This is a genomic window from Kitasatospora sp. CB02891, from assembly GCF_002803145.1.
GTDB lineage: Bacteria > Actinomycetota > Actinomycetes > Streptomycetales > Streptomycetaceae > Kitasatospora > Kitasatospora griseola.
This window is the reverse complement of sequence record NZ_NNBO01000002.1, coordinates 60866-291551: the sequence shown is the minus strand read 5'-3', so window position 1 is coordinate 291551 and position 230686 is coordinate 60866. Positions and strand designations below refer to the sequence as shown.

Sequence of the window (230686 nt, the reverse complement as noted above, 5' to 3'; positions counted from 1 at the left end):
CGAGCCGCGCTTCCTCGCCCAGCCGGCGCTGCTGTCCACCGCCGACCTGGTGCTGGAGCGCGCGGACGGGGCGTACTCGCCGGTGGAACGCGCCGTCCGGCTCGGCCTGGGTCGCGCGTGACGCCGCCCCTTCCTGCGATGATCAAGGCAGGTTCGCGGAAGGGGAAGCCATGATCGGCGTGTTGCTGGTGGTCGTACTGCTGCTGGTGGTGGGCGGCTGCGGCTGCGTGGTGTGGGCCGAGCGCGGCGGGCCCGCGTGGGTCCGTGCCGTGTCGCGGGCGACGCTCGGCGCGGGCGAGGTGACCCGGCGGGCCGCGCGTCGCCGGGCGATCGAGCAGCGCCGCCACCAGAACAACTCGGGCGACACGGACTGAGGCCGACGGCGCGTCAGTCCGCGATCCCCAGTGGGTCGGGGGCCTCGGCGAGCAGCTGCGGGCCGTTCTCGGCGACCCGGTTGACGGCCGTGGGCACCGCCCGGACCAGGATGTCGCCGTCGGCGGGGCGGTGCAGCAGGTGGTGCAGGTCGGCCCGGTCGCTGTGCGCCGGGTCGAGCCAACTGTCCACGTCCTGGCGGGTGATGGTGAGCGGCATCCGGTCGTGCACCCGCCCCGCGCTGTCGGTGGCGTCGGTGGTCAGGATGGTCGCCGTCGCCAGCCAGGCCGCCGGGTCGTCCTCCGGCAGGCTCGCGTCCCGCCAGAATTCGTACAGCCCGGCCATCAGCATCAGCTCGCCGGTGCTCAGGAAGTACGGCTGCTTGTACGCCTTGCGGCCGTCGCCCGCCGGGACGGGCCGCCACTCGTAGTAGCCGTCGGCGGGGATCACGCAGCGCCGGGCGGCGAACGCCTTGCGGAACGAGGGCTTCTGGTCGACGGTCTCCGAGCGGGCGTTGATCAGCCGGGCCGCGCCGGAACGGTCCTTCGCCCAGGACGGCACCAGGCCCCAGCGCAGCGTCCGCAGCTGGCGCACCACCTCGCCGGTGTCGTGGTCGACCCGTTCCAGCACCGCCGGGATCGGGTCGGTCGGCGCGACGTTCCAGCTCGGCGCGAGCGCCTCGGTGGGGTTCCAACGCGCGACGTCGAGCAGGGCGACCAGGTCACCGGGCTCGGTGGTGGAGACGAAGCGACCGCACATGCGCCCCACCCTGCCACCGAACCCCGACAACCGCACGCACCCCACGCGATCCCGGACGGCTCAGGAGTAGAAGTTCCGGTCCCAGCGGTGTCCGGCCAGCACCTTCAACTCGGCCTCGCCGAGCGGCACTCCGTCACCGACCGCGGCGTTGCGCTCGACGTTGCGCACCGAGCGCATGCCGGGGATCACGGTGGACACCGCGGGCTCGCTCAGCACGAACCGCAGCGCCGCCTCCGCCAGCCCGTCCGCCCCGATGCCCAGGTCCGCGGCGATCGCGGCGGCCCGGCGCTCGACCTCCGCCAGCCGGTCGCCGCGGAAGTAGCGCTGCCGGAAGTCGCCGTCCGGGAACACCGTGTCGGGCGTCAGCCGACCGGTCAGCCCGCCCTCGTCCAACGCGACCCGGACGATCACCCCGACGCCGTGCTCCTGGCAGGCCGGGAACAGCTCGTCCAGCGGCGACTGGTCGAAGACGTTGAAGATCACCTGCACCGCGTCCACCGCGCCGCTGCGCACCAACTCCACGGCGCTGTGCGGCTCGTGGTCGTTGATGGAGACGCCGAACAGGCCGATCAGCCCCTCCTCCTTGAGCTCGGTGACGGTCTCCAGCCAGTCGCCGCGGCCCATCCACTCGTCGTGCCAGACGTGGAACTGCACCAGGTCGAACCGCTCCAGCCCGCTGGCCCGCAGCGAGGTCTGCACGCTCTCCCGGATGTGCGCCCCCGGGAAGGTCTCCGCCGGGTCCACCCCCGGACGGGCCGGCCACTGCCGGTTCAGCGGCGGCACCTTGGTGGCCACCCGCACCTGCTGCCCGGCCGCGGCGCGCTCCCGCACCACCTTGCCCACCAGCCGCTCGCTCTCGCCGTACCCGCGGGCGGTGTCGATGAAGTTCACCCCCAGGTCGATCGCCCGGTGCAACGCCGCCAGCGACTCGTCCTCCCGCGCCCCGATCCAGCCCGACGCGCCGATCCCCCACGCCCCGAAGCCGACCTCCGACACCTCGACCCCGCTGCGCCCCAACTGCCGGTACCGCATTCGTCGTTCCTCCTCCGCGCCGAAAGTCCCTCAGCTCGCGACGATAGGCGGCGGGGCCGCCGGAAGCCAGCGGAATCCGGTCCTCCCGAACGGCCCGACTACACTCCGCGCCATGACCGTCCCCCCGCCGCTGTCCGCCCTGGGCCCGTACTTCGCGACCCTCGCCGGCGACCCGCCCGCCGGGTTCCGGCCGCTGCGCGAACTGTCCGCCCCGGACGGCCCGTTGGCGGCCCGGATCGCCGAGGTGGCCCGGCTGCTGGGCACGGACGAGACCCGCGTCGCCGCCTCCACCGCCCACCTGGGCCTGGCCGCCCGCCTCTGGTCGGTCGCCCTCGGCGCCGCCGTCACCACCGGACGCCTCCCCGACCTGGACGCCGCCCGGTTCGCCCTCCCGCCCGAGGGCCCGTTCGACCTCTGGCTGCCCGGCCCGCTCGGGCCCGAAGCCGCCCCGGCCGCGCTCCACGCCCTGGTGATGGACCGCCACCTGCACCCCCTCGCCGATGCCGTCCGCGCCCTCACCCCACTCGCGCCCGGCCTCCTCGCGGGCAACGCCGCCTCCGCGCTGGTCGGCGCCGCCCGCCGACTAGCCACCGTCCCATCCCTCCGCACTCCCGCCACTGCCCTGGCCCGCGCCCTCCTCGCCTCCCCCGCCCTCGCCCCCACCGGCACCCCCACCCCGCCCCCCGCTCCCCTCGCCTTCCGCCGCACCTCCTGTTGCCTCTACTACCGCACCCCGTCGGGCGGACTCTGCGGCGACTGCGTCTTCACCCGGGCCCCGAAGTCCCGCCGCTGACGGGAGACTTTCGGGAGACTTCGACGAGCGAAGGCCCGGACCGTCGGACGGCCGTGTCTGCCGCCGGGCGCCGCAGCCGTTCCCCGCACGGCTTCCCTGGCCGTCCCGGTCGTGAGCGACCGGCTGCGTCGGCTCGCGCGGCACGGATGGGCGTGGCGGACTCGTGGCCGGTCCGGCTGCCACGGCCGACTCGGTGCGACTCGTCCCGGAGCCCATCGGCGGCGGGCCGCGGCAGCGAAGCCTGCCGGCGGCAACCGGCCGCTGGGGCGAAGGAGATACGGCCGGCGCGGGCCCCTTCCACCGACGGGCCGGCACGTGCTCGGATCCGCCCGCGTGCGGGTCATCGCCTGCGTCGCGATCCTGCGGTGCGGTGCGTCAACCCTTCGCGGAGTTCCCCGCCCCCGGCTGCGCTCCCCCGCGCCCGGGCGTCATTCCCTTGCGGCTTCGGCGACCAGGGCGCCGATGCGGTCGACCGCCGTTGCGGGGCCGGGGGAGAAGCGGTTCCTGGTGAGGGCGAAGGAGAGCCCGGTGGCCAGGTCGGCCCAGGCCGCGCTGCCGCCCATGCCGGGCATGCCGAAGACGGTCGGGGTCCGCCCGGGGTCGGCGCCGGGGCGGCCCAGGTTGTAGCCGAGGGCGCGGGGAGTGGGGAAGCCGACCATCTGGTCGGTCTCGGCGGTGGCGAGTGCGGTGATCTCGCGCAGGCGCGCTTCGGGGAGCAGGCGGACGCCGTCCACCTCGGTGAGCAGCGCGGCGTACATCCGGGCCGCCGCGCGGGCGGACATGGTGCCGCCGGAGGGGATGTCGGCGGTGAGCACCACAGAGTCGTTGCCGTAGGCCGCGCTGGGGGTGAGGGCGGGCGGGGTGGCCTTGAACAGGGGGAGGTCGGCGGGCATGGCCGCCGTCGTCCCGGCGCTGCCGGGGGCGTCCTCAAGTCGGGCGAGCCGGCCGAGCGCGGAGGCGGGGACGCCGAAGTACAGCTCGTCGGCGATGCCCAGCGGCGCCGCCACCTCTTCCCGGAGCACCTGCGAGATCGGTCGGCCGGTGGCCCGGCGGACCACTTCGCCCAGCACGTATTCTCAGGTCACCGCGTGGTAGCCGGTGCGGGTTCCGGGCTCCCACCAGGGCTCGGAGTCGGCGATCAGGGCGCACATGCCGTCCCAGTCGGCCAGGTCCGGCGCCGTGAGGCGGGCGGGGACGGCGGGCACGCCGATCGAGTGGGTCAGCGCGTGCCGGAGGGTCGCCTTCTCCTTGCCGTGGGCGCCGAACTCCGGCCAGAGTTCCACGATCGGCGTGTCGTAGTCGAGGGCGCCGCGCTCCGCGAGGACGTGCACCACGGTCGCCGTGACGCCCTTGCCGGTGGAGGCGCTGAAGAACGGGGTGTCCGAGGCGACCGGACGGCCGGTGGCCGGGTCGGCGACGCCCGCCACCGCGTCCACCGCCTTCTCGCCGCGCCGGTAAACCGCGACCTGGATGCCCAACTCCTCGCCGGACTCCACCAGTTGGTCAATGGACTGCTGGACGAGCTGCTGCATGGCGTGCCGCCTTCCCGGTTCTCGACTGCGGCGCTCACGGGCGCCGTTCGCCCGACGGTCGAGGCCGTCGGCCGGATCTCTACATCACCGGCATCGCCACCTCACCGGCCCGAGGTTTCCGCGGCGGCGAGCTGGGCGGCGAGGACGGCGGGCGCCTCGGCCAGCGAGGGCCCGTACCAGGTGAGATGGCGGCCGCTCAGCAGCGCGTACGGGAGGCCGGGGAACGCCTCCGGGCCGTCGGCGGCGGTGAAGCGGTACGGCTCGTCCGGGAGCGCCAGCAACTCGGCTCCGGCGTCGAGGAGTTCGGGGAGCGGGATGCGGGGGTACCGGCCCGGGTGGCCGGCGGTCACGACGGTGACGCCGAGGCGCCGGAGCAGGTCGGCGGCGAAGGTGTCCGCACCGAGCACCATCCACGGCCGCCGCCAGATCGGCACCACCGCCCGCACTCCCGCCGCCGGGTCCGGCACCCTCCCCCAGGCTTGCTGCGCCGCCGACAGCCAGGCGGGCTCCGGCAGTTGGCAGACTTCGGTTAGCAGGCGGCGCAGCGAGTAGAGCGCCTGGTCGAGGTCGCGGATCCGGGTCGTCCACACGGCCAGGCCGGCCGCCCGCAGCGCGGCGAGGTCGGGGGCGCGGTTCTCCTCCTCGTTGGCGATCACCAGATCGGGACGGAGCGTGACGATCCGCGGCACGTCCGGGTTCTTGGTGCCGCCGATCCGGGGCACGTCCAGCTCGGCGGGGTGGGTGCACCAGTCGGTGGCGCCGACCAGCAGGCCGGGCGCGGTGGCGGCCACTGCCTCGGTGAGCGAGGGGACCAGCGAGACGATCCGACGCACCTCCCCGAGCCGTACCGCGCATCCCTCGTCGTCCGTCAACTCCCTTGTCGCACACATGAAGGCCACGGTACCGCCGCCGTCCGAGGGTCACCCGGCCGGGGCGCGGCGGCCCCGCCGCACGCCCCCGCCAGAGCCAATCGGACGTGCACGGATTTATTTCGCCGATCTCACCGCGCGTCCCCTCGACAGCTGACCTAGCGTGGGTCTCGCCCCGGTCGGACGGGGATCTGCAGGTGGGCGCCCCCTGTCAAACCAATCACTCTCAGTCACATCCCAGTGAAAGTGGAAAGACATGGCATTCGGAAAGATGCTCGGCACCATCGGCGTTGCGTCGGCCCTCGCGTTCACGGCCCTCGGCGCGGTCGGCTCCGCCGCCTACGCGGACACCGCACCGGCCGCCCAGCCCGCGGCCCAGACCGCGGTCGTGCCGGCGGCCGACGCCGCCGCGGACGTCCAGACCCCGGCGATCACGCTGGCGAAGCCGACCAACAAGCCGGCCATCCACGCCGACGGGACGGTCACGAGCATCGCGCCGCTGAATCTCGCCTGCGGCAACTTCGTGTTCAGCGGAGCTTCCTTCCTGGAGACCTGCAACGGCCCGCTCTGGCAGCCGTTCGTCGACTGCTCGGACGGCAACCGCTACGTCTCCACCGTCGCGTTCTCCGGCCTCTTCCGCGTCCGCCTGGTCTGCCCGGTCGGCGTGGCCGTCGGCGGCGGCGCCTTCGACCTGTCGTAAGCACTTGACGACACCGGCGACGTGAGCCCAGGCCGCCGGCCCTGCCTCCGGGCACGGCCGGCGGCCTGACCCCTGCTCGCCCCGCCACCGCCAACCCGCTTGCGCCGCACCCCACTTCCCCGGACGGACGGAGCCACCCCGAATGGAACGCCGAACCAGCATCGCACTCACCGCCCTGGCGGCCACTGCCGCCGCCTTCCTCCCGACCGCCGCGACCGCGGACCCCGCCGGCCCGACGGCGACCCGCCCCGTCGCCGCGCCGAACCCGGACTTCGCCGTCCAGTGCGCCACCACCGGCGGCGGCGTCCAGCAGATCGAGAGCTGGGTGTTCGTCCCGGCCCCCTCCACCGACGGACGCACCGTCACGGCCACCCACCGGACCAGCTACAGCGGCTGCTCGGGCAGCGCCAAGAGCACCCTGAACCAGAACACGCCCGTCCAGTGGACGGCGAGCTGCACCGACCCGTTCCCGGCGTCCGGCACCGAGACCGTCACCTACGTCTGGGACTCCGGCGACAGCACCACCGTCACCTACGACAAGGTGACGACGACCAAGGACGCCGGCGGCAACGTGATCCGCTTCCGCACCGTCAGCACGGGCACCGTCACCGACGGCAGCGGCATCGGCAAGGCGGTCAGCCGCTCCACCCTGTTCGACCCGGTCGGCTCCGGCTGCGACCAGGACAGGACCGAAGTCTTCGGCACCACCGACCGGTTCAGCATCGGCTGAGCCCCGCCCGACCTGCGGCGACACCGTGGCAACCCGCCGGAAGGCGGGGTGGGCGGATACACCGGGCGGTGGACGGTTCTTCGGCCTACCGTTTCGGTTGTACACCGTGTTTCAACCCGCTGGGCGACTCCTGGCACCCACCCGGATTCCTATGGTTCTGGCCATGACCTCCAACGGACAGATCACCAGGACCGGGTCCCTGCGCAAGTGGGCCGGCGCCGCCGCCGCGACCATCGGCCTGTCGCTCTCCCTGCTGGGCGCGGCCGGGCCGGCCTCCGCCGCGGAAGCGGACCCGGGCGACGTCGTCACCGAGACCAGCACCGGCGGCTGGTGCCACTACGCCAGCCCGTGGGGCGGGACGTTCTACTGCAACAGCAACGTCAAGATCAAGCTCCCCAACGGGTACTGGCAGGTCTTCGTCATCGGCACCGACCACGGCGTCTACACCCAGTGGAGCTCCAGCTCCGGCCTCAGCGGCTGGAAGCTCCTCAACAACGGCCACTGCAAGGATCCCGGCAACCACTCCGTGGACGTCTGGGACGTCAACGGCTGGCAGTTCAACGTCACCTGCATCGGCATGAACGGCACCCGCCTGTACGACCACCGCAACAGCAACGGCTCCTGGTCCGGCTGGACCACCACCCGCCAGCGCTGACCCGAACCCCGGCCGACGCTTCCCCGGTCGGCCGGGGCCACCACATCGATCCGCTGTGCGCCGCCTTTCGCGAGGGCGGCGCACAGCCCTTTCCCGTGTCCGCAGGTCAGCGGGCCAGGCGGCCGAGGAGGGCGGAGGCGGCGGCGATGCCGGCGGTGGTGGCGAGGGCCAGGACGCCGAAGTCCAGGGCGAGGTGGGAGGGGGTGCCGATGAGCAGGCCGCGCAGGGCGTCGACCTGGTAGCTGAGGGGGTTGGCGCGGCTGACGGCCTGGAGCCAGCCGGGCATCAGGTCGACGGGGTAGAGGGCGTTGGAGCCGAAGAAGAGCGGCATGGTGATGGCCTGGCCGATGCCCATCAGCCGGTCCCGGGTGAGGACGATCCCGGCGATGGTCATCGACAGGCAGGAGAAGAATGCCGAGCCGAGGATGACCACGACGGCAACTCCCAGCAGCCGCAGCGGGTTTGCGGTCATGCCGACGCCGAGCACGGCGGCCAGCACCACCACCACGGCGGCCTGGACGACCGCCTTGACCCCGGCGGCGAACGCCTTGCCGGTGACCAGTGCGGCCCGCGGGGTGGGGGTGACCAGCAGTTTGGTGAGCACCCCGGAGTCGCGCTCCCAGATGATCATGATGCCGTAGAAGATCGCGATGAACATCGCGGACTGGGCGATGATCCCGGGCGCCAGGAAGTCGAGGTACGGGATGCCTCCGGTCGGGATCGCCTTCAGCCGGGTGAAGGTCTCGCCGAAGATCAGCAGCCAGAGCGCGGGCTGGACCGCCCGGGTGTACAGCTCGGTGCGGTCGTGCCGGAGCTTCTGGAGCTCGACGGTGCACATCGCGACCACCCGGGCGGGCACCACCCGCCAGCCGGTCCGGGCCTTCGGCGGCACCAGCAGGAGCCCGAAGTCCGGTTCAGCCGACGCGACTTGCGGTTCGGCGGGTGCGGCGGACATCTCCGAAGTCTCCTTCCTTGGCGTCGGCCAGCGTGCGGCCCGAGAAGTGCCGGAACACGTCGTCCAGGGTGGGTTCGGCCTGCGCCGGATCCTCGGCGCGGACCCGGGCCTTCAGCTCCTCGGGGGTGCCGAGGGCGCGGATCCGACCGCGGTCCATCAGGGCGACCCGGTCGCAGTGGCGGTCCGCCTCGTCCATGTAGTGGGTGGTGACGAGGACCGTCATGCCGGTGGCCCGGCGCACCGCGTCCACCCGTTCCCAGACGCCGGCCCGGGCGATCGGGTCGAGGCCGATGGTCGGCTCGTCCAGCACCAGCAGCCGGGGGGCGCTGACCAGCGCCTGGGCGAGTTCGAGCCGGCGCACCATGCCGCCGGAGTAGGTGGCGGCCATCCGGTCGGCGGCCTCGGTGAGGTCGACGGCGGCCAGCGCCTGGACGACCCGTTCGGCCCGCTCGGCGCGCGGGACGTCGAAGACCCGGGCGAACAGTTCGACGTTCTCCCGGCCCGTCAACCCGGCGTCGGCGGACAGCTGCTGGGGCACGTAGCCGAGCAGGCGGCGCACCGCGACGGGCTCGGCGCTGCAGTCGTGGCCGAACACGGCGACCATGCCGCGCGCGGTGGGCAGCAGGGTGGTGATGGCCCGGATGGTGGTGGTCTTGCCCGCGCCGTTCGGCCCGAGCAGCCCGAAGACCTCTCCGGCCCGGACCGTCAGGTCGATGCCGTCCACCGCCCTGGCGCCGCCGCCCTTCTTCCGGCCGCGTTCGAAGGTGTACACCAACTCCCGGCATTCGACCGCCACTTGGTCGCTCATGGAGCCACCTTCCGGTCGTTCGCCCTGGTGCGCAGCCCGGCCGCGACGGTGCGCAGCGCCGGCATCGCCTGCGTGAGTGCGGTCCGCTGGTCGGCGGGGAGTTCGGCCAGTACCTCGCCGACCAGTGCGGTGCGCCGGGCCCGCCAGTCGGCCAGCCGTCGGGCGGCCTCCTCGGTGGGGTACAGCAGTGCGGCGCGCCGGTCGGCGGGGTCGGTCTCGCGGCGCAGCAGGCCCTGTCCGACCAGCTGGTTGACCAGAGTGGAGACCGAGTTGCCGGCCAGGAACAGTTCCTCTGCGGCGTCCGAGACGCGCAGGCCGGGGGTGTCCTGGACCAGTCGCAGCAGTTCGACCTGGGCGCCGCGCAGCGGCGGGTGCTCCAGGCCGGAGCGCAGTCGGCGGCGGATCAGCCGCTGGATGCCGACCAGCAGGGCGGAGAACTCCTCGGTGTCGTCCACACTTTCGAGGTTAGCTCTGGGTGAGAGGTATCGGAGGGGTGCGCGGGCAAAATCCTGACCGGGAACAGGCCAAGGGCCGGCCTCCCCGGAGGGGGTGGCCGGCTCTCGGCGCGGGGCGCCGGTGCTTGTCAGCAGTCCTGGTAGGCGGTGCAGACCGGCTTGGCGAGCGCGCTCAGCACGGCACTGTCGGCGGGCGCGGACCAGGCGGTCTTCGGGTGGCCGCCCTTGGCGACCTCCGCCTGCAGGGTGAGCTCGACGACTGCGCCGCCGGAGGTGGTCAGGTACTCGTGCACCTGCACCGTGCCGCCGCCGGACTGCGGCAGCGTCACGGTCGCCACCAGGAACTCGCTGTCGTCGCCGGTGATCTCGGCCTTGGCCCCGGGAACGGTGGTGGCGCAATTGCGCACCTCGTCCTTGAGCGCCCCGAGCAGGCCGAACGCGGACTGCGCGGCGGCGCTGCTCTTCGCGGCGTCGCCGAAGGTCGCGATGCTCTGGTCGGCCTTCCAGTCGCCCTCGGCGCCGCCCAGCGAGGCGGTGTCCACGCCGGGCACGGTGTTCGCCCAGTCGTCGGAGCGCTTTCCGTGGCAGAGCTGCTCGATCCGGAACCGGCCCTCGGCGCCCAGGCTCTTCGCCGAGGAGGCGGGCGCCGTCCAGTGCAGCGCCGCGTTCAGCGGCACCTGCTGGGCGCCGATCCAGGCCGCCGCCGGCACCGTCGAGGCCTTCCCGCCGCCGGCGGGCGCGCTCCGGCCGGGCTTCGGGCTGCCGGACTCCGGGGCGGCGTTCGACGGCGTCGCACTCCCGGCGGGCGCCGCGGCGCTCGTCTTCGCGGTGTCGCTCCCGCCCGTCCCGTCGGGGTCGCAGGCGGTCAGGACGAGGACGGCGGACAGGCAGGCCGCGGCGGTGGCGGCGAGGCGGAGCGGGCGCACGTGGATCCCCGGGTTCGAAGTCGCTGGACGGTGGTGCCGGCCGCTCCCGCCTGCCGCCGCCGACCGGTGGACGGGCGGCGGCGGCAGGCGGATCGCGGGCGGATCAGTAGCCGCGGGCCGGACGGTTCGGGTCGGCCTGCTGCACCTTGGACGCCAGGTCGTGGCCGTCCGCCGAGACGTGGTACCGGCTCTGGATGTAGTTCATCGACGCCGCCACGTTCGCCACCGGGTCGTAGATGTCGGTGGAGGTGCCCTTGACGTGGTACGCCGCGAAGGTGGGCGGGATGGTCTGCCAGCCGCCGCGTGAGCTGTTCAGCGGCGCGCCGTCGGCCTGCTTCGCGCCGTGCGCGTTGGTGTCCCACAGGTTCACCTGCGAACCGGCCGCGTTGTACGTCGACTCGCGCTTGGCGATGGTCAGCATGCCCTTGGTCCACGCCTCGCGGGCCGCCGGGTCGGTGATGCCCATCGCGTCCAGCGCCTGCGCGATGTAGTCGCGGCAGGCGGCCTCGCCGCTCTTGAACTTGCCCTTGCCGCCGTACGTGACCTCGCTGGTCTTGATCGCTCCGGCGTGCGAGATCTCGATCTTCGGGTCGCTGCCGCCACCGTGGTCGCCGCCGCCCCCGCCGTGGTCGCCTCCGCCGCCGCCGTGGCCGCCGGGCTTGTTCGGGCTCTTCGGCTGCGGCGTGCTGGGCTTCTTCTCGGCGGGCTTGCCGGTCGGCGTGTGCTCGCCGCCCTTGCCGGGGCTCTTCGGCTGCGGCTTGGAGGGGGTGGGCTTGGTGACGATGTCGTGGGCGTGCTTCTCCGCCTCCTGGTACCGCTTGATCACGGTGCCGATCTTCTGGGTGTCCTGGGCGAGTTCCTTGGTGAGCTTCGCCTTGGTCGCCTCCAGCGCCGCGACCTGCTCGTTGATCGCGTTCACCTGCTCGCGGACCTGGGCCACCACGGCGCCGAAGCCGATGATGTTGCCGAGCGCTCCGGCGGCCAGGTCGGTGGCGACCGCCTTGCCGATCACGCCCTTGATCCGGCCGGTCTGCTGGGTCATCTCGTTCATTCGCTGCTGAATCGCCTGGAAGTCCTTCTGGATCTTCGCGAGCTCGCTCAGCGTGACGCCGAAACCTGTCATGTCGTGTCTGCTCCCCCGTCGAACCTGACGCCCGTTCAGTCGTTTATCCCACCACAGGCCGTCCCGGGGCAATCACCGGCCCCCGACCGCGTGCGCGGCTACCCGCACGACGGCCTCTGCAAACCACCTGGCCGGGGCTTTCGCCGAGATGCCGGGCCGCGCCCGGCGCGCGACCATGGCGCGTGTGGACCGCCCTCCGACGGTCCGCGTCCGACCGCACTGCCGGGGCTCGCTCCGAGGCCCGCCGCCGATCGGCCGGCGCCCTACCGGAAAGGCTGGGATTCGATGTTCCAACTCCTCTGGATTCTGCTGATCGGCTTCGTGCTGGGTGTGCTGGCCAAGCTGATCCTGCGCGGACCGCAGGCCATCCCGTGGTGGCTGACCATGCTGCTCGGCGCGGCCGGCGCCTGGCTGGGCAACGCGGTTGCCGGCTGGATCGGCGTCCGGCACACCTCCGGCATCGACTGGATCCGCCATCTGCTCCAGCTCGGCTTCGCGGTCGCGCTGGTCGCCTTCGTCTCCCCCGCATGGGCGAAGTCGCACCCCAGCAGATGACCGTCCGCACCGCTGCCCCCGCCGCCCGTCGAGCCCTCCGCTCGGCGGGCGGCGGCACGACGGGCCGGGCCACCGTCCGGTCGGGCGGTGGGCGGGGCGGGCCGGGCCGGGCTGGGCCGGGCTGGGCCGGGTCACCGTCCGGTCGGGCGGCGGGCGGAGCGGGGCAGGCCGGGTCACCGTCCGGTCGGGCGGTGAGCGGAGCGGGGATCGTCCCGGTCATCGCGGTGGCGGCGTAGTCGGTCCGCCCGAAGGCGCCTCCCGGGCGCGCTTATGTCAACGCCATTGACGTTGGCCGAGGGGGACCGGTCTGATGACGGCATCCGGGTCCCGCAACCCCGCTCCGGGGCCCGGAATCCCCCGTGCACCGCCGAAGGAGCCCCGCCATGGCCGACCCCGTCCACGCCCTCCGGGACGCCCAGCCCGTACCGTTCTGGCTGGACTCCCCCGACCGGCCCGAGGCCGAGCCCGCCCTGGTCGGCCAGACCCGCTGCGACCTGCTGGTGGTCGGCGGCGGCTACAGCGGACTGTGGACCGCGCTGATCGCCAAGGAGCGCGACCCGTCACTGGACGTGCTGCTGATCGAGGCCCGCGAGGCCGGCTGGGCCGCCTCCGGACGCAACGGCGGCTTCTGCGAGGCCAGCCTCACCCACGGCCTGGCCAACGGCCACCAGCGCTGGCCCGGCGAACTCGCCGCCCTGGAACGCCTCGGACAGGCCAACCTCGACGCCATGCAGGAGACCGTCCGCCGCCACGGCATCGACTGCGACTGGCGGCGCAGCGGCTCCCTCAGCATCGCCACCGAGCCCCACCAGGTGGACGAACTACGGGAGTTCGCCAAGCTCGCGGCCCGCTACGGCAGCCACCTCGACGTCCTCGACCAGGACGCCGTGCGCGCCGAGGTCGACTCCCCCACGTTCCTCGGCGGCCTCTGGGACCGCGACGGCGTCGCCATGCTCGACCCGGCCCGCCTCGCCTGGGGCCTCAAGCGCGCCTGCCTCGACCTCGGCGTCCGCATCCACGAGCACACGCCCGCCACCGCCCTCGCCGAGACCCCCGGCGGCCTGGCCGTCCGCACCCCCTACGGCCGGATCGCCGCCCGCCGCACCGCGCTCGCCACCAACGCCTTCCCGTCGCTGCTGCGCCGCCACCGGCCGTACACCGTCCCGGTCTACGACTACGCGTTGATGACCGAGCCGCTGACGGACGCCCAACTCGCCTCCGTCGGCTGGCAGAACCGGCAGGGCTGGGCCGACAGCGCCAACCACTTCCACTACGTGCGACTGTCCGCCGACAACCGGATCCTGTTCGGCGGCTACGACGTCGTCCACCAGTACCGCGGCCGGGTCAGCGCCGAACGCGACCAGCGGCCGGAGACCTTCGCCACCCTCGCCCGGCACTTCTTCCGGACCTTCCCGCAGCTGGCGGGCCTGCGCTTCACCCACGCCTGGGGCGGCGCGATCGACACCTGCACCCGGTTCTCGGCCTTCTTCGACCTGTCCCACCGCGGGAAGGTCGCCTACGCCGCCGGCTTCACCGGGCTCGGCGTCGGCGCCACCCGGTTCGGCGCCGAGGTGATGCTCGACCTGCTCGCCGGGGAGCGCACCGAACGCACCGAGCTGGAGATGGTCCGCCGCAAGCCGCTGCCGTTCCCGCCGGAGCCGGTCCGCTCGGTCGGCATCGGCATCACCCAGTGGGCCCTCACCCGGGCCGACGCCAACGCCGGGCACCGCAACCTGTGGCTGCGCACCCTCGACCGCTTCGGCCTGGGCTTCGACAGCTGACCGAACGCCCCGGGGCGGCCGGCCCGCACGCAGGTGCGCACCCGGCAGCGCGGGGAACGGCGCGAAGGGGGACGAACACCTCCGCGGCATCCGTTCTCCGACGACCGGTCGCACGTGGCCGGCCCCGCTCGGGGCGTCCGCCCTCCGGATGGGCCCGAGCCAGGGTCCGGCTACTGCGGGGCTCCGGAGCTTCCCGAAGTCCCGTTCCCCTTCGCGCCGTTCCCCGCGCCCCCGGGTTCGCGCCCACCCGCGGCTCGGCGCGACGCCGAGGCGGCGGCTGCAACGGCCAGGGGGTCCGTCAGTGGGCGGCCGAGGAGGTTCGGGAGGTCGGGGCCGGCGGCCGACAGGAAGTCGTGGCGGACGGCGGTGGCGTTCGAACCGTGCCCCCCGGCCTGCCCGGGGTTCGCACATCGCCCGAATCATCGCTGCCGCGGGGCTGCCCGGTGAAACCATTTTCGCGAGCGGGTGCGAGCCCTTCCGGATGGGCCCGAGCCAGGGTCCGGCTACTGCGGGGCTCCGGAGCTTCCCGAAGTCCCGTTCCCCTTCGCGCCGTTCCCCGCGCCCCCGGGTTCGCGCCCGCCCGCGGCTCGGCGCGACGCCGAGGCGGCGGCTGCAACGGCCAGGGGGTCCGTCAGTGGGCGGCCGAGGAGGTTCGGGAGGTCGGGGCCGGCGGCCGACAGGAAGTCGTGGCGGACGGCGGCGGCGATGGAGCTGAGCATCGGGGGCTGGAAGGGGAGCAGGCCCGGGGTGGCGTTCAGGAGGCGGTCGCGGTAGGTGGTGAGGTCGAGCGTGCGGTGGGGGACAGCGAGGGCGGTGGCGACCTGGGTCGCCGTGATCGGGGTGCCGACGAGGTCGTGGACGAGCCCGGTATGGGGGGTGGGGTCGGCGACGACGGTGGCGGCGGCCTCGGCGAGGTCGGCGCGGGCGACGGCGGCGAGGGCGCCGTCGCCGAAGGGGGATTCCAGGCCGTCGGAGGTCCAGGTGAGCAGGCCGCCGAAGAGTTCGGCGTAGAGGCCGTTGCGCAGGATCGTCCAGGGCAGGCCGCTGTCGCGGATCAGCCGTTCGGTGGCGCGGTGCGCGGCCGCGAAGGCGAGGTGGTCGCCGGCAGTGGTGAGGCTGGTGTAGACGACGTGGCCGACGCCGTCGCGGGCGGCCGCGTCGAGGACGGCGGCGTGCCGGGCGAGGACGACGTCGTCCTCCGCGTAGCCGGCGGAGATCAGCAGCAGGGTGGCGACGCCGCGCAGGTCCAGCGTGGCGGGGTCGTCGAAGTCGAGGTGTCGCACGCCCCCGGCGGGGGTGCGGCTGCCGCCCTGCGCCGGTATGCCGGCCAGGCGCAGCGCGGCGAGGGTGGCCCCGCCGAGGTTTCCGTTCGCTCCGGTCACCAGAATCATGATCGGTCACAGCCTTTCGCGCCGTCGGGCGCTGGTTCTCTTCGGTAACCAGTCACTACGGTTGATCCTCGGCCCGCGCGACGAGCGCCCACAAGGAGGCAGTTCGATGTCACTGACGCACACGGAGGTAACCACCCCCGCCACCCCCGCCGAGCTCGAACCGTGCGGGCGGCAGGACCATCCGGACTGCGGGATCCGGGACGTGCTGGACCGGATCGGCGACAAGTGGTCCGTCCTGGTGGTCGTCGAACTCGCGGGCGGGCCAAGGAGGTTCAGGGAGCTTCAACGCGCCGTCGAGGGCATCTCGCAGCGCATGCTGACCCTCACCGTCCGCCGTCTGGAGCGCGACGGCCTGGTGCTGCGCACGGTCTACCCGACCGTCCCGGCGCAGGTGGACTACCGGCTGACGGGAACCGGCGCGGGTCTGACCCATCTGGTGAAGGCGCTCGCCGACTGGTCGCTGGCCCATCGCGCGGCGATCGCGGAGGCCCGGCACGCCTACGACCTGGAGCACCCGGAGAACGAGATCCGCTGACCCGGGAGGGCGTCGACCGCCCGCCCTCCCGGGTCGGTTGCTCAGGCGGGGATCCGCCCGTTGGGGCTGACCGCCGCCGGAACCTGGAGCGGGTCGGAGACGGACTTTGCGGTCATGCTGGGGAACTGCCCGCCGTAGCCGGCGGTGTTGAGCGCGACCACCCGGTAGGTGTACGGGGTCGTCGTCGAGGAGGTCATGTCGACGAAGGTGCGGTCCTGGTGGATGTTGGGCTGGTCCAGCGGCGCGGCGATCGTCCCGACGTCGGTCCAGGTCGTGCCGTCCGTGGAGCGTTGGACGGTGAACGAGGTCTCGTTGATCGAGTTGTCCCGCCAGCGCAGTTGCACCCTGGCGTTGCCGCCCTGGCCGATCACCGAGGCGGTCAGCCCGTCGGCCTTGGCCGGGGGCAGGACCAGTGATTCGGGCCGCATCATGTCCATCTCCTCGTGGCTGAGGATGTGGCAGTGGATGACGTACTCCCAGCCGAAGTTGACCAGCTGGTTGGTGATCGGCGCGGTCCCGTTGCCCTGCGGGTCGACGTTGTTGAACATCGAGGTGTCGCCGGCCGGCATCGCCGGGTCCAACAGCCTCACCGAGTTGGGCACTTCGAAGGGCGTGGTGGGCACCACCGGGCGCAGCGCGACGATGGTGTCCTCCAGTGGGCTCATCCGCACGGTGTCCTTCCAGCCGAGTTCGTTGGCGTCCGGCCGCAGGATGATGTTGTCCCAGGTGACCCGGTTGAGCACTTGGACGTCGTAGAGGTGGAAGTGCATCGGGTGGGTGTCCACCCCGTTGTGGGTGAACCGCCAGATCTGGGTGCCGTCGGCGGTCGAGCCGATCGGGGTGACTTTCGCGTCCGCTCTCGGCAGCGCGGTGCCGTCGATCAGTTCGGTCTGCGGGTTGATGTAGGGGTAGAGGGTGACGTTCTGGGCGCCCGGGGTGGGCGGTTGGGCCTCGACGCCGAGGGTGGCCTGCATCCGGCCGTAGGCGTCGAAGCTGGTGGCGTTCATCTCGTCGTGGATGGCCTTGGGTTGCAGCGTCAGGGTGCTCTTCGCGTTCGGCGCCTTGAGGGTGTTGAAGTTGAACGCCGTGGTGTCGTTGACCCGGACCAGTCCGTCGCAGGTCTTGACCGCGGTGTTGGCGGTGTTGCAGTTGCTGCCGGCCGCGAAGCTGGTGCCGTAGGCCGAGTTGTACGCGGCCTGTCCGACGATCACCGGATTCTGGCCGGATTCGAAGGCGCCGGAGCCGTCCGCGTGGTGGCGGAACGCGGCCTGGAGCTTCGACAGGTTGAACGCGGGGGCGGGGGTCGTGTCGGCGACGGTCACCTGCATGACGGTGCGGGTGTTGGGGCCGTAGCCGGGCATGATCTTCGGCGCCCCGGCGGGGGCGAGGTCGGGGGCTCCGGTGTAGTAGTCGTAGGAGGCGATCCGGGCGGGGTAGGCGGCGGGCGCGTCGTTGTAGAGGATCAGCGTCTTGCCCGCGAACTTCGAGAAGTCGACCAGCACGTCGGCCCGTTCGGCGGGGGCGAGGGTCAGTGAGTGCTTGTCGACGTTGCCGACGTCGAAGCGGGTCGGGTCGGTGATCCAGGTGGTCGGCTGCTGTCCGTCGATGACGGCGGGGGCGGGCAGGAAGCCGCCCTCGTTGGCGATCTGGATCCAACTCGGCCCGGCGGCGCCGTTGTTGGCGTCGACGGGGGTGGGCGACACGTTGGGGTCGGTCTGCGCGGCCTTCAACTCATCTGGCTTCAGGGCGACTTCGGTGGTTCCGTCGCCCTGCTTCGGGTCGGCGGTGTACCACTGGAAGTTGAAGAACCGGTCGTTGGCGGCGTTGAGCATCTTCAGCCGGTAGGTCTTCGGCTGGACGGTGGTCTTCGGGTAGGCGACGCCGTTGACCAGGGGCGTGTCGTTGAACTGCTCCATGCCCATGGAGATGTTGGGGGTGCCGGGGATCTGCTCGGGCTCGCAGTAGGGAGCCGCCTGGTACTGCCAGGTCGTCGGGTCGTCGAGCTTGCAGTGCGGGTCGTGGTAGGGGTTGGGGATCGGCCCGTACGTGGTGTCGCCGGCCGGCGGCCAGAACCACGGCCCGTACATCCAGCGGCCGTAGGAGCTCATGCCGCTGGGGTCGCCGGGGTTCTGCGCCGGCATGTAGACGTGGTGGTACCAGAAGCTGCCCTTCCCGCCCCAGCGCTTGGCGTCCCAGGTCGGGTCCTGGCCGTAGGAGACCCGGTCGCCGCCCGCGTCCAGCTGGTCCTTGAGCTGGGAGTCGTCGGGGACGAAGGTGCGGTCCTGGACGAGCAGGGGCAGCGTCGACGCGGCGTCGGGAATGGTGCCGCTGCTGATCAGGGCCTTCTCGGTGTCGTCGGTGATGGTGTAGCCGGCGGCCTCGCCCGCGTACACGTTCAGCCGGGTGATGCCGTAGGAGTGGTCGTGGTAGAACATCAGCCGCGCGCTCTGCTGGTTCGAGTAGTAGAACGTCGAGCAGCCGTCGTCGACGGCGGCGCACAGCGTCGCTCCGCCGGGGTCCACCATGTCGGGCACGTTCTGGACGCCGACGCCCTGCGGCCAGTCGGTGTGCTCGCCCGCGGGGGTGATCCACTGGTGCGGGGTGCCGTCGCTGATCCACGGGGTGATGCCGCCGTGCAGGTGCAGGGTGGCGCGGTTGTCGGTGTAGCAGCCCGGCTTGGCGTCGGTGCAGGCCGGGTTGCGGACCTCGTCGGTGACGGTGGAGCTGTTGCCGGGCGCGGGCATCGTCATCGGGCCCATGCCGGCGCCCATCCCGGTGCTGTCGACGGGCAGGAACAGGTCGCCGGCCGCGCCGGTGGGCAGCAGGTTGCGGAACACGATCCGCACCGGCCGGTCCTTGGTGGCGGCGATCAGCGGCCCCATCCACTGCGGCGCGGCGACGCCGGTGTACGGCAGTTGCTGCCGGGTGCCGTCCATCAGCTCGTTGTACAGCGGGACCTTGCGGCCGGGCACCGCGTCCGTGGAGAGCTGGACGTAGCCGCGCACCAGGGTGGGCGGCAGGTCGGAGGAGAACCGGGTGCGGTACTGCACCAGGCCGATGACGTACTGGTCGGCCTGCTTGCCGCTGGTGGTGACGGTCTCGGGCACCGCCTCGGGGATGAACTTCGCCGCCGGGTCGGTGCTCGGGTCCGCGAGTTGCTGCACGTCCGGGCAGCCGGCGCCGTTCGCGCCGGGGTTGCAGGTGGTCGGCAGCCGGTCCTGGAACTTCTTGATGCCGGGCGTCAGGTAGCCGGCGCCCGGGCTGGTGACGGTGACCGAACTGATCGCGCCCAGGTTGGTCACGGCGCTCGCCGCGGCCCCCGAACCGCCGTTGCCGGTGGGGTCGGTGACGGTGACGTCGGGCGTCGAGGCGTAGCCGGTGCCGGGCGTGTCGACGGTGAGCGCGAGCAGCTTCAGGCCGCTGACGGCGGCCGCCGGGGTCGCGCCGGGGATCGGGTCGGCCAGCGTGCCGTTGCGGACGGTGACGCCGGGCGCGGCGGTGTAGCCGCTGCCGGGGTCGTCCACGGTCACCTTGGCGACGCCGCCGGACGGGGTGAGGTCGGCCGGGTCGACGTGGCCCTTGGCCACCGTGCCGTCCGGCTGGGCGGGCAGGTCGAAGTCGACGGTCGGCATGGTGTAGCCCGCGCCGCTGTCGGTGACGTTCACGGCCGCCACGCCGCCGGAGGCGGTGGCCGCGGCACCGCTCCCGCCGCCGCCGGTGACGGCGACCGCGAAGCCGCCGTAGCCGCTGCCGCCCGCGCCGACCCGGTAGTCGACGACGCTGCGGGTCTGCTGGACGGCGGCGGTGGCGGTGGCCGCCGTGGTGCCGCCCTCGACGGTGACGGTGGTCGCGCCCTCGACGTAGCCGTGGCCGGGCGTGGTCACCTCGATGCTCGCGATGCCGCCGGTGCGCGGGTCCACGGTGGCGGTGGCCTCCGCGCCGCTGCCGCCGGCGGCCAGGGCGACCTGCGCGCCGAAGGAGTACGTCCGGTCCTGGACGGCGTAGCGCTCCCAGCCGGGCGCGCCGACGGTGACGGTGGCGTCCTTGACGGGGGCGACTCCGGTCGGCGGGCTGGTGCTGCTGTCCGCCCCGGCCGGGTACACCAGGGTGTCGGCCGGGTGCGCCACGCCGGTGTCGACGGGGACGCCCTCGCCGTAGAAGGCGATCAGGTCACCGGCCTGGACGGGCGTGTCCGGCATGTCGTACGCGGCGACCTCGCCGCCGGGGGCCGCCGACGCGGGCACCGTGCGCGGTCCGCTGTCGGCGACCACCGTGTACTGGTCGGCAGTGCCGGTCGGGCGCAGCACGTAGCCGTGGAACAGGCCGCCCTCGGAGCCGGTGGGGCTGCCGCCGGGGTCGGTCTGGTTCCAGCTGCGGAAGCCCTTCAGGGTGCCGGTGGGCAGCGGAGTGCTGGTCAGAACGACGAACACCGGCCCGAGTCGGCCCTTGGGGGTCGCGTAGTCGGTGGCGTAGGCGCGGGCGGTCAGCGGGTTGCCGACCTGGGCGGTGGTGGCGCTGCCGGTGATCGAGACCTTGGCGCGGGAGACCGTCAGCGGGCTGTTCGCCCAGTTCGGCCAGGGGCCGAAGTAGTGCGGGACCTTGGTCGCGTCGGTCGGGCCGGCCGGGGCCGCGGCCGCCGGTTGGGGCTGCGCCGGCGGCAGTCCGAGCAGGGCTGCCGCCACCACTGCCCAGACGCCGGCCATCGCGGTGAGGGCCCGCCGCGTGCGGCGCGGCGGCCTCGTTGTCTGGCGCGTGAACACGCCGTTTCTCCTCCCTGTCGGCACCCGGCCGCCGTCGCGCGGGTCCGTCCCTTCCGGCGCGGCGGATGACGGCGGGTGCCACGGGGGTGTGGACGGCCGTGCCGCCGGCCGGCCACGAGCTGCGGCGGATGCGGCCCCCAGTGTGCGGACGGCCCGCGGACGGGCCGGGGAAGATGACAGTCTTGTCATGAGGACGTCATGACGGCACATCAGCTCCGCAGACCGCACACAAAGTGCGATAATCGTCCGCAACTTGGGCGTGATCGGCGTCCGGAGGGCGGGAGGGGCAGCACCGAGCATGGCGCGACTGCTGGTCGTCGAGGACGAGACCCGGCTGCGGGCCTACCTGACCCGCACGCTGAGCGCGGACGGCCACCTCGTCCAGGGCGCGGGCTCCGGCCCGGAGGCCGTCCACCGCCTGCGCGAGGACCCGTACGACCTGGTCGTGCTCGACCTGATGCTGCCCGGCTTCGACGGCTTCGAGGTGATGCGCCAGACCTTCGAACTCCGCCCCGAGCAGCGGGTGCTGGTGCTGTCCGCCGTGGTGGACGTCGCCACCCGGGTGCGCTGCCTGCGACTCGGCGCCGTGGACTTCCTCGGCAAGCCGTTCGCCACCGCCGAACTGGTCGAACGCGTCCGCTCCCGGCTGCGCACCGCCCCCGTCGGCGCGCCCCAGCGGTGGCTGCGCGTCGGGGACGTCGCACTCGACCTGGAACGGCAGGCGCTCGGCATCGACGGGCGGCAGATCCCGCTCTCCCACCGGGAGTTCATGCTGCTCGGCCACCTGATGCGGCAGGCCGGACAGGTGTGCAGCCGGCACGAACTGCTGGCCGGCGTCTGGGGCTGCAGCGACGACCTGGCCAGCAACGTGGTCGACGTGACGGTCCGTCGGATCCGCGGCAAGGCTCCGCGGCCGATCATCGAGACGGTGCGCAACGTCGGATACGCGTTCAGTGCCTGCTGACCGCGGCGTACGCGACCGCGCGCTCTTCGCGGGCTGGGTGCTGCTCGTGGCCGGCACCCAGCTGGTGCTGTTCGTCGCGCCCCACCTGGAGACGGTGGCGTTCCACCTGGTGTGGATCAGCATGTCCATCGTCTACGGCTTCCAGGCCTGGTCGACCCGCCGGACGGCCGTGGTGCTCACCGCCGTCACCCTGGTCACCGGCGGCACCATGGCCGCGTACGCCGCGCACGGCCTGCTCGGCTGGGACGAACTCGCCGAAGTACCGCTGATGGCCCTGGTGTTCCTCGCCATGGCCTGGCACGTGCGCCGCCGGGCCGCGGCCCTCGCCGAGGTCCGGGCCGCCGCCGAACGGGAGCGCCGTGCCCAGCAGGACAAGGAGCTGTTCGTCCGCACCTGCTCCCACGAGATGCGCACCCCGATCACCGTGGCCCGCTGCTACGCGGAGCTGGTGCAGGGCGAACTGCCCGCCGGGGCCGGGCGGGAGGACCTCGACGTGGTGCTCGACGAACTCGACCGGCTCGCCCGGCTGTCCGGCCGGCTGCTGGTCCTGGCGGACGCCTACCACCCCGCCGCGCCCGAACTCGGCCCGGTCGACCTCGACGTGCTGGTGCACCGCACCGTCCAGCGCTGGCGGCCCGCCACCGACCGCCGCTGGCACCTGGACGCGCCCGCCGTGCGCGTCGAGGGCGACGAGTCCCGACTGGAGGCCGCCCTCGACGCGCTGGTGGAGAACGCGGTCAAGTACACCGCCCCCGGCGACGCCATCACGCTGCGCTGCCGCACCGCCGGCCACGGCGCCGAACTCGACGTCGAGGACACCGGCGTCGGCTTCGCCCACTCCCCCGCCACCGGCCTGTCGGGCACCGGCCTGGGCCTGGCCATCGTCCGCGCCGTCCTCGACGCCCACGCCGGCGACCTCAGCATCTCCCCCGCCCCGCACGGGGGTTCGCTGCTCCGGATGCGCCTCCCGACGGCGCTCCCGCACTGAGACCGACGGATCAGTTCAGCGGGCGGCACAGCAGCGCGTCGGGCACGCCGCCGTGGTTCCACTTCCAGGTGTAGGCGACGCCCGCCAGGTACTCGTTGTCGGCGCACTGGCCCTTGTAGTAGCCGGGCGCCCAGTCGCTGGCGGCCGAGCCCCCGGTGGCGGGCCGGTTGTCGCCGCCGTCGAACCACACGTTGCGCCCGGTCAGCGGCAGCGCGGCGGCGGAGGGCGCGCACAGCAGCGCGGACATCGCGTTGCGGTTGACGCTGTAGCCGACGGCGAAGGCGTTGTCCGGGCACTGGAGCTTGTTGTAGCCGCTCGCCCAGTCGCCGTGGGTGACGTAGCGCTCGTCGGTGACGGTCGTCCAGGCGCCGGCCCCCTTGGCGGGCCGGCCGGCGTCGGTGCACAGGCCGCGGCTGTCGCTGCGGCCGAGGCCGACCAGTCGCTGGGTGTCGGGGCAGTTGCCCTTGCGGTTGCCGGGTGACCAGTCGGGCCCGGCCAGCATGGTGGCGGAGGTGTTGGCGTCGTAGTGGTCGAGGTTGAGCATGTTCCAGCGCGGGCCGTCGGCGACCGGCCCGCTGCGGGCGGGGGCGTCGATCAGTTTGCTCCAGTCGGCGGCGCGCCAGTCGCCGGGGTCCATGACGCCGAGCCGGGCGCCGTTCGCCGTGTAGTTGACCATCGCCCAGTTGTCCTGCGGCGTGCCGGCGGAGTCGCTCCAGCCGACCAGCGGCCAGATCGCGAAGTCGGTGTCGTTCCGCACCAGGAGGTCGGTGAAAGTGTCGAACCAGGCGCGTTCGCGGGCGTCGACGGGGCCGCGGCCGGCGGCGCCGAACTCGCTGATCCACACCGGTGCGGTGAAGTGCTGGCCGGTGCGGGTCACGAACAGCGCCTCGTCGTCGACCGCCTGGGCGAGCTGGTCGGGGGTGAGCTCCTCGTAGCGCGGGTCGTGGGTCTCGCCGGTGCCGGTGGCGCCGGTGTGCCGGGGGCCGGTGTAGCCGTAGAAGTGCGCGGAGTAGACGAGTTTGTCGGAGCGGATCAGGGTGTTGGACAGGGTGGCGACGGGGGTGAGCGTCGGACGCCAGTGCGGGGTCACGTCGGTGGGGATGCCCTGCCAGTTGATGCCTTCCATGACGATCAGCAGGTCGGGATCGGTCTGCAGGATCCGGTTGCCGGCGTCCTCCAGCGCCTGGTTGAGGTCGTGGTCGTCGCCCCAGCCCCAGTTGGCGTCGTTCCAGGTGTCGCGGCGGACCTCGTTGCGCAGGTCGGCGCCGACCACCCGCTTGTCGTCCCGGTACCGCTGGGCCAGGAACACCCAGTCGTCGATCCACTGCTGGGTGGACTGTCCGCTGTTCCAGCGTTCGTTGCCGTCCAGGCCGCAGCAGAACCGGTAGCTGGTGGTGTGGTTGTTGAGGATCACCGCGAAGCCGTCCGCGGTCAGGGCCGCGACCACGGCGTCCATCACCTGCAACGGCGTCCTGCCCCTGAGCTGCGGGTTGGCGGCGACGGCGGAGTCCGGGACGGCCGCGGTGTCGTGGACGAGCGCGTTGGCGAACGGCAGCCGGATGCTGTTCAGGCCCATGGTGTGGAAGTCGGCCAGGATCCGGGCGATCGGCGTCCGGTCCAGACCCAGCGGGATGTTGTTCGACAGCTGCCTGGCCTGGTGGTTCGCCGGGTCGCGGACGTCGCCGCTGCCCTGCCAAGTACCCTGCGCACCGGCCCAGTTGCCGGACTTGAGCTTGAACCGCTCGCCGTTCGCGTCGACGACGTACCGGCCCCGGGTGGACAGCGGACCGGTCCAGGAGGCGGCGAGCTGCGGGCCGGTGAGGACGGGCGCCGCGGTCGGGCCGGCCGCAGTGGGGACGGTCGCGGCGGACGCGGCGGGGGCGAGGGCGCCGAGCAGGAGGGCGGACGCCGCGACGAATGCGGCGGATGCGCGCCCGAGCGCGGTGGTGCGAGGTTTCACGGAACGCTCCTGACGAGGGGGGAGAGGTGCGTCGGACCTTGCCGTGGTGCGGTGGTGACGCCGGGTCGGCCGTCGAGGCCGCCGGAGGCGGCGTCCCCGACGGTGTACCGCCGGGCGGGCAGGAACATGCCGACCGGCGGCGTGACGGTCACCACGGCGCCGACAGGCTCGCGGACTCGTGGCCGCGCGGCCGGGACCGGCACCGCGCGCCGAACTCCGCCGCCGGGTCCGCCCGGCAGCGGTGCGATCGGGCGCGCGCGCAGGCCGACCCGCGGTCGGCTTCGGCCGCGCAGCGGTGTGGCGCGCCCCCACCGGCCCCTCCGGCGCGGGAGGATGCGGGCGGTCGTGCACGCAGCGGTGCGCGGGCGGGCGGGAGGAGCACGGGGTGCGGAGCGACCGCGAGGCGGACGGCGCGGGGTACGGGGTCGGCCGGGTGGGGCGGGCGGTGTCGCTGGGGACGGCCGCCCTGATGTACTGCGTGATGGTGGGCCTGCAGTTCGCGCCCGACGGCTGGCAGACCCCGTCGGTGGTGGTCGCGGTGCCCGCCCTGGTCTCGATGGCCTTCCCGCCGGCGATGATCGTGGCGTCGGCGGTGCTGGCGATCGGCACCCGCTGGGCCTTCGTGCCGGACGAACCCGGCCGGGTCGGCGCCGCGACCGGCACCACCGGAGTGATCGCCATCATCGCCGCGCTGGGCATCTACCTGGTGCACCGCCGCGAGCAGGCGGCCGCGCACCTGGTGGAGATCAGCTCGGTCGCCGAGGCCGCCCAGCGCGCGATCCTGCGCCCGCCCCCGCCCGTCGTCGGGCCGTTCCGCACCGCCGCGGCCTACCGCGCCGCCGCCCAGTACGCCCGCGTCGGCGGCGACCTGTACGCGGTGGCCGACACCGCCTACGGCGTCCGCGCCCTGATCGGCGACGTCCGCGGCAAGGGCCTGGACGCCGTCGCCACGGCCGCCGTCATCCTCGGCTCGTTCCACGAGGCCGCCCAGGACCACGCCCGGCTGGCCGACCTCGCCGACCGGATGGACACCAGCCTGCGCCGCCACCTGAACGACTCCGAGGCGTTCGGCACCGCCTTCCTGGTCGAGATCGCCGCCGACGGAACGGCCCACGGACTGTCCTGCGGGCACCCGCCGCCGCTGGTCCTGCGCGGCACGACGGTCACCGAACTCCCGGTCTCCCCGCGGCCGCCGCTCGGCCTGAGCAGCCTGCTCCCGCTCCCCGCCGACGACCCCGCGCCCCCCGTCCGGCTGCGCCCCGGGGACACCCTGCTGCTGTACACCGACGGCCTCACCGAGGCCCGCGCCGCCGACGGCTCCTTCTATCCGCTGCTCCCCCGGCTGGCCGCCCGCCTGGCGGCGCACCCCGACGGCCCCGACCCCGCGCCCCTGCTGGCGTGGCTGCACCGGGACGCCCGGGCCTTCGCCACCGGCGGCGCCGACGACGACGCCGCCCTGCTCGCGCTGGCCTGGCCACCCGACCCGCCGCATCCCAGAAAGCTGGGATATCCCGGGCCCGCACCCCTCTGACAGGCTGATCTGTCATGGACGCACGCAGCAACGGTGCACCGTGCGCACGAGGAGGTTTCGTGGTCGCCGCCCTGAATGGCCGCTCCGTCACCGTCCCCACCACCGCGGTCGCCGCCCGCCCGGCGCTGCGGTTCCGCCTGCTGGGGCAACTCACCGCCGAGACCGACCGCGGCCCGCTCCACCTCGGCTCGTTCAAGCAGCAGGCCGTGCTGGCCGCCCTGCTCGGCCACCCCAACACCCTGCTCTCCACCGACCTGCTGACGGAGGCGGTCTGGGAGGACGAGCCGCCCCGCTCCGCCCGCAAGAACCTCCAGGTGTACGTCTCCGGCCTGCGCGGGACACTCGGCGCGGACCGCCTGGTGCACCGCCCCGGCGGCTACGAACTCCAGGTCTCGGACGAGGAGTTGGACACCCAGCAGTTCGACGCCCTGGTGCGGGCCGGCCGGGAGGCGGCGGCCCGGCAGGCGGACGAACAGGCCGCCGGGCTGCTCGGCGAGGCGCTGCGACTCTGGGACGGCCCGCCGCTGCCCGGCTTACGCCACTCCTCCGTCCTGCGGGCCGTCGCCGAACGGCTGACGTCCCGTTACCTGGGCGCGGTCGAGGACTGGGCGGAGGTGGAACTGCGGCTCGGCCACGCCGGCCCCGTCGCCCACACGCTCGCCGATCTGGCGGACCGTCACCCGCTGCGCGAACGCCTGCAGGCCGTCCACCTGCTGGCCCTGCACCGGGCCGGGCGGCGCGCCGAGGCCCTGGCCGCGTTCGCCCAGCTCCGCCAGCAGCTCTCCCGCGAACTGGGCCTGTCACCGGGCCCCGAGCTGGAGGCCTGTCACCGCGAACTGCTCGCCGACCGCCCCGCACCGCGACCCGCCCGCCGCACCGGGCGGACCGTACTGCCGCCGGACACCACCGCGTTCACCGGCCGCGAGGCCGAGACGGCCGAACTGGTCCACGCGGTGCGGCGCGCCGAACGGCCCGTGGTGCTGACCGGGCCGGTCGGCGTCGGAAAGACCGCCCTGGCGATCCGCGCCGCCCACGCGCTGCGCGAGGACTTCCCCGACGGCCGCCTCCTCGTCCGCCTGGGCGACGCCTCCGGCCACCCCCGCGAGCCGCACTCCGTCGCCGCCGACCTGGCCCGCCTGCTGACCCCCGACGACCGGCCGCAGCCGGCCGACCCCGCCGACCCGGCCCGGACGCACGCCCGCTGGCGCGAGTGGCTGGCCGAGCACCGGGCGCTGGTCGTCCTCGACGGCGTCGCCGACGAACGCACCGCCCGCGCCCTGCTCCCGCCCGACGGCCCCGCCACCGCCCTGGTCACCGGCCGCACCGCGCTCCCCGGCCTCGGCGCCGCCCACCGCATCGACCTCGCTCCGTTCACCGCCCCCGAGGCCCTCGCCCTGCTGTCGCTCCTGGTCGGCGCCCACCGGGTGCACGCCGCCCCCGCCGCCGCCGAACGCCTCGTCACCGCCTGCGGGCTGCTCCCCGCCGCGGTCCGCCTGGCCGGCTACAAACTCGCCGCCCTGCGCCACCTGCCGCTCGCCGAGTTCGCCGACCGCCTCGCCGACCCGCACCGCGCCCTGGACGAACTCGCCGTCGGCGAGACCCGCCTCCGCGACCGCCTCGACACCCAGTGGCACACCCTCGACCCCGAGCAGCGCCACACCCTCACCCGGCTCTCCCACCACCCCTGGACCCCCGCCTTCGACCTCGGCCACGCCTGCCGGGCCCTCACCCTGCCCCCCGCCCCCGCCCTCGCCGCCCTCGAACGCCTCATCCTGGCCGGCGTCCTGCTCTGCCCCACCGAAGAGGTCTCCGCCCACACCGCCCACTACGTCCTCCCCCGCCTCACCCACCTGCACGCCCACCTGCAGCCCTGACGCCCCGTCCGCGCCGTGACCGCGCCGGCCGGGCGGAACGGCGCGGGTCGAGGCGGACGCGGCGACGGGACTGCCGGGCAGCGGCTGGTTCGGGTCCTGCCGATTCCTGCTCGGCGGTCATCGGTCTTCGATAGTGTGCAGAAATGCTTTCTGGTGATGCGTTACGGACCGGTTGGGTCTACGAACGGGCAGTCGACGGTTTTGGGACGGTCCGTCTGCGTCCGGTGGATCCGGTGGCGGACGTGGACCTGATCCACGCGTGGGTCACGGAGCCCCGGGCGAGTTTCTGGGGCATGGGCGAACTGAGCCGCGATCAGGTCCTGGGCATCTACCGCCACTTGGACGCCCTGCCCACCCATCAGGCGCACCTGGCCTACCGTGACGACACCCCGGTGGCGCTGTTCCACACCTACGAGCCGGCCGACGACCGCATCAGCGCGTGCTACCCCGTCGAACCCGGGGACGTCGGCATCCACCTGCTCCTCGGCCCCACCCCCGGCGCCGCGGAAGCGGGCTTCACCAGCGTGCTGTTCCCCGAACTCCTCGGACACGCGCTCACGGGCCACACCCGCATCGTGGGTGAACCGGACGCCCGCAACGCCAAGGTCCTCGCCCGCCTGGAACGGACGGGCTTCACCCTCCACCACGAGATCCTGCTGCCCGCGACCACCGATCCCGAGTTCACCCAGGTCGAGAAGCTGGCCCGGCTGGTCTTCTTCACCCCCGACAAACTGCCCGCCCGCTCCTGACGTCGCACCCGCGGAGCCCGGACGGGCGGGACCGGCGCCAGGGCGTTCACCGGGCGTAGTCGACCTCGGGGAAGTCGGGGGAGGGACCGTCGAGCAGCCGCCCCCGGTCACGGAGGTGGAGGTCGAAGAAGGCTCGCGGGTAGGCGCGTTGGAACGCCTGTGCCCGGTGCCCGGGAATCGTCCCGATGTCCTCCTCCAGATCGGCCGGCGACCTGCCCAGGAGCGGGGCGAGCAGCGGCAGGATCAGCACGTCGTCGCCGAACGACTGGTGCGCGGCTCCCCGTACGGTCAGGTGCAGGCGCCAGCCGCGCAGGTGCGACCAGAACGCGCGCAGGGCGGGGTTGCTCCCCATGCCGCCCTTGCCCAGGGTGTCCACGACCAGGAACGGACGGTCGAGCCCGGCGTCCACCACCGGGCCCGCCGCACCCCCGTCCAGGCTCGCCCCCGCCGTGATCCGCCCGTCGACGAGCATCGTCGCGGCGGTGGTGGCGCCGCCCAGGGAGTGGCCGAGCATCCCGACGCGCCGCAGGTCGAGCGCCCCGCGCAGGCCGGTGGGCAGCGGGGTGCGGCCGACGCCGGGCCGGCCGCCCGAGCGGAGGACGGCGAGCCGGTCCAGGACGAAGCGGATGTCGGCGGTACGGACCTCGAGGGCCTTGGCGTAGTCGCTGACCCCGCCCAGCGGATTCGTCTCGACGCGTCCACCGGGGAAGCCGACCACCGCCGCGTCGTAGGTGTGGTCGACGGTGACCACCAGGAAGCCGTGACTGGCGAGGTCCTCCACGACGCCGGTGCCGAACGACCGCGACGCGTCGGCGCCGGGAGAGTAGAGCACGACGGGCAGGGGGCCCGGTGGGCCGCCGACCGGAGCGCCCTCGTGGCCGTGGGTGCCGCCCAGTCGCACCCGGCCGGGAGGCAGGCCGAGGAGGCTCAGGTACCGGTCGGCCGCCGCCGGAGGCAGCCAGGGCGCCGTGGGGCGGGCCGCGCAGTCGCGGGCGGGGTACCAGATGCTGATCATCAGCTCACGGCAGGGGCGGGAGGGCACCCAGGGGTCCGGCCGCGCGGTGTCGACCAGGTGCAGCGCGACCGTACCCAGCGGGTACGGTCCGTTCGGGGCGGGCAGTTGGAACCGCACGGGTTCCTCCTGCCCCGGTCGCGCGACGGCCGCCGGCGCGAGCGGACCCGGGATCATGGCGGCGGCCAGTGCGGTGCCCGAGGACAGCAGTGTTCTCCGATTCATGCGCTCCACTGTTCCGGCCGACGAGCCCGGCGGCTTCGCCCCCGGGGACGAACCCGGTGTCAGCCCAGGAGGGTACGGCGGGCATCGGCCGCGCGGATGACTCGGCCCGCGGGATGACGTCCTCCGGGCTGACGGGCCGCGGGCCCCCGCGTGGATAGCGTGGCCGGCATGGGCGACGGGGAGTCACGGCCGCTGGTGGCCGGACGTCTGCGGGACGGGCAGTGGCACGGCGTGGACACGGTCGCGGCCGTGCTCCTCGCCCTGGCGTTCGGCGCGAGCGGGACGCGGAGCGGTGGCTGGGGCGCGGGAGCCGTGGCGGCGGTGGTCTGGCTGCCGGTCGCGGTACGGCGCAGACGGCCCGTCGGGGTTCTGTACACGGTCCTGGCCGGGGCGGTCCTCGCCCTGGCGTTCACCGGCTGGGAGGAGTCCTGGATCCCCGTCGGGGTCGCCCTGTACACGGTGGCGGCGCGGGAACCGCGGCGCCGGTCCGCGACGGCGCTCGGCTGCTCGCTGGGCGCCGTCGCGGCGGCGATGGCCCTCGTGCCGCGACCGGTCCCGGCCTCCGGGGTCGCGGGGGACGTCGTCTTCGCGTCCGTGATGATGACCCTGCCCTGGCTGGTGGGCACCGCGCTGAGGGAGCAGCGGTCGTACGCGGAACTCGCCGCCCGGCAGGCCGTGACGGACGAGCGCCTGCGGATCGCCCGCGAGCTCCACGACGTGGTGGCCCATCATCTGACGGTCATCGCGGTACGGGCCGAGGTGGCCCGTGCGGTGGCCGCCGCCGACCCGCAGGAGGCCGAGCGGACCCTCGCCCTGGTCGGGACGGCGGGCCGGACGGCGCTCACCGAGATGCGCCGCATGCTCGGCGTGCTGCGATCGCCCGGTGACGGGGCCGAGTTGGGGTCCGCCCCCGGGCTGGCGGACCTGCCCGCGCTCGCGAACGGCGCGGGCCCGCGCGTGGAGCTGTCCGTCGACCCGGGCCCGCCGCTCCCCCCGGGTGTGGAGCTGGCGGTCTACCGGATCGTTCAGGAGGCCCTCACCAATGTCGTCAGGCACGCGGGATCGGCGGACTGCCGGGTGCACCTGTCCCGGACGGATCCCGGGGCGGTCGAGATCGAGGTCGTCAACGACGCGCCGGCCCGGACCCCGTCCCGGACCCCGTCCCGGCGGCCCGGCGGCGGGCACGGACTCGTCGGGATGCGGGAGCGGGCGGCCACGTGCGGCGGGACCCTCTCCGCCGGCCCCCTGGCGACGGGCGGGTTCCGGGTGCATGCGCGGCTGCCCTGCGGATCGGAGGCAGCACGGTGAACCGGCCGGTCCGAATCCTCGTCGCCGACGACCAGGCGCTGTTGCGGGCGGGCTTCCGCCTGCTCATCGACAGCGTGCCGGACCTCACCGTCGTGGGCGAGGCCGTCAGCGGCGAGCAGGCCGTCGAACTCGCCCTGCGGCTGCGGCCCGACATCGTGCTGATGGACATCCGGATGCCGGGCACCGACGGTCTGGAGGCCACCCGGCGCATCTGCGCGGACCCGGACGCCGTCGGCACCCGTGTGCTGGTCCTCACCACGTTCGACCTGGACGAGTACGTGTACGCGGCACTCCGCGGCGGGGCCAGCGGATTCCTCCTGAAGGACATCCTCCCCGCCGACCTGCTGACCGCCCTGCGGGTGGTCGCCGCCGGCGACGCCCTGCTCGCGCCCGCGGTCACCCGCCGTCTGATCGGCGAGTTCGCCGGACGCCACGAGCCGCGCCCGCGACTCGCCCGGGAGCTGGCGGGCGTGACCCCGCGGGAACGGGAGGTCCTCCGCCTGGTGGCCCGGGGACTGCCCAACCCCGCGATCGCCGAGCAGCTGGGGCTGAGCATCGCGACCGTCAAGACGCATGTCCGGCGGCTGCTGGCCAAGCTCCACGCCCACGACCGGGCCCAGATGGTCGTCATCGCCTACGAGACGGGCCTGGTCACCCCCGGTGGGCGCCGCCCGCCCACCGGCTGACGCCCCGCCGGCCGGGGCGGTGGACCTGAACGGGACTCCCCCGGCGGTGCGGACCGTGATCCACCATCCGGGACCGGCCCGGCGCCCGCCCGTTGTACCGCGACTTAGGCGTTCCTGTACCGGCCCGCAACCGCCGCCCCCCACAGTCCAGTTGACACTCGCTCGGACGGAGGGGACGGACGTGGAGCTGTCGGAGATCCTCGACCTGCGGCCCGAGCCCGCCGGCGGCCTGCTGGTCGCACTGACCCGGCGGTGCCCACTGGCGTGTGCGCACTGCTCGACCGACTCGTCGATGGACTCCCCCGACCACCCGGACCGCGAACGCCGCACCCAACTGCTGCGCTTCGTCCGCTCGTTCACACCCGGGTCGCGGCCGGACGTGGTCCTGCTGACCGGCGGCGAGCCACTGCTGCTGCCGGGCCTGGCGTACGACCTGACGCGCGCCGCGCAGGACGCCGGGGCGCGGGTCTCGCTGCTGAGCGGGCTGTTCTTCGCCCGCGGCGGCGGGCGGATCCCCGCGCCGATCCTGCGGACGATCACCGCGCTCGACCACTTCTCCGCCAGCCTGGACGCCCCGCACGAACGCGAGGTGCCGCGCGCCGACGTGTTCCGGGTGCTGGCGCAGGCGCTGGACGCGGGCGTCCCCGTCAGCCTGCACCTGACCGGCGCCGGCCCCGACGACCCGTACCTCGCGGACGCGACGGCCGCGGTGCTCCGGGAGTTCGGCGACCGGGTGCCGATGCTGGTCAACGAGGTGCGCGCGGTCGGCCGCGCCACCACCGGCCGGACGGCGACCGGCCCGGGCGGGCCGTGCGCGATGGCCGCGTGGCCCACCGTCGCCCCGGACGGCACGGTGCTCGCCTGCTGCAACCAGCGCACCGTGGACGTCCGGCCCGCCCCACCGCACCTGACGCTCGGCCACATCGCCGAGGACGACTGGCCGACCGTCCGCCGCCGCACCCTGGACTCGCCCCGGCTGCGCCTCATCCGCACCCTCGGCCCGGACCGGCTGCGCGTCCGCAGCGGCGCCGGCCCGGCCCCGGGCGGCTACTGCGCCGGCTGCCGCGCCCTCCCGCAGCAGCCGGGCCCGGACGACGCCGCCGCCGCGGGCGCGGCCGGCCGCCTGCTGGACCAGCTCTCGGCCGCCCGCCTGCGCGCCCAGGGCCCCGCCGCCCTGCTGCGCCGCCACGGCTGCGCCCCGTACGCCCACCTGGTCCGACCCGGGGGGACGGCATGAGCGTTCCGCCCCCGCACGGGCCGCGGACCCGCCCCGGGGGCACCCCGTGAGCATCCCGTTCTCCCGTGCGTTGAACGCGCGTCTCGCCCTGGCCACGCCCGCCCTGCACCGGGCGAGCGCCCACCTGTGGCGTCCGGACGGCGATCTGACGAGGCGCTACCTCCGCTACCTCTGGGCGATGCACGCGCTGACCACCGCGTCCGTCCCGCTGCTGGAGTGCGCCGCGGCGGCCTGCGCGCGGCTGGACGACCCGTGGGCGCCGTCACTGGCCGCGTACTTCACGGAGCACGCGAAGGAGGAACGGGGCCACGACGCCTGGCTGTTGGCGGATCTGGTCGCGGCCGGGGAGCCGGTGGGGCCGGAGCGCCCGTTGGCGCCGCCGCTGGTGGTGGAGTTGGCGGGCGCGCAGTACTACCGGATCGCGCACCGGCATCCGGCCGCGCTGCTGGGCTACCTGGCCGTGCTTGAGGGCCAGGCGCCGTCGCCCGTGCTGGCGGGGGCGCTGGCCGCCCGGACGGGGTTGCCCGCGGCCGCGTTCCGCACCGTGCGCGATCACGCCCACCTGGACACCGAGCACCTGGCCGAGATCGAACGCCAGCTCGACCGGCTGCCGTTGACGTCCGACCAGCAGACCGAGGTCGCCGTCAGCGCCCTGCACACCGCGGGCATCCTCGCCCGGCTCTTCCATCAGCTCGCCGCGGACACCGGAGGACAGCGATGACCGACCACCGCACCGACCGCACCGACCGCACCGACCGCACCGACCGCACCAACGGCGCCGACCCCGGCCCGGCCCTGGCCGCGCTGACCGCCGCCGGGTTCGACCTGAGCGGCCTCACCGAGGAGCAGCACGCCGTGCTCCGTTCGCTCACCGATCAGGAACTGGCCCTGCTGGCCGACCTCAAGGGACGGCTGGAGGAGGCCGGGCCGGAGGTCCAGGGGCATGCGGAGGTGGCGGGCGGTGCTCTCTTCTGACGCGTTCGGCGCCGATCCGGGCCCGGCCGGCGACCGCTGCCCGGGCTGCCGCCGTCCGCTCCCCGCCGAGGCCAGGTTCTGCGCGGCGTGCGGGACCGCGCGAGCCGAGCTGCGCGGCCCCACCACCGCCGGCCGCAAGATCGTCACCGTGCTGTTCTGCGACCTGGTCGGCTCCACCGAGCTGTCCGGGACCCTCGACCCGGAGGCACTGCGCGGGGTGACGCTGCGGTACTTCGACGCGATGCGGGCGGCGATCGAGGAGCACGGCGGGACGGTGGAGAAGTTCATCGGGGACGCGGTGATGGCGGTGTTCGGCGTGCCGGCCGTCCGCGAGGACGACGCCCGGCGGGCGGTGGCGGCGGCGCTCGGCATGCTGGCGGCGCTGCGGGCCCTCAACGAGGAGCTGGACGCCGAGCTGGGCATCCGACTGGCCATCAGGATCGGGGTCAACACCGGCCGGGTGGTGACCGGTTCGGACGCGTCGGCGCGGCAGGCGCTGGTCTCCGGCGAGGTGGTGAACGTCGCCGCCCGGTTGGAGCAGAACGCCGCCCCGGGCGAGGCGCTGATCGGCCCCGACACCCTGCGGGCGGCCGGCCCGGGCGTGCGGACCGCCGAGGTCGGGCCGCTGCAGCTCAAGGGCAAGGCGCAGGCGGTGACCGCACACCGGCTGCTCGGCCTGGACCGCGGCATGCCCGACAGCCTCCGGGTCGACCCGCCGTTCGTCGGGCGGAAGCCCGAACTCTCCTTGCTGGAGCGGGAGTTCACCACGGCTGCGGAGCGCCGCTCGGCCCGGATGCTGGTGCTCGGCGGCGAACCCGGCCAGGGCAAGACCCGGCTGCTGCGCCACTGGCTGGGGAGCGCCGGCGCGAGGCGGTTCGGCGCGGGCCGCTGCCGCCCGCCCGGCGAGCGGGCCGGCCTCCAGCCGCTGGCGGACGCCGTCACCTCGCTGCTCGCCAGGTCGCCCGACCGTCCGCACCCGCCCGGCCTGGACGTCCTCGCCCAGGGCCTGCTGGCCGACGGCACGCCCACCCCGTCGCTGGAGGACACCGGCGCGGCGCTGGTCGAGGTGCTCGCCGCGCTGGCCGACCCGGCGCCCGTGGTGCTGGTGGTCGACGACGCGCACTGGGCGGCCCCGCTGCTGCTCGACCTGCTGGACCGGGTGGTCGCCGCCCTCGCCGACGCGCCCGTGCTGGTCGCCGTGCTGGGCCGCCCCGAACTGCTGGACGTCCGCCCGGCCGGCGCGCACCGGGTGCTGACCCTCGGCGGACTGCCCGACGCGCAGGCGCTGCGCCTCGCCCGGGCGCTCTCCGACGCCCCGCCCGCGCACCTGCTGGAGCGGGCCGGCGGCAATCCGCTGCACCTGGAGCAGCTGCTTGCGGCCCCGGCGGGCGCGGGCGGCGACGGGGTGCCGCTGACCCTGCAGACCCTGATCGGGGCCCGGCTGGACGCGCTGGACCCGGCCGAGCGGCGGGCCGTCGACCTGGCGTGCGTGCTGGGCCGGGAGTTCGCCGCCGCCGAGCTGGCCGCGCTCGACACCGGCGGGCCGGACCTGTCGGCGGCGCTGCGGCGCCTCGTCCGGCACCGGCTGGTGGTGCCGGACGGCGCCTCGTTCCGGTTCGCCAGCGGCGTGGTGCAGGAGGTCGCGTACGAGTGCCTGTCCAAGCAGGGGCGGGCCGAGCGGCACGAACGGGCGGCGGCGCTGCGTTCGGTGCGCGCCGCCGGACCGGCGGCCCTCGGCGGCCACCTGGAGCGCGCCCACGGCTACCGGGCCGAGCTGGGCCTGACCGGGGCGCGCACCGAGGGCCTGCGGCGGGCGGCCGCCTCGTCGCTGGCCGAGGCGGGCGCGCGGGCGGCGGCCCGCACCGACCCCGGCTGGGCGGTCGACCTGCTGACCCGGGCCACCGGCCTGCTGCGCCCGGGCGAGGACGGCCGGCTCCCGGCCGCCCGGCGGCTCGGCGAGGCGCTGCTCGCGCTGGGCCGGATCGAGCCCGGCCGGGCACTGCTCGCCGAGGTCGGCGCGAGCGCCGAGGACCCGGTGGAGGCGGCGCACGCCCGGCTCAGCCTGGCCGCCGTCGGCCAGCAGCAGGCGCCCGCGCCGGTGGCCCGGCAGACCCTGCCGGTGTTCGAACGGGCCGGCGACCAGTCGGGCCAGGCCCGGGCCTGCCTGCGGCTCGCCCAGCAGGAGCAGACCGACGGGCGGCACGCGGCGGCGACCCGGCTGCTGGCCCGGGCGCTGCGGCACGCGGAGCGCTCCGACGGCGAGCAGGAGCGGGCGTCGGCCCTGGGCGCGATCGGCGTGTCGCTGTGGCGCGGCCCCGTCCCGGCGCCGGCCGCGGTGGCCCGCTGCCGGGAGCTGCTGGCGGCGCAGGGCCGCGGCCGCCGGGCGGTGCGGGTGACGCTGAACTGCCCGCTGGCGGTGCTGCTGGCGCTCGGCGACGACGAGGCCGGCGCGGCGGCCTGCCTGGCGGAGGCCGGGCACCACGCCGAGCGCCTGGGCTACGCGGAGGCGGCGGCGTTCCTGCCGCTGTTCGGCGCGACGGTGGCCGCGCTCGGCGGACGGCCCCGGGAGGCGCTGGCGCTGCTGACCGCGGCGGCCGCGGCCGCCCGGGAGCTGGGCGGGGGCGCCCTGCTGAGCGGTGCGCTGCTCGACACGGCGCGCCTGCGCCTGGACCTGGGCGAGCGGGCGCCGGCCCGGGCCGCGCTGGCCGCGCTGGAGGAGGAGCGGGCCCGCACCGGCGAGCGGCTGTCGTTCGCGGCGGTGGCGGAACGCGACGGCCTGCTGGCCCGGCTGGCGGCCACCGGCCGCGACCGGGACGCGGCGCTGAAACTGGCCCGCGGCGCGGTCGCCGAGGCCGGCCGGACGGACTCGCCGATCCTCCAGGGCCTGGCCGCCGCCGACCTGGCCCGCACCGCCGCACTGCTCGGCCTGGAACGGGAGCGCGCCCTGGCCGCCGCCGCGGCCGCCGGCCGCTTCAGGGCCAAGGGGCACGGCCCGGGCGTGCGGCTCGCCGAGGCCCTGGCCGACCACCACCCCCGCAGAGAGGCAGTCTCCTGATGACGACCCTGCCCGACGCCGCGCCCCCGCGCGGCCTGACCTGGCGCCTCACCGGCAGGACGCCCGAGGACGTCCGGACGGAGGCGGACGCCCTCCCCGACCGCCCCACCCCGGGCGCCCTCGTCGGCGGCTCGGGGCGGGGCGTGCGGGTCTGCGTGGTCGACTCGGGGGTGGACGGCAGCCATCCGCTGGTCGGCGGGGTGGCGAGTGCGCACGTGGTGCGCAGGGACGAGAACGGGGCGATCCGGGTCGATCCGCTGAAGGCCGATGATCCGGGCGACCTGTGCGGCCACGGCACGGCCTGCGCGGGCATCGTCCGGCGGGTCGCGCCGGACTGCGAGCTGCACAGCGTCCGGGTCCTCGGCGAGCGGTTCACCGGCCGCGGCGACGTGCTGCTGGCGGGGCTGCGCTGGGCGATCCGGCAGGGCTTCGAGGTGATCAACCTGAGTCTGTCCACCACCCGCACCCGGTACTTCGAGGACCTGCACGCACTGGCCGACGAGGCGTACTTCGGGAGCAGCGTGGTCGTCGCCTCCGCCCACAACACCCAGGTGGAGAGCTTCCCTTGGCGGTTCTCCTCGGTGGTCTCGGTGGGCAGCCATCCGGTGTCCGATCCCGACATGCACCTGTACAACCCGGAACCGCCGGTGGAGTTCTTCGGCCCCGGCGTCGACGTCGAGGTGGCGTGGCTCGGCGGCGCCACCCTGCGCAGCAGTGGCAACAGCTACGCGACGCCGTTCGTCGCGGGCCTGTGCGCGCGGATCCTCTCCGAGCGGCCGCGGCTGACGCCGTTCCAGCTGAAGCACGCCCTGTACCTGTCCGCAGCGAACGTCCATGTCGGCGGTTCCCGGTGAGCGCCGGCCCGCACGTCGTGAGAAAGGGACCGTGGTCGAGATGACCCAGCCAACCGCCCCCGCCGCGCCGTCGACCGATCCGGTGGTGGCGGAGCTCCTGCAGTCGGTGGTCGATGTGGCCCGCGCCATCTTCGGCGCCCAGGCCGGCTCGATCATGCTGCTCGACCACCAGTCCTTCGAGCTGGTCTTCCAGGCGGTGTCCGGCCAGGGGCAGGAGTTCCTGATCGGCCGCCGCTTCCCGGCCGGCCAGGGCATCGCCGGCTGGGTGGCCGGCTCGGGCGAGCCGATGATCGTCGACGACCTGCGCCGCAGCGCGACCTTCGACCACGAGACCGCCGAGTCCACCGGTTACGTGCCGGACGCGCTGATGGCCGCCCCGCTCGTCCACGACGACCGGGTGCTCGGCGTTCTGGAAGTCCTGGACCCGGCCCCGGGCCCCACCAGGGCCGGCCTGCCGGAACTGGAGCTGCTGGCCCTGTTCGCCCGCCAGGCTGCCGTGGCCCTGCGGGTGGCCGTGGACAGCTCCGCGACCGTGCCGGCCGCCGAGGAACGCGACCGGGCGGTACGGCTGCTGGCCGAGGTGCAGCGGTTGATCGGCGACCGCGCCGACTGGTGAAGCACCGGCTGTACCGGCCCTGAACCGCACTCGTACCGACTCTGAAGCTCCCCCAACTAGCTTTGTTTTAGCGGCAGTTGCCGTCGCAAAGTCTACCGATGGGAGATCACCGTGAGCATCAACCCCACCCCCGAGGACAACGCGGCCGAGGTCGAGGCCGTGCTCTCCCTCCAGGAGGCGCCCACCGCCGAGGCCCAGGACGACGTGGAGGCGCACATCAGCTCCGTCAGCGTCGACCACTGCGCCAACGAGGGCACCAAGGGCCGGATCTGACACCCCGCCGGTCGGGCCCGCCGATTTCGGCGCGGTCCGACCGGCCTTTGTCCGAACGACAGTTCGCGCTTCAGAAACGCAGGACGGGAGACCACGATGAGCAGCAGCCCCGAGGACCGAACCGCCGAGACCGAGGCGGTCCTCTCCCTCCAGGAAGTGCCCACCACCGAGGACCAGGACGACGTCCAGGCGCACCTCAGTGCCACCAGCATCTTCTGCGACCCCCGGACCGCAACCGAGACCGAGGCGTTCTAGCAGCTCGCTGTGCGTGCCCGTGCTGCCCCGGCGGCACGGGCACGCACCACCGTTGTCCCGCACCGCCGCCGGGGCGGGCGGGCCGTCACCACCCGACAGGAGACGTTCATGGCCGACGCGCTGGCGGATTTCACCGTCGCAGACCCGGAGTACTACGCGCCGCTGGCGAGCGCCGCAGCGGAGGGCGATGTCCTCGCGCCGAGCAGGCCCGCCGACGGTTGGCGGGGATCCGTCGGCGGGATCTGGACCATGTGGCGCCGGGAGGGCATGCCCGTCATTCCCGACGACGGCTGGAAGGTGCACGTCTCGGCGCGCCGCACCCGCCTCGCCGCGGTCCTCGACACGGTCGCCGAGATCTGCTTCGCCCAGGACGTGGCGTTCAAGCACGCCGCCACCGACCGGATGTACTGGTGGCTGCACCGCAAGCACGCCTCCCGGCCGCAGAGCGGCAAGTTCATCGCCGCGTACCCGGTCGACGTCGAAGCCGCCCGCCGGCTGATGGAGGCACTGCGGGAAGCGCTCGACGGCGAGCAGGGACCGCTGATCCTCTCCGACCGCCGCTACCGGGGCAGCGCCACCGTCCACTACCGGTACGGGGCGTTCCGGGGCCGCGACCGGGTGGAGGCCGAAGGCACGTACACGCAGTTGACCCGGGACGGCAACGGCGAGCCGATACCCGACAAGCGCGGTGTGTCCTTCCACCTCCCGGAGGGCATCACCGACCCGTTCACCGAAGCGAAGCCCGGCCCGACCGCGCGTGCCGAGGGCCCGGTCGTGCTGCACGGCTTCGCCATCGAGACGGCGATCATCCATTCCAGCGGCGGCAGCACCTACCAGGGGCTGGAGATCTCCACCGGCCGCCGCGTCTTCATCAAGGAGGCCCGCCCGCACCACGGGCTGAGCGGTGGCGAGGCGGACGCGGTCGCCCGCCTGCACAACGAGTGGAAGACGCTCACCACGCTGCACGCGCTCGCCCCGGGGCTGGCCCCCGAGCCGATCGCCCAGTTCGGCGCGGGCGGACACGAGTTCATGGTCACCGAGTTCATCGAGGGCAAGGCGCTGAGCCATCTCGCCCCGACCAGCCACCCCCTGTTGATGGCGGGCACCGGCCCGAAGGAGTACGCGGCCTACTACGCCCGCTGCGAGCGCGTGGTCACCGCCCTCGAGGACGCCCTGGACCGACTGCACGAGCTCGGCTGGACGTTCATGGACCTCAGCCCGTCGAACGTGATGGTCACGGCCGAGGACGGCATCCGGCTGATCGACTTCGAAACCGCGTTCGGCCCGGGCGAGATCCGGTTCAAGATGGGCACACCGGGCTTCTTCCCGCCCCGGGAGATCGTCGAGCGCGACGGCCGCACGGCGTACGACGACTACGCCCTCAGCGCGGTGGTCCAGAGCCTGCTGGGCTCCGTCGTCCACGCCGCCGGCCGGACCCCGGACGTGATCCCGCACTTCCACCGCGACCTGACCGAGCGGGCCCCCGTCCCCGACGCCCTCTGGAAGCGCAGCACCCGCTACCACCGGCCCGCCGACATCCCGGTACTGCCCTCGCCCGAGGAGGTCGCCACCGATCCGCGGCGACACCTCGCCGACCTGCGCGAGGCCGTCGCCACCGGAATTCTGGCCGCGGCCGACCCCGAGCACCCGTTGCGGACCTTCCCGACCGTCCCGCCGGGCTACTCCACCAACACCCTGTGCGTGGTCCACGGCGCGGCCGGTGTGCTGCACGCGCTGCACCGCTGCGGCATCCCCGCACCTGAGGGCGCGCTGGAGCGGCTGCGCCGCGACGCCCTCGGCGCCGCCTCCGACGGGAAGCTCGCCCCGGGTCTGCACGTCGGCCTGGCCGGCATCGCCTGGGTCCTGGCGGAGCACGGCCTGCCGGAGGAGGCCCGCACCCTGCTGGACGCCGCTGACGCACACCCGCTGGTCGAACAGAGCGCCACCCTGTTCGGCGGCGCGGCCGGTCTGGCGATGGGCCACCTCGCACTGCACCGCCGCACCGGCGACGCCCACCACGCCGAACGCGCCCACGCCCTGCTGACCGCGCAGCCCGACGGCGAGGAGCTGGTGCCCCGGCTCGGCCGCGACGACGCCACCGGACTGCTGCACGGGCGGGCCGGACTCGCCCTGGCCTACCAGCAGTTCGCCCAGGTCACCGGCGACACCTCGCTGCTCGCCCGAGGCGTGCGACTGCTGCACGCCGAACTCGACCGGGCCACCGACCCCGACGCCGCCGGCCTGCTGTTCCCCGTCTCCACCGAGGACAAGCGCGCCATGCCCTACCTGTACTGCGGATCCGCCGGCCTGGTCCACGTCGCCACCCGCTACCTGCGCACCGCCGACGACGAGCGCCTGCACGAGACGATGCCGCGCCTGCTCGCTCCGCTGCACGGCACCTACACGGTGCTGCCCGCCCTGTTCGTCGGCACCGCCGGATACGCGTTCACGCTCGCCGAGCACGGTCTCCTCGCCGACGACGAGACCTCCCGGACCGCGGCCGTCCGGGCCGCCCGCGCCCTGTACAAGCACGCGGTGCCGCACGGCGACACGGTGCGCTTCCTCGGGATGGGCCTGCAGCGGTTCAGCACCGAACTGTGGTCCGGTTCGGCCGGCGTCCTGCTCGCCCTCGACCAGGTCCTGAACCCCCGCGCCGACCTGCTGTTCACCCTCGACGCCCCGGCGGAGTGAGCCCGTGGCCCGCGATCTGACGCTGTACTGGTGGGGGCAGACCGCCTCCACCGTCGGCTCCCTCTTCACCGCCGTCGCGCTGCCGGTGGTGGCCGTCGTCCACCTCGACTCGTCCCCCGGTCAGATCTCGTTGATCGGCGCAGCGGCCACCCTGCCGGCCCTGCTGTTCGGCCTGCCGGCCGGCGTGCTGGCCGACCGGATCGTCCGGCCCCGCCGCGCCCTGATCCTGCTCGACACCATTTCCGCGCTGGCGATCGCCGTGGTGGCCGCCGGGCTGGCGGGCGACGTGGTGTCGATCCCGTGGTTGATCGCCCTCGCACTGGTGTCCGGCTCGGTGTCGGTCGTCACCGAGGTGGTCTACTTCCTGCACCTCAACCAGGTCGTCGAGGCCGGCGGACTCACCAAGGCCCGGGCCCGCCTGCAGAGCGGTCAGTTCGGCGCGGGGCTGATCGGGCGGCTGGCGGCCGGCCCGGCGATCGTCGCGTTCGGCACCGCGACCGCGCTGGCGATCGACGCCGTCAGCTACCTGCTCAGCGCCGCCGCGCTGCTCGCCATGCGCCCCGCCGCTCCACTGGAACGCACCCCGCGCTCCGGGCGGACGACCTTCCTGCGGGACGCGCTGGCCGGCGGCCGGATCCTGTTCGGCAACCGTTTCTACCGGGCGCTGATGCTGCTGCTGACGGTGCCGATCTTCACCGGCGCGGGCACCGGCGCGCTCGGCGGCATCTACCTGCTGCACACACTGCGCGTCCCGACCGGCGTGTACGGCCTGGTCGGCATGGTGGCCGGGCTGCTAGGCCTGCTCGGCTCCACGCTGGCCGGCCGGATCCTCTCCCCGCACCGCGATGCCCGTCGCGTCATCGTCCTGTGCTACGCCGCGAGTTCGCTCTGCGCACTGCTGTACCCCGCCGCAGGCGGTCCGCTCCCGCTCGCCCTGGTGGTGGCCGGGCTGGGCATCGGCGTGCCGGCGCTGTTCGGCGCCGTGTCCAACGTCGCGCTCAGCCCGGTGCTGGTCGCCGAGACCAGCGAGGAGGCCCTCGGCCGCGTCATGGCGACGCTGCACGTCTACGCCGGCGCACTGGGTCTGCTCGGCGCGCTCACCGGCGGTCTGCTGGGCGACCGGCTCGGCGTCCGCCCCGCCATCTGGACCCTCGCGGGCGCCTCCGCGCTGGTCATGCTGCTCACCGTCCCGACGGCCCTGCGCGCGATCCGCGCCGCACCGTTCCGCCCCGAACCGCCGGAGCGGACCACGGCCCCCGCCGAGGAGTCCGCTGCCCGGTGACCAACGGCGCGCACACCGCCGCCGCCACCGTGCCGGGCCGGCACTCCCGGCCGACCCGAATCCAGGAGACCACCGTGAGCATCAGTCCCACCATCACCGACGCCGCCGAGACCGCGGCCGTCCTCTCCCTCCAGGAGACCACCGCCGTCGAGATCGGACGTGAGGGCCAGGAGCAGATCTTCAGCACCCTCAGCTGGTTCCTCTGCCGAAGCCTCTTCACCTTCACCGAGCTCGACTGAACCAGGACCGAGCGCCGGCTCGAATCCCGCCCCATCACCCACCCGAAGATCGGAGACCACTGTGAACACCAACCTCACCACCGACGCCGCCGAGATCGCCGCCGTCCTCTCCCTCCAGGAGACCCCCGTCGCCAACGCCGTCGCCGAGGGCCAGGAGTACGTCATCAGCACCCCCAGCGTCCTGTTCTGCGGCCCGGTGTCCACCAAGACCAAGACGCAGCTGGGCTGAACCGAACCGGCCTGTCCACCGGGGCGGTCGAGCCTCGGCCCGTCACACCCACCGGAGATCGGAGACCACCGTGAACACCAGCCTCACCGCCGATGCCGCCGAGATCGCCGCCGTCCTCTCCCTCCAGGAGACCCCCGTCGCCAACACCGGCACCGAGAGCCAGGAGTACGCCATCAGCAGCACCAGCCTCTGGCTCTGCCCGCGCTACGGGACCAAGACCCAGGCGTAGCACCGCCCCCCATGGCGGCCGATCCCGGACGAACCACGGACCGGTGACCGCCTGACCGCCGGCCCCGCCCTCGCGGCGGGGCCGGCATCGGCCTGTGCCCCGTCCGGGAGCCGGCGCTGCGGTCCGGGACCGCCTCGTCCTCGTGCACCACCACCCTGCGGCGGGTCCGCCGCCACCATCCGACAGGAGACGTTCATGGCCGAGACACTGGCGGAATTCATTGCCGCGGACCCCGACTACTACGCACCGATGGAGAGCGCCGCGCCGGAGGGCCCGGTCCTCGCCCCGAGCCGGCCTGCCGACGGCTGGCAGGGGACGACGGGCGGGATCTGGACCATGTGGCACCGTGAGGGAATGCCCGCACTGCCCGAGGACGGGTGGAAGGTGCACGTCTCGGCCCGCCGCTCCCGGACCGGCGCCGTCCTGGACACGGTCGCGGGGATCTGCTTCGCGCAGGACGTGGCGTTCAAGCACCTCTCCACCGACCACTGGTACTGGTGGCTGCACCGCAAGCACGGGTCCCGGCCGCAGAGCGGGAAGTTCATCGCCGCGTACCCGGTCGACGTCGAGGCCGCCCGCCGGCTGATGGAGGCGCTGCGGGAGGCGCTCGACGGCGAACAGGGGCCGCTGATCCTCTCCGACCGTCGCTACCCCGGCAGCGAGACGGTCCAGTACCGGTACGGGGCGTACAGCTCGCGCGACCGGCTGGAGGCGGAGGGCACCCGCACCTCGCTGACCGTGGACGCCAACGGCCGGGCGGTGCCGGACCTGCGGGGCGTCTCGTTCCAGCTGCCGGAGGGCTTCACCGACCCGTTCGCCCTCGACCTGCCCGCGCCCGCCGCAGGCCCCGCCGGGCCGGTCGTGCTGAACGGCTTCGCCATCGAAGCGACGATCGCCCACTCCAGTGGCGGCAGCGCCTACGAGGCCGTGCAGGTCGCCACCGGTCGCCGGGCGTTCATCAAGGAGGCCCGCCCGTTCCATGGGCTGAGCGAGGGCGAACAGGACGCGGTCGCCCGCCTGCACGACGAGTGGCGGACCCTGACCACCCTGCACGACCTCGCGCCGGGCCTCGCCCCGGAGCCGATCGCCCTGTTCAAGGCCGGCGGGCACGAGTTCATGGCCACTGAGTTCGTCGAGGGCTCGCCGATCACCCGGGTCGTCACCACCGGCAACCCGCTGCTGATGGCCGGCACCGGGCCCGCGGAGCACGCCGCCTACTACGCCCGCTGCGAGCAGATCCTCGGCCGGATCGAGGACGCCATGGACCGTCTGCACGCTCTCGGCTGGACGTTCATGGACGTCAGCCCGACGAACGTGATCGTCACACCCGAAGACGGCATCCGGCTGATCGACTTCGAGACCGCCATCGGCCCGGACGGCACACCTGGCCGGATGGGCACCCCCGGCTTCTCCCCTCCGAAGGACGTGGTGGACCGCTATGGCCGGACCGCGTACGACGACTACGGTGTCAGCGGCCTGACCCAGGTCCTGCTCGGCTGCATTCCGCACACCACCGAACAGAACCCCGACACGCTGGCCCACTTCCACTGCGATCTGGCCGAACGGACACCGGCCGGCGACGTGCTGTGGAAGCGCGCCACCCGCTACCACCCGCCGAGCGAGGCCCCGGCGCTGCCCTCGCCCGAGGAGGTCGCCGCCGATCCGCTGCGGCACCTCGCCGACCTGCGCGACGCCGTCGCCGCCGGGATCCTCGCCGCGGCCGATCCCGAGCATCCGCTGCGGACCTTCCCCACCGTCCCCGAGGGGCACGCGACCAACACCCTCTGCGTGGCGTACGGCGCGGCCGGCGTGCTGCACGCACTGCACCGCTGCGGCGTCCCCGCGCCCGACGGCGCGCTGGAACGACTGCGCCGCGAGGCCCTCGCCGACGCCGACCGACTCGCCCCCGGCCTGCACGTCGGCCTGGCCGGCATCGCCTGGGTCCTGGCCGAACACGGCCTGCTGGACGAGGCCCGCAGCCTGCTCGACACCGCCGACGCACACCCGCTGGTCGAACAGAGCGCCACCCTGTTCGGCGGCGCCGCCGGCCTTGCCATGGGCCACCTCGCACTGCACCGCCGCACCGGCGACGCCCACCACGCCGAACGCGCCCACGCCCTGCTCACCGCGCAGCCCGACGGCGAGGAGCTGGTGCCCCGGCTCGGCCGCGACGACGCCACCGGACTGCTGCACGGGCGGGCCGGACTCGCCCTCGCCTACCAGCAGTTCGCCCAGGTCACCGGCGACACCTCGTTCCTCGCCCAGGGCGTGCGGCTGCTGCACGCCGAACTCGACCGGGCCACCGACCCCGACGCCGCCGGCCTGCTGTTCCCCGTCTCCACCGAGGACAAGCGCGCCATGCCCTACCTGTACTGCGGCTCGGCGGGCCTGGTCCACGTCGCCACCCGCTACCTGCGCACCGCCGAGGACGGACGCCTGGCCGACGCCATGCCGCGCCTGCTCGCACCGCTCCACGGCACCTTCACCGCCCTGCCCGCCCTGTTCGCCGGCACCGCCGGATACGCGTTCACGCTCGCCGAACACGGCCTGCTGGCCGGCGACGAGACCTCCCGGACGGGAGCCGTCCGGGCCGCCCGAGCCCTCTACAAGCACGCGGTGCCGAAGGCGGATTCGGTGCGCTTCCTGGGCACGGGCCTGCAACGGTTCAGCACCGAACTGTGGTCCGGCTCGGCCGGCGTCCTGCTCGCCCTCGACCAGGTCCTCGCACCCCGCCCCGACCTGCTGTTCACCCTCGACACACCGGCAAAGTGAGCCCCGCGACCGTGACATCGCGCGGTGGGCCGGGCTGCTCGACCGGCCGGACCCGACGTCGGCCGGCCGAATGCCCACCCCGCACTGCGACGTCGCGCACACACACCGTCGCCACACCCCGAACACAAGTGCTACCGTCCGCCCATGGGATTACGCGGACCGCAGCGCGCCGCCGCGCGCTCGGCGATCGAAGGCCTGCGGGAGCTCACCGCGCCCGGCCTGGCGAGCAGTCAGATCTTCCGTCGCGCCGATGAACTCCTGCGCCCCGTCCTGGAGTTCGACGCGGTCTGCTGGCACACCAGCGACCCGGCCACGGGGCTGGTCAACTCGGTGCAGAGCGACGACCTCAACCTCGGCCAGTTCCACGACGCGGTATATCTGGAGGTGTGGGCGGACGACCTGGCCACCTTCCCGAAGATCCGGAACAGCGGGGTGCACGCGGAGACGTTGAGCCGGGCCAGCCGGGGTGCGCCGCAGCAGAGCATTCGGTTTCGGGAGCAGATCTCCCGGTACGGCTTCGGGGACGAGCTGCGGGCGGTGTTCGACGCGGCGGGCGGCATGTGGGGGTGCGCGGCGTTCATGCGGGCCGCCGACCGGGGGCCCTTCCCGGCGAAGCAGCGTGAACTCGCCGACGCCGCGGCCAAGTTGCTCGGCCAGGCGCTGCGCGCCAGTCACATCCCGTCGACCGCGCCGGGCCGGGCCGATCCGGCGCCGGCGGTGTTCCTGCTCGACCGGCACAACTGTCCACGGGCGCTGTCCGGCCCGGCGGAGGAGTTGCTGGCCCGGCTCGCCGATCCGTCGCCGACCTCGCTGCGCGTGCCGACCGCGATCGCGATGGCCGCCGAGCACGCCCGGCGGGCCGCGCACGGCCTGCCCACGCCGCACGTCCCGGTCCGGATCCGGACCCACGACGGCCACTGGTACCTGCTGCACGCCGCGGCGTTGCGCGACACCCTGCCCGCGGATCCGGCCGCCGACGAGGTCACCGTGGTAGCCTCCCCGGCCTCCCCGGCGCAGGTCATTCCGCTGCACCTGGCGGCGTACGGTCTCACCGGCCGCGAGCAGGAGGTCGCGCTGCTGCTGATCCGCGGCGCGGACACCCGCGAGGTCGCGCAGCGCCTCGCGATGACGCCCTACACCGTGCAGGACCACCTGAAGTCGGTGTTCACCAAGACCGGCGTCAGCCGACGGCAGGAGCTCACCGCCCTGATCATGCTGGCGCTCAACTCTCCGGGCTGACGTCCGTCAGGCGGCGCAGCCACTCGCGCAGCAGGGCGGTCTCGGCGGCGGTGAAGCGGTGCGGCCGCTCGGGCAGCGTGGCGTCCAGGGCGATGGCGAGGGCGGCGGGGGTGGACACCTCCGCGGCGGGGGCGCCGGTGATCGCGGCGAGGACGGTCTCGCGCATCCGGGTGGAGAGCGCGACGTCGCGGGTGGCGGGCGGCTCGGCGATCAGGGTGAGGGTGACGCCGAGGGCGGTGGCGCGGATCATCCGGGCGGCCGTCGGGACGGGCACCAGCAGGCGGCCGGCCCGGGCGACGCGCTCCAGCATCGTCGCGAGCACCCGTCCGGACCGCTCGGCGGCCTCGGCGGCCTCGCCGGAGCGGTCGGAGCTGTACATCAGCGGGTAGAAGGACGGGTGGGTCAGGCCGAATTCGACGTGCAGGTCCCAGCCGCGGCGCAGGTCGTCGACCGGGTCGGGGCCGGGCGTGCGGGAGGTCTTCTCGGCGAGATAGCGCTCGAATCCGTAGTTCACCACGGCGTCGATCAGGCCCTGCTTGTCGCCGAACAGCCGGTAGAGGGTCGGGGCCTGGACGCCGGCGGCGGCTCCGACGGCACGGGTCGACATGGCCTCGCTGCCGCCCTGCGCGAGGAGTTCGGCGGCGGCGGCGAGGATGCGCTCGCGGGGGTCGGGGGCGGCGTCTGCGTTCATGTGGAGCAACGTTACCGGATTCTTGTTAGCGTCGAATTATCGGTGCTACGGTCTTCTCGACAACGCCGCTAACGAGCGAACGGGGAACCTCCCATGGACACGCGCACCCTCGGCACCGACGGACCGGTCGTCTCCGCCCTGGGCCTCGGCCTGATGGGCATGTCGGACGCCTACGGCGCGGCCGACGAAACCGAGTCGATCGCCACCGTGCACGCCGCGCTCGACGCCGGCATCACCCTGCTCGACACCGGCGACTTCTACGGCGCGGGCCACAACGAACTGCTGCTGCGCGACGCCCTGCGCGGCCGCAGCCGCGACAACGCCGTGATCAGCGTCAAGTTCGGCGTCCAGCGCGACGCGCTCGGCGCGATGCTCGGCATCGACACCCGCCCGGCCGCCGTCAAGACCTCGCTCGCCTACTCGCTGCGCCGCCTCGGCACCGACCACATCGACATCTACCGTCCGGCCCGGCTCGACCCGGCCGTCCCGATCGAGGAGACCGTCGGCGCGATCGCCGAGCTGGTGCAGGCCGGCCTGGTCCGCCACATCGGCCTGTCCGAGGTCGGCGCCGAGACGCTGCGCCGCGCCCACGCCGTCCACCCGATCGCCGACCTGCAGATCGAGTACTCGCTGCTCTCCCGCGGCATCGAGTCCGAAATCCTGCCCACCGCCCGCGAGTTGGGCATCGGCATCACCGCGTACGGGGTGCTCTCCCGCGGCCTGCTGTCCGGCCACTGGAGCCGGCAGCGGGAGATCGGCGCGCGCGACTTCCGCAGCCACAGCCCGCGCTTCCAGGGCGAGAACCTCGACCACAACCTGGCACTGGTCGAGGCCCTGCGCGCCGTCGCCGACGCCAGGGGCGCCACCGTCGCCCAGGTCGCCATCGCCTGGGTCGCCGCCCAGGGCAAGGACGTCGTCCCGCTGGTCGGCGCCCGCCGCCGCGACCGCCTCGCCGAGGCGCTCACCGCCGCGACCCTCGACCTCGGCGCCGCCGACCTCGCCGCCGTCGAGCAGGCCGTCCCCGCCGACTCGGCCGCCGGCACCCGCTACGCGGCCGCGCAGATGGCCCACCTGGACAGCGAGAACTGACCGAGCCCCGGGCCCCGGATCCGATGCCGGCCATAACAGCAGGACAATTCATTTGATCAACTACCACTCCTCCTATAGCAATTGACCATGCTTCATGGCGAAAGGATCGGGCTGCGGGCCCGACACGACGACGACATCCCGGTTCTGCACTCCGAGCTCTACGACGACGTGGCCACCCGGTCGCGCGCCGACTCCCGCCCCTGGCAGCCCATTGCCGCGGCCTCGGGCCACTCGCCCTTCGTGGTGGCCGGGCCGTCGGACGAGGCGGCGTGCTTCTCCGTCGTGGAACTGGAGTCGGCGGAACTGGCCGGCGAGGCCCTGCTCTGGGGCATCGACACGCACAGCCGCACCGCCCACCTCGGGCTCGCCCTGCGCCCCGCGTTCCGCGGCCGCGGCCTCGCCGTCGACGTGGTGCACACCCTGTGCGAGTACGGCTTCGCCGTCCGCGGCTTCCAGCGCCTGCAACTGGAGACCCTGACCGACAACGCCCCGATGCTCGCGGCCGCGACCGCCGCGGGCTTCACCCTGGAGGGCACCCTGCGACGCTCCGCCTGGGTCTACGGCGAGTACGTGGACCAGGCCGTCCTCGGTCTGCTCTCGGACGAGTGGAAGCCCCGGAAGGCGCGCCCCGCTCAGTAGCAGAACGGCCTCACCCGCGCCTCGGGGCGCTCCCCTGCGGAGCGCCCCGATCGCGTGGGGTGACTCGGCCGGCCGGGTGATCCCCCGAGGTCGGGGCGGTGGGAGCGACAGGAGATCACGTCGTGACCGGTTGCACGGTCGCCCACCGGGGTTTCGCACGGCAGAGCACAGAGGCGGGGCAAGGACACCAGGCAGACCGAGAGGTCGCGCGCTGCGCCCGGCAAGGCTCGAACACACGAAGTCGATCTGCAGGTCCAGCCCCTGGAGGACTTCACCGTCCGCGCGGACCCGGTACACGGCCTGGCCGGCCGGCAGGTCGTAGACCTCGTGTCCGGCCTTGAGGTCTTCGAGAAGCCACTCCGCGCCGGTGAGACCGCAGGCGACCTGTGACGGCTTGCCGGGCGCCCACGGGTAGATGCGCGGGCGGGTCGCCGCCCCGATCGACCCCAGCTCGTACGTGACCCTCCGCGGCCGGGCCTTGCGGCCGGTGCGCGGGTCCTCCGGCAGCTCCCACGCGAGGTGGACCCTGGCGGGGAGCTCGGCGGCATCTACTTCGTCGTCCCACTCCGGGAAGAAGAACCCGGGGTCGAGGGTGCGCAGCAGCGGCCGTCCGGCCCGCGGGTCCCACACGAGCGTGTACACGCCGTCACCGGAGCGCACCGCGGACTGCTCGCACTGCTCCATGCGCAGCGGCAGCAGCTCCCGCCGTCCCGGTCCCTCGGCCGCTTCTGAACCTCCGCCGCCTTCGCCCCCGGTGCACCGGATTCGTCCTGGTTGCCTCGGCACCCGGGACGATCATTCGATCGAATGACGACAGGCACGGCGGACATCCGATCCGCCTGAACGATCCGGACTCCGGGGCGGCCCGATTGGTGCACCCCGCCGACAGCGCCCCGCGGCTCCGGCGCGTCACTGCACCGTGTGCCCCTCGGCCTTCGCTGATGCACAGTCAGCTTGGCCCGAGGCCTACCCCGCCCAACCGGACGGGGCGGGCCGCACGAGAGAAGAGCGATTCCATGCGCCGCACTGCCACAGTGCTCCTCGGGGCTGTCGCCTTCGTCGCGGTCACCACCACTGCGCAGGCCGACAGCTTCTGTGGGAGTGGGTGGCGAGACGGTGTCAGAGCGCCCGGCAGCTCCGCCGCCGGCAAGCCCGACGACTCGATCGGCTGGGATCCTCTCGGTGGTGGCGGGGGCCGCGACCGGCGGTGGCGGCCTCGGAGGGGCCGGTCCTTCCGCCGGGCGGCGGGACTGGGCGGGGTCCATGGCTACGCCGACCGGGTGTGAGCGTTCGCCCCTCGTAATGAGTGCCGGGATCACGCCGGCTGCGCTCGGGCCTCCATGGGTAGTGCCCCTGGCGTGTCGGGCCGCACAGGGCGACCCGCACCCAGGACGTCAGGAGACTCCTATGCGTATCCGCACCGAGCTCGCCGCTGCCGTTCTCGCCTCGGCCGCGATGTTCACCATGGCAGGCGGCGCCTCCGCCGACTCGGACGTCAGCATCCTCAGCGGGACCAATGACAACCCGTGCATCTCCATCGACACCATCAGCAACCCCGACGAACCGTTGTCCTCCACCGTGATCAACACCGACAACTGCGGCTGACGCGACGCGACGCGCAAGAGTCGCGCCTACGGGACGGTGCTGGTCGACGCCGAGACCCGCCGGCCGGTGGACCTGCTGCCCCACCGGGAGGCGGCGAGCCTGGCGGCCCGGCCGACGGCGGAGGCCGCGAGCCGGACGGCGGGGAAGTGGTTCACCCGGCGTTCGACGCGGGTTCGCCCGGGGTGGTAGCCGCATTGGCCCAGCCGGGCGGATTTGCGTCACCCAGGATGAACTTTCAGACGGGCTGGCACTTCGAAGGCAGGAATGGCCCGGAGCCTTGGAATCGCATGGCAAGGTTTAGGTCATGGCACACGTGAAATGTCACATGGCTAAAAGTGCCTGCCCCCGAACGGTTCCTCACATCGTCTGAAGGAGAAGACCATGAACCGCATCACCCGCATCGCAGTGGGCGCCACTGGTGCCGCCGCCCTGCTCACGACGCCCGTGCCGGCCTTCGCCGCCGCGACCGGCGCCGACACCGCCGCCGCCACGGTCACGACCTGCAAGTACGCTCTCCAGGCCGGGCTGGCGACCTACGCCTGCGCAGACGTAACCGGCAGCAGCATCGTGATCTACGGGAAGATCGGCCTTGCCGGCCCGCCGGACGGTCCGGTGTCGTGGCAGACCCTGTACACCAACCTGTCGGCCGAGGTGGTCGGCGGCAACTCGCTCGGCTCCGTGAGCGGGAGCACGGCGTTCCACTCCACCACGGTGCAGGTGAACGGCTTCACCGCCACCGCCCCGTGCGGTTCGACGGTGCGTGCGACCTTCTCGGTGCAGGGAAGCGGCCCGTTCGGCACTCGGCCGGTGGTGGAGGTTCCGGTGACGTGCTGACGCCTCGTCAATGTGCGCGCCGAGCCCGGGAGTTGTCTGCATCCCGGGCTCGGCCGCCGCGGCGGCCTGCGTGGACCTCGCCCGCCGCGGAGGCCCACACGGATGCCCGGGTCTCACGCATCCCCGGGGATGCGTGAGACCCGGGCATCCGGGCTCACGCGTCGGTCAGTATTGGGTGGTGACGGTGACGCCGCTGAAGGCGGTCTTGCCGTACAGGGTGATGTAGCGGTAGCCGGCCGTGGTGTTGGTGACGGTCACGGTCTGGGTGGTGCCGCTGTTCGTGGAGGAGACGGCGTAGTCCGTGTTGGAGGCCCAGCGGTCCGGGCTGTAGTAGAGGTAGGTGGTCCCGGTGCCGCCGGTGGTGGAGACGGTCAGCGTGGTGGTGCCGGCCGGCAGGTAGATGTACATCTGGTCCGAGCTTCCGGCGTCGGCCGAGCGGCCGGTCCGGAAGCAGTTGTAGTCCAGCTTCCGGGCGTCGGGGTCGGTGCAGGCCGCCGGTGCGGCCGGGGCGGTGACGGTGACGGTCCGGGTCGTGGTGGCCGTCCTGCCGTTGCTGTCGGTGACGGTGAGGGTGACGGTGTAGGTGCCGGCAGCGCGGTAGGACTTCGACGGGGAGGCCGCGGTGCCGGTGGTGCCGTCGCCGAAGTTCCAGGCCCAGCCGGTGATGCTGCCCTTGCCGGCGGTCTCGGTGGAGCGGTCGGTCAGCTGGACGTTCAGGTCCCGTACCGCGGCGTCGAAGGCCGCCTGCGGGGTGCCCGCGGTGAGGCAGGTGTCGGTGGCGCAGGTGTCGACCCACCTGGTGAAGTCGGCGTCGTAGGCGGTGCCGATGCCGTTGTAGTAGGCGTAGGCGCGGGCGTAGTCGCCGGTGCGGAAGAGGCCGAGCATGGTCTGGACGACGCCCGGGGAGCGCTCGATCATGTAGCGGGCGGCCAGGTAGCCCCAGTGGTAGGTGCGGACGACGTCGCTGTTCTGGTACGTGCTCTGGAGCAGGGTGCTGAGCCCGTAGGTGTGCTTGGGGGCCTGGTTCACCGCGTTGAAGTCGGTGACGCCGCGGTAGGTGTAGGAGACGTACTCGGCGACGCCCTCGATCCACCACAGGTCGGGCACGCTGGTCTGCTGGAAGAAGTCGCCCTTCATGTCGTAGCGGGCGTCCAGGACGTGGGCGTACTCGTGGTTGAGGTTCCAGATCCGAGCGGTGAAGCCGTTCTCGTTCGGGTGCCGGTACATGAGGGAGACCGGCTGGTTGGCCGGGTCGCTCGGGGTCCCGGTCAGGGTGACCCCGCCGTTGTTGGTGTTCGCCTCGTACATCGCGCCGGCGTAGGTCTGGTAGTCGCCCTGGCTCGCGAAGACCACGAGCTGCACGGACGACTCGTACTGGCCGGGGATGGGGCCGTTGTCGCGGACGAGCCTGTGGAAGAAGGCGTCCTCGCCCTTGAGGTCGGCGCAGACGGCGGCGAGTTCGGCCGCGGTGAGGTCCTGGGCCAGGACGGTGAGGGTGGCGTTGCAGGTCTGCCTCATCGGCAGCACGGCCTTGGTCAGCCGCTGCTTCAGGTCGCAGACGCCGTAGTAGGAGCACTGGTCCTTGTCGAACAAGGTGGCCGTGTTGGCCGTGCCGACCCACAGCGGGGCGGTGGGGCCGGTCATCGACGAGCTGTCGAGCAGGGCCTTGGCCAGCGGGCGGATCCTGGCCTGGAACGCCGGGTACGTGACGAACCGGGTCAACTCGATGCCGGCGTTGGAGACCAGGAAGCCGGGGTAGGTGCCGAGCAGGTCGTGGTGGGTCCGGGTGAACGCGTCGAGGGTGTCGATGATGCCCGGGTCCGCGGTCACGGCGTCGACGAAGGCCTTGTTCTGATGGCCGCGGTCCAGCGCGGAGAGGGCGCTGTTGACGTACGTGAGCAGGTTCTTCGAGCTGTCGTACGCGCTGGTGTAGCCGTTCAGCACCTGCCGGTAGGTGTTCAGGTAGCGGCCCTGCTGCCCGGCGCTGTCGGTGAGGATGATGACGTCATTGGCGACCTGGCCGTTCGCGTCGGTGACGTCCGCGGCGTGCGGGCCGGCCAGGAAGGCGTCGATGCCGCGCGTCACGGCGGCGGTCAGCGTCGCGTCGTAGGGGCCGACGTGCGCGAGGTCGTTGTCCTGCACGTAGTAGCCGGCGCGCAGGTACAGGACGACCTGCCAGGCAGCGGCGGAGTTGTCGCCGGGGTAGGAAGCGGCGGCGCTCTGGAAGGCGTCGGCCATCGTCGCCATCTGGCTCTGGCGGAACAGGGCCGAGGCGTACGGGCTTCCCGCGGTGGAGAACAGCGAGCCGATGCACTCGGGGGTCGAGGCCTTGACGTAGGCCACCAGAGCGGCCCCGGTCCGGCCGGCGAAGTCGGCCGGGGTGCACGACTGGGCGGTGGCCGGCGCCGCCGCGAGCGCGCGCGGTGCGGCCTTGGCCGGGCCCTTGTCCTGGCCGGTCTCCGCCGGGGCCGTGACGGACAGCGGGCGGACCAGCGGCAGCTGCGCAGCCGTGAGCCGGCCGGACTGCGGCGCGCCCGGGCTCTCGGGATCGGCGAACGGACTGCCGGGCACCGCCGACGAGCTGCCGGAAGGCTGATTCAGGCCGGCAGCGACCGGTGCGGGGGTGACCGGCGTGGAGGCGGCCTGGCTCGGTCCGGCGGATATGCCGAGCAGGACGGTGCCTGCCGCGGCAGCCGCGGCCAGCAGCCTGGGCATGCGTGAGAGCTGACGCATCGTCTATTCCTTTGTGGGGGAAGCGCGAACGGAGCGCCGCGGACGTCGGGACGTGGGAGGCATCCGAAGCGCGTGACGCACCGTCTCACAAGACCGGCGGGGCGATCAATAGGGTGTGACATGTCACCTGCCACGGGTTTACCTCTGCCGAAGACGGCGGCCCCGGCACACCGGGGCCTGGCAGGCGAAGCGGTGCGCACCCGCAGGGCAACCGCCACGGGCCGCCCGCAGCCGGGCAGATCCGACGGACAGCGCAGGTAGGAGCCGTGGACCCGCTCCGACCACGTCCCGCAGTCCGGGCATGACACACCCGGAGCAGCCACGCGGGCGGCGATCCGCACCACCGCACCGGACGCTTCGACGCTGAAGACCTCCACCTGGGGCAGCGACGCGAACAGCAACTCGCCGAGCCACGGCCACGATTGCGACACCGCCGCCGAATGCCGGCCGGCCGAATGACTCGGCCGACCAGTTCCGGACGATCTCCAGGCCCCGCCACCGCCCAGGATCCGTCACCCAGTGCCACCGGCCGCCCAAGCCGGGCCAGCCCCTGCGTCACCCCGCTGAAACCTCTCTCGCTGCACCCTGGCTGACCATGGGCCACGACGTGCACATCACTCGGCACGAGAACTGGTGGATTGAAGAGGCGCAGGACATCAACGCGGCGGACTGGGAGGCCGTGGTCGCTGACGATCCCAGCGTTGTAATGGCCCCGATGTGGTGGACCGGCGACCGGATCGCGTCCAGGAACCCGAGCGACGCAGTGATCGCGACGATGTGCCAGGTGGCGAAGGTGCTTTACGCGCAGGTTCAGGGCGACGACGGCGAGTACTACGACGCCTGACGCGAGCCGTAGCGTAGACCCTGCTCGATGGCGGGCCTTGTTCGACCAGGCCGGTGCTCGGATCGCGGGCGTGTTCAGGCGGGTGGAACCTCGCGCCACCGCCCGCGCCTATCTGATCGGGTTGCTGTCCGGCACCGAGCGCAAGAACTGCCGGCAGCTCGCGGAGCACGCAGGCCACGCCCGTCCCGCATCGATGCAGCGGCTGCTGCGGACTGCCCGCTGGGATGTGGCCGAGGTGCGCGACGAGGTCCGCCGCTACGTCCTGGACCACCTCGGTACCGGTGACGGAGGTTCTGGTCGTGGACGAGACCGGCTTCCTGAAGAAGGGCCACGGTTCGGCGGGCGTCCAGCAGCAGTACACCGGAACCGCCGGACGCATCGAGAACAGCAAGCGTCGTCTTCCTCGCCCACGTCTCCGGCAGGGGACGTGCGTTGATCGACCGTCAGCTCTACCTGCCCAGGCACACCTGATGCCAGGACGCCGAACGACGCCGCAAGGCCGGCCGTGCTCGCCCTCGCGTTCAGGGCCATCGCCGTTCAGGACGCGCGGCCGACCAGACCTGCGGATCCGAACCGCCCGGCCCGAAGCCGAGAGATGGTCGACCTGACCGTCCCGGAAATCCGCCGCTCGATTGGCGCGCTGCTCAGTCCCGTCATGTCCCTGCGTGCACTCCTACACTGGTCGAACTGGCGCAGAAGTCACCAGGCTTCGGCACGTCGCAGCCACTGTCGGCGGCGGCTCCCCCTCCCCGCAGGCACGTAGATCGCGAAGTCGCACCGGAGTATTAGGAGCTGTTCAAGGTTCGGATCATGCGGCTGGGGTCAGGAACTTCAGCCACATGATTGATCCGCGTAGGTGCAGGCCTGCCGTGTAGCTTTCCGGGCCCTTGTCGTATCGGGTGGCCAGGCCGCGCCAGGTCTTGATCCTCTGGAAGCACCGCTCGACGTGGTTGCGCCGCTTGTAGCGGTCGGGGTCGAACGCGACCGGCCGGCCGCCGGCGGAGCCCTTCCGCTTCCGGTTCGCCGCCCGGTCCGCCCGCTCCGGGACCACCGCGGTGATCCCGCGTCTGCGCAGGTAGGCATGATTGGCCCTCGACGAGTAGGCCTTGTCCGCGGCCACCGCCTCCGGCCGGGTGCGCGGTCGGCCTACCGGGCCGCGCACCCGGACCTTCTCCCACACGGCCTGGAACTGGCGGCAGTCCGCCGCCCGGCCCGGCGTCAGCACGAACGCCAACGGCAGGCCCGCCGGCCGGTGCCGGTGCGGAACCGCCACAACAACCCCGTTGAACTGGTCCCGAACCCGCCGCAGCAACGGCCCGGTGGCAGCCACCGGCACATGCGGTTCGATCAAGGCCCACTCGGCATCCAGCACCACCGCGGAACCGGGCCGCCGCAAGATCTGAACCTCGAACCGCTCCCAGGTGGAGCCCGGCCATACGGGCTGGGCTTCACCGGCAGATGCTCCGCTGTGGATCCGCCGGCGAGTCCCCTTCTCTGGGAGGACCGAAGTGAACCTGGTCGGTTCCCACCTACCCGCCGACGAGTAGGACGTTGGCCCTGCCGGGCTTCGATTCGGAGCACCGACCGATGCGGCTTCATCACTGGCCGGCAACCCGTACCGCGCGGTTCGGTCGACACGGTCGTATACGTCGTCGATACCGACCCCCACCCTTCACTACCGCCTTCAGCGACGGTCGGTAACCGAGGACGGCGGGTTCTGCGATACCGCCGGTCGGGTGATCCCCCGAGGTCGGGGTGGTGGGAGCGATAGGAGATCATGTCGCGACCGGTTGCATGGTCGCCCACCAGGGTTTCGCACGGTAGAGCACAGAGACGAGGCAGGGACATGAAGGTCGCGTTCGGGTGGAAGCTGCACGGGGACGGCCGCGCCCCGCAGCCCGGGGCGGTGGTCAAGCCGGACGAGCGGCTGTCGTGGGGGCGCACGATCGGGCTGGGGGCGCAGCACGTCGTGGCGATGTTCGGCGCCACCTTCGTCGCTCCGGTGCTGATGGGCCTGGACCCGAACCTGGCGGTGATGGTCTCGGGTGTCGCGACGATCTTCTTCCTGTTGGTGACCAGCGGCCGGATCCCGTCCTACCTGGGGTCCAGCCTGTCGTTCGTCGGTGTGGCGGCCGTGATCAAGGCGCAGGGCGGGGACGCGGCGACGCTGACCGGTTCGCTGCTGGTGGTCGGTGCGGTGCTGGCGGCGTGCGGTGCGGTGGTGCAGGGCTTCGGCGCGAAGGTGATCCACGCGGTGCTGCCGCCGATCGTCACCGGCGCGGTGGTCATGCTGATCGGTTTCAACCTGGCGCCGGTCGCGGCCGGCACGTACTGGCCGCAGGACCAGTGGGTGGCGCTGCTGACGATGTTCTTCACGGGGCTGGCGCTGGTGGTGCTGCGCGGGTTCTGGTCGCGGATCGCGATCTTCCTGGGCCTGGTCTTCGGCTACCTGGTGTCGTTCCTGTTCGACCGGGTCTTCGGGAAGATCAACTCCCCGGTGGGCGGCGGCGCGGCCGTCGACCACTGGCGTCTGGACCTGTCAGGCGTCGGCAAGGCCGACTGGATCGGCCTGCCCTCGCTGCACGCCCCGAGCTTCTCGCTGTCCGCGATCCTGGTGGCGCTGCCCGTGGTGGTCGCGCTGATCGCCGAGAACGCCGGCCACGTGAAGGCGGTCTCCGAGATGACCGGTGACCCGCTGGACGACAAGATGGGCGCAGCGATCATGGCGGACGGCGCGGCGACCATGGTGTCCACGGCGGTCGGCGGCCCGGCGACCACCACGTACGCGGAGAACATCGGCGTGATGGCGGCGACCCGCGTCTACTCGACGGCGGCGTACTGGTGCGCGGCCGGCTTCGCGATCCTGTTCGGCCTGTGCCCGAAGTTCGGCGCGGTGATCGCGGCCATCCCGGGCGGTGTGCTCGGCGGTATCACGGTGGTGCTGTACGGCATGATCGGCCTGCTCGGCGCGCAGATCTGGATCCACAACAAGGTGGACCTGACCAACCCGCTGAACCTGGTCCCGGTCGCGGCGGGCGTGATCGTCGGCATCGGCAACGTCAACCTGAAGATCACCGACAACTTCGAGCTCGGCGGCATCGCCCTGGGCACCCTGATCGTCCTGACCGGCTACCACGCCCTGCGCGCCATGGCCCCGGCGCACCTCAAGCACCCGAGCCCGGCCAACGGCCCGCTGCTGGACGAGGGCACCAGCACCTACGACGACAGCAACCGTCCCGAGAGCTGACCGGGATGGCCCTCCGCCCGTTGAACTCCGCCGAACGCGCGCTGCTGGAGCACCTGCTCTCGGCGGAGTTCGACGGCGCGGCCGAGCTGCGCGCCCAGCTGGACCGCACCGAGGTGGTGGGCCCCTGGGCGCCGGGCTCGGTCAGCGTCGACCTGCGGGTGGACGAGCCGGGCCGGCACACGGGGCCGTCCCGGCTCGCGCCGGTCGGCGCGGCGGTCCTCGACGAGGACGGTGAGTACATCGGCGAGCTGCTGCTGTGGACGGACGACGCCGGCCGGACGCTGTCGGCGCTCGAGTACGCCTGGGTCACGGACGACATGCCGACCGTCCTGCCACCGGTCGAGCACATCTGGCTGGTGTGACGGCGCATCAGCCGACCGGCCCCGCATCCCGGGCCAGCAACGCCGCCCGGACACGGTTGCCGACGCCGAGCACGCCGTCCTGCCACCGATCGAACACATCCGGCTGGCGTGACGACGCGTCAGCCGGCCAGACCCGCATCCCGGGCCAGCAGCGCCGCCTGGACGCGGTTGCTGACGCCGAGCGCGGTGAGGATCCGGCTGACGTGCGCCTTGACGGTGCTCTCCCGCATCGCGAGCCGCTCGCCGATGTCGGCGTTGGCGCGACCCTCGGCCAGCAGCGCCAGCACCTCGCGCTCGCGCGGGGTGAGCCGGTCGAGCCGGGCCCGGGCGGCGCTCGCGGCGGTGCGGCCGGTGGCGTGGTACCGGTCGATGACGCGGCGCGCGGCGGCCGGGTGGAGCATCGCGGAGCCGGCCGCGACCAGGTGGACGGCGCGCAGGATCTCCGCCGGGTCGGTGTCCTTGAGCAGGAACCCGTCGGCCCCGGCGGCCAGCGCGTCGTAGACGTACCGGTCGAGGTCGAAGGTGGTCAGCGTGATCACCCGCGGCGGCTGCGGCAGGGCGCGCAGCCGGGCGGTGGCGGTGATGCCGTCCATCCGGGGCATCCGGACGTCGACCAGCGCGACGTCGATGCGAAAAGCGCTTGCCCGTTCGATCGCCTGAAGGCCGTCGGCGGCCTGTGCGACCACCTCGATGCCGGGGTCGCCGTCGAGCAGGTCGGTCAGGCCGAGACGGACGAGTGCGTCGTCGTCGACCACCAGGGTGCGAATCATCGGGTGCCGCCCTTCGGTGAGCCGTGCGGAAAGCGCTTGCCCACCAGGGGCTCGTCCGGCGCGCGCGTCATGCCGGACCGTCCTTCGGGGCGGGGTGCGGGAGGCGGGCGGACAGCCGCCAGGAGCCGGTGCCGGCGGGGCCGGCGTCCAGGTGGCCGCCGAGCGCGGTGACGCGTTCGCGCAGGCCGACCAGACCGTAGCCGGAGTCCACGGCGGCGGCCCCGGCGGCGCCCGCGCCGTTGGTGACCTCGACCCGGGTGGCGGGCGGCCGGTAGTCGACCCGGACCTCCACCGCCGCCCCGTCCGCGTGCTTGCGGGCGTTGGTCAGCGCCTCCTGGACGATCCGGTACGCGGCCAGCCGGTGCGTGGTCGGCGCGTCCGCCGCCCGGCCGGTGACGGTCAGCGCGACCTGCTGCCCGGCCGCGCGGGCGTCCGCCACCAGCGCGGCGACCTCGCGGACGGCGGGCGCGTCGGCCGGCCCGGCGTGCGGGTCGTGGAGCGCGCCGAGCACCTCACGCAGGTCGGTGAGCGCCTCGACGGAGGTGGTGCGGAGCATCGCCAGCCGGTCGGCGACCGGGCCGGGCAGCGCGGCGCCGCGGGTGGCGAGGACGCCGGTGTGCAGGGCGATCAGGCTGAGCCGGTGGGCGAGGACGTCGTGCATCTCGGCGGCGATCCGGGACCGTTCGGCGGCGCGCGCCGCGTCCTCCCGCAACCGGGCCTCCACCCGCAGCTGCTCGACCTGCCCGGCCAGGGTGTGCACCAGGCGGCGCCGGTTGCCCTGCCACAGGCCGAGCACCAGCCCGAACAGCAGCACCGTCAGCGTGGACAGCCAGCGCTGCCCGACCCACACCGAGGCGGCCCGCACCCCCGCCAGGTTTCCGGCCAGCGCGAGCGCCGCGCACAGCAGCGCGAGCCGGGTCCGCCGCGCCACCGCCAGGTCGAACATCACCACGGCGAGCAGCAGGTCGGTCAGCCAGCCCCACCACGCGGTAACTGCGACGGCCGCCAACGGGGCGACGGTGAGCCGCAGTCGGGGGACCGCCAGGATCAGCGCGCACACCGTCGCCGCCACGGTCACCGTCAAGTGCCGGTGTCCGTCGCCGAGTTTGGCGCCGTTGTTGTCGATCGTCACCACCAGGAACGCCAGCGCCGCCGCCCGTCCCAAGGTCGCCCACAGCGGGCTCCGCCACCACCTCACGACGTCCATGCTAGGCAGCCTGCCCGCCTCGCGGAATCGACGAACGGCCGTTCCCACCACCGACTTTCGTCGGTCCGGACGGCCGCCGCAGGGCGGATCTGCCGCGTCCTCGCGGTTCCTAGCGTCGAAGCCATGACCGAGCAGACCTCTCCCCCGCCGCGGCCCCGGGCCGACGGCTGGGCGTTCCTCCGCGAAGCCGTCCGCGACCTGCGCACCACCGGTGCGGTCGCCCCCAGCAGCCGGGCCCTGGCCCACGCCCTGGCCGCCCCCGTCCGGGCCCGCGCCCCGCACCCGATCGACGTCCTGGAGGCCGGCGCGGGCACCGGCGCCGTCACCCGCGTCCTGCTGCCCCAACTGCCGCGCGGCGCCCGCCTGGACGTGGTGGAGGCCAATCCGCGCTTCGCCGGCCGGCTGCGGGACCTGGTGGCCGCGCAGAGCGCGACCCGGGTGACGGTGCACCAGGCGTACGTGGAGGAGCTGGCCACCGACCGGCGCTACGACGTGATCGTCTCCGGCCTGCCGCTGACCAACTTCACGCCCGCCCAGGTCGACCGCATCATGGCCCGCTACCTCGAACTGCTGCACCCGGGCGGCACGTTGACCTGGTTCGCCTACCTCGGCACCCGCCGCGCCCGAGCGATGTTCGCCACCCGCGCCGAGCTGCACCGGCACGCGGCGGTCGACCGCGCGATGGCCGCGCACCTGCGCGGCGGCCGGACCGAGTGCCGCACCGTGCTGGCGAACCTTCCCCCGGCCCGGGTCTGGCAGCTGCACCCGAACAATTGAATGAGCGTCAGTTTCCTTGACCCACAAGGGCCCTGACCCGGGGCACCACTTCCTCGCCGACCCGGTACGCCTCCTCCAGGTGCGGGTAACCGGACAGCACGAACTCCTCGATGCCCAGGGCGTGGTACTCGGCGAGCCGGGCGGCGACCTCGTCGTGCGAGCCGACCAGGGCGGTGCCCGCGCCCTCCCGGACCAGGCCGATGCCGGCCCACAGGTTCGGGGCGACCACCAACTCCCTTCCGGCACCGGTGCCGTGGCCGTGCAGAGCGGCCATCCGGGCCTGACCGGTGGAGTCCATGGCGGCGAACCGGGCCTGGCTGGCCCGCACCGCCGCCGGGTCGATCCCGGCGAGGATCCGGTCTGCCTCCGCCCAGGCCTGCTCGGCGGTGTCCCGGCTGATCACGTGCAGCCGCAGCCCGTACCGCAGCGTCCGCCCCTGCCCGGCGGCCAGCGCGCGCAGCCGCCCGATCCGCTCGCCGATCGCCGACGGCGGTTCGCCCCACAGCAGTTGGACGTCGGCGCGGCGGGCGGCGACCTGCTCGGCGGCGGGCGAGGCGCCGCCGAAGTACAGCGGGACGGGGTGCTCGACCGCCGGATCGACCAACTGCGCGCCCTCCAGGTGCAGGTGGGCGCCCCGGTGGTCGACCCGCTGCCCGGCCAGCAACTCCCGTAGCACGGCCATCAGTTCGTCGGTGCGGGCGTAGCGCTCGTCGTGCGCGAGCCGGTCGCCGTACGCGCGCTGCTCGGCGGGGTCGCCGCCGGTGACCACGTTCAGCCGGAGCCGGCCGCCGGCGAACCGCCGGAAGGCGTCGGCCTGTTGGGCGATCAGGGTGGGGCTGGCCAGGCCGGCCCGGAAGGCGATCAGGAAGCCGATCCGGTCGGTGTGCCGGGTGAGCGCCGCACCCAGGATCCACGGGTCGACGCAGCCGAGTCCGACCGGGGCGAGCAGCGAGACGAACCCGGCCTGCTCGGCGGCCTGCGCGACCTGCGCGAGGTACCCGACGTCGGCGGGCCGCCGGGTGGCGGCGCCGGTCCGGCCCTGCACGGCGGTGACGCCGCCGGGGTCGCGGCCGTCCCCGCCGGTGGGCAGGAACCAGTGGAACACGGGAGCACGGTCGGACAACGGATCGATCCTCATCTGCAAAGCGGTGCGCGGCACCACCGGGGGCGGTCGGGACGCGGGGGCGGACGGTCGCACGGCGGCCGGGACGCCGGAGCGCCGCCGCGGAGAGTCGCACGGCGGGCGAGGAAGGACGGGGCGGTCGCTCAGGAGCGGCGACAGGCAGCGGAACACACCCGGAGGAGGTCGATGTGACCCCGGGTGGTCAGGAAGAGTCGCTGCGGCACGCCCGGAAGTTACCACGTTTACGCAGCGCACGGCGTCCTCGTCCGGCGCACCCCCTTGACCCCGCCCGGTACGGCGCTATCGTCTCCCTCGGCATCCGGTCTAGACCTATGGCCGTCTCCCGGCCCGCCCCATCGGCGTCGGGAGGGATCGCCCTGACCCCACATCAGGAAGGCACGGAAATGAAGGCAAACAGAAAGGTGACCGCCGCGATCGGCGCGCTGGTCGCCCCGCTGCTCGGGCTGACCCTGTCGGCCGGCACCGCCAGCGCCCACGGCTGGGTCACCGACCCGGCCAGCCGCCAGGCGCAGTGCGCCAACGGCGTCGTGGTCTGCGGGCAGATCAAGTACGAGCCGCAGAGCGTCGAGGGCCCGAAGGGCCTGTTCAGCTGCAGCGGCGGCCACTCCGAGTACGCGGAGCTGGACGACGACTCCAAGGGCTGGCAGGTCGCCAACGTGTCCTCCACCCAGACCTTCAGCTGGCACCTGTCGGCCCGTCACGCCACCGCGAACTGGCAGTACTTCATCGGCAGCCGGCTGATCGCCCAGTTCTCCGGCAACAACTCCCAGCCCCCGGCGGACGTCAGCCACCAGGTGAACTTCGGCAGCTACACCGGCCGGCAGAAGGTCCTCGCGGTGTGGAACGTCTCCGACACCGCCAACGCCTTCTACTCCTGCATCGACGTCAACATCGGCGGCACCGGCGGCGGCACCCCGGGTGGCGGCAACGGCAGTTGCACGGCCGCCGCGTGGGACCCGGCCCGGGTCTACAACAGCGGCGACGGCGCCTCCTACGGCAACCACAACTGGCGCGCCAAGTGGTGGACCCAGGGCGAGCAGCCCGGCTCCACCGGCCAGTGGGGCGTCTGGGAGGACCTCGGGGCCTGCAAGTAGCCCCGGCGAGCAGTCCCGGCTCGATGTGACCCGACGACCGCCCGGCGGCTCCCTGTGGGGGAGGGCCGCCGGGCGGTCCGGTGGTCGGGCGAGCCCGCCCAGCGCGTCCCGCAGCTGGGCGGGCTCGCCCGGATGCCGAGCTTGGCGAACACCTTCCGCAGGTGGTAGCCGACGGTGCGCGGCGACAGGTAGAGCCGGGCGGCGATGTCCCGGTTGGTCAGTCCCTGGGCGGCGAGTGCGGCGATCCGGCGCTCCTGCGGGGTGAGCGGCTCCTGCGCCGCCCCGGCGTCGGCGGCGGGCACCTCCGCGCCGACCGCCCGCAGTTCGGCGGCCGCCCGGTCGCGCCACGGCCCGGCGTCCAACCGCCGGAAGGTCTCCAGCGCCGCACCGAGCAGCGGACGGGCCGGGCGAGGAGCGCGCCGGCCGGAGTCCGTCCGGGCCGCGTCGTGCCCCCTCGCTCTGCGACATTCCTACCGGGCCGCTCCGGCGCCGGCCAACCACCCACCCGCCCGAACCCGCGACCCACCGGCCACCTGCCGGAGCGCCAAAACCTGCCCTGACCTGCACCGATGCCACCCAGAACAGGGCCGGGGCCCGGACGGCGCCACCACCGACGACTGGTCATTCGACCGATGCCCGACCGGGCGCCAAAAGCGACGCCCCCGGCGCCGGAAGACCGGCACCGGGGGCGTCGCCCGGTTCACTGAAATCTCAGCCGCGCAGCTTGGCCATCAGACCGGCCCACCAGCCGCGCCGCTGCTCCGGCACGACCGGCGCGGGTGCGGCCGGCGGGACGGCGGCGGCGGGCGGGGTGTGCGGCGCGGGCTCGGGCGTGGAGACGACCGGGGCGCTGGTGGTGGTGGTCGGGTCCTGCGGCTGGAACGCGACGCGCGGGGTGAAGCGGGCCGGGAGTTCCGTCAGGTGCCGCGACATCCAGTTGCCACGCCAGACCAACTCCTCCTCTTCCACGGCGAGTTGCAGGTCGGGAAGGCGGGTGAGCAGGATGTCGATGCCGGTCTCGGCGATGGCCCGGCCGATCTCCTGGCCGGGGCACTCGTGCGGCCCGCTGCCGAACGCCAGGTGCGAGCGGTTGCCGAACAGCGGCTGGTTCAGGTCGGGTCGCACCGCCGGGTCGGCGTTGCCGGCGGCCAGGCCGATCAGCAGCATGTCGCCGGCCTTGATGTGGCGGCCGCCGAGCTCGGTGTCGCCGGTCGCCCAGCGGCCGGGGACCAGCATGAACGGCGGGGAGTCCCACAGCACTTGGTCGAGCGCGTCGGGCAGGGTCATCTGGCCGCCGGACAGGTGGGCGCGGAAGCGGCCGTCGGTGAGGACCATCTTCAGCGTCTCGGCGATCAGGTTGATGGTGGTCTCGTTGGCGGCCAGCAGCACCGAGCGCACGTGCTGGAGCACCTCGTCCTCGGTGAGGCCGGACGGGTGCTGCATCAGCCGGGTGACCAGGTCGGCTCCGGGGTCGGAGCGCTTGCGGTCCATGGTGCGGCGCAGCGACTCGACCACGTACTCGTTGGAGGCGACGGCGGTCTCGGTGCCGCGGACCAGGTCGCGGGCGGCCTCGACCAGCCGCGGGCCGTACTCCTCGGGCATGCCGACGAGCTGGGTCATCACCAGCATCGGCAGGTGTTCGGCGAACTCGGAGACCAGGTCGACCTTGCCGATGGAGCCGAACTCGGCGATCAGCTGGTCGGCGAAGCGGGTGACGTAGCGCCGCATGCCGCGTCGGTCGAAGTTGTTGAGGCCGTCGGTGACGGCGGTGCGCAGCCGGCGGTGCTCCTCACCGTCGACGAACGAGCAGGTCGGCTGCCAGGCGATGACCGGCAGCACCGGGGAGTCGGGGGCGACCCGGCCCTCCTGGAACTCGGTCCAGCGCCGGGAGTCGCGGGAGAACCGGGACGGGGTGCGCATCGCGGTGAGGTTGGCGGAGTAGCCGAGCACCAGCCAGGCCGGCAGGTCGCCGTGCAGCAGCACGGGCGCGACCTCGCCGTGTTCGGCGCGCAGCTTCTCGTACAGGCCGGCCGGGTCGGCTTCGGCCTCCGGCCCGAACAGCCGCCGCAGGTCGTCCTGTTGGAGGGGGGTGGCGCCGTGGGCCGGGCAGCCGGGCGGGGGGACGGCGCCGTTGTACGTGCGCTCTTCGGGGATCACGGAAGTTCTCCAGGAGATCGGGACGGTGCGGGGCGTCAGCCGACGGGCTGGGCGGCGAGCTCGTACAGGTAGCGCATCAGGGCCATCAGCACGTCGCGGCTGGACTCCCGGGTGCGGGCGTCGCACTCGACGATCGGGACGTGCGGCGGCAGGTCGAGCGCCGCGCGCAGTTCGTCGAGCGGGTAGGCCGGGGACTCGGGGAAGGAGTTGACGGCGACGACGAACGGCACGCCGCGGGCCTCCAGCCGGCCCAGGACGTCGAAGCTGACCTCCAGACGGCGGGTGTCGACCAGCACGACGGCGCCGAGCGCGCCTTCGAACAGGCCGTTCCACAGGAACCAGAAGCGTTCCTGACCGGGGGTGCCGAAGACGTACAGCACGAGTTCTTCGCTGATGGTGATCCGGCCGAAGTCCATCGCGACGGTGGTGGAGCTCTTGCGTTCCACCCCGGCCAGGTCGTCGATGCCGACGCCGGCCTCGGTCATGGTCTCCTCGGTGGTCAGCGGGCGGATCTCGCTGACCGAGCCGACCAGGGTGGTCTTGCCGACCCCGAAGCCGCCGACGATGACGACCTTGACGGCGGCCGCCACCGTGGCCGGGAGCAGTTCGGCCTCGCGCGGCCCGCGCACCGGCTCAGAGCCGCTGAAGTCCATGGATCACTGCCTCCAACAGGGAAAGGTCGGGAAGGGCTGCCGCCGGGATGGGAGCGCGGGCCTCGATCTTGTGCGTGCCGAGCAGCTCGGACAGCAGAACGATGACCAGGCTGTTCGGCAGGCTCAGGTATGCGGAGATCTCGGCCACCGACAGCGGCGAGCCGCAGATCCGCAGGATCGCCGCGTGCTCGGGCTGCATGGTGGGTTCGGGCCGGGAGCGGGCGACGACCAGCGTGACCAGGTCGAAGTCCGTCACGGCGTGTTGCCGGTCGCGGCCCCGGGTGATCACGAAGAACCGCTCGGGGCCGACCTCTTCCCAGTTGCTCATCGGAGTCCCCGACTCACGCGAGTTGTTCGCCGGTGCGGACGGGTGTGGTGAGGTGCTCGCCGATCCGTGCCACCAGGTCCCGCATCCGTTGGCCGACCAGTCCGGCGTCCACGCCCTCGTCGGCGAGGACCGCGAGGAACGCCCGGGAGCCGGCCGCCATCAGGTAGAAGAAGCCGCCGCCGACCTCGATCACCACCAGTCGCATCCGGCCGTCGCCGTGCGGGAACTCACTGCCGACCGCGTGCGCCAGGCTCTGCAGTCCGGCGCAGGCCGCGGCCAGCCGGTCGGCGGTGTCCGGGTCGGTGCCGTGCTGGGCCAGCCGCAGGCCGTCGGCCGACAGGACGATGGCGTGCCGTGCGTGCGGGACGCTCTCCGCGAGGTCCCTGAGCATCCAGTCCATGTTGGTCCGTTGCTGAATCACTTCTCGCCTTTCCCTGCTGACTCTTCACTGGCGTGGCGGCCGTCCGACGGGTCGCTGGGCGTGCTGCCGTTGACCCCGTCGGTGAACGCGGCCAACCACAGGCCGGGCTGGACCGGTTCGGCGGCGGGCGCGGGCGCCTGCCGTCGGGGGGCCGACCCGCCCGGGCGCAGCGGCGCGGCGTGGCGGCGGCGCTGCGGCAGGCCGTTGGCGGTGCGTTCGGTCACCACCGGGTAGTCGTCCTCGGCCGGGGACGGCGCGGGCACCCGCGGCCGGCTTTCGGCGGGCGGGAAGGCCGCAGCGGCGGCGAATCCGCCGGACGGCGTGTGGGTCGCGGCCGGCTGCTCGGCCGGCGGGCTCCACACCGGGTTCTCGGGGTGCTTGGGGTGCTGCTGGATCACGGACGGGTGGCCGGTGGCCATCCGGCCGATGCCGTGCGCGCGGCTGGGCGCGGGCGCGGTGGTGATGTAGCGCTGCGGGACGATCAGCACGGCGCGCACGCCGCCGTACGCGGACGGGCGCAGCGAGACCTGGAAGCCGTAGGCGCGGGCCAGTCGGCCGACGACCGCGAGGCCGAGCCGCGGGGTCTCGCCGAGGTCGTTGAGGTCGATGCCGGACTGGGCCTCCTCCAGCATCCGTTCGGCGCGGGCCCGGCCCTCCTCGCCGAGGCTGAGGCCGCCGTCCTCGATCTCGATCGCGATGCCGGTCTGCACCTCGACCGCGGTGAGGTGGACGTCGGTCTGCGGCGGCGAGTAGCGGGTGGCGTTGTCGAGCAGTTCGGCCAGCGCGTGGATCAGCGGTTCGACGGCGGGGCCGACGACGGCGACCTCGGAGACCGGGTGCAGTTCGACCCGGCGGAAGTCGAGGATGCGGGAGATGCCGCCGCGCAGCACGCTGAACAGCGGGACGGGACGGCTCCACTGGCGGCCCGGACGGGCGCCGCCGAGCACCGCGATGGAGTCGGCGAGGCGGCCGATCAGCGCGTTGCCGTGGTCGAGGATCAGCAGGTCGTCGAAGACCGCGGGCAGGTCGCCGTGCCTCTCCTCCATCTGCCGCAGGTCGAGGGCCTGGCGGTGGACGATCGCCTGGACCCGGCGGGCGATGTTCACGAACGCGCGCTGGGCGGACTCGCGCATCGCCTCCTCGTTGTCGACGGCGTCGAGGACGGCGCGCAGCACGGCGTGCCGGGCCTCGTGGAAGTCCTCGCCGGCCTCGGCCAGGTGGCGCTGCTCGTAGGAGCGGAGCACGTCGGTGATGAACTCGCCGCGCTGGAGCCGGTCGACCGCCTCGGGCAGTTCGTTCTTGGCCAGGTCGAGCATGCCGGCCTGCTGGCGGGCCAGCCGGGCGCGCAGTTCCTCGCCCTGCCGGGCGCCGTCCGCGAGGGCCTGTTCCAGGGCGCCGCCCCGGTGGGCCGCCGCGAAACCGACCGCCGCCACCGTCAGGGTTCCCACCAGACCGCACAGCAGGATTCCCGAGATCGACTGTCCGGGCCCGGCGGTCTTGGCGAGGGCCACCGTCACGCCGATCACGACCGCGGGCAGCAGGCCGACGAGTACGGCTGCGGGCAGCCGGGTTCCTGGCGACGATCCGGGTCGAAGCATCGGTGTCCTCATACGGTCAAAGGGATGGGAACGCGGGTCCGGGCGGTGCGGCGGGGCCCGGGCGCGAAGCAGCATAGCCGGTGCACGACAGCTCCGACGGTTCGTCAGCATCCCGTTCCACCAGCAGAGTTGTGCCGATCGACGGAGGTGTCGAACACGCGGCGGAAAGGTTCGTGCGCCCCTCGCCGGGGCTCTTAGGCTTGTCGCACCGGGCACCCCACAGCAGCCTCCCGGCCCGGATTCACCCGGACGAGCGGCAGTCGCGGCGTTCCTCGCACGGCAGGCCCTGTGATGGTGCTAGGGCCGCGCTCGAAGACCGACAGCGACACGGCCCGCGCCTCCGGACAGGAGGAACGAGCCTTGAGCGGCATATTACTGACGGATGATCAGTTCGTCATCTTCATGCCGGTCGTTCACGCGACGCACCGAACCTCCGCGCCGGACGTCCGGACGACTTTCACCACCTCTCCGCCCGCCGGTGGGCCGCACCTCACCGCCGGTTCACCCCGCCGGGTAGGCAGCCTTGCGTCCCGCCCGCCGAAGCTCCGGAGGCCGCCGTGCCCGACTCCCAACTCCCCTCGACCGACGGCACGTTGCCCGGCCGTCGCGCCGTGCTGCGCACCGGCCTGGCCACCGGCGCCGTCGCCGCCGCCGGGCTGGCCGGATCCGCCGGGCGGGCGCACGCCGATACGCCCTCCGACGATCAGGTGCTCACGCTCACCGGCCACCTCCCCACCGGCGCACCCGACTTCGTCCACCTTCCCGTCGAAGTGCCGCGCGGTGTGCGGGAGATCGCGGTCTCCTACAGCTACGACCGGCCCGCCGTCCCGCCCGGCACCCCCGGGAACTCCTGCGACATCGGCATCTTCGACGAGCGCGGCACCGCCCTCGGCGGCGACGGCTTCCGCGGCTGGTCGGGCGGCTTCCGCACCGAGTTCAGCCTGTCCCGCGAGGCCGCGACGCCCGGCTACCTGCCCGGGCCGATCAACCCCGGCACCTGGCACGTCGTCCTCGGCCCGTACCAGGTCGCCCCCGTCGGGCTGACCTACACCGTCCAGATCACCCTCCGGTTCGGCGCACCCGGCCCGGCCTTCACCCCCGCCTACCCGCCGGAGCGGGCCCGCGGCCGCGGCCGGGCCTGGTACCGCGGCGACTGCCACCTGCACACGGTGCACTCCGACGGCCGCCGCCTGCCCGCCGAGGTCGCCGCCGGAGCCCGCGCCGCCGGCCTCGACTTCATCGTCTCCACCGACCACAACACCTCTTCCTCGCACGGCAGTTGGGGCCCATTGGCCGGACCCGACCTGCTGATCGTCCCCGGCGAGGAGGTCACCACCCGCAACGGCCACTGGCTGGCCCTCGGACTGGCCCCCGGCCAGTTCGTGGACTGGCGCTACCGGGCCCGCGACGAACAGTTCCCGCGCTTCGCCCGCCAGGTCCACCGGTCCGGCGGCCTGGTCGTCGCCGCCCACCCCTACTGCCCCTACGTCGCCTGCCAGTGGAAGTTCGGCTACCAGGACGCCGACGGCGTCGAAGTGTGGAACGGCCCCTGGACGTACGACGACGAATCCGCCGTCGACACCTGGGACGCCAACCTCGCCACCGCCCTGCGCGAGGGCCGCAACTGGCTCCCCGCCCTCGGCAACAGCGACGCCCACAGCGCCCCGCAGGTCATCGGCGCCCCGCACAACGTGGTCCTCGCCGACGACCTCCACCGCATCGCGATCCTGGCCGGCCTGCGCGCCGGCCGCTCCTGGATCGCCGAATCCGCCGCCGTCCAACTGGAGTTCACCGCCACCGGCCACGGCCGGCAGGCCGGCATCGGCGAGCGCCTCGCCGTCCCCGCCGACGCCCCCGTCGACATCCGACTCGCCGTCTCCGGCGTCCCGAACGGCACCGTCCGCCTGATCACCGACGAGGGCCAACTCCACCAGGAGTCCCTCCCCGCCACCGGCACCGGCACCATCACCTGGCGCACCACCGCCTCCCTGGCCACCTACGTCCGCGCCGAAGTCCGCCACCCCAAGCCCGACGGCACCCCGGGCAAGGGCAACTCCATGGGCCCCGACCTCCCGTGGGGGCCGATGGCGGCACTCACCAACCCGATTGTGCTGCACGTCTCCTGACGCCTCGTCACTTCGACCTACAAGCGGAGGTCGGACGAGGGCGACGTCGCGGCCGAGGCCGGCGGCAGAGCGCCGTCCGGGGCGAGGCAGGCGGAGCGGACGGTCGTCGCCAAAGACATGGTCGCCAGGCGAAGGGTGGTCATCGGGCCCCGCCCTGGGGCCCGATGACACCGCTCCCGGCGCTACGTCAGCTCCACCACCTTCCGCCCGCAGCGCAGGAACACCCGCCGCCGCGCACTCGCGCCCGCCAGCTCGTGGGCACCGAGCACCACCAGCAGGCGCTCGTCGGCGTCGGCGCGGGACAGCGGCATGGTGTGCTGCCCGCCGTCGAGGCGCTCCACCACCAGCTTCAGGCCGCCCGCGTCGGCGACCCGGCGGACCTGGTTGAGGCTCGGCAGCTCGCCGGTGACCTTCACCAGCAGCTCGGCCGGTGTCGCCGCACCGTGCCGGGCCGCGTCCACGGCGGGCAGCGGGCCGGCGTCGGAGAAGCGGCGTTGCGAGAAGCGGGCCCGGAAGGCGTCCCGGGCCGCGAGGGCGGCCGGGGCGCCGTGCACGGTGGCGGTGACGGCGGCGGCCAGCAGGGTCTTCACCGCCATCGGGTGGCGGCGGCCGTCGGCGGCCTGGGCGAGCAGCAACTCGACCTCCTCGTCGAGGAGTTCGGTGAGCAGCCGGAGGTAGTCCGGGAGCAGCCGGTCCGCGCAGGCCATCAGTCGGCCGAACATCTCCTCGGCGGGGAAGGACAGTCCGACGTAGTTGTTCTTGGACTTGCTCATCTTGGCGCCGGTGCCGTCGGTGCCCTCGATCAGGCCCGTCGCGAGCACCACCTCCGGCTGCTGGCCGTGCACCGTCTGCACCCGGCGGCACATCTGGAGGTTCAACAGCTGGTCCAGGCCGCCGAGTTCGATGTCGGCGACCAGCTCGACCGAGTCCAGCGCCATCACCACCGAGTACACCAGCTCGGCCAGCGTCAGCCCGCTGCCCTCGGCCAGCCTGGTCCGGAAGTCCTCCCGCTGCAGCGCCGCGGAGGCGGGCAGCCGGGACAGCACGCCGAGGAAGTCCGGCAGCGTCAACGGGCCCAACCACTCGCTGTTGAAGCGGAATTCGGCCCGCTCGAAGTCGAAGAACGGCCCGACCTGCTCGCGGTAGGTCGCGACATTGCGCGTCACGTCCTCGGCGGTCAGCGGCGGCCGCTCCGCGCTGCGCCCGGACGGGTCGCCGATCCGCGCCGTCACGTCCCCCACCAGGAACACCACCCGGTGGCCCATCCGTTGCAGGCGGCTGGCCAGGATCATCGGCACCGCGTGCCCGAGGTGCACCTCCGCCCCCGTCGGGTCGATCCCGTACTTCACCGTCAACGCCCGCCCCTGCCCTAGCAGTTCGGCCAACTGCCGGTCCCCCGGCAGCACGGCGGCCGCCCGCGCCCCCAGCAGCTCGGCCTGCCGCTCCGGGGCCAGCTCGGAGAGATCCGCGCGCTGCCGCTCCGCCAGCACCTCCAGCAGCCGGCCGAGCGCCGGCCCCTCCCTGAGCTCGTCGTCCTTCTCGATCAGTTCACTCATCAGCTCGATGCTGCGGTCGAATGCGGTGGCGGCCATGGCCATCCTCTCGGGGTACAGGAACAACGGACGATCGGACGCACCCGCCCCGCACAGAAAGCACCACCAAAACGACGACCGCACACCGCACCCGCGCACGGCAGGCAGGTTTCACCACAGGTCGTCCAAGAATCCGGAGGCCCGGCCGCCGCTACTTCAGGCAGGCCGGAGGGCGGTGGGGACCGCCACTAATATCGCTTCACCACGCGAAACCTCCGGGAACAGGAAGCGGCAGCAGCCCCTCGGCTCCACCGCGAGCCCCATCCTGCCTCATCCCCGCACCTGCCCGCACCTGCATTTTCTCCCGCCCACCCGCGAGCGATCAGCGACGCCAGAACGAGAATCGGCAGACGGAGCGTCAACTCCGGTCGACAGTCCGGTGATCGGCACCCGAGCTCCGGTCGGCAGTCCGGCGATCGGCACCCGGTGCCGGCTTCGGCAGCACGATGACGGCGCGGCCCGACCCCAGATCGACGATCGAGCGGGGCGGGGCGGCGTCCCCCTCCTCGTCGCGTCGCATCGCCTCGCCGGAGCGTTCCTCCAACTCGGCCGCCTTGCCGGTGTTCACCGAGCCGGTGAAGACGTCCAGGGCCACGGTGGACGTCGAGGACAGTCCGACGAACCGGCCCGGCCGCCTGCGGTACCGCGCCGGGACCAGGCCCGAGCCGGCCAGCCGTCGCACCACTCGGGAGGCGACCAGGAACATCACCAACGCCAGCGCCAACCCCGGCAGCGTGAGGGAGAACACCAGAACCACCGATCCGCACCCCCGTCCGCACGACCCCTCAAGTCGCGCACCGACCGGCCAACGGCTCGCGCCCGCCCGGGAGTTCCTCGATCACGAACGCCGCGCGGGCCCGCCGCTGCGGCGGCGGGCGGGACACCTCCGCGTGTCTCGTCTTGGCACGCCCCCGGCCCCCTGCCATCGTGGGCACATCATCTGCTTGTCGGTTTGTCACCGAGGGAGGATGCATATGACCGCACCGGTGCTGACGGTGGACCAGGTGGTCGACCGGATGGCGAAGCTGGCGGCCGAGCTGCCCGTCTCGGACGGGGTCGCCGTGTTCAACGCGATGTACCTGACCGTGACCCGCCTGGTCCGCGACCATCTCGCGGTCGCGTACTTCGACGACCCGGCCACCATGGCGGAGCTCGATGCCGTGTTCGCCGCCCGCTACCTGACCGCCGTGGACGACGACCGCGCGGGGCGGCGGCCGGCGGCCTGCTGGCGGCCGCTGTTCGAGCTGCGGGCCGCCGCGAACGTCCACCCGCTGCAGTTCGCGCTCGCCGGAATGAACGCCCACATCGAGAACGACCTCCCGCTCGCCGTCCTCGACACCTGCCGGCTGACCGGCCGCACCCCGGAGCGGCTGCACCCCGACTACCTGCGGATCAACAGCCTGCTGGCCGAGGTGGAGGCCCAGGTCCGCGCCACGCTGCTGCCGCTGCCGTCCGTCGGCGACCCGCTGCTGCACATCCTCGGCGTCTGGAGCATCGACCGGGCCCGCGACGCCGCCTGGGCGTCCGTCCTGGCGCTCTGGGAGCTGCACCGCCTGCCGCCCGCGTACCGCCTGGTCGCCGACGCGCTGTCGGGGTCGGTCGGGATGGTCGGCCGGGCGCTGCTCACCCCGCTCTCCGTCAACTGACGACGAACGGGCGGGCCCCCGCGGAGGGAGCCCGCCCGCAGCAGGGACGGTCAGGCCCAGCTGGAGTGCAGCGGCTTGCCCTCGGCGTAGCCGGCGGCGCTCTGCAGGCCGATGATCGCCTTCTGGTGGAACTCCTCCAGGTCGGCCGCACCGGCGTAGGTGCAGGAGGAGCGGACGCCGGCCACGATCGAGTCGATCAGGTCCTCGACGCCGGGGCGGGCCGGGTCGATGAACATCCGGGAGTGCGAGATGCCCTCCTCGAAGAGGGCCTTGCGGGCGCGGTCGTAGGCGGAGTCGTCGGCGGTGCGGTTGCGCACGGCGCGGGCCGAGGCCATGCCGAAGCTCTCCTTGTACTGGCGGCCGTCGGCGGTGGTCTGCAGGTCGCCGGGCGATTCCAGGGTGCCGGCGAACCAGGAGCCGACCATCACGTTGGACGCGCCGGCGGCCAGCGCCATCGCGACGTCGCGCGGGTGCCGGACGCCGCCGTCGGCCCAGACGTGCTTGCCGAGCCGGCGCGCCTCCGCGGCGCACTCCAGGACGGCGGAGAACTGCGGCCGGCCGACGCCGGTCATCATCCGGGTGGTGCACATCGCGCCGGGGCCGACGCCGACCTTGAGGATGTCCGCGCCGGCCTCGACCAGGTCGCGCACACCGTCGGCGGAGACCACGTTGCCGGCCACGATCGGGACCTGCGGGTCGAGCCCGCGGACTGCGCGCAGCGCGGAGATCATCGACTCCTGGTGGCCGTGCGCGGTGTCCACCACCAGCACGTCGGCGCCGGCCTCCAGCAGGGCCTTGGCCCGGCCGGCGACGTCGCCGTTGATGCCGACGGTGGCGGCGACCCGCAGCCGGCCGGCGTCGTCCACGGCGGGGGTGTAGAGGGTGGCGCGCAGCGCGTTCTTGCGGGTGAGGATGCCCACCAGGGTGCCGTCGGCGGCGACCACGGGGGCGAGCTTGCGGTGCGCCTCGTTGAGGCGGTCGAACGCGTCGCGCGGGTCGATGTCCTGGTCGAGCAGCAGCAGGTCGCGGGACATCACCTCGGAGAGGCTGGTGAACCGGTCCACGCCCTGGCAGTCGCTCTCGGTGACGACGCCGACGGGCTTTCCGCCCTCGACCACGACCAGCGCGCCGTGCGCGCGCTTGGGCAGCAGCGCCAGGGCGTCGGCGACGGTGTCGCCGGGGCCGAGGGCGAGCGCGGTGTCGTGCACCAGGTGACGCTGCTTGACCCAGCCGATCACCTCGGCGACGACGTCGATCGGGACGTCCTGCGGGATGGCGACCAGGCCGCCGCGGCGGGCGACGGTCTCGGCCATCCGGCGTCCGGCAATCGCGGTCATGTTGGCGACGACCAGCGGGATGGTGGTGCCGGTGCCGTCGTGGGAGGAGAGGTCGACGCCCTGCCGGGAGCCCACTGCGGAACGGCTGGGGACCATGAAGACATCGTCGTAGGTCAAGTCGTACGCGGGCTTGAGGTCATTCAGGAAGCGCATGAAGAGGCTCTCTGGCTGGGGGAGGAACGTTTCACCGGGGGTGCGGTACGGCGGTGCCGTGCGGCGCATCTCGGGCGCGCCGCACCCAGCGTTCAATCCTTATGGATTCCCCGATCCAGGGCCAGCTAACGGGCGAATCCTGAAGATCGACACAACCGGAGGTCCGTCCTTCCACAAACGGTTTGGAGGAAGCTACAAGATCGTGGCGGCGAGACGGCGCCCTTCGGCCAGGAACGCCGTGGTCGCCGACAGATCGCCCAGCTCGGCGAGGGTGCGGGCGGCGCCGAACGGGGCGTTCCAGAACGCGCCGCTGCGCGGCGTCGGCGGGCCGACGTACGCGTACGGCTCGGCCAGGAAGTCGTCGCCCGGCGAGAGGCCGTAGTTCACGCCGTCCACCGTCACCGCCAGGTCGAAGTGCTCGGGCCACAGCACCGGATCGGCCTGCGCGAACAGCGCCCGCAGCGCCGCGTCGCCGTGCGCGAAGCAGGCGGCGACGGCGTCCGCGCCCGCCGCGTCCAGCTCCAGCGGCTGGTCGAGCGCCACGCCCGAGCCGTCCCGGTACAGGCCCTCCGGTCGGCCCGCGACGATCCCGACGGCCGCGCCGAGTTCCGCGCAGCTCACCCCCGGAAGGTCCAACGCCCGCCCGGCGGCGATCAGTTGGGCACTGCGGACGCGCAACCGGGGCTCGAAGCGGGTGGCGAACCCGCCGGGATAGGCGCGCAGCCGGACGGTGCCCGCGAGCCGGTACTGCGGACCGGCCAGCAGGTGCTCGGCGACCGCGTGCAGCGCGGTACGGGCCTTGGCGAACCGCTGCGCGTCCATACCGCCATCCTCGCGCGCGACGCGGGCCGTGGCCAGGGGCGACGGTCCCGGATCGGTCACTGTCCCGGCCGGACCAGGCCGGTCTCGTAGGCGAGCACCACCGCCTGGGCCCGGTCGCGGAGGGCGAGCTTGGCGAAGATCCGGGCGACGTGGGTCTTCACGGTGGCCTCGCTCAGCGTCAGCCGCTGGGCCAGTTCGCCGTTGGACAGGCCGCCGCCGAGCATCGTCAGGACCTCCAACTCGCGGGGCGTCAGCGCCGCCAGATCGCGGTGCACGGCCGGGGCGGGATCGGCGGGGTCGGTGCCGAACGGCCGGTCGGCGGCGAAGCGTTCCACCAGCCGGCGGGTGATGGAGGGTGCGAGCAGCGCGTCGCCGGTGTCGACCAGCCGGACGGCGGCGGCCAGGTGAGCGGCCGTCACGTCCTTGAGCAGGAAGCCGCTGGCGCCCAGGGCCAGGGCGGCGTAGACGTAGCGGTCGAGGTCGAAGGTGGTCAGCATCAGCACCCGGCAGCCCGGCTGCCGGGCCAGCACCCGGCGGGCCGCCTCCAGTCCGTCCAGCACCGGCATCCGGATGTCCATCAGCACCACGTCGGGGCGCAGCCGGGCGGCCAGCGCCACCGCCTCGGCGCCGTCGGCGGCCTCGCCGACCACGTCGATGCCGCGGGCGGTGAGGATCAGCCGGAAGCCGGTGCGGATCAGCTCCTGGTCGTCGGCGATCAGCACCCGGGGCGACGGGGCGACGGGCGTGCTCATGCGCCCGCCAGCGGGATCCGGGCGCGCACCCGGTAGCCGCCGCCGAGCCGGTGCCGGGCGTCCAGGTCGCCGCCGTACACCGCGACCCGTTCGCGCAGGCCGAGCAGGCCGCGGCCGGCGCCGTCCGCCCGGCGCCGGGGAGTCGGGGCGGCGCCGTTCAGCACGCTCGGCCCGCTGTTCAGCACCTCCACCCGCAGGCAGCGGTCGGTGTAGCGCACCGTCACCTCGGCCTTTCCGCCGTCGCCGTGGCGCAGCGCGTTGGTCAGCGCCTCCTGCACGATCCGGTAGGCGGCCAGGTCGATGCCGGCGGGCAGCGGGCGCGGCTCGCCGGAGATCCGCACCTCCACCGGCAGCCCGGCGAAGGCGATCCGGTCCACCAGTGCGCCGAGCCCGCGCAGGCCGGGCTGCGGCGCGAGGTCGGTGTCGTCCGGGTCGCTGCCGTCCGCGGCCGGGGCGAGCAGGCCCAGCAGGTGGCGCAGCTGGGTCATGGCGTCCCGGCCCGCGCCCTCGACCGCGCCCAGGGCGTCGGCGGCCGCCGCCGGCATGGTCGCCAGCACTTCGCGGGCCGCACCGGCCTGCACCACCATCAGGCTCACGTTGTGGCTGACGATGTCGTGCAACTCGTGGGCGATCCGGGCCCGTTCGGCGTCGACCGCGGCGCGGGCGGCGCTCTCCCGCTCGCGCTCCAGCAGCCAGCCGCGGTCCTCCAGCGCCTTGCGGTGGCGCCGGCGTTCGCGCAGCAGCGCGACGCCGAGCCAGCCGGCGGCGGCCAGCGCGGTCAGCAGCGCGCCGACCAGCAGACTCCCCCGATACCCGTGCACGGCGTCACTCTGGCAGAGCCGCCGGTGGGCGCGCATCATCCGCCGGGTCCAGCACCGTACATCCCCGGGATGACGGCGGCGCGGGGTTGCATCCGGGGAGGGACGCCGGGGCCCGGCGGGGTCGGGCAGGCTTCGGTGCCATGACGGAACAGGGCAGGCGGGAGGGCGTGGTCGTCCGGTTGGGCGACCTACGCGGGGAACCGGGCAGGCAGGGGGAGGTGGTCGTCCGACTGGACGGCGTGCGCAAGGAGTTCGGCGAGACCGCCGCACTGGACGGGGTCTCGTTGGAGATCCGGGCCGGCGAGGCGGTGGCGGTGATGGGGCCCTCGGGCTGCGGCAAGTCCACGCTGCTCAACATGGTGGCCGGGCTGGACCGGCCGAGCGCGGGCCTGGTGGAGGTGAACGGCGAGGACCTCGGCCGGCTGACCGAGACCGGGCTGGCGCTGTACCGGCGCCGCCGGATCGGCATGGTCTTCCAGTTCTTCAACCTGATCGACGACCTGCCGGCGCTGGACAACGTGGCGCTGGCCGCCCAGTTGACCGGCAGCTCGGCCGCGCAGGCCCGGCGGCGGGCGCTGGAGCTGCTGGACGAGCTCGGCATCGCCGACCGCCGCGCGGTGTACCCGGCCGCGCTCAGCGGCGGCGAACGCCAACGGGTGGCGGTGGCACGGGCCTTGATGAACCGTCCGGCGCTGCTGCTCGCGGACGAGCCGACCGGTGCGCTGGACAGCCGGGCCGGCGAGCAGGTGATGGACCTGCTGATCGACCTCAACCAGATCGGGCAGACCCTGCTGATGGTCACCCACGACCAGCGCCTGGCCACCCGCTGCGCCAGTCGGCTGATCGAGCTGGCCGACGGCAAGGTGGCCCGCGAGAGCGCCCTGGAGCGGCCATGAGCACGCACAACTCCGGTACGACGCAGGAAGGGTGGGCCGGATGAGCGCCGTCTGGCAGGCGTCCCGCGCCGCCGTGAGACGCCGCCGCCTGCAGACCTTCGTGATCGGCCTGGTGGTCTTCCTCTCCGCCACCACCCTGGTGGTCGCGCTCGGGCTGATCGACGCGGCCGGCGCCCCGTTCGACAAGGCCTTCGGCGCCCAGCACGGCGCCCACCTGACCGCCGTCTTCGACCCGGCCAAGGTCACCGAGGACCGGCTCGTGGAGACCGCGAAGCAGCCGGGCACCACCGCCGCGGGCCCGTTCGGCCAGACCCACGTGGACCTGGAGGACCCGACCGGCGACCTGCCGGAGCAGTCCGCCACCCTGGTCGGCCGGGCCGACCCGGGCGGGCCGGTGGACCGGCTGGAGGTCTGGAAGGGCCGCTGGGCCACCGCGCCCGGCGAACTGGTGCTCGCCCTGCCCCGTGGCGCCCGACCGCCGGACACCCTGATCGGCTCCACCCGCACGGTGGCCGGCCGCGGCAGCCTCACCGTGGTCGGCGTGGCCACCAGCGTGACCGGCTCCGCCGACGGCTGGGTGACGCCCGCCCAGCTGACCGCGCTCCACCCCACCGCCGTCCAGGTGCTCTACCGCTTCTCCCGCGCCGGCTCGACGACCGAACTGGACGCCGCCCGGGAGGCGGTCACCCGGCAGCTGCCGCCCGGCTCGCTGGTCGCGGGGCTGTCCTGGCTGAAGGTGAAGGAGCAGGTCGGCCGCGGGGCCACGCTCTTCGTCCCGCTGCTGATGACCTTCGGCGTCGTCGGCCTGGTCGTGGCCGTGCTGATCGTCGGCAACGTGATCGGCGGCGCCGTGGTCTCCGGCTTCCGGCACATCGGCGTGCTGAAGGCGATCGGCTTCACCCCGAACCAGGTGGTCGCCGTCTACCTGACGATGCTCTCCGTACCGGCCGTGGTCGGCTGCGTGCTCGGCACCGTGGCCGGCAACCTGGCGGCCGTCCCGCTGGTCACCCTGTCGCTGCGCGGCGTCGGCGGCTCGGCCTACGTGATCAGCCCGTGGACGGACGCCGTCACCCTGCTCGGCCTGCCCGCCGTGGTGGTGCTGGCCGCGCTGGTCCCGGCGATGCGCGCCCACCGGCTCTCCGCGGCCCGGGCGATCAGCGCGGGCAGCGCGCCGCGCACCGGCCGGGCGCTGCGGATCCAGCGCCGCCTGGCCGGCGCCCGGCTGCCGCGCTCCGTCAGCCTCGGCCTGGGCCTGCCGTTCGCCCGGCCCGGCCGCACCGCGCTGACCCTGGCCGCCGTGATCCTCGGGTCCGCCGCCGTCACCCTGACCACCGGGCTGACGAGCACCATGACCGCGTACGGGGACGCGGTGGAGCACGCCGGGCAACGACAGGTCGAGATCGACTCCGGCCAGCGCCGGATGAACCGGACCGCGCCGAACCTGGCCAACCCCGAGATCGAGGCGAAGCTGCGCCAACTGCCCGGCGTGGAACGGGTGATGACCGACTCCTACCTGATGGCGCAGCTGGTCGGCGACCCGCAGCCGGTCATCGTGAACGCGATGCGCGGGGACTCCGGGCAGCTCGGTCCGCTGCTCCTCAAGGGCCGCTGGTTCGCCGGCCCCGGCGAACTCGTCGCCTCGGCCGGCTTCCTGCACCAGCACGGGTTCGCCGTCGGCGACCGGCTGACGCTCGCCGTGGGCGACCGGCAGGGCGAGCTGACCGTCGTCGGCTCCTGCCTGATCTCCGCGCCCGACCTGGTGTTCGCCGACTGGCAGGGACTGCAGGCGATCGCCCCGGACAGCAAGTCGCTCGACCGGTCCCCGCAGTACGTCGTCCGGCTCGCGCCCGACGCCGACCCGGCCGCCTTCAAGACCGCCGTCAAGGCCGTCGACCCCGGGCTCTACCCGAACGCCGGGACGACCGTCAACGCCGGTTCGGTGGCGGTGATCAGCACCTCCGGCATCCTCACCCTGCTGCTCGGCGCCGTCACCGCGCTCGGCGTCTTCAACACCGTGGTGCTCAACACCCGGGAACGCCGCCGCGACCTCGGGGTGTTCAAGGCGATCGGCATGACGCCCCGGCAGGTGACACTGATGATGGTCACCTCGATGGCCGCGGTGGGCCTGGTCGGCGGACTGGTCGGACTGCCGCTCGGCGTGCTCGCCCACCGCCTGCTGGTGAGGGGCACCTTCGGCCTCGCCGGGATCGAGCTCCCCGACCGGATGATGCACGTCTGGTCGCCCGCCACGTTGGCCGCGCTCGGCCTCGCGGGCATGCTCATCGCGGCGGCGGGCGCGCTGGCACCGGCCCGCTCGGCGGCCCGACTGACCGTCGCCGAGGTGCTGCGCAGCGAGTGAGCGCCTCCCGGTCCCGGCGGCGGCCGCCGGGACCGGGAGCGGGCTGCGGCCCCGGTCGGGGTGGGCACCGCCCCGCCGGTCGGATCACGGGCTCTCAGCGCGGGTCCCTGCGCATGCACCAGGTGCGCGGGCCGCCGCCGGGGAGCCGGACCTCGGCGGTGACCCGGAAGCCCAGGCGCTCGTAGAACCGCACGTTCGCCTCACTGGAGGTCTCCAGGAACGCCGGACATCCGGCGCGCCCGGCCTCCTGAATGCCGGGAAGCAGCACTGCGCTGCCGAGGCCCTTCCCCTGGACCTCGGGGGCGGTCGCCACGGTCTCCAGGAACCATCCCGGTTCCCGGGGCCGGTACGGGGCCATGGCCTCGTCCGCAGCGACCGAAGCGGCCATCCGGTCGCCGCTGAGTTCGCCGAGGATCGGCCCGAGCTCGTCGAGGACGGGCGACGGGTCCTGGCCGGGGACGGCCCAGACGGCCACGGCGCGGCCCTCCTCGGCGACCCAGACCCGGCCGTACACCATGCCGATACGCGTCAGGCACAGCTCCTGGTAGCGCCGGATCCGCTCCTCGTGACCGTCCGCCGCGATCACGTGCCGCGTGAAGGGGTAGTCGGCGAAGGCCCGGGCGAGGGTGTCGACCGCAGTGGGGACGTCGCCATCGGAGATGGGACGCACGGATAGCGCGTTCCGGGACGTTTTCACCGTTCGATCCTGACAGCGGGCCGGTTCCTCGACAAACGATTTCGGCCGGACGCCCGGCGGCGTCGGGCGCGGCCGCTCGTCACGCCCCGAGGTAGCGCAGCACGGCCAGCACCCGGCGGCTGTACCCGGCCGTGCGGGGCAGGTCGAGCTTGTCGAACAGGGCGTTCAGGTGCTTCTCGACGGCGCTCAGCGACAGGTGCAGGCGCTGGGCGATCGCGGCGTTGGTGTGGCCCTCGGCGAGCGCCTCCAGCACGGTGCGCTCGCGCGGGGTGAGCCGGGCCAGTGGGTCGGCGTGCTCGGTGCGCACCACCAGGCGGCGGACCACCTCGGGGTCGATCACCGCACCGCCGGAGCCGACCCGGGTGAGCGCGTCCAGGAACTCCTCCACCTCGGCCACCCGGTCCTTGAGCAGGTACCCGACCCGCTCCGCGCCGGACGCCAACAGCTGGGCGGCGTAGCCGCGTTCGATGTGCTGGGAGAGCACCAGCACGCCGACCTCGGGCCGGCTCTCCCGGATCCGCACCGCGGCCCGCACCCCCTCGTCGGTGTGCGTGGGCGGCATCCGGATGTCGACCACCACCACGTCCGGCGGCTCCGCGTCCACCGCGGCGAGCAGCGCCTCGGCGTCGCCGACGGCGGCCAGCACCTGGTGGCCCTCCTCGGCGAGCAGCCGGACCAGGCCCTCCCGCAGCAGCGTCGAGTCCTCGGCGACGATCACCCGCATGGCAGCTCCGCAGTGACGACGGTGGGGCCCCCGGCGGGGCTGTGGACGTTCAAGGTCCCGTCGAGCGCGGCGACCCGGCCGCGCAGCCCCGACAGGCCGCCGCCCGCCGGATCCGCGCCGCCCCGCCCGTCGTCCTCGACCCGGACGGTCAGCCGCTCGCCGTCCCGCTGCACGGCGACCTCGATCGCCCCGGCGGCGGAGTGCTTGGCGGCATTGGTGACGCACTCGCTGACCACGAAGTACGCGGCGGTGAGCACCGGCCCGGGCAGCGTCCCGCCCACCCGGTGACGCACCCGCAACGGGATCGGGCAGCGCTCGGCGAGACCGGTCAGCGCCTCGTCCAGGCCCAGGGTGTCCAGCGCGGACGGGTAGACCCGCCAGGCGACCTCGCGCAGCTCCGTGAGCACCTCGGCGGCCTCCCGGTGCGCCTGCCGCAGCAACTCGTCGGTCCGCTGCGGGTCCCCGCCGCGCCGGGCCCGGCCCAGCAGCAGCCGCAGCGCGACCAGCCGCTGCTGGACGCCGTCGTGCAGATCGCGCTCGATCCGCCGCCGCTCGGCGTCCACGGCGTGCAGCACGGCGGCCCGGCTGTCGGCGAGCTCGGCGATCCGCCGGCGCAGCAGCTCGGCCTCGGACGGGCCGAAGCACTCCCGGGCCAGCCGCGCGTCCAGCTCGGCCAGCGAGGCCAGGCCCTGCACGGCGAGGAACAGCAGGACGCCCCCCAGCAGCACCTGCCCGAGCAGATCCGCGACGCTCAGCGTGCCGCGCAGCACCCCCGCCGCGAGCAGCGCCACCAGCACCGCCCCGAACCCGATCAGGCCCAGCACCAGGCCCGCCACCAGCCCGACGCCGGTCCGCCGGGCCAGGTACCGCAGCACCTTCCGGCCGTCGGCCCGGTAGTGCTCGGGGAACCGGTCCCCGAACCACGCCACCCGCCGGGCCCGCTCCACGCCGGCCAGCCGGACGACGCCGCCCTGCCACGCGGTCCGGGCCCGCGCCCCCGTGCCCGGCCAGGGCAGCAGCGGCCCCAGCACCGCACCGGCCAGCACCAGGTACAGCGCGGCGAACGGCGCGGTCAGCATCCCCAGCAACCCGCCGACGGCCCGGCGCGGCACGGGAACGGCCTCCGTCACGATCGGTTCCTCCCCCATGGAACGAGAGCCTACTGTCCGTCATGATCGGTCGTCGGTCGACGACTTGACGCATCGCCGAGCAGGACCCGCCGCCGGCGGTGCCCGGGCTCCGCCCGCCGCCGGACGCGCGCGAAATCCGGTGGCCGCCGTCCCCGCCGCGTCCCTAGGGTCGCCGCCATGGCGTACAACACTGTCGACCCGGCGACGATGACACCGGAGATGGCGGCGCAGATCCGCACCTGGCGCTGCGACGAGGACTACAGCCGGCGCGCCGTGGCCCGGGCCGCGACCGACCTGTGGGGCTCCGACTGGGGCAGCAACCAGCTCTACGGCGAGGACCTCTGCACGGCCGCGGCGAAGCTGCTGGGCGAGAACATCGACCGGGAGCCGTGGAACTGAACGGCCGCGTCCCGGATCCGGTGAGCGGACCGGACACCGGCGGCTCCCCGTGAGCGACCGCCCGTCGTCGTCCCCCGACCTGCCGCGACGGCGTCCGCCGCAGGCCCGGCGCCCGGCCGTTCAGCGGGCCCGGCGGTGCCGGGAGTCGCGGCTGCGAAGGCGCAGGCCCAGGTAGACCGCGATGGCGATCAGGGCGAGGACCAGGACGGTCTTGGAGAAGATGCCGACGTAGCCCTCGACCACGTCCCAGCGGTCGCCGAGGACGTAGCCGGCCATCACCAGCACGGTGTTCCAGGCGAGGCTGCCGACGGCGGTGAGGGCGGTGAAGCGGGCCAGGGCCATCCGTTCGACGCCGGCGGGGACGGAGATCAGGCTGCGGAAGATCGGCACCATCCGGCCGAGCAGGACGGCCTTGGTGCCGTGCCGGGCGAACCAGGCTTCGGTGCGCTCCAGGTCGGAGACCTTGACGAGCGGGAGCCGGGCCCAGATCGCGTGCATCCGGTCGCGGCCGAAGACCGCGCCGAGCAGGTAGAGGGCGAGCGCGCCCGCCACCGAGCCGGCGGTGGTCCAGCCGAGGGCGGACAGCAGGCTGAGGGTGCCGCGGCCGGCCGCGAAACCGGTGAGCGGCAGGATCACCTCGCTGGGCAGCGGCGGGAACAGGTTCTCCAGGGCGATGGCGAGGCCGGCGCCGGGTCCGCCGAGGGTGTCGACCAGGCCGGCCGCCCAGCCGGCGACGCCGTCGGTGGGCGTCTGTGCGGTCGCCAGGGAAATGAGCTGCATGACCGGGATCTCCTCGGATGGGCACTCCCCCGGGCGGTTCTCCCGGGGGCGTCACTCATCCTGGAATCCGCAGCTCAGCGGCGGTACGCGGTTTCCCACCCAGCCGGATTACGGGTTTCCGCACCCCCCGGACACGCCGCGGCCCCCGGTGGAGGAGCTCCACAGGGGGCCGGGTGGCGGACGAGGCGACTTAGTAGCCCCGCCAGTAGGCGCCGTAGCCACGGGCGGCGGCCATGTTGTCCATGGAGCCGTAGCGGGCGTCGCAGTAGCGCGAGCTGGCGATCAGGTTGTCGACGGGGTTCCGGATGTCGGTGTGACCGGGCAGCGCGTAGGCGCGGAAGGTCGGCTGGATCATCTGGGTCAGGCCGATCGACGGGGTGCCGTTCTTGGCGTTGATGTCCCAGTTGTTGATCGCGTTCGGGTTGCCCGAGGACTCGGCGATCGCCGCGGCGCGCATCGCCTTCGCCGACGGGACGGGCTTGCCGGCGGCGGCCAGCACGTCACGGGCCTCGGCGATCCAGCCGTCCAGGTTGTTCGCGTAGGTCGGCTTGGCGGGCGCCGGCGCGGGCTCCGGGGCCGGAGCCGGGGCCGGGGCGGGGGCAGGCGCGGGCTCGGGCGCGGGGGCCGGCTCGGGCTGCGGCTGCGGCTCGGGCTGGGGCTGGGGCTGCTCGGCGGGCTGCGGCTGCTCCTGCGGCTGCTGCTCCGGCTGGGTCTGCGGCTGCTGCTGGTCCTGCGGCTGCTGCTCGGCGTTCTGGCCGTCGGTGGCGACCGCCGCGGTCTCGGCCTTGGCCGGCGCCGGGGAGGCGACCGCCTGGCTCATGGGCAGCAGGGCGCCGACGGCGATGGCGCCGGCCAGGCCCACGCCGAGGAAGGCGTCGGGCATCCGGTGGTGGCCCATCCGGATCTGCGGCAGTCGGCCGAGATTGGTCTTGATGCGTCGCATGTCGAGTACCTCCGAGAGTCGTGTTCCAGGTCACGCCGCACCCGGGTTGGACATGGCGGAACTCCGCGGTACTGCGGGGTTCCTCGGCCCGGGACGGCCGGCCCGGCGGCTCGTGCTCACCGGGGACGCGGCGCCGCACTGGTGTGTGGCGGTCTGCTGCGTCGTGAAGCCCCGTGAGCATCGGAACGGCTCGGGGCACAACCACGACATTGCCTGAGCCCCCAACCCAGCGGCAAACACCCCGAAATGGGGCACCTCGGACCTGTCGACCAGCCTGCTTCCCTTGCGCGACAAGGGATCTGGCGGCCCGCCGGGGCCGACTTTCCCAGCTGCTTATGAGGAGGCTCACAGGCTGCTCCCAGGAAGCGCCAACCCCGCCCGGCGGCACGGAATTTGGGCCCGCGCCCAAGCGCGACAAGGCCTCCGGGCCACCCCGGGCCCGCCGCCGGACCGCATCCGCCCGGCCCGCCCTGTGACCCCGGCCACCGGCCGTCCGCTGTGGCCCGGCTCTCACCCCGGCCACCCCCCGCAGCCGCCCCGCCACCCGCCGCGCCCGACCTGTGACGGGGGCCACCGCCGACCCCCGCGAACGCCCCCGCCCGCCTGTGGCCCGGGCCACCCGCACCGCCGCCGCCCGCCTGTGGCCCGGACCACCCGCACCGCCGCACCGCCCCCGCCCACCTGTGACCGGGGCCACCCGCCGACCCCGGCGAACGACCGTTCGGGCACGCCTGGTTGACTGCGGCGGGAGGTCAGGTGGAAGCGTTGGTCGCGGCGTTCGCGCCGATCTGGGTGCTGACGGCGGTCGGCTGGGCAGCCGGGCGGACCGGGCTGCTGGGCGGGGACGCCGAGACGGTGCTCGGCCGTTTCGTGTTCCACGTGGCGATGCCGGCCGCCCTGTTCACGGTGGTGGCCCGCACCGATCTGGCGGGGTTCGCCAACACCTCGATGCTGGCGTTCGCCGCCGGGACGCTGGTCGCCTCGCTGCTGGGCCTGCTGGCGGGCCGCCGCCTGTTCCCGCGCGGGTCCGCCGAGCGGACGGTGGCGGTGATGGCGGCGGGCTACGTGAACTCGGGCAACCTCGGCATCCCGGTGGCCGCGCAGGTGCTCGGCGACGCGTCCTTCGTCGCGCCGGTGCTGCTGTTCCAGGTGCTGCTGGTGACCCCGGTCATGCTGGCGCTGCTGGACGCGGCCACCGGCTGCGCCGCCCGCCCGGCCGAGCGGCTGCGCCGGCTGGCGCTGCTGCCGCTGCGCAACCCGGTGATCCTCGGCGCGGGCCTGGGCGCGCTGTTCTCGGCGGCGCACTGGCGGCTGCCCGGCCCGCTCGCGCACCCGGTGGACCTGCTGGGCGGCGCGGCCGTCCCCGCCGCGCTGGTCACCCTCGGCCTGTCCCTGCACACCCCGCCCGGCGCGGCCCCGCAGCGCCCGGACCGCGCCGAGCTGGCCGTCACGGTGCTGCTGAAGACCGCCGTCCAGCCGCTGGCCGCGCTGGCGGTGGGCGCGCTGCTGCTGCACCTGCCGGGCCCGCAGCTGCTGGCGGTGGTGCTGCTGTCGGCGCTGCCGACCGCGCAGAACGTGTACGTGTACGCGCGGCTGTACGGGGCGGCGCCGGTGCTGGCGCGCTCCTCGGTGCTGATCTCCACGGTGCTGTCGATGCTCACCCTGTCGGGCATCGCCTGGGCGCTGGGCGGACGTTGACCGTCGACCGCCTGTGCGGCAGGTCACAGGCTTCGCCCCGGCCCGGCCCGCTCACGTAGAGTTCGCCGGTATCCATGGGGAGATAGAGGAAGCATCCGCAGTGACGAACGCGCAGACCCAGCCGGCCACCGAACCGGTCGAGGACGACATCGACTACGGCAAGGGCATCGACCCCGAGCGGCTTGAGCTGTGCCTGAGCGTGATCGCCGAGCTGGACGAGATCCACGTGGACCACCCGGACGCGATCCGGATCCGGATGGCCGTCGGCGGGATCTTCCGCACTCTCAAGCAGCGCCGCCGGCAGGAGACCCGGGCCCGCAAGACCGCCAACGACCGCGCGGTGACGTCCAGGACCGCGACCGGCGCGCCGGGCCGGATCGACGACGAGACGGCGGGTGCGTTCGGACTGACCACCGAGACCACCACCGAGCTGGCGGGGATCCTGGAGCGGGCCCGCTCCTGCTACATGTGCAAGCAGCGGTACACCGAGGTGGACGCGTTCTACCACCAGCTGTGCCGCAACTGCGCCGCGCTCAGCCGGCAGCGCCGGACCGCCCGCGCCGACCTGACCGGCAAGCGCGCGCTGCTCACCGGCGGCCGCGCCAAGATCGGCATGTACATCGCGCTGTGCCTGCTGCGCGACGGCGCGCACACCACCATCACCACCCGCTTCCCGAACGACGCGATCCGCCGCTTCTCGGCGATGCCGGACAGCGCCGACTGGATCCACCGCCTGAAGGTGGTCGGCATCGACCTGCGCGACCCGGCGCAGGTGATGGCGCTGGCCGACGAGGTCGCCGCGGACGGCCCGCTGGACATCCTGATCAACAACGCCGCGCAGACCGTGCGCCGCTCCCCCGCCGCGTACCGGGAGCTGCTCGCCGCCGAGTCGGCGCCGCTGCCCGCCGGGGCGCTGCCCGCGTCCACGGTGATCGGCCGGTTCGGCTCCGGCGCGGTGGACGTGCCGGCGCTGCCCGGGCAGAGCCGCAACGAGCAGCCCGTGGTGAGCGCCGAGGAGGTCACCGCGCTGGCGCTGGTGACGGGCTCGGCCTCGCCGGAGCGGATCGCCGCGGGCACCGCGATCGACGCCGGCGGCCTGGTGCCGGACCTGGCGGACACCAACAGCTGGGTGCAGACCGTCTCCGAGGTCGGCCCGATCGAGCTGCTGGAGGTGCAGCTCTGCAACTCCACCGCCCCGTTCATCCTGATCAGCCAGCTGCGCCCGGCGCTGGCCGCGTCCCCGGCGCGCCGCAAGTACGTGGTGAACGTGTCCGCGATGGAGGGCGTGTTCGACCGCGGCTACAAGGGCGCCGGCCACCCGCACACCAACATGGCGAAGGCCGCGCTGAACATGCTGACCCGCACCAGCGCGCAGGAGATGTTCGAGACCGACGGCATCCTGATGACCGCCGTCGACACCGGCTGGATCACCGACGAGCGCCCGCACCCGGACAAGATGCGCCTGCACGAGGAGGGCTTCCACGCCCCGCTCGACCTGGTGGACGGCGCGGCCCGGGTGTACGACCCGATCGTCCGCGGTGAGCTGGGCGAGGACCTGTACGGTTGCTTCCTGAAGGACTACCAGAAGGGCAAGTGGTGACGGACGCTCAACTCCCGGTCGGTCCGCACTCCCTGCCGCCGCTGGTCGGCGCGGGCGTGATCGTGCCGACCGGGGACGGCCGGGTGCTGATCGGACGGCGCACCACGGCCGGCGAGCCGCCGACCTGGAGCCTGCCGGGCGGCAAGGTCGACCACCCCGGCGAGTCGTTCGAGCAGGCCGCGGCCCGCGAGTTGGCCGAGGAGACCGGCATCGTGCTGCCCGCCGGGCAGATGCGGGTGCTGGCGGTGCTGCTCGACCACGAGCTGGGCCGGACCAGGGTGACGGCGGCGGTGCTGGCCCCGCCGAGCCTGGCCGAGGCGCTGGTCACCGAGCCGCACGCGTGCGCCGGCTGGGAGCGCGTCCCGGTGGACGCGCTGCCCGAGCCGATGTTCTACCCGTCCGCCCAGGTGCTGGCCGCCTGGCTGCCCGAGTACCGCGCCCCGGGCGGCACCTGGCGCTACCCCGCCTGACGGCCGCCACGGCCGCCTGACGGGCCGTCACGCCGCTCTGGCGGGTGGGGTGCCACCGCCTGTCCGGCGGGCGCCCTCAGGCCCGCCTGGCGGCCCGCAGCGGGACGCCGCGGCCCGTGCCCTCCCGCCGCACCAACAGGATGAAGGTCCGGGCCCAGGCCCGGCCGCCGGTCACCCGCGGCCAGTCCAGCCCGGCGAGCGCCGCGGACGCGGCGGCGTGCGGTGCGCCGTTCACCCGGACTTCGGCGGTCTGCTCGCCGTCCCCGCCGCCGAACAGCACCTTGATGCCGACGAGTTGGTCCCGGCCGAGGTCGCCGCCCAGCGCGGGGGCGAGGGCCGGCGGCAGCGGGTTGCGCACCAGCCAGTCCTGGACGGCGTGGTAGCGGGCGCCGGTGCCCCAGCCGACCACGCCACCGTGGATGGCGTGCCAGCCGGGCATGCCGTCCGGGTCGCGCGGGTCGAGGTGGCCGGCGAACCGGCCGTTGTGGGCGACGAGTTCGATCAGCGAGACGCCGGTGGTGGCCGCCCACACCTCGATGCCGCGGCGCACCGGGTCCCGGTCGCCGTCGCCGATGCCGGTCACGCAGTCCCGGACGGCCGTCTCCGGACGGTCACGGTCCGCGAGGAACACCAAGTCCAAATGGTGCGGATGCGGATCGTCCGATTCTGCGAGTCGGACCGCCATGCCTCCCGGCCCCCGGACCTCGACCCCGCCCTCCCCCTCGACCCGCCACGGCTCGCCGTGCAGTGCCGACAGTTCGTCTGCCACTGCACCCAACACGACCTGCGCGGACGGCCGTTCGGCGCTTCTCCCGGCGGCGTCCGGACCGGTCCCGGACCGGCCGCGCCACCATGATCCCCATGCCATGCGCACACCGTAGTCAGGTCCCGGTTCGCCGACAATGCGGATAACACTCGGGTTTGGCAGGTGGTCGGCGGCGTGCGGTATGTGTATCGTCGCAATGCGCTATCAGGGACTTACCGCGGGCAGCAGCTGGGGGCGGGCAAATGGCGGTGCAACTACCATCGGGGCTCAACGGGGTCATAGGCCTGCTCGGCGTACGGTTCCCCGATGCCAATGAAGACGAACTGAACCAACTGGCCAGCCAGCTGGAGAAGTTCGCGAGTGCTCTGGACTCCGCCCAGATGGCGGCCGACAAGGCACTGACGATGCTTCACGAGGTCTACAAGGGCTCGTCGGCGGACCGACTGTCCGAGCTGTGGAGCACCATCACCAAGTACTCCAAGGTGATCGTCGAGGCGTGCCAGACGATCGCCAAGGTGCTGCGCGCCGCAGCAGTGGTGATCGAGGTGGCGAAGACCCAGTCGATCGTCCAACTCTTCTCCATCCAGGCGAGCCTGGCGGCGGCCTCGTCGACCGGCCCGTGGAGCACCGCGGCGGTGCTCCGGCTCGGCCGCGAGCTGATGAACCGGCTGCTGTCCGAGGCGGTCAGCCGGCTCGGCCACACGCTGCTCCAGCCGATCGAGGACATGATCGTCAAGGCGGCGCAGCACATCGTGCCGACCCCGGCCAACAACTCCAACGGCCAGGGCTTCAACGTCGATCTCGCCCAGGTCGCCTCCTGCGCGGCCGACCTGCGCCGCGGTGCGGACGACGTCGAGTCGCACGGCATGGACTTCAAGCGGATCGTGTCGGGCCTGAAGATGGGCGGGTCCGGCGACCCGTTCGGCCGGCTGGTGATCCAGGTCGCCCAGAAGATCCTGCAGACCATCGCCGAGGACGTGCTCAAGCGCATCCTGGGCTCGTTCCGGGACACCGCCGGCAAGATGGACAAGCTGGCCGGCAACCTCAGCGAGAACGAGGACAGCAACCGGATGTCGCTGAACGGCATCGGCTCCATGGTGGCGAACCCGCTCAGCCCGGACCTGCCGACCGGCACCGGCCTCAACTCGGCCGGCACGCCCCGGATCGGCGGGGGCGGCGGCTCCTCGGACGCCGGGCTGGCCGCGTCGTTCGCCGCACTGGCGCCCAAGCTCGGCCCGGTCGGCAGCTCGTCCTCGCGCGGCAGCAGCGGCAGCGGCGTCAACACGCTGGGCCTGAAGGAGCCGAACCTCAAGGGCATCGGCGCCGCGCTCGGCGGCCACTCCGGTGGCGGCGGCGGTGGCGGCGGCGGGGCGGACTCGCCCGGCGTCGGCGGAGTCGGAGCGGCCGGAGGCTTCGCCACCCGGCTCACCCCGCCCGGCGGCAGCGGCTCCAAGACCGGTGCCATGCGCCTGGGCACCAGCCTGGAGGGCGACCACCACGAGGGCGTGTCGGGCGTCGGCTCCGGCTCGGGCTCCGGCGGCGGTACCGGCACCAGCACCGCGGGCCTGGCCGGCCGTCCCCCGATGGCCGGCGGCATGATGGGCGGAATGCACATGGCCGGCGGCGGCAGCTACGGCCCGGTCGGCGGCAGCGGCATCCGCGGTGCGCAGCGCCGCGGCGGCGGCCAGGCCGGCAGCGGCGGTGCGAACGGCAACGGCAGTGAGAACGGCGAGAACCCCGCCGACGGCGTGATCTCCGACGCGAGCGCGTCGGCCGCGCACTCCGCCCTGCAACTCGGCCGGGTCGCCCCGGTCCGTCGCGAGCCCGGGGAGGAACGCGCCGAGCGCGACGACCGCTACGACGACGACTTCGACGCGGACCTCACCGACCTCCCCGACTTCACCGAGTTCTCCGACCCCGCCTGACCCACCACCCCAAGGGCCCCGCGCCCGGGCACCCGCCCGGCCGGGGCCCTTGGCGTTGCCCAGCGCCGTTTTTGACGGCACGCCGGCCGCCAACTCACAAACCTCAGCAGCCCCAACATTCCCCCCAGCCTCACCCCGGCACCCTTCTCCCACCCGCCCCAACAGTTCCTCCAGCCCCACCCCTCTGTTTCCTCCGTGCCACTTCCCTTGAATTGACCGTGAACGGTAAACTTTCCCCCTTGGTGGTATGGACCACGAACGAAGGCGGTGGCTAGGGTCGATTTCGGCCCGCACCCTCGAACCTGCGACGGGACATGTCCGTGACCGACACTCTGGCGGTGCCTGACGCCGACGGTGCCCGCTACGAGGCCGACCGGCTCGATGCGACGGCCGCCTGGGTCGCCCGGCACCGTCCGCCCGGTAGTGGCTCGCTGGCCGAACTCGGCGCGCGCGACGGCGCGTTGACCGGTCGGCTGCTCAAGGCCGGCTACACCGTGCACGCCGCCGAGCCCGATCCGGCCTTGCGCCAGCGCCTGCTCTCGGCGTTCGGCCGCCGCACCCGCCTGCGGCTGAGCGCGGCCGACCTGGCCGCCCCGCCGCCGGTGCGCCGGCGCTTCGGGGCGGTGCTGCTGATCGAGGCCCTGAAGGCCGGCCAGGACCTGGAGCTGCTGCACGCCCTGCGCACCGACCTGCTGTTCGTCGCGCTCGCCCCGTCCGCCCTGGACGGGCGCCTGCGGCCCTGGCTGTCCGCCCAGCAGGGCTGGCTCCTGGTCGAGGAGATCGATCTCGCGGCCCCGCGCGCCGCCGCCTCCTGCCGCCCGGCCCCGGGCAGCCGCGGCATCCTGCTCCGCCGCTCCGTCTGACTCCCCGTCACCGCCGGACAGGAATACGCTGACCCCCGTGTCGCTCTCCGGAACCGCCTCCTACACCGACCGCGCCGCTCTGCCCGAACCGGTCGTCCGCGCCGTCGAGTTGGCCGAGCGTCTCGGCTTCGCCCAGTCCTGCCGCCCGGAGCACGGCCGGCTGCTCCAGGCGCTGGCGGGCGGCGCGGCGGGCCGGATCGGCGAGACCGGCACCGGCTGCGGTGTCGGTCTGGGCTGGCTGCTGGCCGGGCGGCGGCCGGGGGTGCGGGTGGTGAGTGTCGAGCGGGAGGCCGAACGGGTCGCGGCCGTCCGGGAGTTGTTCGCCGACGTCCCCGACTTGGAGATCGTGCACGGCGACTGGACGGCGATCGCCGCGCACGGCCCGTTCGACCTGCTGGTGCTGGACGGCGGCGGCAACGGCAAGCAGTCCCCGCCCGCCGACCCGGACCTGCTGCTGACCGGGGCCGGCACCCTGGTGGTCGACGACCTGACGCCCCTCACCGCCTGGCCGCCGACCCACCAGGGCCGTCCGGACACCGGCCGCACCGCCTGGTACGACCATCCGTCGCTGCTCACCACCGAGGTCCGGCTCGCCCCGGACCTCGCCACCCTGCTGGCCACCCGCCGCCCCTGAGCGGCCGTCAGGACTCAGTACCCGACGGCCTCCCGGAGCAGCAGCACGATGCCCTGGGTGAACCGGGTCGGCGCGTTGAACACCACCAGCTGGTTGACGGCGCTGGGCACGCCGTAGGCGGCCTCGGTGCGGGCGGTCTCCAGCGGGAGGGCGTGCTCCTCCAGGCGGCGCAGCGCGGCGGGCAGGTCGGGGACGATCTTCTGCGCGCCGACGATCCAGATCGCGCGGGCGGCGCCGCCGGTGTACGCGGGCAGTTGGCTGCCGCTGCCGGAGGCGACCACCAGGGAGCCGGTCTCGGTGAGCGCGGCGACGCTGCCGATCACCACGTCGGGGGTGGCGAGCAGGTGCCGGATCCCGTCGGCCTCGCTCTCCCGGTCCATGGTCAGCACCCGGGGCTTGACCGACCGGGGGTAGCGGTCGCCGTTGAGGTCGTCGTCGATGCCGGACAGCCGCAGCGTCTCGCTGGCGGTGGTGTAGACACTGGCCTGCTCCGCGACGAGTTCCCGGACCCGGGCGCGGGCGGCTTCGGCGTCCGCCAGGATCTCCACGCCGAAGCCGCGGGCGGCGAGCGCGTCGGCCGTCCGCTCCAGTCGCTCGGCGGAGACCGGCTCGGTGTACTGGGCGGCCGGTGCCGCGGCCTGCTCGGGCGCGGACCCGGCGAGCGGGCTGGTGTCCAGGTAGCGGAGCTCGTAGACCCGCTCGGTGAACCGCCAGCCGTCCGGGGTGCGCCGGTAACGGTCGTGGTAGATCGCGTAGTTGAGGCCCTGGACGCCATTGCGCAGCCGGGCGATCTCGTGCATGTGGGCGCGGCCGGTGGCGGTGTCGCCGTCGATCACGATCGCGCCGGGATGGGTGTTCTGCACGAAGAACTCCCACTGCTCCTGGAGCTTCTCGCCGCCGAGCCGGATCTGCTCGGGCCCGGTCAGCTCGATCGGGATGTTGGGCATCCGCAGCACGCCGTCCGCGGTGAACAGCGCGGCGAGCCGGGCCCGGTCCCGCATCATCGCCGCGTCGGTGAACTCGGCCTGCAGCGCCTGGATCTCGACGCGGTCGGCGGTCGCCTGAAAGGTGGTCATCGGATTCTCCGTTCGTCTTCCTGACCAGTACGACAAGGCGGCCGCACGGAATGTGAGGCGGCGGCGCGACGTCACATTCCGACCCGCTGTTCCGTCGTACCGATCGGGAGCCCGGGACCGGGCCCCGACCGACGAGGAGGGCGAGGCAGCGTGAACGAGACCCACGAGGACGACCTGGACGACGCGATCATGGGCGAGCGCCGCCGGCTGACCAACCTGGCGTACCGGCTGCTCGGTTCGCTGGCCGACGCCGAGGACGTCGTGCAGGAGACGTACGCCCGCTGGTACGCGCAGTCCGAGCAGCAGCGGGCCGCGATCGAGTCGCCCGGCGGGTGGTTGACCACGGTGGCCGGGCGGATCTGCCTCAACCTGCTGGGCTCCGCGCGGGCGCGCCGGGAGCGCTACGTGGGCGAGTGGATCCCCGAGCCGCTGCCCGCGCACCGGGAGGGGGCCGCCGGGGCGGCGACCGACCCCGCGGACCGGATCACCCTGGACGAGTCGGTGCACATGGCGTTCCTGGTGGTGCTGGAGTCGCTGACGCCGGCGGAGCGGGTCGCGTTCGTGCTGCACGACATCTTCCAGTACCCGTTCGCCGAGGTGGCGGAGGTCCTGGGCCGGTCCGCGGCGGCCTGCCGCCAGTTGGCGGCCTCGGCCCGCCGCCGGATCCGCGCCTCGCCGGCGCCCGCCACGCCGTCGAGCGCCCAGGCGGGCATCGTGCGGGACTTCAAGCGGGCCTGGGAGGCGAAGGACGTCCGGTCGCTGATGGACCTGCTGGACCCCGACGCCACGGTGATCGCCGACGGCGGCGGCCTGGTCGGCGCCCTGCTGGAGCCGCTGACCGGCCGGGAGAGCATCGTCCGCGCCTATCTCGACGTCGCCCGCTTCGTGCCGGGGACGACCTTCCTGGAGCGCACCGTCAACGGCCAGCCGGGTCTGATCGCCCAGCAGGACGGCGTCACCGTCACGGTCTTCGCGTTCCGGATCGTCGACGACCGGATCACCCACATCTGGGGCGTGCGCAACCCGGAGAAGCTCCGCCCCTGGACGGGTGCCGACGCCTGACGCCCCGCCGGCCCCCGCACCCGCACGGGGCCGGTTACTTCCCGGTCCTCCCGTCCAGCAGCTCGCGCACGATGTCGAGGTGCCCGTTGTGCCGGGAGGTCTCCTCGATCAGGTGCAGCAGGATCCACCGCAGGTCCATGTGCAGCCCGCCGCGGGACGACCGCACGGCCTTCGCGTCCAGGTCGTGCTCGGCCACCAACTTCCGGAGGCGGACGCTCTGTTCCTCGTACTCCGCGAGCAGCTGCTCCAACGGGACGTCGACCGCCGTGCGCATCTCCGGGTCCGGGTCCTCCTCGGTGGCCGCGGCCAGCGGCCCGACCAGCTCCTCCCCGAGGAACACCGCCTCCAGCCACCAGTGCTCGTTCCATCGCAGGTGGCTGATCAGCCCGCACACCGTCATCAGCGGCGAATCGGGCAGTGGCGACCGCCGGGCGTCCTCGGCGGAGATCCCCTCGCACTTGGCGCGTGCGGTGGCCCGGGCGTAGTCGAGGAAGGTGGTCAGCTGGGTGCGCTCGTCCCAGGCGGGCGGCGCATCGGTTCGCTCAGTCATCGCGCGCAGTCTGCCGCAGGCCCGCCGATCCGTCGACGAGTTTTCGGCCCGCCCGGCGGGACCGACTCAGCCCCCCGTGCGCACATGACGGTGCCGGTCGGGCCTGCCGAGCGGACTCACCCCGCCCGACTGGCCTGTCCCGCACCGGCGTTGACTGCTCGCGGCGTCACGCCAGCTGGGCGACCCCGCCGTAGCAGCCCGCCTGCGCGTCGGTGACGGCCGTGTCGTCGCCGCCGGGGTTCCACCGGGGGCTGGCGACGACACCGGGGTCGAGCAGGCGCCAGCCCTGGAAGAGCGTGGTGACCTCGTCCTGGCTGCGGGCCTGCAGGTCGGTGCCGGAGCTGCGGTAGACGTTCTCCATCCGGGCGGTGGCCTCGGGGTCGAAGTCGGCCGTGAAATGGGTGATGACGAGGTAACTGCCCGGCGCGAGGCGCGAGGTGAACGCCTCGACCACGTCGAGGGCGCTCTGCTCGGGCCGGTCGGCGACGAAGTGCAGCACGGCGACCATGCTGAGCGCGACGGGCCGGTCCAGGTCCAGCGTCCGCGAGGCCGCGTCGAGGATGGTCCGGGCGTCCCGGATGTCGCCCTGGACGTAGTCGGTGCGGCCCTGGGCGGTGCCCTCCAGCAGGGCCTCGGCGTGGGTGAGGACGATCGGGTCGTTGTCCGCGTAGACCACCCGGGCCGCGGCGTTGACGCCCTGGGCGACCTCGTGCAGGTTCGGCGAAGTGGGGATGCCGGTGCCGATGTCGAGGAACTGGTCGATGCCGAGCTCGGCCATGGTCCTGGTGGCGCGGCGCATGAAGGCGCGGTTGGCGTGCGCGGCGAGCCGGGCGTTGGGGAAGGCGTCGAGCGCGCGACCGGCGGCCTCCCGGTCGGCGGGGAAGTTGGTCACGCCGCCCAGGTAGTAGTCGTACATCCGGGCCGAATGGGCCTGGTGGATGTTGAGGTTGATGCCGATCTGCGGCGTCTGCTGGGCGGTCTCGTCAGCCATCGCGCGTCCCCCTGGTCGCTGGGCGTTCTCCGTCTGCTCCGCCCGAGGGGGGCATGCCGAGGCACGCCCCGCGGGCGGAAGTCATACGATCATTCCCCTATGATCACGCCCGTGAACCGGCCCGGGCAACCGACCTGGTCGCGCCCCGCGGACTCCATGCCCACACCCGCCCCGGCCAACCCCCGCACGACTCGCCGACCGGGTTCTGCTGCTGACGGAACCTCAACCGGCCGTCCGACTTTCACTTCTGTGCCACGGATGTTCGCAGAGTTCCGTTTTCACCACAGGGATCCCGATACGCTGAAATGGTCGTGTGAGGGGGGCACAATCCCCTCGTCAGGGCATCGGCGTCTGGCGCGAAGGAGTCGCGGGCCGCGATCCGATCGATGCGGGAGGCGCTCCCGCTGGGAGGGGTGGCAGTGGACCCGGAGTTCGGATTGGCGGCACCGCAGCGGCGAGATCAGCTGACGTTCGACGCGTTCTGCGAGACCCACGAGCAGGCGTGGCTCGCCGCGGCGCGCGCCTGCCGACTGTCCGACGAGCAGGCCCATGCCGTGGTCGACGCGGTCCGCGACTGGCTGTGGGGCGACTGGCAGATGCTGCTGCGCGAACCCGCCCCGGCCGCCTCCGCCTGGCGGGTGCTGAAGGAGGAGATCTCCAGGGCGGGCCTCGCGGTGACGGCCGACGGCGACCAGCACGGCCCCCAGGACCAGTGGCGGGTGGCGATCCGGACGGCGATGCACCGCATGCACATGGGGTTCGCCTCGGACGTGCTCGGCACCTACGAGGCGATCCTCTCCCTGCCCGAACGCCAGCAGGACGTGATCATCCTCCGCTACGCTCTGGACCTCCGCGACGAAACGGTCGCGGAGTACCTGGACTCGACGGTCGTGACGGTTCGCTCCCACGCCCGCCACGCCGAGAGCCGCCTCAAGGAGAAGCTCGCCCGGAGGAACGCGTGAGCGGAAGATCCGCCGCCACCAGAGTCGCCCTGGAACGCGGCCGGGGCGCGGCCCCGGCCCCGCTGCGCCTGGCACACCGTCAGGCCCGCCACGAACTGGCCATGCTGTGCTCGCTGATCCTCGCCAACCCGGCGGCGGCCAGCTCCCTCGCCAAGCTCGTCGACAGCGAGGTCGAACGCCCCGACGGCGCCCTGGTCCTGGGCGTCCTGCTCAACCTCGCCGACTACGAGGAGGGCGCCCGCTTCTGGTGGGAGTTCGCCGCCGGCGGCGGCAGCCACCTCGCCGCCTCCTGCCTGTGGTTCCTGCACCAGTCCCGCGGCGAGCCCAAGGACGCCAACTTCTGGCGCCTCCAGGCCGAGTCCCTGGCCCAACTCCCCCAGCCTGCCTGGCAGTTGTCCTCCCCCGACCGCCCCCTGGTGTCGCGCAGCGTCCGCGCCGAAATACTCGCCCTCTGCAAGCAGGGCATGTCCCCGCGGCTCCCCTCGCGGCTGGCCGCCGTCCTCAAGTCCCTCCCTGTGGAGGACGACAACGGCGACTGGCCCGAAATCCCGCACTGGAGCCCCGACGTCGTCCACCACCTCCGCGCGGCCACCGAGGAAACCCCCCGCTGACCGGCCGGATCAGGCCCGGGCGACCTCGGCGGCGATGCCCGCCAGGACCGCCCCGATACCCTCGCGGAGACTGACGAGGCGGGCCTCGACGATCGCCTCCTCCCGCTCCGGGTCGGCCGCGACGAAGGCGTGCAGCGGGGTGGGCAGGTTGCCCATCCCCATGCCGTGGCGCACCCGGGTCCCGGCGCCCTCGGGGGTCAACTCGTAGAACCAGTGGGCGAAAGCGTCACCCTGCGCGGTGGCGGTGTCCGGCAGCACCGACCAGGCGAAGCGCCGACTCGGGCTGAGCTCGGTGATCCGATTGACGGTCTGCCACCGGTGCCCGTCCGCCCTCGCGTTGTGCCCGGCGAAGCACGCCCCCACCGCGGGCCCCTCCGCACCCTCCAACCACTCGGTGCGCTGGAGCTCCGGACTGAACCGCGGCGAGGTCGAGATGTCCGCCACCAGCTCCCACACCCGCTCCGGCGGCGCGGGAATCGTCGCCTCGACCACCACGCCGAATTCCTGGGAGAGTCGCACGTTGCCTCGTTCCTGTTGATCCCGATCCACCCGGCCCACGGCCGGGGCCCTGCTACCGCCAGGGTGTCATGTACCCACAGCTCAGCCGAATGTGAGGCACGATCAGGTCCGGCACCGCCCCCTCACCGACCGGGCGTCGACTTCGGCAAACCGGCCGGGTCCCGTCCGACCGTGTGCCACCATCGAATCGGGCCGGAGCGCCGGTCGTCCTCGCCGTCGGGCAGGTCACCGTGCGGCAGAACCGGACACCGCAGACAGACCGTCGGAGGCGACCGATGACCACGGCATCCGCACCGCCACCCACACCTTCACCGGACGTCCTGGAGCTGTACAAGCTCGCCGTGGAGATGGCCGACCGGGTCTCCGCCCGCCGCGGCACGGCCAACGCCTTCTTCCTCTCCGTGCAGACCACCCTGGTCGCCGTGGTGGGGTTCGGCGCCCCCTGGCTCGCACCGTCCGCGTGGTGGACGGTCGGCGCCGTCACCGCGGCCGGCCTCACCCTCTCCACCGTCTGGTGGCTCCAACTGCGCAGCTACCGCGACCTCAACGCGGCGAAGTTCGAGGTCATCAACGAACTCGAGGACCGCCTGCCGGTCAAGGTCTTCACCGCCGAGTGGAACCACCTCACCCAGGACCCGCCGCCGGTCGGACGCAGGCGCTACGCGGAACTGGGCATCTCCGAACGGTTCGTGCCCTGGGTCTTCGCCGCGATCCATCTGCTCGTCCTGCTGGGGACAGTGCTCAAGTGACCTACCTCGACCGGCTCGCCGAACTCATCCGCTCCTGCCTCCCGCCGAGCGCCCGGCCCCCGGCCGACTCCGACGACCTGTTCCGCAGCTACGCGGTCCTGCTCCGGGCCAAGGGCACCCGGGTCACCGACGAGGACGTCCACGACGCCTGGTCGGCCTGGATGCAGTCGGTGGACCCCACCCACCGCGCCCTCGTCCCCTTCCACGACCTCCCCGCCGAGACGCGGGCCTTCGACACCCCGTACGCGGAGGCGATCCGCGCGGCGGCACGCAGGACCGGGCGGTGAGGGTGGTGCCGGGCGCCCGGCCCGCCGCGCCTCGGTCAAGGACGCGGAAAGAACAGCCCCCTGATGTCCGACACCTTTCCGCGCGCCGGCGCGTGAACTACTACGGGTCGGCCAACGGGGCCGGCCCGGAAGGGGGAACGACATGCGACGGTGGACCACCGCGCTGGCTGCCGTGATGCTCGCCGCGGGGGTGGCGGCGACCACGGTCCCGACGGCCTCGGCTGTCACGGCCACCACTGACTGCTCGACCGTGTGGGGCAGCCTGGACCGGCAGGACCGGACCGTCCCGTACCAGCCGCAGGCGCTGACGAACGTCCGCACCGGCGCCCACGAGTGCTTCGACCGCCTGGTGATCGACGTCCCGGGCACCTCGCCGGAGAACCCGCTCGCCTACCGGGTGCACTACATGAACGCCAACGTCGTCTACCAGGCCGGCTCCGGCACACCGATCCCGGTGAGCGGCGGCGCCGTCCTGGAGATCGTCGTCGGCGCGAGCACCTACGACCCCGCCACCTGGCAGAAGGTCTACCCGGCCCGCTCGGGCGACCCCCTCCCGGGCGTCGACCTGACCGGCCACCGCACCTTCGTGGACGCCCGCTTCGCCGGCAGCCTGGAGGGCGAATCCCAGTTCGGCCTCGGCGTCCGCGCCCGCCTGCCGTTCCAGGTCTTCCAGCTCGACAACCGCCTCGTCATCGACGTCGCCCACAGCTGGAGCACCACCGCCTGACCCCGGGGCCCCCGGACCCGGCCGGGGCTGCAACCGGGTCGGCGGGGCCGATCGGTTGCAGCCATGGTCGCGGCGGGGGCGCGCCTACTTGGTCGGGTCGTTCACGGGGTTGGTCCTGGCCGGGTCGGACATCGCCGCGAGGATGCGGCGCGGGCCCTGGAAGGGCTCGCGGGCGTGGGCGGTGATCATGTTCTCGACGACCAGGACGTCGCCCCGCTGCCAGTCGAACCCGGTGGTCCCGGCGGCGTAGGCGGCGCGCAGTTCGGCGAGGACCTCGTCCTCGATCACCCCGCCGTCGCCGTAGTAGGTGTTGTACGGGAGGTCCTCCTCCGGGAGGGCCTCCCGCAGGCCGTGGCTGACCTCGTCGGGCAGTGAGGTCACGTGGAAGAACACCGCGTGGTTGAACCAGGTCCGGTCGCCCGTCACGGGGTGGCGGTGGATGGCGGGGCGGACCTGGCGAGTGCGCAGGTGGCCGTCCTCGGCCCACTCGACGGAGATGCCCTCGGCGGCGCAGTACGAAGCGACCTGGTCCGGGTCCTCGGTCTGGAACGCCTCCTGCCAGGACAGGCTGATCCCGGGCAGGTAGTTGCGCACGTACTGGACGCCGCGCTGCTCGAACGCGGCGACGGTCTCCGGCTTGAGCGCGGCCAGCACGCGCCGGGAGTCGGCGAGCGGGGTGCGCCCACCGCTCAGTGCGGGCCGTTCGCAGCAGAAGACGATGCGCATCGGCCAGTTGTCCGTGTAGGACTGCTCGTTGTGCAGCAGGATCTCCTGGTCCGCGGGGTACTCGGTGGACGTGTAGATCCCCTCCGACACCTCCGTGCGGGGCGAGGACCGTTCGCCGTACTCCAGAACGTCCTTCGAGAGTGCGTCCATGACGGCGCGGAACTCGTCGGGGCCGGTGACGGCGAAGCCGCGGAAGAGCACGGCCCCGGCCCGATGGGCGAGGTCGTCGGCGAGGTCGTGGTGCCGGCCGAGCCAGGCGGCCAGGTCGGCACCGGGTGCGTCCGCCTGGACGAGGGCGGGCAGGGTGCGGCCGTCCCACTCGTGTCGGACGGTTGCGACAGCGTCACTGCTGGGGTCCGACGCCGCCGGTTCGTGGGGCTCGCGGTCCGTCTGGGTCATCGGTCATCTCCTTCGGGCTTGTCGATCTCGGGGTGGTCGACCGCGGGAGGATCCGCGGTCGAGTCGATGGGGGTGCTCGGGTTCCGCCGGAGGCGTCGTGGGGAGCCGGCCGACGAGGGGTCAGGCCGAGGCCCTCGCAAGGCCGCCCGCTTCCCTTTCCGACAGTTCCGACAGCTCCGACAGTTCGGATAGGTCAGACAAGTCGGACAGCTCCGACAGCTCGCGCGCGAAGGCGTACAGCAGGTCGTGCATCCGGTACCGGCCCGGCGCGTTCTGCAGCAGGAGGTGCTCGTCCACGAGCAGTTCCAGCGCGGCGCGCGCCGTGTGGACGTCGAGTCCGGCCAGCGCGGCGACCCACTGCGCGGTGACTCGGCGGTCGCGGCCCGCGGCCAGCAGCCGGAACACCCGGGCCGGCAGGGCGGGCAGGTTGCGGTACGAGGACCGGAACGCGGCCCACAGCGAGCGGTCTCCGACGCCGGCGGCGAAGCCTCCGTCCTCCAGGTGTCCCGCCAGGTCCGCCAGGCTCCACGCCGGCCGCGTGCGGAGTCGGTAGGCGGCCAGGGCCAGTGCCCTCGGCAGGTGGCCGCAGAGGTCGGCGACGCGCATGGCCGCTTCGGGCTCGGCGCCCACCCGTTCGGCGCCGAGGACCGCGTCCAGCAGGTCCAGGGACTCCGGCGCGGAGAACGTCCCGAGCCGCAGTGGGGTCGTGCAGTCGAGGCCGGCCAACGAGCGCCGGCTGGTGACGAGGACGAGACACCCGGGCCCCGACGGGATCAGGGGGCGGATCTGCTGCTCGTCCAGGGCATCGTCGAGCAGCAGGAGTGCCTCGCGGCCGTGCAGGCGGTCGCGGAACAGCGCCGCGCGGGCGTCCATGCGGGACGGGATCCGCGACGCGTCCACGCCCAGGACGCGTAACAGCCCGTCGAGCACGTCGGTGGGCTCGGCACGGTCCTGGTGGGGGTCGAAGCTGCGCAGGTTCGCGTACAGCTGGAGATCGGCGAACCGGCCCGCGCGAACGAGCTCGTGCGCGACCCGGACCGCGAGGCTCGTCTTGCCGACCCCGGCCATGCCCTCGATGACCGTGATGCCCACGGACGGCGGGCGGCAGCCCGACCCCGTACCCCGGCCGCGCAGCGCGCCACCGCCGCTGCCGCTGCCGAGCAGGGCGCCACCGCCGAGCAGGGCGCCACTGCCGAGCAGCGCGCCACCGCCGAGCAGGGCGTCGAGCTCCGCTGTCCGTCCGACGAAGTTCGGCAGCTCGGCGGGCAGCAGGTGGAGCACCCCCACCTCGTCGCCCGCCTCCGCGTGCACGGCGGCGGGCGTCACGGACGTGACCGCGGCACCCGCGTGCGGATCGGCGTCCGGTCTGCCCGCCCGGTCCGTTCGGACCGGAGCGGTGCCGGGTTCCGCCCGCGCCCGCCCGGCGGCTCGCACCTTCAGGGCGCCTGCTGCGATGGCTCGTTGATGGGCGGCAGCGGCCTGCGCGCCGGGTTCGATGCCGAGCTCGCCCACCAGGACGGTGCGGAGTCTTCGGTAGACCGCGATCGCCTCGACTCTTCGGCCCGCCGCCACGAGGGCCTCCATCAGCAGCGCGTGCACGCTCTCCTGGTAGGGGTTCTCGGCTGCGAGCCGCTGCAGCGCGAGCACGGCCTCGGCGGTGCGGCCGAGCCTCAGGTCGGCCTGCGCGGCAAGGTCGACGGCCTCGACCCTGGCCTGGTTCCAGCCCGGGACCTCGTCCCGGTGGAGCCGGTCGCAGGCCACGTCGGCCAGTGGTGCGCCACGCCACAGTTCGAGTGCCGCGTTCGTGTTGCGCGAGACCTGCGGCCAGTCGCGGTTCCGGGCGGCGGTGCGGGCCGCCTCGTGGAGCTCGGTGAACACCATGATGTCGAGCTCGGAGCACGGGTCCAGGTGGATCTTGTACCCGGAACGCGAGGTGCCCACCCGGTCCCCGGCCTCTCCCAGCAGCCGACGGAGTCGTAGCACGTGACTGCGGACGGTGCCCGACGCGCCGCGCGGCGGTTCGCCGTTCCACAGGATCTCGGCGAGCTCGTCGACCCCGACCGTGCGGTTGGACCGGCACAGCAGGATCGCGAGCAGGCTCCTGACCCGTGGTGGTACCGGTACCGGCCGGTCCGCTACGCGGGTCTCAAGGCTCCCCATCAGGCCGAACCACACCTTCCCGGCCATCCCCAACCTCCCCTTCACGATTCATCTCCCCCTGCGACCACCGGCGACAGGAAGTCTCGATGGGTCCCTTGGCAAAGCCGACGGACGCGGATCGGTCGGGCGCACTCCGTCGGTGCCCCGGGGAGCCCGGCCGGTCGGCCGGGGGCCCGGGTCGGATCCGCCGCGAAGGCCGTGCCGGTGGGCAGGTCTTCGCGCGATCGCACGCGGCGGGCACTCGTCGCGCCGGCCGCGCCTCCGCTCAGCGGTGCACGGCTGCCGACGACCGCCAGCGGAACAGCAGGCGGCGGCACAGCTCTTCGGCGCCGAGCGGGAAATGACCTCCCTCCACGCGCTCGAACTCGCAGCCCGCGGTGGTGAACCGGCTCCAGCCGTCGAGTGCCCCGGGTGGCAGCTGCGGGTCCTTCGGATCGCCGAGGACGAGCAGCGGCACCGGCACGGGGGCGCCGTCGCAGTGGTGTCCGGCGAGCATCGCCAGATCGGCCGCAAGCGCTCGGACCACGTGGTCGAGCAACTGGGGGACCTCGTGCAGCTCGGGCGGAATCCCGCCGAGACGCCGCATCAGCTCGGCGGGCGGCAGCCGTCGCGTCCTCGTCCAGCCGGGGTGGTCCGGCGCCGGGCTCGCGACCGTGACCAGTTCCAAGGGCCGTGGCGCGCCGACGCGTTCGAGCCGCCGGGCCGTCTCGTGGGCGAGCAGCCCGCCGAGGCTGTGGCCGAGCAGGACGTACGGGCTCCGCTCGCCGATTCCGACGGCCGCGAGACGGGCGGCCAGGGCGTCGGCGACCTCGTCGAGACGGGTGGCCGCGGGCTCGGCCAGCCGGGTCTCGCGTCCCGGCAGGATCGCGACGGAGACCGAGGTCTCCGGGTCCGCGGCGTCGATCAGTGTCGCGAAGGCCCCGGCCGCACCGCCCGCCGGCGGGAAGCAGACCACCTGCAGTGCGGCCTGCCCGCTCACCGCCGGAAAGGTGCGGAGCCAGCGCGGGTCCGCCGCCATCGGATCCCCGGTCGACGACGGGCGTCTCATCTCCGCCTCCTGGGGGGCTCGGGGAGGGCGGCCCGGTCGAGCTTGCCGTGCGCGCCGGTGGGCAGCTCCGCCAGTTCGACGAGGCGCGCGGGCACCATGTAGTCCGGCAGCCGTTCGGCGAGGTGGGCGCGGAGCACGGACTCGCCGTCCGCGCCGAACTCCCCCGCGGGCACCACGTAGCCGACCAGCGACCGGTCGTCGCGCACGACCACGACGGCCGTGCGCACGGCGGGATGGCTTCGCAGCGCCACCTCGATCTCGCCGAGCTCCACCCGCTGGCCGCGGACCTTCACCTGGGTGTCGATCCGACCGAGGTAGTCCAGGTGGCCGTCCGCGGACCAGCGGGCCAGGTCGCCGGTGCGGTACACCCGCTCCTCCCGGTCGCCCGCACGGAAGCTGACGAACCGTTCGGCGGTGAGGTCCGGCCGGCCGGCGTATCCCCGCGCCAGGCAGGCTCCGCCGAGCAGCAGTTCTCCGGCGACGCCGACCGGAACCAGCTCGTCCTCCCCGTCGACGACGTAGGCGGCCACGTTGGACAGCGGTCGGCCGATCGGCACCCGGTCGCCGGGCTCGGGGCGGCGGCACGGCCACGCCGTCACGTCGATCGTCGCCTCCGCGGGACCGTACATGTTGTACAGCGCGGTCTCGGGCAGCGCCGCCGCCAGCTCGTTCAGCAGCCGCGGCGACGCGGCCTCGCCGCCGCTCAGGATCACCCGGAGCGAGGAGCACGAGCCGACGTCCGGCTCGGTCGCGAAGAACTCGAGCATGGACGGCACGAAGTGCACCATCGTGACGCCATGACCCGTGATCAGTTCGATCAGCGCCTCCGGGTCGCGGTGCGCGTCCGGCGGGGCGACCACGAGGCTGCCGCCCGCCATGAACGCGAGCAGCAGTTCCCAGATGGAGACGTCGAAGGTGTAGGGGGTCTTCTGCAGCAGGACGTCGTCGGGGTCGACGTCGAAGTCCGCGAGCATGCTCGCCAGCCGATTCGCCAGGGCGGCGTGGGTCAGTTCGACGCCCTTGGGTTCGCCCGTCGAGCCCGAGGTGAAGATGACGCAGCCGCAGCCGTCGAACACCTCCGGGCCCGCCGTGTACCGCCGCCAGTCCACGGGGGCGGCGGCCGGTTCGCCCCGGTCGGCGAGCGGCCGGACCCGCACCGGATGCTTGTCCGGCAGCGGCGCCCCCGTGCCGTCTTCGAGCATCAGGACGGCCCCGGCCGACTCGATCATCGAGCAGACCCGCTGGACCGGGTGCTTGGGGTCGACGGGCAGGTAGGCCGCGCCGGACAACAGGATCCCCAGCACCGCGACGACCATGTCCGCACCGCGTTCGGCGCACAGCGCCACGATCGAGCCGGGCCCGGCGCCGTCGGCCACCAGCCGTCCCGCCACGGACGCCGCGCTGTCGAGCAGTTCCCGGTACGTCAGGACTCGGTCACCGCTGCGCAGGGCGACTGCGTCCGGTGTCCGCAGCGCCTGCCGGCAGATCGATTCGTGCACCGGCCGGTCGGGGCGCGGACTCGGCGCGGGGTTGAAGCCGAGGACCAGGTCGCGCTCGGCCGGGCTGAGTCGGTTCTTCGTCTGTGTGGTCATCAGCGTCCTCACTCGTTCCGCAGTTGAGCGGCGATCGCCCGGGGAGTGGGCGTGTCGGCGAACTCGGCGATCTCCGGCGCGACGCCGAACCTGCGCCGCACCCGCGAGATCATCCGGATGAGCAGCAGCGAATCGCCGCCGAGCGCGAAGAAGTCCGAGTCGGGCCCGACCGCGGCGACTCCGAGCATCGAGCGCCACAGCTCGACGACCTCGTCGAGCGCGCCACCCGGACCCTCCTCGGCCCCGGTCGCCGCACCGGGCGCCGACGCGGGAGAAGCGGGCGCGGCGGCATCGATCCAGTGCCGCTCCGCCGCGAACGGATAGGTGGGCAGGGACACCCGGCCGACGTCGGCGCCGCCGCGCACCGCCGCCCAGTCCACCTCCACCCCGCCGGCCCACAGTGCGCCGAGACCGCTGAGCAGTTCGTCCCGGCGGGCCTGCAGGGGCACCATCGCCGACCCCGCGGCCTGCGGGACCTGCCGGGCGCTGCCGATCAGCCCGGTGCCCGGCCCCACCTCCACGAACACGACGCGCGGTCGGCTCGTCGCGGCCTCGACGGCGGCCCGGAAACGGACCGGACTGCGCAGCTGCCGTCCCCAGTAACCGGCCGGCCGGGTCGCTCCGGGCGGCAGCAGCCCGCCGTCGACGCTGCTGATGACGGCGAACTCGGCGGGGCGGGGCTCGATGTCGCGGGCCTCCTCGTCGAGTGCGGCCGCGGCGTCGGCCATCATCCAGGAGTGGAAGGCCCGTTGTGCGGGCAGCAGCCGGTGCAGGATGCCTGAGCCGTCCAGCCGCTTGCGGAACTCGGCGACCGACTCGGCCGGTCCGGACACGACGACCACCTCGGGGGCGTTGACCGCCGCGATCCCGAGGTCCTCGAAGGCCCCGAGCTGCTCCAGCACCGCGGCTTCCCCGGCGAGTACGACGAGCATCGCTCCCTGCGGGGCCTGCTGCATGAGGGCGCCGCGCCGGGTGACCAGCCGCAGCATCTCGGCGAGTTCGAGCTCCCCGGCGAGGCCCGCCGCCGCCAACTCGCCGACCGAGTGGCCGATCAGGGCGCCGGGCCGGACGCCCCAGGACAGCAGCAGCCGGCCGAGTGCGTACTCGTGCAGGACCAGCGCCGGCTGCGTCAGATCCGTCCGGTGGAGCAGCCGGTGCGGGTCGTCGCCGATCAGCAGCTCGCGCAGGTCGATTCCCAGCAGGCCCTCGACGACGTCGCAGCCCGCGTCGATGTCCGCGGCGAAGGACGGGTACCGCCGGTAGGCCCAGGCGGACATGCCGGGAGCCTCGGCGCCCTGGCCGGGGAGGAGGAACACCACGTCGGGCTGTCGCAGCGCGGTGCGGCCCGTCGCGGCTTCGAGCGCTGCCGCGGCGCCGGCCGTGTCCTCGGCGGCCACGCCGAGCCGGTGGGTGAAGGACCTGCGGTGCTCCTGGCTGGTGAACGCGACGTCCGCCAGCGGGAGTTCGGGGTGGTCCCGGAGGTGCGCGGCGAGCCGGTCCGCCGAGGCGCGCAGCGCCTCGGCCGTGCGCGCGGAGACCACGACGACGCCCGGCCCGTCCGTTCGCCCGGTCGTCGTGGGCCGTTCGGCCTCGCGCAGCACGACGTGCGCGTTGGTCCCGCCGAGCCCGAAGGAGCTGACCGCGGCCCGGCGCGGCCTCCCGTCCGCGGACGGCCACGCGCGGGCGACGGCGTCGACGGTGAACGGCGTCCCGGGCTCGCCGAGTTCCGGGCGCGGCTCCTTGAGTCCGGCCAGCGGCGGGATGCGCCGGGCGCGCAGCGCGGAGACCGCCTTGATGAGTCCGGCGACGCCCGCCGCGGCGGACAGGTGCCCGATGTTGGCCTTGACCGAACCGAGCGAGCAGCGGTCCGGCCTCCCGCCGAACACCTCGCGCAGCGCGGCCAACTCGATCGCGTCGCCGACCTCGGTCGCGGTGCCGTGCGCTTCGAGGTAGCCGATCGCGGACGGTTCCACCCCGGCGGCGGCGTACGCACGGGCGAGCACGTCGATCTGTCCGGCGACCCCCGGCGCCGTGTAACCGACCTTGTTCGCACCGTCGTTGTTGACCGCCGAACCCTCGATGACGGCGAGCACCAGGTCCCCGTCACGTCGGGCGTCCTCGGCCCGCTTGAGCACGACCGCACCGACCCCGCTGCCCGGCACGGTCCCGTTGGCCGTGGCGTCGAAGGGGCGGCAGTGGCCGTCCTGCGACATGATGCCCTTGGCCTCGTGGAGGTAGCCGGTGTTCTGCGGGAACGCGACGTACGCGCCACCGGCCAGGGCCAGGTCCGAGTCCCCGGTCCGCAGGCTCTGGCAGGCCAGGTGGACGGCGACCAGCGAGGTCGAGCACGCGGTCTGCACGGCGATCGCCGGGCCGCCGAGCCCCAGCCGGTGGGCGATCCTGGTCGCGAGGTGGTCCTTCTCGTTGCCCAGCACCAGGCCCAGCAGCCCATGCGTCGCCAGCAGTTCCGGCGCCGCGAGGACCTGCTGGTGCAGGTAGTAGTTGAAGCCCGCGCCGGCGAACACCCCCACTCTTCCCATCGGCGCGTTCGTGATCAGGCCGCCGGATTCGAGCGCCTCCCACGCGGTCTGCAGCAGCAGCCGCTGCTGGGGGTCCATGATCGCGGCCTCGCGCGGTGGGATCCCGAAGAACCCGGCGTCGAAGCGATCCGGATCCGCGAGCACGCCGCACACCGGAACGTAGGCCGGATCGTCCGCCTCCTCGGCCGGCACGCCGGCCTCCAGCAGTTCCCGGCGGGTGAACGACGTGACGCTCACCCGACCGGCGAGGAGGTTGGACCAGTACTCGTCGACGTTCGCCGCGCCGGGGAAGCGTCCGGCCATCCCGACGATCGCAATGTCCTGGCTCATCGTGTCCCTTCCTGCACGGTCCTGCTCAACTGCCGTGCCAGGGACTGCACGGTGGGAAAGCGGTACAGGTCGGTCAGGGAGATCGGACGGCCACCGAGGTGCTCCCGCAGTCGGCGACGCACCAGGGCGGCCGACAGCGAGTCCCCGCCGACCTCGAAGAAGCCTTCGTCGAGCCCGAAGTCGTCGCTGCCGAGCACCTCGGACCAGACGTCGGCGATCAGCTCTTCGAGATCACCGGGACCGGTCGCGGCGACGGCGGCGGAGCCCGCGGGCTCTCCGGCGCGAGCCGGGGAGGCGTCGGTCCCAGCGGCGCCGAAGCGGGCGCCGAGCGCGCGGAGGTCGACCTTTCCGTTGCGGTCCAGGGGGAACTCGTCCACCGTGATCCACTGCTGCGGCCGCTCGTACGGCGCGAGCGCGGGCTCGACCTCCGCCCGGACGCGTGCCCGGATGTCGCCGTCCGCCTTGATCGCCGCGCACAGCCGGTCACCGGCGAGGAGGACGACCGCGTCCAGCACGCCGTCCTGCTCCCGGATCCGCCGCTCCACGGCGACCAGTTCGACCCGGTGCCCGGCGATCTTCACCTGCCGGTCGGCGCGGCCGAGGAAGCGCAGCTGTCCGTCGGCGCCCCACCGGACCAGGTCGCCGGTGCGGTATTCGCGCACCCCGTCCCGCTCGGTGAAAGCGAGGCCGGTGCGCTCCGGGTCGCCGAGGTAGCCGTCGGCCAGCCCCGTGCCCGTGGCGCGCAACTCCCCCACGGCTCCCGGGGGCACGGCTCGGCCGGAGCCGTCCACGATCCGGAGGCCGGTGCCGCGCACCGGGACACCGATCGGGAGGGGGTCCGGCACCTCGTGCGCGCCGTCGGCGTGGAAGACGGTGGTGAACGTCGTGTTCTCGGTGGGCCCGTACCCGTTGGTCACCCGCAGTCCCCGGCACCGGTCCAGCACGCGGCGCACGTGCGCGGGTGAGACCACCCCGCCTCCGGTCAGCACCTGGCGCATGCCGCGGAACGCGGCCGGGTGGTGATCGGCGACCAGGTGGAACAGCCCCGCGGTCAGCCATCCGTGGGTCACCCGCCGGGTGCGCAGGAAGTCGGCCAGGCCGCTCGGTGTCGGCTCACCGGCCGGGTGCACGACGACCGTCGCGCCGTTCGCCAGCGGCACCAGCAGTTCCAACGTCGAGGCGTCGAACGCGAGCGGCGACAGGCGCATCATCCGCTGTCCGGCCGCGGCGGCGAAGAGGTTCTCGTCGTCGGCCAGTCGCAGGACCGCGCGATGCGGAACGACGACGCCTTTGGGCACGCCGGTGGTCCCCGAGGTGAAGGAGACGTAGGCCGGCGCCGCGGCGTCGGCTTCCGCACCCCGGGCTCCGGCGTCGGCAACCGGCCCGGACGCGTGCTCGGACGCGTCCGGCCCCCACCCGACCGGGGGGCAGCCGGGCACGTCAGCGAACGCGGGGTCCGCGGCGTCCCCGCCGATCCGGGCGGCGGGTGCGACCGCGGCCGCGATCCGCATCCGCCACTCCGCCGTCGCACCGGGATCGACGGCGACGTACGCCGCGCGCAGGCACAGGACGCCCAGCACGGCGATCGCCTCCGCGGCCGAGCGCGGGACCTCCAGGACGACGCGGTCCCCGGCGCGCACCCCGCACGCGCGCAGCAGGTCGCCCTGGGCGAGCGCATGTGCCCGCAGCTCCCGGTAGGACAGCGTCACGTCGGCATCCGCGTCGACGACCGCCACCGCGTCCGGGTGCTGCGCGGCGCGGCGTTCGAAGCGGGACCAGAGGTCGTCGTCCGTGTCGAAGCCGGCGCCCCGGCCGAGCTCGGCCAGGTGGTCCCGCTGGCCGCCGGAGAGGCCCGACACGGTGCCGAGCGGAGCGTCCGGACGGTTCGTCAGCTCGCCCAGCACGGCGACGAGGGACTCGGCGAGCTCACCCGCGTCCGCGGCCGTCTGCGCCGAGGTCGCGTATTCGAGGGCCAGCCGCGGTTCGGGCGACCACGCCTGGACGAAGAGCAGCGCGTCGAAGGTCGAGCCGTGGCAGTGCCCCTCGTGGACGCGCCAGGGCCCGGAGGCCGAGTCGATCGCGTCCGGGACCAGTTCGTGGTGCGCGGCGAAGCCGAGCTGCGCCACCGGGTTCCGGCTGCCGTCCACCTCGCCCGCGAGGTGTGCGACGACGTTCGCGAACGGGACGTCCGCGTCGGCGACCGCACCGGCGAGGGCGGCCGCGGTGGCCCGCACGAACTCCGCGGCCGCGATGCCGTCATCGGTGGTGCAGCGCACCGGGATGATCCGGGTGCACAGCCCGACGACCTCCTCCATCCCCGCCTCGAACCGGCCGGCGGCCGCGACGCCGAGCACGACGTCGCGGGTGCCCAGTCGCCGGTTGACGGCCAGTGCCCAGGCGGCGAGCAGCACGGCGGTCACCGTGGTCCGGCAGGTGTCGGCGAGTCGGTCCACGCGCTCGGCGAGTGCCGACGGCAGCGGGAAGACCAGGCGCTCGCCGCGCCCGTCGGCCTCGTCCCCGCGCTCCAGGTCCGTGGGCAGCGCCGCCACCGGCGGGGCCCCGTCGAGCCGTTGGGCGACGCGGGTCAGCGCCGTGTCCAGTGCACCGGACGCCTGTCGGTCGGCGAGCCGCGAGCCGATCCAGTCCGGCGACGGCGCCTCGTCGGCCGGGGCCCCTGCTCCCTCGCAGAGTGCCGCGAACTCCCGCCAGAGGACCCCGATGCTCCAGCCGTCGATCAGCGCGTGGTGGGCGAGCAGGGTGACGAAGGTCCGCTCCCCCGAGGTGGTGAGCACGAAGACGACCGGTGGTTGCTCGAACGGGCGCAGCAGTTCCGCGCCGCGCCGCCCGTAGCTCTCGTGCACCTCCCGCACCGCGTCGGCTCCGGCGGGCAGGGTCTGGTGGAGCAGGCGCGGTGCGTGCGACGCGGGCAGCACGACCCGCAGCGCGGTCTGCCGCTCCCGGACGAACACCGTCCGCAGCGACTCGTGCCGCACGGTGAGCCTCCGCAGCGCGGCGCGGACCTGCTCCCGGCCCAGCGCGACCGGCGGCTGCACCGTGAACATCAGGTGGTAGGACTGGTCCCGGCCGGCCAGGTGCGCAGCGAGCATGGCCTTCTGGCCGGGCAGCAGCTCGCGGCGCGCCGAAGCGGCATCGAGGTCGGCGGCGGTCGGGGCGGTCGGCACGTACTCCCGCGCCTCGGCGAGGGCGTCGGCCAGGGCGAGCGGCGAGATCAGCAGCGCGACCTCGACGTCCTCGGCGAGCCGGCGCTGGCCGGCCGAGGTCAACGCGATCGCCTGCAGGGAGCTGCCGCCCAGCTCGGTGAAGGACTCCGTCCGGTAGCGCGCCTCGACCTCCTCGGCCGGGAGGCCCAGCACCTCGGCGGCGAGCGGGAGCCAGTCCGCGGCCGCGGTGCGGCGTCCGAGAGCAGCGGTCATCAGTGCGTCACCACTCGGGACACGGCCTCGGGTCCGCGCGGCGCCCGGGCGGCGACGGCGAGCAGGTCGCCGTAGCGCGGGTTGGCCAGCACCTGCTGGAGGTCGACGGCGATCTCCAGTTCCCGCTGGATCAGCGAAGCCAGCCGCAGTGCGGCGAGCGAGTGGCCGCCGATCTCGAAGAAGTCGTCGTGCTCGGTGACGGAGTCGACCCCGAGGACCTCCAGCCAGAGCTGGGTGAACTGCTCGACCCAGGTGCCGTCGTCGTGCGTGCCCATCACAGGTCCTTCCCCTTGGCGGCCGGAATCTCGAAGTAGTGGCGGGTGCGGGCGAACGGGTAGCCCGGCGCCGGGACCCGGCGCAGGCCGTGGTCCAGCTCGGCGTCCCAGGGGCCGCCGATGCCCAGCTCCCAGAGCAGGCCGACCGAGGTCAGCAGCTTGTCGTAGCCGTTGGACATCTCCGGCTCGGCGCCCTCGACATGAGGGATCGTCTGGCAGCCGATCTCCAACCAGGCGGCCGGGTCGAGGCCGGCCAGCGTCGGCGGCGCGAAGCGGCCGTCGTTCGGCTCGTCGAACCTCGAAGCCCAGTACCCGAGGTCCGTGACCAGGTCGGCGGCGATCGGCCGGCCGTCCACGGGCGAGTGCAGCGGGGTCTCCGGCACGGCGAGCGTGCTGTCGGCCGAGGGCCGGCGCAGCGCGAGGTCCACGCCCTGCTCGAAGGAGAGCGCCCCGGCCGCACACGCGGCGGCGACGGCGCCGACGCCCACGCCGGTCATCGCCACCGGGTGCACGCCGTAGCGGCGGAGCGCCCGGCACCAGGCCACCCCGATGGCGAACCGGGTCACCCGCTCCTTGACCACCGGATCGGGGTGGCGGCCCAGGTGCCCGATCGCCGCGTACCCCAGGTCGAAGTACTGGCGGAAGACGCGGTCCCGGTCGTACATGATCGGGCTGCCGGGCATGCGTCCACTGCCGGTGAGGAAGTACGCGACCCCGCGCCGCGCCGCCTCCGGGGTCGCCCGGCGCACCGGGCGGAGCGAGCGCAGCGGCTCGTCCGTGGTCCGCACGAAGTAGCCGCGCCACGGGAATTCGACGCGGCCGGTGCGCAGGGTGTGGGCGAGGTCGGGCAGGTCGGCCGGGTCGATCTCGGCAACCGCGTCCCGCACCCGCGCCAGACTCTCGGCGGCGGCCTCCTCCGTCTTGCCCGACACGAGCAGCAGTTCGATGCCGACGCGGCTGCGGCGCCCGGTCCGCGGGAGCGGGGGAGCCTCTTCGAGCACCACGTGCGCGTTGGTGCCGCCGATGCCGAAGGAGCTCACGCCGGCCCGGCGCACTCCGTCGATCTCCGGCCACTCGGTGGCCGTCCTCGGCACGGTGAAGACCGACTTCTCCAGTTCCAGCGCGGGGTTGGGGGCGGTGAAGTGCGCGACCGGCGGGATCGTCCGGTGCTTGAGCGCCAGCACCGTCTTGATCAGCCCGGCCACGCCCGACGCCGAGTCGAGGTGTCCCATGGTCGACTTCAGCGCGCCCAGCGAGCACGGCGGGCGCCCGCCCCGGTCGACGCCGAACACCTCGCGCAGCGCGGAGATCTCGATCGGGTCCCCGAGCGCGGTGCCGGTGCCGTGCGCCTCCAGGTAGCCGATGGTGTCGGGATCGACATCGGCCACCGAGAGCGCCGACCTGATCGCCGCCGCCTGGCCCTCGGGCCCCGGCGCCGTGTAGCCGGCCTTCCGCGCGCCGTCGTTGGCGACCGCGCTGCCGAGGATCACGGCGTGCACGGTGTCGCCGTCGCGCACCGCGTCCTCCAGTCGCTTGAGCACGACGATCCCGGCGCCGTCGGCGCCCACGGTCCCCTGCGCGTGCTGGTCGAACGGGCGGCACCGGCCGTCGGGCGAGGAGATGCCGCCGGGCTCGTAGAGGTAGCCGCGCCGGGTCGGCGGTGCGATCGAGGCCCCGCCCGCGAGCGCGAGGTCCGCGTCGTAGGTCAGCAGGCTCTGCACCGCGAGGTGCACGGCGACGAGCGAGGTGGAGCACGCCGACTGCACGGCGAAGGCCGGCCCCTGGAGGTTCAGCTTGTACGCGATGCGGGTCGCCGCGTGGTCGCTCACGCTGGACATCCGGGTCAGCAGTCCCCCGGCGTTCCGCACCACCCGCTCGTTCGGCCAGAGCAGGTCCAGCAGGTAGACGTTCATCCCGGTGCCGACGTGGACGGCGATGCGGTTGCCGTCCGGCGCGATCGGCGGGCGGCCCGCGTGCTCCAGCGCGCTCCACGCGCATTCCAGCAGGATCCGCTGCTGGGGGTCCATCAGCAGGCTGTCCTGCGGCGAGTAGCCGAACAGCCGTCCGTCGAAACGGTCGTGGTCCGCGAGGACGGACCGCGCGGGCACGAAGTTCGGGCGGTCGACGGTCTCGTCGGAGACGCCCCAGGCGTTCAGCTCCGCCCGCTCGAAGAAAGTCATCGCCTCGACGCCGTTCTCGACGTCGTGCCAGAACCGATCGAGGTCGCGTCCCGCGCCGGGCAGTCTGATGCCCATCCCGACGACGGCGATCCGGTTCGACCCGTGCTCGTCAGACATGGTTCCCCCCTCGTTCGACCCGCCGCCGTCGGGCGAGCGAGTCCCGGCCGCTCCTGCGCTGCTCGGCCTTGTCCTCGGCGATCGGTACGGCCGCCTGTTCGAAGTGCGCGGCGCAGGCCGCCGCCGTGCCGCAGCGGAAGAGCTCGGTGATCGAGGTCTTCAGCCCCGCGGCCGCCATCCGGCGCTGCGCGACGATGAGCGCGAGGCTGTGGCCGCCCGCGTCGAAGAAGTTCTCCGTCGGCTCCAGGTCGGGCTGCTTCAGCACGTCGGCCCAGATCTGCCGGATCTGCTCGACGAGTCGACCCGAGGCGGCAGGTTCCGGCGTCGCGGCGACCGGCTCCTGTGCCGCCTCCGTCGACTCCGCCGCGCGGTCGGCCAGCAACCGCCGGGTGTCGGCCCGTCCCGCGGCGTCCCGCGGGATCTCCGGCACCACGAAGACTCGGGACGGCACCATGAACGCGGGCAGTTCGGCGCCGACGTCCGTGCCGACGCCGGGGTCGCAGCACACGAAGACGACCGCCTCGTCGCCGTCGGCGGCCGCGGCGCAGCCGTCGACGCCCGGCAGCCGCAGGAACGCGGCCTCGATCTCGGCGAGGTCGACGCGGTGGCCGCCCAGCCGGACCGTCGCGCGCCCGTCCTCGCGGGCGACGCGCATCAGCCTTCCGTCGTGGCTCCAGCGCACGGAGTCGCCGGTCCGGTAGACCGTCGCCGGGCCGTACGGATCCCGGCCGAAGCGTCCGTCGGCCGGTCCGTCCGCACCGAGGTAGCCCGACGGGACCGATGTTCCGCCGACGTGGAGCTCTCCGGCCACGTTCACGCCGACGGGTCGGCGCCGGTCGTCGAGCACGTAGCAGCGGACATGCGCCAGTGGTACGCCGAGGTCGCCCTCCCGCACCGTGTGCAGGTCCGCGGCCCGTACCCGACGGCCTGTCACGTAGATGCCGCCCTCGGTCACCGCGTAGAGGCCGACGAACACCGCGGGCAGCCGCTCGGGATCGACGAGCGAGGCCAGCTCGGACCAGCTGAGCGCTTCCGCTCCCGACACGACGACGTGGCGCACCGCCACCGGTTCGTCCCCGGGCGGCGTGTCGAGCAGGGCCGGCAGCAGCCGGCGGAGGGCGCCCGGGGTCTGGTTCAGGACCGTGATCCGCTCGTCGCGCACGAGCCGGGCCAGCCGGTCCGGGTCGGCCAGGTCGGTCTCCTCGGCGAGGACCAGACGACCTCCGGAGGCGAGGGCTCCGCAGAGCTCCCAGGTCGCCAGGTCCGTGCTGAAGTCGTGGGCTCCCAGCCAGCGGTCACTCGTATCGACCTCCGCACCGAGCAGCCCCGGACCGCACAGCGCACTCAGCGCGCGGTGTCGGACCGGCACCCCGTGCAGGCCGGTGGCGTCGGACGTGTGAACGACGCAGGCGGTCTCGTCCGGGTCCGGAGCGGCCGTCCGCACGGAGGCCGCACGATCGACCTCCCGCGCGTCGATCCAGGCGAATCCCCGTGCGTCGGCGCTCTGCCGTACTGCCGGCGCGGCGCTGTCCGCCGCCGCGACGACGGCGGTCGGCCGGGCGCTGTCGAGGATCTCGTCCAGGCGGTGCCTCGGCCACCGGGCATCGAGCGGCACGTAGGCGCACCCGGCCTTCCAGACGCCGAGAATCGAGGCCGCGACGGCCGCGGAGCGCCCCAGCAGCAGCCCGACCCGGTCTCCCCGGCCCGCCCCGGCCCCGGCCAGGGCGGCGGCGATGCCGTTCGACCAGGCGTCCAACTCCGCGTAGGAGAGCGCCTCACCGCGGTGCGCCAGGGCCACCGCGTCCGGCGCTTGCGCGGCGTGCCCGAGGAAGGAGTGCAGCACGGAGGGCAGGTCGCCGACCGCGTCGGCGCGCGGGTTCCACCGGTCGATGACGAGTGCGCGCTCCTCGGGGCCCACCATCTCCGGCTCGGGCTCCGCGCCGGACACGACGGACTCCAGCAGCGTCTGGAAGTGCGTGAGCAGGCCCGCGATCGTGGCCTCGTCGAACAGCTCGGTGCTGAAGTCCGCGCGCAGGTACGGCGATCGGGTGGAGACGTCGAGCGTCACTCCGACGTCGAACTTGGCCGCGTCGATCTGGATGTCGACCTCGTTGACCCGCATCCCGGCGAACTCGGGCACGGTGAAGGTGAAGTTCTGCACCGTGAGCATCGTCTGGTAGATCGGCGAGTGGCTGAGGTGCCGTTGCTCGCCCGACGCCTGCACGATCTGCTCGAACGGGACGTCCTGGTGGCCGAAGGCGGTCAGGGCGGTGCGCCAGGTGCGCGTGACCAGGTCCGCGAAGGTCGGGTGACCGGACAGGTCGACCCGGACCGGCAGGGTGTTGACCAGGCAGCCGAGCAGTTGCTCCTCGGCCTCCTCCACCCGGTTGGCGACCGGCACGCCGATCACCACCTCGCGCTGGCCGGCGTGCCGGCCGAGCACCTGCGCGTACGCGGCGAGCGCGACCGCGAACAGCGTGACGCCCCGCTCCTTCGCCCACTCGGTCAGCCGCCGGACCACCGCGGGATCGACCGGCCGGCGCAGCGCCGCGCCGCGGAAGGTCAGCACGTCGGGACGCCGGTGGTCGGTGGCGAGCGACAGCCTCGGCGCGCCGTCCAGCATCTCGCGCCAGTAGGCGACACCGGTCGAGTTGTGCGCCCACGCCTCGCGCTGGGCCTCGGCGTATTCCAGATAGGTGATCTCGGGGGACCGGCTCGTGCCGGTGTTGTACTCCTCGGCGATCGCGTCGAGGAGCAGGCCGACTCCCCAGCCGTCGCAGGCGACGTGGTGCACCAGCACCACGAGCGCGTGCTCGTCGGCGGTCCAGGACACGATCCGGGCCCGCAGCACCCGGCCGGTGCCGAGCGAGAACGGCCTGCGCGCCTCCGAGGCGACCAGTTCGCGCAGGTACTCGTCCTGTGCCTCCCGACCGACCGGCGCGCGTTGCGTCCACTCGATGTCCGGCAGGACGTCGTCGCGGGCCTCCTGCTGGAGATCGCCGTCGCTCATGACCAGGCAGGTGCGCAGGATGGCGTGCTTCCCGGCCACCCGGCGGATCGCGTCGGCGAGCTCCGCCCGGTCGAGGAGTCCCTCCATGCGCAGCGCGAAGGCCACGACGTACGCGGGGTTGCCGGGCTGCAACTCGTCGAGGAAGAAGAAGCGTTCCTGGGTGAATGAGGCTCTGCCGCGGTTCGTCATACCGTCTCCGCCTTCTCCGCGAACTCGTTGTGATGGGCGGCGAGTGCCGCCATGGCCACCGCGCTGCGCCGGGCGGCCGGGACGATCAGCCAGGCGGCGAGGAGCACCGCCGCGGCGATCAGGCCCCAGCCCCACAGGCCGCCGGAGATCACCAGGCCGGCGAGAACGACCGGCCCGACGACGTTCTGCGTACCGATGTGCAGGTCGAAAGTGCCCAGGTACTCGGCCTTCGCATGCTCGGGTGCGAGCCCGAACGCGAGTCCCCAGGCCGACGCGGACTGCGTGATCTCCGCCATCGACATGGCCAGCACGGCCGCCATGATCGCCACGATGCCCACCGCCGCCTGGTGCACGAAGACCGTGACTCCCACCGCCGCGCAGCCCGCCGCGATCCACACCCCGGCGATCCTGGCGGTCCTGGCCGCGCCGAGTACCGTCTCGGCCCCCTTGCTCGCCCGCACCTGGAAGAGGATCACGAACACCGTGTTGATCACCAGGAACATCGGCACGACGAAGTGCGGCACGGTCGTGCGGTGGAGTGTCCACAGCGGCAGGACCACCATGAGCAGGGTCATGTGCGAGGAGAGCACCGAGGAGAGCCCGACGACTCCGACGTAGGGCAGGTCCCGGATCGCACCGAAGCGCCGGCGCCGGACGATCGGCTTCCGCGGGCCGTCCTTGGGCAGCCGGAGCACGAGCAGGGCCGCCAGGCCGAGCAGGGCGGCCGAACCGAACGGGATGAGCATCAGCAGGTGGCGGCTTGCGGCCGCCAGCGCAGCGATCCCGATCCCCGCGCTGAATCCGATGTTGAAGACGGTGCGCATCATGGCGTTGAGGCGGACGCGCTCGCCGTCGGGTATGAGCGAGGCGATCATGGCGCCCTCGGTCGGTCCGAGGCCGGTGTCGAAGAACGAGATCACCATGGCCACGACGTAGAACTCGTAGGCGTTGTCGATCGCCGCGTAGAGCCCGAAGCCCACCGCGATGACGACGAAGTTGATGAACAGCAGCAGGCGCCGGGGCATCCGGTCGGCCACCATCCCGAACAGGACGGAGGAGACCAGCGAGGCGATTCCCGCCGCGGTCAGCCCGAAGCCGATCTGCGCCGCGGCGAGGTGCACGTGCAGGGTGAAGTAGACGACGCTCCCGCTCAGCAGCACCCCCTTGCCGGTCGCTGCGGCGAATCGGACCGCCACGAGGCTGCGGCGCAGTGAGTCCTCGCCGGCCAGTTGCGCGAGGAAGCCGAGGAAGCCGGGCTTCGGCCGCTCGGCCGCATCCGTGCTCATCGGGCCCGGCCCCCGGTGCGGGGCCCACCCGGGCCTGGCGGCGGCGTGTCGCGCCTCGGGCGCGCTCGCGACGTGAACAGCTGATCCGACAAAGGGTTCACCCTCCTTGGGTAGGCGGTTCGGCCCGGCGCCCTCGTCCTGGACGGCGCCGGGCGATCGGTCACCAACGGCGACCCTCCGACAGGTGCGTTGCAATCCGGTTCAAGGTCCGTTCAAGCCGCGCCCCGGGTCGGATGTGACGATGCGTCAGATACGCCTCTCACGACGGAAACTGACGGTACGTCGGTTCATCGCTTCACTCGCCTTTCGAGGGCGTCGGACGGGAGCGCCATGGTGTCGTGCCGGAGAACGGCCTCAGTGTGCAGGGCCGCGCCGAGACGCCGGAAGGGGGCCAACATCCCTACCGGGAAGCCCAGTTCTGCTGCCTCCACGGCCAGGTCGAGCAGCTCGCGAGCCGGCGATCGGCCTTCGGCGCCGAGAAGCAGGAGGAGCTGCTCGGACGGCTGCCGCACCCGGAGCGCGAGTAGCGGCCGCAGCGTGACCCGGTCCGGGCCGAGGACCGCGACTGCTCCACCGGGCCGAAGGCCGGGACGGCGGCCCTTCACGGGTGCCCACGAGCCGACGGCCGACACCGGTCGGGTCGGCATCGGTGTGAATGCACGACACTTCCACGCTCGCAGTCCCGCGATCCGCACCGCCCGGCCGCCGTCGGCAGCGCCTCGGCGGCGGCCGCGCGGGCGTGGCGGACGAAGCGGCCGACGCGGTGGAGGGTGACCGGGCCGGCGGTGCGGAGGCCGGTGGGGCCGCCGGGGGTGGTGTCAGTGCGGTGGGCGAGGTCGGTGGCGGAGGCGGGGGCGTGCAGTTCGACGCCGGGGCCACGTCCGGCGTGATGTCGAGCGGGGAGTGTCTCGCGAAGCTCGCCGTGCTGCGGGCCGAACCGGCCGTGTTCGGGTCAGCAGCCTCCGACCCGACGGTCTCCCGCCTTTCGCCGCCCCCGGCGGCAAGGCCCCAAAAGTCTTCCGTGCCGCGCGAGTTGAGTCCCGCCGGCACGCGTCGCGGCCGCGAAGCGCCCGGTGCCGGTGGGACTGCGGCCGTGGACCTCGACCAAGGTGCCGGCGATCGCGCCCTCGGGCGAGGAGTACGCCGCACCGCCCCCTCTGCCGCGACTCCACCCGAGCGGACCGGCCCATCACCCGGCCCGAGCACGCCGTACGAGGCCGTGCGCGGGAACGGACTCCACCGGGCGGGTGCGGGCCGCCCGGTGGAGTCCGGCCGTCACTGGGTCAGCAGCTTCTCCAGGACGTCCGCCGCCTTCGACGCGCCGCCCGCGCCGCGGACGACCCGGCTCAGGGCCGCCGCCCGGGGGCGGTAGGCCCGGACGGACCGGACGGCGTCGCGCAGGCCCTGGACGGTCGGGTCGGTGAGTGTCCTGCCGACCTGCAGTTCCTCCGCCCGCCGGGCGATCGCCTGCTGTTCCGGGATCTGCGGGACCGCCACGAACGGCACCCCGTGGTACAGGGACTCCATGGTCGAGTTCATCCCGGCGTGGCTCAGGAACACCTCGGTGTGCCGCAGCACCGCGATCTGCGGCACCTGCGCGTGCACTTCGACGTTCGCCGGGATCGGGCCCAGCGACTGCCGGTCCAGCCCGCCCACGGCCATGACGACCTGCCAGTCGCTGTCCCCGAACGCCTCGATGCAGGTCCGGTAGAACTCGGGCCGGTCGTTGAAGACGGTTCCCAGCGAGATCAGCAGCACCGGGCCCGGCGACCGGGGGCTCCACTCCCCGGCGGTCTGCCGGCTGCTCAGCGACGGCCCGACGAAGTGGAAGCGCTCGTCGAAGGTGTCCCCCGCCAGCTGGAACTCGCGGGGGACGAACACCAGGCTCGTCGGGGGCACGTGGCCGAACATCAGGTTCGGGTCGTCGAGGAAGCCGTGGCCCTGCGCGAACTTCCCCATGTCCTGGATCGCGGCCACCAGCCGGGGGTCGGCGTGGTCGAAGTCGGCCGGCAGGTACACCTGCGCCGCCGAGAAGGACTCGTTCTCCGCGAAGGTCGGCACCAGGGAGACCTCCGGCACGTCGAGCAGGTTCGCCAGCATCCTCCCGGTGAAGGTCACCGAGTCGTAGCACACCGCGTCCGGCGGGTCGGCCAGGAAGTGCTCGGCCAGGACGGGGAAGGAGGCCCGCGCGTCGTCGAGGTAGTACTCCATCGTCACGGCGAGCTGCTCCGCCGTGAACTCCCCCCGCGACGCCAGGTCCGGCGGCAGCTCCGAGGGCAGGGTCACCGGCGACGCCCCGGCGGCGACGGCGGCGTCCATGGTCGCCGGTCCGGTGGCGTAGCTGACCCGGTGACCGCGCCGGACCAGTTCCTCGACCAGCGGCAGGGTCGGGTTCACGTGCCCGGACGCGGGCGCGCTCACGAAGGCGAAATGGGCCATCAGCTCTCCTCCAGGACGACCGGCAGGGTCTTGTGGCCGTTGGTGAAGAAGGAACCCAGCGGCTCGAGTTCGGACGACGGGACGGCCAGCCGCAGCCCGGGGAACCGGGAGAACAGCGCGGACAGCGCCGTCGTCGCCTCCAGCTTCGCCAGCGGGCTGCCGAGGCAGAAGTGCACGCCGTGCCCGAAGGTGAGGTGGTCGGACCGCGACGACCGGGTGACGGAGAAGTCCTCCGCGTCGGCCCCGTGCTGCGCCGGGTCGCGGCCGACCGCGCCGAAGGACAGCAGGATCGCCTCGCCCTTGCGGATCTGCACGCCGTCCACGGAGATGTCCTCCACGGCGTACCGCAGCGGCAGGTTCGGCACCGGCGCCTGCCAGCGCAGGGTCTCGTCCACCACGTCCTCCCAGGTGCTGGCGCCGGACCGGACCAGGTCGAGCTGGGACGGGTGGGTGGCCAGCGCGTGGACGGCGTGGTCGAGCAGGTTGACGGTCGTCTCGAAGCCGGCGGAGATGGTCAGCAGCAGGGTGTCCAGCAGTTCCCGCTCGGACAGTCGGGTGCCGTCCGCCTCCTGCGCGGCGATCAGGTCGCTGGTCATGTCGTCGCCGGGGTTGCTCCGCTTGGCGGCCACGAGTTCCTTGAGCAGCAGGTACAGCTCGCCGGAGGCGGCCTGCACGCCCGTCGGGTCCGCGTCGAGGCTGAACACCGCGTCCACCAGTCGCCGCAGGTCCGCGCCCGTCTGCGGGGTCACCCCGAACAGTTCGGTGATGACCTGGATCGGCAGCGGGAACGCGAACCGTGCGCGCAGGTCGACCGGCTCCCCCGGCGGCACCGCGGCCAGCTCTTCGATCAGCCCGGCCGTGATCTCCTCGATGCGCGGCCGCATCGCCTCGATCCGGCGCGGGGTGAACGCCTTGGCCACCAGGCTGCGCAGCCGGGTGTGGTCGGCCCCGTAGGCGGTGAACATGTTCTGCAGCGCGACCCACATGATCAGCGGCCAGTCCGGCGGGACGTCGCCGTCGCGCCACATCGGCCAGTGCTTGTTCGCGTCCTTGGACACCTTCGGGTCGAGCAGCAGCTTCTTCGCCAGGTCGTGCCCGGTGACGGCCCAGGCCGACACGCCGCCGGGCAGTTCGACGCGGGTGGCCGGGCCGCGCTCGCGCAGGGCGGCGGCCTCGCCGAAGATGTCGCCGCCCGAGGCGTCCATGACGTACGCGTCGGCGGGCGGGGCCTGCACGCGCACCGGCTCGGTGAAGGTGGTGGCGGTACGGGGCCCGGGCGGCTCGGTGACCTCCAGCAGGGCCGCGGTGAACCGCGAGCCCATGCCGAGGCCGATCGACATGATGGTGTCGCCGGGCTTCAGGCTCTCGTCGTGCAGCAGGTGGTCGATGCCGAGCAGCTGGTCGCACGGCCCGACGTGGCCGAGCTCGCGCAGCATCGGCCAGGTGGTGCGGCTCAGGTCGATGCCGAGCGGCTCCAGCACGACGACCTCCAGCTGGGCCAGGCCCAGACCGGTGACGACGAACCTGGTGATGTCGGCGATGTCGACGCCGCCCTCCTTGGCCGCCTGCTGGACCGCGGAGACCAGTGCCCCGCTCATCAGCGTCAGGTACGGGGCCAGGCCGGTGACCTCGATCGGCGTACGGTCGCGGTGGCCCGCGGGGTCCGGGATCGTCGGGGCCGCGAGGACCTCCATCTGGGTCGCGGAGCTGTTGGCGGTCGCGATCAGCCGCGCCCGGCCGCCCTCGCGGTTGAGCACGGCCGCGACCGCGCCGTCGGCCAGGAAGATCCCGATGGTGGGCTGCCAGCGCTCCCACCGCGGCGGCAGGAACCGGGCGGTGGCCGTGACCAGGGTCGCGGTCGCGGCCGGGTCGGCCACCAGGTGCGCGGCGGCGGACTGCAGCGCGGCCGAGCCGCCGTTGCTGGTCGCCTCGACCTCGTAGACCAGGGCGTGGCCGAGGCCGAGGACGCGCTGCAGGTGGCAGGAGGACGCCCGGTGGTCCTGGTGGTCCATCTGGGCGTAGGCGGCCATCGAGATGTCGGCGCCGGTGAGACCGGACTCGCGCAGGGCTCCGATCGCCGCGTGCACGGCCATCCCGTGCTCGGTGACGTCCTCGGAGCGGGTGAACGACACGAAGTCCGACAGCGCGAGCAGCCGCCGCATGGTCTCGGTGTCCGGCACGGCCTCCGTGGCGGGCGTGCGGGGCGGCAGGTACCGCCCCGTTCCACCGATGTAAACGTTGTCCCAGATCATGCGTAGTCCTTTCCCCTGAGTTCGGACAGCCCGGCCCCGTATCCGGTGAAGTCGAGGAGCCACGTGCTGATGGCCAGCGCCGTGGCCGCGGAGTGCTCCTCCAGCACGGTGAAGTGGTCGCCCGGGACGGTGAGCACCTCCTGGACGGTGGTGGACAGCCGGGGCCACGAGCGGTTCCCGGTGCCCACCAGCAGCACCGGCGCGGTGACGGGCTCCGGGGCGCCGGCCAGGTCGAGGTAGCGGCCCATGGCCACCAGCCGCTCGTCGTCGACCGGCTGGACCTGGTGGCCGGCGTCGAGCATGCCGGTGAGCACGCCCGGCAGGTCGTCGGGGTAGCCGTCGATGAGCACCACGGCGCTGGGCCGGGCCCCCCGCCGTTCCAGTTCCCCGGCGGTCGCCAGCGCCAGCCACGCGCCCACCGAACGGCCGACCAGCACCGGCGCGGCGACGACCGACGCGGCGTCGGCGAGTGCCTGGACCAGGACGTCGGCGTCCGCGGGCAGCGGGTCGCCGGCGAAGCCCGGCAGGGTGACCGCCGTGACGTCGCGGGCGGCCTCCAGCGCCGCGCCGAACCGCCGGTACTCCTCGACGCCGCCGGACGCCAGCGCGGACGGCAGGCAGACCAGCGACGGCTGGAGGAAGCCGGCCGCGAGGGCGGACGTCTCGACCTTGGGCGCGTCGGTGGCCTCGCTCAGCCGGGACGCCGTGGCCAGCAGGTCGAGGCCGTCCTGCGCGCGGCCCACGTCGACGGCCTTGCGCAGCAGTCGCTCCATCGGCCCGGCCACCCGGTTCTCCGGCGAGCACAGCTGCCCGTAGAGGTGGTTGACGAGCTGTTCGGGCGTCGGGAAGTCGAAGACCAGGGTCGCCGGGAGCTGGAGCCCGGTGGCCGCGTTGAGCTGGTTGCGCAGCTCGATGGCGGTCAGCGAGTCGACGCCGTGGTCGCGGAACAGCTGGCGCGGGTCGTCGATCCCGCCGGGGGCCATCCCGAGGATGCTCGCGCTGTGCCGGACGACCAGGTCGAGCAGCAGGGCGCGCTGCTCGGGCTCGGGCAGGGCTTCGAGCCCGGCCCGCAGGTCGTCGGGGCCGGTCGCCGGGGCCGGCGCGCGCCGCGTCCGGGCGAGTCCGCGCAGCAGCGCGGGCGGGGTGTCGATCGCCGCGAGGTCGAGGCGGACCGGCACCAGCGCCGGACGTTCGCCGGCCAGGGCGGTGTCGAACAGGTCGAGGGCCTGCTCGGTGCCCAGCGGCAGCATCCCGGTCCGCGCCAGCCGCCGGTGGTCGGCCTCCTTCAGGTTCCCGGTGATGCCGCTGGACTCGGCCCACTGGCCCCAGGCCAGCGAGGTGGCCGGCAGACCGCGCGCGTGCCGGTGCTCGGCGAGCCCGTCGAGGAACGCGTTCGCGGCGGCGTAGTTGGCCTGCCCGGGGGCGCCGAACACCCCGGACGCCGAGGAGAACAGCACGAACGCCCGCAGGTCCAGGTGCTCGGTGGCCTCGTGCAGGTGCCATCCGGCATCGGCCTTCGCGTGCAGCACGGTGTCGATCTGCTCCGGTGTCATCGATCCCACCAGGGCGTCGTCGACGACCCCGGCGGCGTGCACGACGACCCGCAGGTCGGGGATCGAGGCGACGAGGTCCCGCACGGCCTCCCGGTCGCCGGCGTCGCAGGCGACCACGGTGAGGGCGTCGCCCAGCTCCTCCCGGAGCCCGGGCGGCTCGACGCCGCGGCGGCCGGCGAGCACCACGTGCCGGACGCCGTGCCGCGCGACCAGGTGCCGGGCGACCAGGACGCCGAGGGTGCCGGTGCCGCCGGTGATCAGTGCGGTGCCGTCCAGCGGCGCGCCGTCCAGCGGCCCGGCCGCGGCCGCCCTCACCAGCCTCGGAACCAGGGCGGTTCCGTCGCGCAGCTGGATCTCGGGCTCGCCGTCGCCCACGGCGGCCCGCACCGCGGCGGGGATCGCCCGTCGGGACGCGGCCGTGCCGTCGTGCCGGACGGTCAGGATCCGCCCCGGGTTCTCACTGTGCGCGCTGCGCAGGAAGCCGCGGGCCGCGGCCGAGGCCGGGTCGTCGCCGGTGAGGACCACGAGCCGGGCCGGCGTGTCGGTGGCCAGGAACTCCCGGACCGTGCCGAGCAGTTCGCGGGTCACCGCATGGGCGGCCGCGACCGGCTCGCCCTCGCCGACGACCTCGTGGAGGACCGTCTCGGTGTCCGGGCCGTCCGGTGCCGCCATCGGCGTCCAGTCGACGGCGAACAGCGTGTTCGGCCGGCGCCCGGCCCCGCGTCCCGCCGCTTCGACGGGCCGCAGGACGATCTCGTCGATGCTCACGACCGGCGTCCCGGCGGTGTCGGTGATCCGCACCGCGTAGGTGTCCGGCCCGGTCGGGTGCAGCACCACGCGGCCCGTCGCGGCCGACCCGGTGACGGACACGCCGGAGAACGAGAAGGGCATCCGCGCCGGACTGCCGCCGCCGTCCTCGGCTGCGAGGCCGGCGAGCAGGGTCAGCGGCTGGATGGCGGCGTCCAGGAGCGCGGGGTGGACGCGGTAGCCGGTGAGCTGCGCGGGGTCCGCCGGGAACCTCACCTCGGCGTGCAGGTCCTCGCCGTGCCGCCGAATGCCGGTGAGCCCCTGGAAGGTCGGCCCGTAGTCGTAGCCGGCTTCGGCGAGCCGGTCGTAGAGCGAGTCGATGTCGATCGGCACGGCCTCGCCGTCGTCCGCCCCGGGCGCCTCCGTCCGGTCGGCCCGGGTCGCCGACGGACTCAGCACGCCGGTCGCGTGGCGGGTCCACTCGTCGGGCTCCGCGGAGGTGCGGGAGTGGACGGTGACGGGCCGGCGTCCGGTGTCGTCGGGCGCGCCGACGGTGACCTGCACGTGCACGCCGTCGTGCGCGGACAGCACGAGCGGCGCCTCCAGGACCAGCTCGGACAGCACGGGGCTGGCCGTGTGCTCGCCGGCCTGGAGGGCCAGGTCCACGAACGCCATCCCGGGCAGCAGCGTCGAACCGAGCACGGTGTGCTCGGCCAGCCACGGGTGGACGGACGCGGAGAGCTTTCCGGTCAGCACCACGCCCTGCCCGTCGGGGAGCTTCACCAGGGACCGCAGCAGCGGGTGGTCCGGCGTGTCCAGGCCCTCCGACGGGGTGGTGGGCTGGAGCCAGTAGTGCTGGTGCTGGAAGGCGTACGAGGGCACCCGCGCGCCTGCCGTGGTGGCCGCGGGCGGCGTCCAGCGCATCGCACCGTCCGCCCACAACCGCCCCAGGCCCGCGAACAACCGCTCCGGGGAATCACCCCCGCGCCGCATCAACCCGTTCCCCACCAGCACCGGATGCGGACCGACCTCCACGAACCCGGTCACGCCCTGGCCCGCCAGCCACTCCACGGCATCGGCGAACCGCACCGGTTCGCGGACCTGCCGCACCCAGTACCCGGGCTCCCCCATGTCCACCGGGCACCCCGCCACGGTGGAGACCACCGGGATCACCGGCTCACCGAACGACAGACCCGCCGCCACCCGACCCAGCTCCTCCAGCACCGGATCCATCCGCGCCGAATGGAACGCGTGACTGACCTCCAGCCGCCGCACCCGACGACCACGCCCCCACCACACCTCGGAAACCGCCGCGACCGCCGCCTCGTCCCCCGACACCACCACCGCATCGGCCGCGTTGACCGCCGCCACCTCCGCACCCGGCACCAACGACCCCGCAACCTCCTCCACCGACGCCTGGAGCGACACCATCGCCCCACCACCCGGCAACCCCTGCATCAACCGGCCACGCGCACCCACCAGCGCACACGCGTCCTCCAGACTCAGCACACCCGCCACATGCGCCGCCGCCACCTCACCGACCGAATGCCCGACCACGAAATCCGGCCGCACACCCAGCGACTCCACCAGCCGGAACAGCGCCACCTCCAGCGCGAACACACTGCCCTGCGTGAACAGCGTCTCCCCGAGCACCCCCTCCCCGTCCTCGAACAACACCTCCACCGGCAGCCCCAAGAGCCCGCACACTTCGTCCAACGCCTGGGCGAACACCGGGAATTCGCGGTACAGACCACGACCCATCCCCGCCCACTGACCACCCTGACCGGAGAACACGAACGCCGACCTGCCCGCGTCACGGGCCTCGCCGGTCACCAGCCCGGGATGGGCTTCCCCGCGCACCAGGGCCGCCAGGGCCTCCGGTCCGGTCAGCACGGCCCGGTGGACGAACCGGGTCCGCGCGGCGAGCGCGGCGCCGATCCCGTCCGGGTCGGGGGCCTTGGCCGCGTACGCCTGCAACCTGCGGGCCTGGTCGCGCAGGGCCTGCTCGGACTTGGCCGACAGCAGCCACGGCACCACGACCGCAGGAGCGGGCTCGGGATCGGCAGGGGACTCGGGCAACGGCTCCTCGGCCGGCGCCTCCAGGATCACGTGCGCGTTCGTACCGCTGATGCCGAACGCCGAGATGCCCGCGCGGCGGGGACGCCCCGTCTCCGGCCACGGCCGGGCCTCGGTGAGCAGCGAGACCCGACCCGCCGACCAGTCGACGTGCGAGGTCGGCTCGTCGACATGCAGCGTCGGCGGCAACTGCCCGTGCCGCATCGCCATCACCATCTTGATCACACCGGCCACACCGGCGGCGGCCTGGGTGTGGCCGATGTTCGACTTCACCGACCCCAGCCACAACGGCTCGTCCCGATCGCGGCCGTAGGTCGCCAACAGCGCCTGCGCCTCGATGGGGTCGCCGAGCGTGGTGCCGGTGCCGTGCGCCTCCACCGCGTCCACCTCGGACGGCTCCAGCCCGGCATTGGCGAGGGCCTGGCGGATGACCCGTTCCTGGGAGGGGCCGTTCGGCGCGGTCAGGCCGTTGCTGGCCCCGTCCTGGTTCACTGCGCTTCCCGCCACGACCGCCAGCACCTGGTGGCCGTTGCGCCGGGCGTCCGACAGACGTTCCAACAGCACCAGACCGGCGCCCTCACCCCACGCCGTGCCGTCCGCCGCCTCGGCGAACGCCTTCACCCGGCCGTCGGTGGCGAGCCCCCGCTGGCGGGAGAAGTCGATGAAGGCGGCGGGTGTCGCCATGACGGTCACACCGCCGGCCAGCGCCAGCGAGCACTCGCCCGAGCGCAGGGCCTGCGCCGCCAGGTGGATCGCCACCAGCGACGACGAACACGCCGTGTCCACCGACACCGCCGGGCCTTCCAGCCCCAGCAGGTACGACACCCGCCCGGAGGTCACACTCGTCGCCGTGCCGGTGGCCACATAGCCGTCCGCGTCGCGCGAGATCTGGTCCACTCCGCCCGCGTAGCCGGATGCCCAGATGCCGGTGAAGACGCCCGTCTGGCTGCCCCGCAACGACGTCGGATCGATCGCCGCGTCCTCGAACGTCTCCCACACGGTCTCCAACAGCACCCGCTGCTGCGGATCCATCGCCAACGCCTCGCGCGGCGAAATACCGAAGAACGCGGCGTCGAAGCCACCCGCGTCCGCCAGAAAAGCGCCCGACCGCGTGTACGACTTCCCCGGGCCACCGGCCGGATCGTAGAGCCGACCCACGTCCCACCCACGATCCGACGGGAACTCGCCCACCGCATCGACCCCACCCGACACCAGGCCCCACAACTCCTGCGCCGAGCCCACCCCACCCGGATACCGGGCACCCAGCCCGACCACCACCACCGGGTCGTCCGACACCGGAACCCCGACCGGCACGGGCGAGGCCGTCCGGCGCTCCATGCCGAGGACCACCTCGCGCAGGTATTCGGCCAGCCGGGCCGGGGTCGGGTGGTCGAAGATCATCGTCGCCGACAGCCGGGTCCCGACCGCCGTGGACAGCCGGTTGCGCAGTTCCACGCCGGTCAGCGAGTCGAAGCCCAGGTCCTTGAAGGCCAGGTCGCCACCGATTGCGTCGTTGCGGCCCAGCACGGCCGAGGCGTGGGTGCTGACCAGGTCGAGCAGGATCTCGCGTTGCCGGGCCTCGGGGAGCGATCCGAGCTCGCCCGCCAGTCCGGTGGTCCGGACCGGTTTGCGGGCGCGTGCCAGCGCGCGCAGCACCGGCCGGTCGCCCAGTGCGGACACCTTGAGCCGGGCCGCGACCACCGCCGGTTCCGCGGTGTCCAGGCCGCCGTCGAACAGCCCGAGTCCGTAGTCGGTCGCCATCGGCAGCAGCCCCGCGCGGGCGAGGCGTTCACCGTCGGCCGCGGACATCTGCCCGGTCAGCCCGCTGGCCTCGGCCCAGTGGCCCCAGGCCAGCGACACGCCCGGCAGCCCCAGGGCGCGCCGGTGCGCGGCCAGGCCGTCGAGGAAGGCGTTCGCCGCCGCGTAGTTCGCCTGCCCCGCCGCGCCGAGCGTGCCGGCCGCCGAGGAGAACAGGACGAACGCCGTCAGATCCAGCCCCCGGGTGAGCTCGTGCAGGTTCCACGCCGCCCGTGCCTTCGGCTCCCAGACCGCGGCAAGACGATCGGGGGTCAGCGACTCCACCACGGCGTCGTCGAGCACACCGGCCGCATGCACGACCGCGGTCAGCGGATGCTCGGCCGGAATCGACTCCAGCACCGCCGCCAACGCGTCCCGATCCGCCACGTCACAGGCCGCGACGCTCACCTCCGCGCCCAGCCCGGCCAACTCCTCGCACAACTCGGCCCCGCCACCACTGCGGCTGACCAGCACCACATGCCGCACACCCCGCTCGACCACCAGATGCCGGGCCACATGACCGCCCAACGTCCCCGTACCACCGGTGATCAACACCGTCCCCACCGCATCGAAACCCGCCGGAACAGTGAGAACGATCTTCCCGACGTGCGCCGCCCGACTCATGAACCGGAAGGCGTCCCGCGCGCGGCGGACGTCCCAGGTGGTGAGCGGTGGCAGGCGCAGCTCGCCCGCGCCGAGCAGCCGGACTGCTTCGGCCAGGATCTCCGCCAGCCGCTCCGGTCCCGCGTCGGCCAGGTCGAAGGCCAGCACGCCGGGCCGGATGTCGGCCTTGCCCATCTCCACGAACCGCCCGCCGGGCGCGAGCAGCCGCAGCGAGGCGTCCAGGAACTCGCCGGACAGCGAGTTCAGCACCACGTCGAAGGGTCCGAACCGGTCGGCGAACTCCAGGGTCCGGGACGAGGCGATGTGGTCGTCGTCCAGCCCCAGGGCGCGCAGGGCGTCCCACTTGGCGGGGCTCGCGGTGGCGAACACCTCCGCGCCGCTGTTCAGGGCCAGCTGGACGGCGGCCATGCCGACGCCGCCGGTGCCGGCGTGGATCAGCACCCGGTCGCCGGGGCGCAGTTCGCCGAGGTCGAACAGCCCGTACCAGGCGGTCATGAACGCGATCGGCACACTGGCGGCCTGGGTGAACGTCCATTCGTCGGGGATGCGCACCAGCGCCCTGTGGTCGGCGACGGCCACTCGGCCGAACGCGCCGGGCAGCAGCCCGGCGACCCGGTCGCCCGGCCGCAGGCCGGTGACCTCGGCGCCGACCTCGGTGACGACGCCCGCGCCCTCGCTGCCGAGCAGCGCCGGGTCCGGGTAGACGCCGAGGGCGATCAGCACGTCCCGGAAGTTCAGGCCGGCCGCCCGCACGGCGACGCGCACCTCCCGGGGCCCGAGCGGGGCCTGCTCGTACGGCAGGAAGGCGAGGTCGTCCAGGCTGCCCGTGCCCGTCGGCGTCAGCCGTCCGTCGAGCGCCTCCTCCGGTGCGGAGCGCACGAGTCGGGGCACGTAAACGGCTCCCCGGCGCACCGCCACCTGGTCCTCGTCGCCGACCGACAGGCCGTCGGGCAGCTCGTCGGCGTCCACCAGCACGAATTGGCCGGGGTGCTCGGACTGCGCGGACCGGACCAGGCCCCAGACGGCCGAGGCCTCCGGGTCGCTCACCGCGTCACCGGGAACGACGGCGACCGCGCCCCGCGTGTGCACCACGAGCCGTTCGCCGGGCCCGGCCAGGAAGTCCTGGACGGCCGTCAGCGCCTCGGCGACCGAGCCGGGCGAGACGACGGCGTCGCCGAGCACGCCTTCGGCGGGGGTCAGCGGAATCCATTCGAGGGCGTACAGCGGGCCGCGTTCGGCCATCGGACGGGTGGTCAGCGCCTCGACGGTCGCCACGGGCTCGCCGGACCGGTCCGCCAGGTGGACGGCGTACGTGCCGGGGCGCACCGCCGTCAGCCGCACGCGCGCGGAGGTCACACCGGTGCGGTGGACCGCGATCCCGCCCAGCGAGAACGGCAGCCGCACGTCGCCCTCCGTACCGGCCAGCAGCGCCAGCGGCTGCAGGGCGGCGTCCAGCAGGGCCGGATGGACGGAGAACCGGGCCGCGTCCGGGACGGTGACCTCGGCGAACACCTCGTCGCCGCGACGCCACACCGCCTGCACGCCCTGGAAGGCCGGCCCGTACTCGTAGCCCGCCGCGGCGAGCGTGTCGTAGAGCCCGGTGACCGGTTCCGCGCCGGCCGGCGGCCACTGCGTCAGCTCCTGCCCGACCACAGGCTGCCCGCTCACCGTGCCGGTGGCGTTCCGTACCCAACCGTCCGTACGGGACCGGACGTCGACCGTCCGGCGGCCGGTCTCGTCCGGCTCGCCCATGACGACCTGCACGTCCACCGCGCCGTCGGCGGGCAGCACCAGCGGCGCCTCCAGGACCAGTTCCTCCACTGCCGCCCCGGCCGCGTGCACCACCAGTTCCACGAACGCCGTCGCGGGCAGCAGCACCGTCCCGAGCACGGAGTGGTCCGCGAGCCAGGGGTGGGTGGTCAGGGAGAGCCGACCCGTCAGGACCCGCTGCTCGCCCACCTCGACGGCGGCGCCGAGCAGCGGGTGGTCCACCGAGTCGAGCCCGGCCGCGGACACGTCTCCCGCGCCGCCGGCGAGCCAGAACCGCGTCCGCTGGAAGGGGTAGGTGGGCAGCGCCACCGGCTCGCCTTCGGGGAACGGCCACTGCACCGGCACACCCGCGACGAACAGCCGGGCCGCGGCGGCCAGGAACTCGGCCGGGGTGCCGTGGTCGCGGCGCAGCGTGCCGGTCACCACGCCCGCCTCGTGCTCCTCCAGTGCAGGCGTGAGCACCGGGTGCGGGCTGATCTCGACGAAGACGGGATCGCTGCCCGAGGCGAGCAGCAGCCGGGTGGTCCGGTCGAACAGCACCGGTTCGCGGAGGTTGCGGTACCAGTAGTCGGCGTCGAGCCCGGCGGTGTCGATCTCCTCGCCGGTCACCGTTGAGTAGAACGGGATGGCTGCCGACCGGGGCGAGATCTCGGCCAGGTCGGTCAGCAACTGGTCGCGGATCGCCTCGACCTGCACGGAGTGCGCGGCGTAGTTGACGGGCAGGCGGCGGGCGCGGATGCCGTCGGCCTCACAGGCCGTCAGCAGTTCGTCCAGCGCGTCCAGATCGCCCGACACTACGACCGAGCCAGGGGCGTTGACCACCGCCACCGTCAGCCGACCGTCCCAGCGGGCCACGAACTCGGCGGCCTGCTCATGCCCGAGACCGACCGACACCATCCCACCCTGGTCGGCCAGGGCGACCAGGGCCTTGCTGCGCAGGGCGACCGCCTTTGCGGCGTCCTCCAACGACAACGCACCCGCCACGTACGCCGCCGCGATCTCACCCTGCGAATGCCCGACGACCGCATCCGGCTCCACACCATGCGCACGCCACAGCTCCGCCAACGCCACCATCACCGCGAACAGCGCGGGCTGCACCACATCCACCCGCTCCAGCGAACCCCCGCCGGTCAACACCTCCACCAACGACCAATCCGTGTACGGCGCCAACGCCGCATCACACGCATCGATCGCGTCCCGGAACACCCGCTCCGAGCCGTACAACTCCCCACCCATACCGACCCACTGGGCGCCCTGCCCCGGAAACACGAACACCGACCGACCCAACGGACGGGCGATCCCGGTCACCAGCCCCGGCACCGTGCCACCCGCAGCCAGAGCGTCCAGGGCCTCCACGCCGCTCAGCACCGCACGGTGCTCGAACACGGTGCGAGCGGCCAGCGCGCCCCCGACCGCCGCCGGGCCCACCTCCGGATGTGCGGCAGTGAATGCGGCCAACCGACGCGCCTGCTCCTGCAACGCCGCCTCGGACCTGGCCGACAGCACCCACGGCACCACCCCGCCCGCGGACCCCGCCGAAACCTCGACCGGCTCCTCATCGGCCGCCTCGATCACCACGTGCGCGTTGGTGCCGCTGATGCCGAACGCGGAGATGCCCGCGCGACGCGGGCGGCCGTTGTCGGGCCACGGCCGGGCCTCGGTCAGCAGCCGGATGTTGCCGGACTCCCAGTCGACGTGCGAGGTCGGCGCGTCGACATGCAGTGTCGGCGGCAGCTGCCCGTGCCGCATCGCCATCACCATCTTGATCACACCGGCCGCACCGGCCGCCGCCTGCGTGTGCCCGAGGTTCGACTTCACCGACCCCAGCCACAACGGCTCCACCCGGTCCTGGCCGTAGGTGGCAAGGAGGGCCTGCGCCTCGATGGGGTCGCCGAGGGTGGTGCCGGTGCCGTGCGCCTCCACCGCGTCCACGTCCGCCGTCGACAGTCCCGCATTCGCCAGCGCCTGCCGGATCACCCGCTCCTGCGACGGACCGTTCGGCGCCCCGAGGCCGTTGGAGGTGCCGTCCTGGTTCACCGCCGAACCCCGCACCACCGCCAGCACCCGGTGACCGTTGCGACGCGCGTCCGACAACCGCTCCAGCAGCAGCAGACCGGCGCCCTCACCCCACGCCGTGCCGTCGGCCGCCTCGGCGAACGCCTTCACCCGGCCGTCGGGGGCCAGACCGCGCTGGCGCGAGAACTCCGTGAACCCCAGCGGGGTCGCCATCACCGTCACGCCGCCGGCCAGGGCGAGTGTGCACTCGCCCGAGCGCAGCGCCTGCGCCGCCAGGTGCAGGGCCACCAGCGAGGACGAGCAGGCCGTGTCCAGCGAGACCGCCGCGCCCTCCAGCCCCAGCAGGTAGGCGATCCGGCCGGAGGTCACGCTGGTCGCGGCGCCCGTACCGAGGTAGCCCTCGGCGTCGGCGGGTGCCTGGTCGCCGTAGCCGGAGGACCAGATGCCGGTGAACACACCCGTCCGGCTGCCCCGCAACGACGTCGGATCGATCCCCGCGTCCTCGAACGTCTCCCACGCGGTCTCCAACAACACCCGCTGCTGCGGATCCATCGCCAACGCCTCACGCGGCGAAATACCGAAGAAATCCGCATCGAACCCCGCCGCATCCGCAAGAAACCCACCCGACCGCGTGTACGACGTCCCCGGATGATCCGCATCCGGATGGAACAACCCCTCCACATCCCACCCACGATCCGACGGGAACCCCCCGATCGCATCCACCCCACCCGACACCACACCCCACAACTCCTCCGGCGACCCCACCCCACCGGGCAACCGACACCCCATACCCACGATCACCACCGGATCGTCCGACACCCCAACCACGACCGGCACCACCGAAGCCACCGCCCCACCGAGGATCTCGGTCAGCAGGTGCTCGGCGAGTTGCCGCGGGGTGGGGTGGTCGAAGGTGACGGTGGCGGGCAGGCGCAGGCCGGTGGCGGTGTTGAGGCGGTTGCGCAGTTCGACGGAGGTCAGGGAGTCGAAGCCGAGGTCCTTGAACGGCTGCCGGTCCCATCCGGCCCCCGGTTCACGGTGACCGAGCACGGCGGCGGTGTTGGCGGTGACCAGGTCGAGTGCGGCTCTCAGCCGTTCGCCCTCCGGCAGTGTCCGCAGGCGTTCGGCGATCGCGCCGCGCCGGGCCGGGCGCCGGGCCGCCTTGCGGGAGACGAGGCCCTTGAGGGCCGCCGGGGTCGCCGGGGCGCCCGCCATCACGGACAGGTCGAGGCGTACCGGCACCAGCGCGGCCCGGTCCATGGCCAGGGCCGCGTCGAACAGCGACAGGGCGTGGTCGGTGGCCAGCGGCACGACCCCGGCTCGGGTCAGCCGGTCCTGGTCGGCGTCGGTCAGGTGCCCGGTCATGCCGCTGGCCTCGGCCCAGTAGCCCCAGGCCAGCGAGGTCGCCGGCAGTCCGAGGGCGCGCCGGTGCACGGCGAGCGCGTCGAGGAAGGTGTTGGCCGCGGCGTAGTTGGCCTGTCCGGGGCTGCCGAGGGTGCCGGCCGCCGAGGAGAACAGGACGAACGCCGTCAGGTCCAGCCCCCGGGTGAGCTCGTGCAGGTTCCACGCCGCCCGCGCCTTCGGCTCCCAGACCGCGGCAAGACGATCGGGGGTCAGCGACTCCACCACGGCGTCGTCGAGCACACCGGCCGCATGCACGACCGCGGTCAGCGGATGCTCGGCCGGAATCGACTCCAGCACCGCCGCCAACGCATCCCGATCCGCCACATCACACGCCGCGACGCTCACCTCCGCGCCCAGCCCGGCCAACTCCTCGCACAACGCCGACCCACCACCACTGCGGCTGACCAGCACCACATGCCGCACACCCCGCTCGACCACCAGATGCCGGGCCACATGACCACCCAACGTCCCCGTACCACCGGTGATCAACACCGTCCCCACCGCATCGAAACCCGCCGGAACAGTGAGAACGATCTTCCCGACGTGCGCCGCCCGACTCATGAACCGGAACACGTCGACCGCGTCCCGGACCCCGCGGACGTCCAACGGCAGTGGCGCGAACCCGCCGTCCGTGAAGGCCTGTACGACGGCGTCGAGGATCTCGCCGAGCCGTTCCGGTCCCGCGTCGGCGATGTCGAACGCCCGGTAGACGATGTCGGGATGGTCGGCCGCGTCGCGGATGTCGGTCTTGCCCATCTCCACGAACCGGCCGCCGGGCACGAGCAGCCGCAGCGAGGCGTCGACGAACTCGCCGGACAGCGAGTCCAGGACGACGTCCATGCGCGGGAACTTCTGCTCGAACTCCAGGGTGCGCGACGAGGCGATGTGGTCCTCGTCCAGCCCCAGGGCGCGCAGGGTGTCCCACTTGGCGGGGCTCGCGGTGGCGAACACCTCCGCGCCGAGCCGCCGGGCCAGTTGGATCGCCGCCATGCCGACACCGCCGGTGCCGGCGTGGATCAGCACCCGGTGACCGGCCTCCAGCCCGCCCAGGTCGCGCAGGCCGTACCACGCGGTCAGGAACACCACGGGCACCGACGCGGCCCTGGCGAACGACCAGTCGTCGGGCATCCGGACCAGCAGCCGGTGGTCGGCGACGGTGACCGGGCCGAACGCGCCGGGGACCAGGCCCATGACGCGGTCGCCGGGCCGGAACCGGGTGTCCGGGCCGGTTTCGAGGACGACGCCCGCGCCTTCGCCGCCCATCAGGGCCGCGCCGGGGTAGACGCCGAGGGCGATCAGCACGTCCCGGAAGTTGAGTCCGGCCGCCCGCATGGCGATCCGGACCTGCCCGGGCCCGAGCGGCTCCATGAGCTCCGGGCGGGGCACCAGCGCCAGGTCGTCGATGCTGCCGGTGCCGGTGTCCTCCAGCCGCCAGGTCCCGTCCGGCGGGGTGAGGCTCGCGCCGACCCGGACCAGGCGGGGGACCCGCAACGCCCCTTGGCGGACCGCCAGTTCCGGCTCGTCCGTGCCGGCGATCAGCGCGGGGTCCCAGGTCGGGTCGGCGTCGACCAGGACGAACCGGTCGGGGTGCTCGGCCCGCGCGCCGCGGACCAGGCCCCAGACCATCGAGTGGTGGAGGCCGACCACGTCACCGGGCGCGGCGGCGACGGCGTTGCGGGTGACGACCACCAGCCGCGTCCGCTCGCCCGCCAGGTGATCCCGGATCACGGCGAGTACGCGCTGCGCGCTCTCGTACGCCGCCTCGACGGTGTCCAGCTCGGGCTCCGGCCCGGGCACCTCGTGGACGACCAGGTCGGCAGGGTCGCCGACCGTCGACGCCGGTTCGAGGGGAACCCAGTCGAGTGCGTACAGGCTGTCCGGGACGGTGGTGGCGTCCCGGACGGTCAGCGACGTGATGACCGCGACCGGGGTGCCGTCCGGATCGGCCACGGCCACGGTGTAGGTGTCCGGCCCGGTGGCGGACAGGCGGACGCGCAGCGGCCCGCGGGCCGCGGGCCGGATCGCCACCCCGGTGAACACGAACGGCAGGCCGGTGCGGTCGGTGAGGAACACCATGGGGTGCAGGGCGGCGTCGAGCAGCGCGGGGTGCAGCGCGAACGGCTCCTCGGCGGGAAGCTCCACCTCGGCGTAGACGGTGTCGCCGACCCGCCGGGCCGCCGTGACGCCCTGGAACGCCGGCCCGTACTCGTAGCCGAGCACCGACAGCGAGTCGTAGAGCCCGTCGACGTCGAGGGGCTCGCCGGCCGACGGCCAGTCCCAGGCGCTCAGCACCGGCTCCTCGCCCAGGGTTCCGGTGGCGTGCCGCACCCACTCGTCGCCGTCGTGCGAGTACACCGTGAGCGGGTTGCGGCCGTCGTCCTCGGGGCCCACGACGACCTGGAGGTGCACCGGGGCGTCGTCGAGGACGAGCGGCGTTTCGAGCACCAGCTCCTCGACCGCGCGGCCGAGCCGGCCGGCCGCGTAGGCCGCCATTTCCGCGAACGCGGTGCCGGGCAGCAGGACGGAGCCCCGCACGGCGTGGTCGGCCAGCCACGGGTGGGTGGCGAGCGAGATCCGTCCGCTGAGCACCGCGCCGTCGGGCAGTTCCACGAACGTGCTGAGCAGGGGGTGGTCGCCCGACACCGTCGGGACGGGCCGCAGCCAGTACGGCTCGCGCTGGAAGGCGTACGTCGGCAGGTCGACGGGCTCGGTGTCGTCCGGGAACCGCCAGTCGACCGGGACGCCGTGGACGTACAGGCGGCCGAGCGAGGTGAGGAAGTCGTCCTGGTCGCGCCGGAGCGTGCCGGTGACGAGGGGGTCGGAGCCGTGGTGGTGACCGGTCTCCTCGACGGCGGAGACCAGGACCGGATGCGGGCTGGCCTCGACGAAGACGGTGTGGCCGTGGTCGAGCAGCGCCCGGGTGGTCCGGTCGAACAGCACGGGTTCGCGGAGGTTGCGGTACCAGTAGTCGGCGTCGAGGGCGGCGGTGTCGATCTCCTCGCCGGTCACCGTGGAGTAGAAGGGGATGGCTGCCGACCGGGGCGAGATCTCGGCGAGGTCAGTCAGCAACTGCTCGCGGATCGCTTCGACCTGTGCCGAGTGCGCCGCGTAGTTGACGGGCAGTCGGCGGGCGCGGATGCCGTCGGCCTCACAGGCCGTCAGCAGTTCGTCCAGCGCGTCCAGATCGCCCGACACCACCACACTGTCCGCCGAGTTGACCACCGCCACGGTCAGCCGACCGTCCCACCGGGCCATGAACTCGGCAGCCTGCCCATGCCCGAGACCGACCGACACCATCCCGCCCCGGTCGGCCAACACCGCCAGCGCCCGGCTCCGCAGCGCCACCACCTTCGCGGCGTCGTCCAGGGACAACGCGCCGGCCACGTACGCCGCCGCGATCTCGCCCTGCGAATGCCCGACAACCGCATCAGGCTCCACACCGTGCGCACGCCACAGTGCGGCCAGCGCCACCATCACGGCGAACAGCGCAGGCTGCACTACGTCGACCCGCTCCAGCGAGCCCCCGCCGGTCAGCACCTCCACCAACGACCAGTCCGTGTACGGCGCCAACGCCGCATCACACGCATCGATCGCGTCCCGGAACACCCGCTCCGATCCGTACAACTCCGCACCCATGCCGACCCATTGGGCGCCCTGCCCCGGGAACACGAACACCGACCGACCCAACGGACGGACGGTCCCGGTCACCAGACCCGGCACCGTGCCACCCGCAGCCAGAGCGTCCAGGGCCTCCACACCGCTCAGCACCGCACGGTGCTCGAAACGCGACCGCCCGGCCAACGCCCGACCCACCGCAACCGCGCCGACCCCCGGATGCTCGGCCAGGAACGCCCCCAGCCGACGCGCCTGCTCCCGCAACGCCACGTCCGACTTCGCCGACAGCATCCACGGCGCCGCCCCGCCCGCGGACCCCGTCGAAACCTCGACCGGCTCCTCATCGGCCGCCTCGATCACCACGTGCGCGTTGGTGCCGCTGATGCCGAACGCCGACACACCGGCCCGGCGGGGACGCCCGGTCTCCGGCCACGGCCGGGCCTCGGTGAGCAGCGAGACCCGGCCCGCCGACCAGTCGACGTGCGAGGTCGGCGCGTCCACGTGCAGGGTCCGCGGCAACTGCCCGTGCCGCATCGCCATCACCATCTTGATCACACCCGCGACGCCGGCCGCCGCCTGCGTGTGCCCGATGTTCGACTTCACCGAACCCAGCCACAACGGCTCCACCCGCCCCTGACCGTAGGTCGCCAGGAGTGCCTGGGCCTCGATGGGGTCGCCGAGGGTGGTCCCGGTGCCGTGGGCCTCCGCCGCGTCCACGTCCGCCGTCGACAGTCCCGCATTCGCCAGCGCCTGCCGGATGACGCGTTCCTGCGACGGACCGTTCGGCGCCGCAAGCCCGTTGGACGCACCGTCCTGGTTCACCGCCGAACCCCGCACCACCGCCAGCACCCGGTGACCGTTGCGGCGCGCGTCCGACAACCGCTCCAGCAGCAGCAGACCGGCGCCCTCGCCCCAGCTGGTGCCATCCGCCGCCTCGGCGAACGCCTTCACCCGGCCGTCGACGGAAAGGCCCCGCTGCCGCGAGAACTCGACGAACCCCGCCGGCGTCGCCATCACGGTCACACCGCCGGCCAGCGCCAGCGAACACTCCCCCGCCCGCAGCGCCTGCGCCGCCAAGTGGATCGCCACCAGCGACGACGAACACGCCGTGTCCACCGACACCGCCGGACCCTCCAGCCCCAGCAGGTACGACACCCGCCCGGACGTGGCGCTGGTGGCGGTTCCGGTGGCGAGAAAACCCTCAAGGTCCGGCGGCGGCTGGTTGCCGTAGCCGGAGGACCACAGGCCGGTGAACACGGCTGTTCGGCTGCCGCCGAGCGTGGTGGGGTCGATGCCGGCGTACTCGAAGGTCTCCCAGGCGGTCTCCAGCAGCACCCGCTGCTGCGGGTCCATGGCGAGCGCCTCGCGCGGCGAGATGCCGAAGAACCCGGCGTCGAAGCCCGCGCCGTCGGCGAGGAAGCCGCCCGACCGGCTGTAGGTCGTGCCCGGACGGTCCGGGTCGGGGTCGTAGACGACGTCCCAGCCACGGTCCGGCGGGAATTCGGTGATCGCGTCGGCGCCGTCCGAGACGAGCCGCCACAGGCCGTCGGGGGACTCCACCCCGCCCGGGTAGCGGCAGCCCATGCCGATGATCGCGATCGGCTCGCGCGCGGCCTCCTCCATGTCGGCGAGGCGCTTGCTGAGCACTCCCAGGTCGGCCGTGGCGCGCTTGAGGTAGGTACGGAGCTTCTGTTCGTCGGACATGACTACTCCTCAGCGTTTCGGGACTCGCCCGAGCGGATGACCTCGGTCCTGCGGTGTGCATCGTCCAGAAGGCTGAACAGCTCGTCGTCGCTGGCCTCGTCGACACCGGCCGCGGCGCCGGTGCGGTTGGCGGTCCAGGCCGCGAGAAGGCCTTCGAGGCGGGCCGCGACGGTCTCGTAGTCTGCGTCGGCGGCCGCCGCGTCGAGGGTGGACCTGAGCCGGTCGAGTTCGGCGAGCAGCGGGTCGGGGGCGACGCCGTGCAGCCGGGTGTGCACGAAAGCGGCGAGGCGGGTCGGTGTCGGGTGGTCGAAGACGAGCGTGGCGGGCAGGCGCAGGCCGGTGTCCGCGTCGAGCTGGTTGCGCAGCTCCACGGCGGTGAGCGAGTCGAACCCGATGTCGGTGAACGCCTGGTCGGGGTTGACCGCCTCCGGTGACGAGTGCCCCAGGACGAGGGCGACCTGGCCCACGACGAGTTGCAGCACGTCGGCCTGCGTCCACCCGCGGTCGGCGGCCTGCCTGCGCCGGGGCCGCACCAGCTCCCGCAGCAGGGCGGGCGGGTCGCCGGCCCGGCGCAGTGTCGGCAGGTCGAACCTGACGGGGGCGAGGACCGGGGCGCCCGCGGTCAGCGCGGCGTCGAACAGGGCCAGCGCGTCCGCCGTCGGCAGCGGCCGCACGCCGGCCCTGGCCAGGCGGTGCCGGTCGGTGGCGGTCAGACCTCCGGTCATGCCGCTGGCCTCCGCCCAGTAGCCCCAGGCGAGCGACACGGCCGGCTGTCCCTCGGCGTGCCGGTGTGCGGCGAGGCCGTCGAGGTACGCGTTCGCCGCCGCGTAGTTCGCCTGGCCCGCGCCGCCCAGCACGCCGGCCGCCGACGAGAACAGCACGAACGCCTCCAGGTCCGAGGTCAGTTCGTGGAGGTGCCGCGCCGCGAGGGCCTTCGGCTCCCACACCCGCGCGAACTGCTGCGGGGTGAGGGATTCCACGACGGTGTCGGCCAGCGTGCCCGCGGCGTGGACCACCGAGGTGACCGGGTGTGCGGCGAGCAGCCGCGCCACCGCCTCGCGGTCGGCCACGTCGCACGCCACGATGTCGGCGGTCGCGCCCAGCGCGGCCAGGTCGGCGGCCAGCGCGGCCGCGCCGGGGGCGTCCGGGCCGCTCCGGCTGACCAGCAACAGGTGCCGCACGCCGTGCCGCACGGCGAGGTGGCGGGCGATCGTGCCGCCCAGGGTGCCGGTGCCGCCGGTGACGAGCACCGTGCCCTCGGGGCTGAGCGGCGACGGCAACGGCTCGGTCCGCACCCGTTCGAGGCGGGGGACGTGCACGGCGCCGGCCCGAATCGCCAGCTGGGGTTCGTCGCCGGCCAGCCGGACCTCGTCGCCGTCGTCGCCGTCGACCAGCACGAACCGGCCGGGGTGCTCGGTGGCGGCCGACCGGACCAGGCCCCAGACGGCGGCGGCCTGCGGGTCGACGTCCTCGCCCGGCCGGACCGGCACGGCGTTGCGCGTGGCGACGGCCATGCGCGGGGTGTCCGTGGCGAGGAAGTCCTGGATCACCCGCAGGGTCTCGACGGGCGAGGTGGCGTGGTGGACCGGAATGTCCGGTTCGGTGGTCGCCGTTTCCAGCACCGGCCACGCCACCCGGTACGGCACGTCCTGCGTGGTGGCCCCGGTCGGCCGGCGCAGGGTCAGCGAGGCGATCTCGGCGACCGGCGCGCCCGACTGGTCGGCGAGGCCGATCGCGCAGGTGTCCTCGCCGGTCATGGTCAGCCGGACCCTGGCGTGCTCGGCGCCGCGCCACCAGGAGATCCCGGCGAAGGAGAACGGCATCTTCGCCCGGTCGTCGGCGACGGTCACGCTCTGGATCGCGGCGTCGAGCAGGGCGGGGTGCAGGGCGAACCGGCTGTCGCCGGGGGGCGCGGCCACCTCCGCGTAGAGGGTGTCGCCGTCGTGCCAGGCCGCTCGCAGGCCTTGGAAGGCCGTGCCGTAGACGAACCCGGCGTCGGCCAGGTTGTCGTAGAAGGCGTCGAGGTCGACCGCTTCGGCCTGCGGCGGCCACTGCCGCGCCCAGGGCTCCCACGGTGCGACGGGCACGGCGCCCAGGGTCCCGGTGGCGTGCCGCACCCACTCGCCGTCTGCGCGCGAGTGGATCGCGACGCTGCGCCGACCCGCCCGGTCGGGGCCGACGGTCACGGACACCTGCACGCCGTCCGCGACCACCAGCGGCGTCTCCAGCGTCAGGTCCTCGACCGCCGGGCAGTCGACGTGTTCGCCGGCCCGGAGCGCGAGGTCCACGAACGCCGCGCCGGGCAGCAGGGGCGCGCCCGAGATGACGTGTTCGGTGAGCCACGGCTGCGCGGCGGTGGCGAGTTGACCCGTCAGCACCACGCCGTTGTCGTCGGGGAGTTCCATGGCGTCCCGCAGCAGCGGGTGGTCGAGCCGATCGTCACCGATCGGTGCCGGGGTGGTGGGCTGGAGCCAGTAGTGCTGGTGCTGGAAGGCGTACGAGGGCACCCGCGCGCCTGCCGCGGTGGCCGCGGGCGGCGTCCAGCGCATCGCACCGTCCGCCCACAACCGCCCCAGGCCCGCGAACAACCGCTCCGGGGAATCACCCCCGCGCCGCATCAACCCGTTCCCCACCAGCACCGGATGCGGACCGACCTCCACGAACCCGGTCACGCCCTGGCCCGCCAGCCACTCCACGGCATCGGCGAACCGCACCGGTTCGCGGACCTGCCGCACCCAGTACCCGGGCTCCCCCATGTCCACCGGGCACCCCGCCACGGTGGAGACCACCGGGATCACCGGCTCACCGAACGACAGACCCGCCGCCACCCGACCCAGCTCCTCCAGCACCGGATCCATCCGCGCCGAATGGAACGCGTGACTGACCTCCAGCCGCCGCACCCGACGACCACGCCCCCACCACACCTCGGAAACCGCCGCGACCGCCGCCTCGTCCCCCGACACCACCACCGCATCGGCCGCGTTGACCGCCGCCACCTCCGCACCCGGCACCAACGACCCCGCAACCTCCTCCACCGACGCCTGGAGCGACACCATCGCCCCACCACCCGGCAACCCCTGCATCAACCGGCCACGCGCACCCACCAGCGCACACGCGTCCTCCAGACTCAGCACACCCGCCACATGCGCCGCCGCCACCTCGCCGACCGAATGCCCGACCACGAAGTCCGGCCGCACACCCAGCGACTCGACCAGCCGGAACAGCGCCACCTCCAGCGCGAACACACTGCCCTGCGTGAACAGCGTCTCCCCGAGCACCCCCTCCCCGTCCTCGAACAACACCTCCACCGGCAGCCCCAAGAGCCCGCAGACCTCGTCCAACACCCGCGCGAACACCGGGAATTCGCGGTACAGACCACGACCCATCCCCGCCCACTGACCACCCTGACCGGAGAACACGAACGCCGACCTGCCCGGGGAGGCAGTGCCCGTGACGATTCCGGGTTCTCCGCCGATCAGCGCGTCCAGGCCGGCCGGGTCCGTCAGCACAGCGCGGTGCGGGAACCGGGCCCGCGCGGCCAGGTCCGCGGCCACCTCCGCCGGTGTGACCTCGGGGTGCTCGGCGAGGAACCCGCGCAGCCTGTGGGCCTGGTCGCGCAGGGCCTCGTCCGACTTCGCCGACAGCAGCCACGGCACCGGCACGACGGCTGCGGGCGCGGGATCGGCAGGGGACTCGGGCAACGGTTCCGTGGCCGGCGCCTCCAGGATCACGTGCGCGTTGGTGCCGCTGATGCCGAACGCCGAGATGCCCGCGCGACGCGCGTGGCCGTTGTCGGGCCACGGCCGGGCCTCGGTGAGCAGCCGGATGTTGCCGGACTCCCAGTCGACGTGCGAAGTGGGCGCGTCCACGTGCAGGGTGCGCGGCAGTTCACCGTGCCGCATCGCCATCACCATCTTGATCACACCCGCGACGCCGGCCGCCGCCTGCGTGTGGCCGAGGTTCGACTTCACCGAACCCAGCCACAACGGCTCCACCCGCCCCTGACCGTAGGTCGCCAACAACGCCTGCGCCTCGATCGGATCGCCGAGCGTGGTCCCGGTGCCATGGGCCTCCACCGCATCCACCTCGGACGGCTCCAACCCGGCATTGGCCAGCGCCTGCCGGATCACCCGCTCCTGCGACGGACCGTTCGGCGCGGTCAGACCGTTGGACGCACCGTCCTGATTGACCGCCGAACCCCGCACCACCGCCAGCACCCGGTGACCGTTGCGCCGGGCGTCCGACAACCGCTCCAGCAGCACGACACCCGCGCCCTCACCCCACGCCGTGCCGTCCGCCGCCTCGGCGAACGCCTTCACCCGGCCGTCGGCCGCGAGCCCCCGCTGCCGCGAGAACTCGACGAACCCCGCCGGTGTCGCCATCACCGTCACACCGCCGGCCAGCGCCAGCGAGCATTCCCCCGAGCGCAGTGCCTGCGCCGCCAGGTGCAGGGCCACCAGCGACGACGAGCACGCCGTGTCCACCGACACCGCCGGGCCTTCCAGCCCCAGCAGGTACGACACCCGCCCGGAGGTCACACTCGTCGCCGTGCCCGTCGAGAGGTAGCCCTCCAGGTCGGGCGGCTGTGCCCCGGCGCCGTAGCCCGAGGACCAGATGCCGGTGAAGACGCCCGTCCGGCTGCCCCGCAGGGACGTCGGATCGATCCCCGCGTCCTCGAAGGTCTCCCACACGGTCTCCAGCAGCACCCGCTGCTGCGGATCCATCGCCAACGCCTCACGCGGCGAAATACCGAAGAACGCCGCGTCGAACCCCGTCGCGTCCGCGAGGAAACCACCCGACCGCGTGTACGACTTCCCCGGACCACCGGCCGGATCGTAGAGGCGACCCACATCCCAGCCACGATCCGACGGGAACTCGCCCACCGCATCGACCCCACCCGACACCAGGCCCCACAACTCCTGCGCCGAGCCCACCCCACCCGGATACCGGGCACCCAGCCCGACCACCACCACCGGGTCGTCCGACACCGGAACCCCGACCGGCACGGGCGAGGCAGGGGCCTGGCGCCGGGCGCCGACGAGGAGATTCCGCAGGTGGCCGGCCAGCGCGTCGGGGGTCGGGTAGTCGAAGGTCAGCGTCGCGGGCAGCCGCACCCCGACGACCGCGGACAGCCGGTTGCGCAGTTCCACTGCCGTGAGCGAGTCGAAGCCCAGCTCCTTGAAGGCCCGGTCGGCGCCGACGGCCGCGGTGTCGGTGTGGCCGAGGACCGCGGCCGTCTGGCCGGTGACCAGGTCCAGGACGCGGCTGTGCTGCTCGGTCTCGGGCAGGGCCGCCAGTTCCCTGCCCAGGGCCGGCCGGTTCGTCCGCCGGGCGGGCCCGGTACGGGTGAGGCGGCCGAGCAGGGGGCGGGTGGACGCCGCCGACAGGTCGAGGTGTGCGGGGACCAGCGCGGGTTCGTCGGCGCCCAGGGCCAGGTCGAACAGGGCCAGCGCCCGGTCCGTGGGCATCGGCAGCACGCCGGCGCGGGCGAGGCGCTTGAGGTCGGTGTCGGTGAGGTTCTCGGTCAGCCCGCTGGCCTCGGCCCAGTGGCCCCAGGCCAGCGAAACGCCCGGCAGCCCCAGGGCGCGCCGGTGAACGGCGAGGGCGTCCAGGAAGGCGTTCGCGGCGGCGTAGTTCGCCTGGCCCGGGCCGCCCAGCACACCGGCGGCGGACGAGAAGAGCACGAACGCGCCCAGGTCGAGGTCCTTCGTCAGCTCGTGCAGGTGCCAGGCGGCGTCGGCCTTGGGCCGCAGCACCTGGTCGATCCGGTCGGGCGTGAGGGATTCGACGACGCCGTCGTCGAGCACGCCGGCGGCGTGCACGACCGCGGTCAGCGGGTGCGCGGCCGGGATCGAGTCCAGGACGGCCGCCAGCGCGTCCCGGTCGGCCACGTCGCAGGCCACCACCTCGGCGTCGAAGTCCACCTCCGCGCCCGTCCTGCTGAGCAGGAGCAGGTGCCGGATGCCGTGCCGCTCGCGCAGGTGCCGGGCGACGAGGCGGCCCAGTGTTCCGGTGCCTCCGGTGATCAGCACGGTGCCGTCCGGGTCGAGCGGGCCGGGCACCGGGGCCGATTCGGCCCGTACCAGCCGGGCGGCGCGGGCGGCGCCGTCGCGGACGACGAGCTGCGGTTCGTCCCCCGCGACGAGGACGCGGTCGTCGGTGTCGACCAGCACGAACCGGTCGGGGTGTTCCGCCTGGGCCGCGCGGACCAGGCCCCAGACGACGCTGGACGGCAGGTCGACCGGGTCCGGCCCGACCGCCCCGCGGGTCACGACGGCCAGCCGGCCGTCCCCGTCGCGCAGGAAGTCCTGGAGCACGCCCAGCGTCTCGGCGGCGACGGTGTGCGCGGCCGCCACGGGGTCTCCCGCCGGGGCCGTGACGTGGTGGACGGCCGGAGCTTCGCCGGTGCTCTCGACGGGCACCCAGTCGAGGCGGAAGAGCTGGTCGGTCCCGGCGGCCGCCAGGCCCGGCGGCCGGTGGCGCACGGTCAGCGCGTCGATCACCGCCAGCGGCCCGGCTTCGTCGGCGAGCGCGACCCGGAAGGTGTCCGGGCCGGTGGGCGTGAGGCGGACCCGGGCCGTGGAGCCGGCCTTCCGCATCGACACCCCGGCGAAGGAGAACGGCAGGCGGCCGGCCGCCAGCAGGGTCAGCGGCTGGAGTGCGGCGTCGAGCAGCGCCGGGTGGAGGTCGAAGCGGTCGCGGGTGTCGACGGGCAGCGCCACCTCGGCGTAGAGCTCGTCGCCCTGCCGCCTGATCTCCCGCACGCCCGCGAACACCGGCCCGTACTCGTAGCCCTGGTCGGCGAGGGTCTCGTAGAAGTCGGTCAGGTCGACGGGCTCCCCGGCCGGCTGCCAGGGCTCGCCGGTGTCGTACGGGTGGGGGCGATCGGCGGTCGCCAGCATGCCGGTGGCGTGCCGCAGCCAGCTGCCGCCCGTCCGGGAGTGCACGGTGACGGGGCGTCGGCCCGTCCCGTCCGGTGCGCCGACGACGACCTGGACCGGCACGGAGCCGTCGTCCGGCAGGATCATGGGGGCTTCCAGCACCAGTTCGTCCAGGACGTCGCAGCCTGCCTGCCGTCCGGCGTGCAGGGCGAGTTCGACGAACACGGTGCCGGGCAGCAGCACGGAGCCCAGGACGACGTGGTCGGCCAGCCACGGCCGGGTGGCCGTCGAGAGGCGGCCCGTGAGCAGGACGCTCTGGTCCCCGGCCAGTTCGACGACGGCCCCGAGCAGCGGGTGCCCGGCCGAGTCCAGGCCGGCCGCCGACACGTCGCCCTTCGCAGCGACGGGGTTCAGCCAGTACGGCCGGTGCTGGAAGGCGTACGTCGGCAGCGGGACATGGTGGGGCTCGCCGGGGAAGACCGGCGTCCAGTCGACCGCCACGCCCTGCGTGTGCAGGCGCGCCAGGGCGAGGTGGAACTCCTGCCGGCCGCTGTCGCGGCGCAGCGTGCCGGTCACCACGCCGTCCATCACCGGCACCAGGACGGGGTGCGGGCTGACCTCCACGAACACGCCGTGCCGGTGCTGCGTGAGGGTCTCGACGGCGAGGTCGAAGCGTACGGGTTCGCGGAGGTTGCGGTACCAGTAGTCGGCGTCGAGCCCGGCGGTGTCGATCTCCTCGCCGGTCACCGTGGAGTAGAAGGGAACGGCCGCCGACCGGGGCGAGATCTCGGCCAGGTCGGTCAGCAACTGCTCGCGGATCGCCTCGACCTGCCCGGAGTGCGCGGCGTAGTTGACGGGCAGTCGGCGGGCGCGGATGCCGTCGGCCTCACAGACCGTCAACAGTTCGCTCAGCGCGTCCAGATCGCCCGACACGACGACCGAATCGGGGGCGTTGACCACGGCCACGGTCAGCCGACCGTCCCACCGGGCCACGAACTCGGCGGCCTGCCCATGCCCGAGGCCTATGGAGACCATGCCGCCCCAGTCGGCCAACACCGCCAGCGCCCGGCTCCGCAACGCCACCGCCTTCGCGGCGTCCTCCAACGACAACGCACCCGCCACGTACGCCGCCGCGATCTCGCCCTGCGAATGCCCGACGACCGCATCCGGCTCCACACCGTGCGCACGCCACAGTGCGGCCAGCGCCACCATCACCGCGAACAGCGCGGGCTGCACCACATCCACCCGCTCCAGCGAACCCCCGCCGGTCAGCACCTCCACCAACGACCAGTCCGTGTACGGCGCCAACGCCGCATCACACGCATCGACCGCGTCCCGGAACACCCGCTCCGAGCCGTACAACTCCCCACCCATACCGACCCACTGCGCACCCTGCCCCGGAAACACGAACACCGACCGAGCCGGCGAACCGGCCACGCCCGTGATGACGCGGGGGTCTCCGTCGGCGAGGGCGGCCAGTTCCGCCATGAGGTCGGTCCGGGTGCTGCCCGCCAGGGCCGCCCGGTGGGCGAGCATGGTGCGGGTGGTGGCGAGGGCCCGACCGATCGCGGTCGGCCGGAGTTCGGGGTGGGCGGTGAGGTGGTCCGCGAGCCGTCGGGCCTGGGCGCGGAGGGCGTCGTCCGTCTTGCCGGACAGCAGCCACACGGTGGGCTCCGCGGAGTCGTCCGCGGCGGGTGGTTCGGGGGTTTCGTCCGCGAACTGTTCGATGACCACGTGGGCGTTGGTGCCGCTGGCCCCGAAGGCCGAGATGCCCGCACGGCGGGGGCGCCCCGTCTCCGGCCACGGCCGGGCCTCGGTCAGCAGCCGGATGTCACCAGTGTCCCACTGGACGTGCGGCGTGGGCTCCTGGACGTGCAGCGTCGGCGGCAGCTGCCCGTGGCGCATCGCCATCACCATCTTGATCACACCCGCGACGCCGGCCGCCGCCTGAGTGTGCCCGATGTTCGACTTCACCGACCCCAGCCACAACGGCTCCGCCCGGTCCCGGCCGTAGGTCGCCAACAGCGCCTGCGCCTCGATGGGGTCGCCGAGGGTGGTCCCCGTGCCGTGCGCCTCCACCGCGTCCACGTCCGCCGTCGACAGTCCCGCATTCGCCAGCGCCTGCCGGATCACCCGCTCCTGGGAGGGGCCGCTGGGCGCGGTCAGACCGTTGGACGCACCGTCCTGATTGACCGCCGAACCCCGCACCACCGCCAGCACCCGGTGACCGTTGCGACGCGCGTCCGACAACCGCTCCAGCAGCACCAGCCCCGAGCCCTCACCCCACGCCGTGCCGTCGGCCGTCGACGAGAAGGGCTTGCACCGGCCGTCGGCGGCCAGGGCACGCTGGCGGGAGAACTCCGTGAACTGCAACGGGGTCACGCTCACGGTCACGCCGCCGGCCAGGGCGAGTGTGCACTCCCCCGAGCGCAGCGCCTGCGCCGCCAAGTGGATCGCCATCAGTGACGAGGAGCAGGCGGAGTCGACGGACACGGCCTGGCCCTGGAGGCCCAGCAGGTAGGAGACCCGGCCGGAGGTGATGCTCGGCGAGATGCCCGTGGCGAGGTAGCCCTCGGTGTCGGGCGGCGCCTGATCGGGGCTGCCGACGTAGCCGGAGGACCAGATGCCGGTGAACACGCCCGTCTGACTGCCCCGCAACGACGTCGGATCGATCCCAGCATCCTCGAAGGTCTCCCACGCGGTCTCCAACAGCACCCGCTGCTGCGGATCCATCGCCAACGCCTCACGCGGCGAAATACCGAAGAAATCCGCATCGAACCCCGCCGCATCCGCAAGGAAACCACCCGACCGCGTGTACGACGTCCCCGGATGATCCGCATCCGGATGGAACAACCCCTCCACATCCCACCCACGATCCGACGGGAACCCCCCGATCGCATCCACCCCACCCGACACCACACCCCACAACTCCTCCGGCGACCCCACCCCACCGGGCAACCGACACCCCATACCCACGATCACCACCGGATCGTCCGACACCCCAACCACGACCGGCACCACCGAAGCCACCGCCCCGACTGCGCCGGAGAGTTCGGCCGTGAGGTGGTCGGCGAGGTCGGCGGGGGTGGGGTGGTCGAAGACGAGGGTCGCGGGCAGCCGCAGGCCGGTGGCGCCGGCGAGGCGGTTGCGCAGTTCGACGGCGGTCAGGGAGTCGAAGCCGAGGTCGCTGAAGGCGAGTCCGGGAGTGATGGCGGCGGCGTCGGAGTGGCCGAGGACGGTGGCGGTGTGGGCGACGACCACGGACAGCAGGTCCGACGCGGGGGCCTTCGGCGTCGGCAGGGTCTGCGGCATCGAGAGGTCGGCCGTGGTCAGCGCGGGACGTCCGGAAGCCAGCGCGGTGTCGAACATGGCCAGGGCGCGTTCGACGCCGATCGGGCGGATGCCCTTGCGGGCGAGGCGTTGCCGGTCGGCCGCGGTGAGGTGGGCGGTCATGCCGCTCTCCTGCTCCCAGTAGCCCCAGGCCATCGACACGGCGGGCAGTCCGAGGGCCTGCCGGTGCGCGGCGAACGCGTCGAGGTAGGAGTTCGCGGCCGCGTAGCCGGCCTGGCCGGCGTTGCCGAGCACACCCGCGGCCGCGGAGAACAGCACGAAGGCGGCGAGGTCGTGCTCGCGGGTCAGCTCGTGCAGGTGCCAGGCGCCGTCGACCTTGGGGCGCAGCACCCGGTCGAGCTGCTCCGCGGTCAGCCGTTCCACGACGGTGTCGTCGAGCACGCCGGCGGCGTGGACGACGGCGGTGAGCGGGTGCGCGGCCGGGATCGAGTCCAGCACGGCCGCCAGCGCGTCCCGGTCCGCGACGTCGCAGGCCACGACCCGCACGTCGACGTCCTCCTGCACGTTCAAATGCGGCACGGCGCCGCCGCTGCGGCTGAGGAGCAGCAGGTGCCGCACCCCGTGGCGGGACGCCAGGTGCCGGGCGACGGCCTGGCCGAGGGTGCCGGTGCCGCCGGTGATCAGCACGGTGCCGTCGGGGTCGAGCGGCTGCGGGACGGTGAGGACGATCTTGCCGGTGTGGCGGGCCTGGCTCATCAGCCGGAAGGAGGCGACGGCCTGGCGGAGGTCCGCGGCGGTGACCGGCAGCGGCTCCAGCGTCCCGTCGGCGACCATCGCCACGGCGTTGGAGAGGATGTCGCCCTGCCGCGCGGGGTCGACGTCGTTGAGGTCGAAGGCCCGGTAGATCAGGCCCTCGGGCGAGCGGACGTCCGTCTTGCCCAGCTCGACGAACCGTCCGCCGTCGGCGAGCAGCCGCAGGGAGGCGTCGGTGAGTTCGCCCGCGAGCGAGTTGAGGACGACGTCCATGGCCGGGAACCGCTCGGCGAACCGGGTATCGCGGGACGAGGCGATGTGGTCGTCGTCCAGTCCCAGGGCGCGCAGGGCGTCCCACTTGGCGGGGCTCGCGGTGGCGAACACCTCCGCGCCGCTGTTCAGGGCCAGCTGAACGGCGGCCATGCCCACGCCGCCCGCGCCGGAGTGGATCAGCACCCGGTCGCCGGGGCGCAGTTCGCCGAGGTCGAACAGCCCGTACCAGGCGGTGGTGAACGCGACGGGCGTCGACGCCGCCTCGGTGAAGCTCCAGCCGTCGGGGATCGCCGTCAGCAGCCGGTGGTCGGCGACCGCGCGCGGCCCGAAGGCGCCGGGCATCATGCCCATGACGCGGTCGCCGGGCCGCCAGGCCGTGACGCCGGGGCCGACCTCGACGACGGTGCCGGCCCCTTCGCCGCCCAGCGGCGGCCGGTCCGGGTACATGCCGAGGGTGATGAGCACGTCGCGGAAGTTCAGGCCGGCCGCGCGTACGGCGACCCGTACCTGGCCGGGTTCCAGCGCGGGCTCCGGCCAGGGCAGCAGGGCCAGGTCGTCCAGTTGCCCGGTGCCGGACTCGCTCAGCCGGTACGCGCCGTCGGGGGCGGCCAGCTCCGGCGCGTACCTGGCCTGCCGCGGGACGAGGACGCCGTCCCGGCGCAGGGCCAGTTCGGGTTCGTCGCCGGCCGTCGTGGCGGCCCGGATCGCCTCCTCCTCGGACGCGTCGCCCATGTCGACCAGCACGAACCGGCCGGGGTGCTCGGCGGCGGCGGTGCGGACCAGGCCGCGGACGGCCGCGCCGGCCACGCCGCGGGTCAGGACGGCCAGGCGCGCGGCGGCCCGCTCCGGCTGCTCGGCCAGGAAGTCCTGGACGAGCGTGCGGGCCCGCTGGACGAGGGCGTGCACGGACTCCGCGTCGGCTTCCGCGGCGAGCACCGGGCTCGGCGCCACCTCGGTCGGCGTGCTCGCGGCGAGCGGCACCCACTGGGTGTGCAGCACCGCGGCCCGGACCTCGGCGGCCGGACGGACGGTCAGCGCGGCGATGTCCGCGACCGGGTTGCCGGACAGGTCGGTCAGCGTCGCGCGGTAGGTGTCGGCGCCCGTGCGGGCCAGGTGGACCCGGGCGGACGACACACCGGTGGCGTGCACGGCGACGCCGGAGAAGGAGAACGGCAGCCGGACCCGGGTGTCGGGGCTGAGCAGGATCAGCGGCTGGAGCGCGGCGTCCAGGAGCGCGGGGTGGATGCCGAAGCGGGCGCCGTCGGGGACGGACACCTCGGCGTACAGTTCGTCCTCGCCCTGCCACAGCTCCCGCACGCCCCGGAACGCGGGTCCGTACTGGTAGCCGAGTCCGTCGAGGAAGGCGTAGAACCCTTCGGGGTCCACGGGTTCGGCGTTCTTCGGGGGCCAGTCGAGGCGTCCGGCCGGCACCCGGCCGCCGAGGGTTCCGGACGCGTGGCGGACCCAGCCGTCGCCGCCCCTGGAGTGCACGGTGACCGGGCTGCGGCCGGCGTCGTCCGGGGCGCCGACCGAGACCTGGAGGTCCGTGGGTGCGTCGGAGAGCGCGAGCGGCAGGTGCAGGACGAGGTCGTCCAGGGTCCCGCCGGCCAGGGTGGCGAGTTCGAGGAAGGCGGTGCCCGGCAGCAGGACCGTGCCGTCGACGGCGTGGTCGGCCAGCCAGGGGTGGGTGCGGGTGGAGACCCGGCCGCTGTGCACGGTGGTGCCGTCGGGCAGTTCGACCGTGGTGCCCGCCAGCGGGTGCCCGGTGCCGTGGTCGCCGGCCGCGGGGGTCAGCCAGTAGGTGCTGCGCTGGAAGGCGTAGCGCGGCAGCCTGACGCCGTGCGGGCGGTCGTGCGGCCAGGTCACGGCGACGCCCTGGACGTGCAGGCGGGCCAGGGCGGTGTGGAATTCCCCGATGGCGCCGTGGTCGCGGCGCAGGGTGCCGGTCGCGACGCCGTCCAGGTCCTGCACCAGCACCGGGTGCGGGCTGACCTCCACGAACACCTCGTGGCCGTCGGCGGTGAGCCGGGCGGTGGCCAGGTCGAACCGGACGGGTTCGCGGAGGTTGCGGTACCAGTAGTCGGCGTCGAGGCCGGCGGTGTCGACGGGTTCCGCGGTGACGGTGGAGTAGAACGGGATCGCCGCAGGCCGGGGCCGGATGTCCGCGAGGTCGGTCAGCAGCTGCTCGCGGATCGCCTCGACCTGCGCCGAGTGCGCCGCGTAGTCGACGGGGATGGCGCGGGCGCGGATGCCGTCCTTGACGCAGGCTGCCAGCAGCTCGTCCAGGGCCTCGCGTTCGCCGGAGACGACGACGGTCGAGGCGGAGTTGACCACCGCGACGGTGATCCGGTCGCCCCAGGGGCTCAGGTAGTCGGCGGCGTCGTCCGCGGACAGCACGACCGAGACCATGCCGCCGTGTCCGGCCAGGGCGACCAGGGCCTTGCTGCGCAGAGCGACCGCCTTGGCGGCGTCCCCCAACGACAAAGCACCGGCCACGTACGCCGCCGCGATCTCACCCTGCGAATGCCCGACAACCGCATCCGGCTCCACACCGTGCGCACGCCACAGTGCAGCCAACGCCACCATCACCGCGAACAGCGCGGGCTGCACCACATCCACCCGCTCCAGCGAACCCCCGCCGGTCAACACCTCCACCAACGACCAGTCCGTGTACGGCGCCAACGCCGCACCACACGCATCGACCGCATCCCGGAACACCCGCTCCGAGCCGTACAACTCCCCACCCATACCGACCCACTGCGCACCCTGCCCAGGGAACACGAACACCGACCTGCCCAACGGACGGGCGATCCCGGTCACCAGCCCCGGCACCGTGCCACCCGCAGCCAGAGCGTCCAGAGCTGCGACGTCGCCCACCACCACGGCCCGGTGCTCGAACACGGTGCGAGCGGCCAGCGCGCCCCCGACCGCCGCCGCGCCCACCTCCGGATGTGCAGCGGTGAACGCGGCCAACCGACGCGCCTGCTCCCGCAACGCCGCCTCGGACCTGGCCGACAGCGGCCAGAGAACCCGGTCGTCCGCACGGCCCCGGGGAGCAGGTGCGGCGGAGTCGGCCTCGACGGGCTGTTCATCGGCCGCCTCGATCACCACATGCGCGTTGGTGCCGCTGATGCCGAACGCCGACACGCCGGCCCGGCGGGGACGCCCGGTCCCGGGCCAGGCGACCGGTTCGGTGAGCAGACGGACCGCGCCGGACTCCCAGTCGACGTGCGAAGTGGGCGCGTCCACGTGCAGGGTCCGCGGCAGTTCACCGTGCCGCATCGCCATCACCATCTTGATCACACCCGCCACGCCGGCCGCCGCCTGCGTGTGGCCGAGGTTCGACTTCACCGACCCCAGCCACAACGGCTCCACCCGGTCCCGGCCGTACGTCGCCAACAACGCCTGCGCCTCGATCGGGTCGCCGAGCGTGGTCCCGGTGCCGTGCGCCTCCACCGCGTCCACCTCGGACGGCTCCAACCCGGCATTGGCCAGCGCCTGCCGGATCACCCGCTCCTGGGACGGACCGTTCGGCGCGGTCAGGCCGTTGCTGGCCCCGTCCTGGTTGGTGGCGGAGCCTCGGACGACCGCCAGCACCTCGTGGCCGTTGCGGCGGGCGTCCGACAGCCGCTCCAGCAGCAGCAGGCCGGCGCCCTCGGCCCAGCCCGCCCCGTCGGCCGCGGCGGCGAAGGACTTGCAGCGGCCGTCGGGCGCGCTCGCCCCCTGCCGGGACATCTCGGTGAACAGCGTGGGCGCCGAGTTGACGGTGACGCCGCCGGCCAGGGCGAACGAGCACTCGCCCGAGCGCAGCGCCTGAGCGGCCAGGTGCAGGGCCACCAGGGACGACGAGCAGCCGGTGTCCAGGGACAGCGCCGGGCCGAGCAGGCCCAGCTGGTACGCCAGCCGGCCCGATCCCACGCTCGACGCGGTGCCGGTGACCTGGTAGCCCTCCAGGTCGTCGGGCACCGGCCCGGCCGCGTAGCCGGTGGACCAGATGCCGGTGAACACGCCGGTGGACGTGCCCTCCAGCGCGGTCGGGTCGATGCCGGCGTACTCGACGGTCTCCCACGCGGTCTCCAGCAGGATGCGCTGCTGGGGGTCCATGGCGAGCGCCTCGCGGGGGGATATCCCGAAGAACGCCGCGTCGAAGTCGCCGACGGCGTCGAGGAAGCCGCCCTTGGACGTGCTCGACGTGCGGGGACGGCTCCCCGTCGGGTCGTACAGGCGGTCGATGTCCCAGCCCCGGTCGGCCGGGAAGTCGCCGACCGCGTCCACGCCGTCCGCGACCAGCCGCCACAGGTCCTCGGGGGTGTCGACGCCTCCGGGGTAGCGGCAGCCCATGCCGATGATCGCGATCGGTTCGTCCGTCGCGACCGCGGCCGGGCCCTGCGGCGCGTCCTGCTCGCCGGACAGGTGGGCGGCCAGCCGGGCCGGGGTGGGGTGGTCGAAGACCAGGGTGGCGGGCAGTTTCACCCCGAGCGCGGCGGTCAGGCGGTTGCGCAGTTCCACCGCGGTCAGCGAGTCGAAGCCCAGGTCCTTGAACGCCTGCCGGGGGTCGATCCGCTCGGGGGTGGCGTGTCCCAGCACCCCGGCGGCGTGGGTGGTGATCAGCTCCAGCAGGTCGGCGCCGCCGGCGGCGGGCGCGGGCCGGGGGGCCTGCGGTCGGCCGTGGGCCTCGGGCAGGTCCCGCAGCAGCCGGCTCGGCCGCGCGTGGGTGTAGGCGCGGGCGAACTGCGCCCAGTCGGCCTCGGTGACGACCGCGAGGGCCTCGTCGTGGTCGAGGACGTCCTGCAGGGCGTCGAGTGCCCGGCCCGGGTCCAGTTCGCCGAGGCCGAGCAGGGTGCGCTGGCGCTGCACGGACTCCAGGGCCGCCATGCCGCCGTCGGCCCAGATGCCCCACGCGACGGAGGTCGTGGCGCGGCCCCGGGCGCGGTGCTGTGCGGCCAGGGCGTCGAGGAAGGCGTTGCCGGCGGCGTAGGCCGCGCCGTGGCCGTCGCCCCACACGCCCGCGGTGGAGGAGAACAGGACGAAGGCGTCGAGGTCCGGCAGGAGTTCCGCCAGGTTCTGCGCCCCGGCGACCTTGGCCGTGACGACCTCGGCGAACTCCGCCGCTGTCGTGTCGGCCAGCCTGGTCGCCCTGATGACGCCGGCGGTGTGGAAGACGGCGCGGATGTCGCCGACGCGCTCGACGAGGTCCCGCAGGGCGTCCCGGTCGGCCACGTCGCACGCCGCCACGGTCACCCGTGCCCCGGCTGCCTCCAGTTCGTCGCGCAGGCCGGCCGCGCCGGGTGCGTCGGGGCCGCGGCGGGCGGCCAGCACGATGTGCTCGGCGCCCTGCCGGGCGAGGCGGCGGGCCACGTGTCCGCCGAGCGCGCCGGTGCCGCCGGTGACCAGCACGGTGCCCCGCGGCCGCCAGGGCTGCGCGGCCGGGCCCGATGCGGCCTTGCGGCGCAGCCGCTTGGCGAAGCGCCGGGCGCCGCGGATCGCCACCTGGTCCTCGCCCGGGCCGGCCAGCACGACGAGCAGCGCGTCCACGCCGTCCTCGTCGGGCACGGCGGGAAGGTCGACCAGGCCGCCCCAGCCGTGCGGGAACTCCAGCGCCGCGGACGCGCCGGCGCCCCACGCCAGGGCCTGGGCCGGGCTGGTGACCGGGTCGGTGCCCGAGGTGCTCACGGCGCCGCTGGTCGCGCACCACAGCGGGACGGCCACCGTCCTCGCCGGGTCCAGGGTGCGGACCAGGTCCAGGGTGCGGACCAGGCCCGCCGGGAGCACCGGGTGGTCGGGGTGCGGCGCCTCGTCCAGCGCCAGCAGCGACAGCACGCCGTCCGGCCGGGCGTCCCCGGTGCCGGCCGCGTCCCAGCTGTCGGCCACCGCGAAGCCCCGGGCGCGCAGGGCCTCGGCCCACGGGTGCCCGGTCGTGGCGAGGACGAGCCAGCGCGCCGGGTCCACCGGGGTCGCGGTGCCGCTCGTCGGCGCCCAGGCCACCTGGTACCGCCAGTCGGCACGGGGCGCCGGCGGGGTCGCGGTCACCCAGTAGGGCTCGCGCTGGAAGGCGTACGTGGGCAGGTCCACCGGGGGTGCGGTGCGGGGCAGGACCGGGGTCCAGTCGACGTCGACCCCGGCGGCGTGCAGGCGCCCCGCCGCGGCGAGGAACTCGGTGAGGCCGCCGTGGTCGCGGCGCAGTGTTCCGGTGGCGGCGACGTCCTCCAGCGCGGGCACCAGCACCGGGTGCGGGCCGACCTCAAGGAACAGGTCGTGGCCGTCGGCGGTGAGCCGGGCGGTGGCCAGGTCGAACCGGACGGGTTCGCGCAGGTTGCGGTACCAGTAGCCGGCGTCGAGGCCGGCGGTGTCGACCGGCTCGCCGGTGACCGTGGAGTAGAACGGGACCGCCGCCGACCGGGGCGTGATGTCGGCCAGTTCGGCGAGCAGCTGCTCGCGGATCGCCTCGACCTGCGCCGAGTGCGCCGCATAGTTGACGGGCAGGCGGCGGAAGCGGACGCCGTCGGCCTTGCAGGCGGCCACCAGTTCGTCCAGCACGTCGAGGTCGCCGGACACCACGACCGCCGCGGGGCCGTTCACCACGGCGGTGGTCAGCCGCCCGCCCCAGCGGGCCAGGTAGTCGGCGGCCTGTTCGACGGACAGCGCGAGGGACACCATGCCGCCCCGGTCGGCGATGGCGGCCAGTGCCCTGGACCGCAGCGCCACGACCTTGGCGGCGTCCCGCAGCGACAGCGCGCCGGCGACGTGCGCGGCGGCGATCTCCGCCTGGGAGTGGCCGACCACGGCGTCCGGCTGCACGCCGTGGGACCGCCACAGGTCGGCCAGCGCCACCATGACGGCGAACAGGGCCGGCTGCACCACGTCGACGCGGTCCAGCGAGCCGTGGCGCAGTTCGTCGACCAGCGACCAGTCGGTGTACGGGTCCAGGGCGGCGGCGCAGGCGTCGATGCCGGCGCGGAAGACCTCGGACTGCTCGTACAGGTCACGGCCCATGCCCGCCCACTGCGCCCCCTGTCCGGGGAAGACGAACACCGTCCCGCCGGTACGGGTCGGCAGTCCCGGCGGGAGCGCGGCCAGGCCGGACAGCAGGTCGTCCCGGTCGGCGCCGACCACCGCGGCCCGGTGCTCGAAGCGGGTGCGGGCGGCCAGTGCGCGGCTGATCGCGGCGGCCGGGACGTCGGGGTGGGCGGTCGCGTACGCGTGCAGCCGCGCGGCCTGGGCGCGCAGCGCGGCGTCGGTCTTCGCGGACAGCAGCCAGGCGGTGGGGGCGTCCTGGCCGGTGGGTTCGGAGCGGCGGCCGGAGTCCGGCTCGGCGGGCTGCTCGATGATCAGGTGGGCGTTGGTGCCGCTGACGCCGAAGGCCGAGACGCCGGCGCGACGCAGGTGGCCGTGGTCCGGCCACGGCCGGGCCTCGGTGAGCAGCCGGACGCCGCCGGAGGCCCAGTCGACGTGCGGGGAGGGCGCGTCCACGTGCAGGGTCCGCGGCAACTGCCCGTGCCGCATCGCCATCACCATCTTGATCAGGCCCGCGACGCCGGCGGCGGCCTGGGTGTGGCCGATGTTGGACTTCACCGAACCCAGCCACAACGGCTCGTCCCGGTCCTGACCGTAGGCGGCCAGCAGGGCGTGGGCCTCGATGGGGTCGCCGAGCGTGGTCCCGGTGCCGTGCGCCTCCACCGCGTCCACCTCGGACGGCTCCAACCCGGCGTTCGCCAACGCCTGCCGGATGACGCGTTCCTGCGACGGACCGTTCGGCGCGGTCAGACCGTTGGACGCACCGTCCTGGTTCACCGCGCTTCCCGCGACGACCGCCAGCACCCGGTGACCGTTGCGCCGGGCGTCCGACAGACGTTCCAGCAGCACCAGGCCGGTGCCCTCGGCCCAGCTGGTGCCGTCGGCCGCGGCGGCGAAGGGCTTGCTGCGGCCGTCCACCGCGAGGCCGTGCTGGCGGGAGAACTCGGTGAAGCCGAACGGTGTCGCCATGATCGTGACGCCGCCGGCCAGCGCCAGCGAGCACTCGCCCGCGCGCAGGGCCTGGGCGGCCAGGTGGACTGCGACCAGGGACGACGAGCAGGCGGTGTCCACGGACAGCGCCGGGCCGCGCAGCCCGAGGTGGTAGGCGACCCGGCCGGACGTGACGCTGGTCGCGACGCCGGTGAACAGGTAGCCCTCCAGGTCCTCCGGCAGGCCCGGCCCGGTCGCGTAGCCGGACGACCAGACGCCGGTGAACACGCCGGTGTGGCTGCCGCGCAGCGAGGCCGGGTCGATCCCGGCGTGCTCGAAGGTCTCCCAGGCCGTCTCCAGCACCAGCCGCTGCTGCGGGTCCATGGCGAGCGCCTCGCGGGGCGAGATGCCGAAGAACGGGGCGTCGAAGCCGGCCACCGTTTCCAGGAACCCGCCCCGGTCGATGTACGTGGTGCCCGCGCCGCGCAGTTCCGGGTCGTACAGGCGGCCCAGGTCCCAGCCGCGGTCGTCCGGGAAGTCGCCGATCGCGTCCACGCCGTCCGCGACCAGCCGCCACAGGTCGTCCGGCGAGGCCACCCCGCCGGGGAAGCGGCAGCCCATCCCCACGATGACGACCGGGTCGTCGTCGTGGGCGGCCGGGGTGACGGGGGCCGACCGGTCGCCGGGGCCGGTGCGCAGCCAGTCGATCAGCTCCGCGGGCGTCGGGTGGTCGAAGATCAGACCGGAGGGGAGTCTCCGGTCCAGGGCGCCGGCCAGGCGGTTGCGCAGTTCGAGCCCGGTGACCGAGTCGAGGCCGAGCTCCTTGAAGGTGAGCGCGGGATCGATGTCCGCGGGGTCCTCGTGGCCCAGCACGAGCGCGATCTGCGCGGTGACCACGGCGGCCACGTCGACCGGGTCGGCCGACTCGGTGTCGCCCGCCCCGGTGTCATGGGTCTCCGGGCCGCCGTCCGCCCGGCCTGGCGCGGCGGTCCCCGCTGCGTGCGTCCCCGGGTCGGCCGGGGTCCGTCCGCCCTGCCCGGCCGTCGCTCCGGGCAGCCAGTACGAGCGACGTTGGAAGGCGTACGTGGGCAGGTCGACGGGCGCGGCCCCGGCGACCGCCGGGGACCAGTCGACCGGCACGCCGGCCACGAACAGCCGGGACAGCGCGGTCAGGAAGACGTCCGCCCCGCCCCGGTCGCGGCCCAGCGTGCCGGTGGCGACGCCGGGCACGCCGGTCCGCTCGCGGGCCTCTTCCAGGCTCTGTTCGAGGGCGGGCAGCAGCACCGGGTGCGGGCTGACCTCGACCACGACGTCGTGCCCGTCCGCCAGCAGGGCGGCGGTGGCCAGGTCGAAGCGGACCGGCTCGCGCAGGTTGCGGTACCAGTAGTCGGCGTCGAGCACCGTGGTGTCGTCGAGGAGGCCGCCGGTGACCGCGGAGTAGTAGGGGACGGTGCCCTGCTGCGGCCGCACGCCGTCCAGTTCGGTGCGCAGCCGCTCGCGGATCGCCTCGACGTGCGCGGAGTGGGAGGCGTAGTCCACCGGGACGACGCGTGCGCGGACACCGTCCGCCTCGCAGGAGGCGACCAGTTCGGACAGGGCCCGGGTGTCGCCGGACACCACGACCGAGCCGGTGGCGTTGACCACGGCGACCGTCAGCGCGCCGTCCCAGCGCGACACGTAGTCCTCGGCCCGCTCGGCGGACAGGGCCACGGACACCATGCCGCCCCGGCCGGTCAGCGCCACCAGCGCGCGGCTGCGCAGCGCCACGATCCGGGCCGCGTCGGACAGCGACAGCGCGCCCGCGACGTACGCCGCGGCGATCTCGCCCTGCGAGTGCCCGACCACCGCGTCGGGCTCGACGCCGAAGGAGCGCCACAGTTCCGCCAGGGACACCATCACCGCGAACAGGGCGGGCTGCACGACGTCCACCCGGTCGAGCGGGGCGCCGTCCAGCACCTCGGCCAGCGACCAGTCGGTGTACGGGGCCAGCGCCCGGGCGCACTCGTCCATGGCGGTCCGGAAGACGGGGTACTCGGCGTACAGCTCCCGGCCCATGCCGACCCACTGTGCGCCCTGGCCGGGGAACACGAAGACGGTGCGGCCCGGGGTGCCGGCCCGGTCGGCGGCGACCTGGACGGAGTCGAGCAGGACCGCGCGGTGCGCGAAGCGGGTCCTGGTGGTGGCCAGTGCGTGCGCGACCTCGGCGCCGGTCAGTTCCGGGTGGCTGCGCACGTGCTCGTGCAGGCGCGCGATCTGCGCCCGCAGCGCCTGCTTGGTCCGCGCCGTGACGATCCACGGCGCCGGCCGGGCATCGGGGGCGGGCCGCCGGACCGGCGCGGCCGCGTCGGGCGCCTGCTCGACGATCACGTGCGCGTTGGTGCCGCCCATGCCGAACGACGACACGCCGGCGAGCAGGGGCGCGTCCGGCCGCGGCCACGGGGTCAGCGCGGTCTGGACCCGCAGGGTCGCCGCGTCGAGCGGGATGCCGGGGTTCGGGGTCTCGTAGTTCAGGCTCGGCGGCAGTGCGCGGTGGTGCACGCTGAGGACGGTCTTGAGCAGACCGACGATGCCCGCGGCGCCTTCCAGGTGACCGACGTTGGTCTTGGCGGAGCCGACCCGCAGGGCGCTGTCGGCGTCGCCGGACGCGGCTGGGTCGCGGTAGGCCGCCGCGAGGGCGGCGGCCTCGACGGGGTCGCCGACGGCGGTGCCGGTGCCGTGCAGCTCCACGTACTGCACGTCGGCGGGACGCACGCCGGCCCGGGCCAGGGCTTCGCGGATGACCTGTTCCTGGGCCTGCGCGCTGGGCACGGTCAGGCTCTGCGTGGCGCCGTCGTTGTTGACCGCGCTGCCCCGGATGACGCCGTAGACGCGGTCCCCGTCGGCCAGGGCCCGGTCCAACGGCTTCAGGACCAGGAAGGCGCCGCCCTCGCCGCGGACGAAGCCGTTGGCCCGGGCGTCGAACGTGAAGCAGCGGTCGTCCGGGGACAGGCCGCCGAACTCCTCCGCCCCTTCCTCGCGGGCGGCGGTCAGGTTGAGGTTCACCCCGCCGGCCAGGGCGAGCGCCGACTCGCCGCGGCGCAGGCTCTCGACCGCCAGATGCACCGCGACCAGCGCCGACGACTGGGCCGTGTCGACCGTCATGCTCGGTCCGCGCACCCCGAGGAAGTGCGAGACGCGGTTGGCGATGACGCCCCGGCTGGTGCCGGTCAGCGTGTGCGGCGTGATGTGGCCGGGGTAGGTCAGGGACGTGTAGTCCTCCCACATCGAGCCGACGAACACCCCCGTCGGGCCGCCCGTCAGCGTGCCCGGCACGATCCGGGCGTCCTCCAGGGCCTCCCAGGCGAGTTCGAGCATGAGCCGCTGCTGCGGGTCCATGGCGGCGGCCTCGCGGGGGGACACGCCGAAGAACGCCGCGTCGAAGCCGTCCACCCGGTCCAGGTAGCCGCCGTGCCGTGCGCCCTGCCTGCCCTCGGGCGGCGCGGTGATCGCGTCGGTCCCGTCGCACAGCAGTCGCCAGAACGCCGCCGGATCCGGGGCTTTCGGCAGCCTGCCCGCGATGCCGACGACAGCGACACGACCGGCGTCCGAGTCCAAGGGGAAGCGCATCACATCGACACCTCGTGAGCCGGAGGGATGGAGAAAGGCGGGGCGTTCCCGTAGCAGTCCCGATGCCGCGGCTCCGGCCGCGCACGAGGCCGGATCATCGAGCGCACGGGCAGCCGGCGACCCGGTGGTGTTCGAACCCGGACCCGACCGCGCTTCGAGCGTCTGGATCAGTGGAGCGGACCTCGAAAGTGACAGCGCCTGCGACGCTCTTCGAGGAAAGGACACTGGTGAGCTGAGCGCTGGGCGTAGCGGCCGGGGCGATGATCGTCCGGCTGCGCAGATGAGCATGGCAGTAACGTCACACCATCGCCATAGGTCGATCACAGGCTGTCTCAAACGGAGCACATCACACCGTCATATGCCTGCGAAGCAGCGGGCACTGTGGCGAAATCGGTCCCGTACGCCCCATGAAACGCGTCGTTCCTCACAGGCCACCCGTCGCAAACCCGCCAATGGACCTTCCGGCCCGGTCGCGCAAGTGCGTCCGCGCCCGGCGCCGCCACGACCGGGCCGGGTTCACGGGAACCGTCGACGCCGCCGGCGACGACGCCCTAGACTCCCGTCCGCACTCGCGCAGAAGAACGTCCTCGACCATCGTCCGGCCGCCCGGGAACACCTCCGCACGACGCTCACCACCCGGTTCGGGCGAACCGACCGCCGGCGCCGCCGACAGCTCCGGCAGAACCGTTCGACCACCACCGACTTCGAGACGATCGCGAACCACCACCGCCCGGCGGCACACCAACCAGCTGTCACCGATCCGCGCATCGGTCCCGGCCGTTCGCGCCCGGCACCCGGTGGCCGGGCCCGGTGACGCCCAGTCAGGAGGCAGCGATGCAAGCCACGTTCCCCTTCACCACACCGCACCACCTCGACAACGAGCCCGAGGCCGAGGCCCTGCTCGCGCAGGCTCCGGTCGTCCGCGCCGCGATCGGTCCGGCGAACGTCTGGCTCGCCCTCTCCTACAGGGCGGTGCGCCAGGTACTGAGCGACAGCCGGTTCAGCCGGGAGGCGGCCACGCTTCCGGGCAGCCCGCTGAAGCTGTCCGTCGCCACCGACCCGCTCCTGGTCACCAGCCTGGACGGCGAGCGCCACGCCCGCCTGCGCAAGCTGATGTCACAGGCGTTCAGCCCGCGCATGGTCGATCAGCTCGAACCCCGCGTGCAGTCCGTCGTGGACTCCCTGCTCGACTCCCTCGATCCCACCGCGGACCTGGTGGCAGGCCTCTGCGCCCCGCTCCCGCTGATGGTCATCTGCGAGCTGCTCGGCGTGCCCTACTCCGAGGCGGAGGCCATCCGCAGGTGGACCAGGCGCCTGTTCGTCACGAACATCACTCCGGACGAACTGCAGGCCGCACAGGGCGAGATGCAGGCCTGGCTCGCCGACCTGGTCCGCCAGAAGCGGGCGCAGCCGGACGACGGGTTGATCTCGGCGATGGTCGCCGCCAACGACGAGGGCGACCACCTCACCGAACCCGAGCTGCTGGCCAACCTCGAAGGCCTGCTGATCGCCGGCCACGAGACGACCGTCAACCAGCTGGGCAACTCCTTCCTGACCCTGCTGCGCCACCCGGACCAACTCGCGCTGCTGCGCTCGTCACCGGACCTGATCGCACCGGCGGTCGACGAACTGCTGCGCTACAGCAGGCTCTTCACCTCGGCCGAGGTCCGGGTCACCACCGAGCCCGTCGAACTGGAGGGCGTCGAACTCGGCGCGGGCGAACCGGTCCTGCCGGTCATCGTCGCGGCCAACCACGACCCCGCCGTGTACCCCGACCCCGGCCGCTTCGACATCACCCGCGAAGGACCGGCCGCGCACCTCGCCTTCGGCCACGGGCCGCACTTCTGCCTCGGCGCGATACTGGCCCGCCGCGAGATGCGCGTGGCGATCAGCTCCGTGGTGAAGCGCTGCCCGAACCTGCGCCTCGCCGTCGACGAGTCCGAACTCACCTACGTACCGGAACTCGTCTTCCGCGGCCTCCAGTCACTGCCCGTCACCTGGTGACACCCCCCTCCCCAGCCCGCCGGGACCCCCGATCCCCCCGCACCCGACCACCAACGGATCAGGGGTCCGGGCACGACATCCCCCGCCGGAGCGCTCAGCCGGGCCCGTCGTAGCCGCGCACTTCCCCGAACCGGGTGCCGTCCTCCCGGCCGCTCCGCGCCTGCGCGACCTCCTCGCCGGTGCGGCCGATGAAGTCCCACCGCGTACCACGACTCTGCGTGCAAGCACCCCGAGAGCCGGTTCTTGAGGTACATGCCCCGTCCCCCAGCCCGCTTCCTCCGTCACACGTCCCGGTTCTGGCACGCGGCGTCGACTCCATCCGTGCCCGGCACCGGGGGAGGATTTCCCGGTGGGGTAGTGGCCGGCTCCGCGCCGCCTTCCTGGTGACGCCGACCGCTGCGCTCGATCCTTGACCGCACCGGGTGGTCGGCCCAGGTCGGGCGTGCGGGTGGAGGCGGTGACCGGGCATCAGCCACCGCCGCAAATGCGGTTGTACGCCTACGGCTTGACCGAGATGAAGACCATCGCCCCGCCGGTCTCCTTCTCGTGGACGGCGAACACGACCGCCTTGCGGGCCGCGGAGTAGCCGATCGTGATCCGGTCTGCCTTGCCCAGCTTGCCCAGCAGCTCGGTGACCGACTCGTCGGCCACGCCGAGCAACTTCGCCAGGTCCGCCAGCGACACCCCGGCCGTGTCGGTGCAGGTCGCGGTGAAGTCGGAGGTCTGGGTGTTGGCGATCCTGAACTCCAGCAGCCGGGGGTTCGCGGGATCGCCGGACGGGAGTTCCAGGTACAGGGCGGCCTCGACCGTCGGGGTGTAGCCGGATCCGGAGCTCTTCTTCGCGAGGCCGATCCTCATCTCGAATCCGGCATCGATGCTGCCCAACGGAAACCCGGCCACGACGGCGAAGCCCAGACCGGTCCTGGACCCGTACGTCACCGACAGCAGGTCGATGCTGACGTCCTTGAGCAGCGCCGGCGCGCTCACCCCGAACAGCCCGAAGGCGTCCGCGAGTTGGAGGTGGGAGGCGTTCGCGGCGAGCTGCCAGCCCTGGTCCTTCGTCCAGTCGGCGTGGACGTCCAGGACCGCTGCCCCGAGGTCCCACTCGGCGTCCAGGGACGCACTCAGCGAAGTGCCCTGTTTGCCCATCGACAGCTGTAGACCCGACAGGGCGATCTCGTCGGTGATCGACCACAGGTCGTCGAAGGCGATGTCGAACCCGTACCCGGCGCCCTCGCCGACCAGTACGCCCCACACGTCCAGGCGGCTGATCACGGTGTCCGGCATCGCGGGCAGCTCGGGGGCGTAGGTGGCGAGCAGCTTCTTCAGGCCGACCGGCCGCTTCGTCCGTCCGCTGATCCGCCAACTCGGGTACTCGACCTGGAGGACGACGGAGATCTCGTCGTCCACGGCGACCTCACCGGCGAAGATGAGGCTCAACCGGGGTTTGGCGCCTCTCGGCCCGATGACGTTCACCAGGACGCACGGCCGGCGGACGACGAGCTTCCCGTCGAAGATCCGCCACTCCGGGCCCAGCTCCACTTCCGCCTGCAGAGTGAACAGCCGGGCGGCTCCCGCGTTCGTCCCCGGGTCGAAGACCACCGCCAAGGCGCTCACCCGCACGTCCTCGACGGCCGACGTGATCTCGTTCGGCAGCACGTAGCCCGAGCCGTCCGGGCGGCCGGTCAGTTTCTCCAGGGCCTTCAGGCTGTCCGGCTTGCTGCCCAGGGTGACCGGAGCGAAGCGTCCGTCCAGCCGCCAGGCGTCGTGCGCGGCCGGCTGATAGCCCCACAGATAGGGCCGGTTCCCCTGGCCGGAGTCCGGGAAGGCCAGCGCCACCCCGAAGCCGGTGCCCGCCCGCACCCGGTCGTCACGCCCCGCTTCCACCCCGAACACGAACCAGGTCTCCGACACTCCGAGGCCGTCAACAGCCTTGCGCGCCGACCGCAGCGAATCCGGCAGTTCGGCGCCCGGCGGCAGCCGCGCCTCGACCCGGACGCCGGCGACGTTCTCCCGCAACAGGTCCGGCAGGAACGTCACCCGGCTGCGGACGGTGCCGTAGGTCTTCCAGTCCAGGTCGCCGACGATCCACAACTCGTCCGCATTCGGCTGCGCGTCGGTGAGCGCGAGCTTTCCCTGTTTCAGGTACTGGGTGCACTCGTTCGCCAGCCCCTCGATTCCGGTGGTTCCGGGGTCGAGCTCGAATGTCTTGCCGAACTTCGCACGCAGCTCGGCAACGGACAACACCATGGGACCTCCTTGAACAGCGCCGTCGGGGGTGCCTCGACCCTCGTCAGGGGAGGGGGTGCTCCCCCAGCAGCCTGAGTCTGTAGTCACCGGGTTTCGGATGGTCGAGGGTGAGGTGCCAGTCCCGCCCGAACTCGTCGACGGCGGGGATGTCGCCGGTCCGGGTGGCCTTGGTCGCCTTGCGTTCCTTGAGGAAGAGGCTGGTGAAGACCGACTCGTCGTCCGGCTTGGCACCCGCCCCTTTCATGGCGAAGCCCGAACGGCCCTTTCCCTTGACGCGTTCCTGGTAGTACGCGTAGCAGTGCGGTTCGGTGTCCGACCGGCCGATGGCCGGCTTCGGCGAAATTCCGCGCCACGCGGCCAGGATCGCGTCCACATGGCTGGACGAGGGGATGTAGGAACCGTTGAACAACTTGGTCCCGGAGCTGATGAACATTCCGCCCGGCGCGAGCCACTTGATCCACGGCCCACTGGTGGAGGTCTTGCTCCCGTGGTGTCCCACCTTCAGCCAGACATTCCGGGCTTCACCACCGAGCTCCGGCAGGTCGGCCTTCTTGTACTGCTCGGCGATCGTGGTCTCGTTCTCCTCGATGGCATCTGCCATCAGCCAGACCTTCTGCCTCTTCCCGTCCGAGGCCTTGGCTCCCAGCAGAAGCAGCACGATGCTGATCGAGTTCGACCACCGCCCCTTGTCGTCGACCAAGACCTGATCCGCGAGTTTCCGCAGCCGTTCCACCTCGGACGGCGCGCCCTCGATCTGCGCCCGAACCTTGACCGTGATTCCCTTCGCCCAGCTGCGGTCCGGCTTGGCCCCCGGATGGTCCGGATCGCTCGGATCGAGTCTGATGGCCGCGACCCGCTCCCGGACCGCCGCCTCCCGCTGCTTGACGTACTCCCTCTCCCTCTCGTTGACGCCGTAGTGCCTGGTGAACCACAGGTCCGGGGTCGGGGACAGCAGCTGCGCGCTGACCAGAAGAAGTCGCGCGCCGTCTCCCGCCCTTCCGAAGCCGATGTCGAACGGGCGCGGCGAGACGGGGTAGTAGCAGCGCTCCGAAGCATTCGTGAGGTTCGTGCTCTTCTCGATCAGGTTCCGGACGAAGTCCCTTCCGCCTTCCCGGTAGTGACCCGGCTCGGCCGTGTAGAGGAAACGGTCGATCTGATAGCGGGATTTTCCATCCTTCCACAGCACCTCTTCAATCAAATTGAAATGATCCTCGTCCGGGTGACTGACCATCAGACAGTCGAGGCGGGGGCGGCTCTTGAGGAGCTTGTCCAGCTCAACCCGAAGGTGCGCGACCATTTCCTCCTTGCCGTCACCGGACCCCCCTCCGGACGGACTCAGCGGCCTGGACGCCTTGGTGGACCCACAGTCCAGAAGCACGCTCCCCAGCACCTTCCGCGCGCCGCTCTCGACCGTCCAGGACTGAATGAAGGTGCAGTCCCCCTGCCCCACATTGAAGAAGACCACATCAACCGGCATCGACCCTCCACGGGCTGCACAGGGGAAGCGCTTCCGACAGGCTTTCGAATCCACGGAATCCGGGACCGACCATCGCAGCCTTTGCCGCCCACGCCGCACGCGAGGCAATGGTCGGGCCACATCTATCCGAGCGGGGCATGAAAATCAAGCCGCAGCCTCCGATCGGGCGATATCACTCGTTCGAGCAGTAGTGGCGCACGCGGGAAACGGCTCGCATCGCATACAAATCACCTAGATCCAACAAAAGACGGCAGTTCGTATCAAATCAGTCCATCGGCTTTCTCGCTGGAGGGTGACCGCGTGACCGATGTACCCGTGACGAAGGGCGCCGCCGCCCTGCGGCTCCTGCTTCTGCGGCTCAACCTGTCGGCCGGCCTGTCCAGCCTTCCGGTGGTGGGCTCGCAGGTGCCGGAGGAGGTCGATGTCCGGCTGACGGGCCTGCGGGTCGACGTCGCCAACCGGCCGCTGGTCAGTGCCGACGTCACATTGGTCAATGCGCTGCTGACGGAGATGGTCAGTGACGGCAAGCTCCTGCTGCTGCCCGACGCCGCCTGGCCCGGCAGGACCCGCCTGGGCCTCAACGTCGAGCTCGGCGGCAAGGTCCTGCTGCTGGGGTCGCAGAACGGTTCGCCTGCCCCGCCCCCGCCGAACCAGGGGCCGGTCGTCCAGACCGGCGGGAACGACTTGGGCGGCACCCCGTCGACGGCCTGGTACACCGTGGACCAGGTCCTCGGGCCGGTGCATGTGGACCGCCTCGGGGTGGGCTTCGCCGACGGCACCGTGTGGCTGCTGGTCGACGCGGGGGTCGAGCTGGGCGGGCTGAAGCTCGCCGGGCGCGGGATGGGCCTGGGCGTCCCGCTGAATGATCCGGCGCGGATCACCCCCAGGCTGGACGGGCTGGGCATCGGTTTCTCCCGTCCGCCCATCGAGATCTCCGGCGCTCTGATCAACCAGGTCCGGAAGGGCTACCTCGTCTCCCTGCTGGGCGCCGCGGTGATCAACGTGCCGAGTTTCAGCCTCAGCGCCGTCGCGGGGTACGCACAGCGCGTCGACGCCCAGCCTTCGCTGTTCGTCTTCGGCCAGCTCGGCTTCCCGGCCGGGCAGGGCGTCGGGCCGCCGCCGTTCCGGGTGACGGGGGCGGCCGCCGGGTTCGGCTACAACAGCACCGTCCGGCTGCCGGACATCTCCGAGATCGACACCTTCCCGTTCATGCCATCGGCGGCGGGCAGCGGCGGCACGGACGCGATGGAGCTCGCCGACTCGCTCACCACGTCCGCCGGCGGGAAGAAGCCGTGGGTCAGTGAGGCCCCGGGGCGGGTCTGGCTGGCCGCCGGGCTGCGGTTCGACTCATTCCAATTCATCCACGCCCGGGCCCTGGTACTGGGCGAATTCGGCCTGAGCGGCTCGGACATCAGCCTCGCGCTGCTCGGCCAGGCCGACGCCGACTTCCCGCTCAAGTCGACCGGCAGTACCCGCTACGCACATGTCTCGCTGGCACTGCTGGCGACCTACACGTCACGGGAGAACGCGCTTCGGGTGCAGGCTCAGATCCAGCCGGGCTCGTTCCTGGTGCACCCGTCGTGCAGACTCTCCGGTGATGCCGCGTTCGTCCTGTGGTTCGGCCCGCAGCACGCCGGGGACTTCGTCCTGACCGTCGGCGGCTACCACCCGAAGTTCCAGGTTCCGGACCACTACCCGAGAGCCAGGCGGCTCGCCATCGAGTGGGACGCCGGACCGGTGTCGCTGCGCGGCGCCTGCTACGCGGCACTGACCCCGTCGGCGTTCATGGTCGGCGCCGAACTCGACGTGGCGTTCCACGAGGGCCCCATCCACGCCTGGTGCCGCGCCGTGCTCGACGCGCTGATCCAGTGGGACCCGTTCCAGTTCCGGGTGACGCTGTCGGTGCGGATCGGCGTGCGGATCGACATCCTCATCCCGATCAGCGCGGAGATCGGCGTCGACCTCGACCTGTGGGGCCCGCCGACCGGCGGCATCGCCCACGTGCACGTCGCGTTCGGCTGGACGTTCGACGTCCGCTTCGGGGAGGACCCGCCGGCCCACCCGAAACTCCTCGACTGGGACAGGTTCGTCGCGCAGATGCTGCCGGGCCCGGTGGTCCAGGTGCTGGTCGAAACCGGCCGACTGCCCGCGAAGCCCGCCGGCGGAGCGGCCGAGAAACCCGACGAGATCTGCGAGGTGTCCCGCGACGGCTTCACCGTGCTGACCCGGACCGGCATTCCGGCCTCCCAGATTGTCCTGGCCACTCCCGGCCACACCGGGAAGACCGACCCCGGCAAGACCATCACCGTCCGACCGGCCGGGGCCACCGCCACATCCGTGCACAAGGTCACCGTCACGCACGACGGAGCCGTCGTCGACCCCGTCGAGGACCCCTACCGGTGGACGGTCGAACACGTCACCGGCAAGGTGCCGCTCGGCCTCTGGGGCAAGGCGCTCGGCTCCGCCGACCAGGCCCCGCCGCTGCCCGTGCCCAAGGCGAGACCCGAACTCACCGACGGGCTGACGGGCGCCCTGATCACAGCCCCGCGCCGCTCCCCCGCGGGCTGGACGGTGAAAGCCGCGGAGACGGCGATCGGCCGCGAGACGCAGGCGATTCCCGAGAAGCCGCTGCTCGCCACCGCCCAGTCCGGCAGCGCCCCCACCAGGCCGTACGACCGCGGCAAGCTCGCCGCCAAGCTCACCGGCACCGACCGCAAACCCCTGCTGGACGCCCTCGCGGCCTGCCAGGTGGCTCCCCCGCCCGGCGGCAGTCTCACCGACTCGCTGGCCGACTACGCCGAGCACATCCATTCCTACCTGCGTACCGATCCGATGACACGCAGTTCAGAGACCTGAGGCGGCTCCCCCATGACCACGGACCAGGTCGGTGCCGACCGTGAACTGACCCTGCACGACCACTGGCCGGGCGTACCGACCGGAAAGTACGTCATCACGGCCGAGCACACCGCCGAGGGCACGGCGGACGGGAAGAAGTTCAAGCAGACCTTCACCGGGTCCCGCACCCTGTACGTGCGCGGCCCCCGGTTCGTGCTCACCCCCGAGCAGGTGCACGCCTGCTACCCGGCTCCCGGGGCGGCCGGGGCCTTCGCCGACGACCTGCCGCACGCCGTCCTCGCCCCGGCCGTCCTGCCGTGGGAGCGCGTCCTCGACAAGGGGCGGCCCGAGGTGCCGTGGCTGGCGCTGCTCGTCCTGCACGAGAAGGACCTGCCCGTCGACCCGGCCACCGGGCGGGCCGACCAGACCCGGTCGGTGAAGGAACTGCTGCCCGGCGCGGGGCACGTGCAGCCGCCCAAGGTCCTGCTCCCCGCCCTCACCGAGGAGCAGGACCCCAAGCACCCGGAGTCCTGCCGCACCGTCGACGTGCCCGCCGACTGCTTCACCGACGTGCTGCCCCGCTTCGACGAACTGCCGCTGCTCAGCCACGTCCGGCGGGTCTCCGGCACCGGCGGCGGCGACCACGCGGTGCTGCTCGCCAACCGGCTGCCGCGCACCGCGGGCCGGTACACCGCGCACGTCGTGTCCCTCGAAGGCTTCACCGCGAAGCAGCTCTCCGGCGGGTCACCGCTGATGCCCGACGGGAAGCCCGCCGAGAAGGTGCGGCTGGTGTCCCTGTGGTCCTGGGACTTCGCGGTGTCCGGAACCGCAGCCCCCAGCTTCCTCTCCGTCGCGAAGCAGGTCGCCGCCAACAGCGCGGGCAGGCTGCCGCTGCGGCTGCCCGACGGCTCCACCGGGAAGACCGCCGTCTCCAAGCGGCTGGCCGACGGCTTCGTACCGGTCGGCCACCAACTCCCGGACGGCGCACGCACCTACGCCTGGTACCGCGGGCCGTTCACCCCCGTGGTGCCGCACTCGCTGCCCGTCGACGCCACCACCCTCACCTCGGAGGCGGAGGCCCTGATCTACTCGCAGGCGCACGGCGTCTTCGACGTCGGCTACGCCTCGGCGTTCGCCTTGGGCAAGGCCATCACGCTGGCCAACACCGACCTGGCGCGCTCGCTCGGCGAGGTCCGCGCGGCCGCCACCACGGCCGCCCAGGAACTCGCCAAACGACTGGCCCGCGGGCTGGACATCAACACCGGCCGGGTCCAGGCGAAGTCCTTCGGCGCTCCGGCCGCCCACCCGGGCCGGCTCGCCACCGCCGCCTTCGCCCGACTCGCCACAGACGGCCCACTGCTCGCCGAACCACCGGCACCCGCCGCCGACCCCGGAGCCGCTACCCGGAAGCCGGACGCACCGACGCTGCAACCCGTGGTGGACGCCACCACGGGCCCCCACGCGCAGGCCGCCGTCCGCACCGTGGTCGCCCAGTACCTCGACCGCGTCACCGGCGCCGGACTCGACCCGGCCAGACTGCTCGCCGCCGTCCCCTTCGACCATCTGGTGCCCGACCCCGGGCTGCTGCCGCCCGAGAGCGTCCGCCTGTTCCACGTCGACCCGGCCTGGCTCAGGGCTCTGACGGCCGGAGCCGGCAGCCTCGGGCTGTGCACCAGCCTCGACCTGGCCCTGCACGACGAAGTCACCAAGCAGGTGCTCGCCGCCTCCGCCCCGCCGGCCGCCGGCCTGCTGCTGCGCTCCGCCCTGTGCCGGGACTGGCCGGGCCTCCAGGTCGTCGCCCGGCGCAACAAGGGCGCGGAGGACGTGCTGAGCGGCGCTCCCCGGTTCCTCGCCGCCGACCTCCTGCTGGCCTTCTTCACCGCGGCCCCCGACAGCGTGGTCCTCCGGCAGCCCTCCCAAGTGCTCCACTTCGGCCTGGACGGCACCGACCTGATCAAGCTGCGCTACGCCCGGCCCGAGGACGGCGAGGTGGGCTCCAGCATGGCTCGTGACTTCACCGGCGTCCCGCTGCGGCAGCCGAAGAACCCCGCCCGGACGCGTGAGGTGCTGGACACCGGCAGGCTCCGGGCGGCCGTGAAGGACAGGCTTTGCGAGAGCCCGCCCCGCTGGGACTCCGCCACGGCGTTGCCGCCCGGCGTGCTCGGCCTGCAACTCCTCAACTCCCAGTGCCAGCTGGTCATCGAAGCAGCGAAGTGACAGCCGGCCGGCTTCTCCGCGCCACGGACAAGGAACGCCCTGACGATGAGTGACCCCCAAGCCCTGCTCGTGCCGGTCGAGGTGGCGGCGATGGCCGCCACCGACAAGCTGACCAACGCGAGCGCGGACCCCTTCTACCGGTGGGTGCCGAAGTTCTACAAGCGCGAACGGCCCGCGAACCCGGAGCCGGAGCCGTTCGTCACCACCCCCCTGACGGGCGAGCAGGCCCGCGGTGTCTACCTGCACTGGCGCCTCCCGGACGCGTTGCTGCGCGGGCGGCTCGACCTCGCGTCCGACCGGATCCCGGCCACCGGGCCCGCCTTCCCGACCATCCCCAACCGGTGGCTGGTGCTGCGCCACTTCCGGCCCGCCGACCCGGCCGCGCCGCTGCCCCCGGCCGGTGGCTGGCTCGTCCACAGCGACTACCTGGACGCGTCCCACGGCACCGTGCCGTACCTGCACGAGGGCAGGGCGACCAAGCTCGGCACCAGCATCGACCTGGCGGGAACGGCCTGGACGGAGCCCGTGAACGCGCCCTTCCTCACCGCCGCCGGACCCGGACTCCCGGACTTCCCGGTCTTCCAGTCGTACAACGCCGACGTGCTGTCGTTCCACGACCCGCTCGGAGAGCACGTCACCGCCGACGGCACGATCAGCTACCTGGTGGCGGGCTGGCACTCGGCGGCGGACCAGGACCCGCTGTCCGCCGAACAGATCAGGGAACTGCTGGAGTTCCGCGGCGAGTACGGCCACCACGGCACCGACCGGGCCAGGTTCGAGGCGGCGCTGGCCGCCCTCGGCTGGCAGCGGCCGGCCGGCAGCCCGCTCGTGCACCGCTCCCTGTACGTGGGCACCGTCCTCGGGCTCGCCTGGCGGGTGGACGGCCTGCCCGACTCCGATCTGCCCACCGACCCCAAGGGCGCCCTGACCGTGGCGGTGGGCAACAGCGCCGCCGACGCCCGCTCGGCCCTGCGGGAGGGCGCCGCCGCCGAGGACCGGCTGCTGCTGGAGGCGTTCGACCACGGCGTCCTCGACGAGCTCGACGACGCCCTGACCGACCACGGGCGCGACATCATGAACGACGCCGCACACCGCACCTGGTTCGCGCCCTCACCCGCCGGATTCACCTGGCAGATCGTCGACCGCCCCGGCTCCCAGTCCCCTCCGCCGCCCCCGACCGAAGCCACCGCCGAACTGGCGTGGCTGACCAGCCTCAACGCCCGCCAGCAGTCCTTCGACGACGGGATCCGGAAACTCGCCGGGCTGCGGGAACGGCTCTACGACCTGTGGTGGTGGACCTACAACCGCAAGAAGCCGACCGAAGAGATCAAGACCTTCCTGGCCGAGGCCGCCGTCCAACTCGACCCGGCCCAGGACGGTCTCGCCAAGGAGACCGAGGCGCAGCAGGAACGGTGCTACGGGATCGACGGCAAGGGCGGACTCCGCGCGGCGATCCCCTGGGGGAACACGCCCGCCGAGTTGCAGGCCCGCATCGACGCGTACCGCCGGGACAACAAGCTGTCCACCGGCAAGCCGCTCGCCGCCCACCGCGAGGTCAAGCGGGTCCCCGTGGCGCCCTACCAGCGGCCCACCGACCCGGTCGTGCTGATCAGCGGCAAGGGCGCCCGCATGGCCGCCCCCCGCAGCGGCCCGCTGCCGTGCCACCTGGCCGGGCAGCTGCTGAAGGCGGTCGCCCTGGAGGGAAGCACGCCCGTCACGCCGACGAAGGTGCCGGCCGCCCCCGCCCACCTGTCCTCCGTCACCGCACTGCTGACCTGGGCCCCGGTGACCGCCCTGCTCACCCACTTCGCCGTCCTGGAGGAGGCGGCCCGGCTGATCTGGCCCACCGGCAGCCCCGACCACCGGCCACGCGGCCCGCTGCGCCTGCTGAAGCACGACGGCAAGGCCCTGACGATCACCGACCACGACGGCACGGCCGGGGTCTGGCCCGAGTTCACCGACCTGTGGCGGCAGCCGTGGCAGCCGCTCTACCTGCTCTGGGCGGTGCACTGCTACCCGCTGCCCTACCGGACCGGCAGCGGGAGCGGCGCCGCCACCCACTGGACCTTCGACGGCCGGGTCCACCGGTGGAACGGCACCTCCCCCCGGCCCTACCAGACCGTCAAGGGCCGCTCCCGGCTGTCCGCGCTGCCCGGCTTCGCGGTGCGCGCCCGGGCCGAGGAGTACATCGGCCGCTACGTCACCGACAGCGCGCTGGCGCAGAGGATCCGCGATCAGGCGGGCTCCGACCACAACCGCGACCAGATCTCCCAGTCCCTCGACGGTCTCAACGCCTGGCTCGCCCAGCGCAAACCGTCCCACCACTTCGACCCGCTCAGCGGGACGAGCGGGCCCCTGCTGACCACCGAACCCGTCATCGCGAACCCCGAGACCGCCGCCACCCTGCACCACTTCGACCCGGTGCGCTCCGCCCAGGTCGTCATCGAGGAACTGACCCTGGTCGACCAGTTCGGCCGCGTCTGCAAGGCCGTCAACGAGACCACGGCCGCGCAGATCCGTCCCAGGCGTGCGACCAGTGTCCAGCCCGACCCGGACCCCGCCGATCCGAGCAGGCCGCTGGTCGCCGACCGGGCCGTGGCCGGCTGGGAGTACCGCTACGTCCAACTGCCGCCCCGGCTGCACCAGCCGGCCCGCACCTGCCTGGAGTGGCTGCGCCACACCGACGACAACCAGCCCGTGCCCGTCGGCGCCCAGCCCGTCGATCCCGGCCACAGTCCGGTCTGCGGCTGGCTGGTGCCCAACCCGAGGGAACAGTCCCTGCTGGTGTACGGCGCCGACGGTGCGGGTCTCGGCGAACTGCACGTGGCCGGGCCCGCCACCGCCGAGCGGGTCGACTGGCTGCCGCTGCCCGGTTCGCCCTGGCTGACCCGCGACCGGATCACGGCCGACCCCGACGTCTTCACCCTCGCTCACCCCCACCTCGGCGGCCTGCTGCGCTGGCTGCTGAAGCCGCAGCCGAAGACCCCCGCCGAGGGGCCGCCGGCGTTCCGCGACCTGCTCGCGGTCATCGACCTCGCGCTGCACACCATCGCACCCCCCGACCAGCACACCGGCCCGCACTGGACGCTGCTCGCCGGACGGCCGCTGGCCCTGGTCCGGGCCAGGGTGCGGATCGACCTGGCCGCGCCCCCGTTGTACGACGCCACCTGGAAGCGGCTCCCGCTCGGCCCGCGCGACGACGACGGCAACGTCCTTCGCGCGGCGCGCTGGCCGGTGCGGCTGGGCGACGCCCACCGGGCCGGCGACGGCCTGGTCGGCTACTTCACGACCGACCCGGCCAAGGCCAACAGCAGGGCCACCCCGTACCACCGGCTGTTCACCGGGCACCGGCCGCCGCACCCGGAGTCGTCGTTCCCGCTGCCGATCGACGCGGCCGCCGACCTCCGCGTCCTGGCCGCCCACGCCGACGACTCCGCCGCACCGCCCGCCGCCGACGCCGCCGCCGCCTGGGCGACGCTGCTGATCGACCCGTGGGCCTCCGTGCACGCCCACAGCGGCATCCTGCCGGCCGTCGCCACCCGCCTGCCCGAACCGTTCGTCCGCGGCCCCATGGCCACCCTGTCGCCCGCGCTGCGCACCGGCCCCGTCCTGGCGGGCGTGCTGCCGGGCACACCGGTACCGGGCGACCGCGGACCGTCCGTCGCACTGCCCACCTCGGCGGCCTGGCAGGGCAGTTGGTCCTGGGCGGAACGCACGCCCGCCGGCGTCCCCGGCCCCTGGTCGAGCCTCCCGCTGGCCGACACCAACAGCGGCGCCCATCCGCCTTCCGCCGCGCCCGTGGCCCGCACCGGATTCCTCACCCTCACCCCGGAACAGCAACGAAGGAACACCACGTGACCACGACCTCCAGCGCCGCCCAGCGGCTGGTCTGCGTGCTCGACACCACCACAAGCGGCCTGGTGCACACCGGCGATGCCCAGCGGAGGGCGCCGAGCGCGCTGCGCCTGACGGTGGGCAACCCCGGCACCGAGACGCTGCGGTGCGAGCGGGTCACCCTGTCGCTGCCGGTCGGCGACGGACCCGGCAGCCTCACCACCGACGTGGACCGGCTCCGGCTGGCCGACCCGGCGGACGGCTGGCAGCTCCGGGCCACCGGCCGGTCCCAGGTCACGCTGCTCCCCGACAGCGCCGGCACCGCCGACCTGGCGGCGGGCGAGACCCGCACCCTGCTGCTCGAAGGGCTGGCCCCGCACGGCTCCGTGGGATCCGTCGCCCTGGACAGCACCGTGCACTGGACGGCCGCCGGGGTCCCGGGCTCGGCCGCCGACACGTTCATCGTGTCCAAGACCGACGTGCACAACCTGCTGACGAACTTCCGGCCCAAGCACTCCGGCATCAGGAACGGCGAGACCGTCGAGATCAGCTGGAAAGGGCTGCCGGAGAAGGACCGCCCGGTCTACCGCCTGTTCTTCGACACGACGGAGATCAAAGCGGACGAGAAGCAGTACATGGACAAGGACGGGAACGGGAAGTACACCACACCGCCGCTTCAGCGGACCACGGCCTTCATGATGCTGGTCAAGTACAAGGGCACGGACTACGGCTGGACCATCGCCGTCACCGTCTCCGAACCGGACTTGACGGTGGGCCGGCTCACCAGCAACGGCGTCGTCCAGCTCCTGGGCACGCCGACCGCGCTGCTCGAAGACACCTCCGGCGAAACCTCGCCCTTCACCCGGACCTACAAGAGCGCCGAAACCGACGGACTGATCGCGGCCCGGCTGGACTGCGAGGAGGACGGGCAGGCGGTGGACTTCCTCGCCTCCGTCACCTCGGGCACACCCCCGACCACCCGCGCCACCGCGGCCTGCGCCCGCACGGCCTGGGTGCCGGAGAACGTCCTGGTGCCGGTGCCCAGAGGGGCCAAGGTCGAGCTGTCGATGCGGGCCGAGGCGGGCAGCTTCGGCGGCCAGATCACCTGGTTCCCGTTCGGCACGGGCCGGTTGAAGAGCAGCTGAACACCCGGACGAGAAAAGGACAGACCGCACATGACCGGCATCACCGCCGCCCTCACCCTCCCGGCCTCGGGCACGAACAAGGCCACCTGCTACCTGTTCCGGGGCACCTGGGCCGCCCGGTACGAACTGAACGGCACGCAATGGGAGTTCAAGAGCCCCTTCGACCTGCCCCAGCACCTCACCTGGTTCTGGCCGGGCCTGGCCGGAACAGCCGGGCACCGGCCCTACCCCGCAGCCTTCGGAGCCAAGGGTGAGATCTACTTCCTGCGCCCCGACCACCTGGTCCGCTACAACATCGCCAAGGACGAGGTGCAGAGCGAGGACGACGCCAAGCCGGAGAACACCTTCGACGTCACCAAGCTGCCCGGCGACTTCCTCGCCGAGCTCAGCGGTGCCATGGACACCACGAAGGGCGTCTACCTCTTCAGCGGCACCCGCTGGGCGCTGTTCAACCTGCAGAGCGGCAGCCTGAAGAAGCACGGCACCCTGGGCAGCTCCCTGCCGCACGGCATCGACGGAGGCTGCTGGCCGGACAAGGCCGCCAACGGCTACCTCTTCTCCGGCGACGAGTACTGGACCTGCACCGCCGACACCGGCGGCACCCTGACGGCCGCGGCTGGCGGCGCCGTCACCGACCTGTGGAAGAACGCCCCCCTCAAGCGCCCGCTCGCCGACATCTACGCCTCCGGCCTGGACGGAAAGCAGCCCGTTCGCTTCCGGACCACCATCGACCTGAGCACCGACGCCCTCCCCGGAACCTCACCGGTCACCGCAACCGGTACCGTGATCAAGGGCGCCGACCTGAGGGCCACATGGGACAGGTCGAGCTGGAGCATCTCGGGCGACGGCCGGCACGGCTTCCTCGTCAACGGCCCCAGGATCGTCGCGGTCGACCTGGCGAAGATCACCTCCGACGACCCGGTGATCCGCACGAAGACCATGACCAAGAACCTGTGGGACTGCGCCCTCACCAGTGACGGCAAATACCTGTGGACGGGCGGCGACGACACCGACAAGTGGGGAAAGATGCTCCACAGGGTCGACGTCGGCGCCGTGGACACCCAGGACTTCACGGTGACGTCGTACAACGTCTCGGGAGCGGTCTACGGCATCGCCCTGTCCGCCAAGGGCGACAAGGTCTACCCCGGCGTCCGCACCGACAACTCCGTCGTACAGGTACCGGTGACGAGCACCGCCGACGGATCCGTCATCAGCACGCTCTCCGGGGACACCGACTTCGGCCGGCCCCTCGTGGCCGTCAGCGTGGACGGCGCCACGGTCGCGTTCGTGATCGCGGCCGGCAAGTCGGTCAAGACGTTCAAGGGACAGGACGCGCCCAGGTCGGACGAACTGGGCAACCTGGTGACGGGTCTGGCCATGACACCTGACGGCACGCGGCTGTGCGCAGTGACCCTCAAGGACCAGTACGCCGCGGCCGTCGTGGACCTCACCAAGGCCGACAGCACCGTCCAGCACATCGAACTGCCCGACATCAAGTACCCCCGCGGCGTGGCCGTCGACCCCAACGGCCGCTACGCCTACGTCGCCGGCTACGTCTCGGCGAACCCCTACAACAAGGCACGCCTCTGGATCATCGACCTCGCCACGGCCACGTACCGCACATCCGTCGAAGCCGACTGGGAGTCGACGGAGACCGAGATCGACGACGTCGAGATCGCCTGGCGCTGGGCCTAGCCGAACCACGACCAGAGGGCCGAGCCCATGACGGACGACCAGCCGCTCCTCGCCTACGCGGCACCCACCACGCCCTCGCCCCTCGCCATCTCCGTCGCGGGGTCCGAGCCCTCGAAGGGAGCCCTGACCGTCGAGGTCACCAACTCCTCCGAGACCGAACGCCTCTGCAACACCATCACCCTGGCGCTCGCCCTCGGAGAAGGGGGCAGCCACTTCACCCCCGTCCACAAGGCCGGCGACATCAAGATCAGCCACTCCCCCGGCTGGGCCGTCGACTGGGAGCCGGACGAACCGGGCACGGCCACGGCGAGCCCCAACGACGAGGGCTCCGCCACTGTCCGCCCCGGCAGTCCGCCGCTGTTCTTCGAGCTGTCCAACATCGCGGTGAACGCCCAGGAGGGGAACGCGGAACTCTCGATCGAAGAAGATCTGGAGGACATCGACGGCAGCCGCGTCGCGAGCACCGTCCTGATCTGCCCGAAAGGCCCGTCCGGGCTGGCCCTCCACGACTTCCGGCCGCTCAGGCAGGTCGTGCCCACCACCGAGGACGCCGAGTTGGTCTGGCAGTTCGAACCCGCCCCCGACGCCAAGGTGGAACTGGAGTACTTCGACGCCGGAACCGGCCGGTCCAAGACCGTGGACGTCACCGCCCAGCGCAACCACCGCGTCCGGCTGTACCAGGACACCCGCTTCGCCCTGCACGCCTACACCGGCGACAAGGACGCCCCCACCTTCGACTACTGGCTCTCCACCTTCGTCACCGTCGCCGAGCCGTACCTGACCACCAGTGACCTGACGGTGACGGGCGCCCTGTCCCTCCTCGCCCGCCCCCCGGCCCACCCTCCGCAGCTGGAGCTCACACCCCCGCCCACGACCAAGACCGTCAGAAAGCAACTGGACTTCCGCGCGGAAACGGACGGGCTGCTGACCGCCACGCTGCGAACGTTCTTCAAGCACACCAACGCCAAACTGACGGTGACCGTCGAGCCCCCGAACGCGCCCGACACCCGGCACGTCGCCCAGATCTACTGCGACGGCCCCCTGGACAAGCGGATCTACGCCCCCGGACCGAACCTCGCTGTGCCGGTGCCGAAGGACAGCACGGTCACCGTCAAGTGGGACCTGATCAGAACCAGCGGATTCACCCACCCGAAGAACACCTTCCTCTTCGCCACCGACCTGCGCTGGCATCCCTTCGGCGTCGGCGATCCGCTGCCGCTCTGACGGGTCACCGGCGCGAGCGGAACGACCCCGGGGGCGTCTCCGACAGCAGCCGGAGGACGTCTGCCGTCGAAGGCGGGAAGCGTCGGCGGCAACTCGCATCAGGGCAGGTTTCTCTCCCTTTCGACCTCACCGAGGAGGGCACCTGCAGCCGTCATTCTCCTTCGCCGGTGGAGATGTCAGGAATCACCCTCAATGTCAGTGCACGGAACACTCTTCAATCGCCGCCCCTGCCACCCACCCGACTCGGCGCGCACTTGGCCGAGAATCACGAAAGCGAGAACCCCATGAGGTCTCGATCCGCAATCGCCCTGATCGGAATCGGCATGGCCGTCACGGCCGCCACCCCCCTCACCTCCACCGCCGCAGCGGCGGCAGACCCCGTGACAACCTGCCGCAGGGCCATCGATGCCCTCGGAAAGACCACGGACAAGCCCGTGCCCGGGGTCTGCCTGTGGACGGAGCAGAACTTCCGGGGCGAGATGACCGTACTCACCGGCTACTGGGGATCCGACACGTGCGGCGACCTCAGGCCCGCCGCCAAGTCCGCCGTGAGCCTGTCCAACGAAGAACACCTGCTCTACCGGTTCACCAAGTGCCAGGAGAAGAACTTCCTGACATCGATCAAACCGGGGCAGTCACAGGCCACCTTCGGCTCGGACGCCGCAGCCGGATCCTGGCGCTGACCAACCGTCGCTTCAGTGGGGCTGCAATTCCACTCGAACGCCAGTGAGTCAGTACACAGAACATTCTGGAGAAAGTGAGAGTGTCGCCTTCGTGCGCCCCATCAGGTGCGCGCTTGACCATGAATAACGAAAGCGAGGACCTCATGAGGTCTCGACCTGTCATCGCCTTGATCGGAATCGGCATGGCCGTCACGGGCGTCGCCGGCCTCACCGCCACCACCGCGGCGGCGGAAGACCCCACGACAACCTGCCGCAAGGCTCTCGACGAACTCGAGGAGACCTACGGGATCTGCACCTGGTCGGAGCAGAACTTCCGCGGCGAGATGACCGTGCTCACCAACTTCCAGGGCACCGACAAGTGCGGCAACCTCAGCCCCACCGCCAAGTCCGCCGTGAACCTCTCCGACGAGGAGCACCTGTTCTACCGGTTCACCAAGTGTCAGGAGAAGAACTTCCTGACGTCGATCGAACCGTGGGAGTCGCAGGCCACCTTCGGGCCGAGCGCCGCAGCCGGGTCCTGGCGCTGACGGAAGCCGGCGGGTAGTCCTCGGGCTTCTCCCGTCGACGATCGGCAGCTGCGGGTGGCGTCCCCCATTCGCCGCCCCGCCCTGAGTCTCCGAACCGCCTTGTCTCGCAGAGCGGTTCGGAGGCCTTCCGGCGTCTCGGGCCTTGCGGGCGAACAGCCGGATCCCCTGACAGAGGCCTGCCGCAGCGGAAGGACCGAAGCCGCGACCGCTGCACATCCCGCCAGTCCCTACCGGAAATGGGCAGCCCGAGAGGAAACCCACCCTCGGCGCACTCCGACAGGCGCACTCGACCGACACCTACGGGAACGAGGGTCCGATGAGGAATCGATTTGCCGTGGCCCTGCTCGCGATCGGCACGGCCACCACGGCTGCCGCCGGCCTCTTCGCAGCAGCCGCACAGGCGGAAAGCCCCACGACAGCATGCCGTCAGGCACTCACCGACCGCGACGAGTTCCACGGAGTCTGCCTCTGGGCCGAACAGGACTTCCAGGGCGAGATGACCGTGCTCACCAACTTCCAGGGCACCGACAAGTGCGGCAACCTCAGCCCCACCGCCAAGTCCGCCGTGAACCTCTCCGACGAGGAGCACCTCTTCTACCAAGGCAGCGGTTGTCAGTGGCAGCTGTTCGTGGGGGCAGTCCAACCGTGGGAGTCGAGGGCCGAGTTCAAGGAGGATGCTGCGGCCGGTTCCTGGCGCTGACGGGTACCGACGAGTGGTCCCAGGCTGCCTGCCGGTCCACGGGCCTCGGGGCAATGCCCACGCACAGGCACTGACAAACCGCATCGCCCAGTGCAGTGACCGCACCGATTCGCCGAACACGGAGGATGGGGACGACGACACCAGCGCGGAGGGCCGGACCGACGAACAGGCCGAACAACACCAGCAGCGCAGCCGCGAACGCTTCGCCCAGCTCGTCCGCGAAACGCCGCCCACCGTCTGCCGCGCCCAACGCCCGCGTCCTCACCGGCAACTGCCCGCCTACCGACACTCGGATTTCGCGCGGCATCACGGCCTTCCCGTCCTCGGTGGTGAAGAAGACGCTGCCCCACATCGGGCGGGCGGGGATCGTGGGCAAGTAGGCGGGTGACGGGAGGTGTCCGGGCAGGGTCGGCGACGTCCCCGGAGTGCCACTCCTGGAGGCAGCACCAGCCTCCGGACCATCGATCGGCGCACGTTTCCGCTGGTCAGCGCACCCTCCCTCGTGCCTTCAACGGGATGTCGGGGAGTTCCGGGGCGCGCAGCCTGGCCCCGTCGTAGCCGTGCACCTCACCGAAGCGTGAACCCTTCTCCCAGTCGCTCCGCGCCTGTGCGATCTCCTCGCCGGTGCGGCCGATGAAGTTCCACCACATGACGAGGCGTTCGTCGAAGGGCTCGCCGCCGAGGAGGAGGACGGCGGCGTCGGTGCGGGCGCGGAGGGCGAGTTCGTGGCGGCCGCAGCCGAGGTAGAGGATCGAGCCGGGTTCGAGCGGGGCGCCGTCGATCTCGACGCTGCCGGACATGGACAGGGCCGCGTACTCGAAGTCCTGCTCGATCGGGAGGCGGTGGGCGGCGCCCTCGCGGAGGGTGAGGTCGGCGCCGGTGAGCGGGGTGTAGGTGGTGCCGGGGGAGGTCGCGCCGTCGAGGGTGCCGAGGATCAGGCGGGCCGTGAGGCCGTCGGCGGTGACGACGGGGAGTTCGGGGTGGTGTTCGAAGGCGGGCGCGGTGTGGCGGTGGGTGTCGGGCAGGGCCACCCAGAGCTGGGCGCCGTGCAGCAGCCGGGCATGGTCGCGCGGGGACTCCTCGGAGTGCGAGATGGCCCGGCCGGAGGTCATCAGGCCGAGTTCGCGGGGACGGACGGTCTGCAGGCTGCCCAGGCTGTCGCGGTGCAGGATGCTGCCCTCGTGCAGCCAGCTGACGGTCTGCAGACCCATGTGCGGGTGCGGCGGCACCTGCATGCCGGGCTCGTCCGCAATGTCGTCCGGCCCGTAGTGGTCGACGAAGCACCAGGCGCCGACCATCCGCCGCCCGAGGTTCGGCAGCAGCCGCCGCACCACCGTGGACTCCCCCAGGGGCACTTGACGGCCGGTCAGCAGATCCTTGACCGGGCCGGTCGTCGCCTGCTGCCCGCAGACCGCCGGGGTGGGCTTGAGATCGAGGTTGCTCATGGCGGCCAGTATCGGCCGCTGCCCCCGCCGCCCCCCGTAGCGACAGACCGGGGTGACCCGAACGGTCAACGGGCCCCGAGCAGCGCCACCGCGTCCGGCATGACGCGCCGCCAGAACCCGCCGGTGTGCAGGCCGCGCGGGAAGTGCGTCCGGACGCCGGGCGCGCCGGAGAGTCTGCGGGCGGCCGGGCAGAACGGGTCCTCGGTGCCGCACCAGACGCCGATCCGCCCGACCTGGCCGAGTTCGCCGAGGTGCTGCAACGGCTCGTGCTCGCGCCAGTCGGCCCGGTCGCGGTAGGCGTCGACGGTGCGGGCGTCCTCCCAGCTGCGGAACAGCGCGGGGCTGAGCAGCGCGATCGCGGACACCCCGCCCTGCCGGGCACGGGCGTACTGGAGGGCGCCCGAGCCGCCCATCGAGATGCCCATGACCCGCGTGGGCTCGGCCAGTTGGCGGGCGGCGAGCCAGCCCGGGAGTTCGGTGGTGAGCATCGCCATCGGGTCGTCGGCGACGCTGCGGGCATGCCAGTAGATGTCTCCGCCGTCCACCGCGACGATCCGGAACGGCGGGACGCCCGCGGCCACCGCGGCCGCCAGGAACTGCGGCACCCCGAGATCGACGAACGCCGCCGCATCGCTGCCGTGCCCGTGCAGCGCCAGGCAGACCGGCAGGTCGTGACGGTCCGCACCGGGCGGGTCCATGACGACGAGCTGGACATCGCGGCCGCGGGCCCGGGAGTGCTCGGTCGCGGTCCGCACCGCCCCGGCCGCGAAGCCGGGCACCGCGCCGTCCCGACCGGTCATCCCGAACGCCCGTCGAAGTCGCGCACCCCCGGGCAGCACGTCCTCGACCATCGCCCCACCGACCGCCCCCGCACCGACCACGGCGACAGCGAGCGCCCCGAGCAACCGCCGCCGCCCGAGACTCGGCACCGCCGTCTCCGGCTCCCGCTCCCGCTCCCGCTCCCCGAGACCCTCGACTTCCCCCGCCACCTGCACCTCTGCCCCCACCCCTGCTCCGCTCCACCATGACCGTGCCGCCCGACGACAGCCCGGACGCCGCATGTGACGCCGCCCGACAACAGGCCGGACGCCTCACGTGACGCCGCCCGACAACAGGCCGGACGCCTCACGTGACGCCGCCCGGACACAGTCCGGTTTCAGTCCGGCCCCCCGAACATCCGCCACCGAACGTCCGCCACCGAGTCCGCCACCGAGTCCGCCGCCGGGAGCCCTCCACCGGGAGTCCGCCCTGAACGATCGGCTGCCGACCGCCCCGCCCGCACCGCAGTTGCGGCGACCGCCCCGCCCCCAGGGCCCCCGTCCTCGCGGCAATTTCAGTGCCGGCAACCCCACCCGGCCGCCGCCGTCGCCGTCTCGGCCTGGGCCCGCAGGGCCCGGATCGCCTCGGCCGGGTCGGCCGCGCCGTAGACCGCCGAGCCGGCGACGAAGACGTCCGCGCCGGCTTCCGCGCAGGCCTCGATGGTGGCGGGGGCGACGCCGCCGTCGACCTGGAGCCAGAGGTCGAGGCCGTGCTTGTCGATCAGCTGTCGGGTGCGGCGGATCTTGGGGAGCATGATGTCGAGGAAGGCCTGGCCGCCGAAGCCGGGCTCGACCGTCATGATGAGCAGCATGTCGAGTTCGGGGAGCAGGTCCTCGTAGGGCTCGATCGGGGTGGCGGGCTTGAGTGCCATGGCGGCCCGGGCGCCCTTGGCGCGGATCTCGCGGGCCAGGCGGACGGGCGCAGCGGCGGCCTCCACGTGGAAGGTGACCGAGCCGGCGCCGGCCTCCACGTACTGCGGGGCCCACCGGTCGGGCTGTTCGATCATCAGGTGGCAGTCGAGCGGGGTGCTGCTGGCCCGGGCCAGGGATTCGACGATCGGCACGCCGAGCGTGAGGTTGGGGACGAAGTGGTTGTCCATCACATCGACGTGCAGCCAGTCCGCGCCGCGCACCGCCTCGGCCTCCTCGGCGAGGCGGGCGAAGTCCGCGGACAGGATGCTGGGGTTGATCTGCGCCATGACCGACTACCTTCGTGCGAGAGTGCGAGAGCGTGAGCAAGGGGTGGCGGCGCCGCAGGAACCGGGCGCCGCGTCACATCATCCCGCGCCGCGTCACCGGCTAGCGCACACCCCGGCCGCCGGGTGATCGTCATCACATCCCGGCCGGGGTTGCCCGGCCGTCGCTATGGTCATCAGCACGTGGACGATCCCCGGCCCCACCGGGATCACCCTCGTCCCAACCAAGTTGCCGTCCGCCCGAGTTGGCCGCGAGAGCCCACCTGGCTCGCCCGGTCGGCAAGGTCTCCGTGGGAGGTCTCCCGATGTCCGCTCCCGTCCACCCGGCCCGCGCGCTGTGGCAGCTGTTCGAGCCGGTGTACGCCGTCGCCTTCCTCCAGCCCGAAAACCTGGCGGCGCTCGGGGCGCTGGGGCTGGAGGCCGACTGGCGCGGCTACGTCGCGACCCGCGCCGCTCCGTTGGGGGCGGCGGACGCGCCGCCGGTGATCGCCGCGTTCTTCAACTTCGCGCCGCGGAGGGTGGAGCGGGCGCTGCCGGAGATCTGGTCGCAGGCGAGCCCGGCGCAGGTGCTGGCCGCCCGGGCCGAGGGCGCGGCGGCGGCGCTGGCCCGGCTGCTGGAGTCGGTGGAACCCGCGCGGGTCGAGTCGGCGACGGCCGCGCTGGAGGAGGCGGTGGGCCGACTGGACTGCGCCGGCCGGGTGCTGGCGGCCGCCAACGCCGCGCTGCCCCGACCCGCGGACGTCCACGGGCGGCTGTGGCACGCCGCGAACCTGCTGCGCGAGCACCGCGGGGACGGCCATGTGGCCGCACTGGTCGCGGCCGGGCTGGACGGCTGCGAGGCGCCGGTGCTGCACTGCACGCTGGTCGCCGACCGCAAGGTGCTCCAGCCGATGCGCGGGTGGACGGACGAGGAGTGGGAGGCAGCCGCGGGACGGCTGGTCGAGCGGGGCTGGCTGACGCCGCAGGGGGCGGTCACCGAGCTCGGCCTGGTCCGGCACCGGGCCGTCGAGGCCGCCACCGACCTGGCGGCCGGCCGCGTCTGGGAGGGGCTGTCGCCCGACGAACTCGACCGCCTGACGGCCGACTTGAGGCCGATCGCGGCGATCTGCCGGGAGCTGATGCCGATCAACCCGCTCGCGATGCCGCCCGTGGAACGGTAGTCGTCCGCAGCACCCCGACGACCACGCCACCCGTGGAACGGTAGTCGTCCGCAACACCCCGACGACCACGCCGCCCGTGGAACGGCAGTCGTCCGCAGCACCCTGGCGACCACGCCACCCGGGAGTCGGCTCGCGTCGCACGAACCGCTGATCAGGCGCCTGCCGGGGTGCCGGGATGTTCACACGGCCGCAACATCTTCCCTTCCCGCCGCCGATCCGCTCTGGCAGGCTCACGAAGCAGTGGGACCCTCAGCTCGACCCTCACCGAAAGGCATCCGATGACCCAGGTCGTCCACCCCGCACGTGCCCTGTGGTGGCTGTTCGAACCCGTTCACGCGCTCACCTACTTCTCCCCGGAGGCCCGCGCCGCGTACGAGGCGGCGGGCCTGCGCGGCTACTGGCGCGGCTACTTCGGTGGACGGTCGGCGCCGCTGGGGGCGGTGGAGGCCGCGCCGGTGGTGGCCGCGTTCTTCAACTTCGCGCCGCAGATGGTGGAGCGCGCGCTGCCGGAGATCTGGGGCCGGGCCACGCCCGAACAGGCCCTGCAGGCGCGGGTCGAGGGGGCGACCGGCGCGCTCGGGCGGGTGCTCGCGGAGGTGAAGCCGAATCTGATCGACCGTTCGGTGGAGCTGCTGGAGCGGGCCGTCGAGGGCCTGGACTGCGCGGGTCGGGTGCTGGCCGCCGCGAACGCCGCGCTGCCCGCCCAGGACGGTCGGCTGGCCCGGCTGTGGCAGGCCACCACGGTGCTGCGCGAGCACCGCGGCGACGGGCACGTGGCGGCGCTGGTCGCGGAGGGCCTGGACGGCTGCGAGGCGCTGGTGGTGCGCTGCGCGCTGGACACCCGCCGGGAGACCATGCAGCCGCACCGCGGGTGGACGGACGCCGAGTGGGACGAGGCGACGGCCCGCCTGATCGAGCGTCAGTGGCTCAAGCCGGACGGGTCGCTGACCACCGAGGGCCGCCGTCGCCACGTCGCCCTGGAGGCCGCCACCGACCTGGCCGCGTCCCGGGTCTGGACGCACTTCCACCGCTCCGAGCTCGACGAACTCGTCGACGCGCTCCGCCCGATCTCCACCGCGTGTCGCGCCGACCTGCCGCCCACGACGCCGATCGGTCTGCCGAACGCCTCCTGACGCCGCCTCCGGCCCGGTACGTCCTCGCCGGACCGACCGGCGGGGACGCGGGACCCGGGACCCGGGACCCGGGACCCGGGACCCGGGCCGACGGAACGTCAACAGCCGCCCGTCACAGCACAGTTCAAGCTGTCGGCGGCGGCCCGAGCAGGATGCCGCGGCCGGCGTAGAACCGGTCGAGGTCCGCCCAGGGGACGCGGGCGGCGCGCTGGGAGCCGTCGGGGAAGCCGGACGGGTTGTGGATGTACAGCGCGTCGTCGTCCGCGCCGACGGCCAGCACCAGGTGTCCGCCGAGGCGGGGGACCTCGGGGGCCAGGGTCCGGATCGCGGGGTGGACGGAGATCATCGGCAGCACGCCCCGGGCGAGTTCCTCCGGCAGCCGCTCCACGGGCAGCGGGCTGACCGCCTGCGCGTCCAGGCCCCAGCGGGCCCGGACGTACGCGGCGAACGGCGAGTGGATCAGCCCGTCGAGCCGCCCGTCGGGGTGCCGGATGTACGCACCGGCCAGCTCGCACTCCTCGGCCAGCCGGACCTGCGCCGGGGCGACGCCCCACCAGTGGTCGAGGACCATCCGCAGGCAGGCCATGCCGCACAGTCGCCAGGACCAGTACTCGTACTCGGCCTGGTCGGCCGCGCCCGACCGCTCCCACAGCGGATCGTCGGCGGCCCGCAGCGTGCCGTCCAGGATGTCGGGCACGAGTTCGGGCGACTCCCACTGGGAGTAGTAGGGCACCGCATGACTGATCGGCTTCACCCGGTCATCCTGACGTACTTTCATCCCGTTCTCCCGCACCCTCGCCCGCGACACCGTCGACCACCCTCCCACCTGCGGCGATGCATACTCCCGCGAGAAACTTGAACGCGTTCAACTTCTCTGGCAGGGTGAGCCCGTCACCCTTGGGAGGGGAACATGGCACGGGAACGAACCATGCGCGGCCACCGCCCCCGGACGGCGGTCCTCGCGGCCGTCGCGCTGCTGCTGACCGGCTGCGCCGGCGTCGCGCAGTACTACGAAGGCACCGGGCTGCACGACGCCACCGCCGCCGAGGCCGCTGGCAGCTGGGACGGCGACCAGCAGGCCCACCTGACGCTCCACCAGGACGGCACCGCCACCGTCGAACGGCTGGACGGCCAGGACTGGGCCTACGACGACGGCTGGCGACTGTCCGGCGCCGGACGCTGGGAACTCACCGACGAGGAGGCCGGCCAGCGGCTCATCCTCGACCTCACCACCCGCACGGCCGTCGACACCCGCCCCGACGCGCGCCCCTCCCCGTCGAACACCGAGCCGCCCAGCGCCTACCGCTGGCGCTTCCACGTGAAGCGCGACCGGCAGCACCGGCTGGAGCTGTTCGTCTTCATCGGCGACCCGGACAGCGGCAGCCACCACCTGCTCACCCGCACCCCGGCCGAGCCTTTGACCGCGCCACTCCCGGCCACGCAGTGACCACCGCGCCACTCCCGGCCGAACCTCCGACCGCGCCACTCCCGGCCGCGCAGTGACCACCGCTCAGTGACCGCCGCCCCCTGGGGCCGGCCGACCGGCCGCCGGGGCGCTGCCCCCGGGCGCTCGCCGCGCCCGGGGGCGCCGGGTCACCAGGCGTAGTGCTCCGGCGCGGTGCGGTGGCCGGGGAAGATCTCGTCCAGCCGCTCCAGCGTCTTGGCGTCCAGCTCGACGTCCAACGAGCGCATCGCGGCGGTCAGTTGCTCCTCGGTGCGGGGGCCGACGATCGGCGCGGTGACGGCCGGGCGGGTGCGCAGCCAGGCGAGCGCGACGTCGCCGGGCTCGTGGCCGAGCTCGTCGCACAGGTCCTCGTACGCCTGGATCTGCTCGCGCCGCTCGTTCAGGGTGTCGACGGCCCGGCCCTGGGTGCGGCGCACGCCCTCGCGCTCCTTGCGCAGCACGCCGCCGAGCAGGCCGCCGTGCAGCGGCGACCAGGCGATCAGGCCGAGGCCGTAGTGCTGGGCGGCGGGGACGACCTCGAGTTCGACGGTGCGCTCGATCAGGTTGTAGATCGACTGCTCGCTGGTCAGGCCGAGGAAGTGCCGGGCCCGGGCGGCCTCCTGGGCCTGGGCGAGGTGCCAGCCGGCGAAGTTGGACGACCCGACGTAGATGATCTTTCCCTGGAGGGTGAGCACCTCCATCGCCTGCCAGATCTCGTCCCAGGGGGTGTCCCGGTCGATGTGGTGCATCTGGTACAGGTCGATGTGGTCGGTCTGCAGGCGGCGCAGGCTGGCGTCCACGGCGCGGCGGATGTTGAGCGCGGAGAGCCGGCCCTCGTTGGGCCAGTCGCCCATCGGGCCGTAGAGCTTGGTGGCGATCACGGTGCGCTCGCGCCGGCCGCCGCCCTTGGCGAACCAGTTGCCGATGATCGTCTCGGTGAGGCCCCTGTTCTCGCCCCAACCGTAGACGTTGGCGGTGTCGAAGAAGTTGATGCCGTGCCCGTGCGCGGCGTCCATGATGCGGTGCGCGTCGGCCTCTTCGGTGTGCACGCCGAAGTTCATGGTGCCCAGGCACAGCGGGGACACGGACAGGCCGGTGCGGCCGAGGTGGGTGTACTCCATGACGCCCAACCCTCTGCCGCACCGGCCGGGTTGTCCAGTATTTAACGCCCGGAGTCGTGTTGACGGACCGTCAGCGACCGGCGCGGGCGAAGTTCCGCACGGCGAACGGCACCGCGAGCGCCAGCAGCAGCGCGCACCAGCCGAGCGCGGCGGCCACCGGGTGCTGGGCGGGCCAGGCGCCCCCGGGCGCCGACGGGTTGCCGAACAGCTGCCGGGTGGCCTCCACCACGGCGCTGACCGGGTTCCACCCGGCGATCGCGGCCAGCCAGCCCGGCATGCCGCCGGTGGGGACGAACGCACTGGTGAGCATCGAGAACGGGATGGTCAGGACGGCGAGTTGACCGGCCGTGTCCTCCTTGCCGACGGCCAGGCCGAGCGCGGTGCCGACCCAGCCGCAGGCGAACCGGAACAGCAGCAGCAGGCCGAACGCGCCGAGCGCCGGGCCCAGCCCGTGCCGGATCCGCCAGCCCGCCGCCAGGCCGACCAGCGCGGTCGGCACCAGCACGACGGCGGCCACCAGCAGGTCCGCCAGCGCCTGCCCGGTCAGCAGACCGAACCGGGACACCGACATCGACCGCAGCCGGTCGGTGACGCCCCGCCCGGCGTCCCGCGCGCCGCCGACCATGGCGGGCATCACGGCGTTCAGCGCGACCAGGGCGAACAGACCGGGCATCAGGAACTCCCGGTAGCCGCCGCCCGGCACGTTCATCGCACTGCCGAACACGTACCCGAACACCCCGACCATGGCGACCGGCACCAGCAGCGAGGACGCCAGCAGCCCGGGCGAGTGGCGGTACACCAGCAGGATCCGCCGGGCCGACGCGGCGGCGTCCACGGGCATCGTCATCGCGCTCATGCGGCCGTCTCCGTCTGCTCCGCAGCGCCCGCGCCGGTCAGCGCGAGGAACACGTCGTCCAGCGAGGGGGTGCGCAGCGCCACGTCCAGCGCGACCACCCCGGCGGCGTCCAACTCCCGTACCAGGCGCGGCAGGGCGAGCGGCCGGGCCGGATCGGAGACGGCGCTGACCCGGCGCTGCCCGGCGTCGACGGCCGGTGCGCCGCCGGTGAGCACGGCCAGCACGGCGCGGGCCCGGTCCAGGTCGGCGTCCTCGGACAGGGTGACTTCCACCAGCGTGCCGATGGCGGCCTTGAGCCGCTGCGGGGTGTCGTCGGCGACGGCCCGCCCGCGGTCCAGCACGGTGATCCGGTCGGCCAGCCGGTCCGCCTCGTCCAGGTACTGGGTGGTCAGCAGCACGGTCGAGCCCTGCGCCGCCAACTCCCGTACCGCCGACCAGATCTCCCGTCGGCTGCGGGGGTCGAGCCCGGTGGTCGGCTCGTCCAGGAACAGCACCCGCGGCCGGGCGATCAGGCTCGCCGCCAGGTCCAGCCGGCGGCGCATCCCGCCCGAGTACCCGCGCACCAGGCGGTCGGCGGCCTCCGCCAGGCCGAACTCCGCGAGCAGCTCCGCCGCTCGCGCCCTGGCCTTCACCGACCCCAAGTGGTGGAGTCTGCCCAGCAGTTCGAGGTTCTCCCGGCCGGTGATCCCCTCCTCCACCGCCGCGTACTGCCCGGCCAGTCCGATCACCCGCCGCACCGCTGCGGCCTCCCGCCCCACCTCGTGCCCGCACACCCGGGCCTCCCCCCGGTCCGGCCGCACCAGCGTCGCCAGGATCCGCACCAACGTGGTCTTCCCCGCCCCGTTGGGCCCGAGCAGACCGCACACCGCCCCTTCCGGGACGTCGAGTTCGAGGCCGTCCAGCGCGCGCGTGGCGCCGAACGTCTTGCCCAGGCCGCGAACGGCAATGACCGGGTCGCTCATGGCAGGCCCTTTCTAGGTACATCGTACGTAGTAGTGCTGCGCAGCACACTACTGGGTACGATGTACGGAGAAAAGGCTCGCAGGGCATGCAAAAGGGGGGACCCGCCGCTTCCGGCAGATCCCCCCGACCCCGACGGGGCGTCAGTCCGCGATGCGCTCCGAGGTGTCGCCCGGGCCCGACGGACGGGCCGGATCGCCGTGCACCAGCAGATCCGCGCCGTTCGCGGCGCGCGGAGTGAGGGCGAAGGAGACCCGGTGGGTACGACCGCGGGACACCCCGGCCTCGGTCTCCGCGCCCACCGCGAAGATCTTGAAGCCCGCCTTCGCCTTGGCGTCGGCCCGCAACTCGACCTCGAACTCCATCTCCACCGGCCCCACCACGAACACCAGATCCGGATGCTCACCCCCGGCCCGGGCCGCCGCCAACAGCTCGTCCCGCACCGCCGCCACCGCGTCCACCAGCGGAATGTCCATACCCGATCCCTCTTTCCACGTTCTGCCGTCCCGGCGTGCACCACCGTAGGCGGCCACCCCTCCCGCTCGCAGCCGAATGCCGCCACCACCTGCGTAGACTGACCACCGAGGTGATCCAACGATGGCGTCCGGCGAGCAATCCGAGCTGATCTGGCTGCGCCCGGAATACTCCGGCCGCGGGCCGCGTCCGGCACACAGCCGGGTGTCGATCGCCCGGGCGGCGGTCGACCTCGCCGACCGCGACGGCCTCGACGCCGTGACGATGCGCAAGGTCGCGGCCGAACTCGGCGCCGGCACCATGTCGTTGTACAACTACGTGCCGAAGAAAGAGCACCTGTTCGACCTGATGCTCGACCTGCTGGCCGGCGAGTACGACCTGCCGGACCAGCCCAGCGGCGACTGGCGGGCCGACCTCACCCTGCTCGCCAACCGGCTGCGCACCGTCCTCACCCGCCACAGCTGGGCCACCACCCTGATCACCCACCGCCCCGGCCTCGGCCCGAACGGCCTCCGGGTGACCGAGTACCATCTCGCCGCACTCGCCGGCACCTCGCTGGACGGCACCGCGAAGATGGAGGCGTTCGCCCAACTCACCGGCTTCGTCTGCCAGTTCACCGACTGGCAGCAACGCGCCACCGCCGCCGGCGACCTCTGGCTCAGCGACCTGATCCGCTACCTCCAGACCGTCACCGCCACCGGCCAGTACCCCCACCTCGCCGCCGCCCTCGCCCAGAGCAGCGCCCCCACCGCCCCCGACACCGTCTTCGACCGCGACCTCCAGCGCCTCCTCACCGTCCTCGTCGGCGCCTGAACCGCCAGGGGCGGGTGGGGGCCCCAGCCCGCCAAGGCTGGGACCCCCACCCGCCCCCGTTCTCGCGCCCCTCGGCCGTCAGGCCGTGCGTCGGAGCAGCGCCAGGTACATCGCGTCCGTCCCGTGCAGGTGCGGCCACAGCTGGATGTCCGGGCCGTCGCCCAGTTCCGGGACGCCCGGGAGCAGCGGGCGGGCGTCGACCCACTCCACGTCCTCGCGGCCGCGCAGCACGTCGTCCACCACGGCGCGGGTCTCGGCGAGGTGCGGCGAGCAGGTCGCGTAGCCGACGACGCCGCCGACGCGCGCCGCGTCCAGCGCGGAGCGGAGCAACTCCCGCTGCAGCGGCCCGAATCCGGCGATGTCCTCGGGGCGGCGGCGCCACCGCGCCTCGGGGCGGCGACGCAGCGCGCCCAGGCCCGAGCAGGGGACGTCGACCAGCACCCGGTCGAACGCGCCCTGCTGCCAGGCGCCCCGGGTGCCGTCGGCGGTGATGACCGCGTACGGGCCGGGGTTTCCGTTCAGGGCGCGGGCCACCAGGCGGGCGCGGTGCGGCTGCTTCTCGGAGGCGACCAGGGCCGCCCCGCGCCCGGCGGCCAGCGCGCCGAGCAGCGCCGCCTTGCCGCCGGGGCCGGCGCAGCCGTCCAGCCAGAGCCGGTCGGGGCCGTCCACGGGGGCGTTGGCGAGGGCGAGGGCGACCAGCTGGCTGCCTTCGTCCTGGACGCCGGCCCGGTTCTCGCGGACCGCGTCGAGGCCGGCGGGGTCGCCGCCCTCGGCGAGTCGGAGCGCGTACGGGGACCAGCGGCCGTCCTCGGCCTCCGGCAGCGCCTCGCGGAGTTCGGCGACGTCGGAGCGGCCGGGGCGGGCGACCAGGGTCACCTCGGGGCGGGCGTTGTCGGCGTCCAGCAGGCGCTCCATCGCGGCGCGACCGGAGTCCTCGGGCTGCCAGCGGCCGAGCGCGTCCCACAGCGAGGAGACCACCCAGCGCGGGTGCGAGTGGACGACGGCGAGGTGGTCCTCGGCGTCGTCCTCGTACGGCGGGGCGACCTGGGCGACCCAGCCGTCGAGGTCCTGGGCGCTGATCTTGCGCAGCACCGCGTTGACGAACTTGGCGCGGCCGTCGCCGAGCACCACGCGGGCGAGTTCGACGGTCGCGGAGACCGCGGCGTGGCTGGGGATGCGGGTGCCGAGCAGCTGGTGCGCGCCGAGCGAGAGGACGTCCAGCACCGGCGGGTCGACCTCGCGCAGCGGGCGGTCCACGCAGGCGGCGATGATCGCGTCGTAGGTGCCCTGGCCGCGCAGCGTGCCGTAGACCAGCTCGGTGGCGAGCGCGGCGTCGCGGCGCTCCATGCCCTTGCGCTCGGCCTCGCGGAGCAGCGACGGCAGGATCAGGTTGGCGTACGCGTCACGCTCGTCGACGGCGCGCAGCGCGCGGAACGCGACGATCCGGGCCGGGTCCTTCTTGGGGCGGCGGTGCGGACGGGGGGCGCGCTTGGCGCCGGCGGGGGTGCTCAACGGGTGCCTCGAAACAAAGTGCTGCGGATCAGGTCCGACCCGGCAGCGCGGCCGGGCCTCACCGTGAATTCTATGGTGAGACCCGGCCGAACCCGGCATCCGACGGGCCTCAGCCCTCGAAGCGCTCGCCGGACTCGATCCGCGCGCCGCGCGCCCAGTCGGCGGCCGGCATCGCCTTCTTGCCCTGCGGGCGGACCTCGCCGAGCTCCACCTCGTGGCTGCCGGTGCCGACCCGGACGCTGTTCTTGCTGACGGCCAACTCGCCGGGGGCGAGGGCGACTTCACCGGGCAGCAGGCGCACGGGGCCGGTCACCTTGAGCCGCTCGCCGCGGAACGTGGTCCACGCGCCGGGCGCGGGCGCGCAGCCGCGCACCACCCGGTCGACCCGCAGCGCGGGGTGGGTCCACTCGATCCGGGCGTCCTCGACGGTGATCTTCGGCGCCAGCGACACCCCGTCCACCGGCTGCGGCTCGGGCCGGGCCTGGCCGTCCTCGATCGCGTCCATGGTGCGCACCAGCAGTTCGGCGCCCGCGAACGCGAGCCGGCCGAGCAGGTCGCCGCTGGTGTCGGTGGGCTTCACCGTCTCGGTGAGGACGCCGAACACCGGGCCGTCGTCCAGGCCCTCCTGGATCCGGAAGGTGGACGCGCCGGTCACCTCGTCGCCCGCCATGATCGAGTGCTGGACGGGGGCCGCGCCGCGCCACGCGGGCAGCAGCGAGAAGTGCAGGTTCACCCAGCCGTGCGCCGGGATCTCCAGCGCGCCGGGCCGGATCAGCGCGCCGTAGGCCACCACGGGGCAGCAGTCGGGGGCGATCTCGGCCAGCCGGGCCATGAACTCCGGCTCACCGGGGCGGGCCGGCTTGAGCACCTCGATGCCCGCCTCCTCGGCGCGCTGCGCGACGGGGCTGGCCACCAGCTTGCGCCCGCGCCCGGCCGGCGCGTCGGGGCGGGTCACCACGGCGACCACCTCGTGCCGGGAGGCCAGCAGGGCGTCCAGGGCGGGAACGGCGACCTCGGGGGTACCGGCGAAGACGAGACGCACGGGCATGGGCCTTTCTTGAAGTCCAACTGATCAGCAGGAAGTCACCCTGATCAGAACATCGGATTGCCGGAAAATGATCGTCGTCCGATCGGGCCTTCGGCTCATCGGCCCCTCCGACAATCCCACCGAAACACTGCGCGGGAACGGACGGTCCGTCAGCGAATCACGCCGAACGTGGAATGCGGCGAGACCTTCACCGTCGGCGCCGGAGCCCCGCCCCAGTCCGCCTCCCGGATCGCCTTCATCGCCGCCTTCCGGGTCTCCCGGTCCAGCCGGTCGATGAAGATGATCCCGTCCAGGTGGTCCGTCTCGTGCTGGATGCACCGCGACAGCAGCTCGGTGCCCTCCACCGTCACCGGATCCCCGTACATGTTGAAGCCCTTCGCCACCACGCCGAACGCCCGCTTGGTGTCGAACCGCAGCCCGGGCAGCGACAGACAGCCCTCCGGGCCGTCCTGCTCCTCCTCGGTCAACGACAGGTCCGGATTGATCAGGTGCCCCACCACACCGTCCACGTTGTACGTGAACACCCGCAACGAGACGCCCAGTTGCGGCGCGGCCAGGCCCGCGCCCGGCGCCCCCAGCATGGTGTCCGTGAGGTCCTTCACCAGCCTGCGCAGTTCCTTGTCGAAGGTGACCACCGGCTTCGCGGTCGACCGCAACACCGGGTCACCGAAGATCCGGATCGGCTGAACTGCCAAGACTGCGACTCCCTCTGCCACCCGAACGGGACGGAAACAACGACCTACCGGGAAGTCTATGCAATGCCCGCCACCCGTTCGGAACGGTCACCGACAAATCCCGACTCGCACTCCGGGCGTGACCCAACGACCCGACGTGCGTTGGTCAATGCGAATTGACCGGGACGCGCGAGCGCCCCGAGCACGCGACCCGACCGAGAGGTGGCAACCAGGCCATGGCCGAGCAGATCAACCACGACGCCCGGGCCAGGGCGTCCCTGCACCTGCTGGTGCGGGACATCGAACGGGTCCGACGCCAGGTCGACGCCCTGCGCACGCTCACCGCCCAACTGGGCAACGTCTACCGCCCCCGCCGCCCCAGCACCTCCGCCGGCTTCGTGGTCTACGGCCGGGCCCCCGCCCCCACCGTCCGACTCGCCCAGGAGCTGCGCGAGAGCGTCGAGACCCTGGTCGCCGCCGCCGTCGAGTTCGACCGCGCCCTCGGCTTCTCCTGGGACTCCGTCGGCTCCGCGCTCGGCGTCACCAAGCAGGCCGTCCACCGCCGCTACGGCGTCCGCCGACCCACCACCGAACTCCTCCCCGCCCCCCGCGAAACCGAGACGGCGCCCCCCGCGCCCCCCGCTCCCCGGCCCCCGATCCCCCAGGCCCGCCAGGCCAGCCCCTTGATGCCCCAGCGCACCCGGTAGGCAGAAGAGCGCAACCAGGGGCGCCCCAGCGCCCCTGTTCTCGCACCCGCCTGCGTTCGGCGCCCGCCCGGTTGTGCGCCCACCTGGCCGTAAAAGCTCACGGGCCCCGTTTGTCCCTCCCCCGCTCCCGCCGAAGAATCGATCTCGCACGCCATCCTGTGCCGACGAGAGGGATCGATCCCATGGCCGTGGCCAACACCCCGATGAACCTCACCCGTGCCGCCCACGTCGGCATCTCCGTCTCCGACCTGGACACCTCGATCGCGTTCTACCGCGCCCTGACCGGCCGCGAGCCGGTCGTCGCCGACGAGACCATGCACAGCGTCCCGTTCGGCGTCTCGCAGGGCCTGCCGACGGCGAAGCTCCGCTACGCCACCATCAATCTCGACAACGGTCTCGGCATCGACCTGATCGAGTTCCAGCACCCGATCGGCTACCGCACCAACGGCGCGGCCAACCGCCCCGGCTCGATGCACCTGTGCTTCCGGGTCGACGACTTCGACGCGGTGCACCGCCGGATGAAGGACGCCGGGTACGAGTTCCTCGGCGACGACTACACCTTCCTCGCCGGCGAGGTCACCCCGGAGGCCGCGCTGGGCACCAGGGTCGCGTACTTCAACGACCCGGACGGCACCAACCTGGAGATCATCCAGCCCAAGGGCGGCTTCGCCGGCTGACGGCGGCGCACAAACCCCGGCCCCGCCCCGCCCGGGGCCGGGGCCGGGGCGCGCTCAGCCGATGTCCGTCGGATCGACCCGGATCCGCACCGTCTCCGCCCCCCGGAGCGCCAGCCGGGCGATCTGCGCCGCCTTGAGCGCCGAGGCCAGCGCCGCCCCCTGCCCGGGAGCGACCCGCACCAACGCCCGTTCCGCCGTCTCCCCCTTGGGCCCGCCGTACACGGGCACCGGCCCGAGGACGTCCGCGCCCTCCGGCAGCCGCACCAGCCCCAGCAGGTCCTCGACCGCCTGCGCGGGCCCCGTCACCGACGCCATCCGCGACACCGGCGGGAAGCGGAGTTCCTCCCGCTCGTCGAGTTCCATCCCGGCGTGCCCGGCGGGATCCCATCGCACCAGCGCCTGCACGGCCCGCGCCGCGGCCTCCGCGACCACCACCACCGTCCCGCCCTCCCCCACCGGACGGACCAGCGAGGCGGCCGTCAGCCACCGCCGCACCGTCTCCTCCCCCGCCCGCAGGTCGGGACGGTTCAGCAGCGCCCACCCGTCCAGCAGCAGCGCCGCCGCATAGCCGGGCCCCTCCGCCACCGGCTCCGCGCCCGGCGTCGAGATCACCAGCGCGGGCGAAGGAGGCACGGTGGCAAGAACCGCGTCCCGCCCGGACGTCCGCACGGGCACCCGCGGGAACGCCTTCCCGAGCTCCTCCGCCGTCCGCCGCACGCCCACCACCTGCGCCCGGAGCCGGAACGAGCCGCACTCCAGGCAGTGCCAGTCGTGCTCCTCGGTGCCGCACCAGGCGCACACCAGCGCCGCGTCCGCCGCCGGGGACTCCAGCGGCCCCCCGCAGGCACGGCAGCGCACCGGCTCGCGGCAGCGCCCGCACGCCAGCCGGGGCGCGTAGCCCCGGCGCGGGACCTGGATCAGCACCGGGCCGCGCGAAAGCGCCTCGCGCGCCGTCTCCCACGCCACCGAGGGCAGCCGGGCCGCCTGCGCGGCGGCGTCCCGCGCCTGGTCCTGCTCGGTCACCGTCCGCACCCGGGGCGCGACCTGCCGGACCACCTCACGAGGGGCGGCCAGCGGCCGCGCCCACCCGCTGCGCACCAGCTGCGCGGCCTCGACCGTCATCGAGACGCCGCCGAGCAGCATCGCCGCGCCCTCCTCGGCGGCCCGCAGCAGCGCCACGTCCCGGACGTGCGGGTAGGGCGCGTTCGGGTCGCTGTGGCTGCTGTCGCCGTCCGACCACACCACCACCAGCCCGAGGTCGCGCACGGGTGCGAACACCGCCGCGCGGGTGCCGATCGCGGCGTGCACCGAGCCCCGGCTGACGGACAGCCACCGCCGGTACCGCTCCTGCGGCCCGGCCTCCGCGGCCAGCACCGCGTGTCGGCCCTCCCCCAGCACGCCCCGCAGTGCGGCGTCCACCCGCGCCACCGAGCGCCCGTCGGGCAGCACCACCAGCGCGCCGCGCCCGGAGGCGAGCGTCGCGGCGACCGCCCGGGCGATCTCGAACGGCCACTCGGGGCCGGGCAGCGCCGTCCACACGGCGCGCGGCGCGTGCCCGCCCGCCAGCGAGGCCAGGAAGTCCGCCCCGTGCGCGTACCGCTCCCAGCTCCCCACCGCCGGCGCCTCGGGCGGCGGCAGCGGCCGCGGCGAGGGCTCGCCCTCCGCTCCGGCGTGCCGTGGCGGGATCGCCAGCTGCAGCACGTCGGCCAGGGTGCCGGCGTACCGGTCGGCGACGGCCCGGCACAGTCGCAGCAGCCGGGGGGTCAGCACCACCTCGGGCGACAGCACCCGGGCCAGCGGCGCCAGCGGGCCCGCGTAGTCCGAGTCGTCCCGGCGCTCGACGATGAACCCGTCGTGCAGTGCGCCGCCCTCGCGCCGGCCGTGTGCGCCGACCCGCCCCCCGAAGCGGACCCGGACCCGGACGCCGGGCCGGGCGTCCTCGGACATCGCCTCGGGCACCGCGTAGTCGAAGTACTGGTCGAGGCTGAGCACGCCCTTGTCGACCAGCACCCGGGCCACCGGCTGCCGCTCGGCCGGAACGACGCCGCGCGCGGCCCGGGGCTTCGCCCGGCGCACCGTCTCCCGGATGAACGCCAACTGCTCCCCGGCCCCGTCCGCGCTGCTCACGCCCCCCAACCTAGCGGACGCCGCCGACACAACGACGACGCCGCCCGCCGAGGGGGAATCCCCTCGACGGGCGGCGTCGTCGAGAAAACGATCAGCCGGCGACGGCGGCCTTCAGCGCGTCGACCCGGTCGGTGCGCTCCCAGGTGAAGTCCGGCAGCTCGCGGCCGAAGTGGCCGTACGCGGCGGTCTGGGAGTAGATCGGCCGCAGCAGGTCCAGGTCGCGGATGATCGCGGCCGGGCGGAGGTCGAAGACCTTGCTGACGGCTTCCTGGATCGTCAGCACCGGGACGGTCTCGGTGCCGAAGGTCTCCACGAACAGGCCCACCGGCTCGGCCTTGCCGATCGCGTACGCGACCTGCACCTCGGCGCGCTTGGCGAGGCCGGCGGCGACGATGTTCTTCGCCACCCAGCGCATCGCGTACGCGGCGGAGCGGTCGACCTTGGACGGGTCCTTGCCGGAGAACGCGCCGCCACCGTGGCGGGCCATGCCGCCGTAGGTGTCGATGATGATCTTGCGACCGGTGAGGCCGGCGTCGCCCATCGGGCCGCCGATCTCGAAGCGGCCGGTCGGGTTGACCAGCAGGCGGTAACCCTCGGTGTTCAGCTTGATGCCCTGGTCGGCGAGCGCCTTGAGCTCGGGCTCGACCACGAACTCCCGGATGTCCGGGGTGAGCAGCGACTCCAGGTCGATGTCCGAGGCGTGCTGCGAGGAGACCACCACGGTGTCCAGGCGCACGGCGCGGTCGCCGTCGTACTCGATGGTGACCTGGGTCTTGCCGTCGGGGCGCAGGTACGGGATGGTGCCGTTCTTGCGGACCTCGGTCAGGCGGCGGGAGAGCCGGTGCGCCAGGGTGATCGGCAGCGGCATCAGCTCGGGAGTGTCGTCGCAGGCGTAGCCGAACATCAGGCCCTGGTCGCCGGCGCCCTGGCGGTCCAGCTCGTCCTCGACGTCGCCCTCGACCCGGTGCTCGTGGGCGGTGTCGACGCCCTGCGCGATGTCCGGGGACTGCGAGCCGATCGACACCGACACGCCGCAGGAGGCGCCGTCGAAGCCCTTCTTCGACGAGTCGTAGCCGATCTCCAGGATCTTCTCCCGGACCAGCTGGGCGATCGGCGCGTAGGCCTTGGTGGTGACCTCACCGGCGATGTGCACCAGGCCGGTGGTGATCAGGGTCTCCACGGCGACGCGGGAGGTCGGGTCGTCCTTGAGGAGGGCGTCCAGAATGGTGTCGCTGATCTGGTCAGCGATCTTGTCGGGGTGGCCCTCGGTGACGGACTCCGAGGTGAACAGGCGGCGAGACACAGCGCTCCCTGGGGTTGCAGCGGCTGCTGACTGAATGCGCTCGGAAGTCCCGAGGCATCCGGAAAGACTTGATTCCTGCTGTGGAGTGTAACGGTCGGCTACCGATCACGGACACTCTCCGTGCGCCTTGAACGTGTCCGCGAGATGGATCACATCGGGGTGAAACCGGCGGAAACATTGCCGGAACACCCCGAGCCGGACCCAACTGCCGGGACTGCGCCGGACGTTGGGGGCTCAGCCGGCCGACCGGTCGGCCGGGTCGGCCAGCCGGGCGGCGACCTGGTCCCAGATCGCGTCGGCCAGCATCTCCTTCGGACCGTCCGCAATGTGGACCTCCGAGCCGTCGGCGCCGAGGAGCACGGCGCTGTTGGTGTCCTGGCCGAACGCCTTGCCGTCGCCGACCTCGTTGACCACCAGCAGGTCGCAGCCCTTGCGGGCGAGCTTGGCGCGGCCGTTGGCGAGCACGTCGTCGGTCTCGGCGGCGAAGCCGACCACGAGCTGCCCGGGGCGGGCCCGGTCGGCGGAGATCTCGGCCAGGATGTCGGGGTTGCGGACCAGCACGATCGGCGCGGGCTCGACCCCGTCCACCTTCTTGATCTTGCCGGTGGCGTACTCGGCGGGCCGGAAGTCGGCGACCGCGGCGGCCATCACCACCGCGTCGGCCTCGGCCGTGGCCTTCAGCACGGCGTCGCGCAGCTGCAGGGCGGTGCCGACCCGGACCACGTCCACCCCCGCCGGGTCGGGCAGCGCGGTGTTCGCGGCGACCAGGGTGACCCGGGCGCCGCGGGCGGCGGCGGTGGCGGCCAGCGCGTAGCCCTGCTTGCCGGACGAGCGGTTGCCGAGGAAGCGCACCGGGTCCAGCGGCTCCCGGGTGCCGCCCGCCGAGACCACCACGTGACGGCCCGTCAGGTCCTGCTCCAGCGAACCGCGGGCCAGCACCCGCCGGCAGGCGGCGAAGATCTCGCCCGGGTCGGGCAGCCGGCCCTTGCCGGTGTCCACGCCGGTCAGCCGGCCCACGGCGGGCTCGATGACGATCGCGCCGCGGCGGCGCAGCGTGGCCACGTTCTCCTGGGTGGCGGGGTGCTCCCACATCTCGGTGTGCATGGCGGGCGCGAACACCACCGGGCAGCGGGCGGTCAGCAGGGTGTTGGTGAGCAGGTCGTCGGCGAGGCCGTGCGCGGCCTTGGCGAGCAGGTCCGCGGTGGCCGGGGCGACCACCACCAGGTCGGCCTGCTGCCCGATCCGCACGTGCGGGACCTCGTGCACCCGCTCCCACGTCTCGGTGGCGGCGGGCCGGCCGGACAGCGCCGCCCAGGTCGCCTCGCCGACGAAGTGCAGCGCGGCGGCGGTCGGCACCACCTGCACCTGGTGCCCGGACTCGGTGAACCGGCGCAGCAGTTCGCAGGCCTTGTAGGCGGCGATCCCGCCGCTGACACCGAGGACGACACGGGGCGCGGTCATGGCGGTCGATTCTCCTAACGACGGGTCAACCCGCCCACCTTACGACCCGCCGCCGGACCGCTGCGACGTGTCGACGCGCACATGCCCACCCGCTTCCGGGCGCGCACGAGCCCGCCCGCCTCCGGACCCGCACCAGCCCGCCCGCGTCCGGCCGCACGAGCCTGCGCAGTCGGCCGCAGGCCCGCGCACCCCCGTACCGGCCCGCCCATGCCGAAGGCCCGCCCGACGCACAGGGCGTCGGACGGGCCTTCGAACGGGACGCGGGGGCTCAGACGCCCTCGACCGCCTCGGCGGTGAGCAGGCCGGCGTTGATCTCGCGGAGCGCGATCGACAGCGGCTTCTCGTGCACGTGGGTGTCGACCAGCGGGCCGACGTACTCCAGCAGGCCCTCGCCGAGCTGGGAGTAGTACGCGTTGATCTGGCGGGCCCGCTTGGCCGCGTAGATCACCAGGCTGTACTTGGAGTCGGTGGCCTCGAGCAGCTCGTCGATCGGCGGGTTGATGATGCCCTCGGGCGCGGTCATCGAAGAGGACACGCTGAACCTTCCGAAGTGGTTTTCATGGATTGGCTGGATGCAGCCGATCCGGTCAGGCTACACCGAGCAAGGCTAGCAGTTCGGCCGCTACCTGCTCGACGGAGGTGTTGACAAGCGTCGTGTCGAACTCCGCCTCGGCGGCCAGCTCGATCCGGGCCGCCGCCAGCCGCTCGTCGATGACGTCCTGCGACTCGGTGCCGCGGCCGGTGAGCCGGCGCACCAGCTCCTCCCAGCTCGGCGGGGCCAGGAAGACCAGCTGGGCCTCGGGCATCGACTCCTTGACCTGCCGGGCGCCCTGGAGGTCGATCTCCAGCAGCACCGGCTCGCCCTTGTCGAGCTTCTCGACGACCGCCTGGCGCGGGGTCCCGTACCGGTTGCCGGCGAACACCGCCCACTCCAGCAGTTCGCCGTTGGCGACCAGCTTGTCGAACTGCTCGTTGTCGACGAAGTGGTACTGCACTCCGTCGCGCTCGCCCGGGCGCGGGTGACGGGTCGTCGCCGACACCGACAGCCAGACCTCGGGGAACTGCTTCCTCATATGAGCGACGACCGTGCTCTTGCCGACCCCGGAGGGGCCGGAGAGCACGGTCAGCCGCGGACGCTCACTCATGTACCGATTATCCCGGATCGCGGAGGTTTCTCCGACACCGGCCTCCGTTCAGGAGGTGGCGCCGCCGAACTCCCGCTCCAGGGAGGCGATCTGGTTCGTACCGAGGCCCCGCACACGACGGCTCTCGGAGATGCCGAGGCGCTCCATGATCTGCTTGGCGCGGACCTTGCCGACACCCGGCAGGGACTCCAGCAGAGCGGAGACCTTCATCTTGCCGATGACCTCGTCGTCGGACTTGCCGGCCTTGATGACGTCGTGCAGCGAGGCGCCCGAGTGCTTCAGCCGGTTCTTGACGTCGGCACGCTTCCGGCGAGCCTCGGCGGCCTTGGCGAGCGCGGCGGTGCGCTGTTCGGGAGTAAGGGGCGGAAGAGCCACGCCGTTCACCTCAGGTGTGGATGGAAGGGATGAGCCATGACTGGGTTGTGCCCGGACGCCACAGGCTCTGACCTGCGACGGTGGCCGGAACCACCGCCAACTGGCGTCCTACCGCCGGACACTACCCAACTTGGGCCGCCGCGTCAGGAAAAGAACACGAAAAGTCCAGGTCAGCAGGTGCTGACCCGGGACTTATCCGGGCAAATCAGCCGAGTTGGCCACCCTCGGCTCACGCGTTTGTGACGGCCCTCACATCATCGACGAACACCTGCGCGGCCTGTCGCAGCGCCGCCACCGACGGTCCGTGCTTCAGCACGTCACGGCTCACACTGGGCACCACGTTGCGCACCTGGTCGCCGAACACCCGCGGCAGGTCCTGCGCGGTGGCGCCCTGCGCGCCCACGCCGGGGGCCAGCAGCGGGCCGTTGATCGCCAGGTCCACGCCCGCGTCGGCGAGCGTCGCGCCGACCACCGCGCCGAACGAACCCAGCGGCGCCGCACCGGAGTTCTCCGCCGCGAGCCGCCGCAGCACGGCCTGCGCGACGCTCTCGCCGTCCGCGCCGACCGCCCGCTGCACCTCGTGGCCCTCGGGGTTGGAGGTGAGCGCCAGCGCGAACAGGCCGCAGCCGTTGCGGTGCGCCAGGTCGACGGCCGGCTGCAGCGAACCGAAGCCCAGGTACGGGCTGACGGTGAGCGCGTCGGAGAACAGCGGGCTGTCCGGCGACAGGAAGGTCTCCGCGTAGGCGGCCATGGTGGAGCCGATGTCGCCGCGCTTGGCGTCCATCAGCACCAGCGCGCCGGCCTCCCGGGCCTCGGCGACGGTGCGCTCCAGCACCGCGATGCCGCGGCTGCCGAACCGCTCGAAGAACGCCGACTGCGGCTTCAGCACGGCGACCCGGTCGGCCAGCGCCTCCACCACGGTCCGCGAGAAGCTCTCCAGGCCCGCCAGGTCGTCGTTCAGGCCCCAGGCGGTGAGCAGCGAGCCGTGCGGGTCGATGCCGACGCAGAGCTGGCCGCGGGTGTCGAGGGCGGTCCGCAGGCGGGTGCCGAACGGCGTGGTGTCAGTCATCGGTGTCTTTCCTCAGTCTCAAGAATGTGGTCGCCGTCCGGACGGGATCTAGCGGATGCCCTTGCCGACCGCCTCGCCGATCGAGGCGTAGCCGGCGGCGCGCAGGCGGGCGGACAGGCCCTTGTGGAGCTTGCGCATCCAGAACGGGCCTTCGTAGATGAACGCGGAGTAGCCCTGGACCAGGTCGGCGCCGGCCAGGATGCGCTGCCAGGCGTCCTCGGCGGTCTCGATGCCGCCGACCGAGACGATCGTCAGGCGGCCCTCGGTGCGCTTGCGGAGCCGCTCCAGCACCTCCAGCGAGCGGGCCTTCAGCGGGGCGCCGGACAGGCCGCCCATGCCGATCTCCTCGATCCGCGCGGCAGGCGTCCGCAGGCCCTCGCGGCCGATGGTGGTGTTGGTGGCGATGATGCCGTCCAGGCCGAGGTGCAGCGCCATGTCGGCGATCTCGTCGATGTCCTCGTCGGCGAGGTCGGGGGCGATCTTCACCAGCAGCGGCACGTGGTGCGTCGTCACCTCGTCGGCGGCCTTGCGGACGTCCCACAGCAGCGGGCCGAGCACCTGCACGGCCTGCAGGTTGCGCAGGCCCGGGGTGTTCGGGGAGGAGACGTTGACGACCAGGTAGTCGGCGTACGGCGCCAGCGCCTTGGCGGACTTCAGGTAGTCGGCGGTGGCCTCGTCCTCGGGGACGACCTTGGTCTTGCCGATGTTGACGCCGATCACCGGGGTGTTGCTGGTGTGCGCGCGGGCGGCGAGGCGGGCGGCGACCCGGGCGGAGCCCTGGTTGTTGAAGCCCATCCGGTTGATCAGCGCCCGGTCCTCGACCAGGCGGAACAGCCGCGGCGCGGGGTTGCCGGGCTGGGCCTCGCCGGTGACGGTGCCGATCTCGACGTAGTCGAAGCCGAGCATCGACAGGCCGTCGATGCCGATGCCGTTCTTGTCGAAGCCCGCGCCGAGGCCGAACGGGCCGGGCAGGTCCAGGCCGAGCGCGGCGGTGCGCAGCTTCGGGTCGCGCGGGGCGAGGACGGCCCGCACCAGCGAGCGCAGGCCGGGCACCGAGTGGGCCAGCCGGATCCAGAAGAACGCCAGGTGGTGGGCCTTCTCCGGGTCCATCTTCTTGAACAGCAGGTTGAACAGCAGCTTGTACACCAAAGGCCTCCGACGGCTGGGCTCGGGCATGGACGTGGGGGGCACCCGACGTGCGGTGTGCCCCCCACGGTTGTCGACCTAGTTGCGGCCGGAGTTGATCAGCGCCGCGTGCTCCTGCAGCGACATCACGCCGACCTCGCCGCGCAGCAGCGCGTCGATGCCCTGCACGGCCGCGCCCATCGCCTGCACGGTGGTCAGGCAGGGGACGCCGCGGGAGACCGCGGCGGTGCGGATCTCGTAGCCGTCCATCCGGCCGCCGGTGCCGTACGGGGTGTTGATGATGAGGTCGATGGCGCCCTCGTGGATCAGCTGGACGACGGTCTTCTCGCCGCCCGCGCCCTCGCCCTCGGAGTGCTTGCGCACCACGGTGGCGGGGATGCCGGCCCGCTGCAGCACCTCGGCGGTGCCAGTGGTGGCGAGCAGTTCGAAGCCGAGCTCGACCAGCGCACGGGCCGGGAAGACCAGGTTGCGCTTGTCGCGGTTGGCGACCGAGACGAACACCTTGCCGCTGGTGGGCAGGGCGCCGTACGCGCCGGTCTGGGACTTCGCGTAGGCGGTGCCGAAGACCCGGTCGATGCCCATGACCTCGCCGGTGGAGCGCATCTCCGGGCCGAGCACGGTGTCGACGCCGCGGCCGTGCACGTCGCGGAAGCGCGACCACGGCATCACGGCCTCCTTGACGGAGATCGGCGCGTCGGCGGGCAGCGTGCCGCCGTCGCCCTCCCGGGGCAGCATGCCCTCGGCGCGCAGCTCGGCGACGGTGGCGCCGAGCGAGATCCGGGCGGCGGCCTTGGCCAGCGGCACGGCGGTCGCCTTGGAGGTGAACGGCACGGTGCGGGAGGCGCGCGGGTTGGCCTCCAGCACGTACAGGATGTCGCCGGACAGCGCGAACTGGATGTTGATCAGACCGCGCACCCCGACGCCCTTGGCGATGCCCTCGGTGGCGGCCCGCAGGCGCTTGATGTCGTACCCGCCGAGGGTGATCGGCGGCAGCGCGCACGCGGAGTCGCCGGAGTGGATGCCGGCCTCCTCGATGTGCTCCATGACGCCGCCGAGGTACAGCTCCTCGCCGTCGTACAGGGCGTCCACGTCGATCTCGACCGCGTCGTCCAGGAAGCGGTCGATCAGCACCGGGTGCTCGGAGATCAGACCGGCGTGCCGCTCCAGGTAGGACGCGAGCGAGGCCTCGTCGTAGACGATCTCCATGCCGCGGCCGCCGAGCACGTAGGACGGGCGGGCCAGCACGGGGTAGCCGATCTCGTCGGCGATGGCCTTGGCCTCGTCGAAGGAGAAGGCGGTGCCGTGCTTGGGCGCGGGCAGGCCCGCGTCCTTCAGCACCCGGCCGAACGCGCCGCGCTCCTCGGCGAGGTGGATCGCCTCGGGCGAGGTGCCGACCACCGGCACGCCGTTGTCCTTGAGCGACTGCGCCAGGCCCAGCGGGGTCTGGCCGCCGAGCTGCACGATGACGCCGGCCAGCGGGCCGGCCTGCTGCTCGGCGTGGACGATCTCCAGCACGTCCTCCAGGGTGAGCGGCTCGAAGTACAGCCGGTCGGAGGTGTCGTAGTCGGTGGAGACGGTCTCCGGGTTGCAGTTGACCATCACGGTCTCGTACCCGGCGTCGGCCAGCGCGAAGGAGGCGTGCACGCAGGAGTAGTCGAACTCGATGCCCTGGCCGATCCGGTTCGGGCCGGAGCCCAGGATGATCACGGCGGGCTTGGTGCGCGGCGCGACCTCGTTCTCCTCGTCGTAGGACGAGTAGAAGTACGGGGTCTTCGCGGCGAACTCGGCGGCGCAGGTGTCGACGGTCTTGAACACCGGGCGGATGCCGAGCGCGTGCCGCACCTCGCGGACCACGTCGGGCTTCAGGCCGCGGATCTCGCCGATCTGCTGGTCGGAGAAGCCGTGCCGCTTGGCGTGGCGCAGCAGCTCCGGGTCGAGCTTGTCGCCCTCGCCGAGCTCGACGGCGATCTCGTGGATCAGGAAGAGCTGGTCGACGAACCACGGGTCGATCCTGGTGGCGTCGAACACCTCCGCGGGGGTGGCGCCGGCCCGGATCGCCTGCATGACGGTGTTGATCCGGCCGTCGGTCGGGACGACGGCCTTCGCCAGCAGCTCGTCCTTGTCACCCGGCTCGCCGACGAAGGTGAACTGCGAGCCCTTCTTCTCCAGCGAGCGCAGCGCCTTGTTCAGCGCCTCGGGGAAGTTGCGGCCCATCGCCATGGCCTCGCCGACCGACTTCATGGTGGTGGTCAGCGTGGCGTCGGCGGACGGGAACTTCTCGAACGCGAACCGGGGCACCTTGACGACCACGTAGTCCAGGGTCGGCTCGAAGGAGGCCGGGGTCTGCTCGGTGATGTCGTTGGGGATCTCGTCCAGCGTGTAGCCGACGGCCAGCTTGGCGGCGATCTTGGCGATCGGGAAGCCGGTCGCCTTGGAGGCCAGCGCGGAGGAGCGCGAGACGCGCGGGTTCATCTCGATGACGATGACCCGGCCGTCGACCGGGTCGACCGCGAACTGGATGTTGCAGCCACCAGTGTCGACGCCGACCTCGCGGATCACGGCGATGCCGATGTCGCGCAGGATCTGGTACTCGCGGTCGGTGAGGGTCATCGCCGGGGCGACGGTGATCGAGTCACCGGTGTGCACGCCCATCGGGTCGAAGTTCTCGATCGAGCAGACCACGACGACGTTGTCGTTCTTGTCGCGCATCAGCTCCAGCTCGTACTCCTTCCAGCCGAGGATGGACTCCTCCAGGAGCACCTCGGTGGTCGGCGAGAGGGTCAGGCCCTGGCCGGCGATCCGGCGCAGGTCCTCCTCGTCGTGCGCGAAGCCGGAGCCGGCGCCGCCCATGGTGAAGGACGGGCGCACGACGACCGGGTAGCCGCCGAGGGTGTCGACGCCGGCGAGCACGTCCTCCATCGAGTGGCAGATCACCGAGCGGGCGGACTCGCCGTGGCCGATCTTGGCGTTGACGGCCTCGACCACGCCCTTGAACAGCTCGCGGTCCTCGCCCTTGTTGATCGCCTCGACGTCGGCGCCGATCAGCTCGACGTCGTACTTGTCGAGGGTGCCGGCCTTGTGCAGGGAGATCGCGGTGTTCAGCGCGGTCTGGCCGCCCAGGGTCGGCAGCAGCGCGTCGGGGCGCTCCTTGGCGATGATCTTCTCGACGAACTCCGGGGTGATCGGCTCGACGTAGGTGGCGTCGGCGATCTCCGGGTCGGTCATGATGGTCGCCGGGTTGGAGTTGACCAGGATGACCCGCAGCCCCTCCGACTTGAGGACCCGGCAGGCCTGCGTACCCGAGTAGTCGAACTCCGCCGCCTGGCCGATGACGATGGGGCCGGAGCCGATCACCAGGACGGACTTGATGTCGGTGCGCTTAGGCACGCTGGGCCTCCATAATGCTCACGCTGTGCTGATTGTCGTCTCGCATGAGCTCGACGAAACGGTCGAAGAGGTAGGCGGCGTCGTGCGGGCCGGCTGCCGCTTCGGGGTGGTACTGCACGCTGAAGGCGGGGATGTCGAGTGCCTGCAGGCCCTCGACCACGTCGTCGTTGAGGCAGACGTGGGAGACCTCGACCCGCCCGAAGGGGGTGTCGCTCACCTTGTCCAGCGGCGCGTTCACGGCGAAGCCGTGGTTGTGGGCGGTCACCTCGACCTTGCCGGTGGTGCGGTCCTGCACCGGCTGGTTGATGCCGCGGTGGCCGTACTTGAGCTTGTAGGTGCCGAACCCGAGGGCCCGGCCGAGGATCTGGTTGCCGAAGCAGATGCCGAAGAACGGGGTCTTCTTCGCCAGCACCTCGCGCAGCACCTCGACCTGGCGGTCGGCGGTGGCCGGGTCGCCCGGACCGTTGGAGAAGAACACGCCGTCGGGCTGGACGGCGTAGATGTCCTCGGCGGTGGAGTTGGCGGGCAGCACGTGCACCTCGATGCCGCGCTCGGCCATCCGGTGCGGCGTCATGCCCTTGATGCCGAGGTCGACGGCGGCGACGGTGAACTTCTTCGCACCGATCGCGGGGACGACGTAGGCCTCCTTGGTGGCGACCTCGGCGCACAGGTCGGCGCCCTTCATCTCCGGGGCCTGCTGCACCTTGGCGAGCAGCGCCGCCGGGTCGTCCGCGGCCGGGCCGGAGAAGATGCCGACCCGCATCGCGCCGCGCTCGCGCAGGTGGCGGGTCAGCGCGCGGGTGTCGATCCCGCTGATGCCGACCACGCCCTGGCGCTCCAGCTCCTCGTCCAGCGAGCGCCGGGAGCGCCAGTTGGAGGCGACCCGGGAGGGGTCGCGGACGACGTAGCCGGCGACCCAGATCTGCTGCGACTCGTCGTCCTCGTCGTTCCAGCCGGTGTTGCCGATCTGCGGGGCCGTCATCACGACCACCTGGCGGTGGTACGACGGGTCGGTCAGGGTCTCCTGGTAGCCGGACATGCCGGTGTTGAAGACCGCCTCGCCGAAGGTCTCGCCGATCGCGCCGTAGGCCTGGCCGCGGAACGTCCGGCCGTCCTCCAGGACGAGCACGGCGGGCACTCGCTCCCGCCTGGTGCGCTGCGTGGTGGGGGCAGGTGCGGTCATGTCGCGGCCTCTTCCGTCTTCTTCGTGCTCGTACGTGTTACCAGTGCCCCGACGGCCTCGACCCAGGCGTCGTGCTCGGCTGCGGAATCCAACCGGAAACCGCTTTCCAGTTCGCTGTCCCCGTGCGTCCAGCCGACCACCAGCAGGCCCGAGGGGACCACCTTGCCGGCGATGCCGGAGTCGGTGCGGGCGCCGGTGAGGGCGCCGGCGGGGATCCACAGGTCGGCCGCGCCGGGGCGGCGGGCCAGCAGGCCCTGTTCGGTGAGGGTCAGCTCGGCCAGGCTGCGGGTGCCCAGGTCGTGGGCGACGACCCGGTCCAGCCAGTTCCCGGCGCTGGTGGAGCCGTGGTACCGGCCGGGGCCGGCCAGCAGGGCCTCACCCGGCTGCTCGGGCGCGGCGGGCAGTTCCGGCAGGTCGGACTGGAGGGTGCGCCGCCAGTTCCAGCCCTGCCGCATCAGCCAGTAGACCAGCGCGACCAGGATCAGCAGGCCGACCGTCGCACCGATGTACCCGGGCCAGTCGGTCACCCGGCCCTTCTCGGTGGCGAGCAGCATCAGCGCTCGACCAGTTCGCCCGCGAGGACGGTGGCCTCGCCGCGCAGGAAGGTGGCGTGCACCCGTCCGGGCAGGTCCATGCCCTTGTAGGGGCTGTTGCGGGAGCGCGTGGCGAAGGTGTCGGGGTTCACGACTCCACGGTACGCGGGATCGAAGAGCACCAGGTTGGCGGGCTCGCCCACCGAGACCGGACGCCCGTGGCCGGCCAGCCGGCCGATCCGCGCCGGGCGGTGCGACATCCGGTCCGCGACGCCCTCCCAGTTCAGCAGGCCGGTCTCGACCATGGTCTGCTGGACGACCGACAGCGCGGTCTCCAGGCCGACCATGCCCATCGCGGCGACCGCCCACTCGCAGTCCTTGTCCTCCGACGGGTGCGGGGCGTGGTCGGTGGCGACGGCGTCGATGGTGCCGTCGGCCAGCGCGCCGCGCAGCGCCTCCACGTCCGCGGCGGTGCGCAGCGGCGGGTTGACCTTGTACACCGGGTCGTAGCTGCGGACGAGTTCGTCGGTGAGCAGCAGGTGGTGCGGGGTGACCTCGGCGGTGACGTTCCAGCCCTTGCCCTTGGCCCAGCGGACGATCTCCACCGAGCCGGCCGTGGACAGGTGGCAGATGTGCACCCGGGAGCCGACGTGCGCGGCCAGCAGCACGTCCCGGGCGATGATCGACTCCTCGGCGACGGCGGGCCAGCCGCCGAGGCCGAGCTCGCCGGAGACCAGGCCCTCGTTCATCTGGGCGCCGGCGGTCAGCCGCGGCTCCTGGGCGTGCTGGGCGACGACGCCGTCGAAGGCCTTCACGTACTCCAGCGCGCGGCGCATGATCACCGCGTCGTCGACGCACTTGCCGTCGTCGGAGAACACCCGCACCCCGGCGGCGGAGTCGTGCATCGCGCCGAGCTCGGCGAGCTGCTTGCCCTCCAGGCCGACGGTGACGGCGCCGACCGGCTGCACGTCGCAGTAGCCGTACTCCTGGCCGAGCCGCCAGACCTGCTCGACCACGCCGGCGGTGTCGGCGACCGGGAAGGTGTTGGCCATCGCGTGCACCGCGGTGTAGCCGCCCATCGCGGCGGCCTGGGTGCCGGTCAGCACCGTCTCGGCGTCCTCGCGGCCGGGCTCGCGCAGGTGGGTGTGCAGGTCGACCAGGCCGGGCAGGGCGACCAGGCCGGTGGCGTCGATCTCGATGTCCGCCTGGACGTCGAGCTGCTCGCCGATCGCGGCGAACACGCCGTCGGCCAGGTGGATGTCCTGCGGGGCGCCGCCGAGGATCTGGGCGTTGCGGATCAGGTAGGTGGTCACTGGGCGGCCTCCGGGGTGTCGGTGGTGCGGGCGGAGTCGGCTGAGCCGTCGGCGAAAACCGCGCCGCCGAGCAGCAGGTACAGGACGGCCATGCGGACCGAGACGCCGTTGGCGACCTGCTCGACCACGGTGCAGCGCGGCGAGTCGGCGACGTCGGCGGTGATCTCCATGCCGCGGACCATCGGCCCGGGGTGCATCACGATGGCGTGCTCCGGCATGGTGGCGAGGCGCAGCCCGTCCAGGCCGTAGCGGCGCGAGTACTCGCGCTCGGTGGGGAAGAAGGCGGCGTTCATCCGCTCGCGCTGCACCCGCAGCATCATCACGGCGTCGACCTTCGGCAGGACCGCGTCCAGGTCGTAGGAGACCTGGCAGGGCCAGGTGTCGATGCCGATCGGCAGCAGCGTCGGCGGGGCGACGAAGGTGACCTCCGCGCCGAGCGTGGTCAGCAGGTGCACGTTGGAGCGGGCGACCCGGCTGTGCAGGATGTCGCCGACGATGGCGATCTTCCGGCCGGCCAGGTCGCGGCCGAGGCCCGGGTTGAGGTGGCGGCGCATGGTGAACGCGTCCAGCAGCGCCTGGGTGGGGTGTTCGTGGGTGCCGTCGCCGGCGTTGATGACGCTGCCGTGCAGCCAGTCGGAGCCGGCCAGCCGGGCGGCCGCGCCGGAGGCGTGGTGACGGATCACCACGGCGTCGGCGCCCATCGCCTGGAGGGTCAGCGCGGTGTCCTTGAGGCTTTCGCCCTTGGAGACCGAGGAGCCCTTGGCGGAGAAGTTGATGACGTCCGCGGACAGCCGCTTCTCGGCGACCTCGAAGGAGGTCTTGGTGCGGGTGGAGTCCTCGAAGAACAGGTTGACGACGGTGCGGCCGCGCAGCGTGGGGAGCTTCTTGACGGCCCGACCGGAGAGCTGGGCGAGCTCCTCGGCGGTGTCCAGGATCAGCAGCGCGTCGTCGCGGCTGAGGTCGGCGGCGGAGACGAGGTGGCGCTTCACGCGGGTTTACTCCGGGAGCTGGGGATCGGCGGCAAGGGCCTGGGAGGAGCGCGCGGCGTAGTCGCGGTCGCCGAGCAGGACGGCGTCGCGGCCGTCGGTCTCGGAGAGCTGGACCTGCACGGCCTCGCGCAGCGAAGTGGGCAGGTTCTTGCCCACGTAGTCGGCGCGGATCGGGAGTTCGCGGTGTCCGCGGTCGACCAGCACGGCGAGCTGCACGGCGCGCGGGCGGCCGATGTCGCCCAGCGCGTCGAGGGCGGCCCGGATGGTGCGGCCGGAGAACAGCACGTCGTCGACCAGGATCACCAGCTTGCCGTCGATGCCGTCGGCGGGGATCTCGGTGTGCTCCAGGGCCCGGGCGGGCTTAAGCCGCAGGTCGTCCCGGTACATGGTGATGTCCAGCGTGCCGAACGGGATCTCCCGGCCGGTGATCTGGGTGAGCTTGGCGCGCAGCCGGCGGGCCAGGTGGACGCCGCGGGTGTGGATGCCGAGCAGCACGACGTCCTCGGCGCCCTTGGCGCGTTCCACGATCTCGTGGGCGATCCGGGTGACGACCCGGGCGACGTCGGTGGCGTCCAGCACCTGGTGCGGGGCGCGCGGAGCAGAACTGGGAGTGGTCATGCCGAAGCGGACCTCCTTCCCCGCCTCACGGGACGGGTCTTAAAGGATGTCTAAAGGGGTTTCCGGCCGCAGCCAGAACTTCGCTCATCGTAGCAGTGCGCTGATCTCGGCCCGTTCGACACGCGTTCGCACGAGTGCCCCATTCGGCTTGACGCGCCACCCTCACTCTACGTAACCTCACAGTGAGTTACGAAGGTGCCCCGTCGCGGGCGCTCGTCACTCCCATTTCAGCGCACGCGCAATCTCGTCCGGGGAGATCCATGTCCAGCGACTACGCGAAGCAGCTCGGGGCCAAGCTCCGGGCGATCCGCACTCAGCAGGGTCTCTCCCTGCACGGCGTCGAGGAGAAGTCCCAGGGTCGCTGGAAGGCTGTCGTCGTCGGCTCCTACGAGCGCGGCGACCGCGCCGTCACGGTGCAGCGCCTCGCCGAGCTGTCCGAGTTCTACGGCGTCCCGGTGCAGGAGCTGCTGCCCGGCGGCACCCCGGGCGGCGCGGCCGAGCCGCCGCCGCGCCTGGTGCTCGACCTGGAGCGCCTGACCCAGGTCCCGTCCGAGAAGGCCGGCCCGCTGCAGCGCTACGCCGCGACCATCCAGTCGCAGCGCGGCGACTACAACGGCAAGGTGCTCTCGATCCGCCAGGACGACCTGCGCACGCTGGCCGTGATCTACGACCAGTCCCCCTCGATCCTCACCGAGCAGCTGATCAGCTGGGGCGTGCTGAACCCGGACGCGCGGCGCGCCGTCCGCGAGGACGACGCGAGCTGAGCCTGCGCGCTCCGAAAAGTTCTGAAGAAACGTCACAGCGGGGCGGGCGGCCGGTTCTCCGGCGGCCCGCCCCGCTGTCGCGTGCTCAGACCACGGTGCCGAGACTGAACCCCGGACCGGCCGGGACGCCGTCCACCGCGAGCTCGGCCGGCGACCAGTCGAAGCCGGTGCTGCGCCAGGCCCAGGCGACCTGCCGGTACTCGCCGCACACCGCGCCGGAGCCCTGCGTCCCGTGCAGCACCGCGACGCCCGGCAGTTCGCCGTACAGGCCCGCGCAGAGCACCGCGGTGATCAGGTCGAGGTCCTCGTCGTGGATCCGGACCGCGCCGTCCTCCCAGTGCAGCACCCGGGCGTGCGCCTCCAACGGCCCGCCGGGGGCGTCCACCGCGACCCGGAACTCGTACGCGCCGCAGCCGGCGCCGACCAGCACCCGGCGGAACACCTCGGAGGCCTGCTGGTACGTCCAGCGCACCCGCGGGTCGGCGGCGGCCAGCTCCGCCTCGCACAGCGCGCCGTCCATCACCAGGTCGGCGTGGCGCAGCGTCAGACCGCCCTCGCGGGCCCGGACCAGGCGCGGCACGAAGTCGGCCAGGTCCTCGCCGCGGTAGGTGACCAGCTGGGTCTGCAGCGGCGGGTTGACCAGGTAGCCGTCCCGGGCGGCCTGCTCGCCGGGGTCGACGCCGTGCAGCAGGCAGTAGTCCGCGAAGTCGTCCGGGTGGAACATCCGGGCCCGGACGGTCGCGTACCCGTCGACCGCCTCGGCCAGCAGCCCGGCGGCCTCCCGCAGGTAGGTGTCGTAGTCCGGCGCGTCGGTGAGCTGCCACTCCCGCGCCCGGGCGAAGTCGGCCTCGTCGGTCAGGATCCCGGTGACGAAGGCCTCGTCGCTGCGGCGCGAGGGCTCGGCACCGCAACGGCGCGGCCGGCGGCTGTTCCTGGACATCGGTGGCTCCCGGGGATCTCGGTCGAGCAACTGCTGCCCCACTTCTCCCCATCCGCACCCGTCCCACACACACGGGCTGTCACAACTCTGCAACCGACCGTCAGGAACGGGCCTGCCGCGGGGTCTTGGCGAGCTGGCGGGACTGGGCGACCAGGCGGCCGTCCTCGTCCCAGATCTCGCAGTCCTCCTCGAAGTAGCCGCCGGCCACGTTGCGGGTGGCGTGCGAGACCCGCAGCCAGCCGTCCGCGGGCAGGGCGCGCAGGTGGACGGTCAGTTCGATGGTGGGGGCCCAGCCGGGGCGGCCCAGGTCGAAGGTGACCGGGGGCAGCGCGTCGGCGGTGAGCAGCAGCGACAGCGGGTCGGCGGGGCGGCCGTCGGCCAGCTTGAACCAGCCCTGGATGCGGCCCTCCTTGGACGGTTGGCCGAGCGCCCAGCCGACGGTGGCCGGGTCGAGGCGCAGGTCCATCCGCTGCAACAGGGCGGCCTGGGAGATGAGTTCCTTGGGCGCGTGCTCGATCCCGATGCACTGTTCGGGGGCGGGCAGCACGGGCGGCACGGCGGTGGTGGCGACCTCGCCGTCGAGGGCGGCGAGGTCGGTGAAGGCGGCGGTGACCCGCAGCCGCTCCTCGCCGCCCTGGGAGAGGATCGCGCTGCCGGTGGCCAGGGTGCGGCCGCGGCGCATGATCTCGGTGCGGACGGTGGCCGGCCCGGGGCGGGACGGCGAGACGTAGGTGCCGCTGACGGTCAGCGGGTGCGGGTGGCCGGGCCCGGCCTCCAGGGCGAGGGCGTGCGCGGCGAAGGCGAGCAGCAGCCCGCCGTTGACGCCGCCGCCGATCTGCCAGCCGTCGCCGAGTTCGCCGTCGTAGCGGCCGGGCTCGTCGGGGTGCGGGGTGAGCGCGATGCCCCGGTCGAACTCGCTGGTGGTCTCCGGCATGGCTGAGGCCCTTCTGCGCAGGCGCGAAACTCATTACTTGCCGGTAGCTTACGCGCGAAGGCCGCCGGACCAACAGGTCCGACGGCCTTCGAGGGGCACTGCGGGCTCAGCGACGAATGGTCGGCTTGAGCTCCAGGAACCGGGCGAGCAGACCGTTCACGAAGGCCGGCGACTCGTCCGTGGAGTACTCCTTGGCGATCTCGACGGCCTCGTCCAGGACGACCGCGTCGGGGGTGCCGTCCTCCCAGATCAGCTCGTACGTGCCGAGCCTCAGGACGTTGCGGTCCGCGATCGGCATCCGGTCGAGCGTCCAGCCCACCGCGTAGGTGGAGATCAGGTCGTCGATGGTGCGCGCGTGCTGCGCGTAGCCCTCGACCAGCTGCATGGTGTACTCCGCGACCTGCGGAATGCCCTCGTCCGGACGGGGGTCGCGCGAGCGCGCCACCCAGTCGGCGAGCACCCGCTCGGGGGACACGCCGCGGTGGTCCGCCTCGAACAGGATCTGGAAGGCCCGGGTGCGGGCCTTGGTGCGAGCAGAGGCCACGATTACTTGACCCGGCCGAGGTAGCTGCCGTCGCGGGTGTCGACCTTGACCTTCTCGCCGGTGGTGACGAACAGCGGCACCTGGATCTCGGCGCCGGTCTCCAGGGTGGCGGGCTTGGTGCCACCGGTGGAGCGGTCGCCCTGCAGGCCCGGCTCGGTCTCGGAGATGACCAGCTCGACCGCGGCGGGGAGCTCGATGTACAGCGGGACGCCCTCGTTCTGCGCGACCAGGGCCTCGAAGCCCTCGAGCAGGTACTTGGCGGCGTCGCCGACGGTGGCGGCGTCGACCGGGACCTGGTCGTAGGTGTCCATGTCCATGAAGATGAAGGTCTCGCCGTCGCGGTACGAGTACTGCATCGTCCGCTTGTCGACGTTGGCGGTCTCGACCTTGATGCCCGCGTTGAAGGTCTTCTCGACGACCTTGCCGGTGAGGACCTCCTTCAGCTTGGTGCGAACGAAGGCCGGGCCCTTGCCGGGCTTGACGTGCTGGAACTCGACGACGGACCAGAGCTTGCCGCCGTCCAGCTTGAGGACCATGCCGTTCTTGAGATCGTTCGTGGTAGCCACGGGCGCACTTACTCCTGATATGTCCGCTGTCAAAGAACACCAAGCAGTGCGCCGCCGAAGCCCGTGGGACTACAGCGCGAGGAGCTCCTTGGTGGTGATGGTGAGCAGCTCGGGCCCGCCCTCCTCGGGAGGCCGCACCACGAGCGTGTCCTCGATCCGGACTCCGCCGCGACCCGGGAGATGCACTCCTGGACCGACGGTGACCGGCACGCGATTGTCCAGTTTACCCATGTCGGCGGGGCCCAGGCGCGGAGCCTCCCTGATCTCCAGGCCGATGCCGTGTCCCAGCGGGTGGACGGCGTGCTCGGCGTGGCCCGCGGCCTGCAGGATCGAGCGGGCCGCGTCGTCCGGGACGTGCTGCTCGACGCCCGGCCCGAGCGCCTCCCGACCGGCCCGCTGGGCCCGGAACACCAGGCGGTGCAGCTCGACCTGCCAGGCGGCCGGGGCCGCGCCGATCACGAAGGTGCGGGCGGTGGAGATGCCGTAGCCGCGGTACTGCGCGCCCAGGGCGACGGTGAGGAAGTCGCCCTCCTCGACCCGGCGGTCGGTGGGCTGGTGGCGCTCCAGGCCGGAGTGGCTGCCGGTGCCCACGGAGACCGGGAAGGCGGCCCGGTCGGCGCCGTGGTCGATCATCCGGCGCTCCAGCTCCATCGCCAGGTGGCGTTCGGTGCGGCCGACCAGGATCGATTCGAGCAGCTCGCCGAGCGCCTGGTCGGCGATCTCGGCGGCGATCCGCAGGTCGGCGAGCTCGTGCTCGTCCTTGACCACCCGCAGCCGCTCCACTGCCCGGTCCAGGTCGAGCAGCCGGGCCGGGGCGGCCAGCCGGCCGACGGCGCGGTGCCGGTCGACCGTCAGGTCGTGCTCCTCGACGGCGAGGTCCGCCACCCGCAGCCGGGCCGCGGCCTCGGCGGCGGCGACCGCGGCGTCGGTCTCGGCGGGCACCGGCAGCCGGGTGACCTCCTCGTCCACCTCGCGCTCCACCGCCTCCTCGGGCGGCACGTCCTCCGGCAGCGCGAGCACCGCCCGCTCGCGGGTGAGCAGCAGCGCGGCGCCGCACGGCGGGCAGCCGGTGAGGTAGCGGACGTTCGCGGCGCGCGTGATCAGCGCGGCGTCGGCCCCGGAGGCGCTGCAGTACTCGCGGAGGCGTTCGCGTCGGGCGGCGTGCGCGTCGGACATGTCTCCGAGCCTACGAACGGGTCCGGGGGGCCGCCCGTCGGGACGGGCCCGATCGGTGGGCGGGAATGCCGAGGGGCGGGGCCGTGTTGTGGCCACATGAAAACGGCAATCGTTGCCGGGATTGGGAGGTTCGAGATGGCGCGCAGCGAGCTGCGACCGGTGATCACGCTCCGGTCCACGGCGGGCACGGGCTTCAGCTACGTGACCCGCAAGAACCGCCGGACCAACCCGGACCGGATCGTGCTGCGGAAGTTCGACCCGGTGGCCGGGCGGCACGTGGAGTTCCGCGAAACCCGTTGACGTTCAACGGAATTGAGCAGTTCGAGGGCTTGCAGAAGGAGGAGCAGATGAAGCAGGGAGTGCACCCCGAGTACCGTCCGGTGGTGTTCCGGGACAAGACGGGCGGCCTGTCGCTCCTGACCCGCTCCACCGCGTCGAGCGGTCGGACGGTCGAGTGGACGGACGGGCGGACGTACCCGGTGGTGGACGTCGAGACGTCCTCCGCGAGCCACCCGTTCTACACCGGCAAGGCCCGCCTGCTGGACACTGCGGGCCGGGTGGAGCTGTACCGCCGCAGGTACGGCCTCTGACAGCCGGCGGGCGAAGGGCCCCGGGAGTCTCCCGGGGCCCTTCGCCCATGCCGATGCCCCGATCGGCCTGCTCACGTACCGGCCGGGCTCATCTGCCGGCCGGCGGGGGGACGGAGACCACCAGGGTGAGGCGGCAGTCGACGTCGCCCTCGTTGCGGTAGCTGTGGGCGGTGCCGGCCTCGTAGGAGGCGGTGGAGCCGGCCGGGACGCGGTGGGCGCGGCCGTCGAGCACCAGGGTGAGTTCGCCCTCGTCGATCCGGGCGATCTCGACGGTGCCGGCCGGGTGCGGGTCGGAGGCGTGGGTCTCGCCGGGTCGCAGGTGCCAGTTCCACAGCTCCAGCGGGCCGGGGGCCTCGATGCCGTTCAGCAGGACGCCGCTGCCGCCGTCCGGGCCGCTCCACAGCCGCACCGCCTCCTCGGCGGGGACGATCCGCACCACCGAGGTCTCGTCGTAGTCGAGCAGACGGGCGATCGAGACGCCGAGGGCGTCGGCGAGGCGGACCACGGTGCCGACGCTGGGGTTGGTGCGGGCCTGCTCGATCTGGACCACCATGCCGCGGCTGACGCCGGAGCGGGCCGCGAGGGCGTCCAGGGTGTGGCCGCGTTCGGTGCGCAGCCGCTTGAGGTTGCGGGCGAGGGCCTGGGTGACGAGATCGGGTTCCGGCACGCTTGAGTCCAATATATTGGTTGGGTCGGTTCAGGGGGGTGAACTATGCTGCGACCGCACGACAGGTCCACCGACTGTACTGCGGAGTCCACCATGCTGCCCCGACCCGACGCGCTCCCGGCCTCATGAGCGCCGCTCTCGCCCTGCTCGCCAGCCTGCTCTGGGGCGTCGCCGACTACGGCGGCGGCACGATCACCCGCCGACTGCCCGCGCTCGGCGTCGTGGTGCTCTCGCAGACCGCGGCCGCCCTGGTCCTCGCGGTGGCCGTCACCGCCACCGGCGGCTGGGCGGACGCCGGGCCCGCGCTCCGGTACGCCGTCGCGGCCGGCGTGCTCGGGCCGTTCGCCCTGCTCGCGTTCTACCGGGCCCTCGCCCTCGGACCGATGGGCGTGGTCTCGCCGCTGGCCACCGTCGGCGTCCTGGTGCCGATCGGGGTCGGCCTGTTCCTCGGCGAGCGGCCGGGCGTCGTCCAGGGGCTGGGGATCCTGGTGGCGATCGCCGGGGTCGTGCTGGCGGGCGGCCCGCAGCGCGGCGGACCGGCCGTGAGCCGCCAGGTGCTCGTCCTCACCCTCTCCGCCGCGCTCGCGTTCGGCGCGGTGCTCGCCCTGATCGCGCACGCCAGCGCCGGCGGCGGACTGCTGCTGACGCTGTGCGTGCAACGACTGACCAACGCCGTCGTCGGCATCGGCATGCTGGCCGCCGCCGCCCGCCGGGAGCCGCTCGAACTGCGCGGCGCGGCCCGCTCGTTGCCCTCGCTGACCGCCGTCGGCGTCGCGGACGTGACCGCGAACGGCCTGTACGCCGCCGCCACCCACCTGGGCTCGGTCGCGGTGGCGGCGGCACTGGCCTCGCTCTACCCCGTGGTGACGGCGCTGATGGCGCGCGGCCTGCTCAAGGAGCGACTGCTGCGGGTACAGGTGGTCGGCGCCGGGCTGGCCGTGGCCGGAACGCTGATCCTGGCCGCCAGTTGACGCCCTGCCACCCTGCTTCGGGTCATGTGGCTCCGACTCCGGAGAACGCCTTGGACCGTCGGGCGATCCGCCAGTAGCCGATCGCCGCCGCCCACACCACCACGAACAGGCCGACGATCACGAAGCCCACGTTGTCCAGGCTGAGTCCGGCGATCCAGCCGGACACCGGATCGTCCAGGCCGAACTTGTCGTGCAGCACCGCGACCAGCTCGATGGTGCCGATCACGAAGGCCACCGCGATCGACAGACCCGTGATGGTCAGGTTGTAGTACACCTTGCGGACCGGGTTGGAGAACGCCCACTGGTAGGCGAAGTTCATGAACGTGCCGTCCAGGGTGTCGAACAGGCTCATCCCGGCCGCGAACAGCAGCGGCAGGCAGACGATCGCGTACCAGGGCAGGCCGGACGCCGCGCCCGAGCCCGCCATCACCATCAGGGTGACCTCGGTGGCGGTGTCGAAGCCCAGGCCCAGCACCATGCCCACCGGGAACATCTGGCCGGGCCGGGTGATCGACCGGGTCGCCCGGCTCAGCACCCGGGCCAGGAAGCCCCGGGAATCCAGGTGCTTCTCCAGCTCGGCCTCGTCGTACTGGCCGGCCCGCATCGCCCGGAACACCCGCAGGATGCCCAGCAGGGCCACCAGGTTGAGCGCCGCGATCAGGTACAGGAACGCCCCCGAGGCGGTGGTGCCGATGGTGCCCAGCACCTGATGGGTCGTCGAACCCTCGTCCATCAGCGTGCCCGCCAGCGCGGCCCCGCCGGCCACCAGCGCGGCCATCAGCACCACCATCGAGGAGTGCCCAAGCGCGAACCAGAAGCCCACCGAGACCGGCCGGCGGCCGTCCGCCATCAGCTTGCGGGTGGTGTTGTCGATCACCGCGATGTGGTCGGCGTCGAAGGCGTGCCGCATGCCCAGGGTGTACGCGGTGATGCCCAGGCCCACACCGAACACCTGGGTACCCACCTGGTACTTCTCCGGCACCACCAGGAACAGCAGCGTCCCGAACGCCGCCACGTGCAGGGCCAGGATCACCGCCATCAGGCCGGCGGTGCGCCAGGTGTCCTCGCGGCGCCAGCGGAAAGCAGGAACAGGGGAGCCCGGGACGTTTCCGGGCATGGTCGAATCGGACGCGGTCATCCGCGCATCACGCTCCAGCACCTCGTGGATCACTTCGTGAGATGCCGTGGCCGGTCTCCTGGCTGACGGGGTGTTCGGCGTCGGCGCCCGGCCTTCCCGGCCGCGAACGGCCAGTGGCACGAGGTGGGAGCCGACGACTCCCCGATCACAGTGGCGAGGGCCGCTCCGGACTCCTGTGACGAGCACAGTGCACCGGCTTCCCGAACACCACGGCCCGTCCACCGTAGAACCGTCCCGGGCGCAGCGGCAAGACCGGACCCCTCCGGAGGTGTCGCAGATCACCCCGCCCCGCGAGGTGACGGCGGGTCAGGCCATCCAGAAGAACACGCAGGTCATCCGCTTCTCGTCCAGCGTGGTGCCGTAGTACTCGGTCGCGGTGTGCATCAGGTTGGCGGTGTACAGCAGCAGCCGGTTGTAGCGGTGCGGGACGGCCAGATCCTCGGTGAACGAGTCCGGCGGGACGAAACGGGTGCCGAGCGCGTCCACCAGGTTGTTGTGCGGGGCGACCACGGTGTTCCCGCCGAGCCGGCCGCCCGGCAGGCTCTGCCGGTAGAAACTGGTCCCGCACCGCTTCGGCACGTTCGGGTTGAGGTACAGCACCGCCGCGTAACGGCACAGCGAACGCGAATCGGTGTGCGGACGCGGCTCGCACTCCCCCTCCCCCACCACCTGCACGCAGTTGTGGTTGAAGGTGCCGCCCTCGGCCTCGCTGAGCGCCCACACCCTGGGCACCCCGACGGTCTCCCGCACCAGCTTCTCGACGTGCGCCAACTCGTCCGGCTCCAGGCCCGGCATCCCCCGCAGCCCCGGCCACGACTCCGGCTTGTGCGGGTACCCCTCGTCCCAGTCGGTACGGGCCAGGTGCCGGGCGCGCACCGCGTCCGGATCCGGCAGCACGTCGTCCAGCACCCAGTAATCACGACCCTTGGTGGGTTTGCGGTACGGCAGGACCGGAAGGGCCGGAGTCGGACGGGGGCCCCGGAACGGTTGTGCGGACATGAACCCGACAATAGGAGCGGGCTCCGGAGCCCTCGACCAAGGAGCGGTCAACCTTCCGTCAAGGCTTCCCCTGCGACCCGTTTTGGTGACAGAGCGTCAGGACTGCTGGCAGCGGGGGCACCAGAACAGGTTCCGGGCCGCCAACTCCTCCGTCCGCACCGGGGTTTCGCACACCAGGCACGGCTGGTCCTGCCGCCGGTACACGTACACCTCACCACCGTGGTCGTCCACCCGCGGCGGCCGCCCCATCGCCTCCGGCGTGTGCTCAGGCCGGACGGTGTCGATCCGCCCCGCCGCGACCCCCTCCCGCATCAGCGCCACCAACTCCGACCAGATCGCGTCCCACTCCGCCCGGCGCAGCTCCCGCCCCGCCCGGTGCGGACTGATCCCCAACCGGAACAGCACCTCCGCGCGGTACACGTTGCCGACACCCGCCAGCACCTTCTGGTCCATCAACAACGCGGCCACCGACGTCCCGCTCCGGGAGATCCGCTCCCACGCCGCGTCCCCGACCTCCCCCGCCCGCAACGGATCCGGCCCGAGCCGCCGGTGCAACGCCGCCTTCTCCCCCGGCGTGATCACCTCGCACGCCGTCGGCCCCCGCAGATCCGCGAACCCGCCCTCGTTCACCATCCGCAACCGCACCTGCCCGACCGGCGCCGGCGCCTCCCCCACCCCGAACTCGTACTTCCCGTACAACCCCAGATGCACGTGCAGCCAATCGTCCCCGAACCCCAGGAACAGGTGCTTCCCGTGCGCCTCCGCGACGTCCAACACCCGCCCGTCCAACAGCGCCGCGCCCTCCGCGAAGCGCCCCTGCGGCGAAGAAACCCCCACCACCCGCCCCCCGAACAGCTCCCCGTTCAACCCCGCCAACCGATGCACCACATGCCCCTCGGGCACCCGCGTCAACTCCTCATCCGTTCCCGTCCAACACCCCCATTCTCCCAGCCCCCACCGACACCCCGACAGAGCCCAAAGCCCCGCCTCCCGAAGCCACCGGCGCAAGCGACCAAGCGAAAACCTGCAGGTCAGACAAGGAACACACTCGCGCAGCGGAAAGGCAAGCGCAGCACAGCCCCGCGCAGCGGAAAGGCAAGCGCAGCACAGCCCCGCGCAGCGGAAAGGCAAGCGCAGCACAGCCCCGCGCAGCGGAAAGGCAAGCGCAGCACAGCCCCGCGCAGCGGAAAGGCAAGCGCAGCACAGCCCCGCGCAGCGGAAAGGCAAGCGCAGCACAGCCCCGCGCAGCGGAAA

At 73.3% G+C, this 230686-nt stretch carries 168 protein-coding genes, 3 pseudogenes and 1 riboswitch (1 of these 172 only partly in view); of the genes and pseudogenes, 79 read left to right on the top strand and 92 right to left on the bottom strand.

Annotation, left to right across the window (positions count from 1 at the left end; translation table 11 throughout):
- Together CG736_RS06690 and CG736_RS06685 are read left to right on the top strand one after the other, a co-directional pair.
- A protein-coding gene (locus CG736_RS06690; RefSeq protein WP_100585236.1) for a phytanoyl-CoA dioxygenase family protein crosses the window boundary here: on the top strand, nucleotides 1-121 show its 3' portion. The gene continues 668 nt to the left of window position 1, outside the view; only the last 121 of its 789 coding nucleotides appear in the window; the start codon falls outside the window, past its left edge; its stop codon occupies nucleotides 119-121.
- Between the two features lie 49 nt (nucleotides 122-170).
- Nucleotides 171-374, top strand: a complete 204-nt coding sequence (locus CG736_RS06685) for a hypothetical protein (RefSeq protein ID WP_100585235.1) — start codon at nucleotides 171-173, stop codon at nucleotides 372-374.
- A gap of 13 nt (nucleotides 375-387) precedes the next feature.
- Here CG736_RS06685 and CG736_RS06680 read toward each other — a convergent pair whose 3' ends face one another.
- Both CG736_RS06680 and CG736_RS06675 read right to left on the bottom strand, forming a co-directional pair.
- Nucleotides 388-1131, bottom strand: a complete 744-nt coding sequence (locus CG736_RS06680) for an SOS response-associated peptidase (protein WP_043908296.1) — start codon at nucleotides 1129-1131, stop codon at nucleotides 388-390.
- Between the two features lie 60 nt (nucleotides 1132-1191).
- Nucleotides 1192-2163, bottom strand: coding sequence for an aldo/keto reductase (locus CG736_RS06675; RefSeq protein WP_100585234.1), 972 nt, complete (start codon nucleotides 2161-2163; stop codon nucleotides 1192-1194).
- Between the two features lie 112 nt (nucleotides 2164-2275).
- Here CG736_RS06675 and CG736_RS06670 point away from each other — a divergent pair, with 112 nt between their 5' ends.
- Nucleotides 2276-2956, top strand: coding sequence for a (2Fe-2S)-binding protein (locus CG736_RS06670; protein ID WP_100585233.1), 681 nt, complete (start codon nucleotides 2276-2278; stop codon nucleotides 2954-2956).
- A 428-nt stretch (nucleotides 2957-3384) separates the two neighbouring features.
- On the opposite strand, the pseudogene CG736_RS06665 reads toward CG736_RS06670, so the two are convergent.
- Nucleotides 3385-4488 (bottom strand): annotated as a pseudogene (locus tag CG736_RS06665) (serine hydrolase domain-containing protein).
- Nucleotides 4489-4589: 101 nt separating this feature from the next.
- Nucleotides 4590-5378: a helical backbone metal receptor gene (locus tag CG736_RS06660; RefSeq protein ID WP_232733842.1), complete on the bottom strand. Its 789-nt coding sequence runs from the start codon at nucleotides 5376-5378 to the stop codon at nucleotides 4590-4592.
- 235 nt (nucleotides 5379-5613) lie between these two features.
- Between CG736_RS06660 and CG736_RS06655 the strand changes: the two genes are divergently transcribed.
- From CG736_RS06655 to CG736_RS06645, 3 genes are all read left to right on the top strand, one after another.
- A complete protein-coding gene (locus tag CG736_RS06655; RefSeq protein WP_100585231.1) occupies nucleotides 5614-6057 on the top strand; it encodes a hypothetical protein in 444 nt (147 codons plus the stop codon).
- A 142-nt stretch (nucleotides 6058-6199) separates the two neighbouring features.
- Nucleotides 6200-6787, top strand: coding sequence for a hypothetical protein (locus tag CG736_RS06650; protein ID WP_100585230.1), 588 nt, complete (start codon nucleotides 6200-6202; stop codon nucleotides 6785-6787).
- A 163-nt stretch (nucleotides 6788-6950) separates the two neighbouring features.
- Complete coding sequence (locus CG736_RS06645) at nucleotides 6951-7442, top strand: hypothetical protein (protein WP_157815448.1); 492 nt, start codon at nucleotides 6951-6953, stop codon at nucleotides 7440-7442.
- Between the two features lie 106 nt (nucleotides 7443-7548).
- Here CG736_RS06645 and CG736_RS06640 read toward each other — a convergent pair whose 3' ends face one another.
- From CG736_RS06640 to CG736_RS38865, 5 genes are all read right to left on the bottom strand, one after another.
- Nucleotides 7549-8397: an ABC transporter permease gene (locus CG736_RS06640; protein WP_100585228.1), complete on the bottom strand. Its 849-nt coding sequence runs from the start codon at nucleotides 8395-8397 to the stop codon at nucleotides 7549-7551.
- Complete coding sequence (locus CG736_RS06635) at nucleotides 8357-9205, bottom strand: ATP-binding cassette domain-containing protein (RefSeq protein WP_100585227.1); 849 nt, start codon at nucleotides 9203-9205, stop codon at nucleotides 8357-8359. The genes CG736_RS06640 and CG736_RS06635 overlap by 41 nt, the downstream gene beginning before the upstream one ends.
- Entirely contained in the window at nucleotides 9202-9660 is a 459-nt protein-coding gene (locus CG736_RS06630; RefSeq protein WP_100585226.1) for a MarR family winged helix-turn-helix transcriptional regulator, read from the bottom strand. The genes CG736_RS06635 and CG736_RS06630 overlap by 4 nt, the downstream gene beginning before the upstream one ends.
- Nucleotides 9661-9788: 128 nt before the next feature.
- Complete coding sequence (locus CG736_RS06625) at nucleotides 9789-10586, bottom strand: hypothetical protein (protein ID WP_100585225.1); 798 nt, start codon at nucleotides 10584-10586, stop codon at nucleotides 9789-9791.
- Nucleotides 10587-10689: 103 nt separating this feature from the next.
- Nucleotides 10690-11709, bottom strand: coding sequence for a transglycosylase SLT domain-containing protein (locus CG736_RS38865; RefSeq protein WP_100585224.1), 1020 nt, complete (start codon nucleotides 11707-11709; stop codon nucleotides 10690-10692).
- Between the two features lie 285 nt (nucleotides 11710-11994).
- On the opposite strand from CG736_RS38865, the gene CG736_RS06615 reads away from it, so the two are divergent.
- Together CG736_RS06615 and CG736_RS06610 are read left to right on the top strand one after the other, a co-directional pair.
- Nucleotides 11995-12264: a GlsB/YeaQ/YmgE family stress response membrane protein gene (locus CG736_RS06615; protein ID WP_100585223.1), complete on the top strand. Its 270-nt coding sequence runs from the start codon at nucleotides 11995-11997 to the stop codon at nucleotides 12262-12264.
- Between the two features lie 383 nt (nucleotides 12265-12647).
- On the top strand, nucleotides 12648-14045 hold the full coding sequence (locus CG736_RS06610; protein ID WP_100585222.1) for an FAD-binding oxidoreductase: 1398 nt from the start codon (nucleotides 12648-12650) through the stop codon (nucleotides 14043-14045).
- Between the two features lie 503 nt (nucleotides 14046-14548).
- Here CG736_RS06610 and CG736_RS06605 read toward each other — a convergent pair.
- Nucleotides 14549-15436 carry an NAD(P)H-binding protein gene (locus CG736_RS06605; protein ID WP_100585221.1) on the bottom strand — a complete coding sequence of 296 codons (888 nt, stop codon included), beginning with the start codon at nucleotides 15434-15436 and terminating at the stop codon, nucleotides 14549-14551.
- Nucleotides 15437-15542: 106 nt separating this feature from the next.
- On the opposite strand from CG736_RS06605, the gene CG736_RS06600 reads away from it, so the two are divergent.
- On the top strand, nucleotides 15543-15971 hold the full coding sequence (locus CG736_RS06600; protein ID WP_100585220.1) for a helix-turn-helix domain-containing protein: 429 nt from the start codon (nucleotides 15543-15545) through the stop codon (nucleotides 15969-15971).
- A 41-nt stretch (nucleotides 15972-16012) separates the two neighbouring features.
- Here CG736_RS06600 and CG736_RS06595 read toward each other — a convergent pair whose 3' ends face one another.
- Complete coding sequence (locus CG736_RS06595; protein WP_198520382.1) at nucleotides 16013-20731, bottom strand: multicopper oxidase domain-containing protein; 4719 nt, start codon at nucleotides 20729-20731, stop codon at nucleotides 16013-16015.
- A 298-nt stretch (nucleotides 20732-21029) separates the two neighbouring features.
- On the opposite strand from CG736_RS06595, the gene CG736_RS06590 reads away from it, so the two are divergent.
- Both CG736_RS06590 and CG736_RS06585 read left to right on the top strand, forming a co-directional pair.
- Nucleotides 21030-21695 carry a response regulator transcription factor gene (locus CG736_RS06590; RefSeq protein WP_043908309.1) on the top strand — a complete coding sequence of 222 codons (666 nt, stop codon included), beginning with the start codon at nucleotides 21030-21032 and terminating at the stop codon, nucleotides 21693-21695.
- The gene (locus CG736_RS06585) at nucleotides 21685-22683 is read left to right on the top strand and encodes a sensor histidine kinase KdpD (RefSeq protein WP_100585219.1); all 999 of its coding nucleotides are present in this window, start codon (nucleotides 21685-21687) and stop codon (nucleotides 22681-22683) included. The genes CG736_RS06590 and CG736_RS06585 overlap by 11 nt, the downstream gene beginning before the upstream one ends.
- 10 nt (nucleotides 22684-22693) lie before the next feature.
- On the opposite strand, the gene CG736_RS06580 is transcribed toward CG736_RS06585, so the two are convergent.
- Entirely contained in the window at nucleotides 22694-24643 is a 1950-nt protein-coding gene (locus CG736_RS06580) for a glycoside hydrolase family 5 protein (protein ID WP_100585218.1), read from the bottom strand.
- A 385-nt stretch (nucleotides 24644-25028) separates the two neighbouring features.
- Here CG736_RS06580 and CG736_RS06575 point away from each other — a divergent pair, with 385 nt between their 5' ends.
- From CG736_RS06575 to CG736_RS06565, 3 genes are all read left to right on the top strand, one after another.
- On the top strand, nucleotides 25029-26174 hold the full coding sequence (locus CG736_RS06575) for a PP2C family protein-serine/threonine phosphatase (RefSeq protein ID WP_232733841.1): 1146 nt from the start codon (nucleotides 25029-25031) through the stop codon (nucleotides 26172-26174).
- Between the two features lie 59 nt (nucleotides 26175-26233).
- Nucleotides 26234-28048, top strand: a complete 1815-nt coding sequence (locus CG736_RS06570; protein ID WP_255418988.1) for a BTAD domain-containing putative transcriptional regulator — start codon at nucleotides 26234-26236, stop codon at nucleotides 28046-28048.
- Nucleotides 28049-28281: 233 nt separating this feature from the next.
- Complete coding sequence (locus CG736_RS06565; RefSeq protein ID WP_157815447.1) at nucleotides 28282-28797, top strand: GNAT family N-acetyltransferase; 516 nt, start codon at nucleotides 28282-28284, stop codon at nucleotides 28795-28797.
- 46 nt (nucleotides 28798-28843) lie between these two features.
- On the opposite strand, the gene CG736_RS06560 is transcribed toward CG736_RS06565, so the two are convergent.
- On the bottom strand, nucleotides 28844-30034 hold the full coding sequence (locus CG736_RS06560) for a lipase (protein WP_100585215.1): 1191 nt from the start codon (nucleotides 30032-30034) through the stop codon (nucleotides 28844-28846).
- A gap of 168 nt (nucleotides 30035-30202) precedes the next feature.
- Here CG736_RS06560 and CG736_RS06555 point away from each other — a divergent pair, with 168 nt between their 5' ends.
- From CG736_RS06555 to CG736_RS06490, 17 genes are all read left to right on the top strand, one after another.
- Complete coding sequence (locus tag CG736_RS06555) at nucleotides 30203-31342, top strand: sensor histidine kinase (protein ID WP_100585214.1); 1140 nt, start codon at nucleotides 30203-30205, stop codon at nucleotides 31340-31342.
- A complete protein-coding gene (locus CG736_RS06550; RefSeq protein WP_100585213.1) occupies nucleotides 31339-32028 on the top strand; it encodes a response regulator transcription factor in 690 nt (229 codons plus the stop codon). The genes CG736_RS06555 and CG736_RS06550 overlap by 4 nt, the downstream gene beginning before the upstream one ends.
- Nucleotides 32029-32209: 181 nt before the next feature.
- The gene (locus tag CG736_RS06545) at nucleotides 32210-33265 is read left to right on the top strand and encodes a radical SAM protein (RefSeq protein ID WP_100585212.1); all 1056 of its coding nucleotides are present in this window, start codon (nucleotides 32210-32212) and stop codon (nucleotides 33263-33265) included.
- A 46-nt stretch (nucleotides 33266-33311) separates the two neighbouring features.
- Complete coding sequence (locus CG736_RS06540) at nucleotides 33312-33986, top strand: iron-containing redox enzyme family protein (protein ID WP_100585211.1); 675 nt, start codon at nucleotides 33312-33314, stop codon at nucleotides 33984-33986.
- A complete protein-coding gene (locus CG736_RS06530) occupies nucleotides 33983-34240 on the top strand; it encodes an aroma-sacti cluster domain-containing protein (RefSeq protein WP_232733840.1) in 258 nt (85 codons plus the stop codon). Before CG736_RS06540 ends, CG736_RS06530 begins: the two co-directional genes overlap by 4 nt.
- Nucleotides 34227-37295, top strand: a complete 3069-nt coding sequence (locus CG736_RS06525) for an adenylate/guanylate cyclase domain-containing protein (protein ID WP_232733839.1) — start codon at nucleotides 34227-34229, stop codon at nucleotides 37293-37295. The genes CG736_RS06530 and CG736_RS06525 overlap by 14 nt, the downstream gene beginning before the upstream one ends.
- The gene (locus CG736_RS06520) at nucleotides 37295-38149 is read left to right on the top strand and encodes a S8 family serine peptidase (protein ID WP_100585209.1); all 855 of its coding nucleotides are present in this window, start codon (nucleotides 37295-37297) and stop codon (nucleotides 38147-38149) included. The genes CG736_RS06525 and CG736_RS06520 overlap by 1 nt, the downstream gene beginning before the upstream one ends.
- Nucleotides 38150-38189: 40 nt before the next feature.
- Nucleotides 38190-38765: a GAF domain-containing protein gene (locus CG736_RS06515; protein WP_229847915.1), complete on the top strand. Its 576-nt coding sequence runs from the start codon at nucleotides 38190-38192 to the stop codon at nucleotides 38763-38765.
- A gap of 111 nt (nucleotides 38766-38876) precedes the next feature.
- Nucleotides 38877-39038 carry a hypothetical protein gene (locus CG736_RS35985; RefSeq protein ID WP_157815446.1) on the top strand — a complete coding sequence of 54 codons (162 nt, stop codon included), beginning with the start codon at nucleotides 38877-38879 and terminating at the stop codon, nucleotides 39036-39038.
- Nucleotides 39039-39134: 96 nt separating this feature from the next.
- Nucleotides 39135-39293: a hypothetical protein gene (locus tag CG736_RS35980; protein WP_157815445.1), complete on the top strand. Its 159-nt coding sequence runs from the start codon at nucleotides 39135-39137 to the stop codon at nucleotides 39291-39293.
- 108 nt (nucleotides 39294-39401) lie between these two features.
- Entirely contained in the window at nucleotides 39402-41984 is a 2583-nt protein-coding gene (gene lanKC / locus CG736_RS06510) for a class III lanthionine synthetase LanKC (RefSeq protein ID WP_100585207.1), read from the top strand.
- A gap of 4 nt (nucleotides 41985-41988) precedes the next feature.
- On the top strand, nucleotides 41989-43266 hold the full coding sequence (locus tag CG736_RS06505; RefSeq protein WP_100585206.1) for an MFS transporter: 1278 nt from the start codon (nucleotides 41989-41991) through the stop codon (nucleotides 43264-43266).
- A complete protein-coding gene (locus CG736_RS06500) occupies nucleotides 43263-43505 on the top strand; it encodes a hypothetical protein (protein WP_100585205.1) in 243 nt (80 codons plus the stop codon). Before CG736_RS06505 ends, CG736_RS06500 begins: the two co-directional genes overlap by 4 nt.
- Before the next feature lie 61 nt (nucleotides 43506-43566).
- Nucleotides 43567-43734 carry a hypothetical protein gene (locus CG736_RS35975; RefSeq protein WP_157815444.1) on the top strand — a complete coding sequence of 56 codons (168 nt, stop codon included), beginning with the start codon at nucleotides 43567-43569 and terminating at the stop codon, nucleotides 43732-43734.
- Nucleotides 43735-43804: 70 nt separating this feature from the next.
- The gene (locus CG736_RS35970; protein ID WP_157815443.1) at nucleotides 43805-43963 is read left to right on the top strand and encodes a hypothetical protein; all 159 of its coding nucleotides are present in this window, start codon (nucleotides 43805-43807) and stop codon (nucleotides 43961-43963) included.
- A 195-nt stretch (nucleotides 43964-44158) separates the two neighbouring features.
- Nucleotides 44159-46735, top strand: coding sequence for a class III lanthionine synthetase LanKC (gene lanKC, locus CG736_RS06495; protein WP_100585204.1), 2577 nt, complete (start codon nucleotides 44159-44161; stop codon nucleotides 46733-46735).
- A gap of 144 nt (nucleotides 46736-46879) precedes the next feature.
- On the top strand, nucleotides 46880-47974 hold the full coding sequence (locus CG736_RS06490) for a helix-turn-helix transcriptional regulator (protein ID WP_100585203.1): 1095 nt from the start codon (nucleotides 46880-46882) through the stop codon (nucleotides 47972-47974).
- Here the strand turns inward: CG736_RS06490 and CG736_RS06485 are convergent.
- Nucleotides 47958-48665 carry a TetR/AcrR family transcriptional regulator gene (locus CG736_RS06485; RefSeq protein ID WP_100585202.1) on the bottom strand — a complete coding sequence of 236 codons (708 nt, stop codon included), beginning with the start codon at nucleotides 48663-48665 and terminating at the stop codon, nucleotides 47958-47960. The two genes, CG736_RS06490 and CG736_RS06485, sit on opposite strands and share 17 nt — an antisense overlap.
- Nucleotides 48666-48758: 93 nt before the next feature.
- Between CG736_RS06485 and CG736_RS06480 the strand changes: the two genes are divergently transcribed.
- The 3 genes from CG736_RS06480 to CG736_RS06470 all read left to right on the top strand — a co-directional run bounded on the left by CG736_RS06480 (nucleotide 48759) and on the right by CG736_RS06470 (nucleotide 51998).
- Nucleotides 48759-49754, top strand: coding sequence for an aldo/keto reductase (locus tag CG736_RS06480; protein ID WP_100585201.1), 996 nt, complete (start codon nucleotides 48759-48761; stop codon nucleotides 49752-49754).
- Between the two features lie 87 nt (nucleotides 49755-49841).
- Entirely contained in the window at nucleotides 49842-50393 is a 552-nt protein-coding gene (locus CG736_RS06475; RefSeq protein WP_100585200.1) for a GNAT family N-acetyltransferase, read from the top strand.
- Nucleotides 50394-51800: 1407 nt separating this feature from the next.
- Complete coding sequence (locus CG736_RS06470; protein ID WP_100585199.1) at nucleotides 51801-51998, top strand: hypothetical protein; 198 nt, start codon at nucleotides 51801-51803, stop codon at nucleotides 51996-51998.
- Nucleotides 51999-52024: 26 nt separating this feature from the next.
- Here CG736_RS06470 and CG736_RS38350 read toward each other — a convergent pair whose 3' ends face one another.
- A complete protein-coding gene (locus CG736_RS38350; protein ID WP_255418987.1) occupies nucleotides 52025-52153 on the bottom strand; it encodes a hypothetical protein in 129 nt (42 codons plus the stop codon).
- Nucleotides 52154-52379: 226 nt separating this feature from the next.
- Here CG736_RS38350 and CG736_RS06465 point away from each other — a divergent pair, with 226 nt between their 5' ends.
- Complete coding sequence (locus CG736_RS06465) at nucleotides 52380-52832, top strand: hypothetical protein (RefSeq protein ID WP_100585198.1); 453 nt, start codon at nucleotides 52380-52382, stop codon at nucleotides 52830-52832.
- Nucleotides 52833-52997: 165 nt separating this feature from the next.
- Here the strand turns inward: CG736_RS06465 and CG736_RS06460 are convergent, their stop codons facing one another.
- Nucleotides 52998-55565, bottom strand: coding sequence for a collagenase (locus CG736_RS06460; protein WP_100585197.1), 2568 nt, complete (start codon nucleotides 55563-55565; stop codon nucleotides 52998-53000).
- 595 nt (nucleotides 55566-56160) lie between these two features.
- On the opposite strand from CG736_RS06460, the gene CG736_RS06455 reads away from it, so the two are divergent.
- A complete protein-coding gene (locus CG736_RS06455; RefSeq protein WP_100585196.1) occupies nucleotides 56161-56409 on the top strand; it encodes a hypothetical protein in 249 nt (82 codons plus the stop codon).
- Between the two features lie 37 nt (nucleotides 56410-56446).
- Nucleotides 56447-56868: pseudogene (locus tag CG736_RS06450) on the top strand (transposase); the annotation flags it as partial.
- 349 nt (nucleotides 56869-57217) lie between these two features.
- Here the strand turns inward: CG736_RS06450 and CG736_RS06445 are convergent.
- Nucleotides 57218-57646 (bottom strand): annotated as a pseudogene (locus CG736_RS06445) (transposase); the annotation flags it as partial.
- Between the two features lie 609 nt (nucleotides 57647-58255).
- Here CG736_RS06445 and CG736_RS06440 point away from each other — a divergent pair.
- Both CG736_RS06440 and CG736_RS06435 read left to right on the top strand, forming a co-directional pair.
- Complete coding sequence (locus tag CG736_RS06440) at nucleotides 58256-59656, top strand: uracil-xanthine permease family protein (RefSeq protein ID WP_100585194.1); 1401 nt, start codon at nucleotides 58256-58258, stop codon at nucleotides 59654-59656.
- A 5-nt stretch (nucleotides 59657-59661) separates the two neighbouring features.
- Entirely contained in the window at nucleotides 59662-60018 is a 357-nt protein-coding gene (locus CG736_RS06435; protein WP_100585193.1) for a hypothetical protein, read from the top strand.
- A gap of 119 nt (nucleotides 60019-60137) precedes the next feature.
- Here CG736_RS06435 and CG736_RS06430 read toward each other — a convergent pair whose 3' ends face one another.
- Nucleotides 60138-60788 (bottom strand): response regulator transcription factor, encoded by a 651-nt coding sequence (locus CG736_RS06430; protein WP_100585192.1) that lies wholly within the window; start codon nucleotides 60786-60788, stop codon nucleotides 60138-60140.
- A 67-nt stretch (nucleotides 60789-60855) separates the two neighbouring features.
- The gene (locus CG736_RS06425; RefSeq protein WP_100585191.1) at nucleotides 60856-61995 is read right to left on the bottom strand and encodes a sensor histidine kinase; all 1140 of its coding nucleotides are present in this window, start codon (nucleotides 61993-61995) and stop codon (nucleotides 60856-60858) included.
- Between the two features lie 123 nt (nucleotides 61996-62118).
- Between CG736_RS06425 and CG736_RS06420 the strand changes: the two genes are divergently transcribed.
- Nucleotides 62119-62772, top strand: a complete 654-nt coding sequence (locus tag CG736_RS06420) for a class I SAM-dependent methyltransferase (protein WP_100585190.1) — start codon at nucleotides 62119-62121, stop codon at nucleotides 62770-62772.
- Nucleotides 62773-62779: 7 nt separating this feature from the next.
- Here CG736_RS06420 and CG736_RS06415 read toward each other — a convergent pair whose 3' ends face one another.
- Entirely contained in the window at nucleotides 62780-63895 is a 1116-nt protein-coding gene (locus CG736_RS06415; RefSeq protein ID WP_232733838.1) for an LLM class flavin-dependent oxidoreductase, read from the bottom strand.
- Nucleotides 63896-64299: 404 nt separating this feature from the next.
- Here CG736_RS06415 and CG736_RS06410 point away from each other — a divergent pair, with 404 nt between their 5' ends.
- Entirely contained in the window at nucleotides 64300-65010 is a 711-nt protein-coding gene (locus tag CG736_RS06410) for a lytic polysaccharide monooxygenase (RefSeq protein WP_100585188.1), read from the top strand.
- On the opposite strand, the gene CG736_RS38860 is transcribed toward CG736_RS06410, so the two are convergent.
- The 6 genes from CG736_RS38860 to CG736_RS06380 all read right to left on the bottom strand — a co-directional run bounded on the left by CG736_RS38860 (nucleotide 64908) and on the right by CG736_RS06380 (nucleotide 70167).
- The gene (locus CG736_RS38860; protein ID WP_369879903.1) at nucleotides 64908-65372 is read right to left on the bottom strand and encodes a helix-turn-helix transcriptional regulator; all 465 of its coding nucleotides are present in this window, start codon (nucleotides 65370-65372) and stop codon (nucleotides 64908-64910) included. The genes CG736_RS06410 and CG736_RS38860 overlap by 103 nt on opposite strands.
- A gap of 349 nt (nucleotides 65373-65721) precedes the next feature.
- Nucleotides 65722-67167: a cytochrome P450 gene (locus CG736_RS06400; protein WP_100585187.1), complete on the bottom strand. Its 1446-nt coding sequence runs from the start codon at nucleotides 67165-67167 to the stop codon at nucleotides 65722-65724.
- A 35-nt stretch (nucleotides 67168-67202) separates the two neighbouring features.
- Nucleotides 67203-67820, bottom strand: a complete 618-nt coding sequence (locus CG736_RS06395; protein ID WP_100585186.1) for an ATP/GTP-binding protein — start codon at nucleotides 67818-67820, stop codon at nucleotides 67203-67205.
- Nucleotides 67801-68148 carry a DUF742 domain-containing protein gene (locus CG736_RS06390; protein WP_043908365.1) on the bottom strand — a complete coding sequence of 116 codons (348 nt, stop codon included), beginning with the start codon at nucleotides 68146-68148 and terminating at the stop codon, nucleotides 67801-67803. Before CG736_RS06390 ends, CG736_RS06395 begins: the two co-directional genes overlap by 20 nt.
- Before the next feature lie 13 nt (nucleotides 68149-68161).
- Complete coding sequence (locus CG736_RS06385; RefSeq protein WP_083462070.1) at nucleotides 68162-68569, bottom strand: roadblock/LC7 domain-containing protein; 408 nt, start codon at nucleotides 68567-68569, stop codon at nucleotides 68162-68164.
- Nucleotides 68566-70167, bottom strand: coding sequence for a sensor histidine kinase (locus CG736_RS06380; RefSeq protein ID WP_198520381.1), 1602 nt, complete (start codon nucleotides 70165-70167; stop codon nucleotides 68566-68568). The genes CG736_RS06385 and CG736_RS06380 overlap by 4 nt, the downstream gene beginning before the upstream one ends.
- A gap of 557 nt (nucleotides 70168-70724) precedes the next feature.
- On the opposite strand from CG736_RS06380, the gene CG736_RS06375 reads away from it, so the two are divergent.
- A complete protein-coding gene (locus tag CG736_RS06375; RefSeq protein WP_100585185.1) occupies nucleotides 70725-72293 on the top strand; it encodes a CehA/McbA family metallohydrolase in 1569 nt (522 codons plus the stop codon).
- A 182-nt stretch (nucleotides 72294-72475) separates the two neighbouring features.
- Here the strand turns inward: CG736_RS06375 and tyrS are convergent, their stop codons facing one another.
- Together tyrS and CG736_RS06365 are read right to left on the bottom strand one after the other, a co-directional pair.
- Nucleotides 72476-73885, bottom strand: coding sequence for a tyrosine--tRNA ligase (gene tyrS / locus CG736_RS06370; RefSeq protein WP_232733837.1), 1410 nt, complete (start codon nucleotides 73883-73885; stop codon nucleotides 72476-72478).
- 358 nt (nucleotides 73886-74243) lie between these two features.
- Nucleotides 74244-74642: a DUF6191 domain-containing protein gene (locus CG736_RS06365; RefSeq protein WP_157815441.1), complete on the bottom strand. Its 399-nt coding sequence runs from the start codon at nucleotides 74640-74642 to the stop codon at nucleotides 74244-74246.
- 217 nt (nucleotides 74643-74859) lie between these two features.
- Between CG736_RS06365 and CG736_RS06360 the strand changes: the two genes are divergently transcribed.
- Nucleotides 74860-75531 carry a DUF5995 family protein gene (locus CG736_RS06360; RefSeq protein WP_100585183.1) on the top strand — a complete coding sequence of 224 codons (672 nt, stop codon included), beginning with the start codon at nucleotides 74860-74862 and terminating at the stop codon, nucleotides 75529-75531.
- A gap of 50 nt (nucleotides 75532-75581) precedes the next feature.
- Here the strand turns inward: CG736_RS06360 and CG736_RS06355 are convergent, their stop codons facing one another.
- The 4 genes from CG736_RS06355 to CG736_RS06340 all read right to left on the bottom strand — a co-directional run bounded on the left by CG736_RS06355 (nucleotide 75582) and on the right by CG736_RS06340 (nucleotide 79416).
- The gene (locus CG736_RS06355; RefSeq protein WP_100585182.1) at nucleotides 75582-77021 is read right to left on the bottom strand and encodes a GuaB1 family IMP dehydrogenase-related protein; all 1440 of its coding nucleotides are present in this window, start codon (nucleotides 77019-77021) and stop codon (nucleotides 75582-75584) included.
- Between the two features lie 192 nt (nucleotides 77022-77213).
- Entirely contained in the window at nucleotides 77214-77843 is a 630-nt protein-coding gene (locus CG736_RS06350; protein ID WP_100585181.1) for a hypothetical protein, read from the bottom strand.
- A gap of 56 nt (nucleotides 77844-77899) precedes the next feature.
- Nucleotides 77900-78595 (bottom strand): response regulator transcription factor, encoded by a 696-nt coding sequence (locus CG736_RS06345; protein ID WP_100585180.1) that lies wholly within the window; start codon nucleotides 78593-78595, stop codon nucleotides 77900-77902.
- The gene (locus CG736_RS06340) at nucleotides 78592-79416 is read right to left on the bottom strand and encodes a sensor histidine kinase (protein WP_232733836.1); all 825 of its coding nucleotides are present in this window, start codon (nucleotides 79414-79416) and stop codon (nucleotides 78592-78594) included. Before CG736_RS06340 ends, CG736_RS06345 begins: the two co-directional genes overlap by 4 nt.
- A gap of 140 nt (nucleotides 79417-79556) precedes the next feature.
- On the opposite strand from CG736_RS06340, the gene CG736_RS06335 reads away from it, so the two are divergent.
- A complete protein-coding gene (locus CG736_RS06335; RefSeq protein WP_100585179.1) occupies nucleotides 79557-80312 on the top strand; it encodes an ABC transporter ATP-binding protein in 756 nt (251 codons plus the stop codon).
- 40 nt (nucleotides 80313-80352) lie between these two features.
- Complete coding sequence (locus CG736_RS06330; protein ID WP_100585178.1) at nucleotides 80353-82671, top strand: FtsX-like permease family protein; 2319 nt, start codon at nucleotides 80353-80355, stop codon at nucleotides 82669-82671.
- 94 nt (nucleotides 82672-82765) lie between these two features.
- Here the strand turns inward: CG736_RS06330 and CG736_RS06325 are convergent, their stop codons facing one another.
- The 3 genes from CG736_RS06325 to CG736_RS06315 form a co-directional block, all read right to left on the bottom strand.
- A complete protein-coding gene (locus CG736_RS06325; RefSeq protein WP_232733835.1) occupies nucleotides 82766-83341 on the bottom strand; it encodes a GNAT family N-acetyltransferase in 576 nt (191 codons plus the stop codon).
- A 106-nt stretch (nucleotides 83342-83447) separates the two neighbouring features.
- Nucleotides 83448-84092: a response regulator transcription factor gene (locus CG736_RS06320; protein ID WP_198520380.1), complete on the bottom strand. Its 645-nt coding sequence runs from the start codon at nucleotides 84090-84092 to the stop codon at nucleotides 83448-83450.
- Nucleotides 84083-85240 (bottom strand): sensor histidine kinase, encoded by a 1158-nt coding sequence (locus CG736_RS06315; protein ID WP_100585176.1) that lies wholly within the window; start codon nucleotides 85238-85240, stop codon nucleotides 84083-84085. The genes CG736_RS06320 and CG736_RS06315 overlap by 10 nt, the downstream gene beginning before the upstream one ends.
- 159 nt (nucleotides 85241-85399) lie before the next feature.
- Here CG736_RS06315 and CG736_RS06310 point away from each other — a divergent pair, with 159 nt between their 5' ends.
- Nucleotides 85400-85621, top strand: a complete 222-nt coding sequence (locus tag CG736_RS06310) for a hypothetical protein (protein WP_100585175.1) — start codon at nucleotides 85400-85402, stop codon at nucleotides 85619-85621.
- Nucleotides 85622-85741: 120 nt separating this feature from the next.
- On the opposite strand, the gene CG736_RS06305 is transcribed toward CG736_RS06310, so the two are convergent.
- Both CG736_RS06305 and CG736_RS35965 read right to left on the bottom strand, forming a co-directional pair.
- Nucleotides 85742-86401 carry a DedA family protein gene (locus CG736_RS06305; RefSeq protein ID WP_100585174.1) on the bottom strand — a complete coding sequence of 220 codons (660 nt, stop codon included), beginning with the start codon at nucleotides 86399-86401 and terminating at the stop codon, nucleotides 85742-85744.
- 190 nt (nucleotides 86402-86591) lie between these two features.
- The gene (locus CG736_RS35965) at nucleotides 86592-87344 is read right to left on the bottom strand and encodes a transglycosylase SLT domain-containing protein (protein ID WP_157815440.1); all 753 of its coding nucleotides are present in this window, start codon (nucleotides 87342-87344) and stop codon (nucleotides 86592-86594) included.
- Nucleotides 87345-88100: 756 nt separating this feature from the next.
- Between CG736_RS35965 and CG736_RS06290 the strand changes: the two genes are divergently transcribed.
- From CG736_RS06290 to CG736_RS06280, 3 genes are all read left to right on the top strand, one after another.
- On the top strand, nucleotides 88101-89042 hold the full coding sequence (locus CG736_RS06290; RefSeq protein ID WP_232733834.1) for an AEC family transporter: 942 nt from the start codon (nucleotides 88101-88103) through the stop codon (nucleotides 89040-89042).
- 100 nt (nucleotides 89043-89142) lie between these two features.
- Nucleotides 89143-90642, top strand: a complete 1500-nt coding sequence (locus tag CG736_RS06285) for an SDR family NAD(P)-dependent oxidoreductase (RefSeq protein ID WP_100585170.1) — start codon at nucleotides 89143-89145, stop codon at nucleotides 90640-90642.
- Nucleotides 90639-91112, top strand: a complete 474-nt coding sequence (locus CG736_RS06280) for an NUDIX hydrolase (RefSeq protein WP_232733833.1) — start codon at nucleotides 90639-90641, stop codon at nucleotides 91110-91112. The genes CG736_RS06285 and CG736_RS06280 overlap by 4 nt, the downstream gene beginning before the upstream one ends.
- A 76-nt stretch (nucleotides 91113-91188) precedes the next feature.
- On the opposite strand, the gene CG736_RS06275 is transcribed toward CG736_RS06280, so the two are convergent.
- Nucleotides 91189-91797 carry a DUF6348 family protein gene (locus CG736_RS06275; protein WP_232733883.1) on the bottom strand — a complete coding sequence of 203 codons (609 nt, stop codon included), beginning with the start codon at nucleotides 91795-91797 and terminating at the stop codon, nucleotides 91189-91191.
- 329 nt (nucleotides 91798-92126) lie between these two features.
- Here CG736_RS06275 and CG736_RS06270 point away from each other — a divergent pair, with 329 nt between their 5' ends.
- The 3 genes from CG736_RS06270 (at nucleotide 92127) to CG736_RS06260 (ending at nucleotide 95300) form a co-directional block, all read left to right on the top strand.
- Nucleotides 92127-93803 (top strand): hypothetical protein, encoded by a 1677-nt coding sequence (locus CG736_RS06270; protein WP_157815439.1) that lies wholly within the window; start codon nucleotides 92127-92129, stop codon nucleotides 93801-93803.
- Between the two features lie 320 nt (nucleotides 93804-94123).
- Nucleotides 94124-94666 (top strand): hypothetical protein, encoded by a 543-nt coding sequence (locus tag CG736_RS06265; RefSeq protein WP_157815438.1) that lies wholly within the window; start codon nucleotides 94124-94126, stop codon nucleotides 94664-94666.
- Nucleotides 94667-94703: 37 nt separating this feature from the next.
- Nucleotides 94704-95300 carry an O-methyltransferase gene (locus CG736_RS06260; protein ID WP_100585166.1) on the top strand — a complete coding sequence of 199 codons (597 nt, stop codon included), beginning with the start codon at nucleotides 94704-94706 and terminating at the stop codon, nucleotides 95298-95300.
- Between the two features lie 14 nt (nucleotides 95301-95314).
- On the opposite strand, the gene CG736_RS06255 is transcribed toward CG736_RS06260, so the two are convergent.
- On the bottom strand, nucleotides 95315-96376 hold the full coding sequence (locus tag CG736_RS06255; RefSeq protein ID WP_100585165.1) for an LUD domain-containing protein: 1062 nt from the start codon (nucleotides 96374-96376) through the stop codon (nucleotides 95315-95317).
- A 189-nt stretch (nucleotides 96377-96565) separates the two neighbouring features.
- On the opposite strand from CG736_RS06255, the gene sigJ reads away from it, so the two are divergent.
- Nucleotides 96566-97438, top strand: coding sequence for an RNA polymerase sigma factor SigJ (gene sigJ / locus CG736_RS06250; protein WP_100585597.1), 873 nt, complete (start codon nucleotides 96566-96568; stop codon nucleotides 97436-97438).
- A 34-nt stretch (nucleotides 97439-97472) separates the two neighbouring features.
- Here the strand turns inward: sigJ and CG736_RS06245 are convergent, their stop codons facing one another.
- A complete protein-coding gene (locus CG736_RS06245) occupies nucleotides 97473-97988 on the bottom strand; it encodes a DinB family protein (protein WP_100585164.1) in 516 nt (171 codons plus the stop codon).
- Between the two features lie 166 nt (nucleotides 97989-98154).
- Nucleotides 98155-98979, bottom strand: coding sequence for an SAM-dependent methyltransferase (locus CG736_RS06240; protein ID WP_100585163.1), 825 nt, complete (start codon nucleotides 98977-98979; stop codon nucleotides 98155-98157).
- Between the two features lie 437 nt (nucleotides 98980-99416).
- Here CG736_RS06240 and CG736_RS06235 point away from each other — a divergent pair, with 437 nt between their 5' ends.
- Nucleotides 99417-99941, top strand: coding sequence for a sigma factor-like helix-turn-helix DNA-binding protein (locus CG736_RS06235; protein WP_157815437.1), 525 nt, complete (start codon nucleotides 99417-99419; stop codon nucleotides 99939-99941).
- Nucleotides 99938-100552 (top strand): hypothetical protein, encoded by a 615-nt coding sequence (locus tag CG736_RS06230; RefSeq protein WP_100585161.1) that lies wholly within the window; start codon nucleotides 99938-99940, stop codon nucleotides 100550-100552. The genes CG736_RS06235 and CG736_RS06230 overlap by 4 nt, the downstream gene beginning before the upstream one ends.
- 9 nt (nucleotides 100553-100561) lie before the next feature.
- On the opposite strand, the gene CG736_RS06225 is transcribed toward CG736_RS06230, so the two are convergent.
- Complete coding sequence (locus CG736_RS06225; protein WP_157815436.1) at nucleotides 100562-101071, bottom strand: SRPBCC family protein; 510 nt, start codon at nucleotides 101069-101071, stop codon at nucleotides 100562-100564.
- A 275-nt stretch (nucleotides 101072-101346) separates the two neighbouring features.
- On the opposite strand from CG736_RS06225, the gene CG736_RS06220 reads away from it, so the two are divergent.
- From CG736_RS06220 to CG736_RS06210, 3 genes are all read left to right on the top strand, one after another.
- The gene (locus CG736_RS06220; RefSeq protein ID WP_100585159.1) at nucleotides 101347-101820 is read left to right on the top strand and encodes a hypothetical protein; all 474 of its coding nucleotides are present in this window, start codon (nucleotides 101347-101349) and stop codon (nucleotides 101818-101820) included.
- Nucleotides 101817-102107 (top strand): hypothetical protein, encoded by a 291-nt coding sequence (locus tag CG736_RS06215; RefSeq protein WP_100585158.1) that lies wholly within the window; start codon nucleotides 101817-101819, stop codon nucleotides 102105-102107. The genes CG736_RS06220 and CG736_RS06215 overlap by 4 nt, the downstream gene beginning before the upstream one ends.
- 142 nt (nucleotides 102108-102249) lie before the next feature.
- On the top strand, nucleotides 102250-102834 hold the full coding sequence (locus tag CG736_RS06210) for a hypothetical protein (RefSeq protein WP_100585157.1): 585 nt from the start codon (nucleotides 102250-102252) through the stop codon (nucleotides 102832-102834).
- 84 nt (nucleotides 102835-102918) lie between these two features.
- Here the strand turns inward: CG736_RS06210 and CG736_RS06205 are convergent, their stop codons facing one another.
- The 10 genes from CG736_RS06205 to CG736_RS06160 form a co-directional block, all read right to left on the bottom strand.
- A complete protein-coding gene (locus CG736_RS06205; RefSeq protein ID WP_100585156.1) occupies nucleotides 102919-103959 on the bottom strand; it encodes a TauD/TfdA family dioxygenase in 1041 nt (346 codons plus the stop codon).
- Between the two features lie 120 nt (nucleotides 103960-104079).
- Nucleotides 104080-106146 (bottom strand): AfsR/SARP family transcriptional regulator, encoded by a 2067-nt coding sequence (locus tag CG736_RS06200; RefSeq protein WP_100585155.1) that lies wholly within the window; start codon nucleotides 106144-106146, stop codon nucleotides 104080-104082.
- A gap of 238 nt (nucleotides 106147-106384) precedes the next feature.
- Nucleotides 106385-107167, bottom strand: coding sequence for a thioesterase II family protein (locus CG736_RS06195; RefSeq protein WP_100585154.1), 783 nt, complete (start codon nucleotides 107165-107167; stop codon nucleotides 106385-106387).
- Entirely contained in the window at nucleotides 107164-108759 is a 1596-nt protein-coding gene (locus CG736_RS06190) for an amino acid adenylation domain-containing protein (protein WP_100585153.1), read from the bottom strand. The genes CG736_RS06195 and CG736_RS06190 overlap by 4 nt, the downstream gene beginning before the upstream one ends.
- Nucleotides 108760-108767: 8 nt before the next feature.
- A complete protein-coding gene (locus tag CG736_RS06185; RefSeq protein ID WP_100585152.1) occupies nucleotides 108768-111629 on the bottom strand; it encodes a type I polyketide synthase in 2862 nt (953 codons plus the stop codon).
- Nucleotides 111626-115063, bottom strand: a complete 3438-nt coding sequence (locus CG736_RS06180) for a non-ribosomal peptide synthetase (RefSeq protein ID WP_100585151.1) — start codon at nucleotides 115061-115063, stop codon at nucleotides 111626-111628. The genes CG736_RS06185 and CG736_RS06180 overlap by 4 nt, the downstream gene beginning before the upstream one ends.
- On the bottom strand, nucleotides 115063-115338 hold the full coding sequence (locus tag CG736_RS06175; protein ID WP_043908443.1) for an acyl carrier protein: 276 nt from the start codon (nucleotides 115336-115338) through the stop codon (nucleotides 115063-115065). Before CG736_RS06175 ends, CG736_RS06180 begins: the two co-directional genes overlap by 1 nt.
- Nucleotides 115338-117635 carry a type I polyketide synthase gene (locus CG736_RS06170; RefSeq protein WP_100585150.1) on the bottom strand — a complete coding sequence of 766 codons (2298 nt, stop codon included), beginning with the start codon at nucleotides 117633-117635 and terminating at the stop codon, nucleotides 115338-115340. Before CG736_RS06170 ends, CG736_RS06175 begins: the two co-directional genes overlap by 1 nt.
- Nucleotides 117628-120834, bottom strand: a complete 3207-nt coding sequence (locus CG736_RS06165; RefSeq protein ID WP_100585149.1) for a condensation domain-containing protein — start codon at nucleotides 120832-120834, stop codon at nucleotides 117628-117630. The genes CG736_RS06170 and CG736_RS06165 overlap by 8 nt, the downstream gene beginning before the upstream one ends.
- The gene (locus CG736_RS06160) at nucleotides 120831-122120 is read right to left on the bottom strand and encodes an MFS transporter (RefSeq protein ID WP_100585148.1); all 1290 of its coding nucleotides are present in this window, start codon (nucleotides 122118-122120) and stop codon (nucleotides 120831-120833) included. The genes CG736_RS06165 and CG736_RS06160 overlap by 4 nt, the downstream gene beginning before the upstream one ends.
- 338 nt (nucleotides 122121-122458) lie before the next feature.
- On the opposite strand from CG736_RS06160, the gene CG736_RS06155 reads away from it, so the two are divergent.
- On the top strand, nucleotides 122459-122647 hold the full coding sequence (locus tag CG736_RS06155; protein ID WP_100585147.1) for a hypothetical protein: 189 nt from the start codon (nucleotides 122459-122461) through the stop codon (nucleotides 122645-122647).
- A gap of 748 nt (nucleotides 122648-123395) precedes the next feature.
- Here CG736_RS06155 and CG736_RS06145 read toward each other — a convergent pair.
- Genes CG736_RS06145 through CG736_RS37480 form a run of 4 tightly spaced genes read right to left on the bottom strand, consistent with a single transcriptional unit; the run spans nucleotide 123396 to nucleotide 166865 of the window.
- Entirely contained in the window at nucleotides 123396-124559 is a 1164-nt protein-coding gene (locus tag CG736_RS06145; RefSeq protein ID WP_198520379.1) for a macrolide family glycosyltransferase, read from the bottom strand.
- A complete protein-coding gene (locus tag CG736_RS38855; protein ID WP_100585145.1) occupies nucleotides 124559-126811 on the bottom strand; it encodes a cytochrome P450 in 2253 nt (750 codons plus the stop codon). Before CG736_RS38855 ends, CG736_RS06145 begins: the two co-directional genes overlap by 1 nt.
- Nucleotides 126808-144117 (bottom strand): type I polyketide synthase, encoded by a 17310-nt coding sequence (locus tag CG736_RS37485; protein ID WP_232733832.1) that lies wholly within the window; start codon nucleotides 144115-144117, stop codon nucleotides 126808-126810. Before CG736_RS37485 ends, CG736_RS38855 begins: the two co-directional genes overlap by 4 nt.
- A 2-nt stretch (nucleotides 144118-144119) precedes the next feature.
- Nucleotides 144120-166865 (bottom strand): type I polyketide synthase, encoded by a 22746-nt coding sequence (locus tag CG736_RS37480; protein ID WP_304528203.1) that lies wholly within the window; start codon nucleotides 166863-166865, stop codon nucleotides 144120-144122.
- Between the two features lie 834 nt (nucleotides 166866-167699).
- Here CG736_RS37480 and CG736_RS06105 point away from each other — a divergent pair.
- Nucleotides 167700-168869 carry a cytochrome P450 gene (locus CG736_RS06105; protein WP_100585143.1) on the top strand — a complete coding sequence of 390 codons (1170 nt, stop codon included), beginning with the start codon at nucleotides 167700-167702 and terminating at the stop codon, nucleotides 168867-168869.
- Nucleotides 168870-169367: 498 nt separating this feature from the next.
- Here CG736_RS06105 and CG736_RS06100 read toward each other — a convergent pair whose 3' ends face one another.
- Both CG736_RS06100 and CG736_RS06095 read right to left on the bottom strand, forming a co-directional pair.
- Nucleotides 169368-171119 carry a hypothetical protein gene (locus tag CG736_RS06100; protein ID WP_100585142.1) on the bottom strand — a complete coding sequence of 584 codons (1752 nt, stop codon included), beginning with the start codon at nucleotides 171117-171119 and terminating at the stop codon, nucleotides 169368-169370.
- A gap of 43 nt (nucleotides 171120-171162) precedes the next feature.
- Nucleotides 171163-172596 (bottom strand): hypothetical protein, encoded by a 1434-nt coding sequence (locus CG736_RS06095; protein WP_100585141.1) that lies wholly within the window; start codon nucleotides 172594-172596, stop codon nucleotides 171163-171165.
- 300 nt (nucleotides 172597-172896) lie between these two features.
- Between CG736_RS06095 and CG736_RS06090 the strand changes: the two genes are divergently transcribed.
- The 9 genes from CG736_RS06090 to CG736_RS06050 all read left to right on the top strand — a co-directional run bounded on the left by CG736_RS06090 (nucleotide 172897) and on the right by CG736_RS06050 (nucleotide 187456).
- On the top strand, nucleotides 172897-175452 hold the full coding sequence (locus CG736_RS06090) for a DUF6603 domain-containing protein (protein ID WP_157815435.1): 2556 nt from the start codon (nucleotides 172897-172899) through the stop codon (nucleotides 175450-175452).
- A 12-nt stretch (nucleotides 175453-175464) separates the two neighbouring features.
- Nucleotides 175465-177648, top strand: a complete 2184-nt coding sequence (locus tag CG736_RS06085) for a hypothetical protein (RefSeq protein WP_100585139.1) — start codon at nucleotides 175465-175467, stop codon at nucleotides 177646-177648.
- Between the two features lie 45 nt (nucleotides 177649-177693).
- Entirely contained in the window at nucleotides 177694-181506 is a 3813-nt protein-coding gene (locus CG736_RS06080) for a hypothetical protein (RefSeq protein WP_100585138.1), read from the top strand.
- Nucleotides 181503-182627, top strand: a complete 1125-nt coding sequence (locus CG736_RS06075; protein WP_100585137.1) for a hypothetical protein — start codon at nucleotides 181503-181505, stop codon at nucleotides 182625-182627. The genes CG736_RS06080 and CG736_RS06075 overlap by 4 nt, the downstream gene beginning before the upstream one ends.
- A 30-nt stretch (nucleotides 182628-182657) precedes the next feature.
- Entirely contained in the window at nucleotides 182658-184322 is a 1665-nt protein-coding gene (locus CG736_RS06070) for a YncE family protein (protein WP_100585136.1), read from the top strand.
- A 27-nt stretch (nucleotides 184323-184349) separates the two neighbouring features.
- On the top strand, nucleotides 184350-185546 hold the full coding sequence (locus CG736_RS06065) for a hypothetical protein (RefSeq protein ID WP_100585135.1): 1197 nt from the start codon (nucleotides 184350-184352) through the stop codon (nucleotides 185544-185546).
- Between the two features lie 323 nt (nucleotides 185547-185869).
- Complete coding sequence (locus tag CG736_RS06060; RefSeq protein WP_157815434.1) at nucleotides 185870-186229, top strand: hypothetical protein; 360 nt, start codon at nucleotides 185870-185872, stop codon at nucleotides 186227-186229.
- A 182-nt stretch (nucleotides 186230-186411) separates the two neighbouring features.
- On the top strand, nucleotides 186412-186756 hold the full coding sequence (locus tag CG736_RS06055; protein WP_100585133.1) for a hypothetical protein: 345 nt from the start codon (nucleotides 186412-186414) through the stop codon (nucleotides 186754-186756).
- Nucleotides 186757-187072: 316 nt separating this feature from the next.
- A complete protein-coding gene (locus tag CG736_RS06050; RefSeq protein WP_157815433.1) occupies nucleotides 187073-187456 on the top strand; it encodes a peptidase inhibitor family I36 protein in 384 nt (127 codons plus the stop codon).
- Nucleotides 187457-187941: 485 nt separating this feature from the next.
- On the opposite strand, the gene CG736_RS06040 is transcribed toward CG736_RS06050, so the two are convergent.
- The 3 genes from CG736_RS06040 to rpe form a co-directional block, all read right to left on the bottom strand.
- The gene (locus CG736_RS06040; RefSeq protein ID WP_100585130.1) at nucleotides 187942-188901 is read right to left on the bottom strand and encodes a pirin family protein; all 960 of its coding nucleotides are present in this window, start codon (nucleotides 188899-188901) and stop codon (nucleotides 187942-187944) included.
- A 65-nt stretch (nucleotides 188902-188966) separates the two neighbouring features.
- Nucleotides 188967-189908 carry an alpha/beta hydrolase family protein gene (locus CG736_RS06035; protein WP_232733831.1) on the bottom strand — a complete coding sequence of 314 codons (942 nt, stop codon included), beginning with the start codon at nucleotides 189906-189908 and terminating at the stop codon, nucleotides 188967-188969.
- A 326-nt stretch (nucleotides 189909-190234) separates the two neighbouring features.
- Entirely contained in the window at nucleotides 190235-190918 is a 684-nt protein-coding gene (gene rpe / locus CG736_RS06030) for a ribulose-phosphate 3-epimerase (RefSeq protein WP_100585128.1), read from the bottom strand.
- 302 nt (nucleotides 190919-191220) lie between these two features.
- Here rpe and CG736_RS06025 point away from each other — a divergent pair, with 302 nt between their 5' ends.
- Both CG736_RS06025 and CG736_RS06020 read left to right on the top strand, forming a co-directional pair.
- On the top strand, nucleotides 191221-192075 hold the full coding sequence (locus CG736_RS06025; RefSeq protein WP_100585127.1) for a hypothetical protein: 855 nt from the start codon (nucleotides 191221-191223) through the stop codon (nucleotides 192073-192075).
- 278 nt (nucleotides 192076-192353) lie between these two features.
- Nucleotides 192354-193208 carry a hypothetical protein gene (locus tag CG736_RS06020; protein ID WP_100585126.1) on the top strand — a complete coding sequence of 285 codons (855 nt, stop codon included), beginning with the start codon at nucleotides 192354-192356 and terminating at the stop codon, nucleotides 193206-193208.
- A gap of 124 nt (nucleotides 193209-193332) precedes the next feature.
- Here the strand turns inward: CG736_RS06020 and CG736_RS06015 are convergent, their stop codons facing one another.
- The gene (locus CG736_RS06015) at nucleotides 193333-193986 is read right to left on the bottom strand and encodes a C39 family peptidase (protein WP_100585125.1); all 654 of its coding nucleotides are present in this window, start codon (nucleotides 193984-193986) and stop codon (nucleotides 193333-193335) included.
- A gap of 132 nt (nucleotides 193987-194118) precedes the next feature.
- On the opposite strand from CG736_RS06015, the gene CG736_RS06010 reads away from it, so the two are divergent.
- Nucleotides 194119-194655 carry a hypothetical protein gene (locus tag CG736_RS06010; RefSeq protein WP_157815431.1) on the top strand — a complete coding sequence of 179 codons (537 nt, stop codon included), beginning with the start codon at nucleotides 194119-194121 and terminating at the stop codon, nucleotides 194653-194655.
- A gap of 146 nt (nucleotides 194656-194801) precedes the next feature.
- Here the strand turns inward: CG736_RS06010 and CG736_RS06005 are convergent, their stop codons facing one another.
- The 4 genes from CG736_RS06005 to CG736_RS05990 form a co-directional block, all read right to left on the bottom strand.
- On the bottom strand, nucleotides 194802-195773 hold the full coding sequence (locus CG736_RS06005) for an aldo/keto reductase (protein WP_100585123.1): 972 nt from the start codon (nucleotides 195771-195773) through the stop codon (nucleotides 194802-194804).
- 70 nt (nucleotides 195774-195843) lie between these two features.
- Complete coding sequence (locus CG736_RS06000) at nucleotides 195844-196629, bottom strand: ABC transporter permease (RefSeq protein ID WP_100585122.1); 786 nt, start codon at nucleotides 196627-196629, stop codon at nucleotides 195844-195846.
- Nucleotides 196626-197591 (bottom strand): ATP-binding cassette domain-containing protein, encoded by a 966-nt coding sequence (locus CG736_RS05995; protein WP_100585121.1) that lies wholly within the window; start codon nucleotides 197589-197591, stop codon nucleotides 196626-196628. Before CG736_RS05995 ends, CG736_RS06000 begins: the two co-directional genes overlap by 4 nt.
- Before the next feature lie 141 nt (nucleotides 197592-197732).
- Complete coding sequence (locus tag CG736_RS05990) at nucleotides 197733-198065, bottom strand: trypco2 family protein (protein WP_100585120.1); 333 nt, start codon at nucleotides 198063-198065, stop codon at nucleotides 197733-197735.
- 121 nt (nucleotides 198066-198186) lie between these two features.
- Between CG736_RS05990 and CG736_RS05985 the strand changes: the two genes are divergently transcribed.
- A complete protein-coding gene (locus CG736_RS05985; protein ID WP_100585119.1) occupies nucleotides 198187-198876 on the top strand; it encodes a TetR/AcrR family transcriptional regulator in 690 nt (229 codons plus the stop codon).
- A gap of 78 nt (nucleotides 198877-198954) precedes the next feature.
- Here the strand turns inward: CG736_RS05985 and CG736_RS05980 are convergent, their stop codons facing one another.
- The 3 genes from CG736_RS05980 to def form a co-directional block, all read right to left on the bottom strand.
- Complete coding sequence (locus tag CG736_RS05980) at nucleotides 198955-200388, bottom strand: RsmB/NOP family class I SAM-dependent RNA methyltransferase (protein ID WP_100585118.1); 1434 nt, start codon at nucleotides 200386-200388, stop codon at nucleotides 198955-198957.
- 109 nt (nucleotides 200389-200497) lie between these two features.
- Nucleotides 200498-201430: a methionyl-tRNA formyltransferase gene (fmt, locus tag CG736_RS05975; protein ID WP_100585594.1), complete on the bottom strand. Its 933-nt coding sequence runs from the start codon at nucleotides 201428-201430 to the stop codon at nucleotides 200498-200500.
- A gap of 155 nt (nucleotides 201431-201585) precedes the next feature.
- Nucleotides 201586-202131 carry a peptide deformylase gene (def, locus tag CG736_RS05970; RefSeq protein ID WP_100585117.1) on the bottom strand — a complete coding sequence of 182 codons (546 nt, stop codon included), beginning with the start codon at nucleotides 202129-202131 and terminating at the stop codon, nucleotides 201586-201588.
- Nucleotides 202132-202346: 215 nt separating this feature from the next.
- On the opposite strand from def, the gene CG736_RS05965 reads away from it, so the two are divergent.
- Both CG736_RS05965 and CG736_RS05960 read left to right on the top strand, forming a co-directional pair.
- Nucleotides 202347-202817, top strand: a complete 471-nt coding sequence (locus tag CG736_RS05965) for a hypothetical protein (protein WP_100585116.1) — start codon at nucleotides 202347-202349, stop codon at nucleotides 202815-202817.
- 182 nt (nucleotides 202818-202999) lie between these two features.
- Nucleotides 203000-203494 carry a VOC family protein gene (locus tag CG736_RS05960; RefSeq protein ID WP_100585115.1) on the top strand — a complete coding sequence of 165 codons (495 nt, stop codon included), beginning with the start codon at nucleotides 203000-203002 and terminating at the stop codon, nucleotides 203492-203494.
- 54 nt (nucleotides 203495-203548) lie between these two features.
- On the opposite strand, the gene CG736_RS05955 is transcribed toward CG736_RS05960, so the two are convergent.
- The 14 genes from CG736_RS05955 to pyrR all read right to left on the bottom strand — a co-directional run bounded on the left by CG736_RS05955 (nucleotide 203549) and on the right by pyrR (nucleotide 220143).
- Entirely contained in the window at nucleotides 203549-205621 is a 2073-nt protein-coding gene (locus tag CG736_RS05955) for a primosomal protein N' (RefSeq protein WP_232733830.1), read from the bottom strand.
- A gap of 91 nt (nucleotides 205622-205712) precedes the next feature.
- Entirely contained in the window at nucleotides 205713-206924 is a 1212-nt protein-coding gene (gene metK / locus CG736_RS05950; protein ID WP_100585113.1) for a methionine adenosyltransferase, read from the bottom strand.
- A gap of 234 nt (nucleotides 206925-207158) precedes the next feature.
- Nucleotides 207159-208385, bottom strand: coding sequence for a bifunctional phosphopantothenoylcysteine decarboxylase/phosphopantothenate--cysteine ligase CoaBC (gene coaBC, locus CG736_RS05945; RefSeq protein WP_100585112.1), 1227 nt, complete (start codon nucleotides 208383-208385; stop codon nucleotides 207159-207161).
- A gap of 268 nt (nucleotides 208386-208653) precedes the next feature.
- On the bottom strand, nucleotides 208654-208920 hold the full coding sequence (gene rpoZ, locus CG736_RS05940) for a DNA-directed RNA polymerase subunit omega (RefSeq protein WP_033258145.1): 267 nt from the start codon (nucleotides 208918-208920) through the stop codon (nucleotides 208654-208656).
- A gap of 52 nt (nucleotides 208921-208972) precedes the next feature.
- Entirely contained in the window at nucleotides 208973-209530 is a 558-nt protein-coding gene (gene gmk / locus CG736_RS05935; protein ID WP_043908490.1) for a guanylate kinase, read from the bottom strand.
- 48 nt (nucleotides 209531-209578) lie between these two features.
- Nucleotides 209579-209905, bottom strand: a complete 327-nt coding sequence (gene mihF, locus CG736_RS05930; RefSeq protein ID WP_043908492.1) for an integration host factor, actinobacterial type — start codon at nucleotides 209903-209905, stop codon at nucleotides 209579-209581.
- A 229-nt stretch (nucleotides 209906-210134) separates the two neighbouring features.
- Nucleotides 210135-210974 carry an orotidine-5'-phosphate decarboxylase gene (gene pyrF, locus CG736_RS05925; protein WP_100585111.1) on the bottom strand — a complete coding sequence of 280 codons (840 nt, stop codon included), beginning with the start codon at nucleotides 210972-210974 and terminating at the stop codon, nucleotides 210135-210137.
- 48 nt (nucleotides 210975-211022) lie between these two features.
- On the bottom strand, nucleotides 211023-212120 hold the full coding sequence (locus CG736_RS05920) for a quinone-dependent dihydroorotate dehydrogenase (RefSeq protein ID WP_100585110.1): 1098 nt from the start codon (nucleotides 212118-212120) through the stop codon (nucleotides 211023-211025).
- A gap of 78 nt (nucleotides 212121-212198) precedes the next feature.
- Nucleotides 212199-215507, bottom strand: coding sequence for a carbamoyl-phosphate synthase large subunit (gene carB, locus CG736_RS05915; RefSeq protein ID WP_100585109.1), 3309 nt, complete (start codon nucleotides 215505-215507; stop codon nucleotides 212199-212201).
- Nucleotides 215500-216690 carry a glutamine-hydrolyzing carbamoyl-phosphate synthase small subunit gene (gene carA / locus CG736_RS05910; protein WP_100585108.1) on the bottom strand — a complete coding sequence of 397 codons (1191 nt, stop codon included), beginning with the start codon at nucleotides 216688-216690 and terminating at the stop codon, nucleotides 215500-215502. Before carA ends, carB begins: the two co-directional genes overlap by 8 nt.
- Entirely contained in the window at nucleotides 216687-217244 is a 558-nt protein-coding gene (locus CG736_RS05905) for a hypothetical protein (protein WP_043908500.1), read from the bottom strand. Before CG736_RS05905 ends, carA begins: the two co-directional genes overlap by 4 nt.
- Nucleotides 217244-218536: a dihydroorotase gene (locus CG736_RS05900; RefSeq protein ID WP_100585107.1), complete on the bottom strand. Its 1293-nt coding sequence runs from the start codon at nucleotides 218534-218536 to the stop codon at nucleotides 217244-217246. Before CG736_RS05900 ends, CG736_RS05905 begins: the two co-directional genes overlap by 1 nt.
- On the bottom strand, nucleotides 218533-219525 hold the full coding sequence (locus CG736_RS05895; RefSeq protein WP_100585106.1) for an aspartate carbamoyltransferase catalytic subunit: 993 nt from the start codon (nucleotides 219523-219525) through the stop codon (nucleotides 218533-218535). The genes CG736_RS05900 and CG736_RS05895 overlap by 4 nt, the downstream gene beginning before the upstream one ends.
- A gap of 6 nt (nucleotides 219526-219531) precedes the next feature.
- Nucleotides 219532-220143, bottom strand: coding sequence for a bifunctional pyr operon transcriptional regulator/uracil phosphoribosyltransferase PyrR (gene pyrR / locus CG736_RS05890; protein WP_073816829.1), 612 nt, complete (start codon nucleotides 220141-220143; stop codon nucleotides 219532-219534).
- A gap of 260 nt (nucleotides 220144-220403) precedes the next feature.
- On the opposite strand from pyrR, the gene CG736_RS05885 reads away from it, so the two are divergent.
- The gene (locus CG736_RS05885; protein ID WP_043908507.1) at nucleotides 220404-220907 is read left to right on the top strand and encodes a transcriptional regulator; all 504 of its coding nucleotides are present in this window, start codon (nucleotides 220404-220406) and stop codon (nucleotides 220905-220907) included.
- Nucleotides 220908-220992: 85 nt separating this feature from the next.
- On the opposite strand, the gene CG736_RS05880 is transcribed toward CG736_RS05885, so the two are convergent.
- From CG736_RS05880 to CG736_RS05860, 5 genes are all read right to left on the bottom strand, one after another.
- Nucleotides 220993-221847 (bottom strand): hypothetical protein, encoded by an 855-nt coding sequence (locus tag CG736_RS05880; RefSeq protein WP_100585105.1) that lies wholly within the window; start codon nucleotides 221845-221847, stop codon nucleotides 220993-220995.
- A gap of 100 nt (nucleotides 221848-221947) precedes the next feature.
- The gene (locus tag CG736_RS05875; protein ID WP_100585104.1) at nucleotides 221948-222781 is read right to left on the bottom strand and encodes a thioesterase family protein; all 834 of its coding nucleotides are present in this window, start codon (nucleotides 222779-222781) and stop codon (nucleotides 221948-221950) included.
- Nucleotides 222782-222887: 106 nt separating this feature from the next.
- On the bottom strand, nucleotides 222888-223325 hold the full coding sequence (gene nusB, locus CG736_RS05870) for a transcription antitermination factor NusB (protein WP_043908514.1): 438 nt from the start codon (nucleotides 223323-223325) through the stop codon (nucleotides 222888-222890).
- A 2-nt stretch (nucleotides 223326-223327) separates the two neighbouring features.
- Nucleotides 223328-223891 carry an elongation factor P gene (efp, locus tag CG736_RS05865; protein ID WP_043908517.1) on the bottom strand — a complete coding sequence of 188 codons (564 nt, stop codon included), beginning with the start codon at nucleotides 223889-223891 and terminating at the stop codon, nucleotides 223328-223330.
- 69 nt (nucleotides 223892-223960) lie between these two features.
- Nucleotides 223961-225067 carry an aminopeptidase P family protein gene (locus tag CG736_RS05860; RefSeq protein WP_100585103.1) on the bottom strand — a complete coding sequence of 369 codons (1107 nt, stop codon included), beginning with the start codon at nucleotides 225065-225067 and terminating at the stop codon, nucleotides 223961-223963.
- A 135-nt stretch (nucleotides 225068-225202) separates the two neighbouring features.
- On the opposite strand from CG736_RS05860, the gene rpmG reads away from it, so the two are divergent.
- Together rpmG and CG736_RS05850 are read left to right on the top strand one after the other, a co-directional pair.
- Nucleotides 225203-225367: a 50S ribosomal protein L33 gene (rpmG, locus tag CG736_RS05855; RefSeq protein ID WP_100585102.1), complete on the top strand. Its 165-nt coding sequence runs from the start codon at nucleotides 225203-225205 to the stop codon at nucleotides 225365-225367.
- Nucleotides 225368-225414: 47 nt separating this feature from the next.
- On the top strand, nucleotides 225415-225657 hold the full coding sequence (locus CG736_RS05850) for a type B 50S ribosomal protein L31 (protein ID WP_100585593.1): 243 nt from the start codon (nucleotides 225415-225417) through the stop codon (nucleotides 225655-225657).
- Nucleotides 225658-225745: 88 nt separating this feature from the next.
- Here the strand turns inward: CG736_RS05850 and CG736_RS05845 are convergent, their stop codons facing one another.
- Nucleotides 225746-226324, bottom strand: a complete 579-nt coding sequence (locus tag CG736_RS05845; RefSeq protein ID WP_100585101.1) for a helix-turn-helix transcriptional regulator — start codon at nucleotides 226322-226324, stop codon at nucleotides 225746-225748.
- Nucleotides 226325-226449: 125 nt separating this feature from the next.
- Here CG736_RS05845 and CG736_RS05840 point away from each other — a divergent pair, with 125 nt between their 5' ends.
- Nucleotides 226450-227295, top strand: coding sequence for a DMT family transporter (locus CG736_RS05840; protein WP_100585100.1), 846 nt, complete (start codon nucleotides 226450-226452; stop codon nucleotides 227293-227295).
- Nucleotides 227296-227317: 22 nt separating this feature from the next.
- Here the strand turns inward: CG736_RS05840 and CG736_RS05835 are convergent, their stop codons facing one another.
- The 3 genes from CG736_RS05835 to CG736_RS05825 form a co-directional block, all read right to left on the bottom strand.
- Nucleotides 227318-228466, bottom strand: a complete 1149-nt coding sequence (locus CG736_RS05835; RefSeq protein WP_369879888.1) for a HoxN/HupN/NixA family nickel/cobalt transporter — start codon at nucleotides 228464-228466, stop codon at nucleotides 227318-227320.
- A riboswitch (cobalamin riboswitch) is annotated at nucleotides 228464-228660 on the bottom strand. It overlaps the preceding gene by 3 nt.
- Before the next feature lie 79 nt (nucleotides 228661-228739).
- Entirely contained in the window at nucleotides 228740-229432 is a 693-nt protein-coding gene (locus tag CG736_RS05830; RefSeq protein ID WP_100585099.1) for a DUF6445 family protein, read from the bottom strand.
- A 96-nt stretch (nucleotides 229433-229528) separates the two neighbouring features.
- Nucleotides 229529-230335, bottom strand: a complete 807-nt coding sequence (locus tag CG736_RS05825; protein WP_100585098.1) for an Fpg/Nei family DNA glycosylase — start codon at nucleotides 230333-230335, stop codon at nucleotides 229529-229531.
- Nucleotides 230336-230686 lie beyond the last annotated feature (351 nt).

Coding starts and splice junctions, on each gene's coding strand:
- CG736_RS06685 (WP_100585235.1), top strand. CDS start 171: ATGATCGGCGTGTTGCTGGTGGTCGTACTGCTGCTGGTGGTGGGCGGC.
- CG736_RS06680 (WP_043908296.1), bottom strand. CDS start 1,131: ATGTGCGGTCGCTTCGTCTCCACCACCGAGCCCGGTGACCTGGTCGCC.
- CG736_RS06675 (WP_100585234.1), bottom strand. CDS start 2,163: ATGCGGTACCGGCAGTTGGGGCGCAGCGGGGTCGAGGTGTCGGAGGTC.
- CG736_RS06670 (WP_100585233.1), top strand. CDS start 2,276: ATGACCGTCCCCCCGCCGCTGTCCGCCCTGGGCCCGTACTTCGCGACC.
- CG736_RS06660 (WP_232733842.1), bottom strand. CDS start 5,378: ATGTGTGCGACAAGGGAGTTGACGGACGACGAGGGATGCGCGGTACGG.
- CG736_RS06655 (WP_100585231.1), top strand. CDS start 5,614: ATGGCATTCGGAAAGATGCTCGGCACCATCGGCGTTGCGTCGGCCCTC.
- CG736_RS06650 (WP_100585230.1), top strand. CDS start 6,200: ATGGAACGCCGAACCAGCATCGCACTCACCGCCCTGGCGGCCACTGCC.
- CG736_RS06645 (WP_157815448.1), top strand. CDS start 6,951: ATGACCTCCAACGGACAGATCACCAGGACCGGGTCCCTGCGCAAGTGG.
- CG736_RS06640 (WP_100585228.1), bottom strand. CDS start 8,397: ATGTCCGCCGCACCCGCCGAACCGCAAGTCGCGTCGGCTGAACCGGAC.
- CG736_RS06635 (WP_100585227.1), bottom strand. CDS start 9,205: ATGAGCGACCAAGTGGCGGTCGAATGCCGGGAGTTGGTGTACACCTTC.
- CG736_RS38865 (WP_100585224.1), bottom strand. CDS start 11,709: ATGACAGGTTTCGGCGTCACGCTGAGCGAGCTCGCGAAGATCCAGAAG.
- CG736_RS06615 (WP_100585223.1), top strand. CDS start 11,995: ATGTTCCAACTCCTCTGGATTCTGCTGATCGGCTTCGTGCTGGGTGTG.
- CG736_RS06610 (WP_100585222.1), top strand. CDS start 12,648: ATGGCCGACCCCGTCCACGCCCTCCGGGACGCCCAGCCCGTACCGTTC.
- CG736_RS06605 (WP_100585221.1), bottom strand. CDS start 15,436: ATGATTCTGGTGACCGGAGCGAACGGAAACCTCGGCGGGGCCACCCTC.
- CG736_RS06600 (WP_100585220.1), top strand. CDS start 15,543: ATGTCACTGACGCACACGGAGGTAACCACCCCCGCCACCCCCGCCGAG.
- CG736_RS06590 (WP_043908309.1), top strand. CDS start 21,030: ATGGCGCGACTGCTGGTCGTCGAGGACGAGACCCGGCTGCGGGCCTAC.
- CG736_RS06560 (WP_100585215.1), bottom strand. CDS start 30,034: ATGAATCGGAGAACACTGCTGTCCTCGGGCACCGCACTGGCCGCCGCC.
- CG736_RS06555 (WP_100585214.1), top strand. CDS start 30,203: ATGGGCGACGGGGAGTCACGGCCGCTGGTGGCCGGACGTCTGCGGGAC.
- CG736_RS06530 (WP_232733840.1), top strand. CDS start 33,983: ATGACCGACCACCGCACCGACCGCACCGACCGCACCGACCGCACCGAC.
- CG736_RS06520 (WP_100585209.1), top strand. CDS start 37,295: ATGACGACCCTGCCCGACGCCGCGCCCCCGCGCGGCCTGACCTGGCGC.
- CG736_RS06515 (WP_229847915.1), top strand. CDS start 38,190: ATGACCCAGCCAACCGCCCCCGCCGCGCCGTCGACCGATCCGGTGGTG.
- CG736_RS35980 (WP_157815445.1), top strand. CDS start 39,135: ATGAGCAGCAGCCCCGAGGACCGAACCGCCGAGACCGAGGCGGTCCTC.
- lanKC (WP_100585207.1), top strand. CDS start 39,402: ATGGCCGACGCGCTGGCGGATTTCACCGTCGCAGACCCGGAGTACTAC.
- lanKC (WP_100585204.1), top strand. CDS start 44,159: ATGGCCGAGACACTGGCGGAATTCATTGCCGCGGACCCCGACTACTAC.
- CG736_RS06490 (WP_100585203.1), top strand. CDS start 46,880: ATGGGATTACGCGGACCGCAGCGCGCCGCCGCGCGCTCGGCGATCGAA.
- CG736_RS06485 (WP_100585202.1), bottom strand. CDS start 48,665: ATGAACGCAGACGCCGCCCCCGACCCCCGCGAGCGCATCCTCGCCGCC.
- CG736_RS06480 (WP_100585201.1), top strand. CDS start 48,759: ATGGACACGCGCACCCTCGGCACCGACGGACCGGTCGTCTCCGCCCTG.
- CG736_RS06475 (WP_100585200.1), top strand. CDS start 49,842: ATGCTTCATGGCGAAAGGATCGGGCTGCGGGCCCGACACGACGACGAC.
- CG736_RS06470 (WP_100585199.1), top strand. CDS start 51,801: ATGCGTATCCGCACCGAGCTCGCCGCTGCCGTTCTCGCCTCGGCCGCG.
- CG736_RS06465 (WP_100585198.1), top strand. CDS start 52,380: ATGAACCGCATCACCCGCATCGCAGTGGGCGCCACTGGTGCCGCCGCC.
- CG736_RS06460 (WP_100585197.1), bottom strand. CDS start 55,565: ATGCGTCAGCTCTCACGCATGCCCAGGCTGCTGGCCGCGGCTGCCGCG.
- CG736_RS06455 (WP_100585196.1), top strand. CDS start 56,161: ATGGGCCACGACGTGCACATCACTCGGCACGAGAACTGGTGGATTGAA.
- CG736_RS06440 (WP_100585194.1), top strand. CDS start 58,256: ATGAAGGTCGCGTTCGGGTGGAAGCTGCACGGGGACGGCCGCGCCCCG.
- CG736_RS06435 (WP_100585193.1), top strand. CDS start 59,662: ATGGCCCTCCGCCCGTTGAACTCCGCCGAACGCGCGCTGCTGGAGCAC.
- CG736_RS06430 (WP_100585192.1), bottom strand. CDS start 60,788: ATGATTCGCACCCTGGTGGTCGACGACGACGCACTCGTCCGTCTCGGC.
- CG736_RS06425 (WP_100585191.1), bottom strand. CDS start 61,995: ATGGACGTCGTGAGGTGGTGGCGGAGCCCGCTGTGGGCGACCTTGGGA.
- CG736_RS06420 (WP_100585190.1), top strand. CDS start 62,119: ATGACCGAGCAGACCTCTCCCCCGCCGCGGCCCCGGGCCGACGGCTGG.
- CG736_RS06410 (WP_100585188.1), top strand. CDS start 64,300: ATGAAGGCAAACAGAAAGGTGACCGCCGCGATCGGCGCGCTGGTCGCC.
- CG736_RS06395 (WP_100585186.1), bottom strand. CDS start 67,820: ATGGACTTCAGCGGCTCTGAGCCGGTGCGCGGGCCGCGCGAGGCCGAA.
- CG736_RS06390 (WP_043908365.1), bottom strand. CDS start 68,148: ATGAGCAACTGGGAAGAGGTCGGCCCCGAGCGGTTCTTCGTGATCACC.
- CG736_RS06380 (WP_198520381.1), bottom strand. CDS start 70,167: ATGCTTCGACCCGGATCGTCGCCAGGAACCCGGCTGCCCGCAGCCGTA.
- tyrS (WP_232733837.1), bottom strand. CDS start 73,885: ATGGCCGCCACCGCATTCGACCGCAGCATCGAGCTGATGAGTGAACTG.
- CG736_RS06360 (WP_100585183.1), top strand. CDS start 74,860: ATGACCGCACCGGTGCTGACGGTGGACCAGGTGGTCGACCGGATGGCG.
- CG736_RS06355 (WP_100585182.1), bottom strand. CDS start 77,021: ATGCGCTTCCTGAATGACCTCAAGCCCGCGTACGACTTGACCTACGAC.
- CG736_RS06350 (WP_100585181.1), bottom strand. CDS start 77,843: ATGGACGCGCAGCGGTTCGCCAAGGCCCGTACCGCGCTGCACGCGGTC.
- CG736_RS06345 (WP_100585180.1), bottom strand. CDS start 78,595: ATGAGCACGCCCGTCGCCCCGTCGCCCCGGGTGCTGATCGCCGACGAC.
- CG736_RS06335 (WP_100585179.1), top strand. CDS start 79,557: ATGACGGAACAGGGCAGGCGGGAGGGCGTGGTCGTCCGGTTGGGCGAC.
- CG736_RS06330 (WP_100585178.1), top strand. CDS start 80,353: ATGAGCGCCGTCTGGCAGGCGTCCCGCGCCGCCGTGAGACGCCGCCGC.
- CG736_RS06320 (WP_198520380.1), bottom strand. CDS start 84,092: ATGCGGGTGATCGTCGCCGAGGACTCGACGCTGCTGCGGGAGGGCCTG.
- CG736_RS06315 (WP_100585176.1), bottom strand. CDS start 85,240: ATGGGGGAGGAACCGATCGTGACGGAGGCCGTTCCCGTGCCGCGCCGG.
- CG736_RS06310 (WP_100585175.1), top strand. CDS start 85,400: ATGGCGTACAACACTGTCGACCCGGCGACGATGACACCGGAGATGGCG.
- CG736_RS06305 (WP_100585174.1), bottom strand. CDS start 86,401: ATGCAGCTCATTTCCCTGGCGACCGCACAGACGCCCACCGACGGCGTC.
- CG736_RS35965 (WP_157815440.1), bottom strand. CDS start 87,344: ATGCGACGCATCAAGACCAATCTCGGCCGACTGCCGCAGATCCGGATG.
- CG736_RS06275 (WP_232733883.1), bottom strand. CDS start 91,797: ATGGCGGTCCGACTCGCAGAATCGGACGATCCGCATCCGCACCATTTG.
- CG736_RS06255 (WP_100585165.1), bottom strand. CDS start 96,376: ATGACCACCTTTCAGGCGACCGCCGACCGCGTCGAGATCCAGGCGCTG.
- sigJ (WP_100585597.1), top strand. CDS start 96,566: ATGGGCGAGCGCCGCCGGCTGACCAACCTGGCGTACCGGCTGCTCGGT.
- CG736_RS06245 (WP_100585164.1), bottom strand. CDS start 97,988: ATGACTGAGCGAACCGATGCGCCGCCCGCCTGGGACGAGCGCACCCAG.
- CG736_RS06240 (WP_100585163.1), bottom strand. CDS start 98,979: ATGGCTGACGAGACCGCCCAGCAGACGCCGCAGATCGGCATCAACCTC.
- CG736_RS06220 (WP_100585159.1), top strand. CDS start 101,347: ATGACCACGGCATCCGCACCGCCACCCACACCTTCACCGGACGTCCTG.
- CG736_RS06210 (WP_100585157.1), top strand. CDS start 102,250: ATGCGACGGTGGACCACCGCGCTGGCTGCCGTGATGCTCGCCGCGGGG.
- CG736_RS06205 (WP_100585156.1), bottom strand. CDS start 103,959: ATGACCCAGACGGACCGCGAGCCCCACGAACCGGCGGCGTCGGACCCC.
- CG736_RS06200 (WP_100585155.1), bottom strand. CDS start 106,146: ATGGCCGGGAAGGTGTGGTTCGGCCTGATGGGGAGCCTTGAGACCCGC.
- CG736_RS06195 (WP_100585154.1), bottom strand. CDS start 107,167: ATGAGACGCCCGTCGTCGACCGGGGATCCGATGGCGGCGGACCCGCGC.
- CG736_RS06190 (WP_100585153.1), bottom strand. CDS start 108,759: ATGACCACACAGACGAAGAACCGACTCAGCCCGGCCGAGCGCGACCTG.
- CG736_RS06185 (WP_100585152.1), bottom strand. CDS start 111,629: ATGAGCCAGGACATTGCGATCGTCGGGATGGCCGGACGCTTCCCCGGC.
- CG736_RS06180 (WP_100585151.1), bottom strand. CDS start 115,063: ATGACCGCTGCTCTCGGACGCCGCACCGCGGCCGCGGACTGGCTCCCG.
- CG736_RS06175 (WP_043908443.1), bottom strand. CDS start 115,338: ATGGGCACGCACGACGACGGCACCTGGGTCGAGCAGTTCACCCAGCTC.
- CG736_RS06170 (WP_100585150.1), bottom strand. CDS start 117,635: ATGTCTGACGAGCACGGGTCGAACCGGATCGCCGTCGTCGGGATGGGC.
- CG736_RS06165 (WP_100585149.1), bottom strand. CDS start 120,834: ATGACGAACCGCGGCAGAGCCTCATTCACCCAGGAACGCTTCTTCTTC.
- CG736_RS06160 (WP_100585148.1), bottom strand. CDS start 122,120: ATGAGCACGGATGCGGCCGAGCGGCCGAAGCCCGGCTTCCTCGGCTTC.
- CG736_RS06145 (WP_198520379.1), bottom strand. CDS start 124,559: ATGGCCCATTTCGCCTTCGTGAGCGCGCCCGCGTCCGGGCACGTGAAC.
- CG736_RS38855 (WP_100585145.1), bottom strand. CDS start 126,811: ATGATCTGGGACAACGTTTACATCGGTGGAACGGGGCGGTACCTGCCG.
- CG736_RS37485 (WP_232733832.1), bottom strand. CDS start 144,117: ATGTCCGACGAACAGAAGCTCCGTACCTACCTCAAGCGCGCCACGGCC.
- CG736_RS37480 (WP_304528203.1), bottom strand. CDS start 166,865: ATGCGCTTCCCCTTGGACTCGGACGCCGGTCGTGTCGCTGTCGTCGGC.
- CG736_RS06105 (WP_100585143.1), top strand. CDS start 167,700: ATGCAAGCCACGTTCCCCTTCACCACACCGCACCACCTCGACAACGAG.
- CG736_RS06100 (WP_100585142.1), bottom strand. CDS start 171,119: ATGGTGTTGTCCGTTGCCGAGCTGCGTGCGAAGTTCGGCAAGACATTC.
- CG736_RS06095 (WP_100585141.1), bottom strand. CDS start 172,596: ATGCCGGTTGATGTGGTCTTCTTCAATGTGGGGCAGGGGGACTGCACC.
- CG736_RS06085 (WP_100585139.1), top strand. CDS start 175,465: ATGACCACGGACCAGGTCGGTGCCGACCGTGAACTGACCCTGCACGAC.
- CG736_RS06080 (WP_100585138.1), top strand. CDS start 177,694: ATGAGTGACCCCCAAGCCCTGCTCGTGCCGGTCGAGGTGGCGGCGATG.
- CG736_RS06070 (WP_100585136.1), top strand. CDS start 182,658: ATGACCGGCATCACCGCCGCCCTCACCCTCCCGGCCTCGGGCACGAAC.
- CG736_RS06065 (WP_100585135.1), top strand. CDS start 184,350: ATGACGGACGACCAGCCGCTCCTCGCCTACGCGGCACCCACCACGCCC.
- CG736_RS06060 (WP_157815434.1), top strand. CDS start 185,870: ATGGCCGTCACGGCCGCCACCCCCCTCACCTCCACCGCCGCAGCGGCG.
- CG736_RS06055 (WP_100585133.1), top strand. CDS start 186,412: ATGGCCGTCACGGGCGTCGCCGGCCTCACCGCCACCACCGCGGCGGCG.
- CG736_RS06050 (WP_157815433.1), top strand. CDS start 187,073: ATGAGGAATCGATTTGCCGTGGCCCTGCTCGCGATCGGCACGGCCACC.
- CG736_RS06040 (WP_100585130.1), bottom strand. CDS start 188,901: ATGAGCAACCTCGATCTCAAGCCCACCCCGGCGGTCTGCGGGCAGCAG.
- rpe (WP_100585128.1), bottom strand. CDS start 190,918: ATGGCGCAGATCAACCCCAGCATCCTGTCCGCGGACTTCGCCCGCCTC.
- CG736_RS06025 (WP_100585127.1), top strand. CDS start 191,221: ATGTCCGCTCCCGTCCACCCGGCCCGCGCGCTGTGGCAGCTGTTCGAG.
- CG736_RS06020 (WP_100585126.1), top strand. CDS start 192,354: ATGACCCAGGTCGTCCACCCCGCACGTGCCCTGTGGTGGCTGTTCGAA.
- CG736_RS06015 (WP_100585125.1), bottom strand. CDS start 193,986: ATGAAAGTACGTCAGGATGACCGGGTGAAGCCGATCAGTCATGCGGTG.
- CG736_RS06010 (WP_157815431.1), top strand. CDS start 194,119: ATGGCACGGGAACGAACCATGCGCGGCCACCGCCCCCGGACGGCGGTC.
- CG736_RS06005 (WP_100585123.1), bottom strand. CDS start 195,773: ATGGAGTACACCCACCTCGGCCGCACCGGCCTGTCCGTGTCCCCGCTG.
- CG736_RS06000 (WP_100585122.1), bottom strand. CDS start 196,629: ATGAGCGCGATGACGATGCCCGTGGACGCCGCCGCGTCGGCCCGGCGG.
- CG736_RS05995 (WP_100585121.1), bottom strand. CDS start 197,591: ATGAGCGACCCGGTCATTGCCGTTCGCGGCCTGGGCAAGACGTTCGGC.
- CG736_RS05990 (WP_100585120.1), bottom strand. CDS start 198,065: ATGGACATTCCGCTGGTGGACGCGGTGGCGGCGGTGCGGGACGAGCTG.
- CG736_RS05985 (WP_100585119.1), top strand. CDS start 198,187: ATGGCGTCCGGCGAGCAATCCGAGCTGATCTGGCTGCGCCCGGAATAC.
- CG736_RS05965 (WP_100585116.1), top strand. CDS start 202,347: ATGGCCGAGCAGATCAACCACGACGCCCGGGCCAGGGCGTCCCTGCAC.
- CG736_RS05960 (WP_100585115.1), top strand. CDS start 203,000: ATGGCCGTGGCCAACACCCCGATGAACCTCACCCGTGCCGCCCACGTC.
- coaBC (WP_100585112.1), bottom strand. CDS start 208,385: ATGACCGCGCCCCGTGTCGTCCTCGGTGTCAGCGGCGGGATCGCCGCC.
- gmk (WP_043908490.1), bottom strand. CDS start 209,530: ATGAGTGAGCGTCCGCGGCTGACCGTGCTCTCCGGCCCCTCCGGGGTC.
- pyrF (WP_100585111.1), bottom strand. CDS start 210,974: ATGACTGACACCACGCCGTTCGGCACCCGCCTGCGGACCGCCCTCGAC.
- carA (WP_100585108.1), bottom strand. CDS start 216,690: ATGACCGCACCTGCCCCCACCACGCAGCGCACCAGGCGGGAGCGAGTG.
- CG736_RS05905 (WP_043908500.1), bottom strand. CDS start 217,244: ATGCTGCTCGCCACCGAGAAGGGCCGGGTGACCGACTGGCCCGGGTAC.
- pyrR (WP_073816829.1), bottom strand. CDS start 220,143: ATGACCACTCCCAGTTCTGCTCCGCGCGCCCCGCACCAGGTGCTGGAC.
- CG736_RS05885 (WP_043908507.1), top strand. CDS start 220,404: ATGTCCAGCGACTACGCGAAGCAGCTCGGGGCCAAGCTCCGGGCGATC.
- CG736_RS05880 (WP_100585105.1), bottom strand. CDS start 221,847: ATGTCCAGGAACAGCCGCCGGCCGCGCCGTTGCGGTGCCGAGCCCTCG.
- CG736_RS05875 (WP_100585104.1), bottom strand. CDS start 222,781: ATGCCGGAGACCACCAGCGAGTTCGACCGGGGCATCGCGCTCACCCCG.
- CG736_RS05860 (WP_100585103.1), bottom strand. CDS start 225,067: ATGTCCGACGCGCACGCCGCCCGACGCGAACGCCTCCGCGAGTACTGC.
- rpmG (WP_100585102.1), top strand. CDS start 225,203: ATGGCGCGCAGCGAGCTGCGACCGGTGATCACGCTCCGGTCCACGGCG.
- CG736_RS05850 (WP_100585593.1), top strand. CDS start 225,415: ATGAAGCAGGGAGTGCACCCCGAGTACCGTCCGGTGGTGTTCCGGGAC.
- CG736_RS05840 (WP_100585100.1), top strand. CDS start 226,450: ATGAGCGCCGCTCTCGCCCTGCTCGCCAGCCTGCTCTGGGGCGTCGCC.
- CG736_RS05830 (WP_100585099.1), bottom strand. CDS start 229,432: ATGTCCGCACAACCGTTCCGGGGCCCCCGTCCGACTCCGGCCCTTCCG.